Origin of the sequence: Gaetbulibacter aquiaggeris (assembly GCF_044003965.1) — a bacterium.
Classification (GTDB): domain Bacteria; phylum Bacteroidota; class Bacteroidia; order Flavobacteriales; family Flavobacteriaceae; genus Yeosuana; species Yeosuana aquiaggeris.
Genome location: NZ_JBAWKC010000001.1, coordinates 403,700 through 634,385, shown reverse-complemented (window position 1 = coordinate 634,385; position 230,686 = coordinate 403,700). Strand labels below are relative to the sequence as shown.

Here is a 230,686-nt window from a genome sequence, read left to right as displayed (position 1 = left end):
TTTGCCCTCAGGTGCCACTAACTTTATAAATGATGCTACCAACACAGACATTAGCTTTACACTAGCAGGAATTGTGAGACATAACGACAACACCTCTTCATGGGGAACGAATGATTCTGTGAAAAGATCGTACCCTCCAGTTTCTCCTTCAACACAACTAAATATTTGGGTTTGTAATTTAGGTAGCGGCCTTTTAGGCTATGCACAGTTTCCGGGTGGAAGTCCAGATACTGATGGTATTGTCATACTGCATGAAAGTTTACCTGGTGGCTCTGCATCAAACTATAACTTAGGAAGAACAGCCAGTCATGAGGTAGGACATTATTTAAATTTAAGACACATCTGGGGAGATGGTAGATGCCGCCAAGATGATTTTGTTGAAGATACTCCTACATCTGATGGTCCAAATTATGGATGCCCTGCCTATCCGACTGTGAACTGTAGTTCTACAGATATGACTATGAATTATATGGATTATACCTATGATTCATGTATGTATATGTTTACTGACGGGCAACGCAATAGAATGAGAGCTATATTTGCCTCTGGAGGTCCACGAGAAATTATGATACAATAATAAACATATTTATTTTTTATTTAAAAGACGCCAACTTTGGCGTCTTTTTTGTATTTTATAATTAAAAATATAAGCCATGAAATTAATTATCTTCTTGTGCAGTCTTATCTCGTTAAATACCTGCAATAATTCTAAGAAAACCTTGAATTTTTCTCAAAACGAAATCGAAACGAAACTTGAATTAAATGGTACTTATGTTATTAAATCATTACAAAATGAAGATGTTTCAGCTTATGGCTTAGAAGTTAATTTTAATGCTGAAAAACAAAAAATAACGGGCTTTTCAGGATGTAATCGTTTTTTTGGAAACTATACATTGAGTGAAAAAAGCATTACTTTTGGAGCGCTGGGCTCTACAAAAATGTTTTGCGAAAAGGAAGCGAATACTGTTGAAACTAACTTATTTGAGGCCTTATCAAAAATTGATCATTTAAATTCTAATAATGCAACTTTAGAATTCATTAGTAATAAAGGCATTGTTTTAACCATGATTAAAAATCCACAAGTAATGCCAGTCATGTTTGAATATTCCACCACTTCAAGAGGTGTCTATAAATCCATATCAATTAATAAAAAACAGGTTTCAGTAGTTAACAAGCGTGATGATGATCCAGTTATTAAAGTTTGTAGCGCACCAGAATGGGAACAACTTATAAACGCCATAAAAACAGTTGATGTTAAAAATATCTCTAATTTAAAGGCGCCTTCAGACAGACGTTTTTTTGATGGAGCTCTTATTGCTAAATTAATTATCTATTCTGATGATAAGAAATATGAATCAGCAAGTTTTGATCACGGGAATCCCCCAAAAGAGATTGAAACCATTGTTAAAGAAATCTTATCTATTTCAGAAAATATTGAATAGGACCATTTCTTATTGTATTTTTGCATAAAATAAAAACTGTGAGTATTAAGGACATACAAAACGAAATTATTGATGAATTCTCAATGTTTGAAGATTGGGAAGAACGTTATCAATATATGATTGATCTTGGAAAGGACTTACCTTTAATTGAAGCACAATATAAAACCGATAGTAATATCATTAAAGGCTGTCAAAGTAAAGTATGGGTTCATGCTGAATTAAAGGATGATAAAATATTTTTTACGGCTGATAGTGATGCTATTATTACAAAAGGTATTATAGCCATTTTAATTAGAGTTTTTTCAAACCAAAGACCTAAAGACATTATTGAAGCCGACACAGATTTTATCGAAAAAATTGGTTTAAAGGAACATTTATCTCCCACAAGAGCTAATGGCTTGGTAAGTATGATTAAACAATTAAAAATGTATGCCATAGCATACCAAACACAATTAAATTAACATGAGCGATATAAAAATAGATACTTCAAAATTAGGTGAAAAAATTGTAGGGGTTCTGAAAACCATTTATGACCCAGAAATTCCTGTTGACATTTATGAATTAGGATTGATTTACGACGTATTTGTTAATGAGGATTATGACGTTAAAATCTTGATGACTTTAACAACGCCCAACTGCCCAGTAGCGGAAACTTTACCACTAGAGGTTGAAGAAAAAGTCAAATCTCTTAATGAGGTGAAAAGTGCTGAAGTTGAAATCACTTTTGATCCACCTTGGACCCATGAATTAATGAGTGAAGAAGCGAAGTTAGAACTTGGAATGCTTTAATAATTTACTTTCATTATTTACATGCAAGACGAAATTATCAATCGCGTAGCGAATAGTAAATTAGTAACCATTAACCTGGAAGATTATTATCCTCCAGGCAAGCGTATTTTGTTTGATATTAAAGATTGGCTTTTTGAAGGTTTTGTGTTACGTGAAAAAGATTTTAGGGATAAAGCAAATCAATTTGACTGGTCTCAGTTTAAAGATAATTATGTTGCTTTAACGTGCAGTAGTGATGCCATTATACCCGCCTGGGCCTTTATTTTATTGAGCATCCATTTAGAGCCATTTGCAAAAAAAACGGTGATTGGAAACCTGCAAGTACTTGAAACTTCCATTTATCAAGAGGTATTAAACACTTTAGATATTTCAGAATTTACTAATAAACCTATTATCATAAAAGGTTGTTCTAAAAAGCCAGTACCTCAAAATGCCTACATCATGCTGGCCAGTAAACTGAAGCCAATTGCACACTCTATTATGTACGGAGAAGCCTGTTCTTCAGTGCCTTTATACAAGAAAAAATAGAATTACACATTGTTATTTAATATATTTAACCCTTAAAAATTTCAATAATGAATAGAATATTACTTTTTTTAGCGGTTTTACTTTGTAGCATGGTGACTGTCAATGCACAAACAAAAGAAGAGCTGGAAACTCAAAAAGCTGAAAAGCAAGCCGAGGCAGATAAATATAAAAAGGAAGCTGATGCACTTCAAAAGCAAATTGATGCACTTCCTGGTTGGAGAATTGGAGCTTTTGGTACTATTGGCGGAAGTTTATCAAACTTTACCAACTGGTACTCTCAAGGCAAACCAAATAATACTTCAGGGAATATTGGTTTTACTATTAATGGCCATGCCAATTTAATTCAGGAAAAATTCTTTTGGAGAAACTCATTGACCACCAACTTAAATTGGGTGAAATTAGACGATAGAGATGATCCAACTGATGACAGCAGTTTTAGTCCAACAACAGATGTTTTTTCTGTTTCCTCTTTGTATGGAAGAAACATTACAAAATCCTTAGCCGCATCAGGATTAATGGAATACAGGACGACGCTTCTTGATAACTTCAATGATCCGGGTTATTTAGATTTAGGTATAGGTGCCACCTGGACCCCAATTGAAAACCTTATTGTTGTGATTCATCCCTTAAACTACAACTTTGTATTTAGTTCTGGAGAAACCGTTTTTGAATCGTCTTTAGGTGCTAAAATTGTTGCAGATTATACCAGACAAATAGGTGCTATTAATTTTAAATCTAACTTGTCTATGTTTCAAAGTTATAAAAGCTCGAACTATTCCAACTGGACATGGACTAACTCATTTGGTTATACCCTATGGAAAATGATTGGTGTTGGCTTTGACTTTGGCTTAAGAAGTAATAAGCAAGAAGCACTAGATTATGCCCTGAACACCATTGGTGATACGAATGCTACTTTTGATAATGTAAACAACGATTTACAAACCTATTATACTGTTGGTTTGAGCTATAAATTTTAAATAAAACTCAAATAATAAGAAAAAAGAGCTTCATTGAATGAAGCTCTTTTTTTATGCTTGATTTACATCATAATCTGGATATAGAAAATGATTATAAGGAAAACGTGTAATATGAATTTGCCTTACTTCTTCATAAACGCGCTTTTTAAAATCCTCTAAATTTTCTTTATTTAATGCCGAAATAAAGAGGGCATTATTGCCTACTTTACTCATCCAGGTCTTTTTCCATTCTTCCAATGAATAATGCATTTTAGAACGCTCAGTTTCTAAATCATCATCACTTAATGGCTCTGGTTTATAAGCATCTATTTTATTAAAAACCATAATAGTTGGCTTGTCAGCACTTTTAATTTCTCCCAGAATTTTATGAACAGAATCAATATGTTCCTCAAAATTTGGATGTGAAATATCTACCACGTGCAATAGTAAATCAGCTTCTCTAACTTCATCTAGAGTACTTTTAAAACTTTCAACTAATTGGGTTGGCAGTTTTCTTATAAACCCCACCGTATCTGAAAGTAAAAATGGTAGGTTTTGAATTACTACTTTTCTCACCGTCGTATCCAATGTTGCAAACAATTTGTTTTCAGCAAAAACATCACTTTTACTAATCACATTCATTAGAGTTGATTTACCCACGTTAGTATATCCAACCAGAGCAACCCGTACCATAGCACCGCGATTTCCTCTTTGAACAGACATTTGTTTGTCAATGGTCTTAATCTTTTCTTTAAGTAAAGTGATTTTTTCTCTAACTATACGCCTATCTGTTTCAATTTCAGTTTCACCCGGTCCTCTCATACCAATTCCTCCCTTTTGACGCTCAAGGTGTGTCCACATACCGCGTAAGCGTGGTAATAAATACTCACATTGTGCCAATTCAACTTGAGTGCGGGCATAACTGGTTTGTGCCCGTTGTGCGAAAATATCAAGAATTAAGTTCGTCCTGTCAAGTACTTTGCAGTTGAGAATTTTACTGATATTTCGTTCCTGAGCCGATGACAGTTCATCATCAAAAATGGCAGTTCCGATATTATTTTCTTTAATAAAACGCTCTACTTCTTCAATTTTACCTGTACCTAAAAAGGTCTTAGGATTGGGCATTTCCATTTTTTGAGTAAAACGCTTCACAACCTCTCCGCCTGCAGTAAAAGTTAAAAACTCAAGTTCATCCAAATATTCTTTAGATTTTACTTCATCTTGGTCTTTTGTAACAATTCCTACCAGTACAGCCCTTTCTAAGCTTATATTTTTTGATTCTATCATAAATTAAAATATTGTACAAAGTTACATAATTCGAAGTATTTTAATTTTTATATTTTTAGGGTTCTAATTTGAGTTTATGAGCAATTTTATAGAAGAAAACGAATCCAAACAGCTTAAACATACCATTGCTTTTTATAATCTTGAAAATCTTTTTGATATCACTGATGATCCAAAAACTAATGATAATGATTTTTTACCAACAAATACAAAAAAATGGACCACTAAACGATACAAGGATAAACTTAGAAAATTAGGATTTGCCATTTCAAATATTGGACTTAAAGAAACTGATAAACATCCTGCTATCATTGGTCTAGCTGAGATTGAAAATGACACCGTTTTAAAAGACCTCATTGCGTCAAAACATTTGGATGACTGCAATTACCACTTTGTTCATTACGACTCCTTAGATGAGCGGGGAATTGATGTTGCCTTATTATATGATTCCACTTGCTTTAAAGTTACCAATAGTGAAACGTTTTCCATTCATTTAACTAATGAAGAAGGGCTCCCCGATTATACCAGAGACATCCTTTTAGTAAGCGGCTTCTTAGAAGATGAAGAAATTCAGGTCATTGTAAATCACTGGTCTTCAAGACGTGAAGGCGAAAATGAAACCGAGTTTAAACGCATAGCCGCTTCAAATAAAGTAACTGAGATTATTGATAATTTAAAAGCAAAAAATAAAAATGTAAAAATTATGGTTATTGGAGATTTTAATGATGATCCAACTAATAACAGTATTATGCAATTAGTAGAAAGTCAAGATTTATTTAACCCCATGCAATCTCTACTTTCATACTCAAGAGGATCTACTTCTCACAATTTTAGATGGAATTTATTTGATCAAATCATGTTTACCAAAAATTTCTTTGAAACAGTTCCAAATACCTTTAGTTTCTCAAATGCTAATATTTTTGACGATGACTTTTTAAAGCTTTTTAATGGCAAGTATAAAGGCAAACCCTTTAGAACCTACATAGGTAAAAAATATCAAGGAGGCTATAGCGACCACTTTCCTGTTTATGCCATCGTTGAAAAGAATTCTTAAATAAAAAAGGCCTCTTTTCCGAGGCCTTTTTTATTTAACTATAATTTATACTCTAATTAATTACCTGTAACTTTTACATCATCTACTTGGAATGTGGTAGTGATACCTGTACTTGAACCAAGATATTTAAAGGCAACATACATGTTCCCTTCTAAACAAGAAACATTTATTGGCCCGGAATTAGTAAACGTAGTTCCATATCCAGAAGTTGGTCCTTGTGGTAAAATAGCATCAACAGCTAACCAAGTTGCATCAGAAATATCTGCTGAATTTCCAGTAAAATCTGTCGAAACATAAACGCTTAAAGCATCTCCATTATAATAACCAACATTTGTTTTAAAAGTTAATTGCTCAGAGGTTGAAGCGTCTAAATTAATGGCAGGAGTGATTAACCAAGCTTCATAAGGATTTTCATTTGAATTATAGGCTGTAGTTTGCATATAACTATTTCCACTGAAGGATCTTAATGAATATTTGTAGGTTCCTGCATTTGCATTAATATTTATCCAACCTTCACTAGTCAAAGTTGCTTCTGTAGTTCCTTCAAAATTTTCATCAAAAATTACTTGAGTTCCGCCAGAGGTACCAGTACATTCTAATAATGGCGGATCACAGCGCTCACCATTAAAATTGATGTCATCTGTATCTCTAATAAATATCTGGTAATCTGAATTATATTTACTAAAAACAGCCACGATGCTTCCACTTCCTGTTGGAAATAACTCGTTTTTAAAAGCTGCAAAACCACTGTTTCTTAAAATTGTACTGGACTCATCGTCACAGTTCTTTAAGTTTCTGTTTACCGTAAAAGTGTCTGATGCATTCGCATATGGCAATCCAACTTCAGGTAAACTTAATTGCATATTATCAATTTGAACCAACATATTGATATAATTGTCACTATAATCAGCAGGGGTAATTACTTTAGGAACCATGGTTGCGATTTCACCTGATCGAATAATAAAATCTGTATAATTAGTAGCAGAAATTCTTCCTACAGAGGTTCCTTGAATCGCACCAATATGGAGGACCCCATTTAAATTATCCATACCAAGGCCATTCAGTTTAACATAAACTTTTCTTCCTGGTTTGTATAATGCATACATTGACGTAACATCCACATCTAACTGAATAGCGGCCGTTGGATTTTCAGGTGTATCTTGCAATATTAACACTTTATAGAAATTACCAGCTTCATCATTTGAAACGACATATCCTTCCATTATTAATTCTCCTCCATTACTGGCTGCAGTAAAATCAACCAAGCTACCAGCATACATTGATTTTATAATGCTTATAGTGGTATTAGCTTCTATGTTTGGTTCTGTAAATTCAACACTTGGAATATCATAGTCGTCATCTTCAACACATGATATTACAGCAAAGACAGCTATAAACAACAGTGTTAATGGTAAAATTTTTATTGTTTTCATAAGTTGTGATATTATATTTTTCATTTTTTTAAAATCTAAAGTAAATATTCATAAAATAGGTAGCTCCTCTGCCATACCAATATCTTGAACCAAATACAGGTGTGTCATTACTTACATCATCTCTTAATTGTCTGTAATTAGCATTCCTACCTTGCTCAAAACCACCCGTTTTATATTCGGTATCCAACAAGTTATTAATACTAGCAAAAAATCCTATATAGTAATCGTCTATTTTCCATGATTTCCCTCCAATAAGGTTTACACTCATATAACTATCAAATTTTTCCTGTTTTAATAATTCTCTCGCTAAATCTTCATCATAATCATTAAACGGTAAGCCGTCAGAATCCAGATAAAAATTCTTTGTTCTTGTTAATGGACTGATATCAATATAAGTATCATCAAAAAAGTTGGCTGTTGCTCCAATCCACCAATAATCTGGATCGCGATATTCAAAACCAATAGAATAGGCCTGTTGTGGTCCGCCCGCAACTCTGTAATCTTTTAAAGTGGAAACCCCAAAATCAACGCGTCCATTTTCAAAATCAGATGATGTTAAATACAGATTAGGGTTATTATCGTAAGTAAATTGACCTAATGACGCAACCCCTTTTAATAAAATAGTTGGAGTTACTTGTGCTTCAATACCTATCTCTGCGCCAATTTGTCTTTTATCAATTCCTTGTAAAATTTCTTGAACAAAAGCAGTATTATCTCCTCCAACACCATCGGCGTAATAGAAAGAAATCTCATTAGCATCTTCTATTTTAGAATAGTAACCAGTAAATCTGGCTTTTACAATGGGTGAACGAAAAATGTAACTAGCATCCACGGTACTCATTTTTTCCTCTGTGATATCGCTTACTATATTATGATTTTCTCTTGAATTAGAAAACGTATTTCTTAAGGAAGGAGCCTTAGTTAAATAACCCGCATTTACGTTAAATAAATGTTTTCCAGACAATTTATAAGTGACTCCTGCTTTTGCTCCTATCCCTGTAAATGATAATTTTTCTCCTTTGCCAAATGAATTATCTGAGTAAGCACCATTTTGATATAATCCTTCTCTTTGGTATTGTGTATTTGTTGCAGTAGCTGAAACATAAAAATCAAACTTATTGTATTTAAACTGACCTTGTAAAAACCCTGAAACGATGTCTGAATATAAGTTGAAATTATATCTAAACTTTTCTCCCTCCCTGGCAATTCTGTTAGGATTGAGCTCATCAAACTGAAAACCATCAAATGAATCGACATTTAAATACCCATTGCCACCTAATAAATCGATAATTTCTGCAAAGTTTTCAGATTTTAATTTACTGTAATTAATAGATCCATTAATTGTAATGTTATCATTTATATATGATGATAAAATAGTATTAGCAGTAAATTGCTTGTCATCATTTCTATCTTCAAATAAAATATAGGTCGAGTAATTATCAGTATTGGTTAAGTTTGTTAGATACATACTATTCCAATCTATCTGCCCATCATTTACAAATTGTTGCTCATTTAAATAGGCTTGTTCATAATTTGGACCTGCTGCTGGTGTTAGCCAATAGCTCGGTAATTTCTGATAATAGGCTGGACTGGGATTTGATCCACCTCCAACCGGAATACCATCATCATTTAAACGCTGACCATTGTTATCTAATCGACTATTTCCAATTTTTCCAAATTGATAGGCAACATTGGTGTTTAAACTTGTTTTATCAGATAGATCCCAAAAATGATTCAACATTAAAACTGGCTCATTTACTTCCTTAATTCTAGAATTACGCTTTTTCCCATCCTGATAACCCCAATATTCATTATATTTTATATCTTTTAAATCATAGACTTCCTGTGTATTTGGAGATGATTTACCTCTTCTATTAGGTGTGTAAATTGAGGTAAAGTTTAAACTATGTTTTTCTCCAAATTTCTTTTCAATAGAGGCAAAAAACGAATTGGAATCATATAATGTGGCATCCTGAAACCCTTCATTACCCCAACGTCTTCCAAACATAAAAGCCATAGACCAACCATCTTTCATTAAACCCGTTGCATAACTAGCCATGAAACGGTTCGTATAACTTCTATTTGAAGATGAATAGGTAACGCGCCCTCCACTCTGAAACTGAGAGGCTCTTACATTAATATTTGTAGTACCTAAAAAACCTCCAAAATTATAACTAGACGCTTGAAGTCCTACAGATAATTCTTGATTTCGAAGCACATCATTCAATCCGCCCCAATTGCTCCATTGCGGTCTTCCATTAAAAAGTTTGTTCATTTCAACGCCGTTAATTAAAACGGATCCGTTTTGAGAATCCAATCCTCTTAAATTAAAAAAAGAAGAACTAAATTCAAAAGCGGCTGTTCGCTGAAACACATCTAAAGAAGATGATAATAATCCAGAAATATTATCTGAACCACTGGTGTCATCATTCAATTCATCATCAGACAAGGTAATTGTAAATAACTCTTCAGCACTTGTCATGTCAAGTTCTAATGTCATATCTGTTATATTAACAGTTTGACCTTCATTAACCACTATAGGATATCTCTTTACGGCGTATCCCTCTTTAAATATTTTTAATACCTGCTCTCCTAAGGGAACATTATTAGAAAATTTAAATTCCCCTAAATCATTAGTTTTAGTGGTTTGTTTTGTTTCTTCAATAGTCACTGTGACCTCCGCGATTGGCTCAAAAGTAACAGCATCCTTAACGCTCCCTTTAATGGTGGTTTGTTGCGCATAGGTTGTAAAAATTGAAAAAATTCCGAATAAAAAAATAAGTAACTTTTTTTTCATACTTGAATTTATATTTTAAGGAAGGATATGAGTTAAATAAATACTATTTAAGCTATACAAATTTACATTATTTATAATAAATATCTACTTTTGGAATACGTTTTGTAATGAAAATAATGTTAACCTAACATATCTCTAATGAGAATTTTAAAACACCTTTATGTTGTCCTCATATTATGTGCAATCATACAAGTAAACGCACAAGAAAAAAAGACCTATAAAATACATACGGTAGCTTTTTATAATTTGGAGAATTTATTTGATACCATAAATGATCCCATCAAATTTGATGAAGCCAGCCCTATGATGGAATTAAAAACCAATCGTTCTGCAGTTTACAAAAAGAAGGTTCATAATATGGCAAGTGTGATCGCTCAAATAGGTCTTGACGGTGCTCATAATTCTCCTGCCGTAATTGGTGTTTCAGAAATTGAAAACAGAGAGGTCCTTGAAGATCTGGTTAATGATTCTTCACTCATTTCTAAGGATTATGGTATTATTCATTACCACTCCCCAGATGCCAGAGGTATTGATGTGGCATTACTTTATCAAAAACAATTATTTACTCCCGTTTCAACCAGTAGTCATGAACTTAAAATATTTGATGACCTTTCCAACAAACGTGTTTATACCAGAGATCAGCTTTTAGTGAGTGGTAACTTAGATGGGGAACTTATTCACCTTATTGTCAATCACTGGCCTTCAAGAAGTGGTGGTGAAGCCAGAAGCAGACCAAAAAGAGTGGCTGCTGCCAAATTAACTAAACATTTAGTTGACTCGCTCCAAATAATTGATCCTTATGCCAAAGTTTTTATTTTGGGAGATTTAAATGACGACCCTACTAATGCAAGCATTAAAGACGTTTTAAAAACTCAAAAAGACAAAGAAAAAGTAGCATTTAAAGGTATTTATAACCCTTATGAAGCTATGTTTAAAAATGGCATTGGTACTACAGCATACCGTGATGCCTGGAGTTTATTTGACCAGATTCTGATGACAGAACCTTTACTTGATAAGGATTTTTCAACCTATAGATTTTATAAAGCAGGTATTTTTAATGACAATTTTTTAACCCAAAAAAGTGGCCGTTTTAAAGGATATCCGTTTAGAAGTTTTGGATATAGTGGGTTTACTGATGGCTACAGTGATCACTTCCCGGTATATGTTTATTTAATAAAAGAAGTTGAAAATTAGATCAGTCTAATTAAATAAAAAAAGGCGACACTTGAGTGTCGCCTTTTTTTATTTAATTAGGCCAAACAGCCCATGGGATTCTTGACAAGAATAAAACCAAAGCAATGGTATAAAAAACAGCTATAGTTTTTAACTTATATTTGGACGTTAATTTCTTTTTATGTTTAGAATACCCAATAGTTATTAAAGCCACTGCAATAATATTTATTAAAGGATGTTCAACCAAATACAATCTGTGAACGGCATCCTTCATAACCCCTCCCATACCAAGTTCAGCAAATAATTCTAATCTTGGAGACACAAAATAAAGTAACAAGCCTATAAGCAATTGAATATGCGATATTATTAAGGTAAATAAGGATATTCTAAAATCTTTTGCTTCATATTCCTTTCCTCTTAAAGATTTCATAATAGCATTTATACTTGCAATTATTAATACCAAAAGAACTAAGTAAGCCCAGTAAGAGTGTATTATTTTGACTGTGTTATACATGTAGTGATTATTTTAGTTTTATATATGTTACAAATGTAGTAATTAAATAAATATGGCGTTATTTAAATTGAAATCTAATGTTTAGGCATAAAAAAAACCGCTTCATTCGAAGCGGTTTTTTTATGCTATCCAGAAAATTTAAAATTCCATTTTTAATGAGAAATTCCAAGTAGTTCCAAATCCAAACCAAACAGAGTTGCGCACATCAATACCGTTATAAGTAGGGTTTGATCCGTCTGCATGAATATTCGTGTTTGATTCTGCTATATACTCTTCATTAAATAAGTTATTGATATTTAATCTAGCAGAAGTGTTATTACCGAATAAGTTAAAACGGTAAGTAGCTCCTAAATCGATTAAATTATAAGCTGGAAGCTTCAAAGCACCTTGATTATCAGGATTCACGAAATCAGAATCTACAATACTGTAATCCGCATATAGATTATTAACATTTCTCCAACCTAAATCAAAGAATAAGTGATCACCAACACCATAGTCAGCTTGTATAAAAGAAACAAACTGAGCAGCATCACCTATTTTAGCATCTTTAGTATAAAGTGTTCCTGTACCAATTTGTGTGTTGGTATCATCAAATAATGTTGATGTAAAATCCTTAGTATATTTCCAGTCTCCTATAGATAACATCCCTGATAATTTGAAGTTAGATGCCACTGTATATTTAGCTTCAAGTTCAAAACCGTTGTGTAATTCTTCAATATTTTTAAACTGAGCTGTACCTGTGGTACCTCCAGTATTTGTAAAACTTCTAGACACAAAACGGTTACCCCACTTGGTTGAATATAAGTTTACATTCATAGTGAATGATGGTAAGCGTAAGCCGTAACCTACTTCAAAAGAAGTGATCTTTTCATTTTGAAGATCTGGGTTAATGGCGTTTGCAAAATTAGGGAATACTGCATCAAAGTTTGGTTGACGACTAATATATCCGGCATTAACAAACACGTTATTCGCATCATTTATGTTGTAGTTAGCACCACCTTTTATGTAACCACCACCTACATTTTTCTTCTTACTTAGAGGACTAGTAGGCTGATCAAATAAATCTTCTCTTTGGAATGACTGATTAGATAATCCAGCTTGTAAAACAGCCGTAAATGAATCTTCGTTAGAATATTCTGCCAAACCGTTAACACCTTGCCATCCAACATAACCAATGTTATAATAATCAATCATAGGCCCTTTTAAACCTGTATTCTTAAAAGGCGACGCCTTAATGGTCGTTTCAATAATTTCACCTGCACTATTTTTATTACCCGTAGAATAATAACCGTCTAAGCCCATTAGGTTTTCTAAAGCACGGTAGTGGTAACCGGTATAGTCACGTAAATCAACACCAATACTATATCTCATTTTTCCTGCGTTGAAATCTAAATTAGAAATCATTCCAATCCAGTCATGAGAATTCATTGAAGCTCTCCTAACAAGTACGGATCTGTTAACGCCATCATCTCTAAACCCATTAGATCCAATTAATAATCCATCATATGCACCAATTCCTCCTGTGTAAGGGGTTGTAGTAGTGCGGTTTACATTAACTACATTATCAAAATTGATTGATCCGTCTGGATTTCTTGAAGCAGCTCCTCTACCTCTATTATTCAGGTGCTCAGTCAAATCTATATTGAAAGGATATAAGTCAATATCTGCATTACGGAAGTTATTTCCTCTTGGACCCGTACCACCACCACGACCAGCAGAACCGTAGAATGATGTCGATAATTTAACATTGTCTGAAATTTCATAATCCCAGTTAAGGGTTGCTAATGGTTTGTTGTAGAAGTTTCTTCTCATGTTAAACTCCTCGCCATTTAAATAGCCACCGTTAGTGTTCCATCTTCTGTCTACACCGTTGTCTCCAAAATTTTGGTAATCGCGAATCGATACCCAAACATCACGTTGGTGATGCCATTGACCAGCTCCTAAGAATGAAAAATTGAATTCATGTTTAGAGCCTTCTGGAGCATATCCAACGGCTGCAAAATAAGTCCATCCTGAACCTTTTGTGAAGTTTACATAACCATCACCAGACCATTTAGATAATAAGAAACTACTAGACCAACCTTTTTCATTTTGACCTGTGCTATATGATGCTGTTGTTTTTGTGTAAGCATCATTACCAATAACTTGTGACACAGAACCGCCTTGCTTACGCTCTGCAGCTTTAGTAAAAATAGATACTGTACCACCAACTGAAGGTACTGCTAATCTTGACGCTCCAATACCTCTTTGTATTTGAATTCCAGAAGCAACATCGGTTAAACCTTGCCAGTTAGACCAATAAACCCATCCGTTTTCCATATCGTTTACAGGTTGACCGTTAATAAGAAAAGACGTATTACTTTGGTCAAATCCACGTAAACTAATTCTTGAATCTCCATAACCACCACCTTGCTTAGTAGCATAAACTCCTGGTGTGGTATTCATGATTTCTGGAAACTCCATGTTTCCAACTTTTAAAGCAATTTCTGATGCTTTTATTGAAGAAACAGCAACAGGTGTTTTTCTGTCTACTGCCACATCTGCAATTCCTACAATGACTATCTCACCCAAAGAATTATCAGCAGATAAGGTTATTTCTCCTAAATCTTTACTTCCGTCAAACGTTAAAGTTATAGAACCGTAACCAACATAAGACACGACTATTTTTCCAGAAGTAGCTTGTGTTGTTAAAGTAAACTTACCATCAAAGTCTGAAGAGACCCCATTAGTAGTTCCTTTTTCAATAATGTTTGCACCTGGTAAAGGCGCATTCAAATCAGCATCCATTACCGTACCCGTAATAGTGCTTTGTGACATTGCAACTGTAGAGAATATAAGGGCTACAGTTAATAATAAAAATTGAGTAGTTTTTTTCATAATTTTAAGAAAGATTAAATTACTTGAATTAGTGCTGCAAAAATAAGTATAATAATGGATAATTAATTAACTTATTATTAACAAATTTTTATTAATTGTGAATTAATTCTAATCTATCTTAAAGCAACCTTTTTAGGAAAAAAGATTAATTATAAATATTGAATAAAGTTTATGTTAATTTTTTGTAGTATTCTAAAAGATTAGACGTAGACGAGTCATGATTGTCAATTCCGGCAGTGTAAACCTCTTTTAAAATTTTGCTTGCTAATTGTTTCCCTAATTCAACACCAAACTGATCATAACTGAAAATATTCCAGATAACCCCTTGAACAAATATCTTATGTTCATACATTGCAATTAGCTTCCCTAAACTTTCAGGAGTTAGTTTGTTAATAAAAATAGTATTGGTTGGCTTATTTCCTGCGAAAACTTTAAAAGGAACCAGTTTTTCCGTAGCACCTTCAGCAACAACTTCTTCTTTTGTTTTACCATTTAAAAGAGCCTCTGTTTGCGCTAAGAAATTAGAGATTAACTTGTCCTGATGGTCTTGATTTCCATGTAAAGATTTAACAAAACCAATGAAATCTGCTGGTATTAATTTAGTTCCTTGATGAATCAATTGAAAAAAGGCATGTTGTGAATTGGTTCCTGGTTCTCCCCAAATTAAAGTACCTGTTTGATAATCAACAGGGTTTCCATTTCTATCGACACTTTTCCCATTGCTTTCCATGATTCCTTGTTGCAAATACGTTGCAAACTGGTTTAGGTATTGAGAATAGGGAATAACCGCTTCACTTTCCGCATTAAAAAAGTTATTATACCATACACTTATAAGGGCCAGAATTACAGGAATATTGTTTTTGAAATCTTCATTTTTAAAATGAGTATCCATTTTATGGGCTCCTTGTAGTAAACTATCAAAGTTATTATACCCAACAGCTAAGCTAATTGATAAACCAACGGCGCTCCAAAGAGAAAAACGGCCTCCAACCCAATCCCACATGGGAAAGATATTGTTTTCATCAATGCCAAAAGATTTTACACTATCAATATTGGTTGAAACAGCCACAAAATGTTTTGCAATGGCGTCTTCATTTCCCGATTTTAAAAACCATTCTTTAATGGTATTGGCATTTGACAAGGTTTCCTGTGTAGTAAAGGTTTTTGAAACGATTACAAAAAGGGTGGTTTCTGGATTTAATTTTTTAATGACCTCATTTACATGGTCACCATCTACGTTACTAACAAAATGAGTGGTTAAATGATTCTTATAAAATTGTAAGGCTTCCACTACCATGGCAGGTCCTAAATCTGATCCACCAATTCCTATATTAACAATATCTGTAAACCCTTTTCCTGTAAAACCTTTTAACTCCCCATTTACTACTTTATTTGTAAAGGCGTGAATTTTACTTTTAACAGCGTAAACTTCAGGCATCACATTAACACCGTCAACCATGCATTTTGCAGATTCAGGGGCTCTTAAAGCAGTATGTAATACAGCTCTTCCCTCAGTCTGATTAATAATATCACCTGAAAATTGGCATTCAATAGCTTCTTTTAACTTTACTTCTTCAGCTAATTGAAGTAAATAATTTAATGTTTCTTCAGTAATCCTATTTTTCGAAAAATCAACATAAAAGTCCTCCCATTTAATGGTGAATTTATCTGCTCTGTTTTTATCTTGAGCAAATAAATCTTTCATTTTTATATTATGAACTGATTTATAATGCTGTGCAAGGTGTTCCCACGATTTTGTTGTTGTTGGATTTATGCTTGGAAATGTCATTCTTTTACTTGTGAAATTAAATTATCTTCAATTAGATTTTCTTGTTTTTCATTATGAAAAGGTATACTATCTAATTGTGCTTTTATTGGTTGAATAAAACTAAAATATTTGGTTTTTAATGCCTCTGAAATGGGTTCTGCCTCAGGTAGTTTTTCTCTAAAGGGATCTACCTGTTTTCCGTTTTTCCAAAAGCGATAGCACACATGTGGGCCACCAGTATTCCCGGTCATGCCAACCCAACCTATAACACTTCCTTGTTTAACAAACTGCCCCACTCTTACATTGCGCCTTTGCATATGCAGATACTGGGTTTCATAAGTAGCATTGTGCCTTATTTTAACATAATTTCCATTTCCACCAGTATAGCCTGAATTGGTTACCGTTCCATTAGCAGTGGCCATAATAGGCGTTCCAACTGGTGCCGCAAAATCTGTCCCCTTATGAGGTTTAATTTTATTCCCATAATAGGCTATGCGTCTTTTTAAATTATATCTTGAAGATATTCTACTAAACTGTACCGGCATTTTTAAAAATGCCCGACGTAAATTTTTTGCGTCCTCACTAAAATAATCAGTCAGTTTTTTAACGGAATCCGTTTCAAATTTAAAGGCATAAAACGGTTCTTTATTAAATTCCATATAGGCTGCCTTCACATTTTGAACGCCAGCATAAATGGTGTCATCTATAAACTTATCTGTATAAATAACTTTAAATCTATCTCCTTTTTGAAGACGTCTGAAATCTATAGTCCAGGCAAAAATTTCATCAGCCATCTTATAAGCCAATCTAAGGCTTAAGCCTTCTTCTTCCATGGCTTCTGAAATATTCGTCTTTATGACCCCTGAGACTGTTTTTTCAACATATTTAATTGGTTTCCTACTGGTATAGGCATGTATGGAATCCTGAAAGCTCACCACAACATATTCTTCAACATTAGGCTGATAAATAAAACATTTTGGCATTTCTAAGGAATCCTTAGAACACAACAACGTATATGGTTTGCCAACCTGAAGTTTTCTAATATCAAAAGTGTCTTTTGCTTTTTCTGCTATATGAAAAATTCTAGGGTAGCCAATTTTATTTCGTTCTAAAATGGTCCCAAAACTATCACCGCGTCTTATGGTATCTCTCTTAACAACGTAATCATTCAAATTAAATCCAAACTCATAAATATCGGGCTCTACCACTACAGCTTCTTCATATGCCTGGACTTCCAGATTGTTATCAACCTTTTCTTTACAAGCAAATAACCCAATTGCTATTATTAAAAATATTAAACTTCTGTACCCCAATTTTGTAATTCTTGTTTGGTCCATAAATCTGGAAAAAATATTCTTCTTTGATATTTTGGATGCATATATTTTACCCATTCACTTCCTCCTGTTGCTTCAGTGGTTTTACCACCTATGTTTAAATAATGATTTGCGGTCTTGTAATGAGCCATAACCCATTTTATGTTTACTGTATAATCATAATGGCGCATGGCTTTAATTAATGCTTTATTCTCTTTTTCAGCTTGTGGTAACGCTTTAAATTTTGTCCACAAATTGTGTGTGTTATAAAATTGCGTAAATCTAATAAATTCCTCTTTGTATTTTTCTTCAAAAACTGTTAATGTGTAATTTTTTTTTCCAGTTTTATAATCCTTACCAGCTGCTTGCCAATATAAATGTTCAAACGCATTCTCGTAAGAGGAGTTTCTATCTATAGTATCTCTAAATCTTTTGTCGATTAAATTAATAAGCTCAGTTGAAGAAAATTCAATTTTTCTGTATTGTGCGCTTTGAAATCCGCTGGCAGGGGTTAAAGCTGTTCTGAATTTATTGTATTGATCTACATCCATACCATCTTTCATGATACTAAACGAGGATGTTAACATATCAAAATAACGACTTATCCGCATTAATTTTGAGGAAAAAAAGGAAGCCTCAACATTTTCCGTTTTTGCCACTTGTTCAATCTCCCCAAGAATCATTTTAAATAATAATTCATTGATTTGATGATACATTATAAAAACCATCTCATCAGGAAATGAGGTGCGTGGTAATTGAAGGTTTAATAAGGTATCTGTATGAATATAGTCCCAATAATTTATAGGTTTACTGTATAATAAACCCTCTAAATGAACCTCTAGATCCTGTCCTATTTTTTGGAATTTTTCTTCAAGTTCTTTGGTTGTTTCTTTTTTCAATTTTTTTTATTTTCAACAACAATTCTAAACGGATGCTTTAAACCTTTAAAAGCCTCAAGATCAGCTCTTAATGAGCCAACCGCTAAATCTGCTTTAATGCGTAAAGGTAATTTATTTTTATCTTTTGAAACCCAAAGGGTTAAACTTTCTTCTTCTTTAAAAACACGTCCAGCCATAACATAAGGCCTGAATACTAAAGCTTCAATATTTCCAAATTCGGTGTTTATAATTTCTTCACCAAGATATTTTAATTTAAAACCATAAGTTTCTTCATCAAAAAACATGTCCACTTTTACCTCATCACCTATTTTCAGGCCGTCTATTTTTAAAGTATTGCGCAAATAATAATAGGTTGAAACCATGTCCTGGATATTTTGAGACGTATCAAAGACCTTTTTTTCATTATGCTTTTTATCATTAACATAAACCTTATTATTAGTTTGATCAAAATCAATTTCTAAATCTTTTGTATGACCGCCTTCATCAATTTTTCTGATGAATTTATAAGGAACCAGCGTATTTGTATCAAAATAGCTTTCATACCTGTCCTGTACTTTAAAAAACCATTTTATCATACCTGAAGTCCATCCTTTACCAACTACATGGTACACCTCTTTTTTATCTAGCTTAGTTTCTTTTACGGTAAGGGTTGCATTTCCGGCCTTTAAGAATCCACTATAGCTCATTTTGAATTTAAACCATTCACCATCCCCAAAAGCTGAATCGGATTGGCCAACAGAAAACTGCATGGCTAATATTGCAATAAAAACAAGTAGTTTCTTTATCATGTTTTTTGGGTAATTATAAACTAACTCAAAGGTATTTGTTTTATTGTTAATATCTTAGAATTTGCAATTACTGTTCCAAAAGTATTAAAACAAAAAAACTCCATCAAAATATAATGATGAAGTTTTTAACTATTACTATTAAATCATGGTTAAAGTGTTCCTCTGTTAGCTTGTTCTCTTTCTATTGATTCAAAAAGGGCCTTAAAGTTACCGGCTCCAAATCCTCTGGCTCCCATGCGTTGAATAATTTCAAAAAACAAAGTGGGTCTATCTTCAACCGGTTTGGTAAAGATTTGTAACAAATACCCTTCTTCGTCAGCATCTACCATAATTGATAGTTTTTGAAGCTCTTTCATATCTTCCTTCATCATACTTTTATGTTCTCCAAGCCTTCTGGGAATATCGTCATAATAAGCTTGTGGTGGTGGTGGTAAAAATTCCACCCCTCTAGCCTTTAATTGAGATACTGTAGAAATAATATCGTCTGTAGCCACGGCAATATGTTGCACTCCTGAACCTTCGTAAAAATCTAAATATTCTTCAATTTGTGAACGCTTTTTTCCTTTTGCAGGCTCATTAATTGGGAACTTAATACGTCCGTTACCATTACTCATCACTTTACTCATTAATGCAGAGTATTCCGTATGAATTTGTTTATCATCAAAAGACAAGAAATTCTCAAATCCCATCACATCTTCATACCATTTTACCCAGGTATTCATTTGACCCCATCCTACATTACCAACCATATGGTCAATATATTTCAAACCTACTGGTGTTGGATTATAATCTGACTCCCACTTTCTAAAGCCTGGTAAAAACGCTCCTTTATAATTTTTACGCTCAACAAATATGTGAACTGTTTCTCCATAAGTATAAATACCGGCTCTTACCACTTCGCCATCTTCATCCTTCTCAACCACAGGTTCCATATATGATTTTGCGCCACGCTTAGTGGTTTCTTCGTAAGCTTTTCTGGCATCTTCTACCCAAAGAGCAATTACTTTTACGCCATCACCATGCTTTACAATATGTTCATTAATGGGTGATTTACTATTTAATGGCGTGGTTAATACCAGCCGGATTTTATCTTGTTTTAAAACATAACTCACGGCATCTTTAGAGCCCGTTTCTAAACCTTTGTAGGCATATGATTGAAAACCAAATGCTGTTTTGTAATAGTGGGCTGATTGTTTTGCGTTTCCAACATAAAACTCCACATAATCTGTTCCTAAAAGCGGCAGAAAATCCTGAGCCCCTTCAAATATTTTTTCTAAACCGTAATTTACTGATTTTACTTGCTTACTCATTTGTTTAATTTTGATTGATCTTTTAATAAGTGAATGTTACTCCAACCAAGATTTATGGTATTTTTCATCGGCTATTTTCATTGCTTCTTCAGTTACCTGTAAAGGTTTAAAGGTGTCAACCATGACAGCTAGTTCTTCCGTTTTGGTTTGTCCGATACTTCTTTCTGTAGCCCCTGGATGCGGTCCGTGAGGTATTCCTGCCGGGTGCAACGAAATATGACCCGCTGCTATATCATTTCTACTCATAAAATCCCCATCAACATAATACAACACCTCATCACTATCTATATTACTATGATTATATGGTGCCGGTATGGCTTGAGGATGATAATCATACAACCTAGGCACAAAGCTACATACCACAAATGCATCTGTCTCAAAAGTTTGATGCACCGGTGGTGGTTGATGAATACGTCCTGTAATAGGTTCAAAATCATGAATAGAAAAGGCATACGGATAATTAAACCCATCATACCCCACCACATCAAATGGATGCGAGGCATAAACCATATCAAAAATATCGTTTTGCTTTTTTACTTTGATCAAGAAGTCTCCGCTTTCATTATAGGTTTCCAATTCATAAGGCTGACGTATATCACGCTCACAAAAAGGAGCATGTTCTAAAAGCTGTCCAAACCAGTTTCTGTATCGTTTAGGCGTATAAATGGGCCTTCTGGATTCCACAATAAACAATCGGTTATCTTCAGTATCAAAATCTATTTTATAAATAATACCTCTTGGAATTAACAGGTAATCACCATATTTAAAATCAAGATTTCCCAACATAGTACGGAGCTTACCCGTTCCTTTATGAATAAAAATCAATTCATCAGCATCTGTATTTTTATAAAAATAATCTCTTGTAGAGTGTTTTGGTGCTGCCAAAATAATAGCGCAATCACTATTGACTAAAACGGCCTTCCTACTCTCTAAATAATCATTTTCTGGTTTAACCTGAAACCCAACAAATCTATACGATTGTATGTGATTTGATTTCGCTATTTTAGGAGCTACGCTGTATTGCCGTTTAATTTCTTTTACCTGAGTTGGGCGTTGTTCATGATAGCTATTTGTAGACATCCCATCAAAACCAATGGTTCCAAATAGTTGTTCATAATACAAACTGCCATCTGGTTTTCTGAATTGTGTGTGCCTCTTGGGCGGAATGTTTCCTAATTTATGATAAAATGGCATTCTTTTAAATTTTAAGATTAATAATTAAAGCTCAAAAAAATTCTCAAACTTTAAAAAGATAAATAAATTTAAAGCCTTCTCATTCAGGATTTCTCTTGATAAGAAATTGTAGAAATTGTAATAAATTTTGCCAAAAAAGTTTCATACACTTACAAATATCGTAAAATTTTGCTAACCAAGAATGTTATGAATGCCTTTTAACCAATCCTTAAGATTTGATTCATTAGTGTTATATGCTAAGCTCTTATTTCCGTATGGTCCATACTTCTCAAGATTGGTTATTTTGAAAAACCCGACCACTGGAATTTGAGCAGCGCTCGCCAAATGCATCACTCCATTATCTGCAGTAATAAAAACAGCCGTATTTGCTAATAAAGCACACATTTCTCGCACATCTTTGCTGTATAAATTTGGGGCCACAAAATTAATCCTTGATATATTTTCAATAGGCAATAATTCTATAACATTATATTCCGGGAACTCCTCTAGCAAACGTTTGTATAGTTGGGTCCACCATAACTCATCATAGCATTTATCACCCGTAGCATTGGTATAAATACAAATAGTTGGTTTTTCATTATGAACTAATTCCTTTAAAACTGTTTTTCCTTGAGCAAGCTCCTGTTCACTTAATTTAATATTTAAAGTTGGTACCGGTTTGTTGTTTTTTGGAAATCCGATTAAAGATAAATATTCCCTTAAATTATAAATAGGGTATTTTGATATGTGTTCATAATCATCATACTCATTTTGAATGGCCTCATTTATATCTCCAAACAATTTGAATTTTCCCTTTGCCAGTTGCGTAGCCAGTTTTCCAGATGAAGAATCCTTATCTCCATTAATCACCAAATCATAACTTCTTTTTTTCAATGCAAACCATTTAAATATATATTTTATTAAATGGCTAAATGGTTTCTTGGGAAGCTGAATAACCCTATCAATATTCTCATAATTCTCAAAAACGGCATTTGCAACGCCTCCTTTAACGAATAAATCTATTTTGCAATTTGGAAATGTATCAATGATTTCCTGAACAAGCGGCGTTGTAAGCAATTGATTGCCTAGTCTATGGTTTGGTCTTGAAATTAAAATTCTGTTTATTTCTGGAATGACTCCCGAATTTAAGTGTGCTGCCGGATAAGAATTCCCTATGTTTTTAGTTAAAGAATTCATTACCTGCCTTCTAAAACTATTTATTTTTTTTGATACTTTCATTAATAGAATTATAATTTTTTAAAATGACAAAAGTAAAATATTATGGGTTTTCAGCCTAATTCTACTGATATTGATTAATTTCAAAAACCTCTAAAACCAAAAACCAACGTTAACAAACCAAACACCATCGCTTTGTTCTGGTGAATAACTATATTTCGCCTGAATGGGTCCTAAAAAAGTTTCAATGGCATACCCTAAAGCATAGCCCCTATAGTCTGGAAGGGTAAACCATTCTCCGGTTCTAAAAATATCATTCTCAATGTTTGCCCAATTTCCTTCCAAGGTAATGTGTTGATGTTTGAAAATTTCAAAATCTGCACTCGCATAAGCCTTGACATAACTATTTCCGATAAGAGAGATAAAGTCATATCCTAAAAAAGGAATGAAATTATTAATTAGATTATTCCCGTATCCACCTAAAGCAAAGTCCAAAGTATTCGTGGAATTATCTCCTAATTTAAACCCACCACTAGTTTGTAAGTTCAATGACAATTTATCTGAAACACTAAAGGCATAACCAATATCTGCCTTTGCTATAGAAAAATTTTCAAAATCGTTATTAAACTGTGACGCATAAAAGTAATTATGAATATACCCATTAAAATACACCCCTCTTTTTGGAAAATATTTATTGTCATAGGTGTCAAGTTTTATATTTCCAAAAACGCTCAAATAGTCTGTTTGTTCAAAAACAAAAGGCTCGTTTGAAGGGTTTAAGCTGAAGGTTTCTGAAGTTATTCTTAATCGTTTATGTTCTAAACCAATACTTGAGGCAAAGTCCCTCCTAAATAGCGTTTGTAAATAAAATTGATTGGTTTGATCCTGTAATTCTACATCCGCCTTATTTATTCCGGTGACTGTAAGTTCTTGGTCACTTAATAATAATTGTGCATTGACACTCTTATTAAATTCATTGTATCTTGATTTTACTCCAATACTCCAATAAAATCCCTTATCAATAAAATAATCAAAATTATACCTCACATTATCTCCAAAAATTAAATCCAGAGAAACGACATCATTTTTAAAGAGAAACTTTTTTTTGGTAAGATTTATGAGGGCTGCACTTTTGTATAATTTGTCATAATGCACCCCTAATTTCAAATAAGTATTGATTTTAGTTTCAGTTAATTCCGTAACTAGATCATAGCCCTCTTTACCCAATGTTTTTTTAAATTCATACTGAAAATAATCAAAATTGTTTGTCGCAATAAGGTTATTGACACCTTTATTAAAATTTTTGTAACTGACTATTTCATTTCCTTTAAGTCTTAATTTCCCCAAGACATATGCTCTTGAATATCTTTCATTACCTTTTGTTATAATGGTGTTTAATCTAATAGTATCTTGAATTGTTTTCTTAATTTCCAATTTTGGTTTTTGCTTTTGCTGTCTAACCACCTTTTTTATGGCCTCACTCTGAGAGATTGCTGCATCAACGCCATTTTTTATTATAGTGCTTCCATCATCAAAAGAAATCACACTAAAGTCTTTTATATCTGGTTTGATATAAATATCGGTTTTTTCAACCTTAGCAGTCATATCATGAACGGTTCTGAAATTATTGATTTGAACTAAAATATCAGGCGCAGAAGTTAACTCTTCTCTAGTTGCTAAACTACCTTGAACATCAACCCCTATGATAACATCAACCCCTTTTTTCTTGAGCTCATCAATTGGATAATTGTTAACAACGCCACCATCTATTAGCATCTGATCATTGATCATAACCGGTTGAAACAAAGAGGGCAATGCGCCACTGGCCATAACTGCTTGGGCTAATATGCCTTTATCAAGAATCACTTCTCTGCCAGTTTCAGCATCAGTAGCTATACAAAAGAACGGGATAGGTAACTTGCTGAAATCTTCAGCCTCATTAACGTGTATTGTTAATTTTGAAATTAACCCATAAACATTTTGGCCCCTTGACAAAGCAGATGGTAGTTTAATTTTAAAATGATCAAATGGCAGCGTCACCGCGTATCGTTCTGAATTGTTTCGTTCATAAAACGCTTTAGAAGCTCTAGGCAATTCATCATTTATTAAAATACTAAAATCTAAAACTCTAAAAATGGAATCAAGTTCTTTACCGGAGTATCCTGCGGCATATAAGGACCCAATAATGGCACCCATACTTGTTCCAGCAACATAATCTACCCGAATACCTAAACTATCAATGACCTTTAGAACACCAATATGAGCTAATCCTTTAGCACCACCACCACTTAACACCAATCCGACTTTAAGGTCATCCTGTTCAGCGTTTTGTGATATGCCATGAACACTTATAAATAGCAATATAATTATTAAATAATATTTCATTGTTTATGGTAATAGCTATATATTTTTTCTGCTCTTGAAACACCAACAACAGATTCTAATTCATCTAACTTAGCTTTTGCAACACGGCTTGCTGATTTAAATTGTTTTAACAGCTCAATCACTGTTTTTTCACCTATTCCTGGTATGGTTTCTAATTCTGTATTTAAAGCATTTTTACTGCGTCTGTTCCGGTGATGTTCTATACCAAAACGATGTGCTTCATTTCTTAACTGTTGTATAATTTTTAATGTTTCGCTTTTCTTATCTAAATATAAGGGAATTGGATCATTTGGATAGAATAATTCTTCTAAACGTTTAGCAATTCCAATAATAGCTATTTTTCCTCTTAACTGTAAGGAATCCAAAATTTTTAAGGCAGAAGACAATTGCCCTTTTCCCCCATCTATAATAATTAATTGTGGCAAAGGTTGATCTTCTTCAAGCAACCGTTTATAACGTCTGTAAACTACTTCTTCCATGGAGGCAAAATCATTAGGCCCTTCTACCGTTTTTATATTGAAATGCCTATAATCCTTTTTACTTGGTTTTCCATTTTTAAAAACGACACAAGCCGCTACAGGATTCGTCCCCTGAATATTTGAATTATCAAAACACTCAATATGTCTGGGCTCCACTGAAAGCCGTAAGTCCGTTTTCATTTGTGCCATAATTCTATTCACATGTCTATCGGGATCTGTGATTTTAATTTGTTTAAAACGCTCCATTCTGTAATATTTAGCATTTCGAAGCGATAATTCTAAAATATGCTTTTTGTCTCCCAATTTAGGAATGGTCACCTTCAATTCATCTCCTAAGTCAACTTCAAATGGTACATAAATTTCTTTTGAATTGGAATTGAATCGTTGCCTAATCTCTGTGATGGCCAGTTCCAGTAATTCTTGGTCGGTTTCATCCAGTTTCTTTTTTATTTCAAGCGTATGAGAACGAATAATTGAGCCGTAAGATAATTGTAAAAAATTAACATACCCAAAACTCTCATCACTCATAATTGTAAACACATCCACATTACTAATCTTTGGATTTACTATGGTTGATTTTGACTGGTAGTTTTCTAGAACCTCAATTTTTTCCTTAATTTTTTGTGCGTCCTCGAAGTGCATATTTTGAGCACATTGTTTCATTTGAATTTTAAATTGGGATAAAGAATCTTTAAAATTTCCTTTTAAAATTTCTTTGATGGCTTTAATATTTTCATTGTACGCGGCCTCTGTTTCGTACCCTTCACATGCACCTTTGCAATTGCCCAAATGATACTCTAAGCATACCGCGTATTTCCCGTTTTCAATCTTTTCCTTTGATAAATCATAATTACAATTTCGCAAATGATAAAGCCCTTTAATTAAGTCTAGCAAGGTTGATACTGTTTTCATACTGGTATACGGTCCAAAATACTCACTACCATCTTTAATGACGCGCCTTGTTGAAAACACCCTAGGAAAACGCTCGTTTTTAATACAAATCCAAGGATAGGATTTATCATCTTTTAACAACACATTATAACGCGGCTGATATTTTTTTATAAGATTATTTTCTAAAAGCAGGGCATCGGTCTCTGTATCAACGACAATATGTTTTATATTAACAATTTTTTTTACTAAAACTCTTGTTTTTCCATTGTCATGTGTTTTTGTAAAATAGGAGCTCACCCTTTTTTTTAAATCCTTTGCTTTTCCAACATAAATAATAATGCCGTCAGCATCAAAATATTGATAAACTCCAGGCTTGTGAGGTAAAGTTTGTAGTTGAATTTCTAAAGCAGGTTTACTCATATAACCAAAGATAGCATATATCCAAAAACATTTCAAGGTTAACAATCATTTGAGTATTATTTAACATTGTTTTTTTTTACCTTGCAAGACTATTTTAAACTAAACAATGCCAAAAAAATTAATAGGAAGAATAGACAAAGCAGATTTTCCCTTGCTTGGTTTATTTGATATTGATATAAAAATTGATACAGGTGCCTATACCTCTTCTATTCATTGCCATAAAGTGATTATTGAAGATGATGTGCTAAAGTGTAATTTTTATGACAAAGACCACCCTCATTATAACGGCAAAGAAATTATTTTTAAAACTTATGATATTGCTAAGGTGAAAAGCAGCAATGGCATAGTACAACAACGTTATAAGGTTAAAACTACTATTGTATTATTTAACAAAAGGTATAGTATTAATTTGACTTTAAGTACCAGGGATGATATGAAATATCCTATCCTAATAGGAAGACGCTTTTTAAATAAAAAGTTTATTGTAGATGTTAATTTAAAAAACTTATCTTTTGAAAATAAAGAACTGAAAATCAGCCAATGAATATTGTAATTTTATCTAGAAACCCTAAATTATATTCCACTAAAAGACTTGTTGAAGCCGCTACAAAACGCAAACATAGTGTACAGATTATTGATCCTTTAATGTGTGAGATTATTATTGAAAAGAAAAATCCCGCCGTTATTTACAAAGGTAAATATTTAGAAAATATTGATGCCATTATTCCAAGAATTGGTGCCTCAGTAACTTTTTACGGAACCGCCGTAGTAAGGCAATTTGAAATGATGAAAGTCTTTTCAACGGTTGAATCTCAAGCGTTAGTAAGATCAAGAGATAAATTAAGAAGTTTACAGGTCTTGTCTCGTGCTGGTTTAGGCATGCCAAAAACCGTGTTTTCAAATTACACTAAAGATGTGGCTGAAGTGATAAACTATGTTGGTGGCGCACCCTTAGTGATAAAACTATTGGAAGGCACTCAAGGATTAGGCGTTGTATTAGCAGAAACAAATAATGCAGCAGAATCTGTATTAGAAGCTTTTAATGGGTTACAAGCAAGAGTTATAGTGCAAGAGTTTATTAAAGAATCTAAAGGTGCCGATATTAGAGCTTTTGTCGTTGATGGCAATGTAGTAGGAGCCATGAAAAGACAAGGGAAAGAAGGTGAGTTTAGATCTAATCTTCATAGAGGTGGGAGTGCGACTATTATTCAATTAACGGATGAGGAAGAAAATGCGGCTTTAAAATCTGCTAAAGCACTGGGATTAGGTATTTGTGGGGTAGACATGCTGCAATCTGCCCGCGGTCCTTTAATTTTAGAGGTCAATTCTTCTCCTGGTCTTGAAGGCATTGAATTTGCGACCAAAAAAGATATTGCCAATATTATTATTCGTTATATTGAACGTAACGTTTAAATTATTTTATGGCTAGCAATTACAAACGTATTATTTCAATTTTAGGTCATGATATTCCATTAGGAACATCAAAAGAAATCAACTTTAATATTGCAAAACTGCATACCGCGACCATTATTGAGGTTCCAGTAATTATAGAGCGTGCAAAAAAACCGGGACCTACTGTTTTGTTTACCGCCGGAATTCATGGTGATGAAATTAATGGAGTAGATATTGTACGCCAGCTCATTTCAAAAAAAATAAATATTCCAAAACGTGGTACTATTATTTGTATGCCCATATTAAACGTGTTTGGTTTTTTAAATAGCTCCAGAAGTTTCCCAGATGGACGCGACCTTAACAGGGTTTTTCCAGGTTCTGCAAATGGTTCATTAGCCAGTAGGGTAGCTAATAGATTAATGACTGAAATTATCCCAGATGTTGATTTGATTATTGATTTTCATACGGGAGGTGCCAGTAGATTTAATGCAGCACAATTGAGGATTGTTAAAAATGACTCCGAACTGGAAACCTTAGCCTCTGTTTTTGGAGCGCCTTTTGCACTGTATTCAAACAATATAGGTAAATCATTTAGAAACGCCTGTTATCAATTAGGTAAACCTATTTTATTATACGAAGGTGGAAAGTCTTTTTTTGTAGACGACACTATTTCAAAAATTGGCATTGAAGGGGTTAAGCGCATTCTAAATCATTTTGACATGCTGAATCCTAAGAAAAAAATAAGCCCTCCTAAAGAACCAACGGTATTTGTTGAAGAAAGTAAATGGATTAGAGCCAAGCGTTCAGGCATGTTCAAGGCAAAAATGGCTATTAACTCAAAGGTTTATATTGATGATATTCTAGGGCAAATTACTGATCCCTACGGAAAAGTACACCATACCGTTAAATCTACTATTGAAGGCTATATTATAAACCTTAATGAAGCCTCTTTAGTCTATCAAGGAGACGCTTTATTTCATATTACTTCCAAACTTAAAAGCTAAAAACTGCAATGATGACCAAGTCAGAACTACGAAAAAAATATAAAATACTTCGTGATGACCTGTCCACACATCAAGTTGATGATTTAAGCCTTTCCATAGCCAATCAATTATTAAAACTTGACATTTGGCACTTTACTTTTTTTCATATTTTTTTGAGCATTGAAGAAAAAAAGGAAATAAATACAGATTATATTTTAAATATTTTGTCAGGAAAAGACAAAAACATTATCATTTCTAAAAGTAGTTTTTCTACTGGGTTGATGACTCATTTTTTATTGACTGATAATACCATTATTAAAAAAAACAGTTATAATATTCCTGAACCAATAGACGGTATTGAAATTGCTCCTAAAAAACTGGAGGTTGTTTTTGTCCCGCTTTTAGCCTTTGACAAACAAGGAAATCGGGTAGGATATGGCAAAGGATTTTACGACCGTTTTTTGTCAGAATGCAAACAAAAAACCATCAAAATAGGCTTGAGTTTTTTTGAAGCCGAAACGGAACTTATAAATCATTCTGAAAATGATGTAAGGTTAGATTATTGTATCACTCCTAAAATGGTTTATTCCTTTTAGTTATTACAACTCTCACAATAGGTTTTTCTTAAATAATCATCTTCTAATAACTGAAATGTGATCCCTCCGTTTTCTACGGAATTAAACAATTTGCAAAACCGTTCTTTATTCATATTAGAAGCATTTAGCATTACTATTCTATAATTAAAATCCTGTGTAAGCTGCTTATCTATTAAGGTTAAGTTTAAATAATAAAACAGTAAATCCTCATCAATATCTAAAGTTCTCACCTTGTTTTCTAACAAATTAACAGCCAATTTATTATTAGAGTAAAAGCTAAAAAACTGTGCCAAACTCAAATAATCATAATTTGATAAAGTGAAATTTTTATAGTTATTATTTACGTATTCAACCGCTATATCTTTGTTGGTATAATCTCTTTTTTGCATTAACTTTTCAGCTTTTATAATATGTAAATTAGTCAGCATTCTTGAGATGAGATCGCTTTCAATACCATAATTTTTTAAAGCATTTATTTGCTTATTTAAGGAAGTTTCATCAACATTTATAGCATTATAACGCCATAATTTTAGTTTAATAGCCATTAAATTATATTTAATCCCCTCATCGTTGGGAATCATTTTTTCCAGCTCTAGTAATTCATCATAAACAATTAATCCTTGTCTAAAATCCAACATATATTTATAAGCAGAATTCTTACTAAGTAAATTGGCAAACTTTACCTTTTTTGGAATGGACATTTGTTGCAAAACGTCTGGCGAAGCCTCTTTCATTCTGATTCTTTCAAAAATGGAGTTTTGAAGTTCATTAGCTTCTTTTACGGATTCTGTATTTATCGCATCGCTAAATTTATTTAATAACCCAATAACAGATTCAACTTTATATTTATCTTTCTTTTCTAATTCTAATTCAACAATGGCTTTTCTGTGGTTCTTAAAAATGGGCTCCATCTCTCTTGAAAGCTCTCCAGCAATTCTTTCTTTAATTTGCTTTTTATTTAATATTAAAAGCGTTCTGTATTTAGTAGACTTGATATCATTAAGAAAATCAACCCAGTTTTCTGATGATGACACCACCGTTTTAATGGTTGGTTTTTGAAAAGATTGCAAAGCCGCTACAATACTTTTAGCGCGAAGTTCTTGCAATTCTACATTTCGGCTCGCTACCCCTTCAATTGATGAATAAACTTTAATGTTTATACCCTTTATATTATAATCTGTTAATCTTAAAGAATCATAAATAGGCTTGATGTCTGCCTGTGAATAATTAGATTTATTCCTTTCAAAAGGAATTTTAAACTTTAAAGTTTTATTTCTTATAATATAATTTTCATCGGCTGATGATTTAATTTGTTTGTCATCATAGGTCAAATTATCTAAATACATCCCCATATCAAGCAAATCCCAAGAGTAGGACTCCAGATCATAAATAACATAATAACGGCATAAGTTTTTATTGCCTAAAAACATGATGTTGTATTCTAATTCATCATTAAGAAATCCTTTTGGAACTTTACCAACATAAGAGCGATATCTGTTTTCTGCATTAGAACTTAAACCCTGTTTTAATTCTTTAGAATAGACGGGTTTCAATAAAAAGCCTCTTAATTGCGTTTTTGCAACAGATTCTAATTCACAGGCATATCTGCTTTTTAAAACGATCTCTATAGCAAGTCCATCACCGGCATTATTAAATAGCAAATTGAACCAGTTTTTATCATTTACCTCAAAATAAAGGTTCTCGTTTTCTCTTATAATTGAAAACTTAACTTCTTTAGGTTTTTGACTAAATGCTTTTAAACACTCTTGGCACTTTTGATCAGTCTCTTTTCCAGGAAAAATAATATCATAGGTGTTTTGAGAAATGATAAAATTGATATTGAATAATAAAAATGAGGTTAAGAAGAAGGTTTTAACATTCATTAATTGAGAGATAAGGTTTCTTGTTTTATCAAAAAGTTAAAGTTAATGAATCCTGTTGAGTTATAAAATACTTTCCTGTATATATTCTAAATTTATGATTCATTTTTAGGAAAAGCCTTTTTATTGAATACCAAAAGCATGATAAAGCCTGTGCTTATAGCCATATCTGCGATATTAAATACAGGTTCAAAAAACGTGAAATATTTGCCTCCAAATAAAGGTAACCATTCTGGTAAATAGCCTTTCCATATAGGAAAGTAAAGCATATCAACTACGCGTCCATGCAGCAATCCATCATAGCCTCCTTCAATAGGCAAAAAAGAAGCAATTTGCCCATGGCTGTCATTAAATAATACCCCATAAAACACAGAATCTATAATATTGCCAAGTGCTCCGGCAAAAATAAATGCAATAGCCAGCAATAACACTTTAGGACTTTTCTTTCTGGTGGCATCCAAAAGCCAAAAGCCTATGCCTATTATTGCAACAATTCTAAAAATAGTTAAACTTATTTTTGCAGTTCTATCTGAAATAAACGACCCAAAATCACTCAGTTTTGTACCCCATGCCATACCATCATTTTCCACAAAATAAATCCTAAACCAGTCATACACCCGGTATTCATCGCCTAAGGCAAAATGGGTTTTTATATAAATTTTACTGATTTGATCAATAAGTAAAATTAAGATGATTATGATAATTGACCTCTTTAAAGACATAGTGTAGGATAATATAAAAATAAAAACGCCTCAAAATTTGAGACGTTTCAAAAATATCATATAAATAATTATTGCTGCATGTTTTTTGCTTCAATACTTAAAGTAGCATGTGGCACTAATTTTAATCGCTCTTTATTGATAAGTTTGCCTGTAACTCTGCAAATACCGTAAGTTTTATTTTCAATCCGAATTAAGGCATTTTTCAAATCACGAATAAATTTTTCCTGTCTAATGGCTAATTGCGAATTAGACTCCTTGCTCATTACTTCACTCCCTTCATCAAAAGCTTTAAATGTTGGTGACGTATCTTCCGTTCCATTATTATGGTCATTCATATACGCACTTCTTATAAGCTCTAAATCATTTTGGGCTTTTTGTATTTTTTCCTTGATTAACTCCTTAAACTCTGCTAAATCTTTATCCGAGTATCTAACGTTTGTATCCTCATTCATAATTTTAATGTTTTTTAATAAACAGTTTGGTATTTACATCATCAAAGGCAATTTCTATACCATTGTCTATTCGTTCAATAATTTCTAATTCTTCTGTTAAGGTTTCTGCCTTAATATACGATAAATTTGTATTTACTGCAGTAACTATATGATCATCTTTTTGAAGTAGTACATCAATTCTGTCGGTCACTTCAAATCCAGAGTCTTTACGTAAATTTTGTATTCTGTTTACCAACTCTCTGGCAATACCTTCTTTTCGTAATTCTTCAGTAATTGTTACATCTAAAGCCACTGTTAAAGATCCTTCATTCGCAACCAACCACCCTTCAATATCTTGCGATGTAATTTCAACATCTGAGCGTTCTAAAGTAATATTTTTTCCATTAATGGCAACTTCTAAATTACCTATTTGCTCCATTTTGTTAATATCTTCTGAAGTAAAGTTAATTACTGCATTGGCAATGGCTTTCATGTCTTTTCCAAAACGTGGTCCTAATGTTTTAAAATTAGGTTTTATTTGTTTTACAAGGATATCTGAGGCATCCTCCAACAATTCAATTTCTTTAATATTTACTTCGTGTTTTATTAAATCTGAAACCGCCAAAATCTCTTCCTTATGCAAAGCATTATTAACAGGGATCATGATTTTCTGAAGTGGTTGACGCACTTTTATCTTCTCCTTGGCTCTTAACGACAAAACTAAGGATGAAATTGTTTGTGCGCTTTCCATTTTACGCTCTAAAGATTTATCTACAAACGCTTCATCAAATTGTGGAAAATCTGCTAAATGGACACTTTCATAAGCCTCTTTATGAGTCACTGAATTTAAATCCATGTACAATTTATCCATAAAGAAAGGTGCAATTGGTGCGCCCAGTTTTGCAATGGTCAACATGCAAGTATAAAGTGTTTGATACGCTGAAATTTTATCTGTTTGATAATCTCCTTTCCAGAAACGTCTTCTACTTAAACGCACGTACCAATTACTTAAGTGGTCCTGTGTAAAGTCTGAGATCGCTCTTGCAGCCTTTGTTGGTTCATAATCTGCGTAAAACTCATCCACTTTTTGAATTAAAGTATGTAATTCAGATAAAATCCACCGGTCAATTTCCGGTCTTTCAGCTAATGGCATTTCTTGTTCAGAATATTTAAACTTATCAAGATTAGTATACAAAGCAAAAAAGGAATATGTATTGTACAGTGTTCCAAAAAACTTGCGCTTCACCTCTTCAATACCTTCTAAATCGAACTTTAAATTATCCCATGGATTGGCATTACTAATCATATACCAACGTGTGGCATCGGCGCCATAGGTTGAAAGTGTTTCAAACGGATCAACGGCATTACCTAAGCGTTTAGACATTTTTTGGCCGTTCTTGTCTAACACCAAACCATTTGAAACTACATTTTTATAAGCAACAGAATCAAAAACCATAGTGGCTATAGCATGCAGGGTATAAAACCAACCGCGCGTTTGGTCAACTCCTTCAGCGATAAAATCTGCAGGGAATGATTTATGATCATCAATTTTTTCTTTATTTTCAAATGGATAATGCCATTGCGCATATGGCATAGACCCTGAATCAAACCAAACGTCAATCAAATCAGTTTCCCGTTTCATGGGTTTGCCCGAAGGCGATACCAATACAATAGCATCTACTATATTTTTATGCAAATCTATTTTTGCATAGTTATCTTCAGAATTGTTACCAATTTCAAAATCCTCAAAAATATCTTTTGCTAAAAAGCCTGCCTCAACGGCGCGTTGCATTTCAGACTTCAGTTCTTCAACTGAACCAATACAGATTTCCTCTTTGCCGTCTTCGGTTCTCCAAATTGGCAACGGAATACCCCAATAACGCGAACGGGATAAATTCCAATCATTAGCATTGGCCAACCAATTTCCAAAACGACCAGTTCCTGTCGCTTTTGGTTTCCAGTTAATAGTTTCATTAAGTTCAAACATCCTGTCCTTAACATCAGTCACTTTAATGAACCAGGAGTCTAATGGATAATATAGAATTGGTTTATCTGTTCTCCAGCAGTTTGGATAGCTGTGTTTATATTTTTCAACCTTAAAGGCTTTATTTTCTTCTTTTAATTTGATAGCAATTTCAACATCAACTGATCGCTCTGGTACTTCATCATCATTGTAATATTCATTCTTTACATATTTACCAGCATATTCACCCATTTCTGGTCTGAACTTCCCTTGTAAATCTACTAAAGGCACCAAATTCCCGTTTTCATCTTTCACCAACATAGGTGGCACTTCTGGCACTGCCTGTTTAGCTACCATGGCATCATCCGCTCCAAAAGTAGGGGCCGTATGGACAATTCCAGTTCCTTCTTCAGTTGTAACAAAATCGCCGGAAATGATTCTGAAGGCATTTTCAGGATGGTCGTTTGGTAATGTATACGGTAACAATTGTTGATAGGTGATACCCACTAAATCTTTACCAATAAATTCTTTTATAATGCAAAATGGAATCTTTTTATCTTCAGGTTTGTAGGATGATAATTCGGACTGGTTTTCTACTTGATCAAATTTCCCAGAAAACTGATAACTCACTAATTTTTTAGCCAGTACCACTTTAATAGGTTCAAAGGTGTATTGGTTAAAGGTTTCAACCAACACATACTCAATCTTTGGCCCAACTGTTAAGGCCGTATTACTTGGCAATGTCCAAGGTGTCGTTGTCCATGCTAAAAAGTGAATAGGTCCTTCATTTTGTAAAAAGTCAGGCAATGATTCTGTGTTAGCTTTAAACTGAGCGACTACCGTGGTGTCTGTTACATCCTGATAAGTACCTGGCTGATTAAGTTCATGAGAACTTAATCCTGTTCCCGCTTTAGGCGAATAGGGTTGAATGGTATAGCCTTTATATAATAATTGCTTGTCATAAATTTGCTTTAATAACCACCAAACACTTTCCATGTACTTGGGTTCATACGTAATATAGGGATCATTCATATCTACCCAATAACCCATTTTTTGTGTCAGGTCATTCCACACATCCGTATAACGCATAACGGCTTTTCTACAGGCGGCATTATAATCTTCAACCGAAATAGTTTTTCCTATATCTTCTTTGGTAATACCTAATTCCTTTTCTACACCAAGTTCTATTGGTAATCCATGTGTGTCCCAGCCCGCCTTACGCTTTACTTGAAACCCTTTCATGGTTTTATATCGAGGAAAAATATCTTTTATAGCACGTGCTAAAACGTGGTGCACCCCAGGAAGCCCGTTTGCTGAAGGTGGTCCTTCAAAAAACACATAGGGTTCATGGCCTTCCCGTGTAGTAACGCTTTTTTCAAATACATTATGTACTTGCCAATAGCTTAGAATTTCTTCTGCAACTTTTGGTAAGTCAAGTCCTTTATATTCAGGAAATTTAGCACTCATTATATCAAAATTCTAATCGAGGTGCGAAATTAAGGAATTTTGATAAAATACAAGGTCTGAGATGAAACAAATTAACTTTAAATTTATTCTCTATTAACTGAATTAATAATCTTAATCTTTTGAATATCAAAAAATAAGATTTATTATCATAGAGATTCAAATAAAATAGCGCTCTTACAGTTTAGAAAAAGACATTGGTTTTAAAAATATACGATAAATATTTGAAACCGTATTTTCATATTCTGGCAACCCGAAAATTCTTTGCCATTCTGGATGCGGTCCAAATTTTTCCCAATTGGCATTGCGTTCTTCCATGTCTTTAAAAGCCAACATATAAGTCAAACAGGGCATTTGTGGTCCCGCTATTTTTTCTCCAAAAAAAACAGAATGCAATCCTACATCCTCAAAGATTTTGAATTCACTTTCGTTAAACATCCTTATTTTTCTATTCAGAGCATCTTCGTTATAGCCTTCATAGGTTCTTAACTCAAAAACGGAGGTTCCTTCGTCAGGTTTGATCATTTTTGGAAGCCCCTCAAAAGCAATAAATAATGAGGTTTCATATCTTAAATAAGGAAAATCATTTGGTGAAGTTTTCATGTAACTATTTGAAACCTTTTTATAATCTTGATCTTCTTTTAAACCTTCAAAGGCTTCGTAATAATCATTAATGCTCTTGTAGGGAATAAATAAATACAGTTTTTTTGGCATGGCATCACCAATTTCCTCAAAAACTCCGATGTTATAAATCTCATTTTTGTTTAAAGCGGGTATCAGTGCTTTTTCAATATAATCATATAATAGGTTAGCTGATTTACCAAAATTTAATTCATAGGTTCTTAACTCATAAAACTCCTTTTGGCTATAACTAAACGTGAAAAACAGAAGAGCGATTCCAATAAATATTTTTTTTGCCATTTTAAAAAGTTAATTGAAATTTAATTAAATAAGTTGATTTACCAAATCCTCAATTTTAGAAATGAGATGAATTTTAATCCCACTATTTTTTAAAGAAATTTTATTGTATTTAGAAATATAAATTGAAGCAAAACCAAGTTTTTCTGCTTCTAAAATACGTTGCTCAACACGTTGTACGGGTCTTATTTCACCAGAAAGCCCAACCTCAGCAGCAAAACAAATATCCTTTTGTAATGCCATATCCTCATTTGAGGATAAAATAGCAGCAACGACAGCCAAATCAATGGCGGGATCATCCACATTAATGCCTCCTGTAATATTTAAAAAAACGTCTTTTGCTCCTAAACGAAAGCCTGCGCGCTTTTCTAAAACGGCCAACAACATATTAAGTCGCTTGGCATTAAATCCTGTGGCACTTCTTTGAGGCGTGCCATAAACAGCCGTACTAACCAGAGCCTGCACTTCAATCATTAAAGGACGCATGCCTTCTAAAGTAGCCGCAACGGCATTACCTGATAGGTCTTCATCTTTTTTTGAAATTAAAATTTCTGACGGATTGGATACTTCACGCAAGCCAGATCCCTGCATTTCATAAATACCTAGTTCATTGGTTGAACCGAATCTGTTTTTATTGGCCCTTAAAATTCTAAAAACATGATTTCTATCGCCTTCAAATTGTAAAACCGTATCAACCATATGCTCCAGAATTTTTGGTCCTGCTATATTCCCGTCCTTAGTTATATGACCAATTAAAATAACTGGTGTAGCCGTTTCCTTTGCAAACTGAATAAGCTCTGTTGTACATTCCTTAATTTGTGAAATACTTCCTGAAGAAGATTCAATATGATCACTATGTAAGGTTTGAATAGAATCTATAACCACAATATCTGGTTTTAACGACTCAATTTGCTTAAAGATATTTTGCGTTTTGGTTTCAGTTAAAATATAACAGTTTGTATTGCCCGGATAAATGCGTTCTGCACGCATTTTAATCTGTTTTTGGCTTTCTTCACCAGAAACGTATAAGGTTTTATAAGGTAATTTTAAAGAAATCTGAAGAAGCAGGGTGCTTTTCCCAATGCCGGGTTCACCGCCAAGCAGAATTAATGACCCAGGGACTATGCCTCCACCTAAAACTCGATTGAACTCCCCATCAAAGGTATCTAACCTAGATTCCTGTGAGGTATCAATATCTTGAATTAATAAGGGTTTAGAAACACGTTTTACTGATGAATTCGGCATTTTCCAGCCACTTTTTTCTTCCTTCTGTAAAACTTCTTCTACAATAGTATTCCACTCTTTACATGCGGTACATTGCCCTTGCCATTTAGCATATTGAGTTCCGCAATTCTGACAAAAAAAAGTTGTTTTTATTTTAGCCATTTAGTATCCAAAATCTGCCTTAATGGCATCCGCTTTTTCTAACATTAAATCTTTTGTGATACCTCCAATTTCTTCAAATGAATATCCGGACTGATAAGTTCTCATGGCCTTTTTTAACTCACCGGTTTCTTCATAAAAACGGGCTAAATAGTAGTTTCCTAATAGTGTTTCCGGGTATTCATCGCGGGCCAATTTACCCAATTCTTCAAAATACTGAAATTCCTTCTTCTTCTCAATAGCCGCTTCAATCGCTTTAAAATCATTTATCAGAATTTGTTTTTCAATACCAAACAAATCTTTAATAGTATTATATTTCTCCTGAAGATAAATAACAGATGAGGACTCTAATTTTAAGATTTTTTCTTTGTATTCGTCTTTACTGATGGGCTGAAACACAGAAAAAACAGCTTCTAAAGCCTTTGGCAAAGCATGTGTAGGTACTGCATAATGGGATGATCCTTCAAACTTATCAAAATAGAAGTAAAGGTTTTTATTCTCAAGACTTGATAGACTCTGATTTAATTCTTCTGTTCCTTTTAATATAGAGGGCACATCATTAGTGGAAGTTGCTAAGTAATAAAAGATTTTACTGTCGAACTTAAGAAGTCTATCTGACACAAACGCATTTATTTTAGGGGCAAGCTCCGGGCTTATAACAAAATATGCCTGAAATAACGGCTGTTGTTTGAGCATATAATAGTTTATAAAATTAGCGGTTTCCCCATGCCCTACCGCTACTTTAAAATTTCCAATTTTATAGTTGCTTTGAATATGAGGTATCAATTCTGCTCCAATAAATTCAAAAAAATTAGCCCCTGAATCTATCGGAAGCGAATTTTGCTCAGAATACAAACAGTCATCATATCTTTTATCTATCTGGTTAATTCCAACTACAATAGATTCAGGCATATCCTCCCAATAAGAGAAATAATCCACATTACCTGCAACCGCTTCAAACATATAATCTCCGTCTAGAACAATAAATAACGGGTAGGTTTTTTTATCATCCTTATCATATCCTCTGGGAAGTTGTATTTTAAGTTCTCTTGATTCCCCTAATTTATTTGACTCAAAAACTTCATAAATTACTTGGGCACTTAAAATGTGGTGTGAAAATACCAGTAATAAAAAGCAAAAAACTGATTTCATATTTTTGATTTAAGCGTTAATCTATGGCAAGGTAACAAATAAAGCGAAAGTTTAAAAACAAACTATTCTAATCCTTATGACTCTTTAAAATTGCTTTTTTCTGTGCTTTTCTATTGTAAATAGGCAAGTAAATTAATGAGATCCCACCTAAAAGAATAATCATAAGTGTTTGTGAGGACCAAATAATCCAGCCAAAGGCTAAACTAGGTTCTTGAGCTATTCCAAAAATTGAAAATGCGGCATAAATGGCAAGCGGATAAGACCCAATGCCTCCATTGGTTGCTGCAATACTAAAACTTGCAGATATGAACCCAATCAAAATAGCACCTAACGAAATATCATGCAATTCTTCAACCGCCAAAGAAGTAGCGTAAAACATAAGTACATACATAGCCCAGATAAAAAAGGAATGAAAAATAAATGGCCATTTCTTATCCATTTTGAAAATGCTAAAAACACCTTCTACTAGTCCTTTTATAAAAGACTTGATTTTTGTAGAAATCGGCAAATTACTGTGTTTAATAATTTTTAAAAACCCAAATATCAATAACACAAAAACAACGAGCCCTATTAAAATTTTAGTGAGATTAAATTTGGCTATCAAAAAGCTGTAAATGAAATCAAACTGCAGAAACAAGGTTATAAAAATAATACCCGCCATCAGAATTAAATCAGCGATTCGTTCAGAAACAATAGTGCCAAATCCTTTTTCAAAAGGTACTTTTTCATAATTTGATAGAATAGATGCTCTAGCAACTTCTCCTGCTCTTGGAATAGTAAAATTTATTAAATAGCCCGCGAATACTGCCATAACACTATTTCCAAATTTAATTTTATAGCCCAATGGCTCCAGCATAAATAACCAGCGATAAGCCCTTGAAAGATGACTCAATAATCCAAATAATAATCCTATGACTATCCATTTATAATCAGCTTTTTTTAAATAAATATATAACTCATCTAAAGAGACTTTTGATAGTGAGTACCAAACCAAAAAAACTCCCAATAATAATGGGAGTATAATCTTTAGAAATATTTTTAAATTTTTAGACAAAAGTTTATTTTAATAGGTTGGTAGCTTCATCTGGGAAAACTAAAGAAGGCTTGAATGTCTTTGCTTCTTCAATATCCATAAAAGCATAAGTTATCAATATTAAAGTGTCTCCAACGGCCACTTTTCTGGCCGCGGCACCGTTTAGAGTAATTTCTCCACTATTTCGCGGGCCAGGAATGACATATGTGTCTAGGCGTTCACCATTGTCATTGTTAACAATCTGAACTTTTTCTCCCTGAATAATATTGGCAGCCTCCATTAAATCTTCGTCAATAGTTATACTTCCTATATAATTAAGGTCTGCTCCTGTGCATTTTACCCTGTGAATCTTCGATTTTACTACTTGAATTTGCATGTGGCAAAGATAATTAATTTAATGCGATATTATCTATTAGTCTAATTTCACCAGCATATACCGCTATAAATGCTCTGTATTTTTTATTTTTTGACTTTCTTTTAATCTCTTTTAAAGAGTCAACTTCAGAAATATTGAAATATTCCAATTTTAAAACGTGGTTATTTTCAAATTGTTTTACTACCCATTTAGATACTTTATCAGCACTTTTTGTGCCAAAAAGAATTTTGGCAGTCTTTAAAGTTTTATAAATAAATGGCGCTTCCTTTTTTTGAAGATCTGTCAAACGGGTGTTGCGCGAACTCATTGCCAGGCCATTGCTTTCTCTATGTATTTTACAACCCACAACATTAACAGGAAGATTGTATTTACTTACAAGCCTTTTGATTATTTGCAATTGCTGAAAATCCTTTTCGCCAAAATAGGCATTATCGGGTTTTACAATTTCAAACAATCGTTTTACAACCGTTCCTACACCATTAAAATGGCCTTGCCTAAATTTACCTTCCATTTCATATTCAAGCCCATCAAAATCAAAATGCTGGGAAGTTGTATCACCTTCATACATCACCTCAACAGAAGGAACAAAAACCAAAACATCATTGGAAATTGATTCTAAAAGAGCAATATCCTGCTCTATGGTTCTTGGGTATTTTTCAAGATCCTCAATATTATTAAACTGTGTAGGATTGACAAAGACACTTACAATGACTCTATTATTATTAGCCAATGCCTTTTCAACTAAAGCCAAATGCCCTTTATGCAATGCACCCATTGTAGGCACAAAACCAATAGTCAATTGCTGCGCTTTAAATGCATCAACAACCTCTGAAATTTGTTCTTTATTTGAAAAAATCTTCACTTTTTAATAAAAAATTAACGGGTGCAAACTTAAGATTTTACAATCAATCTGCATAAATTTTTGTACTTTTGCGTGTTTTTTATTCTGAATTTTCAAAAAGAACCTAATTTATGATACGCCGTGACTTCAATTTTTTCATTGTAAATAATAGAATTTCCAGTAACATAAACCATTAAAAAACACCAAAAACGAATATATGAAAGATAAGAGGATATTGTATGTATCATCTGAAGTAGTGCCTTATTTGCCTGAAACTGAAATTTCTTCAATGTCATTTGAAGCCCCTAGATTGGTAAATCAACAAGGTGGACAAATAAGAATATTCATGCCCAGATATGGAAATATTAATGAGAGAAGACATCAATTACATGAAGTTATCAGACTATCTGGAATAAACTTGGTGATCAATGATTTGGATATGCCACTTATTATTAAAGTAGCGTCTATCCCAAAAGAACGTATTCAGGTTTATTTTATTGATAATGATGAATATTTCAAGAGAAAAGCAACATTAACGGATGAAAACGGAAATTTATTTCCGGATAACGATGAACGTGCTATATTTTTTGCAAAAGGCGTTATAGAAACTGTTAAGAAATTAAATTGGTCTCCAGACGTTATTCATGTTCACGGTTGGTTGGCATCATTATTGCCGCTATACCTAAAAGAATATTATAAAGACGAGCCATTATTTAGTGACAGCAAAATAGTGACCTCCATTTATAATCAAAGTTTTGATGAAACTTTAAATATGGATATGTTGAACAAAATTAAATTTGATAATATTGACGAAGACCAAATTAAAGTTTTGGAAGCCCCTTCATATATAAACTTAATGAAAATTGCCATTAACCATTCAGATGCTCTGATTGTTGGCTCTGAAAGTATTCCAACAGATTTAGAAACGTATTTAAAAGATTCTAACAAACCGGTTTTAGAGTATAAGTATAAAGACGAATTTGGTGAAGCATACACAGAATTTTTAAATTCTAAAGTATTAAGTTAACCTTTTTCCCTTCCAAATAAGCTATGAAAAAAACATTTAAAGCCCTTAAATTTACTAGTTTTTTACTATTCACCATATTGGCCATTGTTGCATGTGACCAAGATTTCACCTCTATAGAAAGTGATGTTATAGGACTTAAAAATTTTAATACTGGTAGTTATCCAATACCTATTACCTCCTACAATAAAAAACTTGATTCCCTCAAAATAAATAATTTAAATGCCAGTTTATTAGGTGTTTTTAATGATCCTATTTATGGTCAAACGACTGCAAGTATCATTACTCAAGTGACTCCTTCTATATTTAACCCAAATTTTGGTACTAACCCAATTATTGATTCGGTAGTTTTAACAATTCCTTATTTTAACAAAATAATATCTACAGATGCTGACGGAAACAGTGTTTATTCAATTAGTGATTCTCTTTTTGGTGATTCTCCAATTAAACTATCCATTTATCAAAACAATTATTTCTTAAGGGATTTTGACCCTAATGAAGATTTAAATGTTATTCAGAATTATTATTCCAACGCAAGCGGTACCATTAACACTACTGATAATTTTGCCGTTACAGCAAATGGTGTTATCAATTTTGATTCTCAAAAAGGAGCTCTTATCTATGAAAACGACAGTCTTGTTCCAAGTAGTAATGCCATTGTTTTAAAAACAATAGCCGCTGATGGCACAGAAACAACTGAAAGAAAAGTTCCAGCATTAAGAGATACTCTAAATTCTGCCTTTTGGAAATCATTAATCATTGACAAAACAAATGATCCTGTATTGAGTAATTCAAATAATTTTTACAATTATTTCAGAGGTTTATATTTTAAAGCCGAAGCAGTGAATAACGATGGTAACATGATTCTATTAGATATTGCAGGTTCTGGTTCAAACATAACTATTTATTATTCTTCTGACTCATCCGTTGAAGGTACCGATAAATTGAATGGCAGTTATGTACTTAATTTCTCAGGAAATAAATTAAATACATTTATAAACAACTACAATTTAGTGTCTTTAGAAAATGGTGATAAAACTAACGGAGACGAAAAACTTTATCTTAAAGGGTCTGAAGGGTCAATGGCTGTTGTTGATATTTTTAGTGGAAATGTAGATTGTGATGGTGTTGAAGAAACTGCCATTGAATGTTTTAAAAAAGAGTATAGGGCCGTTGATGAAAATGGAAACTATATTTTAAAAAATGGCAGCTTTGTTCTGAAAAAATTAATTAATGAAGCACAATTAATTGTTTATGAAGACGAAACAATGACTGTGCCTTCTGATGATTATCATAAATATGATAGAATATATGCTTATGATGTAAAAAACAACATTCCTTTGATAGATTACAGTTATGATCCTTCTTCAAGTTCATCAAACGCATTTAATTCTAAGCTAATACATTTGGGACAGCGTATTACTGATGAAAATGGCATTTCAAGGTATAAAATTCGTATTACAGAACACCTTAATAATATTTTACTTAAAGATTCAACAAATACTAAACTTGGTTTAGTATTATCAACCAACGTCAATTATGTTTCATCTTCCAGCATTTTAAATAGTAAAGATCTTGTTACAGGAGTGCCGTCTGCTTCAATTATTACACCAAGAGGAACCATCCTATATGGTAGTAATGTTAATGTTCCTAATGACAAAAGAATGTCTTTAGAAATTTATTTTACAGAAAGCACTCAAAATTAAATAGGTATTGTCTGTAAGACTTTTATTATGATAAAGATGGGTTCTTTTCGTTATGAGAAGTGATTTCATCGTATAAAATATTGACTTTATATAATAAATGTCAGTATTTGACATTTATTTTTCATATTTGCCTCGAATTTTAATAATAACCCAAATCAAATTAATTTGTTATGTGTGGAATCGTTGGATATATAGGACCAAGAGAAGCTTACCCAATCATTATTGAAGGATTAAAAAGACTAGAATATCGTGGCTATGACAGTGCGGGTATTGCATTATTTGATGGTACTGACTTAAAAGTCTGCAAAACTAAAGGTAAGGTTGTAGATTTAGAAAATAAATTACCGACAGATATTACCAATACCGGACATATTGGAATAGGTCACACTCGATGGGCAACACATGGTGTACCAAACGATGTTAATTCACATCCACATTATTCTAATTCTGGAAATTTAGTCATCATTCATAATGGCATTATTGAAAATTATGAATCTCTAAAAAAAGAATTGATAAACCGTGGATTTACTTTTAAATCAGATACGGACACCGAAGTTCTGGTCAACCTGATAGAAGATGTTAAGAATAAAGAAAATGTTAAACTAGGAAAGGCCGTTCAAATAGCTTTAAACCAAGTTGTTGGAGCTTATGCTATTGCCGTTTTTGACAAAACCCAGCCAAAAGAAATTGTTATTGCTAGATTAGGTAGCCCTTTAGCTGTTGGTGTTGGTAAAGATGAGTTTTTCATTGCAAGTGATGCCTCTCCTTTTTTAGAATATACTAAAAACGCCATTTATTTGGAGGATGAGGAAATGGCCATCATCCGTTTAAATAGAGACATCAAGATAAGAAAGATAAAGGATGATTCTTTAGTGGATCCATATGTTCAAACCCTAAAATTAAATTTAGAGCAAATCGAAAAAGGTGGTTTTGATCATTTCATGTTAAAAGAAATATATGAACAACCCAAAGCCATAACCGATACCTATCGTGGAAGACTAAATAGACAAGAGGCTATTATTAAAATGTCTGGTGTTGAAGATAACATGAAAAGATTCTTGAATGCTGACAGAATTATTATTGTTGCCTGTGGCACCTCATGGCATGCTGGATTAGTAGCTGAATATATATTTGAAGATTTAGCAAGAATCCCTGTTGAAGTAGAATATGCCTCTGAGTTTAGATACAGAAATCCGATTATTACAGAAAAAGATGTTATCATAGCCATTTCACAATCAGGAGAAACGGCTGACACTTTAGCTGCCATTAAATTAGCAAAATCTAAAGGCGCCTTTGTTTTTGGAGTCTGTAATGTGGTAGGTTCATCTATTGCCAGAGAAACTGATGCCGGAGCCTATACCCATGCCGGACCAGAAATAGGTGTGGCTTCAACAAAAGCTTTTACTACTCAAATTACCGTTTTAACTCTAATGGCATTGCGTTTAGCACGGGCTAAAGGGACTATATCGAGTTCTGACTTCCGTCACCATTTGCTTGAACTGGAAATGATTCCAAAGAAAGTAGAAAAAGTTTTAGAATCTAACGATCATATAAAATATATCGCTGATATCTATAAAGATGTTCATAATTTCTTGTATTTAGGTAGAGGCTATAATTTCCCGGTAGCTCTGGAAGGCGCTTTAAAATTAAAAGAGATTTCATACATTCATGCAGAAGGATACCCCGCTGCAGAAATGAAACATGGCCCCATTGCTTTGATTGATGAAAATATGCCTATCGTTGTTATTGCAACAAAAAAAGGTCATTACGAAAAAGTGGTGAGCAATATCCAAGAAATAAAATCCAGAAAAGGTAAAATTATTGGTATTGTTACTGAGGGTGATGTTGATGTTAGGAAACTAGCTGACCACGTTATTGAAGTGCCTGAAACACTTGAGTCTTTATCTCCATTATTAACAACCATTCCTTTACAGCTATTATCTTACCATATTGCTGTATTACTGGGTAAAAATGTTGATCAGCCAAGAAATTTAGCGAAATCTGTTACCGTAGAATAAATACAGTAACAAATTTTTTGACATAATTAAATCTCATCCTAATAGCTCTTATTATTTTTTTAATAATGAGAGCTATTTTTATTGTTAATAATATAAAGAAACTACTTGTTTTTTAAGGATTTATATTATGCTCGCGTAATTTTTTTTATATTTATGTAATAATAAGGATTATTCTTGTTAATATTATACCAATTAAACTAATCTAATTTTAATAAATGAAAACAATTCTCCCATTTTTGTTGTTGTTTTTAGGTAGTATTTCATACTCACAAACAACTATTTCTGGAACCGTTGTAGACGATAGTGGTCAACCTATACCAGGAGCCAACATTTTAGTTGTTGGAACTACTACAGGAACTGTAACGGATTTTGACGGTGCCTTCACTCTCAAAGCAAATTTAAATCCTCCATTTACTTTACAAGCAAGTAGTGTTGGTTTTGAATCAGTTTCTGAACAAATTACAACAAACAATCAAACTGTTAATTTTATTCTTAAAGAAGGCACTTCTTTAGATGAAGTAGTAATTTCTGCTTCAAGAACACCTGAACGTATTTTTGAATCACCTGTTACGGTTGAAAGAATAGGTGTTAATGAAATAAAAAATACAGCTTCTGTTGACTTTTATGATAGTTTAGAAAACCTAAAAGGAGTAGATGTCAATACCAACAGTTTAACTTTTAAATCAGTTAACACCAGGGGTTTTGCCACATTTGCCAACAACAGGTTTATGCAACTGGTTGACGGTATGGATAACTCGACACCCGCTCTTAACTTTCCTATTGGAAACTTAGTGGGTATGATTGAAACGGATGTGCAAAGTGTAGAATTGTTACCTGGAGCATCTTCCGCATTATATGGCGCAAATGCCTTTAACGGTATTCTCTTTATGCGTAGTAAAAACCCTTTTGACCATGCTGGTATCAGTGCTTATTATAAGCAAGGAATAACATCACAAAAAGCAGCTGGAGATAATCCATATACTGATTTTGGAATACGTATGGCTTATAAATTCAGTAAGAAATTCGCAGCCAAAATTAATTTTGGCTATTTAAAAGGTACGGATTGGGCAGCTAATAATGAAACTGACAGAAATTCAAATGGCGGAACTCGTGAAACCAATTTAAATTATAACGGCGTTAATGTTTATGGTGATGTGGTTTCCACGAATATTAAAGGTGTAGCAGTAGCTCTTGAAGGTTTGGGGATTTTGCCAGCGGGAGCCAATGCATTAGTGCCATCTGTAGCTGTGAGTAGGACAGGTTATGCTGAATCAGATTTAACGAATTATAATGCTGAAAGTGTCAAAGCAGACTGGGGTTTATACTACAGACCTTTCGAAGATGACTTTGAAATATCATATGTTGGAAAAGTGGGTACTGGATCAACTATTTATCAAGGAAGTAACAGATATAATATTAATGGCTTTTTTCAGGAACAACACAAGCTTGAAATCAAAAATAAAAATTTCTTTTTAAGAGGGTATATGGTCGGTGATAAAGCCGGAGACTCTTATGACATGGTTTTTACGGGTATTAATATTAACCGAGCCTGGAAAGATGACAACACCTGGTTTGGTGAATATACAGGAACTTATGTTCTGGCCACTTTAGGTGGTGCCACAGATGCGCAAGCCCATGCGGCGGCTAGAGCACAGGCAGAATCCGGTAGGTTTTTACCAGGCTCAGACGGATTTAATGAGGCCTTTAATAAGAGTATTAATGACCCTGATTTATTAACAGGTTCTAAATTCCAGGATGCCTCAAAATATTATCATGCAGACGGAAACTATAATTTCAGCCATTTAATCGACTTTGCAGAAATTCAGGTTGGTGGATCTTATAGAAAATATAGTCTAAATTCATTTGGAACTATTTATACTGATAAAGATGGAACAATTGATTACTCTGAGTATGGTGTATATACACAAATTCAGAAAAATTTAGAACTAAATGAATCTTTAGAGCTTAAACTTACTGGTTCGGTTCGTTATGATAAATCTCAGTTTTTTGATGGCTTTTTGTCACCAAGAATTTCAGCTGGTTTAACGGTTAATAATAATCATAATATTAGAGCATCAGTTCAAACTGGGTTTAGAAACCCTACTACTCAAGATTTATTTATAGGTTTAGATGCTGGCCCTTATGTGCTAATAGGTGCTGCTCCTGATAATTTAGACAGATATTCTAGGTCTTATCCTGTTAGTGGTCCTGGCCAAGTAATTGGACAACCTTCTAGTATTATTCAATCAGGTCGCTCTGGTTATGAAAATTCTTACACATTAAGTTCAGCTCGAGCCCTTGGTGCTACTGGTAATCCTGCAGTTTTGGAAATTGCAAATCCAGATTTGGTAAAACCTGAGCAAGTAACTTCTGGAGAGATTGGTTATCGCGGGAAATTTAAAAACCTTACCGTTGATTTTAGCGCTTATTATAATAGCTATAAAGATTTTATTTCACAAGCAACAGTTGTTTCTCCATTATATGGAACCGTCGGTGATAATTCGCTTTCAGTAGCAGCATTGGCAAATGGAGACACCCAAGCCTATAACATATATACAAATTCATTAGCAGAAGTAAATTCTTATGGTGCCTCTATTGGTTTATCAACTAAAGTGCTTAGAGATTTTGATTTAAGCGGAAGTTATACCTACGCTAAATTAGACTTCGATAGAGTTAAATACCCTGATTTTGTAACCAATTTCAATACGCCTGAACATAAGTTTAAAGCCTCTTTTGGCAATGATAATTTGTTTGACAATTTTGGATTTAATGTGTCTTATAGATTTAGTGATGATTATTACTGGGAAGCTACTTTTGGAAATGGCGTAGTTCCTGAATTTCATACAGTAGATGCGCAAATCAACTTAAGAGTACCTAGTTTAAAATCAACCTTTAAAGTTGGTGGAACAAACCTGACTGGCAAAGAATACTTTACTGCTTTTGGTACCGGATTTATTGGATCGATGTATTATGTTTCTTGGACTATTAACAACTTATAAAAAAATTAATATGAATACAAAATATATATTGCTGTTAATAATCCTTTTAGGATTCACAGCATGTAATGACATTGAAGATGTTTTAATTGATAATAATGTTGACACTTCTACTGAAGTTTTACCAGAACTAACTGCCGGTAGTGCCGATTTTTCTAAATATGTTGCAGTTGGAGCTTCTTTCACAGCCGGGTATACCGACGGTGCCGTTTTTATTGCTAGTCAACAAAATTCCTTTCCTAATATGATGGCTAAAGAATTTGCAAAAGCGGGCGGAGGCACCTTTACACAACCTTTAATGAGTGATAATTATGGTGGATTAGCTGTTGGTGGTACACGAATTGCAAATCCCCGATTAGTTTTTGGAGGAGCAGGTCCAGTATCTTTAGAATCTTTAATTGGCCCTGTAACCGTTGGTACTGACATTGCGCTTAATAATCCTACTGGTCCTTTTAATAATTTAGGGGTTCCTGGCGCCAAAAGTTTTCATCTATTAGGTAATGGTTATGGAAATATTCAAAATTTTCCAGCAGCAGCAAACCCTTACGCCGTTCGATTAACAGGAAATACTCCTGATGCTTCTATATTAGAATTAGCCATGGCACAAAGCCCTACCTTTTTTAGCTTATCAGAAATAGGAGGTAATGACGTTTTAGGCTATGCAACAACTGGCGGTGATGGGACTAATCCAATCACAGATACAGCCACTTTTGATTTTGCTTTCGGTACCTTAGTGACCACTTTAACATCTGGGGGTGCTAAAGGTGTTGTAACCAACGTGCCTTACATTACAGATTTACCACATTTTACAACGGTTCCTTATGCCCCTTTAAGCCCGGCAAATCCAAGTTTTGGACCCTTAATCCCAACACTTAATGGTGTTTTTGGTCAGTTAAATCAAGTGTATGCGTATTTACAATCAGTAGGCGCTATTACCAATGCAGCAGAACGATCCATTGTGTTTTCAACGACTGCAGCAAGTGCCGTAGTCATAAAAGATGAAACCTTAACTAACATTTCTGCGCAAATAGCAGGTGTTCTAAATGCGAGTCCTACGTTTCCCGCTTTTGTACAAAGTTTTGGGTTACCCGCAGAAGCGGCTCCTTTAGTAGCCAATTTATTAGGAACTATTTATGGCCAAACAAGACAAGCAACAGCCGCAGATTTATTGGTATTACCCAGCTCTTCAATTATTGGTACCGTCAACACAACTACCTATGCGTATTTAGTAAGTATAGGACTTCCTGCTAATTTAGCAGGACAGTTTTCTGTAGAAGGTGTCACCAATCCTTTAGCCGATAAATGGGTATTACTCCCAAGTGAACAAGCAGAGATTAAAGCGGCCACGGATTCTTATAACGCCACTATTTCTTCAGTTGCTGCATCTAAAGGTTTAGCTTTAGTTGATTTAAATACTATATTAACGGAAGCAACAACCACAGGGTATAAAACTGGAGATTATACTTTAACAACTAACTTAGTGATGGGTGGTTTAGTGAGCTTAGATGGCATTCACCTTACGGCCAGAGGCTATGCTTTAATGGCCAACGAATTTTTAAGAGCTATTGATGCCACGTATGGTTCCAATTTTGAAGCCTCTGGAAATTTTGCTAATGCTGGTGATTATCCAACTAACTATTCGCCTTTATTACCTTAATTTATATTTAAAACAATATTATAAAACGCCTTCAACCTGAGGGCGTTTTTTTATGCCTAAAAAACATAAAAAACAACTTTTATTTTAAATTAAAACATCTATCTTTGCACGCGAAAACATAACACGTTTTTTTACAATTAAATCGCATAATATTAAACATATAAGCAATGGCTAAAGTTACAGGTAAGGTTGCACAGATCGTAGGTCCGGTTATCGATGTTGAATTCGGAGCTGGTTCAGAACTTCCAAAAATTTATGATTCATTAGAAATTAAAAGACCTGATGGCTCTTTATTAATATTAGAGGTACAATCTCATATTGGTGAAGATACGGTTCGTACTATCGCAATGGATTCATCAGATGGTTTAAGCAGAGGTACAGAGGTCACTGCAACTGGAGCTCCTATTCAAATGCCAATTGGCGAAGATGTTTACGGACGCTTATTTAATGTGATTGGAGATGCTATTGATGGCCTAGGGAATTTACCTAAAGCTGGAAAAGCTGGGTTACCTATTCACCGTCAAGCCCCTAAATTTGAAGATTTATCAACCTCAACTGAAGTTTTATTTACTGGTATTAAAGTAATAGACCTTATTGAGCCTTATGCAAAAGGTGGTAAAATTGGTTTATTTGGTGGTGCTGGTGTTGGTAAAACCGTATTGATTCAGGAGTTGATTAACAATATCGCAAAAGGTCACGGTGGTCTTTCAGTATTTGCCGGAGTTGGAGAAAGAACTCGTGAAGGAAATGACCTTTTAAGAGAGATGCTTGAATCTGGTATTATAAAATACGGTAAAGACTTTATGCATTCTATGGAAGAAGGCGGATGGGATTTATCTAAAGTTGATAAAGCCGGAATGAAAGAATCTAAAGCAACGTTTGTTTTCGGACAAATGAACGAACCTCCTGGAGCCCGTGCGCGTGTGGCCTTATCAGGTTTAACTATTGCTGAATATTTTCGTGATGGTGCTGGAGAAGGACAAGGAAAAGATGTCCTTTTCTTCGTTGATAATATCTTCCGTTTTACACAAGCCGGTTCTGAGGTATCTGCATTATTAGGCCGTATGCCTTCTGCCGTAGGTTACCAACCAACATTAGCCACAGAGATGGGTGCTATGCAAGAGCGTATTACTTCAACAAAAAGAGGTTCTATTACTTCGGTTCAAGCGGTTTACGTACCTGCGGATGACTTAACAGATCCTGCACCCGCAACAACCTTTGCCCACTTAGATGCTACAACCGTATTATCTAGAAAAATTGCCGAGTTAGGTATTTATCCTGCGGTAGATCCATTAGATTCTACCTCTCGTATTTTAACTGCTGATATTTTAGGAAATGAGCATTATGCTTGTGCTCAAAGAGTAAAAGAATTATTACAACGTTACAAAGAACTGCAAGATATTATTGCTATTCTTGGTATGGAAGAATTATCAGAAGAAGACAAATTGGCTGTAGGTAGAGCAAGACGTGTACAACGTTTCTTATCTCAACCATTCCATGTTGCTGAACAATTTACAGGTATCCCTGGCGTATTAGTTGATATTAAAGAAACTATTAAAGGGTTTAATATGATCATGGATGGTACTTTAGATCATTTACCAGAAGCAGCATTTAACCTTAAAGGAACTATTGAAGAAGCTATTGAAGCTGGAGAAAAAATGTTAGCTGAAGCTTAATTCAATTAATAATAAAAAATATGTATTTAGAAATTGTATCACCAGAGGCAACCTTATTCAGCGGAGAAGTAGATTCTGTGACTGTTCCCGGTGTTAATGGAGGCTTTGAAATGCTTAAAGACCATGCGCCTATTGTGTCTTTATTAAAAGAAGGTTTTGTTAAAATTTCAGGAAATATATCATTAAAGGAAGAAGTTCAAAATAAATTTATTAAAGGCGAAAAAAACACGACTTTATTAAAAATTTCTTCCGGAACTATTGAAATGAAAGATAATAAAGTTATTGTATTAGCAGACTAAACTTTAGCTCTAAATAAAAAAAACGCGAAGCACATGCTTCGCGTTTTTTTATGTTATAGTTTTATGAAAATCCTATTTTTATTTAGAATATGACTTAACTATAAATAAAAAGCAACGGCTACAATAGCATAGAGTAGTGATGCCATTTTTTTACTTATAAAACGATGCTCAACTATAAAACATTAGCCCTTATTTTTTTCCATAGCTTTATTAAAATAAATCCAGAAACAAGTACTACTCCCAATAAAATAAACGCCCTAGAATATTCACCATAAAGAAGGCTACCTGTTGCAAACATGATACTGTAGATAAATATACAGCCAATCATCATAGCAACAATTCCAGATGGAACACTCCAGCCTTCATTAGAATCTACAATTTTAATGTTATTTTTTTCGGCTTCATTAACAACTTTACTCCATCCTGGTCCACCTGGCTGAATTTTCTTATAAAAATTTTGTAGTACCATATTGGTTTCAGGTTTTGTTAAATAAGTAACCATAATCCAAACAATTGTGGTTAACAAAACAATCATAGGAAATTTTGCGTAGGAAGGCATTAAACCACTATCACTAAACAAATAATCACCTAAACGTGTAAACGCTAAAACCATTGAAACAATTCCTGAAACAAACATTGCCGAAATTTCACTCCATGCATTAATACGCCACCAAAACCATCTTAAAATAAAAATGAGCCCAGTACCAGCACCAAACATTAATATAATATCAAAAAGTTGCAATGCATTTGTAAGTACTATAGCAAATAAGGCGCTACAAATCATTAAGATAACTGTAGACAACCTTCCAACTCTTACTAATTGTTTATCTGTTGCATTTTTATTAATCTGTTGTTTATAAAAATCATTTACTATATAAGATGCTCCCCAATTTAAATGAGTTGAAATTGTACTCATATAAGCCGCAACCAAGGACGCTAATACTAGGCCAAGTAATCCACTTGGAAGCTTAGTAAGCATTGCAGAATAGGCTAAATCATGTCCTAATTTATCTTGTGTTACATTTGGGAATGCTTCCTGTATACTTGCCAAATCTGGAAATATTACTAAAGATGCTAATGCAACAATAATCCAGGGCCAAGGACGTAAAGCATAGTGCATAATATTAAAAAAGAAAGTTGCTCCAATAGCATGATTTTCGTTTTTTGCAGCAAGCATACGTTGTGCAATATAACCTCCTCCTCCTGGCTCTGCTCCAGGATACCACGAACTCCACCATTGTACAGCCAATGGAATTATTAATAAAGTTATTAAAGCTTCTTTATCAGTGAAGTCAGGTAAAATATCTAATTTATCTACTACATTTTCATGTTGAAGAAGCGCTTCTAAACTCCCTATTTCAGGTAAGCCAACCAAATAATATGCAGCTCCTAAGGCTCCTGCCATTGCAGTAAAAAAAAGGATGAAATCTGTATAAACCACTCCTTTAAATCCTCCTAAAGCACTAAATGTAACTGTGATGACTCCTGCATAAACAACGGTTTCCCATGGCTGTAATCCTAACATAACACTTCCTATCTTAATGGCTGCCAGTGTTACTCCTGCCATTGCTAAAATATTAAAAATAATCCCCAAATAAATTGATCTAAAACTTCTTAAAAAACGAGCTGGAGCACCTCCATATCGTAATTCGTAAAACTCAATATCTGTATTTACATTAGATTTTCGCCAAAGTTTTGCATACACAAAAACCGTTAATAATCCAGTAATTAAAAATGCCCACCAAACCCAATTTCCTGAAACACCATTAGTTCTTACTATATCTGTCACTAAGTTAGGCGTATCAGTTGAAAACGTTGTTGCAACCATTGATACACCTAATAACCACCAAGGCATACTTCTTCCTGACAAAAAATACTCAACAGAACTTTTTCCTGATTGTTTTGAAACGTAAATTCCTATAAAAAGGGTGATTGCAAAAAAGACGATAATTAATGCAATATCAAATGTGGATAAGTTAACCATGTATAAAAATTAGTTAGTTATTTTTATATTCCAACTTAAAATTTCCCAATCTTTATTGTTAGAACGATATGAATATAATACTTTATATTTAATTGTTTAATTTGTATTTCATGTCCTTTTCACTTTTATATTGCTCAGTCATAATTTTAATCATTGCTATATATAGTTCTCAAGTTCTTTAATAGACTTTAGCTCAACTTTAAGTTCTTGAAACATATTCATAATACTGCTGAGTTTTAATTCCTCCTCGTTATATTCCTGAGTATTAATGCAACAGGTAAATTCCCATAATTCTAATACCTTTTCTATAGCTACTTCATATGGATTGTAGAATTTATTATCACTGCTTAACAATAAGGTATTATGTTCCTTAATTTTATTATATACCCGCTTGTAAACCAAGCCATCATCTTTGGTGAGCACAATATAGGTTCTGCCGTCTTTTACATCATTAAGATCTTCAACAAATTTAGCCACTATAAATGACCCATCCTTTACAGGCAACATAGAGTCTCCTTTTATAGGAAAAGCACGATGTGTTCCGGTAGGCAAAAAAGGAAGTTTTATCTTTTGTAATTGTTCTATATATTCAGGATCTGCATATCCTTCTAAATACCCTGCTGAAGCTTTTGCCGGGACAATCTCTATAAGATCTTCATTGCTTTCATTAACTGTAATGGGAAACAGCACGCGCTTGTTTCCAATATCAATAAACGAGGTGCTCTTTGCCAGTCTTAAATCATTCTTCACCAGAATATCTATAGGGATATTAAAATAATTTGACAGGTCAATGAGTCTGTCTATTGGAGGCTCCGAGCGTCCTTCTTCATAAGATCCTACTATAGAACGCGTCCATTGTAGCTCCTCTGCAAAACGCTCTTGAGAGAACTTTTTAAGCATTCGCAGGTGTTTTATATTAATTTGAATAGGCTTCATAACACTTCTTTTTTTTTTAACATTAATTACTACAAATATAAGCAACAATAACTACATATTGTAGCTTATTTTTACCATATAGAATTATGTATCTCAATTGTCACTCATATTACAGCTTACGCTATGGCACTATAAAGCCAGAGCGATTGCTTGCCATTGCTTCAGAAAATGGCATCCAGACACTGGCATTGACCGATATTAATAACACCTCGGCATGTTTAGATTTTGTCCGCCTTTCAAACAACTATAAAATTAAACCAGTACTTGGTATAGACTTTAGAAACCGTGCCAAACAGCAGTTTATTCTGATAGCAAAAAACAACAATGGCTTTTATAATATTAACCAGTATCTGTCTGCGTTTTTACATAATCCAGACTTAGAAATTCCGGAGCAAGCACCACAACTTGAAGATACGTTTGTGGTATATCCTTATATACATAACAAAACCTATACCTTAAAAACCAATGAGTTTTTAGGTATTAAACCCCAAGATCTTAACCATCTTAAATTTTCAAAATGGAATGCTTTTAGAAGCAAACTTGTGGTATTACAAACTGTTTCCTTTGAAAACAAAAAAGGTTTTAATACGCATCGATTACTACGTGCTATTGACAACAACACCTTATTGAGCAAACTACCCAAAACAGAGCAAGGTGACCCAACGGACAGATTATTACCTTATAATGAGTTGTGCAATAGCTATCAAGAATTTCCAGAGCTTTTAGAAAACACCTCGTCACTTTTAGAAGATTGTACGATTAATTTCGACTTTTCTCAAGAAGTGCCAAACAACCAGCGGTCATACACCAACAACGAGCTATTAGATTTTAAATTATTAAAAAGACTGACTTATCAAGGATTACATTATCGCTATAAAAAACCTGGAGAACGTATTTTTAAACGTATTGAAAAAGAACTGGAAATCATTAAAGAAAAAGGCTTTGTATCCTACTTTCTAATCAATTGGAAAATCTTAAAATACGCCCGCAGTAAAGGTTATTTTTATGTGGGTCGTGGTAGCGGCGCCAATAGTATCATTGCTTATTTATTGCGCATCACTGATGTTGACCCTGTAGAACTCGATTTATATTTTGAACGCTTTATCAATCTATACCGAAAAAATCCACCCGATTTTGATCTTGATTTTTCCTGGAGAGACCGTGACGACATTACGCAATTCATCTTTAGTCGTTTTAAAAATACAGCGCTTATTGCGGTTTACAATACCTTTAAATTTAGAGCTTCCGTAAGGGAATTAGGGAAGGTTTTTGGCTTACCAAAAGCTGAAATGGATGTACTTACCAGAGGAAAATATAACATAAACCAACTGGATGCCTTATCACAACTGGTTATTAAATACAGTACCTACATTCAGGGATTTCCTAACTATTTAGGGATTCATGCTGGTGGTATTATTATTTCAGAAAAACCCATTCACTATTACACGGCTACCTTTATGCCACCAAAAGGATTTGCTACCACACAATTTGACATGGTGGTTGCAGAAGATATTGGCCTTTACAAATTTGATATTTTAAGTCAGCGTGGGTTAGGAAAAATTAAAGAGGCCGTAAATATTATAAGATACAATCATCCTGAAAAAGCCCCCATAGACATTCATGATATTAAGCGTTTTAAACAAGATGAAAATATTAAAAACCTGTTACGCCACGCCAAAGCTATTGGCTGTTTTTATGTAGAATCTCCCGCTATGCGTATGCTCCTGAAAAAACTGCAGGTAGACACCTATTTAGGCTTGGTTGCTGCCAGTTCTGTCATTCGACCCGGTGTTTCAAAAAGCGGTATGATGCGCGAGTATATTTTGCGGTATCGTTATCCCGAAAGGCGCAAAGAGGCACATCCTGTTTTGCTTAAAATCATGCCCGAAACCTATGGCGTTATGGTATATCAGGAAGACGTGATTAAAGTCGCCCATTATTTTGGTGGCTTAACTTTAGGGGAAGCTGATATGTTGCGACGCGGTATGTCTGGAAAATTCAGGTCTCGTGAAGAGTTTTTAAAAGTAAAACAGCAATTCTTTGATAATTGTAAAAAAGAAGGTAAACCTTATGAACTCACCGAGGATATCTGGCGACAAATAGAAAGTTTTGCCGGGTATGCCTTTGCCAAAGGGCATTCGGCATCCTACGCGGTAGAAAGTTATCAAAGTCTGTTTTTAAAAGCCTATTATCCTTTGGAATATATGGTAGCAACTATCAATAATTTTGGTGGGTTTTACAGAACCGAACTCTATGTGCATGAAGCCCGAATGCATGGTGGTGTTATTGAAGCACCTTGTGTTAATGAGAGTTTTAATGAAACTATTATTAAAGGAAAAACTATTTATTTAGGCTTTATGTTTCTACATGCCTTTGAATCAAAAACCGTAAAGCGCTTACTTCAGGAACGCAAAAAAAATGGCCCTTTTAAAAGTCTTGACGATTTTATAGACCGGGTCCCCATTTCAATAGAACAAATAAGTATTCTGATAAAAATAAATGCATTCCGTTTTACAGAAGTTAATAAACGGGAATTACTCTGGGAGGCCTATTTAAAAATCAGCAAGACCGTTATTCAAGAACACGTCACTGATTTGTTTAAAACGGAACGCGTCAATTATAAAACGCCTGAATTACCCAGTACCACTTTAGAGCATGCCTTTGATGAGATAGAACTTTTAGGGTTCTCACTCTGCAGCCCCTTTCATTTAATAGAAAATCATGTCAGAAATCCGTTAAGAGCAGCACAATTCGCGAAATTTAAAGATAAGATAATCACTATTGAAGGCTATTTAGTCACTACAAAAACTACGGTTACCTCAAACGGAAAATACATGTATTTTGGAACTTTTTTAGACCGTGATGGTGATTTTATAGATACCGTTCATTTTCCACCAATAGCTACTAAATTCCCTTTTAGAGGGCACGGCATTTATAGTATTACTGGTAAAGTTTTAGAAGAGTTTGACTGCATTACTATTGAAGTTATTACCATGTATAAATTAGCTGTTGTTGAAGACCCACGATATAGTGATACCATAAAACACCTTACGGCATGACCTCTGGAGAACGTTCTATAGTACATATGGATTTAGATGCTTTTTTTGTGTCTTGTGAACGCTTGCTAGATAGCAGACTTATAGGAAAACCAGTACTTATTGGTGGCACTAGCGACCGTGGCGTGGTGGCTTCTTGCAGCTATGAAGCCCGTAAGTTTGGTGTGCATTCTGCGATGCCTATGCGTATGGCAAAAATGCTTTGTCCAGAAGCTATTGTGCTTCGAGGGAATTCCGGAATTTATTCAAATTTTTCAAGAGACGTTACCGATGTTATTAAAGAGCATGTGCCGCTTTATGAAAAAACTTCTATTGATGAGTTTTATATTGACCTAACGGGAACCGATAAATTTTTTGGGTGTCATAAACTGGCTTCAGAATTGCGACAACGTATTATGAAGGAAACGGGGCTCCCCATTTCATTTGGAATGTCTGTTAATAAAACCGTTTCAAAAATAGCCACTGGTGAAGCCAAACCAAATAACGAAATCCGTATTTTAAAAGGTACTGAAAAACCATTTCTCGCTCCTTTATCTGTTCGGAAAATACCTATGGTTGGAGAGGTCACTTATAAATCGCTTTGCGATTTAGGGGTAAAACGCATTCAAACCGTACAGGAAATGCCTATGGAACTTATGCACAAAGTACTTGGCAAAAATGGCTTAGTTATCTGGAAAAAAGCAAATGGTATTGATGATAGTCCTGTGGTACAATACCATGAACGTAAATCAATCTCTACAGAGCGCACTTTTGACAAGGATACCACAGATATGGTTAAGTTAAAAAGCATCATTATTGCCATGGCAGAAAATTTAGCCTATCAACTACGCCGGGGTAATAAATTAACTGCTTGTGTGACCTTTAAAATCAGATATTCAGATTTTCAAACCTATACACAACAGCAGCATATTCCTTATAGTGCCATGGATCACACCATCATTCCGGTAGTGCTAGATTTGTTTCACAAACTTTATAATCGCAGACTTTTAGTCCGGTTAATTGGTGTTAGGTTTAGTCATTTAGTTGAAGGTGGTTATCAAATTAATTTGTTTGAGGACAATGAAAAACATATTCACTTAAGCCAGGCTATTGACAAAATGCGTGAGCGTTATGGTGATAGGGCTATTGTTATCGCCGCCGGCATGGAGGCCAAAAGCATCAGCAGATGGAACCCTTTTAACGGAGAGCCACCACCGCTTCTGGCCAATAGACGACAGTAATTAATCTTCTACAAATTCCAAAATATCTGCAGGTTGGCAGTCTAACGCTTTAAAGTAAAATGAGATCTAAAGACTCGTGGTGACCCATCTTCACTAAAATAGTCTACTTCAAACCAATAGTCATTTGTTGGCATCGGTGCACCATTATAAATACCATTCCATCCAAAACCACTAGGATATATAACAGCTATCATCTTACCGTATCGATCATAAATACTTATCCTTGCACTTGTCTGATCTCTTAAGCAATCTATATTCCAGCTATCCTTATAACTATCCCCGTTTGGTGTAAAAACCTTAGGATATTCCAAAATCCTAAATGCACCAACAGCAATATTACTGCAGCCCGATATTTCACGAGCTCTTAACATATGTTCATCACAACCAGTAATGCCACTAAAAGAATTCTCTCTTAACCAAGGACCATTATCTAACTGAAACTCATAAGTTCCAGTACCCCCTGCTACATTAGCTACCACCGTTTGATTATCACTAAACGGTTCTGAAATAATTTCAACTTCTATAACAAGCTCACTAATTGGAATGACTTGTATTTCTAAAGCAGTTTCTATAGAACATTGGCCTCCATCAGGTGTAAAAGTATACCTAGTCGTTACTAAATTATTAAAAGCCGGAGACCATGTTCCAGTAATTCCTTCAGCTGAAGTAGTAGGGAAATCATCTACAACATCTCCTTCACAAACTGAGTTAAAGAAGTTAAAAGTTGGTACAATAGGATCTGTTACAATAATTTCCAAAGTTGCAGGTCCTGCACAACCTTGACCAGAATCTGGTGTAAATGTATAAACCGTAGTTTGCATATTATTTAAGGCAGGAGACCAGGACCCAGTAAAACCATTGGATGACGTTACTGGCAATTCTTCTAAAAATTCACCAGGACAAATCTGATTAACCGCATCAAAAATGGGCATCAATGTAGGATTGACTATTATTTCCAGAGTTGCCTCAAACGCACATTCGCCATTTGAAGGCGTAAAGGTATAGGTTGTGGTTTTTGAATTATCCAATTCTGGAGCCCAGGTACCACTGATACCATTATTTGAAATAGAGGGCAATTCATTTAGTGCATCTCCCTCGCATATTGCAGGTACCGGATCAAAAACTGGATCTATAAATGGAAGGACTGTTATAGTTATATCTTCAGATGTAGTTTCACCGCATACATCACTAATTGTAACAGTATAAGTAGTTGTTAATGCTGGTGATAAGTCTGGATTCGCAATATTTGGATTGCTAACTCCAGTGGTTGGTGTCCAGCTATACGTATTTCCACTTGGAATAGTAGCATCTACATTAGTAGAATTTCCCAAACAAATTGTTTCATCTTGTAGCTGAAGATTATCTACAAATGAAAGACTATTAAAACAGACCCGTTGTACATTTGATAAACCTCCTGTAGACCCGACGAAACCGAAATACACGGTATCATCTCCTGAAAATATGGTTAATTTAACATCTTGATTTAAGGTTAATCTCAATACACAATCAAAAAAAACACTTAAAACTTTGGTTGTTGCGTTCCAAACGATCTTTACTTCATGGCTGTTTCCGTCTTCAATATTTGGGCTTGATATACTTGCTTGAATAGGTCCAGCCAAATTATTGAAAGTGTTATTATGATCAGGGCTTCCATTTTGCATAATAGCAATATGATCATAAGCTGGGTCACCATAAAGCTCAACACCATTACCGTTATTCTGATAAGTATCAAACTCAATAACCAAAGATGAAGATACCCCATTATATCCTAATCCTCCTCCAATACCACCAATTACAGGCGTAGGGTTTCCTTTGAATACTAATGCCATTCCATCAGCACCATTGGCATCCTTGTTACCAAAAACATTTTGATAATAAATAGTAAAATTGGAATCAAAATCTATAGGGTTATCATACCAGACACCTCCGGCTTGATCTAATTGATCTGGCGTAATAACATAACAATTATTTCCCTGATTGATAGCATCACCAATTACTGTCGCATTCAACTGTGCATATACTTGAGTAAGACTACCCAATACAATAAATAAGAAAAAGTAAGATTTTAAATTCAAGATTTTATCATACTATAATTGCTAAGATATAAAACTAGCCTGACTTAAACATCCATACGGCTAACCTTCTACATATTCCAAAATATCAGCAGGTTGACAGTCTAAGGCTTTACAAATAGCTTCCAGCGTAGAAAACCGAATGGCCTTTGCCTTGCCGGTTTTAAGAATAGACAGGTTTGCGGTGGTAATGCCCACAATATCTGCCAATTCATTGCTCTTCATATTTCTTTTTTCAAGCATTACATCCAGATTTACAATTATTGACATAGCTATATGGTTAAATCGTTTTCCCTTCTTAACTCTCCGGCTTTCGAAAAAACTTCACTTAAAAATAAAAAGAAAAGGCCCATTATAATAAAAATAACCCAAGACGTGTCTACACCAACTTTAAGAATATTTGCTAATAAAAATCCTAACACCAACTTCACAATAGCAGAACCAAAACCACAAATTAAAAAGAGTGTCCCAATTTTTTTAAAACTTAAAATAACCAATATTGAGAAATAATTGCCTTCAGACAAATCTTTAAGACTTAATTTAATCAGTCTAACGGCTCTAAAAAACAAATAATAAAGCGTTCCAACTAAGATCAAGGTTATTAAACTTTTATGTAATGGTAAGACTCCCAAATCCACTTTACTTCCTAAAAATGTAATCTCATAACTTTGATTTGTAAATAGTAGTAGCGGTAAAGAAATAATGGCACCAACAAACCCTATAATCATTAGATAATAATAAATAGTTATCAGTTTTTTTAAAATATTTATAGTTTTCATTATGATAAAATTATCGTTTTACGATAACAAATATATAAATTTTATTGATAAACAATAATTATTTTAACAAAAAAAAGAAAACAAAAGAATTAATCAGCTTGTAGCCAAGCCTTTCTATTTGCCATTTTATCTGCTGTTAGCTCTACATTATTAGTTTTCAACAGACCCAAATGATACGCATGACTTGCTTGAAATGTTACCAAGGTTTCTTTAGTAACTCCTAGTCGTTCAAAAATAATAGATACTTTGTCATTTGGTTTATAGTTATTTAATAAGGTATCTAAATCTGCCGAATCATCAATGAGTACCTCTCCCACTTGAATGATTTTATCACCATTTTCCAAACCCGCCAGATAAGCCGAAGAGCCCATAATAGTGTTTTCAACAATCAATCCATTTTGTACATATGCTCCAAAAGAAACTTTGCTCTTGTCTTGAGTTAAAGACACACCTACATTATTTAGTAATCGTTTCATATCTGGCATGTCACTTTTATAGATGTAATGACCAAAAAAATAATCACCAAAATCATTCCCTGCATATTGATTCAAAGTATGATGCAAGTCTTCAACGGCATACGGTTTTTCCAGTTTACCAAAATTTGTCCACATCAATTTCATGTAATCATCAAGGTTCAATCCCTTTTCTCTTAACGACAAATCTAAAGCCAGCCCAAGCATACTGCCATAAGAATAATAGGATATGAAGGTATTGACTCTATTCACAGGATCAACTGAGGTTGCGGCATCTACAAAAGGCGCCTGAGTACTCATTTCAATAGGATTAAAAAACTGCCTTCCGGGAGAATTCCATACATAGTTAAAGTTTCCTATTAGGCTGTTAATATAGTCTTCAGGGCTCATTAAACCTGCTCTGCATAAAGATAAATCATCAAAATAACTGGTAAACCCTTCCGCAAACCACAATGCACCACTCATATTAGCTTCTTCAAAATTAAAAGGCTCCAACCCTTTAGGGCGAATACGTTCTACATTCCAGGAATGAAAAAACTCATGTGCCACCGTGCCAATATTCCCATCCATTCCGCCCTCGGCTAAACTCCTGGTCGAAGTCAAAATAGTTGAGTTTCTATGCTCCATACCATCTCCGGATGCATTAGGAATATAGCATGCTAAAAAGGTATAAACACCATAGTCAAAGGTTGGAAGTTCCCCAAAAATTGTTTCTTCCTGTAATACCACTTTCTTTACCTTTTCAAAATAAGTATCTAATTCAACTTCTGTCCCATTATGGTGTAACACAAAATGAATGGTTTGCCCTTTTACGTCAAAAGAACGTGTGCTGTAATTACTAATTTCAGTAGGGCTGTCCATAAAATATTGAAGATCTCTGGCATAATAGGTATTGCCACTCATGGGTTTTAATTGTGTTGCCACTTTCCAGTTTAAGTCTTTACGTGTTTTAAAAGTAACTTCAATCCCTTTATTTTCTAAACTTTTTGCATATATGAAGGTTGCCGGCATATTCAAATGCGCATGGGTTTCATCAATTTGCGAATAAGTACCGTCTCCTCGGTTAGCGAATAATGTGTAGCTTATATAGATGGTGCCATCATGTCCCTTAACTTTCCATGAATACGGATCTGTTCTGCTTACCTCTATAATTTTTCCTTTTCCGTCTGTAACCTTTAGCCCATACACATTTTTTATAAACTCATGTAAAGCATAACGCCCGGGTGATGTTCTGCTCATTCTTAACTCAACCTTATCACTTTTTAAATCTGTAAAGGTCGCTTCAATAAAAGCTTCATGATGCGCGGCATTTTCAAATGAAATGGCATAAGTAGTTGCCACTTGTGCATTTAAACTATACAACACCCCGATCAAAAACAGATAAGAAGGAAATCTCTTCATAACATAAAATTTAGCGCCTAAGATACTATTTAAAAATATTCAATACATTTTTTTATAACCCATTGTCTTCAAACTCTTTCTATTCTTGTTTTTCGTGTGCTTTGTATTAATCCATTATTATCATTTGGGTTTGGTTAATTTTATTAATTTTGCCCAAAATCCAACCAGATGCGCTTTAAAAACTCATTGATTTTAGTGTTGCTATTATGCAGCAAAAACATCCTTTCTCAACAAGACACTTTAAGAGAGCAATTACAGGAAGTGGTTATCAAATCCAGCAGAATTGACTTGCCTTTTTCTGAAAATTCAAGAACCATCACCATCATTACTTCTGAAGATATTAAACAAAGTGCCGCTACCAATGTGGCAGATTTATTGCAACAATTTGCCGGAGTGGACATCAGACGCCGCGGAACCGCAGGTATGCAAGCCGATCTATACATTCGTGGCGGTAGTTTTGATCAGACGCTATTACTAATTGATGGTATTAAAGTTGAAGACGCACAAACCGGACACCATACTATGAATATGGCGTTACCAATAGAAGTTATTGAACGTATTGAAATTATTAAAGGTCCTGCCGCAAGAGTTTTTGGGCAAAATGCCTTTACAGGCGCCATTAATATTGTCACCAAAAAAAATCAGGACAACTTGGTTTCTTTAGGTGTGCAAGCAGGCTCTTTTGGTCAAAAAAGTGGGATAGTGACGGTGGCCAGTAATTTAGAAAACTCCGCTCATTTAGTTCATGTTTCAAGAAACATTTCAGATGGGTATCGTTATAACACGGACTATGACAACCAGAACTATTTTATTAAAAGTACTTTTAATAAAAATGCGCTTCCTATTGATATGATAACCTCATTTTCTGAACGAAAATTTGGCGCCAATGGCTTTTATGCTAGCCCGGCGGCTATCAACCAATATGAGGAAACACAAACCAGTTTGGTTGGTGTCACCACAGAAATTAATAATGATAAGCTTACGTTAAAACCACGTTTGTACTGGAGACGTAATCAAGACGAGTATATTTATGTGCGTCAGGACCCCTCTATTTACCGAAATTTACACCAGACCAATAAAGTTGGAGCAGAAATTAATGCGCAATATAGTTCAGATCTAGGGGTGACAGGTTTTGGAATTGATATGGCAAAAGTGTATTTGTCAAGTAATAACTTAGGCCAACGCCAGCGTTTTATGACCACGATTTTTTTAGAGCATTTATTTAAACTGGCTGATGGCAAATTAGATGTCACTCCTGGTGTAGCGATAAATTATTTTTCTGATTTTAAGTTTCATGCATTTCCTGGAATTGATCTAGGTTATAAAATCAGCCATACCCTAAAAGCTTATGGAAACATTGGTTATACCTACAGAATACCGACCTATACCGATTTATATTACAGCGACCCTAATACATTAGGTGACGAAAATTTAAATCCAGAAGAAGCCATTGCTCAAGAATTAGGTTTGAAATACAACACGAATCATTTTAGTGCTTCTTTTGCCCTTTTTAACAGAGACGCCAAAAAACTTATTGATTATGTTAAAGACAATGTGGACGATAAATGGCAAGCGACTAACATTGCAGAATTAAACACTAAAGGTTTTGAAATAAACACCAGTTATAATTTCAAATTAGGATCCTTTAATCAACTATTAAATCTTGCTTACACCTTTTTAGAGGATGAACTAAAAAACATCAATGTTAATTACTCCAGGTACTCCATCAATTCATTAAAACATCATGTAACTTCCAGATTAAGCACCAGTTTTATAAAAAATGTGTCTCAAAGCATTGTTTACAAATATGCCGAAAGAACTTCAGGAGATAGTTATTCAGTTGTTGATGCCAGCGTTAATATAAATCTTAAGGCTTTTGAAATTTCAATAGTTGCTAACAATATTTTTAACACAGAATATACTGAAACAAACTTAGTACCCATGCCAAAAGGGAATGTGTTATTTGGAGTAACTTATAATTTTAAATAATATAGATAAAGAACCTTTGTTTTCTCTTTATAAAATTTAAGTATGTTTGTATCAAATCCTAATTAAATATGAAACAGCATACAGCTATTCTAAACCTCATCTTCCTTCTTATCACTCTAAGTTCCTTTTCACAAAAAGACCCGGACATCTTCAGTAAATTTGAGTCTAAATTCTACGAAATAGATGGCTATAAAATCAATGTAGAAGTTAAAGGTAGCGGTGACCCTATTTTCTTTTTGCCTGGCGGGCCAGGTAATTCTCATGATTACATGCAAGCTAATTTTGGACAGTATTACAAAACCAATACCGTGGTATTTTTTGATTTTTTAGGAAGAGGAAAAAGTGACGATGCCAAAGACAACTCTGAATATTCTGTTGAAAATGATGTGGCTCTTATTGAAAACTTACGGCAACTTTTAAACTTTGATAAAATTTCTATTGTTGGGCATTCTTATGGCACGGTTCCCGCACAAGCCTATGCCATAAAATACCCGAGTCTGGTTGATAAATTAATGCTGATAAATGGTTTTCATAGCGGTGCCATGTGGCAGGCCAATTGTGATAGTTATAACCATTATGCTAAAACACATTTTCCTGAAAAATGGAAACAGGTTGATTCTTTAAGAACTTTAGGATATGTGTCCAGCCAGGAACCTTTAAAAACTTTATACGCCAGTATTCCTACCAAATATGTATATTATCACAATACTGCAATAAAAGGAAATGCCCCTAAAGAACCTTACAGAGCCATGGCAATTGATGTTTATGAGTCTATTATTGGCGAAGATGGTGATTTTGATGTCAGTGGCAGTATGATCCATCAGGATTACAGACAACAGCTAAAAAAGGTGCCTGCTAAAACCTTGATTGTTGCCGGCAGATATGATGGTGTTTCTACTCCAGAGTATAATATACAGTATAAAACCTTTATGCCACAAGCGCAATTTGTGATGTTTGAAGAAAGTGGACACAACCCCTATTTAGAAGAACCTGAAACTTTTTATGCCCTGTTTGAGACCTTTTTTGGCATTAAATAACTATTTTTTTGAGTTCGATTTGCGTTAGCGATTGCAGCAAACTACCATGTAGTGCGGAAAGCGCGGCCCGAAAGGAAACGCACAAAATACTATTTCAAATTTCAGAAGCTTTTCTTAACTTTGAACTAGTAATACAGCGTCCATGACATTGAACCTACAAGACATTCCTCGTGTTAAGACCATTAGTAAAGACGACTTTATAACCCATTATTTTAAGCCACAAAAGCCTGTGGTGATTGAGCGTTATATTGACGACTGGCCTGCCTACAAAAAATGGAATTTAGACTACATGAAAACCGTTGCCGGCCATATAACTATTCCTTTATATGATGACCGCCCTGTAGATTACAAAGACGGGTTTAATGAAGCGCATGCTACAATGAAAATGAGCGATTATATTGATTTGTTGAAGCGTGAGCCTACCAGATACCGTATTTTTTTATGGAACGCCCTCAAGGAAATCCCTGAGCTTCAAAAAGATATTAGCTTTCCAGATCTTGGTTTACGTCTTATGAAAGATATTCCTATGTTATTTTTTGGCGGACGTGATTCTTACACCTTTATGCATTATGATATTGATCTCGCTAATATTTTTCATTTCCATTTTGAAGGCAGCAAACAAATTATCCTGTTTGACCAGAACCAGAATGATTATTTGTATAAAGTACCACACTCTTTAATTACCAGAGAAGATATTGATTTTGCCAAGCCTGATCTTGAAAAATGGCCTTTACTGGCAAAAGCAAAAGGCTTTAAAACAGAACTCAATCATGGTGAAGTGTTATATATGCCCGAAGGTTACTGGCATTATATGCGCTATATCACACCCGGATTTTCTTTAAGCTTACGCGGCATTCCAAGAAACCCTAAAAACTTATCCAAAGCCATTTACAACCTGTTTATTATGCGCCATTTTGATAACGCCATGAGACGCCTAAAAGGGCAAGAATGGATTGACTGGAAAAACCAACAGGCCATTATTAGAACCCATAAAAAAAATGGGATTGCTGTATAAGCAACTCTTATTTAATCGGTTGATTTGCCTGTTTTAGGTATTTTAAGAAATCTCCTGGTTTTTAAACTCATATTATATCAAAACTTGTAATATATTTGCCAACTAATTTTAAACTCAAATCGTGCTATGGGCAGAGCTAACAATGTTGTTAAACCCAACCCGCTTACTTTGCAAATGGCATTTTATCATTAAAAAACAAAAAGATGAAAAAATTAATTTTATTAGTCGCTATTCTTAGTGTCTCTCTTAGTCATGCACAAGCGTTTAAAGGCAACACAGATAATAAATTTCAGGTGGGTACCAGTTTACAAAACAATGCCACCGGAATCAACGTGAGCTTTGACTATGGTTTAGGTGAAAACATCTCTATAGGCGTATCAGGTTCCTATGCTTTAGGCATAAAAAATGATAATGCCATTGACGCTACTTTTGGTGACCGTTTTGATGCCAAGGTCCGTTTTAATGCCCATTTAGGCAATGTGGTTAATATTGATGAAAATTTTGATATTTACCCTGGTTTAGACCTGAGCCTTAAAAACTTTGGCGGTCATTTAGGTCTGCGTTATTTCTTTACAGAGGGCTTCGGTGTGTACACTGAATTTAATGTCCCTCTTGCAAAATATGACACGGGTGTTTTAACTCCGGGCCAAGAATTATTCAATCAGTTTACTGTAAATATTGGGGCTTCTTTTAGTTTGTAAAAGCAGGCTTTATAATATTAAAAGCGGAAATGGTATAGATGCTGTTTCCGCTTTTTTACAGGCTTATTTTATCAATTCATTAGCTTTTTCATACACCAAATGGCTTTCCCAGCCACGGTATAAAAAGTAGTCGATAAACTTCTTTTTTTTCTTTAACTTATTGGTTTCCTTGATACTAGAGACTCTTTTCTCTGCTAAATCATTAAAAACCCTGATATAATCTTCGTCAGTAATTTCTTCAAGTGCCATTTTTATATTAACTTTACCCACACCTTTTTGCTTTAATTGAAAAGCTAAACGGTTACGGCCCCAAGCCTTAATTTTGAACTTGCCACTTACATATGTTTTGGCAAAACGTTCTTCATTAAGAAAATTATGATTTAAAAGGTGCACTATTATGGTGTCAATAGCCTCAGGAATCATAAACATATTGGTTAGTTTTTGCCTAACCTCTTGATGGCTACGTTCTTGATACGCGCAATAAGACTCCAGTTTGCTGGTGGCTTCTTGTACGGTATATGTTTTTTTGGGTTGCATACTCCAAAAATAACAATTGAATTATTAACTTTACATAGTTAAAACCCCAAATTTTAAATTTAACAATGATGCATGCAAAATCTACTTTTATAAAATCCCTTTCGTTTTTAATAGTCTTTTTTGGCACTATACACTTTGGGTTTGGGCAAAGCATATTTACAAACCCCATTACGGGAACAGCCATTTTGCCCATTCTTGGTACTCCTTATACAACAGGACAAACAATAGACCCAAATATTACAGTATCCGGTATTGGAATAGGACCTGGAGTAACTGGTGTCTCTACTAATAACGCATATAATGCAAGTAGTTGGGGTCTTTTAACTTCAGTTACTCTTGATAAGTATTTTGAATTTACAATTACACCAAATGCTGGTTATGAAATAGATTTTGTAAATTTTGTTTATACCGGAATTGCTTCTAATGGTAACGGTCCTGCATCGTTTCAGTTTCGAAGTAGTGTAGATGGGTTTGTTGCACCTATAGGTACTCCAACTGCTACTGGGGCCACTATTAATTTATCTGGCCTTCCCTACCAAAATATTACTACTCCAATAACTTTTAGATTTTATGGATATAATGCAAGATCAAACCCAGGGGACTATAGTATAAATAATTTTACTTTTAATGGTTCTGTTTCTGAAATACCTTGTTATTTTACCACTACTTGGATTGCTGGAGATTGGGATCGTCCTGGCGGACCAAATAACAGAGAGGCTATTATTGCTGAAGATTATGACACATCGGTAAACGGAAACATTTCAACATGTAGTTTAACTATTAATGCAGGCGTTAGCTTAACTGTTGGTAACGGATCTTTTGTTAAAGTTGAAAATGATGTCATTGTTGATGGCGAATTAATTGTTGAAACTCAGGGTAATTTTGTACAGTATGGCAATATTTTTACAGGAACGGGTACTGTAAATAAAACAACCCGTGAGTACAATGATGCTGAACTGCATTATGTGTATTGGAGTTCTCCGGTAGCAAGCGCAGAGATTGCAACGGTTTTTCCAAACTCTTACGGTAACAGACGTTTTGAATATGTTGCAGAGAATTATGTAGATAAATACAAAAAGGGGACTTTAATTGAAGAACCTGATGGTTTAGATGACGACATTAATGATTGGCAGATTATTTACAGCGGTCCAATGGATGTTGGGCGTGGTTATGTGATAGCTGCGGCTCCACCAGAAGAGCCATATACTCCTGGAAGCGCCTATACAGATACCGCTGTGTTTTCAGGCACATTCAATACCGGAGACATTACTGTAGATATTTTTAGAAATGACGAATTCGATGGTGATGCTAATTGGAATTTAATAGGAAACCCCTATCCTTCTGCCATTAATGCCGAAGCCTTTTTATTAGAAAATTTTTATGATGTTGCCTTAAACGATACAGGCACTATAGATGGTGTTATTTACCTGTGGACACATAATACGGCAGCTAATCCTTTAAATAATGGAAATTATGGTTCTAGTTATAGCAGAGATGATTATGCAAGTATAAATTTAGTTGGTTCTGTTATAGTAGTTGAACCCACGGTGTCAGAACCTAATCAAGAGCCAGAAGCATACATTCCTTCCGGACAGGGCTTTTTTGTTTCATATGCTGAAGGTATTGATGTTCCAGGGACAGATATTGGAAACAATATAACTCAAGGCGAAGTTCGCTTTACTAATACAATGAAAATGGCTGATGAAACCAGTAACAGTCAGTTTTTTAAGAATTCAAATATCAAGGGTAAAACGGCTGCGTCCTCCAATAAACTATGGGTTAATTTAACCTCTGATAATGGCGTATTTAACCAGATTTTAGTTGGCTATTTAAATATAGCTACTAATAATTATGATGGTGTCGCCTTTGATGCCCCTAAATATCTGTCTTCAGATGCTCCGGCTATTTTATATACAAACATCCCTGATTCTGACACCAAGTTTGTTATTCAAGGAAAAGCGGAAAGCAGTCTTAATGAAAACGAAGTCATTCCTCTTGGCTTTGATACCAAAATAGACGTTGCTACTTTATACAAACTCTCTGTTCCGTATGTACAAGGTGATTTTCTAAAAAATAATAAGGTGTATTTAAAAGATAATTTATTAAATACAATACACGATTTATCAGAGTCTGATTATACCTTTATTTCAGAAGTCGGGGAGTTTACAAACCGTTTTGAAATTGTGTTTAATGCACAGGCCTTATCTGCAGATACTTTTGATTTAGACGCTAATACCGTTCAAATTATACAGCTAGATGATACGCGTGTCACCTTTAAAGCATCCGGTAACCTCAACATTAAAACCGTTACCATTTATGATCTATTGGGCAGACAACTCTATCAGCTGGAAGGCAGTCATAATAAGGAAACCTATAACCTGTCTAACTTAAAGCATTCGGTGTTTATTGCTAAAGTGGCCTTATCTAACGGGGCATTAGTTACTAAAAAGGCTATTAAGAAATAATAGGTCATTGCGAGTATTACCGAGAAACAAAATATATTTTGTTTAGAAGGTAGCAGCGAAGCTGTGAAGCAATCTGCCCATCGCTTACCTGAAAACATTTTGAGTTCCTATTAGTAAGATTACTTCAGTGCTTTTACACCGCGCCGTCTGGCCCATTCACTAAAAATGTATGCCATACATTTTCTTTACGCTCTGTCCCGTAATGACGAATAAAACGTCATTGCGAGCGAAGCGAAGCAATCTTATGACACGAACTCCTAGCAAAAAGATTACTTCTTTGTTTTTACACCGCGCCAGCTGGCCCATTCACTAAAAATGTATGCTATACATTTTCTTTACGCTCTGTCCCGTAATGAAGGTTATTTTAAGATTGATGCTCTTTTACCAAACTATCCCTACCTCAAATTCAAAATCAAAAGTCAAGACATCCATACACCCGATTTTTTGGCATTTTTAGGCCATTCAACAAAAATATAGACCATTAAACAAATTTTTTATAAGGAAATAAGATATCAACGTATATTTGTTAAGTAGTTGATTGCCAGTATGTTGAAATGTAAAAAACTTCGATAAACTGTAACACACTGCAAAAAACATGGATAAGTGGACAAACCATGTAAAAAAAGCCGATAAAATTTTACTAATTTAAATTATAACCCCATGCAAGAATTCAAAACAAAGTTCAAATTATTTATGAAAGAGTTAAAAGAGCACGCTGTTGCAGCATCTTATGCGATTCATAGATAAAAAAATTAAAGCGATTTAATTTAAAAGAAAAACTCCCCTCAGTTTTAAAGTCTACTAACCAAAATAATAATACCATGAAAAAAATTACACTATTGAAAAAAATTATACTAAAAATCAAATTTTTTATCAGAGATATAAAAGAGCACGCTATTGCTGCGTCTTATGCGATTCATAGATAAAAAAATCCTTTAATAATTTTACAAGCCGAAGTCTAATTTTAGAGTTCGGCTTTTTTTATACCTATAAACTATACTTTAAAGCCAGAATAAAATTTCTTCAGGTCGCAGCACACCCGATTTTTTGGCATTTCTATACCATTCAACAAAAATATAAACCCTTAAACAAATATTTTATAAGGAAATCAGACATCAACGTATATTTGTTAAGTAGTTGATTGACAGTATGTTGAAATGTATAAAACATCGATAAACTGTCAAGCACTGCAAAAAACATAGATAAACAGATAAACTAAATAAAATTATCGATAAAACTTTACTAATTTAAATTAAAACCCCATGAAAGAATTCAAAACAAAGTTCAGAATATTTATGAAAGAGTTAAAAGATCATGCTATTGCTGCGTCTTATGCGATTCATAGATAAAAAAATACACTAGTAGATTTATAGGCCGAATTCAAATTCTAGAGTTCGGCTTTTTTTATGCTTATAAACTATATTTTAAAGCCAGAATAAAATTTCTTCCGGCCGCAGCAATACCAGATGAATAGGTTTTATAACGTTGGTCTGTTATATTCTCTAAACTTGCGGTGATGGTGGTACTATCATTTAAGTGGTACTGCGTTCTCATATTTAACGTAACCCATGATGGTGCATACGGATTTCCATTCACATCAGTAGCGTAGAGATAATCCTTTTCAACTTCAGAAGGCGCTAATTGATTATAAGAGAGTTCATTATTATAATTAGCGAACAGGTCAATTTTAAAAGCCTTGGCATTCCAAACCACATGCGTATTTCCAAAATTTGGAGCAGCATGTCGTAAGGGGGTTTCAGCACCACTATCATCTTCTTCAGTACCACCAATAATACTATATTGTGAGGTCAATTTTACTTGTTTGCTAAAGTTGAGTTCCATACCGGCTTCAAAGCCATAAACCCAGGCTTTAGCTGCATTTTGTATCGCCTGAACATTACTGAGTTCACCATCATAAACAATGTCAGTAGCCCCATTTAAACTATAATCTCTTCGCACCAAAGCATTGTCTAAATAGGTATAATATGTACTAAAATCAAAAACTAATAGGTTGCTAAAATTAAGCCTTAAGCCTAAATCACCACCATAGGCATATTCTGGTTTTAAGAACTCATTAGGAACCACTACAGAACCTGGTTCTGAATCAAACACTTTTCCAACATCATCAATATTGGGGGCTCTAAAAGCCGATGCGGCATTAAGCTTCCATTGCAAAATGGCATTTGGGGACCAGCTGATTCCGGCGGTTCCCGTAAATGCCCCCGCTCTATTCTTTGAAGATTCAAAAGGCAGGTTCAAAAACACATTGTTCTCTTTGTAATTGGCCTTTGAAACAATATGATTGAAACGTAAGCCTGATTGAAAAACAAATTTGGCACTGGGTTTATATTTTATACTGGAATATATGGCAGCCGATTGCCAATCAGAACCATTAGGATATCTTGATACGGTTGGCATTAAAGTATTAGTACTAATATTTTCAAACTCTCCTTGAGACATTACCTTATTATATACATATTCCAAACCATAGAAAAATTGGGTTTTAGGACTCCATTTTTTTTCTAAGTCTAAATTAAATGAATAGGCATCAACCGCATCTTCCCTGATATTTCTAATATCTGATTGAAAATCTCTATCTACCCGGCTTTCCTGAAAGTTTTGATACGCCATAGTGACTTTGGCCTTATCATATAAATTAGAGAGACTGCTGTATTTAGTAATCTGTGCGTTGGCCATAAACCATTGTTGCGGTCCGTAATACCATTCTGCCGAGCGTAAATTTGCGCCTTCATATCGAATTAAACGGTCATAACGCGGCACATCAGAGGTAGTGGTATAATAGAGCCCCAGATCAATACTCAAGCTGTTGTAAGGCTCAAACCGTACCTTTTGCATGAGGTTATATTGATTGTATCCTGATGGTCGCTGAATCAATGGATTGTTGTTTGGAATTATGAGATCTTCTTTGTTAATTCTTGTAACAAATTCATTTCTTACATAATCTTCTGGACCATTTTTACCCATTCTTAAATCGTCAAAACTGGTAAAACTGGCATTGGTTAAAAAAGCCCACTTTTTAAATCCCAAATTAAAATCAATATGCCCCATCTTTTCATTACTGGCTGTGGCGTATCTGAGCATGCTATTAGCACTAACCTCAAGTGAATCCGTATATGATAATTTTGGTTTTTGAGTATAAAAACTCATAACCCCTCCTATAGCATCACTTCCATATATAACAGAGCCAGATCCTAAAGTAACCTCTACATTTTTTATGCTTAAAGGGTCAATGGAGATAACATTTTGTATATTTCCGCCTCTAAAAATAGCGTTATTCATTCTTACGCCATCAACCGTAATGAGTAATCTATTAGTGGAAAACCCTCTAATCATGGGGCTTCCTCCTCCAAATTGGCTTTTCTGAATATATACTTGCCCTGTAGATTCCAGCAAATCGGCACTTGTTTGCGGGTTTACAAACTGAATGCTTTTTTCATTTACATTAATTATTTTTTGAGGAATGTCTCTTTCTTGTTGTTCAAAATTTGAAGCCGAAATAACTATTTCATTTAAAGCCTGAGTAATGACCTCCAAATAAACCACATTTGCCTTTTCAATTTGAGCCTTTTCAAGCTTTTTAAGCAGATGTGTTAAATGCTGAAAATATAAAATTTCATCGGAAGAAAATATGGTTAAAGAGGCTTCGCCATTTAAATCAGAAATAACACTTTTAGATTTATCAACGTTATAAATAATAACCCCGGAAATGGGTTCTTCAGTAATGTTACTCAGCACTTTTATTTGCTGCGCTCTAATATATGAAGTGAGTAAAAAGAATAGAAAAACGCTGTAATTTAACTTCATGTTTAATTAAATACCTGATTTAGTATTTGTAACGATTTAGGTTTTTTAAAACCTCCCAAATGTAACTCATAATAAAGCAATATTAAATTTAAAAAAGACTGCCTTTGTTTTGCACTCAATTTTATGTTAGATAATGCATCAAATTTTGTGCCTAATAGCTGTTTTAGGAGGATTAAATTTTCTCCAGAAACCGCATAATCACCTACTTGTTTTGTTTCAAATTTTCCGTCCTGCAAATTAAAATAGTCATGCTCTAAATGAATTTTTTCAGGATAAAACCCAAGGTATTTAGTAAGGTTGAGTAAGAACAGTAAATGAAAATTTGAACAGTCTGAATGATTATCTAACCAAAGGAGCGTGGTTTCTAAATAGCTGAAAAGGGTGTCGTTTTGTTCTTCTTCCTTTAACGTGTGGGTGAGGACTTCTGATAAAAACATCACAATAGCACTTTTCATCATATTGGTATGTAAACTGCTATACAGATGATTTATTTTAGCTTCCTTTATAGTGTGCAACGATCTGTTTGGGTTATGCACTATCACTAACTGAAGTTGTGAAAGCAACTGAAAATAGGCTGTTTTTGTTAATCCTTTTTTGCTTTTTAAAACCCCTCTTAACAAAAAACTTAAAACACCATAATGTTGGGTATAACATTTTACAATTAAATCGTTATCACGATATCTTAATTTAGAAAGTACTAGCGCTTTGGTTGTAATAATCATTATCGCACCACCATTAGCTTAAGAACCCTTGTTTCAAAAGTGTCCAGATCTGAAAGCATTATCAGATAAACACCAGAGGCCACTATATTATTCGCAAGATTTTTTCCATTCCAATAGGCCGTGCCGCCATCTATTTCAAGATTATATCCACGATATCTTAAGTTGGTTTTTGATTGTGCTTCAGCCACCAGATTGCCTTCTATATCTGTAATCTTAATATTAACATTTTCTGAAATATCTTTGATCTTTACTTTTTCGTCTACAATATTAAAATTGGGGCGCACGGGATTTGGATAAGCAAAAGCCTTTGTTAGGTCGCCCTGAGGACTGGAAGCACCTGAAAGGAAAGATACCAATCCATTATCAGTAGCTATATAAACAACCCCTGAGTTTTCGTCAATTGAAACATCAACGACATTATCTGACGGTAAAGGTGAATTCTGCTTAGTAAAGTGGTAAATGGTTTTTTGACCATCAGAAGACAAATAAAAGAGTCCGGAGCCAATGGTTCCAATCCATTTGTTATTGGAGCCGTCAACCTCAATACTTGATATAAATTGTTGGAAAAGTAGCTCTTTAGCAATCCCATCTTCAAGAATAATTATTTCCTCTGCCCTTATATTATTATCTGTAAAAAAGCCTGAAGTATTATATAAAATCCTTAAACCCCTATAGGTGCCAATCCAAAGTTGATTTCTTTTATCAATAGCCAAAGCGGTCGCATAATCTGTAGGCATGTTTTCGGCTTCATCTTTTAAGCTTTTTATTTTTACAGCACTATTGTTTTCATTATAACCAATAAGCCCATATTTATAACTAGAGACCCATTTAGTATTATCACTACCTATAACAAGATCTCCAAAACCTAAATTAATATTATTAATTACAGAAGTGAAACTATAAGACTGCCACTGATTATTAGCAGGGTTAAATGATTTTAAGGGTTTATCAATTGCACTAGTTATAGTCCATAGCAAACCATTATTATCAAATTCTGAAGCACCAACTCGTATATCAACATAATTAGGGTCATTAGGCACAATCAAAGATTCTAAACCGCTATTTGTTTCGTTATATAATTTAGTAGGTATTTCATCATTCACCTCAAGCAATCCACTAAAAAAAGAACTAATAAACACTTGATTAGAATTCTCTGGATTAATAGAAATGGCATTTAAACTCTTTGCATCAAAAAGCTCCGCATAAGGGGTATTAATCCATTTTTCATTTTTTAAATGACTCATGCCGTAACTGTCTAATGGATAAGGATTAAAAAACAAATCATAGTCTCCAAAGGTCACCCATAAATTATTTGGGCTTGCTTGAATTGAAAAAGGTTTGTTTAATATTGGCCCGTCTGGATGAATTTCCTCAAAGCTAAGTGGCGATGTCAAAAGCGTTTTTAAAATGCCAAAATCTTTTGTGCCAATATATATATAATCAGAATTAACACTTGCTGCCGTAAAAGTTGTGATATAATCAACGCTTAATGCAACCTGAGTGGTTAAATTAAAACTTGAATCATAAACATACACATTGCTTTTGGTAGTAACAATCAGATTATCATCTACAGATTTCAAATCTAATGGAGGGTCAGGATATATAAATAATTCCGTTAAAATATCATTAGTAACTTGATAAATTCTATTATCCGTTCTTATTACATAAAGATTATCACTAACTGTTTCTACTGCTAAAAAATCACCTCCTGTTACTGCTTGCCAATTTTGAAAATCAATGAGATTTGGACTTGAAAGAAGCGCCTTTTTTAATCCGTTCCCATTTTGACAGGCAGCATAAATATAATCACCAAAAACGGCCGTTTGATTTACAATTGTTTGATCTCCTGAATTTCCAATAAAATAAGTGTCTCCAAACTCAAGTCGTTCAAGATTAAAAACTGAAATGCCATAATTTGTAGCTATATACACCAGATTCCCATAAGCATTAAAATGATTAATTCTTTTGCTGTTGGGAGGTATTGTGGTTTTGTCAATTATATCAACAATTGTGAGGACACTATCCTCATTATCAAAAGCGATTTCAATTAATCCGTTTTCATATCCAATTATTAATAACTGATATATTTCACTATAATAAATGGTTGATATTTGTTCTCCTGAAAGCCCATTTATAGTGGTAATCTCCTTTATTTCTTGCGACTGAATATCATAACTAAAAACCGCATTTTCAGAGGCCGCATAAATCTTATTATTACCCTTTACAACATCTTTAATATTGTAAAATGAAAAATAGCCTTTCCATAATGCTGAATAATCTTGTGCAAATTGAAAAAAAGGCGAAAGAAAAATGATTAATACAATTATTCTCTTAAACATAGTCTGTATTATAACTTTCAAATATATTTATATCTAACGAGTTTTACTCCAAAATGATATAAATAAAACAAAAAAGCTTCCTTAAAATAAGGAAGCTTTTTTTATTATAAAAGAATGCGTTATACGATTCCTTGGTCTAACATCGTGTCTGCTACTTTAATAAAACCTGCAACATTAGCCCCTTTTACATAGTTTATATATCCGTCATCTTGGAGACCATATTTAATACAGGCAGAGTGTATTGATGACATCATTTGATGCAGTTTAGCATCAACTTCTTCAGCAGTCCAATTTAATTTCATTGCATTTTGTGACATCTCCAATCCAGAAACACCTACACCACCGGCATTAACTGCTTTTCCTGGCCCAAAAGGAATTTTTGCTTTATGCAAGGCTTCAACAGCTTCCGGAGTACAGCCCATATTAGAAACTTCTGCTACATATTGAACACCATTAGCTATTAATTTCACAGCATCTTCTCCATTTAATTCATTTTGAGTAGCACTTGGCATGGCAATATCGCATTTTACTTCCCAAGGTTTTTTACCTGCAATAAACTGAGCTTCAGGAAACTCGTCGGCATAAGGGGAAACAATATCATTATTAGAAGCTCTGAGGGCTAACATATATTCAATTTTATCGGCATCCAATCCTCTTTCATCATAAATATAACCATCAGGACCAGAAATGGTAACTACTTTACCCCCCAGTTCAGTTACTTTCAGAGCAACACCCCAAGCAACGTTTCCAAAGCCTGAAACACACACTATTTTATCTTTAAAAGAATCATTATTGGTGGCTAACATTTCATTTGTAAAATAGGTAGCCCCAAAACCAGTAGCTTCTGGTCTTACTAAACTACCTCCCCAATTAAGCCCTTTACCGGTTAAAACTCCAGTATTTTCAAATTGAAGTTTTTTATACATCCCATACAAATACCCTATTTCTCTACCACCAGTACCTATATCTCCAGCGGGCACGTCGGTATTTGGTCCGATCATACGCCATAATTCTAACATAAAAGCCTGGCAGAAACGCATAATTTCAGCATCTGATTTCCCTTTAGGATTAAAATCCGAACCTCCTTTGGCTCCTCCTAAAGGCAAGGTTGTTAAGGCATTTTTAAAAGTTTGCTCAAAACCTAAAAATTTAAGAATACTTAAATTTACACTAGGATGTAATCGAATCCCTCCTTTGTAAGGCCCAATGGCGTTGTTAAACTGTATTCTGTAACCTAGGTTTACATGAACTTGACCTTCGTCATCTAACCAAGTAACCCTAAAAGTTAAAACACGATCTGGTTCAACCAAGCGTTCAATGATCTTAGCGGCTTCATATTGCGGGTTTTCATTATAAATACTTTCAATAGATTCCAATACTTCATGAACCGCTTGCAGGTATTCCTTTTCACCCGGGTGTTTAGTTTCAAGGTTTGTTAAAATGTTTTTTACATTCATAATATTTAAATATAAAAGTGTTTAAAAATATTCTGCAAAAATACTGCTATTTAATTCAATATTTTTTGATTTTACAGGCATTTTTTTGTCAATTTAACAACATAAAAATTATTTTAAAATAACGTCTGGTATAATTAAAAAAAGGCCTCACCACATTTGCCATATAATTTTTGAAATTACATAAACCCTTCGGGAGGCAAATCATTCATTGAATTCTCTAATGATTCTAGATTGTTGTTAATTTTAAATCCTGCTTTATAGATGGCCGCCCTATTGCTTTTCCCTTCAATGATAATGGTTAATGGTTCTTTAAAACAAATTTGTCTTAGATACTCATCTTCATAACAAGCCTCCTGTTTGTTTAAATAATCCAAATCAAAAAAACCGTCATCCATAAATGGATTAATAGTGAAATAGCCTACTTTAAAAGAGGTTAGATTTTGGAAGAAATGAGTGCCCTGACTAGGATCTATTCTAAAATCATTAAGGCCTGCTTCTACAATTATTTTCGCAGAAGATATTTGAGGCCAAATAACGGGTATACCTAACCAAGGATCACTTGAACCCCATCGCCCTGGACCAACTAAAATGTATTGCTCATCTTGCTCTGAAAACTTCTTATTTATTTTCTCCACAGCGGTGGCAATTTTTCTGGTGTTAGCCGGATTGAATGTTTCTGGTTTTACATAAACAAAATTCCTGATATGATCGTAAGTACCATTTCCTAAAGCCGATTTTGAGTAAATAATGGTATCTGCCATATTGAAATTTTCTGGTAATTCATTTTTTGAATCAATCCCTTCAACAATAGGTCTGATTTGCAAAAAACTAAATATTCTAGGTTGCCCTTTGGGGACATCTAAGTTTATGGCAAATTCTATTTCAATAGGATTTCGCATTTCGCGTTGTCCGATGCGCAGTAAATCCTGTAAAATTTCGGGCAGTGGAAATGTGTTATATTTTAATACATTATCAAAAGTCACTACCCGTATGCCATCATGTAAAACACCAGGCCTGATAATATTATTTTGTAAATCGTAGGTAGAAGCTACAAATTTTAAAGATGGATGGTTTTTTGCAGCTCTCAAGGTAATCTTCTTTTTATTGATTGCCTCACTGGTTGAAACTTTATAGCTTTTAGGATCCAGATCTAAACCATAAAAATACTGTTGTGTATCGCGTTGAGTTGAGTCTGGTGATGATAATTGCAAGACTTTTTTTGGATGATATGGAGAAAACCGTAAACTACGCCCACCGCCAACTATAATTTCTCCTAAACCTAAAGCAATATTAGCTATCCCCTCATGTGGTTTTTCATTTCCAATAGGATAAAAATTAATAGAACGCGCAACACCCGATATATTTGGATAATAGACATCATCATATTGTTTCCCTGTTAGTTCTTGAAGAATAACCGCCATTTTATCTTCTTCAATTGTATGTGCTGTTGCCTTTAAATAAACTTTACTACCTTGAAAAAAAGCAGATGCCATCACCGATTTTATGGCATTAGACACCATTTCTAACATATCCTCATTGTTAGTATTTGGAATCATATAGGTTGCAAACACCCCTGCAAAAGGCTGAAAATGTGAATCTTCCAAAACGCTTGAGGAACGCACGGCAATAGGTCTTTTCACAACATTTAAAAATGCCTGAACATCATCTAACGCCCATTGAGGTAAAGGTTTTGAAATAAATTTATTTAAAATTTCATCATCATCATCTGATTTGGCCACAAACCTGATTAAATCATGTTGCTCCATAAATTCATCAAAAACCTCGGTACTAATAACAACCGTTCGAGGTATAGAAATATTAACATTGTCATATTTTCTAAAAAGTTTATGACGTTTTAAAAATGAATCTATAAATGCCAGTCCGCGTCCTTTTCCACCAAGTGAGCCTTCACCTATTCTTGCAAACCCTAAATATTCATCATACCTTTCTTTATCGAATTTTACAATAACCCCTCGCGAACGGTAAATTCTGTATACGCTTATAGCATCTATCAAGAATCGCCTAATTTGCTCAACATCTTCAAAGTCTTCATACTCAACGTTACTAAATAGGTTGGCTAATGGAAATAAGGCCCTGGATTTTAACCACTTAGAATATTCGCTTCGTTTAGAGTGGTAGGCAATAGATTCTCTAGACACCGTTTTTAATGCTTTCTGGAATTCACTCAAATTTTTAACAACCGCCAAAACTTTCATTTGTTCAGGATCCCAGAATTCAAAATCGCCAAAAGAAAAATATTTGTTAATATAATTTTTTAAATCTGTGGTTAATGTTTCGGAGTGCTTATATAAAAATTTTCCTTTTAATTTTATAGCTATTTTCTCGTTATTGATGTCAGAAGATTGAATTAAAAAAGGGAAATAGCGTTGTGAGCTTCTTACATATTTTAATAATTCAAAACCAGCATTCGGGTCTCGTTTGCCATCTTTGAAGTAATTAACATCTGAAATGACACCTAAGAGATTGCTTTTGTATTTTTCAAAAAGAGACAATCCTTCTTCGTAAGTGGTTGCCAATAAAATTTTTGGACGCCCTCTCATTACCATCATACTTCTATGTTCATTTAGGCCTTCAGACATAAAAGCATGTGTTTGTTTTAAAAGAATTTTATAGATAATGGGTAAATACCTTGAGTAGAATTTTAAAGAATCTTCCACCATCAAAATGGCCTTTACACCTATTTGATTGATGTCTCTGTTGGCATTCATTCGGTCTTCAGTCAATTTAATAATTGCCAAGAAAATGTCGACATTCCCATTCCAATGAAAAACAAAATCGATAATCCCTTTATTCCCTTTTTGTAGTTTACTCCTCAATTCTGAAGAATAAAAACTCAATGCTGCTATTGGAACATCTGGATAAGCCTCCTTGATCTCTTTGGAAGTTTCAAAAGCATTAAAATTTCCAACATCTAACCACGTTATGACCAAATCAACTTTGACTTCAGACATTAATTTTATTGCTCTTTTTGCAGAGTTGGCATGTACAAAATTAGGTGGATACCTTAAATTTAAATCTGTGTATTCATTAAAAATGCGCTCATCTATTCTACCGTCTTCTTCTAACATATAATAATCATAGTTAGAACAAACTATAAGAATTTTATTGATTCTGTTTTGCATTAATTCATTAAATGCAACTTCTTCAAATTCGTAGTTTCTTAAATCTGGTAAGGGATTTCTAATCATTTCTTTATAACCAATATTTCTATTGCAAGATATAAATTTTACCGCTTTATAATACAAAAACACCTAAAGCAAAAAGGGTTGCTATGAAGCAACCCTTTTAATTATATTAAGATTCTTAATGCTTAAACAACTCCTTGTGCCAGCATCGCATCTGCAACCTTAACAAATCCTGCTATATTAGCGCCTTTAACATAGTTGATATAGCCATCTTTTTCTTTTCCGTATTCAATACAAGAATTGTGAATATTAGCCATTATTTCTTTTAACTTTTTATCAACTTCTTCTCTTGTCCAATTAAACCTTAAAGAGTTTTGAGTCATTTCTAAACCAGAAGTAGCAACACCGCCAGCATTCGACGCTTTTCCAGGCGCATATAAAATTTTAGCTTTTTGGAATGTATGTACAGCCTGAATTGTTGAAGGCATATTTGCTCCTTCACTAACACAGATACAGCCATTAGCTAAAAGCATTTTAGCATCTGATTCATGAAGTTCATTTTGCGTGGCACATGGCAATGCAATATCACATTTTACTTCCCAAGGCGTTTTACCAGCAACAAATTTTGCCTTAGGATATTTTTTAACATATTCACTTATTCTTCCTCTCTTCACATTTTTCAGTTCCATAACATAGGCTAATTTCTTAGCATCTATTCCTTCAGAATCATGAATATATCCTGATGAATCTGAAAGCGTTAGAACCTTAGCTCCTAACTGTATACATTTTTCAGCAGCATATTGAGCTACGTTTCCAGATCCAGAGACCACCACGTTCTTGCCTTTTATCCCTAAACCTTTTGTTTTTAACATGCTTTCTGCAAAATATACAGTGCCGTAACCAGTGGCTTCTGGTCTTATTAATGATCCGCCCCAAGACAATCCTTTTCCAGTTAAAACGCCCGTAAACTCGTTTCTTAGTTTTTTATACATCCCGAAAAGGAATCCAATTTCTCTTCCACCTACGCCAATATCACCAGCAGGCACGTCTGTATTTGACCCAATATGCCTAAATAGTTCACTCATAAATGAGTGACAAAAACGCATGATTTCATCATCCGATTTCCCTTTTGGATCAAAATCACTTCCTCCTTTACCTCCGCCCATTGGAAGTGTTGTTAAACTGTTTTTAAACACTTGTTCAAATGCTAAAAACTTTAAAATACTCATATTCACTGTTGGGTGAAAACGTAGACCTCCTTTATACGGTCCAATAGCGGAATTCATTTGGATTCTATATCCTCTGTTTACTTGAATTTCTCCTGAATCGTCTATCCAACAAACTCTAAATTGAAGAACACGTTCAGGCTCTACCATTCTTAACAAAATGTTTTTACCATAATAAATATCGTGTTCAACGATGTAAGGAATTACAGTTTCTGCAACTTCCTCAACAGCTTGTAAAAACTCTGGTTCGTGACCATTTCTCTCTTTTACAAGATCTAAAAATGCTTTAATATTACTTTTCATTGATTCAAATTTGTATTACTAATTATAAACTATACAGTTTTTCTAATCAAAGATACGATATCTTTAAAAAAAACGCTATTTTTTTTAGAATTTCGCAATGAATAATTATTTAAAAAATTATGCGTTTCTATAAAGATTTGATTGTTAATTCTGTTTTTATATATTTGTTGAGTTAATGCCTCAAAAAACAAACCTAATAATGCCTAACTTGAAACATTTAGCATTTGCTTTTTTCTTGTTTGTAATATCACAATCTGCGCATTCTCAGTTTGGCCTCTCTAATGAAATAGGTATTATCACCGGCCCGGTACAATTTCGATCAGACTATGGAAGTCGAGATGACTCTCAAACCAATGTAGGAAATATGGGCATTGGAATTGGATTCATTCAATATATCAATTTTTCATACCGGAAAAATTATTCTTATAAGTTTAAAGAAACTTATTTTATTGAGCATTTTAAGGTCCGTAATGAAATATCTTGGAATAGAACTGAATTAGAACATTTTGGAAAATGGGTGGACCCTGCCAAAACCTCCGAAGAGGCTAAAAGATTAAGAGGGCATAAAGGTGTGGCTAAAACTCTTGATATAGGAACACAATTAGAGTTTTTCCCATATGATATCAGGGGATTTGAATCCTTTACTCCTAGAATATCTCCATTTGCTAGTTTAGGGGTACACTATACTTTTTTCAGTCCTGAAGTAAGCACAACTTATGATAATCCAGACCCCAATGCCTTTGGCAATGTACTAAATCCATCAAATTTTTATTCTGATTGGGAGCCGGGCTCAGTTGACGCATCATCAGGAGGTACATTTTCAGTGGTTTCCAGTGTAGGGATTCGCTATAAACTCGGCAAATTATCAGATTTAATGCTCGATTTAAGATGGCAATATTATTTTAGTGACTGGGTTGACGGACTTAACCATCAATTAGAATATAACAAAAACAACGATTGGCTTCTTTGGCTTAATGTTGGTTATATTTTCTATTTAGATTAAATTTTTTAAAAACTATCCCAAAGCTTGTTTCAAATCAAATATCAAGTCTTCAATATCTTCAATTCCAACACTCAATCTTATCAAAGAATCTATAACACCTGTTTTTTCTCTTTCTTCTTTAGGAATACTGGCATGCGTCATACTTGCAGGATGACCACTAAGCGATTCAACGCCTCCTAATGATTCTGCTAAGGTGAATATTTTTAATTTTTCTACAATTTTTATAGCCTCATTGTAGTTATTGCCTTTAGTAGTAAATGAGATCATGCCTCCAAAATCTTTCATTTGTGATTTTGCAATAAGATGATTGGGATGGTCTTCAAAACCCGGCCAATAAACCTTTTCAATTTTTGGGTGTTTTTTTAAATATAGAGCGACTTCTCTTCCGTTTTCACAATGGCGTTGCATTCTAACATGAAGTGTTTTGATGCCTCTTAATACCAAAAAACTGTCTTGCGGACCACAAATGGCGCCACTCGCATTTTGAATAAAGTATAATTTATCGGCTAATTCTTTGTCTTTTACAACAAGTGCTCCCATCACCACATCACTATGCCCTCCAAGGTATTTAGTGGCAGAATGCATAACAATATCTGCTCCCAAATCAAGTGGCTGTTGTAGATAAGGTGTGGCAAACGTATTGTCTACTGCTAAAAGAATACCGTGCTTTTTTGATATTTTTGAAATGGTTTTAATATCAATAATATTCATCATTGGGTTGGTTGGTGTTTCAACCCAGATTAATTTTGTGTTTTTACTGATATGACTTTCAACATTAGACGCATCATGCATACTAATGAAATGAAATTTTATGCCAAAGTCTTGAAATATTTTTGTGAATAATCTGTACGAGCCTCCATATAGATCATTGGTTGAAATCACCTCATCACCAGGTTTTAATAACTTCATAACGGCATCAATAGAGGCTAGTCCAGAACCAAAAGCCAATCCGAAATCACCATTTTCAATACTTGCAAAGGCGTTTTCTAAGGCATGACGTGTTGGATTATGAGTCCGTGAATATTCATATCCTTTATGTCCACCCGGCGTAGTTTGAGCATAGGTACTGGTTTGATAAATAGGTGGCATCACAGCTCCATAAGCTTTTTCATGCTCTTGACCCCCATGAATGGTTTTTGTGTTGAATTTCATTCTAACAAGATTTTTACAAATGTAGTTTTTAATTCGGTGTATTCAAATGCAATAATTATCTTTATATAGGTTTAAATATCACCCATGTTAAAAAATAAATTCATATCCATAATTTTCTGTTTTATTCTGTTCAATTCATGCGAAGAAGAATCAAAAATCTCGTTTGTTGAAGTCAAGATAACCACTGAAAACAATGACTCTGTTGAGATAAATATTCCAGAAGCCATTGGAGACATGACCATTGCAGAGGTTATAAATTCTGAAATAAATCATACTGTAATGAGTGCGTTACATATTGGTGATTCAGAAAATATTACTTCAAAATCTGTTGAAGAAAGTATTGACACTTTTAATAAAGAATATAAAAATTTCATGAATGAATTCCCTGATAGCGCACAGGTTTGGAATGCAGAAATTGATGGAGAAGTTATCTATCAATCCGATGAAATTATTAGTGTTTCCATCTCATCATATGTCAATACAGGAGGTGCACATGGCATTTTTCATATTTCTTTTCTGAATTTTAGTGCTGAAACAGGAAAACGTATTCCTAACGGGAATTTATTTAATGACATTACTGCCTTTAAAAATATGGCGAAAACCTATTTTGACACCTCAATAAAAGATAAATCTACTCTTTTTGAAAAAGATAATTTCACTCTTCCAGTAAACATTGGCTATACTGAAGATGGTCTTATTTTAGCTTATAATGTTTATGAAATTGCGCCTTATTCCACTGGCCTCATAGATTTTACGATTCCTTATGAAGAGGCCGATGATTATTTAGTTTTTAAGGGCTCTAGATAAAGCCATGACATATCCTAAATGCATGCCTTCATGAAATAAAATAAACTGAAAGGAGTCCTCAATATTAGACAGAACATTCCCTGTTGTTGAAACTGTATATTCCTGAAAGTTTTTAAAAACACTATGGTTAAAATCCTCTTTGGTTCTTTCAATGGTAGAAAACAATAATTGTTTTATTTCGTCAACTTCATGTTGATCAACAAAACCCTCAGGCTTGGTATCTTTCATATATTTAGCTATCATAGAATCACTTACCATCATAGGCAATCCAGATAATTTATAAGCCAGTAATTGCTGGGTAACCACAATATGCCCAATATTCCAGATAATATTATTATTAAACCCTTGAGGTATTTTATTTAAATCATCAAGAGAGGTCTTTTCTAAAAATTTATTGTAAAATTTTCTGGTATTTGATAGTACTTCCAATGTAAAATGCATGCGTCTTATTTTTTGCTAAATATACTTTTAAATACAATAATTGCTTTATTTTGCTATATATTTTATTAATCCAATTACATGAAAAAGGTCTATTACTTAAAAACTTGCAGCACTTGCATTAGAATTTTAAAAGAATTGAATCTCACTTCAGACTTTACTTTACAGGACATTAAAACAGAAGAAATAACAGTTAAACAACTTGAACACATGAAAAGTCTGGCGGGGAGTTTTGAGGCTCTTTTTAGCAAAAAGGCGAAACTTTACAAGGAGATGGATTTAAAAAATCAAACTTTAGAAGAGCGAGATTTTAAACATTATATACTAGAGCATTATACATTTTTAAGCAGACCTGTTATTATTTTTAATGATGAAATATTTATTGGTAATTCCAAAAAAATTGTTGAAAAGGCTAAAAAGGCTATTCATAATAATGGCTTAATGTGATTCTTAAATTATTTAAATCGCTTATTTTTACATTAAATTATCAACCACCAATTATCACTTAAAAATTTAAACAAAACAATCCAAATAATGAAAAATTGGTTCTTCTCTAGTCTTTTTGCTTTATTCTTTTTAGCCCTTGGCTTTTCACAACAATTAAAATCTCCCAACGAAAATTTAATAATGTCCTTTACACTATTAAATGATGGTACCCCTTCGTACAGTTTAACCTATAAGGGTAAAGAAGTTATTAAACCTAGTAAGCTTGGATTAGAATTAAAAAACGACAAGATTTCATTGTTAAATGGATTTGCAATGACTGATTCAAAAACAAGCACCTTTGATGAAACCTGGACTCCGGTTTGGGGTGAAGTGGCAAAAATCAGAAATAATTACAATGAATTAGCTGTCACTTTGAAACAAAATGAAACCAACAGACAATTGGTTATTCGTTTTCGTTTATTCAATGATGGTCTTGGTTTTAGATATGAATTCCCTGCACAGAATAATCTGGTTTACTTTATTATAAAAGAAGAACACACACAGTTTGCAATGACGGGTGATCATACTGCGTTTTGGATAGCAGGAGATTATGACACACAAGAATATGATTATACTACTTCAAAATTATCTGAAATAAGAGGCTTAAGTAAGGGCGCAATATCTTCAAATGCTTCACAAACACCCTTTTCTCCAACAGGCGTTCAAACGGCTCTCATGATGAAAACCGATGATGGAATTTATATCAATTTACATGAAGCGGCTTTAATTAATTATGCCTGTATGCATTTAAATTTAGATGATAAAAATATGGTTTTTGAATCTTGGCTCACACCCAATTCAAATGGAGATAAAGGCCAAATGCAAGCGCCTTGTAACACACCTTGGAGAACCATTATGGTTAGTGATGACGCCAGAGATATTTTAGCTTCAAAAATTACTTTAAATTTAAATGACCCTTGTAAAATTGAGGATACTTCTTGGATAAAACCTGTTAAATATGTAGGTGTTTGGTGGGAAATGATTACGGGCAAAAGCTCATGGTCTTACACCAATGATTTTCCTGCTATACAATTAGGCGTCACAGATTATTCAAAAGCACAACCCAATGGCACGCATGCTGCTAACACAGAACATGTAAAACAATACATTGATTTTGCTGCCGATAATGGTTTTGACGCGGTTTTAGTAGAAGGCTGGAATGAAGGTTGGGAAGATTGGTTTGGCCATGCCAAAGATTATGTTTTTGATTTTGTAACACCCTATCCGGATTTTGATGTTATTGGCGTTCATGAGTATGCAAAATCTAAAGGAGTAAAAATGATTATGCACCATGAAACCTCTGCAGCTATTCGAAATTATGAGCGTCATTTAGATAAAGCCTTTCAATTTATGAAAGACCATGGTTATGATGCGGTAAAAACAGGCTATGTTGGCAATATAGTACCTGTTGGCGAACATCATTATAGCCAATGGACTAATAATCATTACCAATATGTGCTGGAAAAAGCCGTTGATTATCAAATCATGATTAACGGACATGAAGCCGTGCGTCCAACAGGCATCTGCAGAACGTATCCTAATTTAATTGGTAACGAATCCGCAAGAGGAACTGAATTTCAGGCTTTTGGTGGCTCAAAACCAAACCATGTAACCATTCTTCCATTTACTCGATTAATAGGTGGCCCAATGGATTATACCCCGGGTATTTTTGAAATGGATATAAGCAAACTGAATCCTAATAACCATTCACATGTTAACAGTACACTTGCTAACCAATTGGCTTTATATGTTACCATGTATAGTCCGTTGCAAATGGCGGCAGATTTACCTGAAAATTATAATCGTTTCACGGATGCCTTTCAATTTATTAAAGACGTGGCTATAGATTGGGATGAAAGTTACTATTTGGAAGCAGAACCAGGAGAATATATTACCGTCGCAAGAAAAGCAAAGGGTTCAAATAATTGGTTTATAGGGAATGTTAATGGTTTAACATCAAGAGCATCATCCATTAAATTAGACTTCTTAGAAAAAGGTAAAAAATATGAAGCCACTATTTATGCTGATGCAAAAGAGGCTCATTATAAAACAAACCCACAAGCATATACAATTCAAAAAATAAAAGTTACTAATAAATCAAAAATAAATCAGGTATCAGTGCCTGGTGGTGGATATGCCATCAGTATCATTGAAAAAAATAAGTAATTCTAATATCAACATCTTATTACAAAAGTATTATAGACTTTTAATTTTGGCTCCATAGTTCAAGGGATAGAACAAAAGTTTCCTAAACTTTAGATCCAGGTTCGAATCCTGGTGGAGTCACTAACATAAAATGTAATAAATTGATATAAAGTTTTTTACATTTTTTTATTTTATAAATGTGTCGCTTTATGTGTCACTTTTTATAAGTCAAGACCAAAAAATATTTAAAATAGCAGATTCTTATTCAATTAGAAGAAGAACTAAATTAAACTTCTTAAAAATCGTCTGCTTTTTAAGAAAATCTCTGTTTCAAAAACTTCATTCTTTTGACCTGGGGACGGTTCGAAAATTGTTAACTAGGGGGGTGCCTTTTCATTAGGTTACCTTGTCAATCGTTTAAACAAGCTTCAAAAAAAATATATTATAATTTTTTTCAGATAACTAGCTTAAGAATTTTAAATTAGACCTTTTAAGTTAATTCATTTAACTGCCAAGCAGGATATTCAAGCTTAATTATTTATGCCAGAAAGTAAAAATACAACAGTAACTTATTGAGATTGCAGTATGATTTATATGGGTAATTATTAAATTATTTTCCAAATATATTAAAACTATCTACATCTATTAAAACTATCTACATCTACGGAGGATTTAGTTAAATAGACAGGTTCATCCAAAAGGTAATCACCGTCCATTTCCATCTTTAGAGAATTTCCAGAAACGGTAAATGTTAACTTATCATCGTCTATTGTGCATTCAAATGTGTCATTAGAATTTATAGTTATCGTAATACTTGAGCCTAAATCGCTATTATAAATATAACATCCTTCATTAGATTCGTAAATGCTTTCTATGGGATTGTTTAAGTTATTAACAAATCTAAGGTATAGGTATCCATCAAATGAAGACCATACAGTGCCATCATACTTCTCTAAAAAAGTAACATCATCATCACTTTTACTACAATTGAAGATAAAAAGAGATAGTACTAAAATGTAGATTAATTTCTTCATGATAATAAGATTAGTTATGGTGTTGAAGATAATTAACTAATTCAAATTAAAATATGACAATTGTTTGTTATATGAATCGCATTGTTTTTAAGATAAATGTAACTACAGTTTTGAAGTGTGCTTTGCGGTTTTACATAACATTCTCCATTAGATTATTTATCGTATTGTGAGATAGGTGGTTATAATTGTACATGCATGACTTTTATCATTAAATTTCTACCTTTTTTTTCCAACCTTTACTTAACTAATCATTATTATAATGAAAAACATTTTAATCTTAGTTATAGCATCATTATTGGTGCTAAATTGTTCTACAAATGATAGGGATTCAAGCTCTAGTATTCAAATAAATCCTCCTGCCTGGATTCAAGGAACATGGATGGATGAAAGCCAAGTTACTGGTTTTAAATTTACAAGTAATGATATAGTTACAATTAATTTTAATGCTCAACAGAGCCAAAGAGAGCTATTAGAACTTGGTGCTGATGTGGGAGAAGAAGTTTCAGCCAATGATGAATCAACAAGTGATTACTATTCAGTGGAATTAAATTTTCCAGCTGGTCAAACCGTTATCTATTCATTTAACAGATTGTCTGATAATCAAATTAATTGGGCAACTGTTTCTGGTTCAGTTTACACTAAACAATAGGAAACAAAAAGCTTAGGTTATTAAATACTATAGCAGATGTAATTTAAGCAGTGGGAATTCAAGAAATGCTCGTAAAAATAGAAATCCTGATGTCACATATCTGTTTTAAGCAATACATAAACTAATATACAATACGTTAACTATTATTTAATATATCATTTACTTAAAAAGAATCCTATTTGAAAAAAAGAATTTGGATATACCCAATCATGATTCTTGTTCTTGTTGGAGCTACAAGCTTAATTGTATTAGATAAAAACAATGTCTTTTACAAAGTAGGAGATACAGTTGATAGCTTCAATGATGTTAATGTATATTACAATGGTAGTGTTGTTCATGTCTTGGGCAGAAATCTATCAAAAGATAATTATAATATAGGATTAAAGTATCAGTGTGTTGAGTTCGTAAAACGTTATTATTATGAGTATTTAAATCATAAAATGCCTAATAGCTATGGACATGCTAAAGATTTCTATGATTCAAAGCTTATAGATGGGGAATATAACAAAGACCGAAATTTGATTCAGTATTCAAATCCTAGTATAAGCAAACCAAAAGTTAATGATTTAATCATTTTTGGTGGAACTAAATATAATAGCTATGGACATGTGGCTATAGTTTCTAAGGTTATGGATAATGAAATCGAAATCATCCAGCAGAACCCTGGTAAGTATGGTAAATCTAGAGCAACTTTTGAACTGGTAAAAACCAACAGTAAATGGAGAATTATTAGTAGCTCAGTCTTAGGAAGATTAAGAAAACAATAAGAGGCAAGAAGAAGAAATTTATACTCTGAAGTTGTAAACTTTAAAATGAGTAGAATGCACTTTATGTAATACACAAGAACAAAAGAGGTAAATCAAATTCAAAAAGGGGCTAAAAAGGTTGGTTTGGGGGTAGGCAGTTATTTGGATAGATAAATATTATCAGTAAGGCATACCGTAAAATTCTAATTGGATAATTTATATTATTTAATTTAAGAGCACCAGGAACACAAATAGAGGAAGAGTCATTTTTTTGACGAAGTCCGCATTCTAAACCACCGTGGTTAGACTTTAACTCGGTTGGTACGCTAAGAGCGTTCCTGATGCAATAAGATTTTTTAAATTGTAGTATGTCTTATTATTGACATTTTAACATAATTAAGCACATTGTGATGATTTTAAATCCATAAGAAGGTAATATTTCTTAATGATATCATCTCTTAAAGAAGCATGAACTTTATTCTGGTTATACTTCCTGATTAGTTTAATAAACTCTTTTCGGGTTTCTTTTTTCTCTATAGTCTCAATACTGTTCCAATGATTGGGATTGATGCAATTTTTGAACAAAATCATTTGGTCATCTCTAACTCCATCTGGGGCTTTAAGCGAATCAACTATCATTATTTTATTGAAGTGATTTAAAAACGCCCCAAATAAACTCTTGAATGCATAATACCCTAGTTGATTGAGGTTAATTATCCCCATACTTTTTAAGTACCTGGAACTAATAATTTTTAACTCCATTCTCAATATGTTCTTATCTATAAGTAAGTATTGTTTGGACTTGTCATAGACTTTAAAGCTGTAATCTGATTTTTCAAATTCCTTGTAGCTTCCCTTACCTCTATAGTTATGTTTGCTATTATGGTCTTTGAGGTCATACATGAGTATGTGTTTATCAATTAATAGCTTAGGGCTTTTGTTAACTGTAATATTAAAGCCGAATTCCAAATTGGTGATTTTAGTCTCTTCTTTGTTGATTTGTAACTTCTCACATAGATGATTAATCGCAAATTCGCATTGGGTAAAGCTAAAATCGTTATGATTTTGATTTCCTGCTCCTGTTATTAAATTATAGTATTTATGAATACTTCCCTTAATAGAGGCTGTTGTTGGGGTAATCCTGATTTCCAGATTATGGTATTTACCAATCTTTGGGTAATCATTAGCTTCTCCCGTAATTCTATCGAATGATGATTTGAAGCTTATAAGGTCATTATTTTCAATATCGGTCTCAAATCTTTCTCTGTCAGTTAAACTGAATTTTATATTATCTATCATGCCTTCTATCTGTTTAATGAGTTTATAATTTCAGATTTCTTGTAATAAACTCGTCTACCTAGATATCGAGGTGTTAATATTCCTGCCTTCGTCCAATTATTAAGAGTGGGCAAGCTTATTTGAAGCATATCTGCCGCTGCTTGTCTGGTTAACAGTGCTTCTGGTTCTTGTTGGTTTGTTTGCTTATGGCTCTCTATTATTTCACTAATTTTTGAGCAAAGTCGTCTCATGAACTCATCTGAAGATGAGCCTTCAAAAAATATTCTATCCATTTTATTCTTGTTAAATTTTTATAATATGTCCAGGATTTTTTATACCTGAATCATTTAAAGAATAAGTTGAATGCGCACTCAAAACTTATATTCAAATATAGGACAATAAAACACTCGAAAAACATGTGTTAAAGCACTGATTTTAAATCAGTTAATCTAAGTTTAGATTAGCTAAGCTAAAGCGTATGTGCTTGAAAATCAAACATATAAAAAATTGAGTTTTTTATCTTAGTTAATATGAAATTTTTTTAACATTTATTTCATAAAACTTTAACATTTAAACGCTAAAAAACATCCTTTTTTTGATGGTTTTTGAGGTGAAAAATTGACTGATTTTAACCGAATTATTCTAGTTTTCCAATCTGGTCAAAAAAAGTTGCAAAAAACTCACTAAAATATTCGATTCATTTTACGCTTTTCCATGTTTAATTTCTGACGTGTTTTCGTATCTTGGCTTTACATTAAACCATTCCAAAAAAACAGACCCAAACTCAAATGACAGGAGAACAACTCAAAGCTTTAGAAGGCAGATTATGGAAAGCAGCAGATGACCTTAGAGCTAATAGTAAACTTACCGCAACAGAATATAGTTTCCCCGTACTGGGAATCATCTTTTTAAGACACGCACACAATAGGTTTGTAATAGCTAAAAAGGAAATAGAAAAAACTTTACCAGTGCATCCTACACGTGGAGTAAGACCTATGGCTAAGAATGATTTCTTAGATGCCAAAGCTATTTTCTTACCTGAAGACTCTAGGTGGGATACCATTGTAGGCTTACCAGATAGTAGCGATTTAGGAGAATACTTAAACGAAGCCATGCGTAATATTGAGGCTGAATATGAAGATTTGCTTGGGGTATTGCCAAAGAGCTATAACCTATTTGAAAAAGACCTTCTGCAACGACTGATACGCATTTTTAATGATGAAGCTTTAGACCATTTGCCTGGTGATGCCTTTGGGCAGATATACGAGTATTTCTTAAACAAGTTCGCCATGAGTGGTGCCCAGGAAGGTGGGGAATTTTTCACGCCTCCGTCTCTGGTAAAAACCATTGTTAATATTATTGAACCAGACCACGGTATTGTATTTGACCCTGCGGTAGGTAGTGCAGGTATGTTTGTGCAAACCGCTCATTTTGTAGAGGAAGAAGGTTTTAGTGCTTCCGATAAAGTCACATTTTACGGACAGGAAAAAACCGATACCAACACCAAACTAGCCAAAATGAATATGGCAGTACATGGTTTAGATGGAAAAATACTTCAAGGAAATACCTTTTATGACGACCACCATAATTTAGTTGGGCAATGCGATTTTGTAATGGCAAATCCACCCTTTAATGTAGATGGTGTAGATAAAAACAAAGACAGCGTTAAAAATGATGCCCGATTACCGTTTGGACTCCCAAATAACGATAACGCCAATTACCTCTGGATACAATATTTCTATAGTTATTTAAATGAAACAGGACGAGCAGGTTTTGTGATGGCATCCTCTGCATCAGATGCAGGACATAGCGAAAAATTAATACGTAAAGAAATTATAGACACAGGAGCTGTTGATGTCATGGTTTCAATAGGTAATAAGTTTTTCTATAGTGTAACCCTGCCTTGTGCTTTATGGTTTTTTGATAGAGCCAAAGAGAAAGATGCTGTTAGGGCAGACCAAACCTTAATGCTTGATTTACGACATGTGTTTCGAAAAGTGAGTACTAAACTACACGATTTTACAGAAGAACAATTTCAAAACATACACGCCATTGTAGACTTATATAGAGGTGATAATTCGCTTTATAATAAATTAGTTGAGGACTATAAAGCTTCTAAAAATACCACAGAATTAGAATGGTTGACAAGTCGTTTCCCTGATGGTGATTATGCGGATGTATTAGGACTTTGTAAAGTGGTAAACCGAGCTGAAATTGAAGCCAATGACTATAGCCTAACACCTGGGCGTTATGTTGGTATTGTAGACCAGATAGACCATGATTTTGATTATGAAATTGAAATGGGAATCATCAAGGATGAACTTAAAATCCTAAATGAAGAAGCAAATATGTTGGCTGCACAAATACAAACCAATTTAGAAGGAATAGGCTTATGAGTTGGAAAGAGGTATACTTAAAGGATGTAGTTGGTTTCAAATATGGTAAGATGCCAAATAAGGATGATATTGTTGAAGATGGTTTTCCAATTTTTAGTGGTTATAGAATAGTTGGGTATCATAAAGAGTTTTTATTTGAAGAGCCTATGGTAATTATTGTTGCAAGAGGTGTAGGAGGAACTGGTGACGTAAAAATGTCTCCTCCATTCTGTTATTTAACAAATCTATCTATAGCTTTAATAACTGATGACAACACTATATCTAAAAAGTTTCTAAAATATAGACTCAGTATTGCGAATTTGAGGTCATTAGATTCTGGTGCTGCTCAATCTCAAATAACAATTGGAAGTTTAGAAAAATTTAAAACTACTATTCCTATACTCCCAACCCAAAAACGTATAGCCGATATTTTAAGTGCCTATGATGATTTAATAGATAACAACCTAAGACGTATAAAACTATTAGAACAAGCTGCACAAAATATCTATAAGGAGTGGTTTGTTAACTTGCGTTTCCCTGGTTATGAAAACACGCATTTAAATGAAGAAACGGGGCTTCCTGTAGGATGGATGGAAAAAACTTTAGGAGATTTTACTGAAATTAAGAAAGGAAAAAATATTACTAAAAACACAATTAAGGAAGGTAAAGTTCCTGTGGTTGCAGGTGGTTTATCACCTGCTTATTACCATGATACCTCAAATACAAAAAACCCTGTAATTACCGTTAGTGCATCTGGAGCAAATGCTGGTTTTACGAACATTTATTTGGAAGATATTTGGGCTTCAGACTGTTCATTTATTGATAAAAATATTTCGAAATTTGTATATTTTATCTATGCTACAATGCTTAATAGGCAAGAGGAGATATCTGGGCTTCAAAGAGGAGCTGCGCAACCTCATGTTTATCCGAAAGATTTAAAGCGCATTGAAGTTTTAATTCCAGAAAATAATCTTATTTCAAAATATGAGAAATTAGTTTCTCCTATGTTTAATATGAAAAGAATTTTATTAGAACAAAACCAAAAGCTAAAAGTAGCAAGAGATATATTATTACCCCGTTTAATGAATAGAACGATAGAGGTATGATAAAAGAACTCAAATATAATGATGAAATTATACTTCAAGTAAAAGTCGAATTAACTAAAGATATTATGTCTTTTGATGGGATTGAACCAGGGAAATGTACCAACAATGCCAAATTAATAGTTGAAAATAATCCAGAGCTTGACATTATTTATGTTGAAGGAGTTGTAATTTATTATTATGATGATAATGATTTTTATGCAGATATTCATGCTTGGAATAAATTCAACGATTATTATTTTGACTCCACATTAGAAACTTTAGATGTGTATTTAAGAGAACATGAAAGAGAAGATTTAATTTTAAGAAGAGAATATTTTCCTTATCGTGAGTTAGATGTGTCTGATTTGGAATATAATAATGATAAATCAATAGTCAAATTCTCAAATGAATCATCGGGATTTATGAATGCGATGTTGAAAAAATATCCCAACTCTAAAGCAAAAGATTAATGAGCAAAATCTATTCAGAAGACCAGTTAATAGAGCAACCTTGTATGGATATTTTCCAGGAATTAATCTGGGAAGTGGCTAATGTGTATGAAGGCGAAACTTTTGGGGAACTGGGTACATTAGGTCGTGATAGTGAAGCTGATGTTATTTTAAGAACTAGGTTCTATCAAGCCATTAAAACTCTGAATCCAAACTTACCACAGCAAGCTTATGATTTCGCCTATGATGTTATAAATAGTGATGAGGCTACCAAAGGATTAGTAGACATTAACTTGGATAAATACAACTTCTTGAAAGATGGGATTCCAGTTAATTATAAAGACAAAAAAGGAGAGATAGTCCGTAATAAAAAAATCAAGGTCTTTGATTTTGAAACACCAGAGAATAACAACTTTATAGCGGTTCAGCAGCTATGGATGGAGGGCAAATCCAAACGCAAGAAACGTCCAGATGTGGTAGGTTTTGTAAATGGGATTCCGTTAGTATTTATTGAACTTAAAGGCATCAATGTTAAGTTAAGAGCAGCTTATGAAAAGAACTTTAGGGATTATAAGAACACCATTCCTAAAATATTTCATTGCAACGCCTTCGTCATTATAAGCAATGGTGCTGAAAGCAAGATGGGCTCCATAACTTCTAAGTATGAGCATTTCAATGATTGGAAGCGTATTTCTGAAGAAGATGAGGGCATTGTGAGTTTAGATACAATCATTAAAGGAACCTGTGAAAAAAGCAGACTGCTAGACCTTTTTGAGAACTTTATATTATATGATACCTCCATTGGTTCTGTATCAAAATTAGTAGCTAGAAACCACCAGTTTATAGGTGTTAATAAAGCTATTAAACATTTCCAGGAGACCAGACAAAATGCTAAAGATGGTAAAATCAGTATTGAGGATGCACAAAAGTTGGGGGTTTTTTGGCATACACAAGGCAGCGGCAAATCATATTCTATGGTGTTTTTGTGTCAAAAGATATTAAGAGTACTGGGTGGCGGTTACACTTTCTTATTAGTAACCGATAGAAATGAGCTTGATAAACAAATTTATGGCACCTTTGCAGGCGTTGGAGCCGTGAAAGATAAAACAGCCAGGGCAACAAGTGGTGAGAATCTAAAGGAGTTATTAAAGACCGATAAACGCTTTCTGTTTTCCATAATACACAAGTTTAACTTTGATGAACAGATAACCGATAGGGATAATATTATTGTGATATCGGATGAGGCACATAGGACTCAGGGAGGTTCACTAGCACTAAATTTAAGAAAGGCATTACCCAATGCATCCTTCATAGGGTTTACAGGAACTCCCCTCTTTAAAGATGATGAGTTGACCCGAAGAATATTTGGGGATTATGTTTCTAAATATGATTTCAAAAGGTCTATTGAAGATGGGGCAACCGTTCCGTTGTACTATGAGAACCGAGGTGAAAAGCTAAAGCTTGATAATCCACGAATTAACCAGGAGATACGAGAAGCCATCGAAGCACAAGACCTAGATAGCAACCAGGAAGATAAGCTTAAGAAATTGTTCGCTAGAGAATACCCTATTCTAACCTCAGAAAAGAGATTAAGGGCTATTGCCAAAGATGTGGTGCAGCATTTTAATACCAGAGGTTATAAAGGCAAAGCTATGTTTGTGGCTTTAGATAAAGTGACAGCTGTAAAAATGTATGATTACATTACCGAAGCTTGGGAAGAATATTTAGAAGAGCAGCAAAAGGAGATACAAAACATACAGGACGAACAGGAACAGCTATCTAGACAGCAGCAATGGAACTGGTCTAAAGAAACTGAGATTGCCGTAGTGGTAAGTCACGAGCAAAACGAAATAGAGAAGTTTGAAGCTTGGGGATTGGATATAGAACCGCACAGACTTAAAATGAATACCTCTGACCTGGAAAAGGAGTTTAAAGATGAAGACCATCCGTTTAGATTTGCCATCGTTTGTGCTATGTGGATAACAGGATTTGATGTAAAAAGTCTCTCCACTATGTATATTGATAAGCCATTAAAATCACATACGTTGATGCAGACTATAGCAAGAGCAAACCGAGTGCATAAGGATAAAAACAATGGGCTTATTGTAGACTATATAGAGACCTATAAGGCTCTTTTAGAAGCTTTGGCAATATATGGTAGTAGTGAAGGAAAAGGAGGCTCTGAAGGCGGTATTGATGCTCCAGTAAAACCTCTGGAGGAATTAGTCTCAGAACTTGCTGAAGCTTCAAAAACTACTGAATTATTCTTAAAGGATGAATGCAAGTTTAGCCTATCTAAAATAGTAGATACGCAAGATAATCTCCACCGTATTAAACACATGCAAGAAGGATATAATGCTATTTGTGTGACCGATGAAACCAAGGCTAAGTTTGGAGTGCTTGCCAGAGAGTTATTTAAGAAATATAAAGCCTTAATGCCTGAAAAATCTATATATGAGTTCCAGGAGAAACGGGATGCCATCAATGCTTTATATACGATGATAAATGCCAAAATAGAAGAAGCAGATGTAACTCATATTGTAAAGCAGGTTCAGGACGTGGTTAACAAATCCATTGAAAGCTTGATTTTGGAGTTGGAGAAGGTTGAAGGCTATGGGCAGAAAATAGATATCAGCAGCCTTGATTTTAAGAAGATAGAAGAAGAGTTCTTAAAGGTCAAGGAGAATCAGAATGTAGCGGTGCAATCTTTAAAAGATAAAGTAAGCAAAAAGCTCAATAGGTTACTAGACCAAAACCCCCTACGGATTGATTTTTATGAACGGTACCAGGAAATTATAGATGATTATAATCGGGGTAAAGAATACAGGTCAATAAAAGAGATATTTGATGAGCTAATAGTGCTTTTAGGAGACTTGTCTGAAGAAGGGAAAAGAGCAGAACGTGAAAACTTAGCAGAAGATGAACTTACTGTTTTTGACATGCTGACTAAAGACAAGAAGATTTCAGATAAAGAAAAGGCAGAAGTAAAAAATGCTGCAAGAGAACTTCTGGAGCGATTAAAGAAAAAGGAATTCAAGGTCCAGCATTGGGCAGAGAAAATACAAACAGCATCCGCAGTAAGAAAAGTAATTGAGGATTATTTGTTTGAGAAATTACCATCGCCATCCTATGACCATGATATTTCTGTTAAGGCAGAGATTCTATATAATGATTTTAAAGAGCGATATGCTTATTACGAAATGGATGCAGCATAAAACAGATATACATTAACAAAAAGAAAGTAAATATGAAATTTTTCATTAGGAATAATAACGTAAATGCTATTATGAAAAGAGACGGAAAACTCAATATTATTCTAAAGGGTTCTACTGCTATGAAAGAATTAAAAAGTTCGTTCCCAAAGTCCTTTTTGAGAATAAGGAATGAAATGATTGAAAGTGGAATTTTAAAATCTCAAGGTGAAAACTTTGTGTTCACCCAAGATTATGAATGTAGTTCTCCATCTAAAGCTGGGTCATTGGTCGTTGGTACAAGTTCAAATGGTTTGACTATGTGGAAGAACAAAGATGGTAAAACTCTTAAATGGATTTTGAGTAGGCTTGAAGGATAACATATCAATTCTAGATATGTTTTTCTTTATATTCAAATGAATATATTAATATTAATGCAAAAAGTTAAACAGCAGAGGATTATTAATTAAAGAATTTATGTTCACCAATTTTTATCGCTTTTTGCAAATCATTGACTTTAATGTAATTGTAGAAGACCTTTTCATTAGAATGTCCACTAATTGCCATTATATCTATTGTAGGCATTTTAGAGTAGTAAGCGTTGGTACAGAATGACCTTCTGCCTGTATGGTTTGTAATAAGTTCGTATTTAAATTTGGTTTCACTTTTCTTTTCCCCTCCCATTGTACGTGTAATAGTTTCTTTTGAGTTAATTTTAGCCAAGCGACCAATTTCCTTTAAAGCGTAATTAATATGCTGTTCGGGCATACGCTCTGGAGGATTGCCATCTCTTTTATCCAGGATACTTTTTACCATCGAATTAATAGGAATGGTTACAGGCTTTTGCATCTTCTCTGTTATTATTTTGATGTATTGTTTGTCATCTATTTCAATGATGTTACTCGGCTTGAGTCTATTGAAATCGCTTACTCTAAGCGAAGTATTTGCTGAGATTAAGAATAAGTCCCTGGCTAAATCTAATTTTTTAGCGGTCAGAATGAGAGAATTAGTGGGTACTTTTATAGGAGCAACATTGGTTAAATCTAAATTGAAAATTTTATTAAGTTCTTCCTGGTTTAGAAATATATTGTTAACCTCCTCGCTTGGCTTTTTAAAGTATTTTCTTTTATGTTCCTGGCTAGTGTGTTGTCCTAGTTCCAATCCTGCATTTAGGATGGTTTTAAGAATCTTTATTTGGGTCCCAATATAGTTGGTGGAGTAGTTGTTTTTATAAAACCAATTTAAAAACTGTTGATAGAAATTATTATTGATAGTATCATAATTTACCCTGTAAACTTCATCATTAAAAAGTTTCAGAAGATTATATGCGTTATTATATGTTTTTGCTGTTCCTGCTTTTAAGGGCTTACCCGTAGTCATAAGCGGATTTGCTTTGTAGTTTTCAATAAACCATTTAAAGAAAGGAAGTAAATCCAATTTTTGCTGCTCTTCATTTGCTTTTTTCTTTTCAAAGAAGATATCGCATAATTCAGTTAGAATATCGTTATTGACTTTTTCTCGCTCATCCAAAAGCAATCCGAAATAAAAATCTTCTATATGGTCTTCTAGCTTATCGAGGTCTTTGTTAATATGATTCCAGTCTAATTCTTCAACCACATGCTTTATCCGCATTTTACCTGTATCCCAATTCTTGATGTTTTGAATTCTATGTCCAGTTGAGTATCTGAAGCGCTTTTTAGTTCCATAACTAAAATGCAATTGAATGGTTGCACTTTTATCGTTTGCTTTCCTTAACTTAAATTTTGCTTCTGGCATAATAAAAATATTATGCCGCAAAGATAGTGAATAAAGTGACACGTTTGATGATATTGTGTCGCAAAGTGTGTCACTTTTTTTTTGCGAACTTCTGTTTTACGAAAGAATAAAACTTGTTGAAATTTACCATATATGAGCTTTATGAGAACATCTCTAATAAAGTGAAGTAAAATAAGGGTGTGTTTAAATAATGTATTTGTGACCCTGGTGGAGTCACATTTAATGGCTCAATTAAATCATCATTACTTTCTAATTCAATAAGTTTTTGCCAATTTTTTGAGAGCTATTATTTGGCATTTTATGACTGTTTGATTAAAAACAAGTCATTTTGGCCTTATCAATTCACAATAACTACTTCTAATGGATTATTTAACCTTTCGGTGAAATCATTTAAATAATGCTCCCATTCCTCTTTGTTACTAAACTGATCGCTTTTTTTCCATCCGAAGCCTGCATAATACATTGTCTTACCATTGATGATCTTGAGATGAAGATATGCATTACTCAAATCTTCCGCGGCAACGTTATACTCTTCATATCCATTAAAAAACTCTTTCTTTGTTAGAAGTGCCATACCAAGTTCTGAATCAAAATGAGGCTGCCAGTAACTCACCCAATTGGTTTCATCTGAACTAACAATACCATCTTTTTCATGCATTGTTAAACCTGGTGATATATTATCAGCGCCCTCAATGGTCACTTCAAATTTTGAAAAGTTATTTCCTAAATCCAAGCTAATTACTTTGGATTCAATAATTTGTTTTCCACCAGCATCCCAATTTTTATATTCAACATAAAAACTTGTTCTTAATGGTCCTGTCGTAATTGTTCTCCATTTTGTAAAGTTTTTGGAAACATAATAAATGCTATCTTTTTTGTAAGCAACACCACCAACACCTCTACTTTTTCCAACATGAAAGTTGTCTAGGCCCTCTCCTGTATCAACATGATAAGAACCTGTTTTTTCAGTATACTTTTTATACCAATTGTTGATAATGGGATACTTAACCTTCTTTAACCATGCATCAACCCCACTTGACAATGTTCCCTCTTCTAGATTATTTTCAAATCTTCTTTGTGCATCAGGTCCAAAAATTCTGAATGCCACTTTATCATTTTCCCAAGCATAGTCATCAGTACGTTCAGGAACAAACCGAGAATAACAAAGGTTTTGTGCTTTTGGTTTTTCTCCTTCAGAAATGTAAATTATTTGATAGGTGTTTTCAGAGAGCGGTTTCATTTGTGGTTGAAACAATAACACATCCTCAACACCATCTGCATCATTATCTACAGCTTGAGTAACCTGTAATAGGCCTGATTCTACATCTTTAATGCCAATATTTGACAGGTCTTCTACTTTCAAAAAGCCCTTTGATAATTCAACGGTTTCAAAGGTCCGTTCGATATCTAAAGTATTTTTTATTGTTATTGTTTTGAGATTGTCTTTTTGAGAACAATTGAATACCAATATTGCCAATGCAGCTAACTGAAAAATTTTCTTAGAGAGCATAATAAGTTTTTAAAAATTTAATCTTCATTTGATGGTTTCCCTATGGTGGCAAGGATGCCCCCATCCACATAAACAATATGCCCGTTTACAAAATCACTGGCTTTTGAACTTAAAAATATGGCAGCTCCTTGTAAATCTTCAGGGTCTCCCCAACGTCCTGCAGGTGTTCTGCTGATAATAAACTCATTAAACGGATGCCCATCTACTCTTATTGGTGCAGTTTGACTGGTTGCAAAATACCCCGGTCCGATACCATTTGTTTGAATGTTAAACTTAGCCCATTCTGTGGCCATATTTTTAGTGAGCATCTTTAACCCTCCTTTTGCGGCGGCATAGGCACTAACAGAGTCTCTTCCCAATTCGCTCATCATAGAACAAATATTGATGATCTTTCCGCCACCCCTTTTTATCATGCCCTTCGCAACATTTTTTGAAACTATAAAAGGACTAATTAAATCAACTTGAATTACCGCATTAAAATCGGCAACTTCCATTTCAATTATTGGTGTTCTTTTGATTATTCCTGCGTTGTTTACCAAAATATCAATTGGTCCAACTTCTTTCTCTATTTGCTCAATAGCCCTAATCACCGCTTTTTCATCAGTGACATCAAACACATATCCATAAGCTTTAAGTCCTGATGCTTTATATTCTGCAACGGCTTCATCTAATTTATCTGTTGAATTATTGTTAACAACAATGGTTGCTCCCGCATTACCCAATCCTTTGGCCATGGCCATTCCCAAGCCATGAACGGCTCCCGTTATTAATGCTACTTTTCCGGTTAAATCAAATAGGTTTATTGACATGCTTATTATTTTATATTTATTAGTTACTATTTATCTTAATTCGTTTATTTTACAGACATCCATATCGCCATAGTCAAGATTTTCTCCCGCCATTCCCCATATAAAGGAGTAATTACTTGTTCCTGAACCACAGTGAATAGACCATGGTGGGGATATGACCGCTTGATTGTTTTGCATCCATATATGTCTGGTCTCTTGCGGTTGCCCCATAAAATGAGATACGGATTGCCCTTCCGGAATCTCAAAATAAAAATACACTTCCATTCTTCTGTCATGCACATGGGCGGGCATGGTGTTCCAACTGCTTCCAGATTTCAAGGTGGTCATGCCCATTTGTAATTGACAAACATCTACCACACTATTCACAATATATTTTCTAAGTGTTCTTGCATTAGCTGTTTCTGCTGCTCCTAATTCTATAACTTCAACATCATTAATTCCAATCTTTTTTATGGGATATGCCTTGTGTGCAGGGGTAGAGTTCAAGTAAAATTTAGCCGGTGTTTTTGAAGATTTGCTCGAAAACAAAACATTTTTATTGCCTTTACCTATGTACAATGCTTCTCTATGGTTTAAAATATACTCCGTCCCATCTACTGTTATAATTCCCGTATCTCCAATATTGATAATTCCAAGTTCTCTTCGTTCTAAAAAGTATGCCGCTTTTAAAGGGTCTATGGTTTCTAATTCTATAGCCTTAGAGGTTGGTATGACTCCGCCTGTTATAAACCGATCATAATGTGAGTACACTAAATTTAATGTATCCGATTCAAAAAGGTTTTCAATTAAAAACTCCTTTCGTAATTGTGTTGTATCATATTGTTTAACCGCATCTGGACTCGATGCATATCGAGATTCATAATTAACTTGTTTCATTTTATCTTTTTTTAACATTAACTTCTTTAAGTTAATGAATATGTTTTAGCTATTCAACCTTTATTTTTAATCTTGATTTTACTTTCTCACTGATTTGATAATAGCAAGTGCATGTTTTACATCCTGCTCAAGTTTTGAGTAGTCTTTATTTTTAATAATATCATTTGATATTAATTGGGAACCCATACCCACACAAGTTACCCCTGCATCAAACCATGCTTTTAGGTTTTCTTCTGTTGGTGATACGCCTCCGGTTGGCATCACACTGGTCCATGGTTGTGGCCCTTTAATCCCTTTTACAAATTGCGGCCCATAGATATCTCCTGGAAACAACTTCACTATCTCACAACCCAGTTCTTCTGCTTTGGCTATTTCTGTCAAGGTACCGCAACCTGGTGACCATAGTACTTTTCTCCTATTACATACAATAGCAATGTCTTCTCTTAATACCGGTGTTACAATAAAATTGGCCCCTAGTGCCATATACAGAGAGGCTGCCGCAGCATCTGTTACTGAGCCTACTCCCATGATCATTCCCGGCAATTCATTTACCGCATATTTTGTTAATTCACCAAACACTTCATGTGCAAAATCTCCTCTGGCTGTAAACTCCATGAGTCTGGCGCCGCCATCATAACAGGCTTTTAATATATGTTTGCCTAACTCTAAATCCTGACTGAAAAACAAAGGAATCATGCCTGTGTCCTTCATGGTCTGGGCCACTTCTATTCTTGTAAATTGTGCCATTTTTTAATCTAATTAAATTAAGAAAATCAAGGGCTAGAACTCAAATACTAGCCCTTAATGTTTCAATCAACTGAACTCTCGCTATTAATCAAATTTTATCTCGCTACTCTTCCAGAAGCGTCACCGCCCATGAGCTTAGTCACCTCGTCTACTGTTACTAAGTTAGCGTCTCCTTTTATTGTGTGTTTTAAACAGGATGCTGCGACTGCAAAGTCTAAGGCATTTTGGTCATTATCCGGATAGGTTAACAACCCATAAATTAATCCGCCCATGAAACTATCGCCTCCACCTACTCTATCTACGATGTCTGTGATTTGATACTGACGCGTTTCCAACATTTTATTTCCATCATATAAAACGCCTGCCCAAGTGTTGTGGGATGCTGATATTGAGCCTCTTAATGTTGTAATAACCTTTTTTGCTCTTGGAAATTTTGCCATCATTTGTTGGCATACCGATAAGAAAGCTTCCGCTTTTACATCGTGTCCGTGTGTTTGAACCGCTGCGCCTTCTGGCTTGATGCCAAAGTGCATCTCCGCATCTTCTTCATTACCTAAAATCACATCACAGTATGAGGTTAGCTCTGTCATTATAGCTTCTCTATCGCCTCCGTATTTCCAAAGCTTTGCTCGGTAATTCAAGTCTGTTGATATAGTAACTCCCATTTTACTGGCTGCTTTTACTGCTTCTAAACAGACATCTGCTGAACTTTGTGAAATTGCCGGGGTGATACCTGTCCAATGAAACCATTCTACGCCTTTGAATACCTCTTCCCAGTTAATCATTCCAGATTGTATGGTTGACATGGAAGAATAGGCTCTGTCATAAACTACTTTACTGCCTCTACTTACTGCTCCTGTTTCTAAAAAATAAATTCCTAAACGCTCGCCACCCCATAGTATTTTATCTACACCAACGCCTCGTTTACGCATCTCCATCATAGCGCACTCTCCTATATCATTCTTTGGTAAGCGGGTTACAAAATCTACCGATATACCATAATTGGCTAAAGACACGGCTACATTGGATTCTCCGCCTCCATAAACTACATCAAAATTATCTGCCTGTGAAAATCTTAAAAAACCTTGTGGTGCTAACCGCAACATAATCTCACCAAATGTCACTACTCTACTCATTAGTTATTATTGTTTATTGTTTAGTTTTAAATTAAATATTTTGAATTGGTTTTAAATTTTCATCTAAAGGGGTCATCTTAGGCATTAATAAATGTACCAGACCAAGAATGATCAAATAACACGAACCTGCAATAAGAAATGCCCAAAAATAACCTGTGTTGCCTGCTGTATCTAAAACAGACCCTAAGGCTTTATCGGCCAGAATACCAGCTACTGCACCTACCATACCACCAATACCTACAACGGATGCTGTTGCTTTCTTCGGGAATACATCGGATACCAAAGTAAAAATATTAGCAGACCAAGCTTGATGTCCGCCTGCTGCAAGACCGATAAGTATGATAGCCAACCATTTATTGTCTGTAATGGCGACAAAGGTTACCGGTAATATAATAATAGCACATATTAGCAAAGTCATTTTTCTTGCTTTATTAATGGTCCATCCTTTTCTTATAAAAGCCCCTGAAAGATACCCTCCAAAAATACTTCCGCCATCTGCCATAATATAAATCACAAAGAATGGCAGTGCGATATTATGAATATTAACGCCAAAGGTTTCTGATAAAAATTTAGCTCCCCAGAACAAATAAAACCACCAAACAGCATCGGTTACTTTAGCCAAAGCAAAGGCCCAGGTTTGACGTTTATCCAAAACGCTTTTCCATGGTAATTTCTCTTCATTCTCTAATGCTCCTGAATCACTATGGATATAAGCTAACTCTTCTTTGGAAACTTTAGGATGTACTTCTGGCTTTTTATACATTCTAAACCATAAAAACACCCATATAGCACTTAGTACGCCTGTAAGTAAAAAAGGAATTTGCCAGTTTTTACCATCTTCATGGACGATCCATCCCACCACAAATGGTGCGGCTATAGCCCCTATACTTGTTGCTGCATTAAAAAGTCCTGTTGCAAAAGCACGGTCTTTTTTTGGAAACCACTCTGCCGTAGTTTTGATGGCTGCCGGGAAATTTCCTGATTCTCCAAATCCCAGTCCAAAACGCGCTGCTACAAACCCGATAACACTAAACCCAGGCCGAACCAAAGCATGCAACATGCCAAAGACACTCCAGATAGCAATGGATAGTGTATAACCTTTTTTAGTCCCTAACCGATCTATTAAACCACCCATATATAGAAGTCCTAATGCATAGGCAACTTTAAATGAAATCATGATATTTGCATAATCACTGTTAGTCCATCCAAATAATTTTTCTAAAGTTGGTGCCATCACGCCAATAATACTTCTGTCAAAGTAATTGATGGTAGTCGCAAACATTAAAAGCCCTAAAATTCGGTATCTGTAATTGCCAATCTTTTTCGGTTCATTCATAATTTCTTCAATTATATATTATAAGGCATTTTAAATTTAATAAAAACCAAGTATATCACATACTTTAATTCTTATTACCGTAAGAATTATAAGATTTCTATTTCCACCCTAAACTCAAAATTTATCAAGAATCATACAGCATTTTTATTTACCCTGTCTTTTTCAAAATTAATTCAAGAATATATTTGTAATGGGGGTATAATCATCTTAAAACAGGGGGTATTTGTAATTACGTTATAAAATTGTAATAAATCATTATTTGATTATGTTAACCTTTATTTCCCCATTTGACTTTTCGATTAATACAACTTCTCCATGAACTAAAGTACCGTCTACTGCGAAAAAATGATTTGCAATTGAAGGAGAATTGTAAGCGACCAGAGCTATATATTCTTTATTATCCAATAAAATATGGACAGCCTCTACATCTTTATCTTCAAGGAGTTCTCCCTCTCTGTTGTAAACCGGTATTTTTGTATATGTCAATCCACCTTTTTCAGGAAAATACAGCAGTGTAATCATGGACGTAAACCCTTTAGATGTTTTAATAAATTCCACTTGCTTACTTGGTAATTTAAGATTGTATTCCGGAGAATACCAAACATCATTTAATTTATATTCGACTTCCTTTATGGGCTGAATTTTTAAGTTTTTAGAGTCATAGGTTGTTACAATAGTCTGTCCAATAATTTGAACTTTATCATTAGGAAAATTAAAATATTGTGAATATTCATGAGTTTCCTTTGCAGAAAAGCTATCAAATAGCAACCAAACATTTGGTTTTAGGAACAACATTCTTCTTTTTATAATCACGGGATCCTCTAATCTATTATACCCATTATTTTCCGCTTCTCCGTAATCAAATAGGTTGTGGGATTTTGTGTAGATACCTTCAGACCAAGCTTCATATTCACTTCGCCAGGCATCTTTTAAAATACTGTTGGGCAAATTGTCTACACCCAGTGTATTGTGTGATTGACTACTTTTAAAAAGCTTTCTCCATTGGTTATCCACATAAGAATAGCGGCCATTATCTACCAAATAATCCCGGTTATTGGCAAATATGGTAAAACTTAAAAGGTCATCATGTGCATGACCTGCAGAAAGCTTCCTTAAATGTAAAGAGGCATGGCTTGCATCTTCTTCCCACGATGTACGCATGTAAAAATCTCCTGAATTTTCTTGATAATATGATAAGAATGAAGGGCTTTCCGAATTCTTGTTTCTGTAAATTTCTGCAAGGTTTTTTCCTAATATCAAATAATTTTCAAAATCCAATTCTTGATGAGCTCTGGATTTCATAACGGAATCTTCAAATATAAAGGATGCAAAAGACAGCAATCCCCTTGTATCAGTGTCATCACTATCACCCAACAAAGGCTGGTGATAATTTGGCTTTTGCCATTCTATATTCGCATAAACCATATCTTTAGTTTTTTGTACTATAGGTTTTGTAAGGTGAATATTCTTGCGTTGCGCCAAAAGATTTACATTCAAAAGGCAATGCATTACTTCGTTATGGTACATGGGTGAATGCTCCCAATGTGTGCCATCTTCCAAAACTTGAAGTTCCACGCATCTTGTCAATCTATCCACGGCATTTCTTTGCCAAGTAGAAGCTATTTTGAAATCTTCTAAAAAGACCGACAAATTGAATAATCCGTGGTATTCCAAAACACCCCAATTGCTCGTTAGGGAAAAATTACTGAAAGTGTTGTTAATGTACTCACCATGTAAAAAGAGGGCGTTCAAAAATTTTTCAAGAAAATCCGGGGTAACATATTTAGAATGTTTGATGAATTCATAGGATTTGATCCAGTTTTCGCAACGTATTCCAGCTTCAATTCTACGCCAGGCTGCAGATTCCTTGTAGTTGTCTTCCAATGAAGGGAGGGAATTATTATCAATCCAATGTGTGAGTTGTTGTACAAAAGTCTTAGCATAGATCTCGTTGCCCGTAAAAAAATATGCTTTTCCTAAATGTATCCAATATTTATGACGGTTAAGCATATAGGTCCATTCTGGATCTCCAAAAGGATTTAGTCCCCAATCTATGTCGTTTTTAAATTGATAGGGAATATTTGTACGCTCCATATCCCATTCTTCCCTAAATAAAAAGTATTTATTTCTGACTTCATCGGCAATTTGAATTGACCTCTTAATGTCATCAGAATATTTATTTTGAAGAAATTGAATATCTTCTTGTGAAACTTGCTTGTAAACATCTCCCTTCTGCCTATAAAATTTTAGAAGTTGAATTAGTGCCTTTTTCCTGTTTTCTTTATTAGAGTCATTGACCTCTCTTAAATCGGGGCTTTCTAAATTTAATTTATCAAAAATATTTTCTACAGACAATTTATTTTCTTGTGAAAATACGTGTCCGATAACCAACAACACGATTAGAAAGACCGTTGTTTTTTTGTTATAAATATTAAATTTAGAATAACTCATGATTTTACCATTAATTTGTGATTCAATTAAAAATAGCAACTGGACAAAGATTAAAGTTTAAATAGTTCAATAAAGATCGTTCTTCTTTTTCTTGAGTAAATCACTCAATTCATTTACAACCGATTGATACTCATCCAAATCGGCAATATTATTATTTTCATCAGGATCAGAATAATGATCATAGAGCATACGACCCATTATATTACCCGTTTTGTTGGTCCATTCTGAATATAAATATTGCTTTGTTTTTACTGCTTCCTCACCTTTCCACTTAATAAAAACAGCATTGGCTAATTCATCTTCTTTTGAAGCGACTGAAAATAGATTCTTTCCCTGTACATGGGTAGGCACTTTTAATCCTATAAGGCTACATATTGTTGGGTATAAATCCACCAAACTTACTTCATTATTTACTTTGGAAGCTTTTTTATTTGGCACTTTAATTATTAAAGGCGTTTGTAGTGCATTTTTTAATGTATTGTGTTTACCCCACATATTATGCTCTCCTAAATGAAATCCATGGTCTCCCCATAAAACAATTATTGTTTCCTTCTCCAGATTTAATTCTTTTAATTTTGTTAATAAATTCCCTACTAAATGATCTATGTAACTGATACAAGCATAATAACCATGAATAGCTGTTCTATGAAACTCTTCACTATTGTATGGTATGCTTTTAAGATGGTATAGATTTTGAAGCTCACCGGAAGGTTCAAGTAATTGAGGTGCATTTTTTGGAAAGTACCTATTGTCTGCAATTTCTATCTTATTCTCATTATATAGATCCCAATATTTTTTTGGAGCATAAAATGGAAGATGTGGTTTATTAAATCCTACTGCTAAGAAAAATGGCTTGTCTTTCTTACTCAATTTCTCCAAATCCTTTATTGATTTTTCTAAGATCTTTCCATCCACATAAACATCATCAGTCACATTCGGATATTCTACAAAGGGCCCTCTATACCCTTCTACTTTTTTATAACTTTGTGTGGCTTTGTCGAAATACTCATAACTACTATATTTTTGAAATTTCTTTGAGTCTTCATCTATAAATTCTAAGGGTGTGGCTTTTGGCCTCCAAGAAGGTTCACTCCAACTTTTAGTGTCTGAATCTTCTTTTTCATGAAATATTTTTCCATTGGAAATCGTATAATACCCATTATTCTTCAAGTATTCAGGAAGTGTCTCCAGATTTGGAAAGGAAATATCTGCTCTCCTTACGTCATCGTCAAATGTTTTGGACAAAGGATGTATACCAGTCAAAACACTAACTCTTGAAGGCATGCAAATTGGAATATTAGCATATGCTCTTTCAAAAAGCACCCCTTCATTTGCCAACTTATCTATGTTTGGTGAAAAAATCTGAGTAGCTCCATAGCACCCCAATTCGGGCCTTAAATCATCAATAGCAATAAATAAAATATTTGGTTTTTCTCCTTTATTTTTAGTAGAACAGCCAGTAGTTATTAATATTCCAAATAACAAACAAAGTACATGATAGCTTTCAATTCTCATTTTCATTTTAGAAAAATTTAATTTTAATTAAGCCGTCTAAGGCATTATTTTTAACTTTTAATTGAAACCTGTATAGCTTTTCCCTTTTCCATTCCGTTCTCAACTTTTCATCTGTAAGTTTAATTTCTTCTGTAGATAATATAAGCTGTTCCGGATTATATGATAAATTTAAAACGTTTTGTCCATCATCATTGATTAAAACAATATTTCCTTTTTTATTTTCTTTAATTTTTAATGAGGTCATTTGATTTAATACAATACCTTTTGAATTCTCCTTTAAACGGTAATCATCAAGAATCAAAATTCCACTTCTGCCATATTTAAAAGTCCTAATCCACGAGTCAATTTTTGCTTCTTCGGGGTATGCAGAGGCAATATTTATACGCAACTCGTTTTTTGACTTAACAACATCCGTAGTTTTGAATTCTGCTCCATAGGCTTGCATGATTCCATTTATTGTTGGTAAGTTATGGTAAGCGCTTTGCATGGTCCAAATGTCATATCTCTGAGGACTAAACGTTTTTTTGGTATATGTTTCTACCCCTAAATCAATAATTACAGGTTCACCATCAACAAAAATGGTATAATTACCCACATCATTGTGATTATGGCTTTGACCATTATGGGCTCCCAATACTGATAAAAAAAGTTCCTTGCTTTTAGTCGAGATTGTGGTACACAACAATTCTAAATTAGGCAACCATACCGATTCTTTTTTTGTAGTGGCAGGGATTTGGTAGGTTTTAAAAAAAATATAATTAAAAATTCCAACCAAATTACCGTACATGTCCCCAAATTTATTAGTTGCTATTTCGTCTAAGGGGTTATAATAATGAGTTACGGATTTGGCAACATTCATCAATTGGGCATTGTTCTGAATCTTTCCTGCGTTAAATACTTTTACCGCACGATCATTCATTACATAGGGACCGTCACCAATATTTACAAAATAGTTTTTAGCAATATGAGATTTGTAAAAGAAACTTGTGGTGTTTTGGATAAATACATTATCATAAACATTAAACCCGCCTTGAGTTGCATGCTGCAGCAAATCAAGACATTGTAACACTCTACCACCAGCTACCGTCCAATATACCGGCCCTTCTTCACAACCACCATCTTCGGGCTGTAAATTGATATAATTGTCAATGATTTCTATAATCTTTTTTACAGCCTTATCTCTTAAATTAGGGTCTTCTTCCAAAATTAAAACGGTACTTAAATAATTAGACGCGATCCATGGATTCCAATTATTAACTACATGGTCTTCATAATATTTAAAACCCATCCACCAAAAATCGTTATTTAAAAGAACAGGCTTAATAATTCTTTTTTTACATTCAACTTTAATGCGCTGCGTGATAACAGGGGTGATTTTATCAAGTTGGTCGCCTATTAAATAGTAGGTCCATGCTAATAAAGAAGATGTCTCGGCAGCAAATAGATCAACATAAGGATCTTCCAAACCGTTCATTAATTCATGGTTTCCATGGGCAGGAATAACCCAGTTACTTTCTTCGCAAATAAGATAGATGCCATCCACTATTTTATTCAAAAATCGACCTTTACGCTCAATCATTTCTGCAAGAACCAAATCGCTCAACCTTCCTCTCCTACTAAAATATTTATTCTCAAATACTTTTCTATCTCCATTTACTATAAATGACCTGTAATCCGTAGCAGTCAAGACATCCCAATTCTCTAGCAGTGCTTGTTCTCCTTTATCTAAAAGAACCTCTTTTAATGCCCTATCTAGACTTTGCCATTGCAAACTGTCTTTATATTTAGGAAATGGGTTAAAATCTTTTGCTGATACCAATTGATTTACTAAATCTATATAAGAGGCTTCTTTTTGAAGCAAATTTCTATGCTCCTGTGCTTGCACAATAGATGGAACTGTTGAAATAAAAGCCGCTAATAATATTATAAAACTATTTCTATTCATTTTTTATAAACAAAGTAAATATGCCCCAATACTCCATTTTCATGTTTCAATAATACAGTATCAAGAACCAAATTAAAGAATTACACAGTTTGTTTCAGTCAATGTTGGACAACCTCCTAAATAGAAAAATCTAATGGTGTTGGCTCGTTTTGGTCAAATGCTGCTATACTACAATACATCACATTGTAGATTATAACTATAGTTTATAAATTAAAGTTCTTGTTTTAATTTTTTTATCTATTTGGCTGATTCTCCTCCTTTCATTTAACCAAATCGGGCAATGCCATTGACTTTATATTTTTAAAAATATTTTCAAGGCAAACTAATGTTTAATAAATTTTAATAAAGTTGAAGCCTTATCTAAATATTTAATCTCAATAAGATAAAAACCTGATTTTAAATCGCTAACATCTAAATTTATAAAATCATTTTCTATATATGATGTTTTAATACCCATAATTTGCTTTCCTGTCAAATCATAAATAGCCATTGAACTACTATTCCTTAAATTACCCGACAAGGTTAAACTTTGCTTAACTGGGTTTGGATATAATTTTACTTTTGCCTTAGCGGTTGAAATTTCATCAACGGATAAGGTGCCATCATAAGTAGTCCATGCTATATTATCAATGGCCAAGGTGTTGTCAGCAGTTGTACTTGAGGCATTTCTAATGGCTATGGTGATATTACCTTCAATATTAATATTTTCTACCGTATAAGTATAAACCTCTGTCCCATTGTGGGTAAAAGTACCTACAACATTACCATTAATTAATAGCTGTATAATCCGATCATTTCCTGCAGAGAATAGATCTTTACATTGTACCGAAAAATTGCCTATCCCTCCTGATATCGTACCAGATTGTACCCCAGTTACACCGCTATGAAAGTAAACACCTTTGCTGGCATCAATGTAGCCGGAAACGCCCTTGGCATTCACTGTCCACAAATATCCACTATTGCCCGTATAAGTTTGAGTACCCCAATTAATTAGGGTCATGTTCTCAAAGGTTTCGGTATAACCTCCATTGGTTGGGGGAGTATAATACCAATCTATGTTTAACGTATTCCACTCATTGATAGCATCAGCTATCCAACTTGGAGTGGCTCCTATACGGTGTCCTAATTGAGCTTCATAAAGAGATTCTGGGAACACCTTCGCACCATTACTTTCTTCATATTTAACATTACTAAACGTTGTACTTGCTGTGCCATGGTATCCTACAATTATGGGGTTTACAACCGTTAAGCCGCAATAGTTACTTCCACAAAGATTCCAAAAATTGTGACTCTTGTTGGTAGTTCCTACCCGCTCAACATTCCACATGGTAAGGCCTTTTAAATGGTTTGGAAGATCTGTAAAATTACCTCCAGCATTATCGAGATCCATTTGAGTATATAAATCAATCAAATTAGTTCTGGGCATACTGGCATGCAGATCAAGACCATATCCTTTTCTGGCATCAACACGCCATACTACTGAACCGGCAACGCCGCCACTCATATCAGCTCCATGAAATTGACCGGCACTGGTATTATCCCAAATTAAGCCCTGCAATATTCTAGAGGACTTAAAGCCTACACTTGAAAGGGCATGACCCGTATTTCCATCAACTAGAATATTAAGAATACTTGAGGCATAAGATCTGCCTGTAATGGTTGTGGCTTTACTCACATTGGAAAATTTACAACGTCTTACCCAGGAATGTGCCACATTTTTCAAGTCCACTCCTTTCCAACCATAATTGTGTATATAATCTTTGTGATGTACAAATGCATCATAAAAATTTGCTTTTAGATGAATGTCTTCAAACCCACAATTTTCAATCAGATTATTGGTACTTACTCTCCAACTGTACGATGATTTAAAAGTATCTATTACAGGATCTTTCAAATAAATTCGATTATTCGCTGCATCGATATAGTCAATTTCATGGGTTTCATCCAAAATTACGCCCGCATTAATATCGGTCCAAGTATCTTTGGTTGTTCTACCCTCCAAGAAATCGGTAGTAGCAACAGTACTAGCAAGGGTATTAATCCGGCAATATTTTGCTGTCAAAAACGGTGTCGTACCACCTGCTGTAACGGTTACATACATATCGCCAGCGTTGGCATCACCAACACCTGTTCTAGTCGCAGAAGAAGTGTTGGTTTGCGAAAAAGTAAACATCGCAGGATTATTGGCATCACTTACGCCAGAAGGAAGTCGCATATAGTTTACCATATTAATCATGGTTCCACCTGGAACTGACCCACTACCCTTGAGAACAATATTGGAACTATTAATTGTTATTGTATTGGTAGCATTAGGATCTGTATTTACCAAATATTCACCAGGTGGAAAAAAAACGACTCCTCCTCCATTGGCTTCGGCTGCATCTATGGCCGCTTGAATGGCCGATTGATCTGAAAGCTCGTCATTTGGGACTGCTCCGTAGGCAGCATCGGTAACATCAAACGTGGGGTAAGCAAACGTGTTGGGAATGCCAACTTCTCCCCTCATATAACCGGCATACGAATAATTAGGAAGCAAAGGAATATTAGGATCGGATATTTGACCCGTGTATTTTTGCCATATCAAAGCATCCTGCGACATCATCAATACCGGAAATAAAAAAAGAAAAATTAAAAAATTTAACTTGACAAGCTTAAGTTTAAGCCCCTTCAAAAAAAATGACAAGAATGCTTTCATTTTATCAACGTTTGTTTAAGTTTTTTATATGCATTGGTCATTTGAAAGTGGTTTTAAATGACCAATGCATTTTTTAACATTAAGGAAACTACCGATTCCCTAAAGCGTATTACTATTTATTCAATCACCACTTTTTTGCTTAAAACACCATATTCTTTAGAATCAATTTTTAAAAAATAAAGTCCTTTAGCAAATGTGCTTACATCAATGTCATGTATGGTTTTAGCAGTATAAACTGTTTTTCCCAAAACATTAACAAGACTTAAATTTGAAATATCTAAGTTGCTTTTTGATTTAATGTTTAAAACATTCTTTACCGGGTTAGGGTATATTTTTAGGTCGTTGTTAAGTTCGAAAGATTCATTGGAAAGTGTTGAAGTAGCAGATACTTTAACATTATCAAGGCCAAAAATTAAATATCCACCTGTACCAGTTAAAAACCCTCCTGTATCTGTTTGAATTTGGAATAGCGCAAAAGTACCTAATGTTTTACCTGATAAATCTATGCTTCCAGAAATTTTAATCCATTGTCCAGTAATTATATCAAAACTAGTTTGATTGGTTAGATTTGTAGTACCGTTGGTAATATCAAACGGAATATTTGTAGCCACATTGGGTCCCGCTGCAAAATATGAATCTGATATAGCGAATGAGGTATCGCTATTACCGTGATTTAAATTTATATTCCATGATTGTAATGTTGGTGTTATATTAGCATTATCTGCAGGATTACCACCATAAACCTCAAATTCAAAATACAACATGCTTTTCCCTGTAAGATCCAATCCCGTAAAAAATATACCCGTGTCTACATTTGCATAATTTGCACTACCACGCATTGCAATACACTGTTGGTCCCCAAAAGAATCGGCAAAAAATTGAGAACTTGCAGAACCGCCAGCAACGGAAACCGAATTGGTTTTGTCTGCAACTGTAGGTCCAGCATTCCAATTTTCTTGACCTCCAGCCATATCGGCTGTATAGTTGTATTTAGAAAAGTTAGTGGTATTAAGTTTTACTGCCCCCCCCGATATATCAGTATCCTGAAAGTCTTCGTTAATATAAACTAATTGTCCCCAAGAAGATATCGCAAATAAAAGGGCAACAATTTGTAATGTAATTTTTTTCATGTTTTTAAAGTTTTAGATGTTAGTTTTTAATTATTGTTTGTTCAAATTTGAAAAAACTACCACTAAAACGAGGGGAGTAATGTATTTAATGTAGGGGATAAATTCACACTAATTAGGACTTATCTATTATTTTATGATGAGTCCTATTTTGCATGTTGAATGAAATACAATTTTTTAAAACCAGAATAAAATGCAAGCACTCCTCATGGTGTTTGAAGATTATTTATTACTATTTTTTATTATTAATCCATATAACTTTTCCGCAAAACTTGAACCCAAATCTATAAACCCCTGGCTATCATAATGCCACCTATCGGAAAATTTGTAATATCTTGAATTACGGACGATGTCAGAATTTTTGTCCATTTTAACAAATTCTTCCTGTGCATACTGCACCAATTCCTCATAGGGGTAAACTTTATCTCCATTGTCCCATGAATCGGATATTTTCCCTATAACTATTGGTAAATCATCGGTCAATAAGCTGGCTCTAATTAAGTCCATGAGTCGTTTTAAGTTAAATAAATACCGCTCTGCAATTTCTTTGGTATCCGTATCCGCTTCACCCTGCATCCATACAATTCCTTCAGGAACCAAAACATCTTCCATGCCATCGTTATCTATGTCATGGTCTTTAAAGGCATTTCTCAAAGTTGCAAGAAAATGATCATACTGGTTAATTCCTTGGTCTGCGTTAAAATCAGGTTCCCAACAGCCTGGTTTTCTATATGCCATACTATCTATGGAAGTTCCACCCCTAGAATATTTGATAATAGCTATTTTATCATTTGGAAAAAGGGCTTTCATTTTTTTTGCAAATGACAATTCTAAACCAAACCTTTCAGATAAATTGTTTTTTTCATTATCCGATGAAAAACCCTCGCCATGTCCTGGTTTTAGCTGTTCCCAAATACCCAAACCTCCATCCAATTCACCTCCTATTGCCGGATTGCCATGGAAAATGTAAACATCATCAAAGTTTGTGTTTAATGAATCTGGCAGGTCTTTGTTGTAACCAAAACCATCCATATTTGACTGACCACCCAAATAGAAAAGTTTAAAAGTATTTGACTTGTTTTGACTAAATGCTATACAACAAATTAGCAGATTGCATATTACAACTAGTGTTCTCATATTAAATATCTTGTTATAATTTCTTTATAGTTTTTTAATCTCATTAATCCATTCCGGCAATTTCCCAAGTCTGAGTTCAAGTTGCGACTCAAATAAAGATTCTGGCTGAACTGGTTTCCCCAAACTTTCTAGAAATTGAACTTCATCTGCTTTAAAGGTAGTACCTGCGCCATGAAAACCAACAATAATAGGTGGTACAATTCTCCAATACCAGGTATCGGTTGCAATAAATCTAAAATCATTTTCAGGTTCATCAATTTCTTTAAAATTCCATAGCACCAAATTACGCCCATGATTTGGCAAATTGAACCTAGCTCCACCGGCACGACCCTGAAAGAAGCCTCCTTCAACATTATCAAAAAGGGTGGCTCTTGGTTGGGAAGCATGTGCCTCAAAAGAAGTATGCGCAGGATATTTTGAACGCCAAACAACAGTATTTGTAGTGCTTCCACCAGAAACTCCAAAAGAGTGATGCATTCCTGCCAAATCTACAGAATTGGCAATTAAAATACCCGTAGAACCAGCAACATCAACTGCTGTATGTCCTATTTTCCCTTCAACAGATACATTTAATGCTGTGCATGCAGCAGTAACCGAAAACTCTAAGGCTCGATTTACATTTTTAAAAGTAACATCTTTAACCCAAGAGTTAATAGCTCTTGACAATTGTATAATACTCCAACCACCATCATCTTGCGCAGATCTGTGATGAATAAAATCTTTGGTCCAGTTTCCTTCAAAAGTTAAGTTTTCAAAGCCAACATGGTCAACATATTCAAAAGCATCTATTTTCCAGTTGTGCTTTGCTTCTATATTGTAATGAATAGGTTCTACTAAATGAATTGTATTTCCTTCAACTTTTGCAACCTTATGATGCTCGTTTACTTGAACACCTTTATTGATTATTGATTCCCAGCTTGGATCTGCTTTTAATGGAAATAGGTCCTTTTCAACTAAGTCTGTTGCATTATTTAAAACTTTAATTGTAACCCAGTCGCCTTTTTTTATTTTAGATGCATCTTCTACATGTATTATAAACGATTCTCTTCTGGCATCTTTTGTAATATTTGTTAAAAATTTACCTCTTTTTTTGGTTGCTACTTTTATTGAAAAAGGAACTGTCCATAATTTATCAGGATCCGCAGGCGGTAAATCATTTTGAAAAAAGAGAATAGATTGATTTCGGTCTTCACCTCTGAAAACAATTTTTGAGGATTGAATTAAAATGATGCTTTGATCGTCACTAGAAGTATTTACAAAATAGGTTCCTTTTGGGAAATAAATGATACCTTCTCCATGCGCAGAAGCCTCTTGTATTGCTTTTTGAATGGCTCTTTTGTCTGATAGCGTATCATTAGAAATAGCGCCATATTTGGTAACATCAAAGATCTTATAACTTACAAAAGGAATAGGTTCTTCACTATATTTATACCCAGAATAAGAAAAATCGGGTAAAATAGGTTCTGTATTACTTTCTGATGCTACTTTAAATTGTTCCCAAATTTTACTAGTTTCTTGGGCTTTACAACTTAAACTTAGGGTTATTAGAAGTATTAAATAACATAAGTTTTTATATGATTTCATGTTTTGCAAATTTTAAGTTATGAAGGATAAATGATAATATCTTTATGTTTAGCTTTATTATACCAAGGATCGTTGGTTCTTTTTAGTTCTTTCCCTAAAATTCTCAATAACTTATTTGCTACCTCGGGAATATCTTCAATCGGTATTTTTTTAAGCTGGTAAGGATCCTTTATATTATCGTACAAATAAACATCTAGTAACTCAACATTTTTTTTGTCTCGAGACGACTTCTTCTCGCTAAGGCACAAAGTATAGTTTTTACTGTGTATTCCCCTTGAATTGTTTAACATAATTAACACACCTTCTGGTTCTTTAAATAAATCGTTTTCAATACCAAACAGTTTTTTAGAAAAATCAATACCTTGTACCGTACCTGGAATGTGTTGCCTTAACCCGGCTAATGCCATGGTTGTGGGTAAAACATCGGGGACGCTAAACAATACATCTGTTGCTTTTCCTCCCTCCAATCCTTTGGGCCAATGTATTATAAAAGGGACAGCTAAAGCTTCTGTTTCCAAAGTGTTCTTGCCTTCTTTTCCATGACTAGCCAACATTTCACCATGATCTGAACTCAAAATTACAATGGTATTATCCAATACACCCATTTTTTCCAGCTCATCCAAAACCATTCCAATGTATCTATCTATACTGGTAACGTTTGCATAATAATAACGGGCATAATTTGCCATTTCTAAATTCACATTTTCCCTTATAACCAAGGAATTAATGTTAGACACCTTTGTTTCATCATAATACTTGTGAAACATTTCCATGTCGGTATTTTTTTCATCCCAAGGATTATGAGGTGGGTTTATAGACCACATAATAAAAAATGGTTTATTACTATCCCTTTGGGCTTTATCGTTTTTAAGGTATTGTATTATTTTTTCCGATTCAATTTTAGGGGTGAATGCTTTTGGAAGGTGCAGTTCACCATCATTTTTACCATTAATTGTATTTGGATCGCTTGAAAATACCATGGGGCTAAAATGATCGTCCTTTACCGACTGATAAAAATATTCAATATGGTGTCTCGATTTGCCAGGTGGCACATAGGTATCGTATGTGTTTAGAAACTGGCCTCCAGGTGAATTAATAGTCCCTACATAATTTCCATTAGCATCAAATAAGGGGTCGTTTTTTAACCAGTGGCATTTTCCAAAATAAGCCGTATTGTAACCTGCTTGAAAAAACAAGTCGGTAATGGTCGGGATATCATCTTTTAGGCTTTCAGTTCTTCCTGTTCTGCAATTGTTCCAAATACCATTTTGTTCAGGATACATTCCCGATAACAGCATACCTCTCGCTGGACTACACAAGGGGAAGTTACTTATGGCGTTTGTAAATACCACTCCTTTTTTGGCTATCTTATCTATGTTAGGAGTTAACACGGGGTCTGGTTTACCAACAACATCGTTTATATATTGACTTTCAGACCAAAAACCGGCACTATACCGCCTTAATTGGTCTGGGTATATAATTAAAACATTTGGTTTTACTTCTAAAGATTCAATCTTCTGAAATGAATAGCAATTAAAAAACTGTAATACTATTATTAATATTAAACCTAGCCTATGTTTCAACATTATATTTGTATTAAAATTTTAAACTAGTAATTCGTAACAGAATATTGCTACGAATTACAATCTAATTAAACTAAAAAAACTATTTTAAAAGCTACTCTACTACCCTTGTTTTAATAAACAAATTCATGTAACATCTTTGGAATATTTATTTTTTAAGAAAATTACCTCCATTCTGGTTTCTGGTCCAATTGCTGATTTATAGAGACCTCAATAAGTGGATATGCTAAAGACAAATGCTTACTAATATCAAAATTAAATGGTCCTCTTAGAATCGCTTGATGATCAGCATTTGCTGCAGAAAAATTAGGATGTCCTTGAACAATGTTTTTTACTTCAATTAATTTATCATCAAGTAATTCCCATCTTATTAAATCATGTCTGCGAACACCTTCAAAACATAGCTCCCTTGATCTTTCATCTACAAGTTCATCAAAAAACAATTGTTTGTTGGTAACTACCGTTGGTTTTTCTACGGCAATATCTTCTAAACCGGCTCTTGAACGTACTTCGTTAAGATATTGAATAGCTAATGCTGTTGGACTGCCATTTACCTCATTAGTAGCTTCAGCATACATAAGCAAAATATCCGAGTACCTGAGTACTGGAAAATTCACACTCGTAAAGTTTCGATTTAATTCACTGGCACTATTCTCAAGCACCACATATGGCTCTTCGGTACCAGGAATATCTATATCGGCATAATTAACCGGTTCCCATCTTCTATACTTCGCTGGACAAAAAAATAATACTTGCAACTCATTGCCTATATCCGTAATATCGCCAGTACCAGTACGTCTGTATGAAGGAATATTCCATTGGTATCTTGCATCACTTACTTGATCATACAAGCCTGATAAGTTTGGATATACCCCTGCCTGTGCAAAACCATTAGGGTCACCAAAAGTGTTGGCTGATCCAAAATTTATTCCGTTTAATGCACCATATCGACCATCAACACCAATTAATCCCTGATCTCTTAAATTTTGAAATGAGATTTCGAAAAGAACCTCACTGGTGTTATATACACCTCCAATCAGATTAAGAAAAGTATTTCTATAGCCATTGGTACCATCTCCAAGTGTTAGTGTATGATATCCGTCATTAATGACAGCGTCACAATGGGCTAATGCATCGGCATAATGATTTTCCTTTAGTGGATATCCCGACATCTTCAAATAAACTCGGGCAAGTAGGCCATGTGCCGCAAGTTTTTGAGCCCTGCCAGGAACATAACTGGCAGATCCAGGATGTGGCAAATGCTCTGAAGCAAACGTAAAGTCGTCTGTGATTGCTTTATAAACATCGGCTAAACTAGCAGCAGGCTTGTTATTGTCATTTTGATCTTTTGACGAACTCAACCTTAAAGGAATTTCATTCCAAAAGTTTGTTAAGTTGAAATAACAAAGTCCTCTTAAAAACTTAGCTTCAGCTATCAAGGCATTATAATCTTCAACATTTGAATAACTCGCAGGGTTTATACTCTCAATAAACAAATTTGCAAGGTTAATTGCCTGATATTGATTGGTCCAAAAATTAAATGATTGTGCATCCGACGGTGTATTCCTAAAAAGTGACACTCCCCAGTCTTCATTGAATCTTCGATTGTAATAATATTCATCTGTTCCTGCTTCCAGTATCATCAAATCTCTACCATAACCTTCATCACTGGCAATCACGCCATAAATTCCGGCCAATGCAATTTCAGCTTCTTGAGGTGTTGAATAGAAGTTATTAGATTCCCAAACAGACTCAGGAGATACATCCAAATAATCACTGCATCCTGCCAATAAAGTGGCTATCAGAACTATTAATGTTTTTTGTATTAAAATATTCTTTGTCTTCATTTTCTTCGAAAATTAATCAATGTTTATTAAAAAGTTAAATTGAGACCGCTAGTAATGGTAATACTTTGTGGGTAAGCAGACCAATCCAGATTAGGGGCCAATGCACTAGAAATACCGCCCCTAGGTGCCACTGAAACTTCTGGATCATATCCTGAATAGTTGCTCCAAGTATAAATGTTTTGTGCAGATACAGAAAACCGTACAGACTTAAAAAATCCATTCTTAAGGTAATCTTTAGGTAATTGATACCCAAGTGATATGGTTTTTAATCTTAAAAAAGAGCCATCCTCAACATAAAGATCACTAACTCGAGTACCAGTAATTGGTCGTCCAAAATTTCTATTATAGACATAAGCATGAATATTAGTGTCTGTATTACTTGGCGTCCATTGGTCTAAAAGTGCTACTAAACCGTTTTGTTTGGAACCTGAAGGAGATTCTAGTTCAACCCGATTTAAATTGAGTACATCAGCTCCATATGACCATTGTAAAAACACTTGAAGATCAAAGCCTTTCCATTCAAAGGTATTGGTTAAACCACCTATAAACTTAGGTGCTGTATTTCCAATAACCTGTCTATCATCTTGTGTTACTGTACCGTCTCCGTTTAGGTCAATATATTTAACACTTCCTGGTGCAGGTTGCCCTCCATTATCCGGTATGCCGTCTTTAAGTTCATAAACTCCTAGACTATTGTTCCAGTTAAAATCATCGAGCTGATACAATCCATCAAATTTTAAACCATAAATTTGACCTACAGGTTGCCCAACTTGAGTTATATATTGAAATTCATTCAGGCCATTTACTCTTTCTGGATTAACAAGAATGGCATCTTGTCCTTGGTTGAGTTTTAACACCTTATTTCTGTTAAACGCTATATTGAAATTGGTATTCCATTTAAAATCCTTTTTGGACATATTGAAAGATGTTAGCGTAATTTCAACTCCGCTATTTTCAACTTCACCAACATTTTGTTGAACCCTTTCAAATCCGGTACTAGATGCCATTTCTGCATTCAACAACAAATCATCGGTACGCTTTAGGTAATACTCCGTTTCCATTTGAATCCTGTTATTAAAAAGACTAAATTCTAAACCCGCATTTAACTGATTGGTTGTTTCCCATCTTAGATCAGGAACACCTAAGTTATTTATAATTGCTCCAATAGCATAATTCTCTCCATTACCCCATACATACCCTGAAGTGTTACTGGAGGCAAGTGTTGTAAAGGCATCAAAATCTCCTATTCGGTTATTACCGGTTTTACCCCAGCCACCTCTTAGTTTCACATTAGAGATAAAATCTATTTCATCAAAGAAAGGCTCATCTGAAACAATCCATCCTAATGAGAACGATGGAAAATATCCCCAACGGTTTTCCTTCCTAAATTTAGAAGACCCATCTGCTCTAAAATTAACTGTTAATAAATAACGGTCTTTTAAAGCGTAGTTTAGCCTTCCAAAATATGATAGCAAGGTATTTTTACTTAGCAAACTAGTAGGTATTTGTGAAACCAGACCAATACCTAAATTATCAATACCAAAAATATCAGTTGGAAGTTGACTGGCAAACAGTCCAGACTGTTCTAGATTTCGCGTTTGTGCTTCAATTCCTCCTAATAATTTTAATTTTTGTTTTTTTCCAATCTTTGGTGCATAATTCAAAACTCCAGAACCTGTTGAAACAGTTACCCTTGAATTATCTATTCTACCACTTATACCATCATTCCCTCTTGATCCTTGGTAAGTATTCTGTCCATAGAATAAGGTATTTCTTCTATTTTCTGACTGAAAACTACCTACTAAGTTAAATGACAATTGTTTATTTATTTTAAATCGACCTGTTAATGTACCTCTAAATAATTCTCGCCTATCTGTTCTATCTGTATTGTTAAGATTGTCTACAGGATTAAAAAGAAATCTTCCACTCTCTTCATCAGGATCGAAGCCATCAAGACCATCGTTGTTTATTGGCTCTACAGGTCTAAATACTAAAGCATCTCGTATGATGTTACCGCTAAAGCCATTACCATCTACTGTAGACCCAGTACGGTTGGTCAAACTATAAACCAAATTTGCATCTAATTTCATCCAATCATTTACTTCATGATTAATTCTAAAATTATTCACAGACTTAGTAAATCCTGTATTGATTACAATACCTTCTTGGTCTAAATACTGTCCACTATAATAAAATTGAGTCGTATCACCGCCCCCACTTACTGAAAGGTTATAATCTTGAAAAGTTGCAACTTGTAATATTTCATCTTGCCAACTAGTCCCTTCATTGTTTCTATATAATTCAGGATCTTCCCAAGTCTGAAGAAAAAATTGTGTTTCCCTTCCTGGAGCATAGCCATCGGAAATTAAAGCCTGTTGCTTTAGATAAGATACATACTGATATGGATTCATTACCTCTAATCGTCCAGGGGCATATTGTATTCCGCTATTAATATTAAAATTGATATCAGTTTTTCCATCCTTTCTACCACCTTTGGTTGTAATAAGAATAACTCCATTAGCTCCCCTTGATCCATATATGGCTGTTGATGAGGCGTCCTTCAACACATCCAAAGATTCAATGTCATTGGTGTTCAAGGAAGCGGGATCGAAATCAGTCAACGGAACACCATCAATTACATATAAAGGGCTATTATCCCCTGTGATGGAATTCCCTCCTCTTATGACTATATTCGCACTACTACCCGGTGTACCATCTGCTGAGGTTACTTGTACTCCAGCTATTCTGCCTGAAAGGGCCTGATCAAAATTTGGTGTTGGAGCTCTAACCAAATCGTCTGGTTTAACTGTACCAACCGAACCTGTAAGATCTCGTTTTCTTTGTGTTCCATATCCTACAACCACCACTTCATCTAAACTCTGAAGATCTTCTTGTAACTTTATTACAAAGGTTGATTGATTGTTGACAGCCACTTCTTTTTCAATGTAACCGATATATCTAATAGAAAGCACTCCATTATTTGGGACTCGTTCTAGGACAAATTTGCCGTCAAAATCTGTTATTGCCCCATTGTTTGTCCCTTTAACACTAATTGTAGCACCAGGCAAAGGTTCACCACTCTCACCATTTACGACAGACCCTGAGATTGAAGTTTGGGCCAGTGTCTGTAAAATAAAACAATGCGTAAGAAATATGTATAAAATTATTTTTTTCATGATTATAGTCTATTGTTCGTAAGCAGTTATATTAAAATCGGATATAAGGTATCTTCCGGATCTGTCAAAAGGAAAAACGTAGGAAATACTTCCTTCAAATGTTGTGTGAACACGAAACGCAACTGTAACATTACTCATACCAACATAATCTGCCATATTAAATGTGCTTCTAATCCATTTGTTATCGGCATTCTTAGCAGGGTCTTTAAGGCCATCTGGGTTGGGAAAATCTCGCAAATTTTGATCTCCCGGATAAGGATAACCCATGAACTCATTACCTTCAATAAAGACGCCGCCAGATTCAATATTAGACTCCAACTGATCGGTGATCTCTGTCCATGTAGCACTATTGAAATCTCCTAAGTAATCTGTAGAGATGTATGCTTTCATAAATGAAGGTGAAGAACCGTCTGTACTTAAATACTCAACAAATTGATTATTAGAGAAAAATTCGGTCTCAACATCAAATCCAAATTGATAAGCAGTTAAATCGACTGAATTCATTATAGCCCATGACTCATGTGGAACTTGATTGCCTCCACTTGGTCTAACTATATTAACTTCAAGCCTTTTTTGATTCACATTTTCTGCTGGTCGGTCATCACCAACTAGAGCCCCAGGCGCTGGTGCTAATCTTTGCCAAAATAATCCAGTGGTATTTACAACATCATGAATTCTAAATCCATAGGTGGTGTTCTCAAACTCAAAAGTAGGATAAAACAACTGGATTGTTTGTTTAGGAATAACCACTGGATTATTTGAGATGTAAATACTCACAACATTACTGAAGGATACTACTTCTTCGCTAATATTACTAATGATATTGATGGTTGGAGAAACAATCTCTGGTTCTGTTAAGGGAGAATAACCACTATTTAAGGTTATAACACCCGTTGAAGAATCAATACTAAATTTATCTTGGTTATCAGCTAGTACAAATCTATAGTCTGGATTTGCTCCAAACACAATTGGTTCTGTTGTTTTATTATTTCCACTTGTAAGTAGATTTTGTCCACCAGGAATGTATAACAAACCTGATGCTAGCGCAGGCCCCAAATAAAGCTCAAAAACGTTTGCAAATGTTGATTCTAGGAATTGATTATCAAAGTTACTAATCATTTTGATGTCGAAATAGTACTTGCCTTCAGCTAAAGGGTTATTATTATCAATTCGAATTCGCCCAATGTCGTCAGTATTTAAAACTTTATATTGAATTATGGTACCGTCTTCTTCTTCAATATTAACGGTCTCCTCTGTAGCATTCAAAATACTAAAATAAGCATCAACATCACTTTGGTTCAAAACAGTTCCATTTGAATCTCTAACCGCAACTATTTCGAAAACCGGTATTGCTCCATAGGAATTATAGGTAGGGGGAGCCGTAATTACTACTCCAAACTCTCGAGCACTAACAACAGAAGCATATTTTAATCCAGTAGGCGCTTGAGGAACGACTATATTCGTTTCAACAAAGGAATCCTCCTGACAACCTATTAAGGTGATTGCTAGTACAAATGTAAAAAATCGCAATTGTTTAATCATAATTAAATTATTTTAAGTAAATCATTTTAATACCAATTAGTCTCTACAAAATTCTAAAGAGTATTTTTTGCAAATTTTTGTGCAAAAAGGATATTCTCTCACTTCCAAAAAGCCTTCATTTAATAAATTTGATGTTTGAAGGACCTGATGTCTTTTAATAAAATCAATTGTGGTGTAAACTTATCCTATTCACTTTCTAAAAAAGGGGATAAATGTTTTTTTTAAAGGGGGAAAAAATGCTTATTCCTTAAAATATGTAGTGTTCTATAGTTTGTATTTAAAAAAAATCAATGTTCATAAAATTATTATTTGGCTTCTTTTAAAATTACCTATTCTACATTATAATTCAGTGACTGATGTTAATATGTACACACATCGATCCTTTCTCCCAAAATATTCTAAAATGTCTTTAACCTTTGTAAAAGGGTTGACACAAACAAAATTCTGTACATTTAATCAGTCAATAACCTATATAGCTGGTGAGTTTCATCATTATTGACAATCAAAATATGTTTCCCAATTAAATCTTTAAGAAATATCAGGCCTCTGACATCTTTATCTGCTATAAGACCAGTTTTGTGATTCGGCACGTATAAGAATGAACTATTTTCCTGTCCTAAGAGCAATGAACCAATACCGGCATCCAAACGAGTTGTTTCCACTTCTGTTTGATAATTATTTCCTGCAAGAAATAAATCATTTACTCCGTCACCATCAAAATCTTCATAAAGAATGTCGTTCACAGGAGAAATCTGAACTTCATTAGGAAATGGCCAAAAACTAAACTTGCCTTTGCCATTATTAATGAAAATGCCAGATTTAAGTTCAGTGGCTTTTAATTGATATGCATGTTTTAAGTCCTTACCAACAATACCATTTATGTCTTTACTAGAAAATTCCTTGTATGTAAAGAATTTCTTTTGAAGAGAAGGTATTTGTTGCACAATGCTAGCTTTACCCCTAATTGGAACTTCTCTCCCTTTGTCATATTTTGTAAGGAAGATATCCACAGAACTGTTTTTATCAAAATCCTGGGCATAGACTCGCAAAGGGTCTTTGTTAGTTGCATGATACTTTGAGTTAAGACCAAGATTACCAGCAATAATATCCAAATCGCCATCGTCATCTACATCTTCAACCAAAAGTTTATTCCACAAACCTTTCACTTCAGATAAATAATCATATCTCCAATTTTGTTCCAATTTTCCATTGGTGTTTACAAAAATTTCAATCCCCATCCATTCACCTGTAAGAATTAAATCAAGATCACCGTCAGAGTCAATATCCTTCCATACAGCATCGGTTACCATGCCAATAGTCTTAAGGTCGGGAGCTAGAGCCTGTGTGACAATTTGAAATTTTCCACCAACGTTTTCCAATAAATAACTTGTTGGTGGATACGGATATGCACCGGGAATCAACCTGCCTCCAACGAAAAGATCTTCATCACCGTCTCCATCAAAATCACCATTGGCAACAGTTTGCCCTGACTCAAAAAACAATGGAAGACAGCTAGTACACCTTGACAGGTTACCAGCTCCGTCATTAATATATAATCTATCTTCTAAGTATGGTGACATCTCCTGATACTCACAACTTCCACTCACAACATAGAGATCCAAATCGTCATCATTATCAGCATCAAACCAAATTGCTCCGACGTCTTCATATAATTTGTCCTTTTCAAAATCAGGAATTCTCATATCTCTAAAACCATCCTTTCCAGAAAGCAACAACTTGCCTTCTTGAAGATAGCCTCCTCCAAGGTAAATATCCTGATATCCGTCATTGTTAATGTCTGCACTGGCTATGGCAGGACCTAATTGAGATAGTTTATATGGCAGCAAGTATTGTATTCCAAAATCGTTAAATAAGGAATCCTTATGCTTGAATGGAAACTCAACCTCTTCGACTATCTTAGTTTTGGGATAAACTCCTTTTTCTGAAGAATCACTCGCATCCAAATAGCAAATAGACAAGGTCTGATTCAACTCGAATCCTTCAACCTTCTGCTCCTTACCGTCGGGCCATTCGACAATTATTTTGCTGATTGACGCATCTTTACCGATTCCAATATGCAATATCTTGGACATAGCAGATAAATACCCTCTTGATCGTATCAATTGGCGTTCGATAATACTGCCGTCGTCAATGAAAAGTGAAACTTTTACGCCAATACCTTCTTTGTTATGTTCTGGACCTTCAAACTCAAATTTAATAAAATTACCATATCCAAGTTCAATAGCATTATTTTTTAAAATGCTTGCCTTATCATTAATGTTATTAACTATTAAATCTAGGTCCCCATCGTTATCTAAGTCTGCATATGCAGCGCCATTGGAAAACGTGGGATTCATATCAATCCATTTTTCAGAATTGTTCGAGAAGGTAAGATCACCATTGTTTTTAAAGAAATAATTCAGTAATTTATGCTGCGGAAGCATTTGAGTATATCTGAAAAACTCCTGTTCTGTTGGCTTCAAACCCTTATTTCTGATTATCCGAACAATTTCGTCGTTGGCATCTTGATCAATTAGATCTCTGTAGATTCCATTAGTTATATAAATATCACTGAGTCCATCCAAATCAAAATCAGCAATCAATGATGACCAACTCCAATCTGTTGCAGCAATTCCTGATAAGTTACCTAACTCCGAAAAAGTCCCATTTTGATTATTGATTTGCAAGACATTTTGCATATACTGGTATTGATAGCCTGACTTAACCATTGCATCAAATTTGCTAATGGTGGTCATGGGCATGGACATTTTTGAACGCACATAATCCTCTGGATTCATGTCAAGTACAACCAAGTCGGGACTTCCATCATTGTTCAAATCGGCAATATCACTTCCCATACTATAAAATGAAGTATGTTTGAACATTTCTGGACCCATATCGGTAAAACTACCATCTCCGTTATTGATAAAAGCGAAATCTGGCATTAGGAAATCGTTGCTCACATACACATCAAGCCATCCATCATCATTAAGATCACCAACCTGAGCATTAAGACCAAAGGCTCTCTCTACAGGCAACCCCGCCTCCGTCGAAATATCCTTAAATTTCCCATTACCTTCATTACGGTAAAATTTGTCGCTACCACCCAATTCGGGCGTTTCCGGATTGTTTGAAATGACATCAAAAGCTATAATATTTTGATCATTTTTTGTCATTACTGGGGCATTTGCTAGATAAAGGTCTAAATCGCCGTCCTTATCATAATCAAAAAAACTAGCTGATATGGTCCTATTGGAATCATCAAGTCCATATTCTTTAGCAGACTCAGTAAATGTTAAATCGCCATTATTGATGTAAAGTAGATTTTTTCTGATGTCTAGGTCATTATACCAGCCAGCTCTGCACACATACAAATCGTCGAAGCCATCTTCGTTTATATCTACAACCGTGACGCCTGTTTTAAATCCTTCTTTACCCAATATTCCAGATGAACTGGAAATATCATTAAATTTAAAATTTCCCTGATTTAGGTATAACCTGTTTTCAGAAATATTGGAGGTAAAGAAAATATCCTGTAAACCATCGTTGTTCATGTCAAGAACAGCTACACCTCCTCCATTATAAGAATAGATATATTGATAATAATGAAAGGTTTCACTTTCCGAAATTTCATTAATAAAATGAACCCCAGAAATTTTAGGATCTATTTGTTCAAATAACTTTACAACCACTTCTTCATCATGGTTTGATTTTTGGCAGCACCAAAAACTTATAATTAAAATCATAAAGCATATGAAAAACGTAAATTGTCTATTAAAACCTTTCAAATTACAAGCAGTTAACATTTTAATTATCTTTTTTATTTTGTTTTATCCATTCCGTTAATTTTGCCAGCCTTAATTCCAATAGTGCTTCAAAAAGTGATTTCGAATTTACCGGCTTACACAAACTTTCCAAAGCCAACTTTCTTCTTGTGTTTTAAAGTTTATGGTCTAATGGTCTAAAATAATTAATCTAATCATTTTTATAGTGTTTCATGATTTTAGAATTTTTAATCAAAAGCTTATTGTGTCGGATAAATAATTAAGATGTTTGGTTTATCTGGCAGTAACGTTTCGCTTTTTTGCTGAGCATTACAATTACTACAAAAAAGTAAAACCAATAGCAATAAAACATTTATTTTCTTTATGATTAACGATTTCCCCAAATTATTAAAAACCAATTATATAGAAAAAAGTAATTCGTAACACCAAATGTTACGAATCACTTCAACTAATTCAAAATAATACAGAAAAACATTTTTTAATTACCTAATTGCGGAGCCAAATCTATTTCGACTTGTGGTATTGGTGAGAAATACAAATAAGGTCCAGAAGTTGCAGGCAATATATTGTTTACAACATCTACGCGCTCATCTGGAGATCTTTTTTGTAGAAATTCAACAACTCGCTCTGTTCTCACTAAATCATGCCATCTCTCATACTCACCTGCCAATTCCCATCCACGTTCTTGAAAGGCCAATTCAACAAGGTCACCAGATGTAATATCTACGGTAGCTCCTGCTCTTCTTCTTACTCTATTTAAAGCTTCCCAAGCATCAGCAGTTGAGCTTCCGGCTCTAGCACTCGCCTCAGCATAAGTTAACAAAACTTCAGCATATCTCATAAAATAGCGGTTCAAATCATTAGCTGTAGTATTAATCGTCTCAGCGTAATTTCCACCTACAATTTTTCGAAAAATTGGATGCGGTTCATCTGAAAAGTTTTCCCAATCAGAGGCATCTGGTCGACTTCCTCTCGGTAGAACATCATCAGAATACGTGTCATGAAAACGTTGTTCTGTACCGTTAGCAATAGCATTGGCCTCCATATCATTATAAAATGTTATCTCTCCAAAGGTTTCGCCCCATCCACCAGCAACAGCTGGCGTACCTAAACGTCCGGTAGTCCTATTGGCGTAGCCAACTCCACATGTATTACAAAATATCATAGCAAATACGCTCTCATTTTGTTTAAAACGATTAGCCGCTGTCCATAAACCTCTATAGTTGGTTGTTAAACCAAAACCATAGGCCCCTTCATTATCAATTACTTCTTTAGCTTTAGCTGCAGCCTCAGCATATTTACCATTATCTTTGATAGGGAAGCCTGCCCAATGTAAATAGAGTTTCGCTAAATACGCTTTAGCCGTTCCTTTATTAGGTCGAGCTCCAACTACTGGAATACCTGGATATACATTTGGCAAGAGTGTTTCTGCCATTTGTAGGTCTGATTCCATCAATTCATAAATTTCTAGAAAACTTGCTTTTTGCAATTCACTAATTGATGTATTTAAATCAACTATTGGTACTTGACCAAATGTACGAGTTAAATGCAGGTAACTAAAGGCTCTCAAAAAATAGGCTTCACCGACTAATCGATTGATGCCTTCCTGTGTGCCGTTAACAATATTATCTTTATTTTCAATAATGGAGTTTGCGACTCTAATGACGTCATATGATGCTCCATAAGAACCACCACCGTTATCTATAAGCCGCTCTGAGGTTGGTGTTTGTCTTCTCCAATCCGATTCTCTAAATCCAATTTTGTTGGTGGCGCTGTGTGTTGTAATATCATCTCCTCCATAACCAGCTATAAAATACGCAGACCACATAACTCCATTTTGCATTGTTTTGTACATACCTGAAACAGCAGCTTTAAGCGTTTCTTCAGAATTTAACACATCCGGTGACAAAATTGATTCTGCAGGATTTTCTTCTAAATCGGCACAGCCAAATATTGTGGTAATCACTAACAAAAGCACTATACATAGTGGTCTTGTCCATTTTTCGTTTTTAATATTATATTTTTTCATATACTTTTATAGTTAAATTTTATATTATTAATCTAAAATACCAAGTTAAGACCAAATGTAAATGTTCTTGGGTTAGGATACCCACCTTGATCTACTGATGGTCTAGTGTCCGAATTACCACTACCACTAGTTGGTCCTACGGTAGAAGATACTTCCGGGTCATAGCCTGAATAATCTGTAATAGTGAAAAGATTTTGAGCGCTTAAGTATAACCGTACAGAATCGAATACATTAGCAACGCCTTCCAAATTATACCCTAAAGTTATATTACTAAGTCTAATAAAACTACCGTCTTCTACATATCTAGTTGAATTAAAGATATTAGTTCCTGAAGCCGGAATATTGGTTTGGTTTTGAGGAGTCCACCTATTTAAAAATTCTACAGATGTAGGTACATTTGTACTTGAACCCTCTAATGAAATAGCGGCTCTGGTAACATTAAGCACATCAAAATCATGAACACCACGTAATAAAACGTTTAAATCAAAATTCTTGTAGGCAAAGGTTTGGTTTAACCCCCATGTCGTAGTTGGAATTCCATTACCTATAACACCCTGTGTAACATTTCCGTCGCTATCTAGTGCATATTTGGCACTACCGGCTACCTGGTTTGGATCCTCGCCTGTTTGCCATGCTCCTAAAAATGTAGCTCCATAAAAATTACCTACTGGTTGACCTTCTTCAATAATAAATGCGTTAGTGGCGTTTCCGAATGGAGCGGTTGTTTGAAAAACATTCTCTAATCCGCCAAGATTTACAACTTCATTTTTTACATAAGAGAAATTGAAGTTAGCATTCCATTTAAAATCACCCTTATCTAGAATTGCTGAACTAATGCTGACATCAATCCCTGAATTTTTTATTTCTCCTGAATTGGTAAGTAAAGTACCTCCTCCTAAAGCAAGTGGCTGAGGAAGCAATACCAATAAATCAGTTGTGTTCTTTTGATACCAATCAAGACTCACATTAATTTTATCATTAAGTAAACCAAAATCTACACCCACATTTATTTGTTTGGTGGTTTCCCAAGTAAGATTTTCATCAACTGGTCCACTCAGTGCAATCCCAGTTGCAAGAGAGGTACCACTTAAAGGTGCATTGAAACCTGTTAAAAATCTTTGATATGTAGAAAACGGCGCTATATCTTGATTCCCTGTTTCACCGTAGCCTAACCTGATTTTTGTATTACTATTTGGTTTTAATTTATAAGCTACGGATCCTGATGGAAATACCCCTGTTCTATTCCCACTTCGAAATCTGGAGGTTTCATCGATACGAACGGCTCCTGTTACATAAAAACGTTTATCGAAATCATACTGAACCCTTCCCAAATAAGACTGTAAAGTAGAAGGCGTATAATTAGCATTTACTGATAGTGCATTAGCCAGCTCTAAAAAATTAAATCCGTCCTGTATACCTGCAATTGAATATTGAGCAGCACCAAACCCTCTAGCGCGATTTTCTTGTCCTTGAATTTCATATACCCCTGTGAGCTTGAATGTGTTTTTATCAAATTCTTTAGACCATGATAAAATATTACTTAACTGATATGAGCCAAAATTATTTGAGCTAAAAAATGCTGAAGGCGGTTCCTGATCATTTGTTCCTGCTGGAATACCTTGATATACTTCATTTGCTCTATTTGATACAGCTGCTCCTGCCAAAATTGTAAAATTCAATTTATCATTGATATCATATGATAAATTAAGATTAGCATTGAAGCGGTTATCTATAAGGTCACCATATCTTTCAAACTGTACTGCATATGGATTTACCAATCCACTTCCATAAATAGAGGATTTCGTAAAATTGCCGTCTACATCCCTTAATGGTAACGTAGGGTCAAAGTTTAAAATTCCTGTAACACCTCCTCTTTGATCTGTAGATGTTCCTCCGCTCATTAAGTTAAAAGCCTTTTCTCTTGATGCAAAAAGATTTAATCCAACGGTAAATTTATCAGTCAAATTTGCCTTCAAATTGGATCTTAGTGATAACCGATTATAATCTGTATTGAATACAATACCTTCTTGGTCTACGTAATTACCTGAAATAAAATAAGAAATGTCTCCTTTTTTTCCGCTAGCAGACACCTGTAAGTTATTTAACATAGCCGTTTGAAAAAAGATGTCTTGATAATCTACCCCATTTCCTGTAACACTAATAAAATCCGCTGGATCAGAAATACCTTCATTTACATAGTCCGCAAACTGTTGCGGTGTAATTAAATTTATCTTATTAGGTACTGTTGAGAAAGACGTAAAATAATTAATATTTATTTTTGCTGGCCCTTCTTGACCTTGCTTAGTGGTTATCAAGATAACACCATTTGCCGCTCTAGATCCATATATTGCTGTTGCAGAAGCGTCTTTTAAAATATCAAAGGTTTTAATGTCATCTGTATTTATGCTAGCAAGGTTTCCACCTATAATACCATCTACTACTAAGAGAGGATCGTTATTACCATTGATAGAAGTTAATCCACGCACACGCACCTTAATATCTGCACCGGGCGCTCCCGAGTTTTTTAATACTTGTACACCGGCTGCTCTTCCCTGTAAGGCATCCTCTGCTCGAATTAACGGTTGCTTTTCAAAATCTTTAGCAGAAACAGATGTAACCGCCGAGGTTAAATCTTGCTTAGAGGAAGAACCATAACCAATAACAACAACGTCATCCAACTGTTCAGAATCAACATTTAATGTTAAATTTATATTTGTTTGATTGCCTACTGTTACTTCTGCTGTTTTATATCCAAGATAACTAAATACCAAAACATCGGTTGAAGCTACATTGCTAATCGAATATTCACCATCAAAATTTGTTGAAACTCCATTAGAAGTTCCTTTAACAATTATGTTAACTCCAGGTAAAGGTTGTGAATCTTCATCAGATACAACACCTGTAATAGTACCTTGAGCCAGTGCGCCAAAGGCTGTTAGAATGAAAAAACAAATAAAGCTTATTTGTTTAATAAAGAGTTTTTTTAGTTTCATATTTATTCGGTTTTATAGTTTGTAATATTATTTGGTTTTGTTTAAATATTAGGGGAGAAATAATCATTTTAGAGGGGGATAAACTAATTTTTTGTCCAATTATTAATTATGATCTCCATCCTTAAAAATTTTTAATTTCCTTAATAATGCTTCTAGGTAATAATAATCTGCATAAATCAGTGGAACATCAATTTCGGCATTATGGGGTATGCTACCAACACTATGTTTCAATATAAAATTATTGTTATCGCCAATTGTTGCGGTATAATCATCACTAGCTAATGCTGTCAATATTATATCAATGAATTGAGAATAACTGTTTTTGGAATAATTATCCAGTTCAATCAATGCAGAGGCTGTTATTGCAGCTGCTGAAACATCCCTTGGCTCATTAGGAATATTTTCTGCATTATAATCCCAATAGGGAATACCATCTTTTGGTATGCTAGGGTTTTCAATAATATATTTTGCTATATTTTCAGCCTGTTGCAAATAACTTTGATCTTTAGTGTAGCGATAACAAACTGTATAACCATACAGACCCCAAGCTTGCCCTCTTGCCCATGAACTTTCATCTGAATATCCTTGTGCAGTTTGTTTACTTCTAACCTTTCCGGTTTCAGGGTCATAATCAACTAGGTGATATGAACTATAGTCTTGCCTAAAATGATTCTTCATGGTTGCATTGGCATGAGCAATAGCGACATTTTTATATTTATTGTCCCCTGTTATTTTGCTTAGTTCAAAAAGCAGTTCCAGATTCATCATATTGTCTATAATAACTGGGAATTTCCATCCTCTCTCAGCTTGCCACCCAGTATCAGTTTCCCAGCTCTGGATACACCCAACATTGCGATTGAATCGTGTTATCAATGAATCTCCGGCGGTAATCATAACTTGTTTAAAACTCTCATTACCTGTTAGCCTATATCCATTACCGTAAGATGAATTAAAAACAAAACCTAAATCATGGTTGTTAGTATAGTTCTTGTGGGATTCAAATTGTGATTGAAATCTCTCAGCAGCTTCTTTCCATGCTTCATCTTTAGAAAAATCATACAAGTACCAACAAGCTCCTGGAAAAAAGCCTTCAGTCCAATCAAAATTCTGATCCGTCCAATGCATTTTCCCTTCAGTTGTTATTGTTCTTGGAATTCTTTTGACTTTTTCTGATTCTGTTAATAATAAGGTTAATTGCTTTTCTGCTAATTTTAATTGCCTTTGAACAAATTCTGTATCCACTTTGCTGTTAAATGAATAGCATGTTAAAAGAAAAACAGAAAACAACACTAAAAAATTTACTTTGCTCATATAGTGATTTATTATTATTAAAGTTTATTTAATATCGAATGAATCAAAGCTATATAAGATTTGGTGTTAATTTGGGGTGAAATGTTTCTGTTTTGGGGTGTAAAAAAGCGGATTTATTAAAGTAATCTTTATGAAGTAGATCAATGCAAAAGTAAAATGTAATATCAGTTAGAATTAAACTTTAGAACCCGTCAATCATAATATCAACAAATTATATACTCCGATCATTAGTCCTTAAAATATTTTCAGAATCAACCCTTGAGAATTCAATTCTCTATAATTCCGCTTTTGTTTTGTGACTCAATAAATTCACTTGGGGACATTTTAAACTGCTCTCTAAAACAGGTACGGAAATATTTTAAGTCGTTAAAACCAACACTATAAATCACTTCAGATATGTTAAATTTATTTTGTAAAAATAGTTGCGCCGCTCTTTTAACTCGTATCATTCTAACAAATTCTGTAGGTGATTGACCTGTTAATCCTTTTAATTTTTTATACAATGCCGAACGACTCATACCCATAATTTCTCCAAATTGACTTGAGTTAAACTCAGAATTGTCCATATTGCTCTGAACAACTTCTATAGCGGTTCTTAAAAATTCATCATCTCTTGATGTAAGACTAATTGCTTCAGGAACTACTTTATAATTCCTAATAAAATATTCTTGCTGCATTTTACGGGATGACAGCAAATTTTTAACTCTTAGCTTTAAATGGCTTACTTTAAACGGTTTGGTGATGTAAGCATCTGCTCCTGTTTCAAAACCACTATCCTTAAAAATTACAGATGTTCGAGCTGTTAATAAAATAATTGGAATGTGGCTTGTTCTCAAATCTGTTTTTAATTTACCACATAATGTAATCCCATCTATTTCTGGCATCATGATGTCACTTATTATTAAATCTGGAACTTGGTGAATTGCAATATCATAACCTTCGGCACCATCAGATGCCTCAAAAAGGTTATAATCATTTGCAAAAATTTTGAGAATAAAGTTCCGTATTTCTAAATTGTCTTCAACGATTAATATAGTCTCATCTTTTTCAGAATGTTTTATGTCGCTTTTGGATTCTTCCTTTAACTCCTCTTGTTTTAAATAAGAATTGATATCATCGCCCTTTTTTAAATTTTTTAGGATTTCATCTTCTTTAAGATGATCTTTCCCCATAGGAATTGAAATAATAAATTCTGCTCCTTTTTTGTTGTCTAAATTTAAACTGATACTTCCGTGATGCAGGTCAACTAAATCTTTTACCAATGCCAAGCCAATGCCGCTTCCATGAATTTCATTTTGCTTTATATCAGGCTCTACTTGATAAAACTTATTGAAAATTAAAGGCGCTTTCTCTTTTGGAATTCCAATGCCATTATCTTTTACTGCAAATTCAAAAAAGACTGGGTTTCCATATTCATCTTCCACCAAACGGGTTTTAATTGTTATTTTTCCACCATCAGGTGTAAATTTAAAAGCGTTGGAAAGTAAGTTGAAAATAATAATTTCCATTTTATCCCGGTCATAATAAAGTTCTATAGATTCTCTATCATTTTTAAATTGATACTCAATTTTTCTATGGGTAGCCAGTTCTTGAAATGACAAACTGCTTTCCTTTAGAAAGTGGATAATGTTTCCTTTTCCAGCATTCAATTTCAGTTTTTCAACTTCATTTTTTCTAAAATCTAAAAGGCTATTTACATGGCGTAATAAGTTTTTTGAATTTCTGTTTAATACCTCTAAGTGGTTTTTTAGATTTTCAGGAATTTTAGATACATCTTTAGACATTTCTTCTACTGACCCTAATATTAATGTTAAAGGTGTTCTTAGTTCGTGAGATACATTTGTAAAAAATTGGAGTTTAAGTTGACTGATTTCCTGGATTTTCTCCTTTTCTATTTTTTCAGTTTTCAATAGTTCCTTTTCATCTCTTCGAAATTTTAAAAACATATAAATGAGCCATACTGTTATACAAATCAATAAAAAGTATATAGCATAAGCTATATTCGTTTTCCACCAAGGAGGCAAAATGCTTATTATAATTGAGGCTTCATTCTCATTCCATACACCGCTATTATTTGCTGCCTTAAGTTTGAATATGTAATTGCCAGGATTTGCGTCAGCAAATGTTAAACTCCTTTCATTACCTAAAAGATGCCATTGATCATCTTTTCCTTCTAATTTGTATTTAAAAATATTTTTTCTGGGCTGTGTATAATTTAAAGCAGCAAAATCCAAACTAAAGGGAATATCATTATGGTTTATTACGACTTCTGAAATGTTGCTTTTATTATCTTTTGAGATATCTATAGAATGTCCTTTGATCTTAAAATCTGTTATAACTACTGGTGGTACATAAGGATTTTTCTTAATCTTTTTTGGATTGAAAATATTGAATCCGTTCATCCCTCCAAATAAGAGTTCGCCATTTTGGGCTGCATAATATGCATCATAATTAAATTCGTTGCTTTGAAGGCCGTCCAAAGCGTCATAATTTGTAAATTCATTTAAATTGAAATCAAATCTTGAAAGACCTTTAAACGTACTAAGCCATAAATTATCTTCTTTATCTGGAAGAATACCTAGGATTGAATTACTTGACAGCCCATCTAATACCGTAAATTGTTTAGTTAAGGAAAAATCATTTTTTAGAAAAAATAATCCTTGGCCTTCAGTAGCCACCCAAAAGTTGTTTTCATCATCTTGATAGATACAAGTTACAAGCGAACTTATCCTATTATTTAAAATTGATATGGATTCACTATTAATTGTTTTTGTTTTTAAGTCAACCAATCCCATACCATTGGCTGTACCCGCCCAAACACGTTGTTGTTTATCTTCAAAAATTTCATAAATTGTTTGAGAGAATATATCGGTATTAAAACGCGTGAACTTTTTAGTTTTTGGATCAAATAAATTTAAACCTTTTTTTATGGTCCCAACCCATAGTCTATTTTGAGTATCGATCATTAAACAGGTTACCCAATCAGAACTAATGCTCTCGTCATCTTGAATATCACTTTTAAAGTGATGAAATTTATTAGTGTTGGCTTTTGTGTCATAAACATCCAATCCACTACCATGTGTCGCTATAAACAATATACCTTGTTTGTCTAATACAATATCCTGAATATTATCATTCCCTAAACCGTTGGGATTATCAGGGTTGTTTTTATATATTTTGAAGGTTTTTGAGTTGGTATCAAAATAATTAAGCCCCCCACGTTCAGTTCCAATCCAAAAATTATGCTTCTCATCCTCAGCGAATGAACTAACAACATGATAACTTAAACCAGAGAAAATTCCATAATGTTGAAAAGAATCAAAATTTTTATCTAGGTAATTGACTGCCCCTTGCCAAGTACCAATCCAAATGCCATTGGAATCATCTTTGAAAATTTTATAAACTGAATTTTGACTTAGACTATAAGGGTTTTTGTCATTATGTGTATAATTTGAAAATGATTTGTCTTTTGTGTTTATTTTATAGACTCCACTATAGGTGCCTATCCAAATAGTGTTTGATTCATCAGTTAATATTGTCCTTACTTCTTTAAAGGACGTATAAGAATTATTATTGTTCTTTAATTTAAATTGCTCAATTCCCTTTGTTACCTCATTAAATTTCCATAAACCAGTAAAAGATCCAATCCAAATATTTCCATTAGCGTCCTCTTTAATATCCCCTTTTCCTGAATTTTTAGGGTCATCAATGACATCACTATCAAAAGGATATTGTTTAAATTGATTACTTCCAACCGGCAAGCAGACAAGACCTTTAAGGGTCAATATCCATAAATTCTCTTTTGAATCAATGAAAACTTTGTCTATTCTTTTAGTTGAAAGACCATCAATTTTATTATAGTTTAAATCAATTGATTTATTTGTGCCAGTAGAAGTGTCGAAATAAATTAAGCCGTTGTCTGTTCCGATCCATAAATTTTTATTACTATCCTCACATATACTATTTATTGAGCTTGAATGATTGAAATATATATTTTTGAATCTATCGTTTTCCTTATATAAACTAAGCCCCTTTGAGGTTCCTATCCATAAATTATTATTACTGTCAACAAATAAAATATTAATATTATCACTTGAAATGCTGTTGGAGTTTTTTTCATCAGAAAAATAGCTTTTAAACTCAATCCCATCAAACCTATTCAGACCATATTTAGTAGCTATCCAAATAAATCCATTATGGTCTTGATTGATATCTGTAATAGATGTGTGTGAAAGTCCATCATTAATAGTATAATGCCTAAACTTTAAATCATAATATATGCTGTCGTTTTCTTGAGCTGATAAAAACCCATTAAAAGTTACAAGCAGTAAAACAAAAAATATATATTTATACGATAATGACATAATTAAATTAAATAATAATTCGAATTTATATAAAAGTTAGTATAACTGCTCATATAAATTATTTTTGATTTAAGACAACTTCAATTTCTAATATTAAGAAATTAGATTGTAAATCTACAAAACATATTAAGCAATTTTATAACGCAAACTTTATAAAAGCCCAAAAGTAAATGGAGGTGAAATGGTTTTATTTTAGGGGTGCGTAAAATTATTATCATATGCTGAACCAATAACTGTTTTTAACTTCATTATAATCGTATTGTATGAAGTCATGATAAAAAGATTTATCAATATCTTCAAAACGGAAATTTTTGTGCTTTTTTCATTTTGAAAACCAAATTTATTTACAGAGGTTAAACGTATAAGTAGTCTTTTACGATAAATATCTCCTTCAAAAGATAGCTTGTGTTTAATTAATACCCTTTTGTTTTAATTTTTAAATAAATAATTATATCTTCATAAAAATTACAAAACCAACCATTGAGAATAAGATTTTTTAATGAGATATCCTCCCGCCGAGGATTTCTTAATAATATTGGCCTAGCAGGACTCCTAACTTTTACTTTTGGCTGCTCAGGTCCTCTACCCGAAGAGGTAGCAAAAGCCTATGAGTCGCTACCTGAATATGTTGACTATAATTTTCATATTAAGCCCATTCTTTCTGACCGTTGCTATACCTGTCATGGTCCTGATCCTCAAACAAGGAAGGCTGGTCTAAGACTCGATATTGAAGCTGAAGCATTTAAAAAGTTAGAATCGGGTAAATTTGCTTTGGTAAAAGGAAGTATTTCCAAAAGCGAAGTTATTCATCGTTTAGTTAGTGATGATCCCGATAAAGTTATGCCTCCTCGTGAGTCAGAACTTACACTTTCCGACCGTGAAATTGCCTTAATAGCAAAATGGATTGATCAGGGATCACAATGGAAAGAACATTGGTCATTCCTAGCTTTAGAAAAGCCTCAGGTACCGGATATTAATAATGACTGGATACGTAATAATGAAATAGACCACTACATACAAAATAATTTATTAGAACTTGGGTTGGAGCCTTCTCCTGAAACGGATAAGGAACACCTTATCAGGAGAGTTACCATGGATCTCACTGGCTTGCCACCAACGGTGGAAGAGATTGATGCGTTTTTAAATGATACTTCGGAAGATGCTTACGAAAAAGTAGTAGATCACTTGTTGTTAAGTGACGCCTATGCCGAACGAATGACGCAAGAATGGATGGATGTATCTCGATACTCAGACTCACATGGTATTTCGTTTGATGGTTACCGCACTTCTTGGCCTTTTCGAGACTGGGTAATTAAGGCCTTCAAAAACAACATGCCCTACAATATGTTTATTACTCATCAGTTGGCGGGTGACCTGATACCCGACGCCAATGAAGAATCAAAAATAGCGACGGCTTTTGTTAGAATGAATCCTTTGGAAGGTTCTGCAGGCTCTATACCAGAAGAGTTTCGGATTGAATATGTCAATGAAAGGGCGGGGGTTACAGGCACTGCACTTCTTGGGCTTACGCTGGAATGTGCCAAATGTCATGATCACAAATTTGATCCCATAACACAAAAGGAGTTTTATCAGATGTCCGCTTTTTTTAATAACACGATGGAGTATGGTCTGGCACCAACAGATTCTGACCGGGCACCCACTCTTATCCTTTTGGATGAAGATGAGAAATCTCAGATTAACACCTATCTGGAAACCCTACATGCTGATGAAAAAGCCATTGAAAACATAAAAAAAGAAACCTATAAAAACTATAAAAAAACCCTTCCAAAAGCCACGGTTGCTGACCCTGTAGGATACTTTGCATTCAATGCTATAAAGCCTTATAAAAAAGAGATCAAGAAAAAGAAAAAGAAAGAAGAAAAGGACAAGAAAGATAAAAAGAAGGAAGAGGTTAAAAAGAAAGAGTTTAAGGAATTGCAGATGCTTGACAATAATAAGGAAGCTGAGGCTAATTTAAAAATTACTTTGGTAGATGGAAAATATGGAAAAGCAGCCTATTTTAACGAAGAATATGATATTATCACACTGCGCAACATAGGTGGTTTTGAACATTTTGACCCGTTTAGTGTCAGCACCTGGGTCACAACAGAAAAGGATTCCTTAGGATCATCACAAACCATTATAGGTAATTCAGGTAATGTATTACAATATCATCGTGGTTGGGAAATGGCTTTAGATTCAAGCAACCATGTTAGGGTTCGTCTGATCCACCGCTTACCAGATGAGGTTATATCTGTCAGCTCTATAGATCCTGTTTCTGCCAATCAATGGCAACACATAGGCTTCACTTATAACGGCAGCAAATCCGCAAAAGGTATCTCTATTTTTGTGAATGGTAAAAAAGTAAAACTAAGAACTGATTTTGATCAATTAAAGCGATCGATTATTCCGGTCAATCAGCAGATGAAACGTGATTCCATTCCTTTAATTATTGGAAGAAGCAATAGGTTATGGACTGAAGATCTTGGAATGTTCAGCGGTGCCATTGATGAGGTTAAAATCTATGACCGCCAGCTCTCTCAATGGGAAATGGCTGCTCTGGGAGAGGCTGAAATAGATATGAATACTCCTGATATTCAACAGGAATATTGGTTCTTAAAAGATCAAAATCTGGCTTTAAATAGAAATAAAATCCAAGAAACAAGAAAAGAGATCAGTAAGGTTCTCGACAGTGCAAATGAATTGATGGTGATGGAAGATATGAAGATACCACGAAAGACGTATATCTTAGAAAAAGGACTTTATAATCAGCATGGAGAAGCTGTAAGTCCGGGGGGAATCAATAAGGTCCTTCCGTATAGCAATGACCTCCCTAAAAATAGGTTGGGGCTTGCCAAATGGCTTTTTGACCCGAAAAATCCGATTGTTTCAAGAGTAGCAATAAATAGGTATTGGCAGATGATCTTTGGTCGGGGATTAGTAAAGACGGCAGAAAATTTCGGAAGTCAGGGTGAACGACCCAGTCATCCGGAATTGTTAGATTGGTTAGCAATTGATTTTATGGAACATGGCTGGGATGTAAAGCATACGATAAAACAAATGGTCATGTCACATACCTACAGGCAAACATCGCTCTATCCGGAATACCTTCGTGAAGTTGATCCCGAAAATAAATATTTAGCCAGAAGCCCGTCGTATCGCTGGCCTGCAGAAATGATACGTGATAATGCACTGAAAGCAAGTGGCCTGCTGGTTGAAGAAATAGGCGGACCTAGCGTTAAGCCCTATCAGCCTGATGGACTTTGGGCTGAAGTAGGCACGGCTTCCAAAAAACTATCTAAATATGTACCCGACAAAGGAAAGAATTTATACCGACGTAGTCTCTATACCTTTTCAAGACGGTTTGCACCCAACCCATCAATGATAAATTTTGATGCTACCTCAAGAGAGATCTGTACTATACGACGCAGTGTAACAAGTACGCCTTTACAGGCACTTACGCTTTTGAATGATCCTCAGTTTGTAGAAGCATCAAGGGTACTATCAGAAAAAGTTCAAAAGGAATTTCCAGATAATGTGAACCAACAAATTGAACTGGCATTCAGACGGTCAACGGGTTTAAAACCAAATAATAAACAAATAGACATCTTAAATAAGCATTATCTAAAGTCACTTCAACAGTTTAAGGAAGCTCCAACGAAGATTGATTCTATTTTATCAGTCGGTAAGCAACCTTTTGATCAGCAACTTTCTAAAGAAAAGACGGCTGCAATGACCTTGGTAGTTAGTACAATTTTCAATTTTGACGAATCTTATATGAAAAGATAATATGGACAATCATCATCATAAAAATCATCATAAGCCAATAAGTCGTAAAGATTTTCTCAGCAAAGCAACTCTTGGACTTGGAGCTATCTCTTTGTCGTCACTTATTAATCCTTTAAGTGCATTCGGCGCTACCTTTGGTTCTGCAACAGGACCTCATTTTGCACCAAAAGCAAAAAGGGTCATTTTTCTTAATATGATTGGGGCACCTTCTCAACTGGATTTGTTTGATTACAAACCAATACTAACCAAAATGCATGGTATTGAGTTGCCTGATAGCGTTATGGGTGGAAGGGTAACTGCTACAGCAGCTGCACAAGCTAGCAAGCCCATTGTAAGGCCTCTATACAATTTTAGTCAACGAGGTGAAAGTGGGATGTGGATGAGTGATCTGATGCCGCATATGGGACAGATAGCAGACGAATTGTGCATGATTAACTCAATGTACACTGAATCTGTACAACATGAACCTGCTCAAATGTTTACACATACGGGTTCTGAGATTCCTGGTAGGCCTACTATGGGTTCCTGGATTAGTTATGGATTGGGATCTGAGAATGACAACCTACCCAGCTATATAGCCTTAATGACAAAAGGTAATGAAGGAGGCTCTTCAAGACTACTTTCAAGTGGCTTTCTGCCTGCAGAATATCAAGGGGTTCAATTTAGAAGTGGTAAAAGCCCCGTGTTGTTTTTAAATAATCCTCCTGGTGTAACAGGGGAAATAAGAAGGGAACAATTAGATCATCTTCAAAAATTGCAAGATCAAAATTTCAATACTTGGGGAGATCCAAGCATCAAAGCTAAAATGTCTCAATATGAAATGGCCTTTCGCATGCAAACTTCTGTGCCAGAGGTGATGAATACAGAAGGTGAACCAGAACATATTTATGAATTATATGGCGAAGACAGCAAGAAACCAGGCACGTTTGCCAGTAACTGCTTATTGGCAAGAAGATTAGCAGATCGCGGAGTGCGATTTATTCAGTTGTATCACGGAGGTTGGGATCATCACAGCAATTTACCCAAACAAATTCCAAAAAAATGCAAAGAAGTAGATCAGGCTTCAGCTGCTTTAATCATGGACCTTAAACAACGTGGCATGCTTGAAGACACTTTGGTTATTTGGGGTGGTGAGTTTGGTAGAACCAGCTTTTCACAAGGTCAGCTTACTAAGGATAGTTTTGGTAGAGATCATCATCCAGATGCCTACACCATGTTGATGGCTGGCGCAGGTGTAAAGAAAGGGCTGACCTATGGAGCGACTGATGACTTTGGATATCATATCACTGAAAACAAAGTGCATGTTCACGACCTCAATGCTACTATTTTGCACCTGCTGGGATTGAATCATGAAAAATTGACCTACAAATATCAGGGGCGCAGATTCCGCTTAACGGATGTTCATGGAAATGTAGTTAAAGATATTTTGAGCTAATGGATTGGGAACTTTTTATTGGTCGTTTTCATCCTTTGATGGTTCATTTGCCCATAGGCATATTTATTCTAGGTTATTTTTTCGAAGTATTATTGCAATTAGGTTATCGATACCTTATTCCTTCCCGGAAAATTATTATAGTAACTTATAGTGTTGGCTTATTAGCAGGTCTAGTTGCAGCATTGACCGGGTGGTTGTTATCCTTCAGTGATGATTATGGTATTGAACCACTAAATGACCATAAGCAATTAGGTATCGCTACATTGGTGGTCATGCTTCTTGTAATCATTTATCAAATCAAAGCACCAGCAGACAAAAACAAGTTTAAACTGGTCATATCCACTATTGCTATAATATTGACCGCCTTAACCGGTCATTTTGGGGGTAACCTAACTCATGGTCCTAATTATTTGGTTGAATATGGTCCTGAACTATTAAAAAGTAATGAAAATACACGGCTCAATAGCATAAATGGTATAAATCCTGACTCACTTCAGATTTATGCGGATATTATTCAACCACTTCTTAATGATAAATGTGTTGCCTGTCATAGTACAAATAATAGTAAAGGTGGGTTAGCCCTTGAAAATTATAGTAGCCTATTTACAGATGCAGATCATAACAAACCGATTTTGGCTGGAAACCCTAATGATAGTGAATTATTCAAAAGAGTTAGTTTACCCACGAATCACGAAAAAATGATGCCTCCAAGAGGACCAGGGTTTGGCTATACAGATATACAGATTCTCAGATATTGGATAGAAAATGGAGCCGATAGCTTAACTACATTTAGCTCTGAAAAAATGAGTAAGGAACTGATTGCTCTTATCAATAGAGATTATAACATGGATTTTAGCCCTAAACCTTTTTATGAGAAAGTGAAAGTTGACAGTCTTGATGCAGGGTTAATCGCTCAATTGCGCAGTTCTGAATTTAGAGTTAATTATTTAGGGGAAAGGAACTTTTTACTGGATTTGGCGTTTAAAGGGGATTCAATTAGTAAAGAACAAATTGAGTTGCTAAATAAGGTATCCAACCAGATCACATTTCTTAAATTATCCAACTGTAATTTATCAGATAATTTAATTGAGGATATAAATGAAATGAAATATCTGACCCGTATAGACATTAGCAAAAATAAACTTTCCAGTAGTATGGTTCCTTTACTTATTAAGTCTGAATATCTAGAGTCTGCTAATTTGAATGAAACCAAGATCGATAATGAATCCCTGAGAAACCTTCTAGCAAAGTTCAATAAATTAAGGGTATATGTCTTGAACACTAAAGTTACGTCTGAAGAAATATCAAACTTATCTCAAAACTATCCAGATGCAGGATTAATATCAGCATTTAAGTTTAAAGAAGTAGTTGAAGCTAAATCGGTTTTCGCGCAAGAAGAAAATAAATAGTATTTGCAATAATTATTTTATTGGTAAGCATTTTTTATTTCCAGCAAAGTCTGTGGCACAAATATTAATATGCCCATTTAGGGTATTAGAGAAGCTTGCTACCCACAAGTTTTCTCCATACCAAGTCATTGCAATGGGACTTGAATTTCCATCAATCTCTACATTTACCGAACTCCAATCTTGAGGCATATTGGGGCTTTTGTTATCATGAATTCTTGCCTTCACTATGTTGATTCCATTTACCTTGTTTTCAGTAATTTGAAACTGTGAAATAATAGGTAGTGCCGAATCCTGTTTTAAATTATTAGCTATAAAAATTCGTTCTTCGATACCTTCAGTTCCTTCTCCTTGTGCCATTATGATATCCAGTTTCTTGTCGTTATTTATATCTCCTAATACAATTGAAAGTGTAAGAGGCGTTGGATTTCCATTGAGTACTGGCTGAAGGAGTTTAAATTTACCGTTTCCATCATTCTCTAATAACCTATCTTCTCCAGTTAAAGAACTAAGTATAAAATCAGGGTCTCCGTCTGAATCGTAGTCCAGAAACACAACATTATTATCATCCATTCCTATATTATTTTCATCAGTCCAAAGTTGGTCTGTTGCATCAATAAATTTCTTTCCTTCTTTATTTATGAAAATGTGCTCTCTTCTCGAAGAACTTTCTCCACGAACTATTTCGCCGTCATTTGTCGTTACCAAATCTAAATAACCATCACCATTCACATCCATGGGTTCAAGTTCATAGTTATTTGTATAGGCTGGCAAAAGTCTTTTATCAACAAAGTATCCTTTCCCATCATTCTCAAAAATTCTGCTAGTAGGACATCTTTTGCATGATATGGCAATATCTAGGTCAAAATCGTTATCATAATCTATAAATTCCAAATCCCATGAAAATTGGATCAATAGCTCTGGCATTTGAGTATTTGTTACATCAATAAATTTTCCTTTCCCATCATTTAACCAAAGCATCGTTCTACCTCCTGAATTATTCATATTAGACCCTTCACCCCAATCAGATAGAACCATATCCAGATCACCATCGTTATCCACATCTCCTAACTCTAAATCACCAACACTGGCCATTATCTGTGGCAATTGTGTTGAAGTCACATTTTTAAATTTTCCATTTCCAAGTCCGATATAAAGTTGACTTTGTGTTTGGTAGGTTGTTCCAACAATAATATCGGGAATGGAATCCTTATTAATATCACGAACTTTAATAACCCTTGATAGAAATTTTCTGTCTTCAAAAACTTGAGTAGTAATTTCTTCAAATTTCATATTAGCCCCTTTGTTAATAAAAATTCTACTTGATTCTAAAAGACCTGGTTTGGAATAATTTCCTCCATTTGCAAAAAGTAAGTCTATCATGTTATCACCATTGAGGTCAGCAACTTCAACCCGGTTTGTCCATTCCTTTGTAATCGGAAGATAGGTTGAGGTTTCATCAACCCAAAGCGCAAAGACTTCACTTGCTTTAGGATCTATAATTTGTGACTCTTTTTTATTACAATTAAAAAGAGCTAGCAAAATCCAAAAAAGAAATATTGTTTTAATTCTTGTCATAACCTGATTATCTGCCTATTTTTATATTCAAATTTTATCTTGATTCGTAACATGTTTTTATAACAGACGTGAGACGAAAATATAATTTTTTTATAACAAAAAAGCTAATGTTTAATATCATTTTGCTGAATCCTGACAAATCTAAATGATAATTTTAATTCATTTATATGTGACAGAATCAAATAGGGTTGTAACGCATAAAGTTTCAAACTCTTTTAAGTTCACTAATTGGAGGTTTTTAATTATTATAACTTTATAATAATTAAAACTAAGTATATTAGATTTGTGAGCTAATAATAGGTTTTATTAATTATGGAAAAAAACGCTTTATTTTCAATAATTCATGCGCTTTGCGAAAAAAACAGCATTAAAGGGATAAAACATCAGGCCTTTATTGACAGATTCATTGGTAATGCACAACTGCTTCACTACCTATTCTCTCAACTTTATTCAAAGAGAGAAGATTTTGATCCCGTTTTTTATCAAATGCTTGAGGTGATTGTTAAAGCCTATACGGAACGAGATTCGCAATTTTTAAAACGCGATGAGCAAAAACAAAAAGAAGGGACCTGGTTTTTAAACAGAGACCTTGTAGGAATGAGCCTTTACGTTGATCGATTTGCAGGAAGCCTAAGCACTATGCCCGAAAAACTTGAGTATTTAAAAGAACTTGGGATTAGTTTGGTACACTTAATGCCTCTTTTTGAAAGTCCTAAAGGTGCAAGTGATGGTGGCTATGCCGTTTCAAACTATCGGGTTATTAATAAACGCTTTGGAACTTTAGACGATTTAAAAACCCTTCAACAATCTCTGCAAGCAAAAGAAATGTATATGATGATTGATATTGTGCTCAATCATACCTCAAACCAACATGAATGGGCTAATAAAGCACGTCAGGGTGATGCCTATTATCAAGATTTTTATTATACCTATGATGACCGGAGTATACCAGATCAAATGGAAATAACCATGCCTGATGTTTTCCCTGAAAGTTCTCCGGGTAGTTTTTCATATGATGAAAAGATGAATAAATGGGTCATGTCTGTTTTCCATAATTATCAGTGGGATTTAAATTTTAAAAACCCACAAGTATTAAAAATCATGCTGGATACTATTTTCTTTTATGCCAATTTAGGAGTTGATATTTTAAGAATTGATGCGCCTGCTTTTATTTGGAAACAAATGGGAACTACATGCCAAAACCTGCCGGAAGCTCACACCATTCTGCAGTTTATAAAAGTGGCTGTTGAAGTTGCCACTCCAGGAATGGCTATATTGGGTGAAGCTATCGTGGCCCCAAAACAAATTTTAGAGTATTTTGGAAAAGGCTTCTTTACCAATCACGAATGTGACTTAGCCTATAACGCTACACAAATGGCTCTTCAATGGGATGCCTTAGCGACTACTGACACGAGAAATATGCTGGCCAATCAACATACCATTCTTCAAAAACCAAATGGCACGACCTGGATTAATTATACGCGATGTCATGACGATATTGGTTTAGGTTTTGAAGATTATTACATTGAACAAATTGGATACAATCCATATCTCCATAGAGAATATCTTAAAAATTATTTAGGTGGGCGTTTAGTTTCAAGTCCTTCTTCTGGTGATTTATTTGGGGTGAATCCAAAAACTAATGATGCGAGAATTTCAGGTACATTGGCTTCCTTATGCGGACTGGAAAAAGCCATAAATAAAAACGATACAGAGGCTATTCAAACCTCAATAGATAAGATATTACTCATGCAGGCCAATAGTGTTTTGCTTGGTGGTATTCCAATGATTTTCTATGGTGATGAGTTTGGTTATACCAACGACTATTCTTATCTAGAAGACCCTGGAAAAAGTTATGATAATCGCTGGATGCACCGTCCAAAGATTGATTGGAAAAAAAATGCCAAGGTAAAGGTCAATGGAACTGTAGAAAACCGCATTTTTAAAGGATTACAGGCTTTATTAAAAATAAGAAAAAAACATACTGTCTTTAATGATAGTAACAATGTGCAATGGCTTGAATCTCAAAACAGATCAGTTGTAGGTTTTAAAAGAACTTTAAAAGAAAAACAGGTCTTTTGCTTATTCAATTATAGTCCTGAACCTCAAAACTTAACATTTTACGCATTTCATTCTATAAAAAATGAAGTGAAAAAACTTTATAACTTATATGATGACTCTTATACCGCAATAGGCAAAGACCATGAATTTCTTTCATTTAAACCCTATCAGTTTTATGTCTTTTTAGCAGAAAAAAAATAGCTGTTAAGTTAATCGTCTTTTAAGTATATAAAACTGAATTTCTTTTCTTATTTGAAAACCTAATCGCTCATACAATGTAATCGCTTTAACATTGTCTGTTCGTGCATGTAGAAAGGGTATTAAACCATTATTTAGTACCGATTTGGCTAAATGATGCGTAATTTTTGCCGCATATCCCAGTCCCTGATAATCCGGATTTGTACATATTGCACTAATTTCTGTGTAGCCTTCAACATGTAAGCGTTCTCCACCCATGGCAACTAATTTGCCATCTTCAATCATCCCATAATAACCTCCAAACTCAATAGTGCGTTTAGCAAATGGGCCAGGCTTAGTGAGTTTAGTAAGCATAATCATTTCTTCAACATGCCTTTCATCTAACTTTACAATTTCTAATGGCTTTTTGGTTTGTGGCGCCTCCTTAAGGCTTTTACATGTGAATTGATAGAGCGGTAATGTTAAAACCATTTCCAATTCTTCAATAAATTGAACTTCCTCTCCAATTAATAAAAACCAATTCCGTCTCGCATCTACGTTATGAATTAATTCCCTTTGACTGTTTTGATCCCAAAATGGCATCCCGATAAATGGCGCGACATCAGCATCAAAAAAGGCACAGTTATCAGAACCAATATTATTGTGAGCATCTCGTGTAACAAGGGCGTTCCAAATAGGATTATCTAAAATAGATTTCATTAGTATAATATCCTTTTTGCTAAGGGTAAATTCATTCGCCTTTTTCGCTTTATTACAGACACTAATTAGAACTAAACTTTAAATACAAAAGAAATAATATCAAATAGATTGCTAAATAAAAAAGATAGAAGTTTCTGAATTTTTTATAGTTCAAATCATTTGGATACATATTGCTAAATAAGGCCTTAATTTCTTTAATAAATAGAGGCTTTATATTAATGGTCCAGCTATCTGTTTGATACACAATTTTTCTGAATTTACTTCTGTAATGTGTCAATGGTAATCCCCATAAAATAAAAAGTATGAGCCAGATATTACTTTTAAGGTAGCTTAACATTATTTACTTTTTTGGAAACCAAGGGAAAAATGCATTTGTCTTTCTAACATATTCTTGATAATCGGGTTTTTTGTTTTTTAAGGAGATTTCTAAAAGAGCGACCCCTGAAACTTTAATAATTAAAAAAGTCATTATTACCGAACCTAAAATAGGCCAATAACTCCCAGAGGCAATGCAAAACAAGGCATATGACCACCACACTAAAGTATCGCCAAAGTAATTTGGATGTCTGGTATATTTCCAAAGCCCTGTGTCTAAAACCTTTCCTTTATTATTTGGGTTGTTTTTAAATTTAGTTAACTGAAAATCACCAAATGATTCAAATATAAAACCTGTTATCCAAATAATAATAGCTACATAATCCAGCCACATTAACTCATTATTTTCAGTGTAAAAATTAGATCCTAATAACGGTAAAGAAACCAGTAGAATTAAAGCCCCTTGTAACAAAAAGACCTGAAAAAAACTAACCCACCAATACCTATTTACACCATAATGCCTTCTAAACTCTTGATACCTAAAATCTTCTCCTTTTCCTATATTCCGATAGGCCAGATATATGGATAGTCTAAGTCCCCATATACTTACTAAAAAAAGTAATATTAAACTTCTAACATAATGCCCTTCTGACAGAAAAAAATACACCCCATTCACAATAACAAATCCCAGGCCCCAGAATATATCAACAATACTTACATTTTTAATAAAAACACTAAAAACCCATAACAGACTCATCAATAGGAGGATGATTACGGCACCGTTCAAAAACAATAATGACATTTATATAAATTGAAAAATTCATAAGTAAGATAGCAATTATATCCCAAATTTGTCAATGAAAAACCCTATATTATATCATATTTTACAAACCTTAAGAAAATCATTTATTTAGATATGAAAGTTGATTTAAAATTTGTACGCGCGCAATTTCCAGCATTTTCAGAACCTTCTTTAAATGGCTGGGCCTTTTTTGAAAATGCCGGTGGATCTTATCCTTGTATTCAATTTATTAATAGATTGACCAGCTTTTACATGAAAAACAAAGTGCAAGTAAACTATCCTTATCCAGCCTCAATGTTAGCAGGAGAACTAATGGAGGCTTCTTATAAACGATTTGCAGATTATCTAAATGTTGAAGATTCAGAAATTCATTTTGGGCCATCAACAACCCAAAATATTTATGTCTTAGCAAATGCCATGCGCCCCATGTGGAAAGACGGCGATGAAATTATTGTTTCCTGCCAAGACCATGAAGCTAATGCGGGTGCTTGGAGAAAGTTAGCCTATCAAGGCATTAAAATTTTAGAATGGCATGTAAATTCTGAAACAGGATTGTTGGATTTAGGTGAATTAGACGGTTTATTCTCAGAACGGACCAAGATGGTGGCTTTTCCCCACTGTTCCAATATTATAGGTCATGTAAATCCGGTTAAAGAAATCAGCCAAAAGGCTCATAAGCATGGAGCGCTATCTGTGGTAGATGGCGTGGGTTATGCTCCACATGGTTTTCCAGATATAAAAGACTTGGAATCAGACATATATCTTTTTTCCTTGTATAAAACCTTTGGCCCTCACTTGGGGTTAATGTATGTGAAGAATAGTTTGATAGTAAAAATGGAAAATCAATCTCATTTTTTTAAGGAAGGTATGACAAGAAGCATGTTAACACCAGCGGGTCCGGATCATGCACAAATTGCAGCTGCCAGTGGAATCATTGATTATTTTGATGCGGTATATGAACATCATTTTGATAAGAATGAAATACCTGCTGAAAAAAACAGAGCCCTCAATAGATTATTTCATGAACATGAACAAGAATTGCTAGCGATCCTGCTTGACTTTTTAAGATCTCGCAATGACCTTCAAATTATTGGCCCAAACACTATTGAAGCAAGGGCCCCAATCGTTTCTATTATTCCTAAAAACAGAGATTTAAAAAAGGTTTTTGCTACTCTGACCGAGCACAAATTGATGTTGGGTATGGGTCATTTTTATGCCGTTCGCCCGCTTATGGATATGGATATCCCTAGACAACCTGGGGTATTGAGAATTTCATTTTTACACTACACAAGTAAGGAAGATATTGATCAATTAATAACAGGGCTAAAAGCGGCATTAGACCACTAGTCTGTCATTTATTTTAAATCTTGTTAAAGCAAAAAAAAAAGCTATTTAAAGAATTAAATAGCTTTTTTTGTAAAGATTTAGATCTTTTTTTTTTCTGTATTGACTTAGGCTTTTCCAAGAATTCTAAACATTCCTGTTCCACAAGTTGGGCATTTCCCCTTCATTGCTTTTCTGCCATTTTTCATAGTTACTTCTTCAGCACCTTTGATTTCTTTTTTGTCTTTACATTTTACACAATATCCTTCCATTTTTTATAAGTTTTTGGTTTAGTTAAACTTTATCTTTTTTTAAAGATATAATATATTTTAAGAGATGCCAACTAAATCTGATATTTCCTTTGAATGGTCTTAATTATTAAATTCAAAATTAAATGCCAAAACCAGTTTATAGACCTTGTAAACGCAATAACAGCAGGGTTTTCTTCTTAAATATCTTGTCTTTGTTGTAACTTGTTAGCATTAAATTAAAAAACACGAAAAATGAGAAAAAAACAAAATTATTTAACCATTATAGCTCTTTTTCTTTGTTTTATTAATGCTCACATTAATGCTCAAACAACCTTAATTAAAAATAATAATTCTTGGGATTTATTAGTTGACGGTAAACCATATGAAATTAAAGGGGTGACTTTTGGTTATGACAAAGAGGTGGAAAATTATCAAAGTTATTTTAAAGACTTAAAGTTTTTAGGCGTTAATAGCATTCGCCTTTGGGCAACTAATGATAATACCCAAGAACTTTTGGATGTTGCTCATTCATTTGATATTAAGGTAATGGTTGGCATTTGGATGCGTCATGGTCGTCCTGGCATGGAAGATGACGATAGCTTTAATTATCTGGAAGACCAAAAAGGTATGGAGGACATGTATTATAATGCCATTAAAATTGTTGAAAAATACAAAAACCATCCAGCGGTACTTACTTGGGGCATTGGAAATGAAGTCTATTTAAACATTGCAACAGATGCTGAAAAAGAAGCCTATTCAAAACTATTAGAAAAAATTTGCAGGGTCATCAAAAAAACAGATTCAAATCATCCTATAACATCTGTAGATGCCTGGACTTTCGGACTTGATTGGTGGCAAAAATTTGTTCCTTCTATTGATATCTATGGCTTAAATAGTTATGGCGCAAGCGCCAATTTTTTGTCTGAAGAATTAAAAGAGAGAGGCATTGACAAACCTTATATTGTTACAGAATTTGGGGTCACTGGTGAATGGGATATACAAGCAGAAAAAAATGGAATAAAAATAGAGCCAACCGATAAAGAAAAATATGATGCCATAGTGATTGGTTATCATGATTGGATTAAAAACAAACCCAATTCTTTAGGTGTCTATATTTTTCATTATGCTAGCGCCCACAATTTTGGTTCCCCTTGGTTTTTGACACATCATAAAGGTATGCTCCGCCCGCAATACTGGGCCATAAGAGAAGCTTATACCGGACAAAAACCTATTAACCATATTCCTGAAATAAAAAAAATTCAATTACCAGATACTGAAGTAAAAAGTGAAACATGGGTTCCCGTAACTTTAGAAGTATTTGATGTTGAGAATGAAAACTTGGATGTCAGTTTTTATTATAATCAAAGAACAGGAAGCCGTAAAAGAAGAGACCAGATTAACAAACTTAATTTTAGAGGTAATTTAATGAGTGGTTTTGAGATACAGATGCCAATAGAGAGTGGTGCTATAAAAATATATGTCAATGCTAAAGATACTTTTAACAACATTGGTATTGCATCTACTTCAATTATGGTTTCAGATGAAAATGCTAAAAATAAAAAGTATTTAGTAGCAAAAACCGAATTGCCATTTTATGTTTATAAAGATAGTAACGATTTACCGTATAACCCTACCGGATACATGGGAAATTACAAATCTATCACAGTAGATCTCAATAACCAAGAGGACGTGCATTCAGGAAAGTCATCAATCAAAATTAGTTATGATGCAGACCATAATTGGTATGGTGTTGCCTTTGTTGACCCGCCAAATGACTGGGGTGAAAATTTAGGAGGTTATGAAATAGCTGGAGCAAAAGAATTTAGTTTCTGGGCAAAAGCAAACAAAAAAAATGTGGTGGCCACCATAGGTTTTGGATTAATAGAAAAAGACAAACCATTTCCTGACTCATCCAAAAAATCTATTGAGGTTAAATTAAGTACCAAGTGGAAAAAATACAGAATTAATGTTCAAAAACTTGACCTGAGCTGTATTCGTTCTGGTTTAGTATTGTTTTCCAGTGCTTATGGCTCACCCCAAGACATTTATTTGGATACTGTTGTTTTTGAGTAATTTAAAAATACAGAATTAGAAAACACCTGACTTTATTTAGAAACCAAACAATAATATGTAGTATTAAGTTGATAAATTTGTTTTTGATGATGACACTTTACAAAAAGAAGAAAAGAAAATATTTTATCATTCTAATTCTCTTGACGCATTTTTGAATACTTGTTTGAAGCGGTATTGGGTGGTAAAATATGCTTATTTTCAGAGCTTTCAGAGTCATTGTTTGTTTCTTTTAATGTGCCGCATGATGAAAACAAAATCACACTTGCAATAATCCATAGTCTGTACATAGTTAAAAATATTTGTTTTTATAAAAATATAAAAAATCTACGATTTATAAAAACAAATAAACCCCCTAATGTCTTAAGTAATTTTCTTTAGTTAAGCTTTTCTTCTTGGGGTCTGTTGTTTTAAAAATTCTTTTTGAATGGGTTACGATAACTAATCATATTTTTATACCTTAGTTAATTAAGTTAGCTTTAAATATGATTACGGCAATTATCATTGATGACGAACAAAAGGCAAGAGATTTTCTTCAAAAATTAATACTTCGTTATTTTGAAAAAAGAATTGTTGTATTAGAAAAATGTGATTCAATAAAGGAGGGTATTATTGCTATAAGACGTTATAACCCAGACATTATTTTTTTAGACATCCAAATGCCGACAGAAAATGGTTTTGAATTGTTCAAAAAATTTGAAACCATAAATTTTGAAGTTGTATTTACAACCGCCCATAAAAATTATGCTATAGACGCTATTAGGCACTCGGCCTTTGATTACTTACTAAAACCTATTAATCATATTGACTTGCTTTCAACAATTAAACGCTTTGAAAGCAAAAATGAAAATCTAAAACGTCAAGAACGCATCTCAATGTTGCTTGAGAATTTAAGCTCTCAGGATAATAATTTTAATAAAATTGCTTTGCCAACACAAAATGGTTATGAACTGCAAAAAATGAGTAACATCATTTATTGTCAATCAGATAGTAATTATTGCAAAATTAAGTGCCTTGACGGCAAAGAGTTTTTGTTGTCGAAGACATTAAAGTATATTGAAGAGCTTATAAATAACCCATTGTTTTTTAGGGTTCATAAATCCTATTTAGTTAATTTGAATTACGTGACTAAGTTTGATAAAGCTAGAGAATTTCATGTGACCCTCGTTAATGGAGAAAAGATTCCTGTTTCAGTTAGAAAAAAAGAAGATTTCTTAAATGCTATCATACATAAAAAATAAACTGAAACTTTTCATAATACTATTTTTTGTTCAGTTTTTAAGCGGGCAAAATTATCCATCAACTAATATTTCAATGGCAGATGGTTTACCTAATAATCAAATTGAATGTATTTACAAAGATTCCAGAGGAATCTTATGGGTAGGGACACATAATGGATTAGCTAAAATTGAAGGTGGAACTATAACTAATTATAGTACAGATAATGGACTTTCAAACAATTCCGTTTGGGATATTGTTGAAGACGCTGAAGGTAATTTGTGGTTTGCAACTTTTGGTGGTGGTATTTCAAAATTTGATGGTAAAGAATTTACAGCCCAAAACCACCATGAACTATTAAAAAACAGCTTTGTTAGAAAACTTTTTATACACAACAACTATCTGCTTATTGGCACAGAAAAAGGACTGTTTATTTTAAATCTAAAAGATTATTCTGTTGTTGGATTAGAAACAGAACAGGAACGATTTCAGATAATGGATTATTTTACCTATAAAGGTGAAATTTATATTGGGGTTTACACACATGGCATTTATAATCTAAATACTGAAGCTTTAACACTTACTAAAATAAGAAACACTTTTAAATCTGATTCTTCTTTCGGAACTTCATCAATCTTTTCCTTATATATAAATAATGGGGACTTATATTATGGAAGTGCCGGGCTAAAAATTGGTGACAACAGGAATTCAATCATTAAATTCAAGACATCAAATTTTATAGAATCTAAAGATGAAGATATTTCTTTTGGTAATTCCATAATTTGGGATTTCACAAAGGATTCTAATGATACCATTTATTGTGCAGCTTGGGGAGTGCATAAAAATGATGGTGGCTTATTTAAAATTGCAGATAGTTCATTAGTAAATGTTACAAAATCCTTCGGCATAAAAAGTGATAAAGTTAGAACTCTTTTTTATGATATGGATTTCGATTTTTTGTATGTTGGGACACAAGATAAAGGTCTATATCAATTAAGTTTATCCAAAACCATCTCTTTTTTTAATGATGTTTCTGGAATTATTGAATTTAAAGAAAAAAACTCTGACCTCTACATTCTTCATGAAAAAGGACTCAGTATAAAGCCTGATAACAAATTAATAAAGAATCAAAATACAGAAATCTTTTTTAATTTTTTTACTCAGGAAGCTAAAAAAGAACTCCCATATCTACCTATAAATGGAAATTATAATTCTTTCTATAATTCTATTAAAAACCTTGAGTTTTATGACCTTGATATTTATGAAAATGCACTTTGGGTTAGCAGCAGCTTTGGATTATTTAAACTTAATCTCCAAGGTGATATCGTGCAATTTTTATATTATTCAAGTTATAAATTTTTGTTTTTAGGTTCTGACATGTTAACTGCGCATAAGTTTGAAGCTACCAACCTTCACCTTGATGTATTAAATAAACCTAAATCGAATGATATAGACAGTATTGCCAAGATTATCCCTTTTTCACCAAAAGATAAAAACAATCCCGTTTACATTACAAAAATGCTTAAATATAAAGACCTAGTTATTGTTTCTTCGTCTAAAAGTGGTTTGCATATCTTTAAAGATAAGGTTTATGAATCGTTGGCTTTAAAGAACATATTTAGCGCTAGGGATATTAATAATATTTCCTTAGATAATTATTCAAAAACATTATTAGTTTCCACAAATACCGGTGATGTTTTTTTATTAGATATGGCAACGAATTATAAAGTTTTAACCCATATAAAAAGAGATGAGATTGTTGGAAATTCAATCACACTTTTGGAGAACCATAAAGAGGCACTTTTTATTGGTACTGAAAAAGGTCTAAACATATATCAAAACGGCAGTATCCGTTTAATTGATGTGGCACAAGGTCTGAAAATAAATGATTTTACTACCAGCAAAATCATTAAAGACACTATATATGTTGGAACGCAATCAGGCTATTATAAAATTGATTTAGAAAAAATATTAAACCCTAAAAAAATCCATCCATCCATTACGTTAACCAATATCAAAGTAAATTACCAAAAGGACACGACTAAAACATATACTTGGTTTAATAGCGATAAAAAGAAATTAACTTATAAATATTGGCAAAACATCCTGGATTTGTCTTTTAAGACCTCCAATTATCCATATCCAAACAAATTGAGATACAGTTATCAAATAGAAGGCTTAGACCCTGTATGGAGCATCTACAGCACTAAACAAAACATATTTATACCTTATTTACCTATAGGTACGTATAACGTGAATATTAAGATAAAAGACTTGAATACTGGTTCAATATCGCTTTCTAAATTAGCCGCTATTACAATTGTACCTCCTTTTTGGAAAACATGGTGGTTTATTTCTCTATTACTATTAGTTTTATTGATTTCAGGTTTTATTGCTTTCAAAAACCGCATCAAATACATTAAAAAAAGAGAACAACAAAAAGCCAAGATTCAACAGCGTTTAGTGGAAACCAAACTGGAGGCTTTGCAATCTCAAATGAATCCTCATTTTACTTTCAATGCCATGAATAGTATTCAAAACTATATCATTGATAATGACATTGACAATGCACTTATGTACTTAAGTGAGTTCGCAAAACTTATAAGAACGACCTTAGAGAATTCTTCCAAACACTTGATTCTCTTAGCTGAAGAGATTAGTTATTTAAAATCATACATCGTCCTGGAAAATATGCGTTTTAATAATAAGGTGAACGTAACAATTGATTATGACGGATTGGAAGCAAATAGCATAGAAATCCCACCAATGATCATTCAACCTTTTGTTGAAAATGCATTTGTGCATGCCTTTAATAAAAATTATACAAATCCAAAACTTTCAATTAAATTCTATATTGAAAATCAATTGCTTATCTGTATTATAGAAGATAATGGAAAAGGAATGAATCACACAAATTCAGGTCAATTACATGAATCAAAAGGGTTAAAACTTGTTATGGAGCGTTTGAATCTCTTAAATAATTTTAACAACAATTCTTTCAAAATCACCTCAGAAGAAGGAAAAGGAACAAAAGTGATATTACAATTTGAACTTATAGGTTTAGACGATTAAGTTAGAATCATCTACGAGAATATCCTTTATTATAACTAATACTAATTCATTCATTTTTTTTAAAAAAGCTAGTCTATTTTTATAGTGCTATTAATTAATTCTTAGGGAAGAATGAAAGGAGGCTGTCAAAAAAAGGCAGTCTCTTTTTTTATAAGAATTTCAACTCTTATTCCGTAATCAAGTACTGTGACAAAACTCAAAACAAAGTAATTGATTAAAATACCTGCCACTAATTTCATCCCTTTTAAATTTTTATAAAAAAAGGCGAGCATTTTACTCGCCTTTTTTTTGTTGCTCAGCACTATCCTTGAAACGATACATTCCAATTCTCATTTCTTCTTTACAACTTCAAAGAAACTTTTTTGAATTATTTTAATACTTAGGCGCATACAGTAAAACTGTTATGAAGAGTTATTGCATAAAAAAAGTTCAACATTCCTGTTGAACTTTTTTGCTATTTCAATACTATAGACTACTAATTTTAACTTTTTGTAGACATTTCTGGCACAAATTGCATTGTTTCAACTTGCTCACCCCAATACTCTAAGGAAGCATCAAAATTTTTACTGTCTTCTTCGATAGACCCCCATCCAAACATTTTATTGTAATCTTCTCTAAAAGTATTCTCTTGTTCTGGCCAAGCCTCACTCTTAAAAGTATCAAACGTTGACGCCAAAACAAACTGATTTCTGTTTCCACCACTTACCACTCTAAACAAAATTCTAGTGCCGGTTCCTTCTCGTTTTTCTATCACCTTTGCCAATCTAGACATAAACCTGCGAAAATGCATGACTCCGTCAGCCTTTACATTATAAGTTGTTCTCTCAACGTATTTGGCAGGGGTCTTGTTTTCCGGATTATAATTAAGAGTCCCATCGTTTAATCTCTGCCATCTAACCTGACCACTTGTATTAGCAACTAAGTTAGACACATTTTGATTCCAATATTTACCTTCAGCAGTTCGGTCCAAATCATAATCAGATGGCGATTTATTTGACTCTACACGCACATAGGTACCCGAATTAGGTCCAGTTATAATCCTGTAAGTTAAAATAGCTGTTTCAGAGGTTTTGTTAAACATAGCTGTTTTTTTTGCTACAGCCTTTTCAAAATCTTCATGCATCCCTTCTTTAGGAGTGTATTCCCAAGTATTCCAATAATCGCTGTTGTCATTTCTTTGAGAATAAATTGAGGCGCTCATAAGAATCGCCAGTGTAAATAATACTAGTTTTTTCATTTTGGTTGGTTTTAATTAATAAATATATTGGCACTATACCGAGCCTAAAAAATAAGTATTTAATCACTCTAATACTTATTTTGAGGACTTTTAAAAAAATGAATTGGGACTTGTAATGCTAGCCTTAGGTGACAAAATAAAAGAGTAGCATTTTTTAAAGATATTAAAAAAAAACAAAAGTACAAATATCTTAAAATTATGAAGTTGAAATGTCCCCAAAAAAAGTCCAACATTTCTGTTGAACTTTTCTCTGTTTTGCTCCCCCTAATATTGTTTTGTCGAACCAATTTAATGAAGAATTAATGAGGTTTGCTTCATTCTATGACATTAATGCTAAATGTTTTAGTCTTGTTCCCTAGCGGAAAACATCGAATTATCGAACCTAAATGAGTTTGTGAATGATTTTTTAAAAGTTATTGAATTTAATCAAAATGAGTGAATTATAAAATCATTTGTAAACTGTACTTAATATATGTTTAATTACATTTTTTAACAGCTTCAATAGTTGCCGAAACAACATAATTTTCGACTTCTTTACCAGGGGCCCAATCTTTTATAAATTCTCTGCTTTTATATTTAGGCTCAATTTTTATTTTATTAAATCCTGAATTGTTAAGAATATTTTTTAATTCTTCAATTGACGAAGCTCCCGATACACATCCAGAAAAAAGTGATGGGTCGTATATTAAATCATCAGTCAAAGGTTTAAATAAGACAATATCAGATATTGCTAATTTCCCACAAGGTTTTAAAACTCTAAAAGCTTCAGCAAAAACCTTTTCTTTTTCAGGAGACAAATTTATCACACAATTAGAAATAATTACATCAATAATTGAATCTGCTATTGGTAGGTGCTCAATTTCTCCCAAACGAAATTCTGTGTTAATATAATTGCCCTTTTTAGCATTATTCCTTGCAAGTGAAATCATTTCAGGGGTCATATCTACCCCAATAACTTTACCTGTGTCACCAACGCTTTTTGATGCTAAAAAACAATCAAATCCGCCACCGCTACCGAGGTCCAAAACAGTCTCTCCTTGTTTGAGTGCAGCTATTGCTTGTGGATTTCCACACCCAAGGCCCAAATTTGAGCCCTCTGGTACAATTTCACATTCTTCAGACGAATAACCCAAATTACCTGAAATGTTATTATAATTATTTGATTTAGAAGTGCAACAATATTCTGGTTCGTTATTTTCTAACGCTCCATTCGATAAGGCCACATTTCTATAATTTTCCATTACTGATTCTCTTATTTTGTTTATTGAAAGTTTTTCCATTGTAAATTATTTTAAAATATTAATTGTAAATAGTGAAGATTAAAATAAATTAAGAGCCTTCAAATTTAAAGGCTCTTAATTCCTACGTTATCAATTAACAGAATCTACGACTTGAATCAAATCTGCTTCTAGTACCACTACATCTTGTTCTAGTTGAGAAGCCTCTTATACTTCTTTGAGTAGTTGCTAACGTGCTTGTGTTTTTTGAGTGTTTTGTGTTTTTCATGGTGTATGTTTTAAATGAATAAATTAAAAATCATTACCAAGACTGTTTTAACTCAAAAAAGATGCAACATTTATTGATTTTTTTTTCTTAAAGACTTTTGGATTGGTTTACAATCACTTCTTATTTCTAAAGAAATTAGATTTCCTTTTTCATCTTTTTCTAGATTACCACATTCAATAATTTTTTCTTTTAAAAGGTTTCTGGCTCTCTGTATTCTACTTTTTGTAGCTGTTAAACTTAAATTTAACTTTTGAGCAACTTCTTTTTGTTTTAACTCTTCAATCTCCGACAGTTGCAGTGGGATTGCATACTTTTCAGGTAATAATTGCATTAGTGGTTTTACAATTTCATTTGCCTCTTGATAAACATCATATTCATCATTATCATAATCTTCAGGAACATTGTCAGTGAACTTATTTTGCTTTTTTAAATAATCAATTGTTGTATTATGAGCAATCTGAAACATCCATGACCTTACATTCTTAATATTAACAGAGGAGCAACAAGAATTGTAAACCTTCATTAATACCTCGTGAGATAAATCGTTTGCTATCTCTTCATTTTTAACTTTTTTAAAGATATAATACTTTAACCCATTTTTATAGTCGAGCCAGAGCGAAGAAATGTCGGAGTATTTTTTTAATTCAGTCATATCCTTAATATGTATTGATTATTTATTACAAGGGCATACAAATTTAAATATTTATAGTTAATAGTTTTTGGCTTTGAAATGTTATGACCAAAGCGAATAGTGTATTTTCTTTAATCTCATGTATATTACTACTGGCTAAAGAGCCTAAAAGAAAAAACGCATCACCTAATTTAGATGATGCGTCTTGCTCAGTAGCAGAATGTTTCGATTTAGCGAACCTTAATGAGTGTTGAAGTGGTTTTATTCCTTTGAAAATGTTTGTTATAAATATACTTTAAGTGTTGATTTGTTAAATTTTTATGTATTTCATCGATTATATATGTATTTTATCTATATTTACACAAAATATTCACATATTTGTCTAATCAAATTATAAGACCCAAATCTACCATAATTTAAACGAATTTGTAATTTTCCCTAAATCTACCAAAACTTAATCGAATTATGTTTTGGTTTTTTTATACAATCATTCTTGATTAAAGTCAACAATACCCTTTTAACCAATACATCTCAAACCTTTTTCTATATAAGTATTTCCTAAAAATCAATTAAACACACTCTTTTATGAATAATATGAATGTTCTTTAAATAAAAAAATCTCTGTTAATTAGACGTTTAATGTCCTTTTAAATTCAAACTTTAAAGACTAAGTTCATAATAAATTAAAATAAATCTCGTTTTCGGGGTAGGATATTTTAATCCTTAACTGTTATATAAATATAATATTAAACCCTAATCAATTATGAAAAACAAAATGAATGTAAAAAGAAGTATCTTATTGATGTTGACTCTAGCCTTAATATGCTACAGTTGTTCCAATGATGAGGATTCTAGCGTTGGAAAACTTAACATTAGCGCAAAAAGCTCTTTTACCAATTTGACAGGTAAAAATTCAAGTGCTAAAGGAATGATTGGAAATATAGTGATTGAAGATTTCCGAATGAACTTAAGTGAATTTGAGCTAGAAATAGACCTTGAAGACGATAACTATGAAGAAGACCAAAATGAGTTATGGGATGATGATGGGTTCTATGACTATGAAGATGAAATAGAACTAATGGGGCCATTTGAACTAGACTTAATGTCTGGTCAAATTAGTTTCTTAAATGTTACTGTTCCTGTTGGAAATTATGATGAACTGGAATTTAAATTTGATGTGAGTACCGACTCTTCAAGTGATTTGTTTAATAAATCTATCCTTATTCAAGGAACCATAGACAGCACTCCATTTATTTTCTGGCACAATTTTAATGATGAAGTGGAAGTCGATTTTGAGGATGCACAATTTGATATTGCTGTTACCCAAAATTCTCAAGGTATTGTTATAGATTTTGATTTAGGTCAAATTTTAAACAGTGTTAATGGTGTAGACTTGACCTTAGCTACTGATGGAAATCAAGATGGAACAATTGAGATTAGTCCAGAAGACACTGATGGAAATAATGCATTAGCAGAAGCCATTAGAAATAAAATAAAAGAATATGTTAACCTGCTAGATGATTAAGTAGGGTATATTTACATTTAGTTGAAAATAAGGTGAGCATACTACTCACCTTATTTTTTTGGCTAATCATTCATACTAATTTTTTTCAATACACCTTAACATTAACTATCCTGAGCAATTTTTATCCTCACAAGCTTTTAATTAAAAGTTATGCCCCAAAAAAACCTAATATTTTTGTCGAATTTTCTGCTTTTAATAATCCAAATATTGTTCTATCAAACCAATTTCACGAAGAATTGTTTACATTTAAAGTATAAATATTTATTATGCATAACATAAAGAATATAAATAAAAATTAATGCTTAAAATTTCTAACCTTGCATTAAAATAAAATATATCCATTATGAAAACTTTAAAACCTACAATTTTTATTTTATCAATTATCATCGCCTTTCTACCATTTACAAGTTGTAGTAATGACGACAATTTATACGCAAATGTGACTTTAACTGAAGGTATCGATGGTGATATTGGAGGGGATTTTACAGGTAACGGAGGCACAGCGTCCAAAACGTTTAATTGGCAAAATGACTTATCAACTGCTGACTACAATGCTGACATTACAGCTTCAACTACTGGACTCTTCCAAATGATGGTTAAAGATTCAGAAGGAACTACTGTTTTAGATAGGACAATAAATGGTAGTGTTGAACCAGACACTTTTTCTGGAGTAACTTCATCTGGAGTATCAGGAATGTGGACCGTAACTATTAACGTATCGAATTTTAACGGAGACGGAAGCTTTACTTTAAGTGAAGGAAATTAGATAAACCATTATTAAAAAATTATTATGAAAAAATTTAATTTATTGCATTATGTTCAACTTATTGATTTGTTTTTTAATCACATCTTGCAGTTCTGATGACAACAATGATAATCCGAATAATACACTACAAGAAACTATTGAAAATGATACTCAATCTGGAACTTGGCGTATAACAAAATTCATAGATTCTGGTATAAACGAGACAAGTGATTTTTCTGGTTATAATTTCACCTTCAATAGTACAGGTGCACTAAATTCTAGTAATGGAACAAATAGTTTTGATGGTACTTGGAATATTTCATCGGATGGTGCAGACCTTGACGATTTAGAATTAAATATTCTCTTTAACCTAATGAATGACCTTGATGACTTAACCAATGATTGGGATTTTATTTCACAAACTTCAACTAAAATTGAATTAATTGATATAATTGGAGGTGTTGAACCAGACGATTTATTAACCTATGAAAGGAAATAAAATAGTCCCTCCAAAAAAACTAAGTTAAAAACTAGTAGTTATAATGTAATTTATAAAAAAAGGAAATAAATAGCTTCCTGTTAACCTTTCTAAAGTTGACAATTTGTAATATAGTTTTCAATTACTAGAATTAGCAAGGCTTCACAAAAATTAGACAAAAAAGCCATCATTTCTGATGGCTTGTCTAATATGGCTCCCCCTAATATTGTTTTGTCGAACCATTTTAATGAAGAATTGGTGAGGTTTGCTTCATTTTATGATATAAACAGTAAATAATTCTAATAATACTCTTTGGTTCTGGTAAGTAAATATTTTTTACCACCAATATTTTCGATATTAAACCTTTCCTTAGTTCTCTTTAAATATGGAGAGCCTTTCTCGTCTATTTCAAATTTTTTACTTGATAAAAATAACTTATCACTTAAATTTTGCTCTATAAAAGCTAAAATTTTTATGTGGTTGTCTGAATCGATAGGTTCTACGGTAAAACCAATTTTTAACGTCCTATCAATTTTAAACTCTTGTCCAGTGAAAAAGTTGTGACCTAGTGTAATTTCATCCACAATATTTTTATCATAAAAAATTTGTCTTTTGGTTACATCAACACCAATATCTGCTCTAGGGTCCAAGCCAGCCTTACTAAATGGAACCCCCATCAATTCCTTACTAATAATAAATCGCCATTCATCCTCGTACTGCCAAGAGTTTGATTTTACGTTAGTCATATATAAGAATGGAACATGTAGCGTTTGAAAGTCACTTATATCTATGGGATTTAAATCCTTGCTATAGTTTATTGGGTAAACACCATAACATTCCCCCATTTTCATATTATTCCTTATACTCGATTCTAAAGAATTTGTGTTAAATTTGATTTGAATACCTTTCTCTTGAGTGTAATGAGGCCACATTAAATTATTTTTATCTTCGGCTGTCATAGATATTACCCCAAACTTATCGGTAAGAATTGGCCACATATAAGATAGGTACCCTAATCCAAAAGGACCACCTTCTTTGTTATCGTTTTTATAATATTCGATTAATTCTTCTTTAGAATTAAAAATTTCTCCTAAAAATTTTTCATATAACTTAAAGCCCAAAGGCTTTGAAGAACCTAAAAGAAAAATACTTGAATCCAGACAATCATTTAACTCAAATGGATGAGAAGTGTAAATATATCCATTAATTAAAGCATCAACTGAATGTTTACTCATTGCATAATATTTATAAACAGACTCAGGTTTATCTTTATTATGAACTATATCAAGTTTATCATCTTCATTTTTAATTGACTCTCTTTTGTATTGGTATCCGTTATATTCATATTGTTCAATCATAACTATTCAGTAATTTTTTAATGATTTTACTTTTGAGTACTCACCTAGTGTAAAAAATGATTTAAACTTATTTTCAAGCTTTATATAAGGCTTTTTTCACCTTCATAACTGTAGTGGTCGATTTACCAACAATCTCAGCCACTTCACGCACCGTTAAACCTTTTTCTAGTTTTTTTACGATAATTGGATGGCGTTCTAGCAATCTAGAAGTTGATTGAGTAGAACCGATTTTACGGCCCCGAAATTTTCCATTTGCACGGGCAATTTTTATACCCTCGGCAGTTCTTTCTTTTATCCTGTTACGTTCCATTTCTGCTATGGAAGCCATAACTGAAATAACTATTTTGGCCATTGGGTTCTCTTCACCATTAACCAAAGTCTCAAATCCTTCTTTAAGTGATTTAAGGTTTATACCGTTAGCTGTAAATTTTTCTATTGTACTTAGTATATCAATTAAATTACGCCCTAATCTATCAATGCTATCCACTACAATTGTAACATTGTTATGAGAATGCTCTGTTACTATATCATATAATTTAGAAGCTTCGGTGCGTTCTAAAAATGGCGTATTACCCTGAACTTTATCTATAAATAAATTCTCAGGCTTAAATTCAGGAAATAATTTAAAATTAGCTACTTGACGATTTGTGTTCTGACTAACTGTTGAAACTCTTGAATAGAAGTAATACATAATAATTGCTTTATAAGGCTAATATACGTATTATTTTTAGACTCACAATTATTTTGATACAAAAACCTGGTTTTTACGCACTTACACCCAATTAATGTTGGATTAGTTTATCACTATAGGCTAAAACTAATACAAGAATGTTCATTTATCATAAAAGTGACCATTATTTGTGTTTAAGAGATTTTACCACTCGTTTCTTTTGCAAAGTAGACTCTTGCTTTTGGAAATAATTTACTAAGAGCTAATCGTGCTGTACTGGAGCTGTCCGAAAAAACAAGTATTTTTAATGGATAAGCTCCAACCCATATATCTACTTTATACAATTTTTGTTCATTTATTGGAATATCTCCTGACATAAATTTCTTAAAAGTTTTACCACTCATATTTAAACTTAAACCTCTATCTTCAAGTAAATCCAAATTGTCCAAAAGCATTATTAATTGACGTTTATTTATTTTTACTTTCATAATCAATACCTTCTTGTTTTAAATTATTCCCTAATAAATCCCATTCCGTGTCATTTAATCCTTCTTTAGATATATAAAAAATAGCCCCCAATCGATGGTCATAATTTGAAAGGTCTATTTTATCTCTTTTAGCTAACTCTTCTTCTATAGCTTTTTTAATTTTCCATTTTAAAGATTTATTTTCTATATAAATTATAACATGGTTGTGAAACCCTTTACGGTTGGTAAAGGGTTCCGAGGTAAAAAACATTCTTAGTCCTGTATCACCGCCATATATAGTTTCCAATCTATCGTATAACTGACGCATTCTGTTTGCACAAGCTTCCTTGGTTCTATCTAGTTTATAACTTATGGTGATAAAAAATGTCCATTCAGAATACCATAGTCGATATGGCAGCGATTTTGGGTCTTGTAGACAATCTAATAGGTTTCTCATGGATTTATTATCTCTATATAGCAACTCCCTGTCGAAATATTTATAATGTTTTTCAGGTATTACTCTTTTACCATTCTTAATAGTTGTTTCATCCCATAATTCAGGGCTTTCTTGGTATGTTCTATAGAGCTTACTTCTACTAATACCAGCTCTTTTAATAAACTCTTGATTTTTAACATAATTTTCCATTTTAATTTCTTTTTAAATTGTCACTAATTATTAAGCACTATTTCCCTATATGGATTAATTTATTAAGTACTTATATAATTAAATATCAAGAAATTTGTGAATGTGCGTCATAATGCGACATTTAGATGATATTTTTTTAATCACCTAAAAATATTACTGTTTCAAAGTGAGACAGTTTTATTTAACCAATTAAAAAGTTTAGAAAATTCGTTTACAGGTCCGACCTATAAGATGAGTTTAGAATCGAATGCTAGTAAGGGTCGATACCGCAAAACCCGTTTTTTAATACAAATAACATATGTAAATAAAAATGCCCCGGATCCTCCGGGGCATTTTTATAAGCTTTAAACCTATTCAGCAAACACGTGTCGTAATTTTTTCTAACTAGCCTCAACACCATACAAATACCCTTGGAAACCAATAAAGGTGTTCCTGATGGATTTTATATCACCCAACTCTCGTTTGGCATCCGCTATAGCTTTATATTTTAATTCTAGAAGGTCTGGTAATTTCGCATCATCCAGTTCATCAACACCTTCTTTAACGTATTGCTCTAATACAAAATTTAAGAAGTCTTGTTGTTTAGGGTTGTAATCTTTTAATTGAATTTTAGCCCTATCAGCTCTGTCTAAACGTGGCACCAAATTTTTATGATAAGCCACATAATTCAGTACATCATATAGGTCGCTATCTTCTCCATGGACTATATTTCGTAAGTCTTCTAATTGTGCGTTAGTGTACCCTTTTTCACTTAATTCTTCCAATAGTTTTTTTCTGGTACTTGGTACGCTCCACAACCTTCGCAATTCGTCTTCACTTTTAAAAAATAACGGTAAGTCTCCAAATAATTGTTCTATAAATTCTCTGGCTGAAATAGGTGTTCCTGTCGGACTCCAAAAAGAGGTTCTAACCATACTGTCAAATTCACGCACTTTGTTATCTGACAATTTAACCCTTATCATATTTCTAGGTGGCGTATCACAAACACATGGGATGTTACCGCACTCAGGACATTGCTCTGGCTCTGGTGCTTCACAAGAGCAAGGACTTTCTCCACAAATATTACAAGGTCTTGGTGTTCTAACACCACCTGTTGGTGGTTCTGGTTCCAGTGGTTCTCCATCCCATTCAGGGTCTTGGAAATGCTCATGTGCGTTTACAAAATCAAAAACAGTAAAATAGTCTTTACCATCAAATAAGCGTGTGCCTCTGCCAACAATCTGCTTAAACTCAACCATCGATTTTACAGTTCTTAACAATACAATGTTCCTAACTTCTGGGGCATCCACACCCGTACTTAATTTTCGGGATGTGGTTAATACAGTTGGTATACTTTTCTCGTTATCCTGAAAATCCCGTAAATGCTGTTCTCCAATTTTACCATCATCGGCAGTTACTCTATGGCAATAATTAGGATTCCTACTGGTTGCATATTGGTTGATAAGGTCTCTTACCGCTGCCGCATGCACCTGTGTAGAACAAAACACTAAAGTTTTTTGATTCTGGTTAATCAAGTCCATAAAAAGTTTAACCCGATACCTTTCAACATCCATGAGTTCGATAATTCTATTCTGTTCTTCTTGGGTGTAAATTCTACCTTCTTCTATCTCCCCATCCAAAACCTCGTCATCTGAATCATAAATATAGGTATCTCCAGTGGTCGAAATTTCTTTTACTTTGAATGGTGTTAAGAACCCATCATTAATACCTTCTTTAAGCGAATAGATATATACAGGGTCTCCAAAATATTTATAGGTATCAATATTTGCATCTCGCTTTGGTGTTGCGGTCAATCCTAACTGGACTGCTGGACTAAAATACTTCATAATCTCACGCCAAGAGCTTTCATCGTTAGCACCACCACGATGGCACTCATCAATAATAATAAAGTCGAAAAAGTCTGGTGGATATTCCCCAAAATAGGGAGTTTCATTAGGCCCAGACATAAAGGTTTGAAATATAGTAAAAAAGACATTGCCATTCTTTGGCACTTTACCCCGCTTTCTTATTTCATCTGGAGCTATACGTACCAGAGCATCCTCATCAAACGCATTAAACGAATTAAATGCTTGGTCTGCTAATATATTTCTATCTGCTAAAAACAGGATTCTAGGACTGCGCTGTCCATCTCGTTTTAAGTTCCATTTGGCATGAAACAACTTCCAAGCTATCTGGAATGAAATAGCGGTTTTTCCCGTGCCCGTAGCTAGAGTTAATAGTATTCGGTCTTTTTTATTAGCAATGGCTTCCAGCACTCTGGTAATAGCATTATCTTGATAGTATCTGGGTTGCCAAGTTCCACTTCTGTCTTCAAATGGCACCGCAAATAAACGTTCTTTCCAGTCGGCAATTTCTACTTTGTAATCTTCTTTAGGTTTTGGGAATGTCATCTCCCATAATTCGTCTGGTGTTGGGTATTTTGATACATCGCCTTCAGCACCTTCATCCATATCAACCCCATAAATTTGCAGACCATTAGTGGCGTATGTATAACGGATGTTTAAACGTTCTGCATAATCTTTGGCCTGACCTACACCATCGGTATAATATAAGTCCCTTTTTTTAGCTTCTACAATACCTATTCTACGGTTTTTATATTCCAACACATAATCTGCAAACAATGGCGTAGCACGTCTGCCTTGGCCAATAAGTCTTCCATTGGTAATAGGGAACTCCAAACGCAAACGACTACCTTCAACAATACCCCAACCCGCTTTTTGTAAGGCTGGTGTTATTAAATCGTGTTTGGTTTGGGCTTCGTTCATAGTAAACTAATAAGTTCTACTGTCCCAGCCTCTAGCTGGTTTTGCTGTAATATTATTAATAAAAGTATTGAAACCCCCTGAATACCTTCCTTCTTCTGGTACTGGAGTTTTTTTAATTAATCTTTCATCAATAATTCTATATAAATCTCTATAAAAATCTTTAGCGGCACTTGGGTATCCATCCCGATATCCATTTTCAATTTCCAGATACTTTTTAGCTGAAAAACATACCAAGTCTGAAATCTGCACCATGGGGTTTTTTCTAGAATCAATTGGATAACTAAACTCAGAAATCCATTTTATTCTTTTCGATTTGGTTGGATGAAAACGTCTATGTTTCGTCAACCCTTCGATTTCAGTTTTTATTGAATCTTTTTCATCAATAATCACCATACCTCTTGCAGTTGAACCAAGCCTAACTTTTACATACCATTCAATCATTGAAATACTATTTTCATAAGCCAAAAGATAAGGTGTTTTTAATTCTACATGGTCTTTATCTCTTATTGAAGATGTATTATATAAATTCAGCCTTTCTTTATGTACTGCATGCAAAAATGTTTGATGCCCTCTATCTACTAATAGGTTTAGTATATCGATAGCAAACTTATTTCTTCGTGCTCTATCATGATTTTCAAAAAATCCATCTCCATTCGGTGATAACAGTTCGTGTGAGTGCAACTCAAAATTTTCTGGAATAGAATTATCAAAATACGCATTTACGATTTTCTCATACTCTGTATGGGTTTTGTTCCACCCCTTATCTTTAACAATAATACCTCCCAAAGTAAAAATTGGTGATTCAGTATTAGTTAAATCTCTTAAGTTACAGCCAGCCTCATCAATATAAAAAAAGTGCATATTAAATCGTTATTAGTTGTTTATTAGTTAACTCACCAACAAAGGCTTTTTGAAGTATAGATTTTTTGAGTTCTTCTAGTGAATTTAATTTTTCCTGATATTGAATAACGAGTTCATTCGTGTTTTCTCGTAATTGACCCATTAGACTAACATATTTACTCTCAATTATCTTTGATGTTGGAACCGATAATAATGAGTCCTTTACATCACTATCGGTAACGGCTGGATAACTTGCTCCACGTTGTAAGGATTCCATTCTATCCATGAAAGTAGACGTTAGAAGATAGAAAAATATCCAATCTGCACTAATCTTTTCATTTGGTCTTAAAACCACAAAACCAGTACTACAAATTTGACCATCTAGTTCTTTATCAATAATAGTTGCTCTTTTTAGTGTTGGTCTGGTAGTAGCAAATATTACATCTCCCTTTTCAATAATTTTTTTTGCTCGGCTTGGTGCGTTCTTATCATTAATAATTACTGTTTCTGTTACTTCTAGTGTTTCTCTAGAAACAGAACTTAAATCAACATACTGATATTCCTTATTTTTATGGTCTTTCCACCTAATATTTTTTGTTTTCATACAAACCTCACCCAAAGTCTTCTCCACCCAACCCTCACCTTTTTGGCAAAAGATATCATTGAGTTTAGATTGAAACAACTCTTTAGCATTTTCTATATTTTTCTCAATATTGGCTTTGGCCTGGTCTATGGCTTCAAAGGCTTCATCTAAAATGGCTACGATTTGTTGTTGTTCGTTAACTCCAACTAGTGGAAATCTAGCATTTTTATAATCTTTATAATAGATGTGAGGTATTGTACTACCTGTTCTATAATCCTCAAAATCTAATCCTTCTAAAAAATATCTTATAAAATCAATATCATATCCTTCTTTTGGTATAATATATTGCATTGTAGCCAAAACAGATGACTTAGCTGGGTGTTTCGATACTCTCCCTATTCCAGCACCATCTTTTATCAACGCCAAATAATCTCTTTCCTGATGATAAAAAGAAACATTTTTCATAAAACCTTTGGCTCCAAAAACTGGATAAGGCCCTTCATCTTTCTGAATCTTATTTAACGAAATATTTGAAGACCCTTTTTTGACGGCATTATCTAATATTCCATACTTCCAATCTTTATTCATATTAACTCTTTAATCGATTGAAGAATGGTATTAGTTTCATCATCTAACAATTCCATTTCAGCTAAAATATCTTCTGGACTGCGCAATGGAGCTTCTTCTGGTGTGTTTGGGTTCTTAACGCTAAGGTCGAAAGTTTCCCCATTTATATCAGCCACTTTAATATTCCATGACTGCTCGGTTTCAGGCTTAGTTGTTTGTAATTCTACAAATTCTTTAAGGTCATTATCATTTAAAGCGTTTGTTTTACCCATATTACGCCCAGCATTCAGTTGGTAAAACCAAATATTTTTAGTGGGTTCTCCTTTTTGAAAGAACAACACCACCGTTTTTACTCCAGCACCCAAAAAGGTTCCACCCGGCATATCTAATACTGTGTGGAGGTTACAACCATCCAAAAGTAATTTACGCAAAGCCACGGCTGCATTATCCGTATTGCTTAAAAATGTATTTTTTATAACAATAGCAGCTCGACCACCTGTTTTTAAACTTTTTATAAAATGCTGTAAAAATAAAAAGGCGGTTTCTCCTGTTTTAATATCAAAGTTTTGCTGTACTTCTGGGCGTTCTTTTCCTCCAAATGGTGGGTTGGCCAGAATAACATGGTAACGGTTTTTCTCTTGAATGTCCCGTATGTTTTCTCCCAGTGTATTGGTGTGTATAATGTTTGGAGCTTCTATGCCATGCAGAATCATGTTCATAATACCAATTACATATGCCAAGTTCTTTTTCTCTTTACCGTAAAAGGTTTTTTCCTGTAAGGTTTGAAGATTGTCTGTGGTTTTATCCATGCGATTATACATGTACTCATACGCCTCACACAGGAAGCCACAGGAACCCGCTGCACCATCATAAACCGTTTCGCTTATCTTTGGGTCCGTCACACTAATCATGGCTCTAATAAGCGGTCTTGGCGTGTAATATTGCCCACCGTTACGCCCAGCATTACCCATGTTTTTTATCTTTTCTTCATACAAGGCACTCAACTCATGCTTATCGGTTGAAGAGCGGAATGGGAGCCCATCGGCATAATCTAAAATATCCCGTAAAATATAGCCACTTTGTATTTTGTTTTTCAGCTCGGAGAAGATTTCACCAATTTTATATTCTATGGTTTGGGCGTGGTCTGCGGTTTGTTTAAAGCCTGATAAATATGGGAACAGTTTACCGTCAACAAACGTAATAAGGTCTGGACCAGTCTTGGCTTTATGATGGTCTAATTTTTCGTCTGGACCCTTTGGCATCGCCCAAGCTGGCCAGCGGTATTCTGGGTCTAATATATATTGATAGTCTTCACCTCTTAGTTCGGCTTCATCTGCTTTATCTTGCTCCAGTTCGTCCAGATACCGTAAGAACATAACCCATGAGGTTTGTCCTATATAATCTAACTCACTATCGGCTCCAGAATCTTTGTAAAGTAGGTCGTCTATATTTTTAAAGGTGTTTTCGAACATGTATTATATGGTGTTTTAAGGCTGTTTTGTAAGTTAATTACCAAATTTATGAAAATAACCTGGTAAAAAACTTGTATTTTTTTTGTTTGTGTAGTATAATTGCTTCACAAGACTTTTATAGTGCTATTTTATAGCGACTTGTACAATAACTTTCTTCTGCCCAACAAATAAAATGAAGATTACGGGCATTTACACTATGACTTAAAAGCAATCTGCTAAAAGTCACTTCTTATTTAAACATAGTTTAAATTTTTCGACCTGGAAAGTCATTAGATTTTCCAAAAGCATCGGCTTTTAGCTTGAGGTTCGTTTCCGTCCTATGCCAAAACGGAAAAAATACTATAGAGATTATAGTTACAGTCGATAGACTATAAAAAATAATGTACCTCGCCACTCCTAGTAAAAAAAAGAGGAAAAGAGTGGTTAGTAATCATGTTAAGTTTAACAAAATGTAAAAACATTTTAAATAGAAATGGAATAGAATATACAAATGAAGAGATTGAAATAATTCGTCTCTTTCTTTATAACATCGCTGAAATTCAGCAAGAAACAAATTAAATTATGAAAACAATATTATACACAAGAGTAAGTACCGATGAACAAGCAACTAAGGGTCATGGTAGAGACTTACAAAGCGAAGTATTAAATAAATATTGCGAAATAAAAAACATTGAAATTGCTAAAGAATTTACTGAAGATTATTCAGCAAAAAACTTTAATCGTCCTGAGTGGAAAAAGCTAGAAATTTACGTAAAAGCAAACCGCAAAGACATAAAGCAAGTGCTATTTACAAAATGGGATAGATTTTCGAGAAACCTCGAAGAATCAATGAGAGTAATAAGAAAATTTAGAAACTGGGGTGTTGAACTAAATGCAGTAGAACAGCCATTAGACATGTCCATTCCCACTAATAAGGTCATGCTATCACTTTTCCTAATAATGCCAGAAGTTGAAAATGATGAAATTTCTAGACGCACTAAAGACGGCTTATATAAAGCCACGAAAGATGGTGCTTGGGTAGGTCGTGTTCCCTTTGGTTATAAGAGGCATAAATTTGGCAAATACGCATCCATAGAACCTAATAAATATCATAAACTAGTCTATGATATTTTTTTAGAAGTATCATTAGGGTTGCGACCAAGTGAAGTAATAAGAAGAGACTTCAAGAAAAGAGGGTATAAAGGCTGTAAGCAATCATTCTACAATCTACTGAAGAATAAAGTTTATTTAGGCATGACTAAAGTACCCGAATATAAGAAAGATGACACATATTGGATTGATGGATTACATGATGCCATAATTGATACAGTGACGTTCAATAAAGTACAAGACGTATTAGAGGGAAGAAACAGAAATGCAAAACCACCTTCTAAAAAAAACGAAGTATTACCTCTAAGAGGATTTCTTGAATGTGAGTGTTGTGGCAGTAGTTTAACTGGAAGTATTTCCAAAGGTAATGGTGGCGATTACGCATATTATCATTGCAGAAAGACATGTAAAAATCGTATATCAGCGGTTTCAGCAGAACTGATGTTTAAAAACGAGGTTTTAGATAGTATTAATGTAAATGACAATATATTAGAATTATACAAAGAAATTATAATTGATATGCAGAAAAATAAGCTCGGTAATAAAATTAAAACTATGAATCAAATAAAAATTAAAATAGATGAAACTTCAGCAAAAATCGAAAACACAGAAGACAAACTAGCAAAAGATGAAATTTCATCTGAAGTATTCAATCGCATAACTAAAAGATATGAAGAAGATTTGATGTCTTTAAAGGCCGAATATGAATGGCTTAAAGGTGCTACAGGTATTTCAAAAAATATAATTGAACAGGCCCTTAAGGCACTCAAAAATATACCTCAATTTTATCACAATGGAAACTTTGAGACAAAAACTAGCTTACTTGGTTTATTAATTCCTAAAAAATTGATTATTTCAAAAAGCAAGTGTCGAACCAAAGAACAGAATATTGTGATAGAGCTTCTTGGTAGAGTTAGTAAGGCATGCGGTAAATTAGACAATAAAAAAGCCATCATTTCTGATGGCTTGTCTAATATGGCTCCCCCTCTTGGGCTCGAACCAAGGACCCTTTGATTAACAGTCAAATGCTCTAACCAACTGAGCTAAGGAGGAGTGTTATCTTTTCGCTTTTGCGAGCGCAAATATATATATATTTTTATTTACTGCAAATATAATATTTAAAAAAGTTTTAATTAAAAATAGCTTTAAAAATATCATTACCATTTGCAAACAAAACTAAGGCAATTAATATGAAAAAACCTACCATTTGAGCATACTCCATAAATTTGTCTCCTGGTTTTCTGCCTGAGATCATTTCATATAATAAAAACATCACATGACCTCCATCAAGTGCCGGTATAGGTAATAAATTTAAAACCCCCAGCATAATGGATAAAAATGCTGTAATACTCCAAAACACCTGCCAATTCCAGAAATTAGGGAATATATCATAAATGGCTTTAAACCCTCCTACGCCTTTGTAAGCACCTGTGCTTGGGGTAAAAATAGCTTTAAACTGAGTAATATAAGAATCTACCTTTTCATAGGCTTTGTTTAACCCAACCGGGAATGATTCAAAAAAACCATAACTCTTTGTATTAAATTGATAATAACCCAGGGCTTCTAAAGTCTCTGGAGTAGATCCAGCAGCATAAACCAACCCCAATTTACCATCTTTACTAATATTTAGAGGAAACGAAATTTGATTGCCATCTCTTAATACCGTTGCTGATACTTCTTGTCCTTTCAATTGTTCTAAGGCCAGTTTAACCTCATCAGCGTATTTAGTTTTATAATCATTTAAACCAATTATAATATCTCCTTTTCTAATTCCACTCCCTTTATTTTGAGAGGAATCCGGAACTTCAACAATGGCAAATGGAGTTCTCAAATCAATGAGTCCCTTTTGTTTGGAATCAATTAATTGAGATAAAAAGTCTTCAGGTAAGGTAACAACAGACTGTTCTCCATTTCTTTCAATAGTAATTTCTTTACCAAATAATACCTTTTCTGAAATTTCTGAAAAGGTTTCTATTTTACTTCCATCAACAGCAATAATTCTATCTCCTGTTAATAACCCGGCTTTATTAGCAACGGTGTTTTCAATTAAAAGACCGTCTTTAATATTATCATTAGGCAGAAATTTATCGCCATAATAATAACTCATACCAATATATATAAGTATGGCAAGCACAAAATTAACAGTAACACCACCTAACATAATGATTAATCTTTGCCAAGCCGGTTTTGAACGAAATTCCCAAGGTTGTGGTTCTTGAGCCATTTGTTCAGTGTCCATACTTTCATCAATCATCCCGGAAATTTTCACATAACCTCCCAGGGGCAACCAACCAATTCCATAAACCGTATCTCCTATTTTCTTTTTAAACAAAGAAAACTTTACATCAAAAAATAAATAAAACTTTTCAACTCTTGTTTTAAATGCCTTTGCAGGAATAAAATGTCCAAATTCATGTAAAACAATAAGTAGAGAAAGGCTTAATAAAAATTGAGATATTTTAATTACAAACTCCATAGTTCTTCTTTCAAATTTTTATAATCGCACAAAAGTAAGCTTTTAAACCAACTTTAAAAAGACAAATATTTTATGCTAATGCATTTAACATTAATTTAAGTATCGATATAATTTAGGGTGTTTGAAATTCATTGTATTTTTGTATTCGTATAAATTTTACTTACTTATAAATGTTATTGTTTTTTAAGGACTATAAAAAGTTCGCCATTGTTTTTTTGATTATTTCAATTGTAATATTGTCAATCATTTACAATAAATTAAATGTCTATCAACCTTTACCTGTTTACCAACCTGCCATGGTAAGTACTGAATTAGTTGATAGTACCATTCAGTATCAAAAAAAATATCATAAAATAGCTGATTTTAGTCTTATCAACCAAAATGGCAAAATTATTACCCAAGCCGATTATAAAGATAAAATTTATGTGGCTGATTTCTTTTTTACAACTTGTCAAACTATTTGCCCTATAATGACCACAAATATGGCAGAAATTCAAAAAGAAATTATTGATGATAATGACGTCATGCTATTATCACATTCAGTAACTCCTCAGATTGATGACGTAGCACAACTTAAAAAATACGCTCTAGAAAAGGGAGTTGATGATAAAAAATGGAACTTAGTCACCGGAGATAAAAAGCAAATATATGAATTGGCTAGAAAAAGTTATCTTGCTGTAAAAACATTTGGGAATGGCGATGAATATGATATGATTCACACAGAAAATTTTATGCTAATTGATAAGAAAAGACAAATTAGAGGGTTTTATGATGGCACCAGCAAGGAAGATATAGAACGCTTACTTGACGACATCAAAATTTTGAAAAATGAACCCGTCAAATAGTTTTTTATTAACTATTTTTTTACCCTAAAATTTTACACTACTTTTACTTCTTTAAAATCAATCTAAATAAGCGTGGAGGATACTTTAGCAAACATAAAACGTGGCGAACGCTGTATAATTACTGATGTTTCATCAATTCATATCCCTTTAAAACTTCTAGAAATGGGGTGTTTACCAGGTAATTTTGTGGAGTTAGTTCAGGTGGCTCCTTTTCATGATCCCATGTACTTAAATATAAACGGCACCCACTTAGCTATTAGGAAAGAGACTGCCATGCATATTTTAATTAAAAAATAGCACATGAGTAAACAAATCAATGTTGCTTTAATTGGAAATCCAAACACAGGGAAAACTTCAGTTTTTAACGCATTAACAGGATTAAACCAAAAAGTTGGTAACTACCCTGGCATTACGGTTGAAAAAAAAGAAGGTGTTTGCAAATTGCCAAGAGGCGTAAAAGCGCATATCATTGATTTACCCGGCACCTATAGTTTAAACGCTTCATCACTGGATGAAAATGTTGTTATAGAACTGCTTTTAAATAAAAACGACAAAGACTTTCCTGATTTGGCTGTCGTCGTTAGTGATGTTGAAAATTTAAAGCGCAATCTTTTACTTTTTACTCAAATTAAAGACTTAGAGATCCCCACTATTTTGGTTATTAATATGGCGGACAGAATGACTTATAAAGGCATTTCTCTTGATTTGGAATATTTAGAAGAACATCTTAAAACGAAAATAGCCTTAGTAAGTACCAGAAAAAATCAAGGTATTGAGAGATTAAAAACTTTGATTTCTAATTATAAAGACCTTTCAATTAGCCACAATATAGATATTACTGAAATTGATAAAGATTATTTTGAAAATTTACAAAATGCCTTTCCAAATCAACTTATTTATAAACTTTGGTTGGTTATTACTCAAGATGTTAATTTTGGTAAAACAGACAGAAATGAAATTGACGCGGTTGCCAATTTTAAAACCAAATCAAAAGGTGATTTAAAACGGTTACAGCAAAAAGAAACCATTAAACGCTATCAGTTTATAAATGAGGTTTTAAAAAAGGGACAAACAATTGACGTTACGCAGGCCAAAGATTTAAGAATGAAAATTGATAGAATTATAACGCATCAGGTTTGGGGTTATCTTATCTTTTTTATCATTCTACTTACTATTTTTCAAGCCATTTATGATTGGTCAAGTATCCCAATGGATTTTATTGACACTACATTTGCCTCATTAAGTGAATGGACAAAAAACCAATTACCTCAAGGCATATTTACGAGTTTATTAGCCGAAGGCATTATTCCTGGGCTAGGAGGGATTGTGATATTTATTCCTCAAATAGCCTTCTTATTTTTATTTATATCTGTACTTGAAGAAAGTGGTTATATGAGTCGCGTAGTTTTTTTAATGGACAGAATCATGAGGCGATTTGGACTTAGTGGAAAGAGTATTGTTCCTCTTATTTCTGGAACCGCCTGTGCCATTCCGGCTATTATGGCCACCAGAAATATTGAAAACTGGAAAGAACGATTAATTACCATTTTAGTCACCCCCTTTATCACATGTTCTGCCAGACTTCCAGTATATTTAATTATTATTTCTTTGGTTATTCCTGAAGGCCGTTTTATTGGTTTGGGCTATCAAGCTTTAACACTCATGTTATTGTATCTTATAGGTTTTATAGCAGCCGTTTCGTCTGCATATATATTAAACAGGGTTTTAAAAATTAAAAGCAAAGCTTTTTTTGTGGTAGAGATGCCAAATTACAAATTGCCTTTATTAAAAAATGTGGCTATTACTGTATTAGAAAAAACAAAATCATTTGTGTTTGGTGCAGGAAAAATAATATTAGCTATTTCAATTGTACTCTGGTTTTTAGCTTCCTTTGGTCCTGGAGATGATTTTAAAAATGCTGAAGAAATAACCACTAAAGAATACGCCAACCAAAATTTATCTCAAGAGGAATTTCAACAAAAGGTAGCCACTCACAAATTAGAACACTCTTTTATTGGCATAACCGGGCGTGCTATTGAACCAGCCATCAGACCCTTGGGTTATGATTGGAAAATTGGTATTGCAATAGTAAGCTCTTTTGCGGCACGTGAAGTATTTGTTGGAACTTTAGCTACCATTTACAGCGTTGGTAGCGACGAAGAAGAAACGATTAAAAACAGAATGGCAGGAGAAGTGAATCCCATTCTTGGAGGCCCATTATTTAATTTTGCATCAGGTATTTCTTTATTGTTGTTTTATGCATTTGCCATGCAATGTATGAGTACACTAGCCATCGTAAAAAGAGAAACAAATAGCTGGAAATGGCCCATTTTACAACTAACTATAATGACCTTATTTGCATATATTGTAGCTCTAATTGCTTTTCAGTTATTGAAATAAATAAATACTGATTAAAACAACTGGGCTTATTATGACACAATAATTATGAATCCATTTATTCAAAACATATTAGCAATTGCTGCATTAATTTTAGCCTTAGGGTTTTTAATCACCAAATTCTTTTTGAAAAAAAAACAATCTAAAAAATCATGTGGCGAAGAAGGTGATTGTGGTTGTCATTAATCCATATTTACTTTTGCTATATTTATACTAAATCCCAAAGACAAATAATTCATTGTGTGATTGATTCCTGTCCCAAAAGAAAAGTCTAACTGAACATTATCCTTTAGTAAATATGTAATCCCTGCGTCAAAACTGGCCTCGAGCACATCAAATTCAATTAAATTCCCATAAGGTTCCATATACAGTCCGAAAGTATCGGTAATAGATATTCCTAAAGCCACCGAATAGGTTAAATTGCCTTTGCCTTCGCCAAAATAATCATACCCACCATTGTACCCAATATTCATTGTATCATTTAATTCATGAGAAATAGAAAGTTTATTTATTGTCCCAAATTTATCATTTGTTAAATATTTTGAACCTGTTGGAAGGATAATATGTGAAAGAAAAGCAATCTCAGTATTTATGTTTTCTCTTCGATATAACTGAATTTTAGTTCCTATTTCTAAATCGCTAATTCCACTTATTTTTTGGGACGTGTTTTGGTCTTTTAAACTTTCAAACTGACTCAATACCCTTAGCTCCATGCCCTTTGTGATACCATATCTAAATAAAGTTGTTGGCGCTAGAACTTGTCTATCCGAAATAAAATCATCTTCGGTGAAACCCAATAAAATACCAGTTTCTATTTGTAAACTTCCCTTTTCAATAGTTGTAGAACTTTCTGTTTGGTCTGGTCTATCAGTTATAATGGTTTGTGAAAATACTGATAAGCCTATTAAGCACAAAACCAAAGTTAAATAATTCAATTTTCTTTATTGTTATTAAAAAATTATGCGCCAAAGTTGAGCGACCAAAAAAGTTACCACAAACCCTAAAATAACGGGCATAATAGAAGCAAAAACGGTCCATTTTACACTTTTTGTTTCCTTATAAATGGTATAAATAGTTGTACTGCAGGGATTATGTAATAAACTAAATAACATTAAGTTAATGGCTGTTAATAGTGTCCAGCCTCCTGCTTTTAAAATCTCGGCAGTAGCATTTACTGAATCCAATTCAAACATGACACCTGCTCCTGCGCCCCCTGAAATTCCCGTAACTAAAACCGTTAGCATCAAAATTGTAGGAATAACTATTTCATTGGCCGGAATTGCCACTATATAAGCGAGTAAAATAACGCCATTTAAACCTAAGAGAAATCCAAAACCATCAAATGAATCAATAGCCCAAGCGGCGATACTTTCATTCCCAATATACAAATTGGAAATCAACCAAATAACCGCTCCTGCAGGTGCGGCAAATACTACGGCACGCCACAACACAATTAAGGTTCTATCAATGAGTGAGGTATAAATAGTTTTCCAAAAACGTGGTGGTCTATATGGAGGCAATTCTAGGTTAAATGTTGAGACTTCTCCCTTTAAAACGGTTTTTGATAACGCCCAAGATACTGCAAACATAAATGTCATCCCTAATACAGCAATCCCTATAACCGCCATTAAAGCAGCTAAACTTGACACAGCAGCTGGGACAACTGCACCAATAAAAATAGTGGCTATTAAAATTTGTGTAGGCCATCTGCCATTACACAATGAAAAATTATTGGTAATAATGGCAATTAAGCGTTCTCTGGGGCTATCAATAATTCTTGTAGCCACTACACCAGCCGCATTACAACCAAAACCCATACTCATGGTTAAAGCTTGCTTACCATGGGCTCCAGACTTTTTGAATAAATTATCTAAATTAAAGGCAACTCTTGGTAAATAGCCAAAATCTTCAAGTAAGGTAAACATAGGGAAAAATATAGCCATTGGTGGCAACATAACGGCTATAACCCAAGCTACTGCCAAATAAACGCCATCTATTAAAAACCCTCCAAGCCACCAAGGCATATTGATGCTGGCCGCTCCGTTTTTTAAAACAGGGTGAATAATGTCTAACAATAAATCAGCTAATAGGGCCGATGGGTAATTTGCACCAATGATAGTTAACCATAATACGGTTCCGAGAATTAAGAACATTATAGGAAAACCAAAGGTTTTACTGGTCACTATTTTATCAATTTTGGCATCTAACCTAAATCGTTTTTCTGTATTATCAATTTGAACAGTGTCCTTAACAATATCAGCGGCATCAGCATAAATGCTTTCGGTTAAATTATCATGAAAATCATCGCCTATTTGCCAGCGTAATTCGTTTGATAATTCAATAATATTGTCAATATTTTTATTATTCATTTTCTAGTATTTATACCAATTCACCTTGTTTTAAGGCCTTAATTATTTGGGCATCACCTTCCAGTAACCTGAAGGCTATCCATCTGCTGTTTGGAATATTAGGAAACTCCTTTTCAATTTCAGTGGTCAATTTTTTTACGGCCTTTTCAATATTTTCAGGAACATTTTTGATGCGATATGGTTTACAAATAATGGTTCCGTTAGCGACTTCGCTAATGGTTTGAATTAAATTTGGGATTCCTTCATTAAATCTGGCACTTGTCGCCACTACCGGAATTCCTAGATCACGAGATAAAGTACGTTCATCAATAGATATTTTGTTACGTTTAGCTTCATCCATTAAATTTAAACACAAAACAGCCTTATCAGTAATTTCTAAGATTTGCAACACCAAATTCAAATTACGTTCTAATCTGTTGGCATCAACCACAATAACTGTCACATTTGGTTTTCCAAAGAGAATAAAATCTCTGGCAGCCTCTTCATCTTCAGAAGTTGAAAGCAATGAATAAGTGCCGGGTAAATCAACTAATTTATATTTTTGGTCATTATATTGAAAGGCTCCTTCAGCCCGTGTTACCGTTTTTCCTGGCCAGTTTCCTGTATGCTGGCGCAACCCTGTTAAAGCATTAAAAACCGTGCTTTTCCCTGTATTTGGATTGCCTGCTAAGGCCACCACAAAATCAAAATTATCTGTGCTAATACCTAATTTTTTTAAACCATCTGCATTAAAATGTGCACAGGTTTCACAGGCACTTTTTATTTTAGTTTCCATTGTTTACACTTTTTTAATAAGAATTTTTGAGGCTTGATTTTTACGCAAAGCAATAGAGGTTCCCTTAATCAAATACGCATGAGGCTCCCCTAAAGGGTTTAAGAGGTCTATTTTAATATCTGCTCCTTTTACAAATCCAAGATCTAATAAACGCCGTCTACTTTCTCCTCTGCTTTCCTTAGAAATTCCAATGATTTTAGCTGATTCATCTTCCTTTAAACTTGACAATCTGGCAATATTGTCTTCCAAAACAACTTCTTTTTCAATGGGAGCCACCGTTAAATTAGCCGCTACTATAGGTGCCAACTTAAATTCTTCTCCTTCAGATTCAAAAACGATTCTTGTAGCATTATTCTCCGTAACTCTAATAAAGGAGCCTATGTGAATGTTTTCAGCTAAAATCTGTTTATAAATAACCTCGGGTTCATCTTCAATATGGGTAATTCTGCCAATGGTATTCACGGCTAATAAAGGTAATTCCACACCTTTAACTTGAGCCATTTTTCCAGTTCTGGTTGGAATAGGATCTCCATGCGGATCATATTTCGGATTCCCTAAATGCGCCGCTAATTTTTCAGTCTCATCATGGCTTAGCTGATGCTCCATCAATTCTGCTCTATCATGCCATTCTGTTTTACTAAATCCGGTCCTATCTGCTAAATAACGTTCCCAAAGTCTATGCACCCTTACAATACGCAAGGCATATTCTCTTCCGGTCTCTGTAAGTTTTAAAACATCTGATTCAAAATAGATCAAATCATTGATGGTCATTTTTTTTATAGCCTCAACAATTCTATTATTATTAAAGTCTAATACCTGAACCAAAGTTTTCATATCTACTTTGTTTCCTGAATTTTCAAAATGATACAACTGTTTTAATATGTCTTCAATAATAATCTTTTCATTACTGTTGAAGTTCTTTTTCACAATCCAAAACCAACCCTTTACTGGCCTAAATATTAGAAACAATAACGCCGAAAAGGCGAAAAATAAAACAAGTGCTGTTATTGGATTGTATGCCATCATTCTTAAAGACTTAGATATAAATTTTGAGCTACTTCCTTTGAAATAATCAGTTTTCGGCTTTTAGTTTCTATAGATAAAGACTTATCAAAAGGTTCAAAATCTAATACTTTTATAGAATCTCCTAGAGCCAAGTCATTTTTGTTTAAGTATTTTAAAAAAACATCCGAAGAATCTTTAACAAAAGACAAAACCCCTTCCTTACCTTCTTCAATTTCAAGAATATTAATACTTTTTATAGGTGAATAATTACCGTCCTTATCTGGAATTGGATCACCGTGTGGATCATGTGTTGGATACTCTAAAAAGGCATCCAGTTCATTCACTAATTTTAATGATTTTATATGTTCTAATTGTTCCGCAACTTCATGTACTTCATCCCAGGTGAAGTTTAAGTTGTTTACCAAAAACACTTCCCAGAGCCTATGTTTCCTTATGACAGAAGCTGCCGCTAATCGTCCTTCATTGGTTAAACTGACTCCTTGATACTTCACGTAATTAGCTAAGTTTTTATCAGCTAATTTTTTTATCATGTCAGTAACGGAAGAGGCCTTAGTTTCAATTTTCTCGGCAATAGCGTTCGTACTTACTGCAACTTTTCCCTGCTTTCCCAGATGATAAATTGCCTTTAAATAATTTTCTTCAGATAATGTTACCATAGCAACTATTTATAATACAAAGATAATAAATTTTACTTAAGAGTAAATATTTTTTTAGCCTTGTCTAAAAATCTTTATAATAAACTTTTTTATGTATTTTTAAAACCATAATAATTTAATTTCACAATCCTCTTCGTTTAACTATGGCACAACACAACGAGCTTGGTAAAAAGGGCGAACAACTAGCAATTGATTATCTATTGAAAAAGGACTACTACATTATAGAGCGAAATTTTAGATTTGATAAAGCTGAAGTTGATATTATAGCGAGAAAAGGAGACGCCCTTGCTATTATAGAAGTAAAAACCAGATCTACTACAGATTTTGGCAATCCTCAAGATTTTGTAAAACCAGGTCAAATTAAAAGATTAGTAAAAGCTGTTGATGAATATATCACCCTAAATAATTTGGATGTTGAAGTAAGGTTTGATATTATTGCTATAGTTAAAGAAGGTAAAAACTATAACATAACGCATTTAGAAAATGCCTTTTATCATTTCTAATTTTAAGCCATTAATAATCAAAATATTATTTATGGAAAAAGCTTTTTAAGGCCTCAACATCATTAGGTTTGGCAACAATTCTCTTATTTTTATCTAAAATGAAATAAGTGGGTGTCGCCTTTATATCATATTTGTTTCCTGTTTCGTTATCCCATTTACCCAATCCTAAAACATGAATAAAATCTGGAAAATCCTTAATTTTTTTAGACCAGTTTATATCATCATCTTCAAGACCTATGGCAATCACTTGAAGCTCTCCTTCCTTTAAAGTTTTAATATAGGCTTCTAATTGAGGGATCTCATTAAGGCAGTGAGAACAAGTACTACTCCAAAAAACAAGTGCATAATACTCTGGACCCGTTAAATCACTTAGTTTTTTTGTTTCATCCAAATAAAAATCTGGCGCTTTACTTTCTTTTGAAGTGTTTTTAAACTGAACTAACTCATCTATAAGAACCTGATCATTTAATGATTTAGCAATACTTATTAAATAGGTGTCTGAAATATAATTCGCCACATTTTCAAAATCAGAATCAGCCATACTTCGCCATAATTGAAGCAATAAACTGCTTTTAATTGCTATGGGTGCATCATCCATAGCTTTATAAAAAACATCGATATTCTTTTTGTAAGCAGCCGAAATATCATGATTATCTTTACCCATACCAAGAATATAATTATACATTCTGTCTAGTAAAAAATCAGAGCTTTGTAAAGTCACATTTTTAAAATCTACATGGTCAAAAAAATGATTTTCCAGATTTTTTATATACTCCTGAATTGTTTCAAAATGATCTGGAATAAAGGGTCTGTTAGCTCTAATAAATTCTAAAGCAATAGTACCTGTGGCCGCTTCCTCAAAACTGGTTTGGGTTTCCCGTTGAGTTTTAAAAATATCCATTAAGGGAGCGGTATCCTTACTTTGCTGTCTGAAAAAATTTGAAATACTTTGGCTTATTATTGACATGCTACTGGTATAACCCGTTACCAATTTGTTTTCAATAGATTCTTGGTAAGTGATGCCTGTTTCAGTATCAAAAGTGAATTCAATATCTTCTTTGGAATTGTAAATGAGGTCAAAATTATATTCTTCCTTCGGCATGGCATATACAATCTTATACATGCCAGCTGTGGCAGACGCATCTACAGGTAATATAAAACTTCCGTCTTCTTTAATTTCTGCGTTTCCAATATAAGAGGTTGATAAAGGCAATATTTTATACAACAAAGCATATTTATAATCCTTTGAGTTTGTAAATGTTCCTTTAATGGTGTGTTGTGAAAAAAGGAGGCCTGGCAAAATGGTTATTAAAAAAATAAGTCGTTTTAGCATGATAAAAATTTATTAATTCTTGACAAAAATTAAGCCACAATAGGTTCTAACTTAGATAAAGCTTGTTTAACCGATTTAATAGATTCAAAAGTAAGTAATAAACGTAAACCATTACGCGTTTGTGTTTCTTTCATTTTACAAATATTCGGATTTGCCTGAACAAATTGCAGCACTTTGGTGAACCATTTACTTTGGTAAAAATTACTTTGCTGGTCACTAATAAAATACCCCACTAATTTACCGTGTTTCATCACTATTTTTTCAAACCCGATCTTACTGGCTATCCACTTTATTCTTACACTATTTAATAAATCCACAACTGATGTAGGAAGTTCTCCAAAACGGTCTATGAGTTGCGACTCAAAAGTTTTCAATTCTTCGTCTGTTTTAATATTATTGAGCTGCGTATATAGGTTTAAACGTTCAGTAATATTGTTGACATAATCATCTGGAAATAATAATTCAAAATCAGAATCAATGGTAACATCTTTTACATATTCTTTGTCATGTGAATCCTCCTGATATAAATCTTTAAATTCAGTTTCTTTTAACTCTTCAATGGCTTCATTTAATATTTTCTGGTAGGTTTCAAAACCAATTTCATTAATGAATCCACTTTGTTCCCCACCTAATAAATCACCGGCGCCCCGAATTTCAAGATCTTTCATGGCAATATTAAACCCGCTACCCAATTCAGTGAATTGTTCTAACGCAGTTATACGTTTTCTGGCATCATCAGTCATTGCAGAATATTCGGGTGTAATAAAATAACAGAAGGCTTTTTTGTTACTACGACCTACTCTTCCTCGCATTTGGTGTAAATCACTCAAACCAAAATTATTCGCATTATTTATAAAAATAGTATTGGCATTAGGCACATCCAGCCCGCTTTCAACTATAGTTGTACTTACCAAGACATCAAAAGCACCATTCATAAATTGAAGCATTAGGTTTTCTAATTTTTTCCCATCTAGTTGTCCGTGTCCAATACCAATTTTAGCATCCGGTACCAAACGTTGAATCAAGCCTGCTACTTCTTTAATGTTTTCAATACGATTGTGAATAAAAAATATTTGTCCGCCACGTTCTATCTCATAACTCACAGCATCACGAATCACCTCTTCATTAAAACGAATCACGTGACTCTCAATAGGATAACGGTTTGGTGGCGGCGTGGTGATCACAGATAGATCTCTAGCTGCCATTAAACTAAACTGCAGTGTTCTTGGAATAGGTGTAGCTGTCAGAGTCAGTACATCGACATTTTCTTTTAAGGTTTTTAGTTTTTCTTTAACGGCAACTCCAAATTTTTGCTCTTCATCAACAATAAGCAATCCTAAATCTTTAAATTTTACGTTTTGATTGACTAATTGATGAGTTCCAATAATGATATCTACTTTACCCTTTTCCAGGTTTTCAAGCGTTTCTCTTTTTTCCTTTGTCGTTCTAAATCTATTTAAATAATCTACTGTTACAGGAAAATCTTTTAAGCGCTCAGTAAAGGTTCTGGAGTGCTGATAGGCCAAAATGGTGGTTGGTACCAAAACTGCCACCTGTTTGCCATTATCAACTGCTTTAAAAGCCGCACGAATAGCCACTTCTGTTTTACCAAACCCAACATCACCGCACACCAATCTGTCCATTGGTCTTTCGCTTTCCATATCGGCTTTAATATCTGCCGTTGCCGTTATTTGATCTGGCGTATCTTCATACAAAAACGATGATTCTAATTCTAATTGTATATAGCTGTCTGGGTTATACTGATAGCCTTTTTCAGTTTTTCTCTTGGCATAGAGTTGTATTAAATTAAAGGCAATTTCCTTAACCCTGGATTTTGTTTTTTGCTTAAGAACTTTCCAGGCATTACTACCCAGTTTATATATTTTAGGCGGTTTGCCATCTTTACCATTAAACTTGGTGATTTTATGTAATGAGTGAATACTTAAATACAAGATGTCGCGCTCACCGTAAACTAATTTTATTGCTTCCTGTTTCTTCCCTTCTACATCAATTTTTTGTAACCCGCCAAAACGTCCAATCCCATGATCTATATGTGTCACATAATCACCTATTTCAAGATTTGTGAGTTCTTTTAAGGTAATAGCATGCTTTTTAGCATAGCCATTTTTAATCTGAAATTTATGATAGCGTTCAAAAATCTGATGATCTGTATAACAAAGTATTTTATTTTCATGATCAATAAAGCCCTGATGTAAAGAAAGGACAATAGTTTTATAGGGTTTTACTTCTAAATGGGAATCATCAAAAATGTCATGAAACCGTTTTGCCTGCTGCTCACTAACACAAACAATATAATTAGTAAAACCTTTATCATAGTTGGCATTCAAATCTTCAATTAACAGGTCGAACTGCTTGTTAAATGATGGTTGTGGTGTGGTATTAAAGACCACATTGTTTTCTGCTGATTTGGCAAATATTGTGGTGGTCCCGAATTCAACAATTGAAAAATCTAAAAGCTGTCTTTTTAGCAAAGTTGAATTACAGAATAATTCATTTGGCTGGGCGTGTTTTAAAGTGGTGGAAAGGGTTTTAAAAGCATCTTCTGCTTTTAAGAAAAAATCATCAATTCTTGAGAAAAATAAATCGGCATTCTTAAAAAAGACAGTGGTTTTCTGCGCCATGTATTTTAAAAAACTTTCGCGCTGCTCATCTAAAAACTTATTTTCAACATTGGGAATGATGTTTATTTTTTTTATTTGCTCGATAGATAACTGGGTTTCTACATCAAACGTTCTGAGACTGTCCACCTCATCACCAAAAAATTCCATTCTATACGGCACGTCATGTGAGAATGAAAACACATCTACAATCCCACCGCGAACTGAAAATTCTCCTGGTTCAGTCACAAAATCAACCCGTTTAAACTGGTATTCAAAAAGGGCTTCGTTTATAAAATCAATAGAAAGCTTATCGCCCACATTAATCTTTAAGGTGTTGCGGTCTAACTCCTTTCTGGTTACTACTTTCTCAAAAAGTGCATCTGGATAAGTGACTATTATTGCTGGTTTTTTTCTAGAATTTATACGATTTAAAACCTCAGCACGTAATAACACATTAGCGTTATCTGTTTCTTCAATTTGATAAGGTCTGCGGTAACTTCCCGGGTAAAAAAAGACATCCTTTTCCCCACATAACTGCTCTAGGTCATTTAAATAAAATGCCGCTTCTTCCTTATCATTAAAAACAATTAAAAATGGCTTTTCTGACTGCTTAAAGGCATTGGAAATTACGAAAGACAAAGAAGAACCTACTAAGCCTTTTAAATGTGTTTTACTTTGGCTTTGGGCAATAGCAGTTTGAAGAATTTGCGTCTGCAAAACCCGTTCATAAGTTTGTAACAAAACTGTTTTACTCAAGTATACTGATTTTTACACCTTCTTAAAATAAATTTGGTGCAATAAAGGTGCAAATATAGTTTAAGAATTACGAATATTGAATCAAGATGCATTATTTTTATAAGTAGTTTATCTTTGTGATTAACCCATTTTTTCAGCTCTTTTTATTTTTTTATAATATAAACTAAAGTTGAGAAAACAGGGTGTTTGATTGCAAAATGAATTGCCAAAAAAGAAAGAATTTAATTTTTAATAGGCTTATAGTTTATATATATTTGTAGTAAATAAATATTAAAATATGTCAATTTCAGATTTATTTGATAGTGGTTTTAAAAAACGTAATGAAGATCATTTTGCTGCTATTGTAAGAGTAGCCATGGATGACGGTATTATTACGGCTGAAGAAAAAGAATTTTTGGATAGGTTAGCACACAATTTAGATATTAATGAATCTGATTATAAACTGATTTTAAAAGATTATCAATCTCATCCTATTAATCCACCGCTGTCTTATGATGTTCGTTTAGAGCGTTTATATGATTTGGCGCGTATGGTATATGTAGACCATATTAAAGGTGATCATGAAGAAATATTACTTAGAAAAATTGGTGTGGGATTAGGGTTTCATCCTGAAAACGTCAAGTACATTGTTGATAAGGCTTTAACCTTAGTGGCTAACGGTGTAGATTTAGAAACTTTTATCTATGAAATTAGACACATGAATGAATAGATTCATACCATTATTTATAAAAAAAGCGTGCTAAATAGCACGCTTTTTTTATGATAGTATATTTTATTATATTAAATAAGGGTTTTCAACTTTAATAAACCCATATTTTCAAAGATAGTAAAGTAATTTCTGAGCTACTACCTTATGACAGAAACCAAATTTTTCATACAGGATTTCTACATATATTCAATTAACCATATTTCATGCGTAAATATTTTCAGCCATCTCGCTGATATAACTTTAATACATTTTCTTTTGAAACATTTTTTTTGATTATTCCTATTAAGCAGACTCAACATTACCTTTCAATCTGTCTAATAATCTTTAATTATTCCGTAAATTTAACTTATGGATCCTAAAAAAATCTTTTCTGAATTAAAGAGACGAAAAGTCTATGGCGTTGCAATCTCTTATGGGATTACCGCATGGTTGCTGGCTCAAATTGCTGGTTTGGTTACCAGTAGTTTTCAAGCTTCTCCTTGGGTAATGAAACTGATTATTATTACACTCATAATTGGTTTCCCAATAGCCATAATTCTTGGGTGGGTTTATGATATGACCCCGGAAGGGATTATAAAAACAAAACCAGAAGAGATTGAAAATAATCAGGCTCAAAAAAGCAAGAAATCAATTATCTGGAATCTATTTTTAAGTGTAATTATCATTATAAGTTTTGTGACTATTGGCACTTGGTGGGCGCTAAATGAATATAAATCGGCAGATACAAGAGCTATGAAATCTCTGGCTATACTTCCTTTAAGAAATTTTACTGAAAATGATAATCGAATGTATTTAGCAGCCGGCCTTCATTCTAATTTGATAACAAATGTATCTAAAATAAGTTCTCTACGAACCACTCCTCCCAGATCAACTTTAAAATATGAAAATTCAGAGAAATCAATTTCAGAAATAGCAAAGGAGTTGGGGGTTGATGCCATTCTTGAAGCAGATATTATGAAATTTGAAGACACGGTTCAGTTAAATTTTAGATTGATAAAGGCATTTCCCAAAGAACGGACTATATGGGCACAAATTTTTGAAAAACCTATGAGTGAAATTTATTCCTTATTTGATGAAGTTTCGCAACAAATTGCAAATGAAATGGATCTGACTTTAACGGAACAAGAGAAATTATTATTATCAAGTGCTAAGAAAGTTGACCCAGAGGCATATCAGGCCTATCTTAAAGGCATATTTTATTGGATGAAGCTTACTGAAAATGATTTAGAACAATCTCTTAAATATTTTCTACTCGCGCTAAAGATAGATCCAAATTATGCAGCAGCCTACGCTGGAATTGCTTCAGTTGGAGCTGCAAAAATGCAAAATGGAATTGTTCGGGGCATTGAAGTGATTCCGAAATTAGATTCTTTGATGACAAAAGCACTTGAACTAGATAATTCTTTACCTGAAGTTCACTATAGTATTGCTTTATGGAACACCTGGGGTAAATGGGATTGGAAAAAAGCAGGCATCGCTTACAAGAAAGCTTTAGCACTTAACCCAAATCAAGCCTTTACGCGTGCTTATTATTCTCATTATTTATACATTATTGGAGAGCCCAAGATGGCTTTACAACAAATTGAAAAGGCACTGGAACTTGATCCTGTAACACCACTCTTTCAAGCCGTATATGCTATGGATTTAAATTATAGCAGAAAATTTCCAGAAGCCATTGCTGTTTTAAATAAGATTTTACAATTTAATCCAAAAGATCCTTTAGCCCTTTCAACATTGCGCTCGGCCTATCACAATAACAAAGAATATGATAAGGCTTATGAAATTTTTGTCAGATCTTATGAGGCCGAAAATGATAAAGAGGCCGTTTTAGCACTTAAAAACGGGTACGCTAGCGGGGGTTATCCAAGCGCCTTAAATAGTTTGGCCGAGTTTCTCATTAATCGTTCTTCAGACATATATGTGACACCTTGGCGAATAGGTACGCTCTATACCAGGTCAGGGAACAACGATTTGGCCATTAATTATCTTTACGAGGCTTACAATGATCATGATTCAAACATGCCTTATATCAATATTGATCCAATATTTGACAATTTAAAAAATTATCCGGAGTTCAGAAATTTGATTGCAAAGATGAATTTTCCAAAATCTCATTAAATTATTGGACATCAATAATTATTAAATATTTATCATTTTATTAACATTCTTTATTTATACATTTACATCATCAATTTCAAGCTAAATGTCAAAGTTTAACTGTTTATTTTTAACGCTTGCATTAAGTTTCTTCTCGTTAATTCTGTTTCATTCAGAAGGCAGCATTTCTTTTAATAAAAACACCCCAATACATCATCTTAAAATTGATCAATCTATCAATGCTTATGCCATCTCAATTAATAATTCATACGAAGTATTAATAAATTTTGACAAACAAAAAAGACTCACAAACGTCAATTTATTTTGTTCTGTTAAACCTTTAAGAGAGGCTTTCCTTGATGATCATTCAAACTATCTAAAGGCTAGTAATCTCTTAGATTTAAATTTAACACCTACTACTATTATTTTTCCTTTTCATTCTTTCTTGTAAAGTTTCATTCTTTTATCTCGATTAAATAAAATCCAATGTTAAAAAGGTTTAACAAGGGATGTAATATGCAGTAAAATCAATTTAAAACTATAAACAATGAAAGTTTCTCTAATATTTATTTCCGTACTATTAATATTAAGCGTGTTTTTTCCTTTATTTTTATTTATTTATAATGGCCTTAAAAACACCTCAAACATAAAAAAAAGAATGAATTCCCTAATAAAGAATAACGGCATCAGCTATGCTGAAAAAGAAATATGGCATAATAATTTTATTGGTATTAGTAATGACAAGACAAAAATTACTTATGTTCATTTTAATGCCGATCAACCAAAAATAAGCACCATTGATTTAACAGAAATCAAAGAATGCCATATTTTAAAAAGCCAATTTAAAGAAAGAGACAAAATAATAAGGCTTCAAAACTTAGATTTAGAGTTTATTTACAAAACTTCAAATAAACCTCAAGAAATTATTAACTTTTTTAACTTAGATGAAGACTTAAGTGAAGACTATGAATTGCAAAGAATTGAAAAATGGCATAAATTAATTTTTAATGCCATCCCAAAGCAAAGACTTATCAAAGAAGCTTCTTGAAGGTGTTTTTTAGTAAAAAATGAAGAACACAAATAACTTATCTATTGCATGTTTGCTAGATGTTTTTAAGTGTGATTTTTAGCTATATTAAAAAATAAAAGGAGAAACTTATTGGCTTATTATGTGATTATGTTTTTTATAATAGAGTATATTTTTTGGTTTATAATTTTAATAATTACAAAATACCCTTATCTAATAAATTATGAAATCGATATTATTATCTGAAAAAGCTCTTTTAAAAAATATTTCATATTTGGGACTGAAGCTACTAATATTATTGAAGAAAAATACAAATAAGTGTTTCAAAAATTGAACTAAAACGAGATTATCCTTTAAAAACAAAAAACACCATGATAGTATCAATAATTCTTATTCTTATAGGGTTCTGGTTTTTAATTAAAGGGGCTGATTGGTTAGTAAGCGGAGCCTCTTCACTTGCAAAAAAAAACAATATTCCAGACCTGGCAATAGGGCTAACTGTAGTCGCTTTTGGCACATCGGCTCCAGAATTTGTCGTTAATACAGTAGCCTCTTTTGAAGACCATTCAGACATTGTTTTAGGCAATATTATAGGAAGCAATAATTTTAATCTTTTTATGATTTTAGGCATTGTAGGTTTAATATTTCCTATTGCGGTACAATCATCAACCGTTTGGAAAGAAATTCCTATTTCACTCTTTGCCGCATTACTTCTGCTCGTTTTAGGTAATGATTTTTATTTTCAAGAAAATAATATGATATCTAGAATTGACGGTCTGATTTTGATGATTTTGTTTGGTCTTTTCCTGTTTTACATTTACAAGCAAATGGCAAAAGAAGTGGCTGTAAAATCTGAAATAGTGAAAGGAGAATCCTCTAACTATAAAATTTGGGGTTTTATATTAATAGGTTTAACAGGTTTAATATTAGGCGGCAAATTAGTTGTTGATAATGCCATCGAAATTGCCACAAATATAGGTGTTAGCGAAAAAATTATTGGTTTGACTATAATTGCTGCAGGAACCTCATTGCCAGAACTAATGACATCGGTTGTTGCAGCATTTAAAAAGAACAGCGATATAGCTATTGGAAACATTATTGGCTCCAACATTTTCAACATTTTTTTAATTCTCTCAATAAGTGCTTTTGTAAGACCAATTAAATATTCTACCGTATTTAATCCAGATGTTTATGTTTTGATTAGTGGCACGGCCTTTTTATTTATTGCCATGTTTATTGGCTCAAAGAAACAATTGGATAGATGGCAATCTGGTCTTTTACTAGCAACTTTTATAAGTTATACAGCGTATCTTATCAGTAAAGAAATTTAAAAAAATATTTATTGATTATTTATGCAGTTTTAATTGAATGCGTTTTCTTGGAATATCTACTTCCAGCACTTTTACAATAATTTGTTGATGCAGATTTACATGCTCATTGACATCACTCACAAAGGCATCTGCTAAATTAGACACATGAATAAGACCACTTTCTTTAATTCCAATATCTACAAAACAGCCAAAATTGGTAATATTATTGACTATACCCGGAAGTAATTGTCCTTCTCGCAAATCGTTAATGCTTTTTATATTTTGATTAAACGTGAACACTTTAGCTTGCTCACGAATGTCCAATCCTGGTTTTTCAAGTTCTTTTACAATATCTTGAAGGGTAGGTAAACCAATAGAATCATTACAGTATTTCTTTAAATCTATCTTCTGAAGTGTTGCTAAATTTCCTATTAATTCTTGAACTGTTTTCCCCAGATCTTTAGCCATCTTTTCAACAATCGTATAACTTTCCGGGTGAACAGCCGAATCATCCAGTGGGTTTTTTGCTTCTTTAATTCTTAAAAAGGCAGCCCCTTGCTCAAAAGCCTTATTTCCTAATCTAGGCACCTTTTTAATGTCTTCTCTAGATAAAAAAACACCATGTTCATTTCTATAATCAAAAATATTCTCAGCAAGTTTTGGTCCAATTCCAGACACATAACTTAGTAATGATTTACTGGCCGTATTAATATTAACTCCAACAGCATTGACACAATTTTCAACAACCATATCTAATGATTTTTGAAGTTTTGTTTGATCAACATCGTGTTGATACTGTCCTACTCCTATTGATTTTGCATCAATCTTTACCAATTCTGCCAATGGGTCCTGAAGTCTTCTTCCAATAGAAACTGAGCCTCTTACGGTAGCATCATAGTTTGGAAATTCTTCACGAGCTATTTTTGAGGCAGAATAAATGCTCGCACCAGCTTCACTAACTACAAAAACCTGCATATCATTTTTAAAATGAACTTTGCGGATTAGTGCCTCTGTTTCTCTTGAAGCGGTTCCATTACCTATAGCAATCGCCTCAATTTTATACGCATCCGCCAAAGAACTAATTTTTTTCATGGCACCTACAGCATCACTTTTGGGGGGATGTGGATAGATGGTCTCATTATATTTTAATTGGCCTTGTGCATCCAGACAAACTATTTTGCAACCTGTTCTAAAACCTGGATCAATAGCCAGAACACGCTTTTCACCAATTGGCGATCCTAACAATAGTTGTTTTAAGTTTTTAGCAAAGACGTCAATAGCGGAGGCATCTGCTTTTTCTTTTGCGTTTTGGAGCGCTTCATTTGATAAAGATGGCAGTAATAATCGCTTATAGGCATCTTGAATGGCTAATTTAATTTGTTCACTACAATCGTTATTAGAACGTTCGATTCTTTCTTCAATTTTTGCTAAGGCTTTGTCATCGTCAATTTCAACTTTTGATTTGATATAGCCTTCCTTTTCTGCTCTTAAAATGGCAAGCAATCTATGAGATGGGATTCTGCTTAATGATTCTGACCAATCAAAATAATCTCTGAACTTTTGAGCATTTTCATCATCAATCTTAGCTTTTACAGCTTTTGTGGAGATGATTGCAAAACGGTCTAACTGATGGCGAATATTATTTCTTATATCTGTCCGTTCATTAATCCATTCCGCAATAATATGTCTTGCTCCGTCTAAAGAATCCTCAACAGTACTCACTTCGCCTTTTATGTATTTTAACGCAATAGATTCTATATCATTGGCATTTTGGCTCATGATTATTTTTGCCAACGGTTCTAAACCATTCTTTCTGGCGGTTTCCGCTTTGGTTTTTCTACTCTTTTTAAATGGTAAATATAAATCCTCAAGGGTCGTTAGATCTTGAGTAGACAGTATTTTATCCTTTAATTCTAGGGTTAATACCTCTTGCTCTGTCAGCGCTTTTAAAATGGTGGCTTTCCGCTTTTCTAAAGCTTCAAATTGCTCTTTATATTTAACAATGTCTCCTATTTGAACTTCATCTAAATTACCTGTGCGTTCTTTTCTGTAGCGGGATATGAATGGAATGGTACAATCTTCATGAAGTAACTGTACAGTATTTTTAACTGAAAATTCAGGGAGTTGAGTTTGAGAAATTATATAATTTAATAATGGATCCATTTAATCAGGTTAAGGCGAAAAAAAATCTCGTTTTCAAAGTAACATTGAAAACGAGATTTATACAAGTATTATCTTATTTATTAATTTCCGGCTTGCGTTTTAGCATCCTGAATCATTTTCTCATTTGGCAATATAGCAATATTAACACGTCTGTTTTTGGCGCGTCCTTCTGCTGTATTGTTATCATGAAGCGGTTGTGATTCACCAAACCAATTGGTTGTTAAACGTGATTGACTTATCCCTTTTTGTATTAAGTAATTAGTAACCGCATAAGCTCTGTTTTTAGAGAGTGTCATGTTATATTCTTCTGAACCTTGGCTATCTGTATGCCCAACAACCAATAAATTAGTGTCTGGATATTCTTTAAAAACACCAATTAATTTATTTAATGTTGCCTGTGACGCACTGTTAATGTTATATTTTTCGGTATCAAAATACACACCACTGCCTTCATCAAAAGTAACCACGATACCATCATCAACACGTTCTACCTGTGCACCCGGTATTTCTTCTTCAATTTTTTGAGCCTGCTTGTCCATTTTGTTCCCAATAAGAACACCTGCAGTGCCGCCTACTACTCCGCCTATAACGGCTCCTAATTCACCATTGCCACCTTTACCAACATTGTTTCCAATAATAGCACCTAAAATAGCACCCCCTGCAGCACCAATAACGGCTCCTTTTTGTTTGTTATTCGCGTTTTGTACTGATTTACAATTTGTTAAACTGATACTTAATACCAATGTAAAAAGTAATATTCCTGCTTTATTTATAATTGTTTTCATTTGTTTATTTCTTATTAAAATTCATAGTTATCGCAAAAGGCTTTCCATCAACAGAAACCGTTTGTTGCCATTGCATTGCCGTATCAGTTAGCGATGTTAATCTCAATCTGAATCCTTGATTAGTTTCTGATTTTTGTTTTTCATTAGTTGGCTTTAATAGAAAATCATAAAGTCCAGTTTCTTTGTTTACTTCCTGAATAGTAAATACAAAATTGCGCGTTCCAGTAGAACAACTCGTTTCATTAATGGTATAAGTTCCTGTATTGTTATTAGGTATAAATTGCCAAGTACTGCCTTCAAAACAATCTTTAGAAGTATCATTCAATAAGGTTACATTATATTTACCTGCTTGACTATATGTAATAGAACTTAAAGTCCATTCTCCTTTCATGATTTTCTTAGAATCTCTAACAGTTTTAGAAGTTCCGCACGATAATATCATTAAAACAATGCCGAGGCTTAATGCTAGTTTTTTCATAATTTGATTAGTTTAATATTTTAATACAAAATTAAGCAGAAGTACATTTGATTACTTACAACATTAACTTTTTATATTATATAATTTATATACGAAGTTTAGTGCTTCTTAGGATTTTTCAGATCAATTAAATTTTTATTGATGTGTTTGAAAAATGATTGCAAAATGAGGTTATTTATACTTGTCTTTGAAACAAGGTATAAATATAAGGGCGTTCTCCTCCAAAAGGATTTATAAACGTATAATTAAACGTATTAATTAATTTAAAATGAGAGCCTAAGTTTTTTTGCAACATTTCTAAATTGTAACGCTTTATATCAAGACCACAGCATTTCTGTGCGCCTTCTAAAGAAAAGACCGCTATGATAACATAACCATTATTACTGACTATTTTTTGAATTAAGTTGAAATAAGCCCTTTGTTCTGCTTCTGTTAAAAAGAAATGCAACACGGCCCTATCTATCCACAAATCAATACTTTGTAATTTATTTAATTGCTGTGGATTCGTTAAATCATCCTTAATACAACTTAAATTATAATTATGTGATTTTTTAACACGCTGTTTTAGTTTATCTAAAGCCAAATCACTAAGATCATTGGCAATAAGATTGGTGTAGCCTTCTTCTAAAAGACTATCTATTAAGCTGGTAGTTCCAGCTCCTACATTTAATATGGTGGCATCCTTTTGTAAATTACATGCATTGACTAATTCCATAGTTTGCATAGGATTTGCTTCAAACCACCCTAATTGCTCCTCTTCTTTATTATAAGCAGCATTCCAATGTTCATTTAAGTTTGTGATCATGCCTGTTTAGGTAATAAGATAACTGTTTTTAAAGTCAGAATCACTGTGCCTGTTAAACTCAAATTAACTTCTTGAATTTTTAATCATTTCTGTAATGTAAACTTTAAACTCTTTTATCGAGTAAAAAAATTTAAACCGCAAGATTTATTTTAGCAGAAACCAGTGCATCCAAAGCTTGGTTTTTTTTATCCAAGTCATAACAAGGACATTTTGCACAACGTTTGTTTTTGCCCTTTTTATAGTTCTTACAGCAACTACTGTTTACGCTATCAGAAGGGATTACCCCCAACTTAATAAGTTTCTTAATTGCCTTTTTTTGTTTCTTTTTGCCCAAGAGGTCGCCTTATTTGAAAGATGATTCAAAAATAATTATTATATTTTATTGGGCTGTTGGATCAGCTACTGTAGTCACATTGAGTTTCTCAATATCTCTGTCAAATAAATACAAGCCTCCTTTATCATCTCCAATAAGATTGATCTTATCTAAAATATTTCGAGCCACAGCTTCTTCTTCAATTTGTTCTGCAACATACCATTGTAAAAAGTTGTGGGTGGCATAATCTCTTTCTTGTAAAGTGACATGTACCAATTCATTGATGCTGTTTGAAACAAAAATCTCATGAGAAAGAAGTTCTTCAAACATTTCTTTAAAAGACCCAAAAGTAACATGTGGAGAAGCCAATTCTGATATTTGTGCATGACCACCACGTTCGTTTACAAACTTTATCAACTTAAGCATGTGGTCTCTTTCTTCTTGAGATTGCTTATACATAAAACCAGCAATACCTTCCAGACCTTTAACTTCGGCCCAACAAGCCATTGCTAGATAAATTTGAGATGATTCTGCCTCTATTTTAATTTGACTATTGAGGGCTTTTTCTATAGATTTTGATAACATAATTTTTGTTTTTTGTAAAGTTAATAAATTATCAACTAATTTGTAACCCATTAGAGATATTAGAATCATCCGGATTTACAAATACTAGTTTTCCTTCAGTATTTTCAGTCATTAAAATCATACCTTGACTTTCCACACCCCGTAAATCTCGAGGAGCTAAATTGACTAAAACGGTTACTTTCTTTCCAACAACTTCTTCTGCAGTAAAACTTTCTGCTATTCCTGAAACTATAGTACGCACGTCAATGCCAGTATCTACCTTCAATACTAATAACTTTTTGGCTTTAGGCATTTTTTCTGCTTCTAGAATTGTACCTACTCGAATATCGAGTTTAGTAAAATCCTCAAAAGTAATCGTGTCCTTTTGTGGTTCAACAGTTTTACCAGCAGCTTCATTGGCTTTTTTACTGGCAATTAGTTTGTCTAATTGCTTTTGAACGGCCTCATCTTCAATTTTAGAAAACAACAACTCTGCTTCCCCTATTTGATGTCCTGACGGAATTAAAACCTCTTTTGAAGCGATATCACTCCATGACATTTCAAGGGTTCCAGAAGAAATATTTAGCATCTTTCTAAGCCTGGCAGATGTAAAAGGTAAAAAGGGCTCACACAAGGTTGCTAATGCACTTGAAATTTGCAAGGCCACATACATAATGGTCTGAACACGTCCTTCATCTACTTTTATAACTTTCCAAGGCTCTTCATCAGCTAAATATTTATTACCAAGTCTGGCCAGATTCATCAATTCTTGTTGAGCTTCTCTAAAACGATAACGCTCAATAGAGCTTGAAATAATATTTGGAAACCCCTTTACTTCTGCTAAAGTCTCTAAATCAACTTTAGAAAAATCCTTTGGGTTTGGAACTATCCCATTGTAATATTTGTTGGTTAAAACAACTACTCTATTTATGAAGTTTCCAAAAATAGCCACTAATTCATTGTTGTTTCTTGCTTGAAAATCTTTCCAAGTAAAATCATTATCCTTGGCTTCTGGAGCACTGGCTGTTAAAGTATAACGCAACACATCCTGTTGATTTGGAAACTCAATTAAATAGTCCGGTAACCAAACTGCCCAGTTTTTTGAAGTAGAAAGTTTGTTTCCTTCTAAATTTAGAAACTCATTGGCTGGGACATTCTCTGGCAAAATATAACTGCCCTCTGCCTTTAACATGGCTGGAAAAATAATACAATGAAACACAATATTATCTTTCCCAATAAAATGTATCAACTTAGTGTCTTTGTCTTTCCAATAGAGTTCCCAATCTTTTCCAACTCGTTTTGCCCATTCTTTAGTAGATGAGATATACCCTATAGGTGCATCAAACCACACATAGAGCACTTTCCCTTCAGCACCTACAACAGGCACAGGAATTCCCCAATCCAAATCACGTGTTACCGCTCTTGGGCGCAAACCATCATCAATCCATGATTTTACTTGTCCGTAAACATTAGGTTTCCAGTCATTTTTATGCCCTTCCAAAATCCATTCTCTTAAAAATGCTTCGTGCTTATCCAAAGGTAAAAACCAGTGTTTGGTTTGTTTTAAAGTTGGAACATTTCCTGTTAATGCTGACTTTGGATTTATTAAATCGGTTGCATTTAAACTTGTTCCGCATTTTTCACATTGATCGCCATAAGCTTCTTCATTTCCGCATTTTGGACAGGTTCCGGTCACAAATCGATCTGCTAAAAACTGATTGGCCTTTTCATCATATAACTGTTCTGTAATTTCCTCAATAAACTCGCCTTTATCATATAAGGTTTTAAAAAATTCAGAAGCGGTTTCATGATGTATTTTAGCCGAGGTACGAGAATAATTATCAAAAGAAATACCGAATTCTATAAAAGATTCTTTAATTATAGCATGGTATTTATCTACAATATCCTGAGGTGAAACACCTTCGTTTTTTGCTTTGATCGTAATAGGAACACCATGTTCATCACTTCCGCAAATAAAAGCCACGTCATTTCCTGTTAACCTCAAATATCTGCTATAAATATCCGCAGGCACATAAACCCCCGCTAAATGACCAATATGAATTGGCCCGTTAGTATAAGGCAATGCGGCGGTAATGGTATATCTTTTTGACATTATTGTTTGTTTTGAAGGCACAAAAGTACGCATTTTGAGAGGGATTTAGAAAAAAAATGTACATTTACAACATGTCAAATCGCCCAATAATTTTAAGCTTACTTTGTGTGGTACTTTTCTTTTCAGGAAAAAGAATTTATGCACAAAATACAGCTACACCAAAATATAAAAATACTTTGATACAGCCGCCATATTTAAAAACAGGAGATACCGTTGCTATTGTTGCACCGTCTGGAATTTTAAAAAATAAAACTGAAGAAATTCAAAAAGCAAAAGACCTGCTTAAAAGTTGGGGATTAGAGGTTGTTATTGGAAAAAATGTATTTAATCAAAATAATCACTTTGCCGGAACTGATGATGAGCGATGTGAAGATGTTCAAAAAGCCATGGATAACAAATCTATTAAAGCCATCTGGTGCGCTCGTGGAGGTTATGGAACTGTTAGAATTTTAGATAAATTAGATTATACTCAATTTAAAAAACAACCAAAATGGATTATTGGTTATAGTGATATTACGGCATTACACAGTCAAATTCATAATGATGGTGTTGAGAGCCTTCATGCCATGATGTGTGCCAGTTTACAAGATGATACTAAAGAAATAGAAGAAACAATTGAAACATTTAAAGCCGCTTTATTTGGCAACCCTTTAAAATATGTTATAAAAGGTTCTGAATATAATAAAACGGGCTCTGTAACTGCTCCCATTGTTGGTGGTAATTTAACAGTACTTCATACTTTGTTAGGTTCTAAAACAAGTATGGACACCAGTGGTAAAATATTATTTATAGAAGATATTGGTGAATATAAATACCATATAGACCGCATGCTACAAAGTTTTAAACGGGCTGGTTATTTTGATAATTGTAAAGGCCTAATTGTTGGTGATATGACAAAACTAAGAAAAAATACCACCCATTGGGGAAGCTCTGTTGAGCAATTAATTCTAGACGCATTAAGTGACTATCATTTCCCCGTTGCATTTAATATGCCTGCAGGTCATGAAAAAGATAATAGAGCCATGATTTTAGGGCGAACTATCCATTTAAACGTTTCTAAAGAACAATCCATTATAGTTTTTGAAAATTAGAATCCTCTTTCTTTCTGCAACTGTTCATAGGCTTCTTGAACGCGTCTAAACTTTTCTTCAGCACCCGTTTGATGTTCTTTACCTAAGTGAATTACTTTATCTGGGTGATATTTTTTAGCCATGGTTCTATACGCTTTTTTAATCTCGTCATTACTAGCTGTTTTGTCTATCTCAAGAATTTTATAGGCATTGTCTGAACTATCATAAAACATGGCCTTAATACTCTCATAGTCTTTAGAGTTTATCCCTAAATACCCAGCGATAGTATGAATTTGATCTACTTCATCAGGCGTTACAAAACCATCAGCCTTTGCTATCCCAAATAAAAAATGAATTAATTGCAAACGCGAAGGGTGTTGCATCATCTGTCTGATTTGCAAACACACTTGTCTGGTAGAAATATTCTGTTGTTTATTAATCTCTTTAAACAACTTAAAGGCATTATTGGCACGCTCCTTTCCATACATGCCAACAAATTGCTGACGCACAAAATCCAATTCACTTTGATCTTGTTTGCCATCAGCTTTTATGACAATGCTAGATAAAATCAAAAGACTCACCTCAAAATCACCTGGTTGTGTTTTTACTTGTTCTATCTGTTGTGAATAGTTTGTACCATTTCCTAGGGCATCAACCAAGCTACCCAAGGCTAAACCAATTATCGCACCAATGGGACCTCCAAACGACCAACCTAAAGCACCACCAATCCATTTTGAAAAACTCATGTAAGAATAAATTTTGTTTATCGTCAAACCTACATATAAATAAATTCTTGTAAAAGAAGAAATGATCTTATGTAGGTTCACTCTGACCAATTTATAATAAAAACAGAGAATCAGAGTAAATTAATATTTGTTAGTAGATTGCTAAGCTATTTTGTTACACAATTGGTATCTTTGCACACACATTAAGTTAATTTTTAAAATTTAAAAAATATGTATCCAGCAGAATTAGTAAAACCAATGCGTGAAGATTTAACCAAAGTTGGTTTTGAAGAATTACATACCGCCGAAGCTGTTGATGCAGCTTTAGCTAAAGAAGGGACTACTTTAATAGTTGTTAATTCCGTTTGTGGTTGTGCCGCAGCTAATGCACGTCCAGGAGCGCGAATGAGTTTGCAAAACGCAAAAAAACCAGACCATATTGTAACCGTTTTTGCCGGTGTTGACACAGATGCTGTTGATAGGGCCAGACAACACATGGTGCCTTTCCCACCAAGTTCACCAAGTATGGCATTATTTAAAGATGGTGAATTGGTTCATATGCTAGAGCGTCATCACATTGAAGGCCGACCAGCAGAAATAATTTCAGAAAACCTTAAGGACGCCTACGACGAGTTTTGTAAATAGAAATTGAGTATTGAATTTTATAGGATGAAATTAAAAATCCACGATTAAGTCGTGGATTTTTTTATTTAAAAAAGCAACCATTGAAGCTTTAAAACATCTAAATAACAAATATTTAAATATGAAAAAGCCCTACTTGCTTCCATTTGTAAGCTGTTTAATATTTATGGTCTTTCAATGTGAAGAGGATTCTATTCCAACCATGGAATATGAACAAAACACCTTAATTGCCAGTAAAAAGATTATTGAAGATTTAGCAGCCTCTTCTTTTTGTAATGAAAGCACCGAATGTAAATTCATTGCTTTTGGCAGCAAACCATGCGGAGAACCTTGGAGTTATTTAATATATTCTACGTCAATCGATACCACTGAATTGGAAGGTTTGGTTGAAGTATTTAATCAAAACGAAGATGCTTTTAATAAAAAGTGGGATGTAGTTTCTGATTGCTCAGCAGCTTTACCGCCTACAAGTGTAAATTGTGAAAATAACACCTGCATACCTGTTTATCAAAACTAAGTTTTTCCTTATTTTTGGGGCATGCGAAAACTATTGGCTTACCCTTTAACTATAATTCATCTCCTTTGCTTTTTTATAGCATTAGTAATTTTTCATCCTATTCAGTGGATTTGTTTTAATATTTTTGGTTATCAGGCCCATAAAAAAAGTGTTGATGTTTTGCAATGGTGCTTAATGCGCTGTGCGAATATATTGGGGACTCGGTTTACATTTACTAATCCTCATAAAATAGATACGACGCAACCTCTGATCATTGTTGCTAATCATCAAAGTTTACACGACATCTATCCTATCACATGGTATATGCGAAAACATCATCCAAAATTTATTAGCAAAATTGAGTTAGCTAAAGGGATTCCTAGTGTGTCATATAATTTACGTCATGGTGGTGCAGCATTAATTGATAGAAAAAATCCAAGGCAATCATTGCCTGCTCTCATGAAGTTTGGTGAATACATTGAAGAAACTAAACGTTCCGCTGTTATTTTTCCTGAAGGGACCAGAAGTAAAAATGGTGAACCAAAGCCATTTCAAACGAAAGGGTTGGAAATATTATTCAAAAAAATACCTTCTGCTTTAATTGTTCCAATCTCTATAAATAACTCTTGGAAAATGTATCAATATGGTAAATTTCCTATGGGAATAGGTTCGCATATTACATTTACTGTACACGAGCCCATAAATTTAGCTACCTTTACAAACAAAGAAGATCTTATTAGCACTATTGAAACAACCATAAAAAATAATATCCATCCCTAAAATTAATATATGTCATTAAAAAATGTCCGATTTGAAGTCATGAAGTTTTTGGAAAAAGACGTTGATACCTTAATCGAAAAATACCTCATTCCAATTGAAAAAATTTGGCAACCAACAGATTTTTTACCAAACTCTGAAGGTCCTGCTTTTTTTGATGAGGTTAAAGAAATTAGAGAATTATCTAAGGAATTACCTTATGACTTTTGGGTGGTTTTAGTGGGAGACATGATTACCGAGGAAGCATTGCCTACTTATGAATCATGGCTCATGGATGTAGAAGGTGTAGATCAAGTAAATGGTGACAATGGCTGGTCAAAATGGGTGCGCCATTGGACTGCTGAAGAAAACAGACACGGAGATGTACTTAATAAATATTTATACTTATCGGGTAGAGTCAATATGAAAGAAATTGAAAAAACCACACAGTATCTCATAGCTGATGGTTTTGATATTGGAACCGATAGAGATCCTTATAAAAACTTTGTATATACTAGCTTTCAAGAATTAGCTACTTATATTTCTCATAATAGGGTTGCTAAAATAGCTACTAGTACCGGAAACAAGCAGTTAGGGAAAATGTGTAAAATCATTTCGGGTGATGAAATGAGACATCATCATGCCTATTCAGAATTTGTGGAGCGCATTTTTAAAGTAGATCCTAGTCAAATGATGATGGCCTTTCATTATATGATGAAACAAAAAATCACTATGCCGGCTCATTTTTTAAGAGAATCTGGGAATAAAATAAGTACGGCTTTTGAAGAATTTTCTAATACTGCACAGCGTATTGGGGTCTATACTTCCAGAGATTATATTGACATTCTTGAAAAACTCATTGTCCGCTGGGAAATTGACAAGATTACCAATCTTTCTGATGAAGCTGAAAAAGCAAGAGATTACTTGATGAAGCTGCCAGAAAGGATGTTAAGGATAGCAGATAGAATGACTATACCAGAAAACTCATTTCAATTTAAATGGGTAGAACCAGCCAAATTAAAATTATAAATTCTGAATAAATATTAAATTAATTCCTTTTGCTTCAAGAGGAATTTTTATTTTAGACTATATGTCAAATATTGAAGATCAAATAACCAAGACCATTGCTTTTGTGAAAGAACAATTAGCAAATGCTGAAGGTGGGCATGATTGGTTTCATATTGAACGTGTCTTTAACAATGCGTTACTTATTTCAAAAACAGAACGGGTTGATAAATTAGTGGTATCACTTGCGGCTTTGCTTCATGACATTGCAGATAGCAAATTTCATAATGGCGATGAAACCATTGGGCCAAACAAAGCTCGTACCTTTCTATTTAATCTTAATGTAGATTCAGTGGTTATTGAACATGTTATTAATATTATTGAAAACGTCTCGTTTAAAGGTGGGAATGTTTCTCAAAAATTTCATTCAAAAGAATTGGAGGTTGTTCAAGATGCCGACAGACTGGACGCTATTGGCGCTATTGGCATTGCGCGTTGCTTTAATTACGGAGGATTTAAAAACCGACAACTTTATAATCCGGATATAAAGCCCAATCTTAAAATGACTAAAGATGAATATAAAAATTCAAACGCCCCTACTATCAATCATTTTTATGAAAAATTGTTATTGTTAAAGGACAGAATGAATACCAATACTGGTAAGCGAATTGCTTCAGACCGACATGCCTTTATGGAATTATTTTTAAAACAATTTTATAATGAATGGGAAGGCAAACAATAACTAGCACTGATTTATTACTTATTCATTAAGGTCTATTTCTATTCTGTTTTATATAAAACCACAAACCTATATTATTTTAACTTCATCTTAACTTAATCTCGATATATTGGATAATATAGCATATATATGAGTCAAAATAGATGTGTTTTTCATTATGATATCAGCCTACTTTTGCCCCGTTGAACGTTTAATAATTTAAACATGAAAAAGACAATTAAAAAACAGTACAAAACAAATACATTAAATTTATTTCAATTTCTATTGATCTTATTAATCACATTGCCTCTTATAACAGGAGCCTTGTTACTTTGTTTTAGAATTAAATAAAATAAAACTATTTGATAAAATAATTTAAACCTTAAAAACACTTATTAAATCCTTTACTGATTAGTAAAGGATTTTTTATTTTAAATATGGAATACGCTTTAGTTTTCCCGAGCCACCTCCAATGCAGTTAACTTATACTCCAGTATCTGTAGTTGTTCCCCACTATGTATTATTTGTTCAACAGATAAGTTATTGCTTGAATTAATAAAATTTACTATCCCATTCATTTTTGTGTTATAGTATTCTATGGTTTTTTCAATTTTATCTTTATCCATAACTGATTATTAAATTGACTACTGTATAATAAGTTTAATCTCCTTTCTATAATTCGAAGCGCTTTGACCCGTAATCTCATTAAACTGCTTGTTAAAATGAGAAAAGTTATTAAACCCACACTCAAAACAAATATCTGCAATACTTAACTGGCTTTCGTTGAGCAATTTGGTGGCGTGTACCACACGGTATTCATTAACCAGTTCTGTGAATGTTTTTCCCGTGGTCTTTTTAAAAAACCTGCAAAATGCCGGCACGGTCATACTTACTTTATCGGCTATTTCTTCTAAACTTATATGGCGCTGAAAATTGCTGTTTACAAATTTAAATATGATATCAATTTTAGAGCTGTCCTGTGGTTTTGTTTCAAACGCAAATCCATCCGCATTGAGCAAAGAATAATCTTTAGATTCAGCTAAGTCATTTAAGACTTCAAGAAGTTTTAAAATTCTCTCAAAACCTTCAAGCTCTGGTAATTCTTCAATTTTTGGCCCAACAACTTTTTTTGCTTCAGGTTTAAAAAGAATTCCTTTTTTTGCTCTTTCAAATAAAGAAACAATACCGTTCATTTCGGGTATATTAAAGAATCCTTCTCCCAAAAAATCAGATTTAAATTGAACGACCGTTTCTGTACCGTTAGTAGTTAATCTATCCGTAAAACCATTATGTGGCAGATTTGACCCTAATAATATGAGCTGGCTATTATTAAAATAAGATAAGTGATTGCCAATGTGTCTTTTTCCTTTCCCTTTGTTGACATATACCAATTCAAGCTCCGGATGGAAATGCCAAAAGGCAAATTTATTTTCCCTTTTTTCAGTATGCTGCTTGACTACCAAAGAACTACCAAAAGCAGGGCTAACTTTTTCAAATGTTGGTTTCTTATTCAGCATAAGTAATTTTTAAACAAATTTACAATTTAAACTCCTGAAAAAATGTAGTCTATTAACACAAATGTATGCTAAATTAACTTAACATTAATTTAACACTGTATTTATTGATAAAATAGCACATATATTAGCCAAAATGGTTGTTTTTTCAGCTCGCTTTCTGACATAGATTTGCATTGTAAAACGTTACAAAGAACCAAATCATGAAAAATAGAAAAACAACACTTAGAAAAATAATATTAACAGGAGCAATGTTTATTGCCTTGATTAGTAATGCAACCAATGGATTAAATATTGATCCAAAGAACGATTCAAAAAAAACAACTTTTACTTTAAACAATGTTAAACAAGGAAACCAACTAATAATAAAAGATTTAAATGGTATTATTCTTTATAAAGAACAAATTAAAAATTCAGGAAACTATTCAAAAGGTTTTGATTTAACTTCATTACCTGATGGTTCTTATGTTTTTGAACTTGAAAAAGATTTTGAAATTAAGTCATTCCCTTTTACGGTAAGCTCCAATACAGTAGAATTCAGCGAAAATGAAACCACTATTCATAAACCCTTTGTTACTTTCAAAAACAACTACATATATGTGTCTAAACTAGCGCTAAACAATGAGCCATTAGATGTCAAAATATATTATCAAGATGGGGAAGGATTGATTTATTCTGAAAACATTAAGGACACCAAAGTGATAGAAAAAGTTTATAAGCTAGCTTTAAAAGCAACAGGCGACTATAAAATAGTTTTGAGCTCCAACGGCAGAGAATATTATGAATACATCACCTTCTAAAAGGTTTTACAATATTAGTTAGTTTAGTTTGTTAAAAGGTGGGTGTTACTTTTTTAGCCTCACCTTTTATCTTTTAATAAAATAATTATCCCAATAAAAAATCTTTATGGAAATATTAATTAACTTCTTTGATGAAACTTTAATTAAAAAAAACAGTTTCATCTTAAATCTTAAAAGCTTTTACGATAACTGGAAAATTAAAAGAACCCTGCTAAACATTATTTGGGGTCTTATAAATATTTCTGCTTTAATAATAGGAACCAATATCATGATAGCAATTCACTTAGAATTATTATGGCTTGCTTTTGTAATAATATATGCCTCTGTTTATTGGATAGTTTCATCCTTATTAATAGATTATCTGATTGGAGATGAAATTGACAACGGAATGTATCAACTCATTAAATAGTTCTATAATCATATGTTATTTTAAACTTAATCTATGCGTATGAATTTAAACAAAGTTAAAATAACATATAAATACATCAATATTGATGTTTTAAAAGAAATACAACATAAGTATTTTTACGGAGCATTTTATAGTTGATATAAAAATACATCAGATACAAATGATGTTTTAATTAGTTTAGTTTGTTAGTAAAAGTGAGTAGCGATACTCACTTTTACTTTTTATAAGGTTTTATAATGAACATTCCCTGAAACAAATTAACTTCCGGGAAATTCCGCTTTGCGTTTTTGCAAAAAAGCGGTTGTGCCTTCAACAAAATCATCAGTACCAAAACAGTTGCCAAATTCGTTTATTTCAACCTCAAAACCATCAATACCATCCTCATAATTGGCATTGATTGCCTTAATTGCAGCACCAATAGCCACGGATGAATTTCGTGAAATTTTACCTGCTATCTTTTCACAAAGTGGCAATAATTCTTCTTGGCTTGTTACATGATTTACCAATCCATATGATAATGCCTGGTTAGCATCAATCATTCCTGCGGTCATAATCATTTCCATTGCTCTGCCTTTTCCAACCAAATTTGGTAAACGCTGTGTACCACCATACCCAGGAATCACACCCAGAGACACTTCTGGTAAGCCCATTTTTGCATTATCACTGGCGACTCTAAAATGACAGGCCATGGCTAGTTCTAAACCGCCACCAAGTGCAAATCCATTCACCGCTGCAATAACAGGCTTTGATAAATTCTCAACAAAATCGAACAATATTTCTTGACCTTTTGCAGCTAAGCTTTTTCCTTCATTAACATCAAATTCGGCAAATTCACTGATATCAGCGCCAGCAACGAAAGCCTTTTCGCCACTTCCTGTTAAAATTATAACTTTTATGTCTGTATCTTCTTCCGCTTCTTTAAAAGCCTCATGCAATTCCTCAATGGTTTCTTTATTAAGGGCATTTAATTTATTGGGGCGATTAATAGTAATAAAGCAAATGCTATTACTGGTTTCTGATAAAATGTTGTTGTATGTCATAATATTATATTCTTTAAATAATGCTAATACTTTGATGTGTTAGGTTTCTTTAGGAATGGTTACTTTAAATGTGGTTCCTTTATTGGGTTCTGACTCAAAAGATATGGTCCCTTTATGCATTTCAACAATGTTTTTAACCATGGCAAGGCCTAATCCCATACCGCTGGTTTTTGTGGTAAATTTAGGTTCAAAAACCTTCATTTTATTTTCTTCTAAAACACCTGCGCCATTATCAGAAACGGTAATAATCACTTGTTCATTTTCGGTTTTTACATTTACTTTTATTTTAGGCTCTCTGTTATTTGGAATTGCCTGAATCCCATTTTTCACCAAATTAGTAACCACTCTAATCAATTGCGTTCTGTCAAATTTTGCTATTATCTCTTCAGAATCAGATGAAAACTCAATATATTCTTCATTAAAAATATCTAAGGCCAGTTTTACAATTTTAACCACATTTAAAGTTTCATTTTGCTGCGCTGGCATTTTTGCAAAGTTTGAAAATGCCGAGGCTATTGAACTCATGGTGTCAATTTGTTGAATGAGTGTTTTGCTGTATTCATCCACTTTTTTGTGAATGTTTTCATCAGTAGGATCAAATTTACGCTGAAAATTCTGAACCGTTAAACGCATAGGCGTTAATGGGTTTTTAATTTCATGCGCAACCTGTTTTGCCATTTCTCTCCATGCTTGTTCCCTTTCAGAAGTTGCTAGTTTTACCGCGCTTTCTTCAAGTTCATCAATCATACTGTTATACGAATTAACCAACACATTAATTTCCTCACTGGTGTCTCCTATTTCAATTCTTTCATTGCTTTTTTCTAAACGGGTCGTATTGATTTTATCACTAATTGTTTTTAATGATTTTGTGATGTATTTTGATAAAAGGAACGCAATAACCACTGCCATAAGCAATACAAAAGAGTAAGCATATAACAGCCTTAATAAAAACTCATTTAACTCTTTAGAAAGGAATTCATCATTCTCTAAATAAGGTAAATTTAATATGGCTAAAGGTTTGGATTTTTGATCTGTAATATAAGAATATGACGATTGAAAGATTTCCCCATTTTCTTCGCTTTTTTCAATATAATGATGTTGTGCAGTATTAGACAATTCATTTAATATTTCGGTTCTAATACAAACCTGCAAAGTATCTAATGTAAAGGTGGCTCTTGATGTTTTTAACAAGGTCCCGTCAAGATCATATAAATTTAATTGAAGTGAATGAACATCAGCTATTTTATAAATTTCATCTTTAAAAATTAAAGGAATTTCTTTAGTCGTTACCGGATAAGACGTTTCCTTTAAAACAAAATTAATGTGACTTTGAATTGCTTTTTCCTTTCTTTCAAGCCTTTGTTGATGGTAATCCTTTGTCTCTTCTTTGTACTGATAAATAGCCACAGAAGCAATTAAAACGGATGCCATTAGTACCAAAAGTATCATCCCAATAAAAATACGGGTACGTAAAGACAATCTTTTTAAATTCATGCAGATAAATTATGATTAATAAAGATAGCAATAATTGAACCAATCCTTTTTTAAGCTTCGGGATTTTTTGCTCTAATATTCTTATAAACTTTGAATCCTAACATAATAAGTACGCCTAACACTATCAGACCTATTATTCCATAAACCCAATTAATAGCATTTTTTAAAATCACTAAAAAAACTACAGCAAACAAAATGAAGGTGGCTCCTTCATTCCAAATGCGCATAAAACTGGATGTTTTCTTTACCTTATCATTTTGCAACTGTTTATAGTATTGATGCGTTTTTAAATGATAAACAATTAAAAGAATTACAAATAATAACTTAACATGCATCCATGGTTGTTCTAACCAATAAGGTTGTAAAATGAGTAACCAAATGGCAAAAACAGTAGCTAATATTGCTGACGGCCACGTTATAATATACCATAAACGCTTGCTCATTAATTTAAGCTGTTTGCCTAGAATTTCCTTTTCTGGAGAAGGTTTATAAAAAGACTCTATTTGATACACAAATAAACGCGGAATATAAAACAACCCAGCAAACCATGTAATTACAAATATGAGATGAAACGATTTTATATAATTGTAAAACTCCATTAATTTTCTACGAATAAATAGTTTAAATTTTTGTTGTTAAAAGCAGCGTTAAAAGCACTAATCTCATCACTTAGCAACTTATTAAAAGCATCTAATTGTACATTAATTTGAATCGTCAATTCGTTTTTAACAGCAATATCCTGATCGGTTGGCGCAAAATCACCCATACTTATTAACGCATTTAAATGTCCCAGTTTATTAGTTAATCTAATCGGAAAATTTAAGGGGTCTTGATTACTTTTGTTTTGCGTTTGGTATAATGCTTCTTCTATTTTTGTAAAGTCTTCTTTTAATTTTTTAGATTTTTCTAAAAGATCTTTTACCGTTTCACTGTCTTTATATTGGGATTCAAAAGCTGATAATTGCTCTTTTATTTTTCTGATTTTTTTGATAGATTGATGCGCATTATCCATTGTGCTATTGATATCTTTAACAAAATCAAACTGCTTTCGCATATCTTCCAAAGTGCTTTCTGCTCTAGGATCAGCAATAATATTGAATGTTTGAGAATAGTTTTTGTCATTAACTTTTAAACTTACTTTGTAAGTTCCTGGCAAAGCTTGTGGCCCATCCAAACTAGCCCACCATAAAATCATGCCATCAAGAAGTTCTGCTCCTTTATAAGACATATCCCAAACAAACTGGTTCATCCCTTTCTTAACTTCCAGTTTATCATCCTTTTTATTTTTTGTGCTAAAATATGTTATGGTATCGCCCTTTATATCAAAATAAGTCAAGGAAACGGCATCTTCTTTATTAAAGTCTTTCAAATTAAAATAGGTTATGACACCATTTGGATGATTCGTTCCAGAAGTTTTACTCTTATCCCTACTTCTCCCGTCCATTCTATAGGAGTCCTTCGGCGTAAAAAGTCTGTTTTCAGAAGTGTTGCCAGTATACAGTTGATGTAATACTGTTAAATCATCCATAATCCATAAACTTCTTCCTTGTGTAGCCACAATTAAATTATTGTCTTTAATGGCCAAGTCAGTGATTGGAACAATTGGCAGATTCAACTGAAAAGCCTGCCACTTTTTCCCATCATCAAAGGATATATACATCCCGGTTTCAGTTCCAGCATATAATAACCCTTTTTGCTTTGGATCTTCACGCAGTACTCTGGTAAAATGTTCCGGATTGATGCCATTTGTGATTTTAGTCCATGTTTTACCATAATCTGAGGTTTTATACAAATATGGAGCGAAATCTCCAGTTTTATATTTGGTTCCTGCTACATAACAAGTACCGTCATCAAAAGCACTGGGTTCAATACTATTTATCATCATCCACTCCGGCATTTCCTTGGGCGTCACATTCTCCCAATTTTTACCCCCATCTCTGGTTACATGAATTAAACCATCGTCACTTCCTACCCAAAGTAACCCTTCAACTAAAGGGGATTCATTAGCGGCAAAAATGGTGCAATAATATTCTACAGAAGTATTATCCTGAGTAATGGGGCCTCCTGAGGATTTTAATTTTTCAGGATCATTACGGGTTAAATCAGGGCTTATAATTTTCCACGATTGTCCTTCATTTTCTGTGATATGAACATGTTGTGAAAAAGTATATAAACGCTTTGGGTTATGTTTTGAAAACATAATAGGGAAATTCCACTGAAATCGGTATTTCATGCCTTCAGCACCATGACCCATCGGGTTGTCTGGCCATACATTAATGGCTCTAACCGTTCCTGTTTTATGATTTACTCGCGTTAAAAATCCACCATAACTTCCGCCATATACAATATCATCATTTTCCGGATCGACTACAATATGTGCTGACTCTCCTCCTGCTGTATCTTCCCAATCATCTTCTGAAATTGAACTTCCTTCAGAACGATGTGAAATTCTTATCGTGGAATTATCTTGTTGTGCTGCATAAATTCTATATGGAAAATGATTGTCGGTAGTCACTCTATAAAACTGTGCCGTTGGCTGATTATGATAAGAACTCCAGGTTTCTCCACCATCATAAGTCACCTGTGCACCACCATCATCTCCAATAATCATGCGGTTTGAATTTTCCGGAGCAATCCACAAATCATGATGATCGCCATGTGGTGCATTAAATGCATTAAATGTTTTGCCTCCGTCTGTACTTTTATGATACCTAACGTTCATGACATAAACAATGTCGGCGTCCTTAGTGTCCGCATACACTCTTGTATAATACCAAGCCCGTTGACGCAAACTTCTATCACTATTAACCAAATTCCATGTATCACCTCCATCGTCACTTCTGTATAAACCTCCCTTATCCTTGTTTTCAACCATTGCCCAAACTCGCTGGTTGTTTAAAGGTGATACCGTCACACCTATTATTCCTAAGGTATCTTCAGGGAATCCTTTGTTTTTTGAGATTTCCTTCCATGTTTCTCCACTATCAGTGCTTTTCCAAAGCGCTGAGCCTTCGCCACCAGAGCTTAAACTGTAAGGAGTTCTTTGAACCCTCCATGTAGAGGCATACACAATTCTTTTATTGGTTGGGTCAATGATTAAATCAACGACACCAGCATTTTCGTTAGCAAAAAGCGTTTTTTTCCAGGTAATCCCACCATCTATACTTTTATAAACACCTCTATCTTGAGATGATTTATAAATATTCCCTAAAACAGCAGCATATACAATATTATGGTCTGTTGGATCAATAGCAATTCTTGGAACATGTCTTGAGTTTTTTAATCCCAATTCCGTCCAGGTTTTTCCCGCATCAACACTTTTCCAAATGCCATATCCTGAAGAGACATTCCCTCTTACCGTTTGTTCTCCACCGCCAACATAGATTACATTAGGATCACTCTTGGATATTGAAATAGCTCCAATACTGCCACCAAAAAAGCCGTCCGAAATGTTTTCCCATTCTCTTCCTCCATTTATAGTTTTCCAAACACCTCCGCCAGTTGCACCAAAATAAAACAAGTTAGGTTGGTTAGGAACTCCAGTTACTGCAGCACTTCTCCCGCCTCTAAAAGGTCCTAAAAGCCTATATTCTAAAGCATTATACTGGGCTTCATCAAAATTTTGAGCAATTGATTCAGTATTAATTCCTGTAAGTAGGAATAACACCATTAAGGAAACGAATAGTCGCATATTAAATGATGGTTAAATTATGAATTACGAAAATAAGAATAATAATTTAGGCGCCGTCTTTCGCTATTAAATTTAACTTAACTTCTCTATTCAAAAAGTAAGCAGTCACTATGGTTGAAAGCACATCAGAGATTGGAAAAGACACCCAAACTCCTAATTCCCCATAGAACTTTGGCAGAATTAATATTAACGGAATAAAAAAGAGGCCTTGTCGCAATAGCGTTAGAATCAACGCAGGTGTTGCTTTACCAATCGCTTGAAAATAGGCCGCACCAATAAGCTGAATGGCAATAATAGGTGTGGCAGCAAAAACCCAACGCATATCACTTGGTGTTTTACTAATAATTTCCATGTCAGAGGTAAACATTCTTGTAATCTCTTCTGGAAACAACATTAACAAAATAAACACAAAAGTGGCCATTATCATGGCGTATTTTATTGCGATATTAATTGTTTCCCTAACACGCGTATAGTTTTGAGCACCATAATTAAATCCGGCAATCGGTAAAAACCCTTGTGTTAAACCTAACACAGGAAACATAGCAAACATAAGCATCCTTCCAACTATGGCGTATGATGTTACTGAAACTTCTCCTCCTAAATCAAACAAGATATTATTCATAAATAAGTAAGTAATACTAACAACCGCTTGTCTCGCTAAAGTGACAAATCCAAGAGAGCTAATTTCAGAAACCAAAGAAGGGCTCAAACCAAAATGTGAAAAGTTTATTTTTAACTCAGAGTTTTTGGATAAGAAAAACCAAAGTATAAATGCAAAACATATGATATAAGAAATTGAAGTCGCCCAAGCAGCACCTTCCATTCCATAATCCAAAACATTAATAAAGATATAATCTAATAGCAAATTAGTCACAGAAGGAATCATCATGGCGTACATGGCAAATTTTGGCTTACCTTCAGCTCTAATAACGGTATTTCCCATCATACAAAGCGCCAAAAAAGGCACCCCATAAAGTACAATAGTATAATAAATTCTGGCGGGTTCAAAAATGTTCCCTTTACCTCCAAAAGACAATATAATACTATCTTTAAAACATAGACCCAAAACCACTAAAGTGATTGTAAGCAATATGGTTAAGGTTATTTGATTGCCAAAAGTTTTTAATGCCTTTTCCCTGTTTTTACTACCAAGTGCCCTTGAAATTATTGAAGAACCACCAATTCCAATGGACATCCCCAAAGCTGCTATAAAAAAGGAGACCGGCAGGACCACATTAATAGCTGCAATTGCAATTGAACCAATCCAATTTCCAACAAAAATGGTATCTACTAAGATATTAAGTGACATCACCAAAATTCCAATAGATGCAGGAACGGCTTGTTTGATTAATAATTTAGTAATTGGTTGAGTTCCTAAATCTTGGGAAGATATTTTAGCCATTTATTTTGAGGCTTATGCCCAATTTTTAATCCATTTTGCCAAAAGTGCAACCCAAGAATCATCATCATTTAAACATGGAATGGTTGTAAATTCCTTGCCTCCCATTTCATGGAAAATTTCCTGTCCTTCCATGGCGATTTCTTCTAAAGTTTCTAAACAGTCACTTACAAAAGCTGGGGTTACAATAGCCATGTTTTTAATGCCTTGTTTCCCCAATCGTTCAATTGTTCTGTCTGTATAAGGTTGTAACCATGGATCAAATCCTAATCTTGATTGAAACGAAGTTGAAAATGTTCCCTCTCTTAGTTTTAGATTTTCTCCTACTAATCGAGTGACTTCAAAACATTGGTGTCTGTAGCAAAATTGATGGGCTTTTGAGGCTGTAATACAACAACTGCCGTCAATTTTACAATGCGATTTTGTTATATCACTTTTTCTAATATGTCTTTCTGGAACCCCATGATATGAAAATAATAAATGGTCATAAGACTTACCATTTAAATGTTTTTTAATTGATTGTGACAGCACTTCTATATATTCAGGGTCATTATAAAATGCAGGTAGCGATTCTATTTTTAGATTTGGAAAATGTTCCTTTTGAATTTCATCCGCCAGAACCACAATAGTTTCTGTTGTTGCCATAGCAAATTGTGGGTATAATGGAATTAAAAGCACTTCTCCAACCCCTTTATTGACTAATTCCTGTAAGCCTTTATGTATAGACATACTGCCATATCGCATGGCTAATCCCACTGGAATTTCAGTTTGTCGTTGCACTTTATCTTGTAATCTTTCTGATAACACAATCAAAGGAGAACCTTCTTCCCACCATATTTTTTTATAGGCTGCCGCAGAAGCTTTAGGACGTGTATTTAATATAATGCCCTTAACGAGCAGCGTTCTGGCCCAAAGAGGTACATCAATAACCCGACCATCCATTAAAAATTCACCTAAATATTTCTTGACATCTTTTGGTTCCGGACTGTCAGGAGAACCAAGATTTACTAAAAGAATTCCTTTTTTCATTTTAATTTTTTTCAAAGATAAGCAGTATTTTAATTTAAAGACATTAAATATTTTTTTGGAGTCGTGCCATATTTCTTTTTAAAGGCCGCAATAAAATGGCTTGAAGTACTATAGCCCACTTTTAAACCCACTTCATTAACATTACAATCGCCTGCTTCCAGCATTTTACGTGCAAACTCCATTTTATGTTCTACCAGAAACCCGAAAACAGTATCGCCATAAATCTGTTTAAATCCTTCTTTTAGTTTTTTTAAACTTAATCCAACTTCATCTGCTAATTCTTGTAAACTAGGGGGTTCAGCCATTTTAGAAATAATAATGTCCTTGGCCCTTCTTAATTTTGTAACATTAGTTTCATCCACTAAGAAGGGGCATTGTTCAATATTGGTGTCTTCATTTCTATTAAAATATAAACTCAAAATTTCATACGCCTTTCCCTTAAAATATAAATGTTTTATCGACTGATTAAGGTTGTAATTAATTAATTGGTTTAAAACAATGGACATTGAAGCTGAAATTTCTCCATCCTTATAATATTTCTTTTCCTTATTATCATCATTCAAAAAAGAGATATAATCAGCTTCTTGCGAGAATAAAGAATGAAATTTTTTGATAGAAATTAATACCGTGACAACCCAAGAATTTGGGTTTATTTCTAAATTAATCGGTAAATCTTTTTGCGGATTGTACAACAATAAAGAGTTTTCTTCAAGAATATCCAAAGTATAAGTACCCTCATTAAATAGAAATTTACTTAAGCCTTTTATACAAAAATGGAATTGTATATAATCGTTTCGAACATCCTTACGCAAAATTAGGATGCTATTCTCCTCATTTTTATATGTTAAAACAAAAAATCCATCATCCACAAAAGTTTCTGCAAAATACCTTTCATCGACATTTTTTTTATAAATCGATTGTTTGTTATAATTGTTATTTTTTTTGTCCATTTCGTGTTAGTGTTTCAAAAGCCGCTAATACAACCATAAAAATATGACAAATATCATAAAATATTAAAAAAATACTTTAAAAACCCAAAAACGACACTAAAAGTTCTTTTAGCGTTGTTTTTTTAATTTTTTGATACATACATTTGTTCTTCAAAATTTTGAGATCTACCGATGCAACAATATAATATTTCTAAAAGTAGTTCTTTCTATGCCTTAGGATTAAGCTACAAAAAAGCTGATGCTGATATTAGAGGACGGTTTAGTTTAGACGAAAGCTCTAAAATCAACTTACTTAATCAAGCCAAAGAAAACGGCATTGAGAGTTTGGTGATTACCTCAACCTGTAATAGAACAGAAATTTACGGTTTTGCTCAACATCCATTTCAACTTATTCAGCTCCTTTGTGAAAATACTAAAGGAACCGTTGAAGAGTTTCAAAAAGTAGCTTATATCTACAAAAACAAAGATGCTATTTCTCACATGTTTCGTGTAGGTTCGGGCCTGGATAGTCAAATACTAGGTGATTTTGAAATTATTAGCCAAATTAAAAAGAGTGCTGTTGCTTCTAAAAAAGCCAACTTATTAAATCCTTTTTTAGAGCGCTTAGTGAATGCTGTTATTCAGGCAAGTAAACGCATTAAAACAGAAACAGAGATTTCTTCTGGAGCTACGTCAGTCTCATTTGCCTCAGTTCAATATATTTTTAATTCAGTCGAGAATGTTTCAAATAAAAACATTTTATTGTTTGGAACCGGAAAAATAGGCAGAAATACTTGTGAAAACTTAGTGAAACATACTAAAAATGAGCGTATTACTCTTATTAATAGAACTAAAAATACAGCTGAAAATATTGCCGGAAAATTTAATTTAGTGGTAAAGGATTACGCTAATTTACAAGAAGAAATCAATCAATCAGATATCTTAATTGTAGCCACTGGCGCCCAGAGACCAACTATTGATAAGCATCTCATTCAAACGGACAAACCTCTTTTTATTTTAGATTTATCAATACCCAAAAACGTTCATGACAACGTTAAAGAGTTGCCTGGAGTCATGCTGGTGCATTTAGATGATTTATCAAAAATCACAGATGAAACCCATGAAAAACGCAAAGAACATATTCCTTTTGCTGAAAGTATTATTGAAGAAGTAAAAAAAGAATTTAATGACTGGCTGGAAACTAGAAAATTTGCTCCAACAATTAAAGCCTTAAAACATAAACTTTTAGATTTTAAAATTGCTGAATTAGATACTCAAAGAAAAAAAATCGATAATTT

General features: G+C 33.6%; 172 protein-coding genes, 2 tRNA genes and 1 riboswitch (2 of these 175 cut by a window edge). Of the genes, 69 read left to right on the top strand and 105 right to left on the bottom strand.

Going from position 1 to position 230,686, the window contains the following annotated elements; genetic code table 11:
- The 6 genes from V8G56_RS02545 to V8G56_RS02520 all read left to right on the top strand — a co-directional run.
- Positions 1-577 carry the 3' portion of a zinc metalloprotease gene (locus tag V8G56_RS02545; RefSeq protein ID WP_395436893.1) on the top strand. The gene continues 488 nt to the left of window position 1, outside the view, so only the last 577 of its 1,065 coding nucleotides appear in the window; its start codon lies off the left edge, out of view; it ends in the stop codon at positions 575-577.
- Between the two features lie 76 nt (positions 578-653).
- Complete coding sequence (locus V8G56_RS02540) at positions 654-1,442, top strand: META domain-containing protein (protein ID WP_395436892.1); 789 nt, start codon at positions 654-656, stop codon at positions 1,440-1,442.
- A gap of 38 nt (positions 1,443-1,480) precedes the next feature.
- Positions 1,481-1,903, top strand: a complete 423-nt coding sequence (locus tag V8G56_RS02535) for a SufE family protein (RefSeq protein ID WP_395436891.1) — start codon at positions 1,481-1,483, stop codon at positions 1,901-1,903.
- Between the two features lies 1 nt (position 1,904).
- Positions 1,905-2,231 carry a DUF59 domain-containing protein gene (locus tag V8G56_RS02530; RefSeq protein ID WP_395436890.1) on the top strand — a complete coding sequence of 109 codons (327 nt, stop codon included), beginning with the start codon at positions 1,905-1,907 and terminating at the stop codon, positions 2,229-2,231.
- A gap of 21 nt (positions 2,232-2,252) precedes the next feature.
- Positions 2,253-2,759, top strand: a complete 507-nt coding sequence (locus V8G56_RS02525) for a DUF2480 family protein (RefSeq protein WP_395436889.1) — start codon at positions 2,253-2,255, stop codon at positions 2,757-2,759.
- Positions 2,760-2,806: 47 nt separating this feature from the next.
- Entirely contained in the window at positions 2,807-3,736 is a 930-nt protein-coding gene (locus tag V8G56_RS02520) for a DUF3078 domain-containing protein (RefSeq protein ID WP_395436888.1), read from the top strand.
- 51 nt (positions 3,737-3,787) lie between these two features.
- Here V8G56_RS02520 and hflX read toward each other — a convergent pair whose 3' ends face one another.
- A complete protein-coding gene (hflX, locus tag V8G56_RS02515) occupies positions 3,788-5,002 on the bottom strand; it encodes a GTPase HflX (RefSeq protein ID WP_395436887.1) in 1,215 nt (404 codons plus the stop codon).
- A gap of 76 nt (positions 5,003-5,078) precedes the next feature.
- On the opposite strand from hflX, the gene V8G56_RS02510 reads away from it, so the two are divergent.
- Positions 5,079-6,053, top strand: coding sequence for an endonuclease/exonuclease/phosphatase family protein (locus V8G56_RS02510; RefSeq protein WP_395436886.1), 975 nt, complete (start codon positions 5,079-5,081; stop codon positions 6,051-6,053).
- Between the two features lie 56 nt (positions 6,054-6,109).
- On the opposite strand, the gene V8G56_RS02505 is transcribed toward V8G56_RS02510, so the two are convergent.
- On the bottom strand, positions 6,110-7,486 hold the full coding sequence (locus V8G56_RS02505) for a DUF5689 domain-containing protein (protein ID WP_395436885.1): 1,377 nt from the start codon (positions 7,484-7,486) through the stop codon (positions 6,110-6,112).
- A 28-nt stretch (positions 7,487-7,514) separates the two neighbouring features.
- Entirely contained in the window at positions 7,515-10,283 is a 2,769-nt protein-coding gene (locus tag V8G56_RS02500) for a carboxypeptidase regulatory-like domain-containing protein (protein WP_395436884.1), read from the bottom strand.
- Between the two features lie 138 nt (positions 10,284-10,421).
- Here V8G56_RS02500 and V8G56_RS02495 point away from each other — a divergent pair, with 138 nt between their 5' ends.
- Positions 10,422-11,477, top strand: coding sequence for an endonuclease/exonuclease/phosphatase family protein (locus tag V8G56_RS02495; RefSeq protein ID WP_395436883.1), 1,056 nt, complete (start codon positions 10,422-10,424; stop codon positions 11,475-11,477).
- Positions 11,478-11,529: 52 nt separating this feature from the next.
- On the opposite strand, the gene V8G56_RS02490 is transcribed toward V8G56_RS02495, so the two are convergent.
- The 11 genes from V8G56_RS02490 to uvrC all read right to left on the bottom strand — a co-directional run bounded on the left by V8G56_RS02490 (position 11,530) and on the right by uvrC (position 27,449).
- Positions 11,530-11,970: a hypothetical protein gene (locus V8G56_RS02490; protein WP_331629136.1), complete on the bottom strand. Its 441-nt coding sequence runs from the start codon at positions 11,968-11,970 to the stop codon at positions 11,530-11,532.
- Between the two features lie 138 nt (positions 11,971-12,108).
- Complete coding sequence (locus V8G56_RS02485) at positions 12,109-14,847, bottom strand: TonB-dependent receptor (protein ID WP_395436882.1); 2,739 nt, start codon at positions 14,845-14,847, stop codon at positions 12,109-12,111.
- 169 nt (positions 14,848-15,016) lie between these two features.
- Positions 15,017-16,636 carry a glucose-6-phosphate isomerase gene (gene pgi / locus V8G56_RS02480; protein ID WP_395436881.1) on the bottom strand — a complete coding sequence of 540 codons (1,620 nt, stop codon included), beginning with the start codon at positions 16,634-16,636 and terminating at the stop codon, positions 15,017-15,019.
- Positions 16,633-17,952, bottom strand: a complete 1,320-nt coding sequence (locus V8G56_RS02475) for a peptidoglycan DD-metalloendopeptidase family protein (protein WP_395436880.1) — start codon at positions 17,950-17,952, stop codon at positions 16,633-16,635. The genes pgi and V8G56_RS02475 overlap by 4 nt, the downstream gene beginning before the upstream one ends.
- A complete protein-coding gene (locus tag V8G56_RS02470; protein ID WP_395436879.1) occupies positions 17,910-18,827 on the bottom strand; it encodes a tryptophan 2,3-dioxygenase family protein in 918 nt (305 codons plus the stop codon). The genes V8G56_RS02475 and V8G56_RS02470 overlap by 43 nt, the downstream gene beginning before the upstream one ends.
- Positions 18,824-19,615, bottom strand: coding sequence for a DUF3108 domain-containing protein (locus tag V8G56_RS02465; RefSeq protein ID WP_395436878.1), 792 nt, complete (start codon positions 19,613-19,615; stop codon positions 18,824-18,826). The genes V8G56_RS02470 and V8G56_RS02465 overlap by 4 nt, the downstream gene beginning before the upstream one ends.
- Positions 19,616-19,764: 149 nt before the next feature.
- Positions 19,765-20,925: a 4-hydroxyphenylpyruvate dioxygenase gene (gene hppD / locus V8G56_RS02460; RefSeq protein ID WP_395436877.1), complete on the bottom strand. Its 1,161-nt coding sequence runs from the start codon at positions 20,923-20,925 to the stop codon at positions 19,765-19,767.
- 36 nt (positions 20,926-20,961) lie between these two features.
- Positions 20,962-22,119, bottom strand: a complete 1,158-nt coding sequence (locus V8G56_RS02455; protein ID WP_395436876.1) for a homogentisate 1,2-dioxygenase — start codon at positions 22,117-22,119, stop codon at positions 20,962-20,964.
- A gap of 171 nt (positions 22,120-22,290) precedes the next feature.
- The gene (locus V8G56_RS02450) at positions 22,291-23,337 is read right to left on the bottom strand and encodes a glycosyltransferase family 9 protein (RefSeq protein ID WP_395436875.1); all 1,047 of its coding nucleotides are present in this window, start codon (positions 23,335-23,337) and stop codon (positions 22,291-22,293) included.
- Positions 23,338-23,427: 90 nt separating this feature from the next.
- The gene (locus V8G56_RS02445; protein WP_395436874.1) at positions 23,428-25,659 is read right to left on the bottom strand and encodes a patatin-like phospholipase family protein; all 2,232 of its coding nucleotides are present in this window, start codon (positions 25,657-25,659) and stop codon (positions 23,428-23,430) included.
- Complete coding sequence (uvrC, locus tag V8G56_RS02440; protein WP_395436873.1) at positions 25,656-27,449, bottom strand: excinuclease ABC subunit UvrC; 1,794 nt, start codon at positions 27,447-27,449, stop codon at positions 25,656-25,658. The genes V8G56_RS02445 and uvrC overlap by 4 nt, the downstream gene beginning before the upstream one ends.
- Positions 27,450-27,555: 106 nt before the next feature.
- Between uvrC and V8G56_RS02435 the strand changes: the two genes are divergently transcribed.
- From V8G56_RS02435 to V8G56_RS02420, 4 genes are read left to right on the top strand one after another with little or no spacing between them, the layout of a single operon-like run.
- Entirely contained in the window at positions 27,556-27,993 is a 438-nt protein-coding gene (locus V8G56_RS02435) for an ATP-dependent zinc protease family protein (protein ID WP_395436872.1), read from the top strand.
- Entirely contained in the window at positions 27,990-28,862 is an 873-nt protein-coding gene (gene rimK, locus V8G56_RS02430; RefSeq protein ID WP_395436871.1) for a 30S ribosomal protein S6--L-glutamate ligase, read from the top strand. Before V8G56_RS02435 ends, rimK begins: the two co-directional genes overlap by 4 nt.
- An 8-nt stretch (positions 28,863-28,870) precedes the next feature.
- Positions 28,871-29,845 carry a succinylglutamate desuccinylase/aspartoacylase family protein gene (locus V8G56_RS02425; RefSeq protein ID WP_395436870.1) on the top strand — a complete coding sequence of 325 codons (975 nt, stop codon included), beginning with the start codon at positions 28,871-28,873 and terminating at the stop codon, positions 29,843-29,845.
- 11 nt (positions 29,846-29,856) lie between these two features.
- Positions 29,857-30,420, top strand: a complete 564-nt coding sequence (locus V8G56_RS02420; RefSeq protein ID WP_395437597.1) for a 5-formyltetrahydrofolate cyclo-ligase — start codon at positions 29,857-29,859, stop codon at positions 30,418-30,420.
- On the opposite strand, the gene V8G56_RS02415 is transcribed toward V8G56_RS02420, so the two are convergent.
- The 10 genes from V8G56_RS02415 to panC form a co-directional block, all read right to left on the bottom strand.
- Entirely contained in the window at positions 30,417-32,303 is a 1,887-nt protein-coding gene (locus tag V8G56_RS02415; protein WP_395436869.1) for a hypothetical protein, read from the bottom strand. The two genes, V8G56_RS02420 and V8G56_RS02415, sit on opposite strands and share 4 nt — an antisense overlap.
- 92 nt (positions 32,304-32,395) lie before the next feature.
- Positions 32,396-33,022, bottom strand: a complete 627-nt coding sequence (locus tag V8G56_RS02410; protein WP_395436868.1) for a lipoprotein signal peptidase — start codon at positions 33,020-33,022, stop codon at positions 32,396-32,398.
- Between the two features lie 68 nt (positions 33,023-33,090).
- On the bottom strand, positions 33,091-33,474 hold the full coding sequence (locus tag V8G56_RS02405) for a TraR/DksA family transcriptional regulator (protein ID WP_395436867.1): 384 nt from the start codon (positions 33,472-33,474) through the stop codon (positions 33,091-33,093).
- A 4-nt stretch (positions 33,475-33,478) separates the two neighbouring features.
- The gene (ileS, locus tag V8G56_RS02400) at positions 33,479-36,883 is read right to left on the bottom strand and encodes an isoleucine--tRNA ligase (protein ID WP_395436866.1); all 3,405 of its coding nucleotides are present in this window, start codon (positions 36,881-36,883) and stop codon (positions 33,479-33,481) included.
- 174 nt (positions 36,884-37,057) lie between these two features.
- On the bottom strand, positions 37,058-37,801 hold the full coding sequence (locus tag V8G56_RS02395) for an NIPSNAP family protein (RefSeq protein ID WP_395436865.1): 744 nt from the start codon (positions 37,799-37,801) through the stop codon (positions 37,058-37,060).
- Positions 37,802-37,825: 24 nt separating this feature from the next.
- Entirely contained in the window at positions 37,826-39,184 is a 1,359-nt protein-coding gene (radA, locus tag V8G56_RS02390) for a DNA repair protein RadA (protein WP_395436864.1), read from the bottom strand.
- Entirely contained in the window at positions 39,185-40,333 is a 1,149-nt protein-coding gene (locus V8G56_RS02385; RefSeq protein ID WP_395436863.1) for an alpha/beta hydrolase, read from the bottom strand.
- A 67-nt stretch (positions 40,334-40,400) separates the two neighbouring features.
- Positions 40,401-41,387, bottom strand: coding sequence for a lysylphosphatidylglycerol synthase transmembrane domain-containing protein (locus V8G56_RS02380; RefSeq protein ID WP_395436862.1), 987 nt, complete (start codon positions 41,385-41,387; stop codon positions 40,401-40,403).
- 4 nt (positions 41,388-41,391) lie between these two features.
- Positions 41,392-41,742 carry an aspartate 1-decarboxylase gene (panD, locus tag V8G56_RS02375; RefSeq protein ID WP_331632200.1) on the bottom strand — a complete coding sequence of 117 codons (351 nt, stop codon included), beginning with the start codon at positions 41,740-41,742 and terminating at the stop codon, positions 41,392-41,394.
- A gap of 13 nt (positions 41,743-41,755) precedes the next feature.
- Positions 41,756-42,604, bottom strand: a complete 849-nt coding sequence (panC, locus tag V8G56_RS02370) for a pantoate--beta-alanine ligase (protein ID WP_395436861.1) — start codon at positions 42,602-42,604, stop codon at positions 41,756-41,758.
- Between the two features lie 196 nt (positions 42,605-42,800).
- Between panC and V8G56_RS02365 the strand changes: the two genes are divergently transcribed.
- The 7 genes from V8G56_RS02365 (at position 42,801) to V8G56_RS02335 (ending at position 53,959) form a co-directional block, all read left to right on the top strand.
- Positions 42,801-43,610 (top strand): glycogen/starch synthase, encoded by an 810-nt coding sequence (locus tag V8G56_RS02365; RefSeq protein WP_395436860.1) that lies wholly within the window; start codon positions 42,801-42,803, stop codon positions 43,608-43,610.
- A 23-nt stretch (positions 43,611-43,633) separates the two neighbouring features.
- The gene (locus V8G56_RS02360; protein ID WP_395436859.1) at positions 43,634-45,313 is read left to right on the top strand and encodes a DUF4270 domain-containing protein; all 1,680 of its coding nucleotides are present in this window, start codon (positions 43,634-43,636) and stop codon (positions 45,311-45,313) included.
- A gap of 170 nt (positions 45,314-45,483) precedes the next feature.
- The gene (gene glmS, locus V8G56_RS02355) at positions 45,484-47,331 is read left to right on the top strand and encodes a glutamine--fructose-6-phosphate transaminase (isomerizing) (protein ID WP_395436858.1); all 1,848 of its coding nucleotides are present in this window, start codon (positions 45,484-45,486) and stop codon (positions 47,329-47,331) included.
- 215 nt (positions 47,332-47,546) lie between these two features.
- A complete protein-coding gene (locus V8G56_RS02350) occupies positions 47,547-50,330 on the top strand; it encodes a TonB-dependent receptor (protein WP_395436857.1) in 2,784 nt (927 codons plus the stop codon).
- A 10-nt stretch (positions 50,331-50,340) separates the two neighbouring features.
- Positions 50,341-51,984 carry an SGNH/GDSL hydrolase family protein gene (locus V8G56_RS02345; protein ID WP_395436856.1) on the top strand — a complete coding sequence of 548 codons (1,644 nt, stop codon included), beginning with the start codon at positions 50,341-50,343 and terminating at the stop codon, positions 51,982-51,984.
- 167 nt (positions 51,985-52,151) lie between these two features.
- On the top strand, positions 52,152-53,660 hold the full coding sequence (gene atpD / locus V8G56_RS02340; protein WP_395436855.1) for a F0F1 ATP synthase subunit beta: 1,509 nt from the start codon (positions 52,152-52,154) through the stop codon (positions 53,658-53,660).
- A 20-nt stretch (positions 53,661-53,680) separates the two neighbouring features.
- Complete coding sequence (locus V8G56_RS02335; RefSeq protein ID WP_395436854.1) at positions 53,681-53,959, top strand: F0F1 ATP synthase subunit epsilon; 279 nt, start codon at positions 53,681-53,683, stop codon at positions 53,957-53,959.
- Between the two features lie 172 nt (positions 53,960-54,131).
- Here the strand turns inward: V8G56_RS02335 and V8G56_RS02330 are convergent, their stop codons facing one another.
- Together V8G56_RS02330 and V8G56_RS02325 are read right to left on the bottom strand one after the other, a co-directional pair.
- A complete protein-coding gene (locus V8G56_RS02330; RefSeq protein ID WP_395436853.1) occupies positions 54,132-55,943 on the bottom strand; it encodes a sodium:solute symporter family protein in 1,812 nt (603 codons plus the stop codon).
- A 156-nt stretch (positions 55,944-56,099) separates the two neighbouring features.
- The gene (locus V8G56_RS02325; RefSeq protein ID WP_395436852.1) at positions 56,100-56,879 is read right to left on the bottom strand and encodes an XRE family transcriptional regulator; all 780 of its coding nucleotides are present in this window, start codon (positions 56,877-56,879) and stop codon (positions 56,100-56,102) included.
- Positions 56,880-56,965: 86 nt separating this feature from the next.
- On the opposite strand from V8G56_RS02325, the gene V8G56_RS02320 reads away from it, so the two are divergent.
- Positions 56,966-59,938: a DNA polymerase III subunit alpha gene (locus V8G56_RS02320; protein ID WP_395436851.1), complete on the top strand. Its 2,973-nt coding sequence runs from the start codon at positions 56,966-56,968 to the stop codon at positions 59,936-59,938.
- A complete protein-coding gene (gene dinB, locus V8G56_RS02315; protein WP_395436850.1) occupies positions 59,935-61,155 on the top strand; it encodes a DNA polymerase IV in 1,221 nt (406 codons plus the stop codon). The genes V8G56_RS02320 and dinB overlap by 4 nt, the downstream gene beginning before the upstream one ends.
- Positions 61,156-61,196: 41 nt before the next feature.
- Here the strand turns inward: dinB and V8G56_RS02310 are convergent, their stop codons facing one another.
- The 4 genes from V8G56_RS02310 to V8G56_RS02295 form a co-directional block, all read right to left on the bottom strand.
- Complete coding sequence (locus tag V8G56_RS02310; RefSeq protein WP_395436849.1) at positions 61,197-63,230, bottom strand: lectin-like domain-containing protein; 2,034 nt, start codon at positions 63,228-63,230, stop codon at positions 61,197-61,199.
- Positions 63,231-63,290: 60 nt separating this feature from the next.
- On the bottom strand, positions 63,291-63,497 hold the full coding sequence (locus V8G56_RS02305; RefSeq protein ID WP_395436848.1) for a helix-turn-helix domain-containing protein: 207 nt from the start codon (positions 63,495-63,497) through the stop codon (positions 63,291-63,293).
- 2 nt (positions 63,498-63,499) lie between these two features.
- Entirely contained in the window at positions 63,500-64,006 is a 507-nt protein-coding gene (locus V8G56_RS02300) for a DUF2975 domain-containing protein (protein ID WP_395436847.1), read from the bottom strand.
- An 89-nt stretch (positions 64,007-64,095) separates the two neighbouring features.
- On the bottom strand, positions 64,096-65,880 hold the full coding sequence (locus V8G56_RS02295) for a M61 family metallopeptidase (protein ID WP_395436846.1): 1,785 nt from the start codon (positions 65,878-65,880) through the stop codon (positions 64,096-64,098).
- Positions 65,881-66,048: 168 nt separating this feature from the next.
- Here V8G56_RS02295 and V8G56_RS02290 point away from each other — a divergent pair, with 168 nt between their 5' ends.
- The 4 genes from V8G56_RS02290 to V8G56_RS02275 all read left to right on the top strand — a co-directional run bounded on the left by V8G56_RS02290 (position 66,049) and on the right by V8G56_RS02275 (position 70,622).
- Entirely contained in the window at positions 66,049-67,869 is a 1,821-nt protein-coding gene (locus V8G56_RS02290; protein ID WP_395436845.1) for a TonB-dependent receptor, read from the top strand.
- 68 nt (positions 67,870-67,937) lie between these two features.
- A complete protein-coding gene (locus V8G56_RS02285; RefSeq protein WP_395436844.1) occupies positions 67,938-68,906 on the top strand; it encodes an alpha/beta fold hydrolase in 969 nt (322 codons plus the stop codon).
- A gap of 142 nt (positions 68,907-69,048) precedes the next feature.
- Complete coding sequence (locus V8G56_RS02280) at positions 69,049-69,921, top strand: cupin-like domain-containing protein (protein WP_395436843.1); 873 nt, start codon at positions 69,049-69,051, stop codon at positions 69,919-69,921.
- A gap of 203 nt (positions 69,922-70,124) precedes the next feature.
- The gene (locus V8G56_RS02275) at positions 70,125-70,622 is read left to right on the top strand and encodes a DUF6646 family protein (RefSeq protein ID WP_395436842.1); all 498 of its coding nucleotides are present in this window, start codon (positions 70,125-70,127) and stop codon (positions 70,620-70,622) included.
- Between the two features lie 63 nt (positions 70,623-70,685).
- On the opposite strand, the gene V8G56_RS02270 is transcribed toward V8G56_RS02275, so the two are convergent.
- On the bottom strand, positions 70,686-71,159 hold the full coding sequence (locus V8G56_RS02270; protein ID WP_395436841.1) for a regulatory protein RecX: 474 nt from the start codon (positions 71,157-71,159) through the stop codon (positions 70,686-70,688).
- A 65-nt stretch (positions 71,160-71,224) separates the two neighbouring features.
- Here V8G56_RS02270 and V8G56_RS02265 point away from each other — a divergent pair, with 65 nt between their 5' ends.
- On the top strand, positions 71,225-73,624 hold the full coding sequence (locus tag V8G56_RS02265) for a hypothetical protein (protein ID WP_395436840.1): 2,400 nt from the start codon (positions 71,225-71,227) through the stop codon (positions 73,622-73,624).
- A 1,410-nt stretch (positions 73,625-75,034) separates the two neighbouring features.
- On the opposite strand, the gene V8G56_RS02260 is transcribed toward V8G56_RS02265, so the two are convergent.
- The 6 genes from V8G56_RS02260 to gdhA (V8G56_RS02235) all read right to left on the bottom strand — a co-directional run bounded on the left by V8G56_RS02260 (position 75,035) and on the right by gdhA (V8G56_RS02235) (position 86,642).
- Positions 75,035-77,449 carry a TonB-dependent receptor plug domain-containing protein gene (locus V8G56_RS02260; RefSeq protein ID WP_395436839.1) on the bottom strand — a complete coding sequence of 805 codons (2,415 nt, stop codon included), beginning with the start codon at positions 77,447-77,449 and terminating at the stop codon, positions 75,035-75,037.
- Positions 77,450-77,451: 2 nt separating this feature from the next.
- Entirely contained in the window at positions 77,452-78,171 is a 720-nt protein-coding gene (gene recO, locus V8G56_RS02255; protein ID WP_395436838.1) for a DNA repair protein RecO, read from the bottom strand.
- Positions 78,171-80,510 carry a type IX secretion system anionic LPS delivery protein PorZ gene (porZ, locus tag V8G56_RS02250; protein WP_395436837.1) on the bottom strand — a complete coding sequence of 780 codons (2,340 nt, stop codon included), beginning with the start codon at positions 80,508-80,510 and terminating at the stop codon, positions 78,171-78,173. The genes recO and porZ overlap by 1 nt, the downstream gene beginning before the upstream one ends.
- A 119-nt stretch (positions 80,511-80,629) precedes the next feature.
- Positions 80,630-81,967: an NADP-specific glutamate dehydrogenase gene (gdhA, locus tag V8G56_RS02245; protein WP_395436836.1), complete on the bottom strand. Its 1,338-nt coding sequence runs from the start codon at positions 81,965-81,967 to the stop codon at positions 80,630-80,632.
- A 176-nt stretch (positions 81,968-82,143) separates the two neighbouring features.
- Complete coding sequence (locus tag V8G56_RS02240) at positions 82,144-85,176, bottom strand: PEP/pyruvate-binding domain-containing protein (protein WP_395436835.1); 3,033 nt, start codon at positions 85,174-85,176, stop codon at positions 82,144-82,146.
- 122 nt (positions 85,177-85,298) lie between these two features.
- Positions 85,299-86,642, bottom strand: coding sequence for an NADP-specific glutamate dehydrogenase (gene gdhA, locus V8G56_RS02235; RefSeq protein ID WP_395436834.1), 1,344 nt, complete (start codon positions 86,640-86,642; stop codon positions 85,299-85,301).
- Between the two features lie 199 nt (positions 86,643-86,841).
- Between gdhA (V8G56_RS02235) and V8G56_RS02230 the strand changes: the two genes are divergently transcribed.
- A complete protein-coding gene (locus V8G56_RS02230; RefSeq protein ID WP_395436833.1) occupies positions 86,842-87,645 on the top strand; it encodes a THC0290_0291 family protein in 804 nt (267 codons plus the stop codon).
- A gap of 12 nt (positions 87,646-87,657) precedes the next feature.
- On the opposite strand, the gene V8G56_RS02225 is transcribed toward V8G56_RS02230, so the two are convergent.
- Positions 87,658-88,797, bottom strand: a complete 1,140-nt coding sequence (locus V8G56_RS02225; protein WP_395436832.1) for a cystathionine gamma-synthase — start codon at positions 88,795-88,797, stop codon at positions 87,658-87,660.
- A gap of 84 nt (positions 88,798-88,881) precedes the next feature.
- Between V8G56_RS02225 and V8G56_RS02220 the strand changes: the two genes are divergently transcribed.
- Positions 88,882-89,604 carry a DUF3298 and DUF4163 domain-containing protein gene (locus V8G56_RS02220; protein ID WP_395436831.1) on the top strand — a complete coding sequence of 241 codons (723 nt, stop codon included), beginning with the start codon at positions 88,882-88,884 and terminating at the stop codon, positions 89,602-89,604.
- Here V8G56_RS02220 and V8G56_RS02215 read toward each other — a convergent pair.
- Entirely contained in the window at positions 89,581-90,045 is a 465-nt protein-coding gene (locus tag V8G56_RS02215) for a DinB family protein (RefSeq protein WP_395436830.1), read from the bottom strand. The two genes, V8G56_RS02220 and V8G56_RS02215, sit on opposite strands and share 24 nt — an antisense overlap.
- Before the next feature lie 78 nt (positions 90,046-90,123).
- On the opposite strand from V8G56_RS02215, the gene V8G56_RS02210 reads away from it, so the two are divergent.
- From V8G56_RS02210 to V8G56_RS02200, 3 genes are all read left to right on the top strand, one after another.
- Positions 90,124-90,489 (top strand): arsenate reductase family protein, encoded by a 366-nt coding sequence (locus tag V8G56_RS02210; protein ID WP_395436829.1) that lies wholly within the window; start codon positions 90,124-90,126, stop codon positions 90,487-90,489.
- Between the two features lie 87 nt (positions 90,490-90,576).
- Positions 90,577-92,694, top strand: coding sequence for a glycoside hydrolase family 97 protein (locus tag V8G56_RS02205; protein WP_395436828.1), 2,118 nt, complete (start codon positions 90,577-90,579; stop codon positions 92,692-92,694).
- 48 nt (positions 92,695-92,742) lie between these two features.
- Positions 92,743-92,814 (top strand) — tRNA-Arg (locus V8G56_RS02200).
- Positions 92,815-93,305: 491 nt separating this feature from the next.
- Here V8G56_RS02200 and V8G56_RS02195 read toward each other — a convergent pair.
- A complete protein-coding gene (locus tag V8G56_RS02195) occupies positions 93,306-93,707 on the bottom strand; it encodes a hypothetical protein (RefSeq protein ID WP_395436827.1) in 402 nt (133 codons plus the stop codon).
- Positions 93,708-93,966: 259 nt separating this feature from the next.
- Between V8G56_RS02195 and V8G56_RS02190 the strand changes: the two genes are divergently transcribed.
- Positions 93,967-94,356, top strand: coding sequence for a hypothetical protein (locus tag V8G56_RS02190; protein ID WP_395436826.1), 390 nt, complete (start codon positions 93,967-93,969; stop codon positions 94,354-94,356).
- Between the two features lie 179 nt (positions 94,357-94,535).
- On the top strand, positions 94,536-95,123 hold the full coding sequence (locus tag V8G56_RS02185; RefSeq protein ID WP_395436825.1) for a CHAP domain-containing protein: 588 nt from the start codon (positions 94,536-94,538) through the stop codon (positions 95,121-95,123).
- Between the two features lie 236 nt (positions 95,124-95,359).
- Positions 95,360-95,452: riboswitch (SAM-I-IV-variant riboswitch) on the bottom strand.
- 46 nt (positions 95,453-95,498) lie between these two features.
- Here the strand turns inward: V8G56_RS02185 and V8G56_RS02180 are convergent.
- Positions 95,499-96,401, bottom strand: coding sequence for a hypothetical protein (locus V8G56_RS02180; protein WP_395436824.1), 903 nt, complete (start codon positions 96,399-96,401; stop codon positions 95,499-95,501).
- A gap of 5 nt (positions 96,402-96,406) precedes the next feature.
- Entirely contained in the window at positions 96,407-96,673 is a 267-nt protein-coding gene (locus V8G56_RS02175) for a helix-turn-helix domain-containing protein (protein ID WP_395436823.1), read from the bottom strand.
- Positions 96,674-97,168: 495 nt separating this feature from the next.
- Between V8G56_RS02175 and V8G56_RS02170 the strand changes: the two genes are divergently transcribed.
- The 5 genes from V8G56_RS02170 to V8G56_RS02150 are packed head-to-tail and all read left to right on the top strand — an operon-like array spanning position 97,169 to position 103,860.
- Positions 97,169-98,776 (top strand): type I restriction-modification system subunit M, encoded by a 1,608-nt coding sequence (locus tag V8G56_RS02170; RefSeq protein ID WP_395436822.1) that lies wholly within the window; start codon positions 97,169-97,171, stop codon positions 98,774-98,776.
- Positions 98,773-99,861, top strand: coding sequence for a restriction endonuclease subunit S (locus V8G56_RS02165; RefSeq protein WP_395436821.1), 1,089 nt, complete (start codon positions 98,773-98,775; stop codon positions 99,859-99,861). The genes V8G56_RS02170 and V8G56_RS02165 overlap by 4 nt, the downstream gene beginning before the upstream one ends.
- Positions 99,858-100,310 (top strand): hypothetical protein, encoded by a 453-nt coding sequence (locus V8G56_RS02160; RefSeq protein ID WP_395436820.1) that lies wholly within the window; start codon positions 99,858-99,860, stop codon positions 100,308-100,310. Before V8G56_RS02165 ends, V8G56_RS02160 begins: the two co-directional genes overlap by 4 nt.
- Positions 100,310-103,504, top strand: a complete 3,195-nt coding sequence (locus tag V8G56_RS02155; protein WP_395436819.1) for a type I restriction endonuclease subunit R — start codon at positions 100,310-100,312, stop codon at positions 103,502-103,504. Before V8G56_RS02160 ends, V8G56_RS02155 begins: the two co-directional genes overlap by 1 nt.
- Positions 103,505-103,536: 32 nt before the next feature.
- Complete coding sequence (locus V8G56_RS02150; protein ID WP_395436818.1) at positions 103,537-103,860, top strand: DUF4357 domain-containing protein; 324 nt, start codon at positions 103,537-103,539, stop codon at positions 103,858-103,860.
- 82 nt (positions 103,861-103,942) lie between these two features.
- Here V8G56_RS02150 and V8G56_RS02145 read toward each other — a convergent pair whose 3' ends face one another.
- From V8G56_RS02145 to V8G56_RS02035, 23 genes are all read right to left on the bottom strand, one after another.
- On the bottom strand, positions 103,943-105,256 hold the full coding sequence (locus V8G56_RS02145) for a site-specific integrase (protein ID WP_395436817.1): 1,314 nt from the start codon (positions 105,254-105,256) through the stop codon (positions 103,943-103,945).
- A gap of 337 nt (positions 105,257-105,593) precedes the next feature.
- Positions 105,594-106,766, bottom strand: a complete 1,173-nt coding sequence (locus V8G56_RS02140) for a DUF4861 family protein (protein ID WP_395436816.1) — start codon at positions 106,764-106,766, stop codon at positions 105,594-105,596.
- A gap of 17 nt (positions 106,767-106,783) precedes the next feature.
- Complete coding sequence (locus V8G56_RS02135; protein ID WP_395436815.1) at positions 106,784-107,575, bottom strand: gluconate 5-dehydrogenase; 792 nt, start codon at positions 107,573-107,575, stop codon at positions 106,784-106,786.
- Between the two features lie 30 nt (positions 107,576-107,605).
- The gene (gene kduI / locus V8G56_RS02130; protein WP_395436814.1) at positions 107,606-108,451 is read right to left on the bottom strand and encodes a 5-dehydro-4-deoxy-D-glucuronate isomerase; all 846 of its coding nucleotides are present in this window, start codon (positions 108,449-108,451) and stop codon (positions 107,606-107,608) included.
- A gap of 78 nt (positions 108,452-108,529) precedes the next feature.
- Positions 108,530-109,198 carry a bifunctional 4-hydroxy-2-oxoglutarate aldolase/2-dehydro-3-deoxy-phosphogluconate aldolase gene (locus V8G56_RS02125; protein ID WP_395436813.1) on the bottom strand — a complete coding sequence of 223 codons (669 nt, stop codon included), beginning with the start codon at positions 109,196-109,198 and terminating at the stop codon, positions 108,530-108,532.
- A gap of 95 nt (positions 109,199-109,293) precedes the next feature.
- Positions 109,294-110,334, bottom strand: coding sequence for a PfkB family carbohydrate kinase (locus V8G56_RS02120; RefSeq protein ID WP_395436812.1), 1,041 nt, complete (start codon positions 110,332-110,334; stop codon positions 109,294-109,296).
- 31 nt (positions 110,335-110,365) lie between these two features.
- Complete coding sequence (locus V8G56_RS02115) at positions 110,366-111,670, bottom strand: MFS transporter (RefSeq protein ID WP_395436811.1); 1,305 nt, start codon at positions 111,668-111,670, stop codon at positions 110,366-110,368.
- A gap of 255 nt (positions 111,671-111,925) precedes the next feature.
- The gene (locus V8G56_RS02110; RefSeq protein WP_395436810.1) at positions 111,926-114,121 is read right to left on the bottom strand and encodes an alginate lyase family protein; all 2,196 of its coding nucleotides are present in this window, start codon (positions 114,119-114,121) and stop codon (positions 111,926-111,928) included.
- A gap of 66 nt (positions 114,122-114,187) precedes the next feature.
- On the bottom strand, positions 114,188-115,642 hold the full coding sequence (locus V8G56_RS02105) for a sulfatase (RefSeq protein WP_395436809.1): 1,455 nt from the start codon (positions 115,640-115,642) through the stop codon (positions 114,188-114,190).
- A gap of 1 nt (position 115,643) precedes the next feature.
- Entirely contained in the window at positions 115,644-117,581 is a 1,938-nt protein-coding gene (locus V8G56_RS02100) for a heparinase II/III domain-containing protein (RefSeq protein ID WP_395436808.1), read from the bottom strand.
- A gap of 322 nt (positions 117,582-117,903) precedes the next feature.
- Positions 117,904-120,276: a DUF4955 domain-containing protein gene (locus V8G56_RS02095; protein WP_395436807.1), complete on the bottom strand. Its 2,373-nt coding sequence runs from the start codon at positions 120,274-120,276 to the stop codon at positions 117,904-117,906.
- Positions 120,277-120,392: 116 nt separating this feature from the next.
- Entirely contained in the window at positions 120,393-121,406 is a 1,014-nt protein-coding gene (locus V8G56_RS02090) for a T9SS type A sorting domain-containing protein (protein WP_395436806.1), read from the bottom strand.
- 219 nt (positions 121,407-121,625) lie between these two features.
- Positions 121,626-122,540 carry a sialate O-acetylesterase gene (locus V8G56_RS02085; RefSeq protein WP_395436805.1) on the bottom strand — a complete coding sequence of 305 codons (915 nt, stop codon included), beginning with the start codon at positions 122,538-122,540 and terminating at the stop codon, positions 121,626-121,628.
- A gap of 24 nt (positions 122,541-122,564) precedes the next feature.
- Complete coding sequence (locus tag V8G56_RS02080) at positions 122,565-124,124, bottom strand: DUF4955 domain-containing protein (protein WP_395436804.1); 1,560 nt, start codon at positions 124,122-124,124, stop codon at positions 122,565-122,567.
- Between the two features lie 17 nt (positions 124,125-124,141).
- Positions 124,142-125,710: a sulfatase family protein gene (locus tag V8G56_RS02075; RefSeq protein ID WP_395436803.1), complete on the bottom strand. Its 1,569-nt coding sequence runs from the start codon at positions 125,708-125,710 to the stop codon at positions 124,142-124,144.
- Positions 125,711-125,871: 161 nt separating this feature from the next.
- Positions 125,872-127,554 carry a RagB/SusD family nutrient uptake outer membrane protein gene (locus V8G56_RS02070; RefSeq protein WP_395436802.1) on the bottom strand — a complete coding sequence of 561 codons (1,683 nt, stop codon included), beginning with the start codon at positions 127,552-127,554 and terminating at the stop codon, positions 125,872-125,874.
- Between the two features lie 26 nt (positions 127,555-127,580).
- A complete protein-coding gene (locus V8G56_RS02065; RefSeq protein ID WP_395436801.1) occupies positions 127,581-130,730 on the bottom strand; it encodes a SusC/RagA family TonB-linked outer membrane protein in 3,150 nt (1,049 codons plus the stop codon).
- Between the two features lie 9 nt (positions 130,731-130,739).
- Positions 130,740-132,272, bottom strand: coding sequence for a hypothetical protein (locus V8G56_RS02060; RefSeq protein WP_395436800.1), 1,533 nt, complete (start codon positions 132,270-132,272; stop codon positions 130,740-130,742).
- Positions 132,273-132,724: 452 nt separating this feature from the next.
- Positions 132,725-136,018 (bottom strand): CRTAC1 family protein, encoded by a 3,294-nt coding sequence (locus V8G56_RS02055; RefSeq protein ID WP_395436799.1) that lies wholly within the window; start codon positions 136,016-136,018, stop codon positions 132,725-132,727.
- Positions 136,019-136,535: 517 nt separating this feature from the next.
- Positions 136,536-138,086, bottom strand: a complete 1,551-nt coding sequence (locus tag V8G56_RS02050) for a RagB/SusD family nutrient uptake outer membrane protein (RefSeq protein ID WP_395436798.1) — start codon at positions 138,084-138,086, stop codon at positions 136,536-136,538.
- Between the two features lie 32 nt (positions 138,087-138,118).
- A complete protein-coding gene (locus tag V8G56_RS02045) occupies positions 138,119-141,079 on the bottom strand; it encodes a SusC/RagA family TonB-linked outer membrane protein (RefSeq protein ID WP_395436797.1) in 2,961 nt (986 codons plus the stop codon).
- Between the two features lie 102 nt (positions 141,080-141,181).
- The gene (locus tag V8G56_RS02040; protein ID WP_395436796.1) at positions 141,182-142,390 is read right to left on the bottom strand and encodes a glycoside hydrolase family 88 protein; all 1,209 of its coding nucleotides are present in this window, start codon (positions 142,388-142,390) and stop codon (positions 141,182-141,184) included.
- Positions 142,391-142,656: 266 nt separating this feature from the next.
- Entirely contained in the window at positions 142,657-146,754 is a 4,098-nt protein-coding gene (locus V8G56_RS02035; RefSeq protein WP_395436795.1) for a hybrid sensor histidine kinase/response regulator transcription factor, read from the bottom strand.
- 726 nt (positions 146,755-147,480) lie between these two features.
- Here V8G56_RS02035 and V8G56_RS02030 point away from each other — a divergent pair.
- From V8G56_RS02030 to V8G56_RS02020, 3 genes are read left to right on the top strand one after another with little or no spacing between them, the layout of a single operon-like run.
- A complete protein-coding gene (locus V8G56_RS02030) occupies positions 147,481-150,543 on the top strand; it encodes a DUF1553 domain-containing protein (RefSeq protein ID WP_395437595.1) in 3,063 nt (1,020 codons plus the stop codon).
- A gap of 1 nt (position 150,544) precedes the next feature.
- A complete protein-coding gene (locus V8G56_RS02025; RefSeq protein ID WP_395436794.1) occupies positions 150,545-151,978 on the top strand; it encodes a DUF1501 domain-containing protein in 1,434 nt (477 codons plus the stop codon).
- Complete coding sequence (locus V8G56_RS02020; protein ID WP_395436793.1) at positions 151,978-153,387, top strand: c-type cytochrome domain-containing protein; 1,410 nt, start codon at positions 151,978-151,980, stop codon at positions 153,385-153,387. Before V8G56_RS02025 ends, V8G56_RS02020 begins: the two co-directional genes overlap by 1 nt.
- A gap of 12 nt (positions 153,388-153,399) precedes the next feature.
- Here V8G56_RS02020 and V8G56_RS02015 read toward each other — a convergent pair whose 3' ends face one another.
- Entirely contained in the window at positions 153,400-154,962 is a 1,563-nt protein-coding gene (locus V8G56_RS02015) for an FG-GAP repeat domain-containing protein (RefSeq protein ID WP_395436792.1), read from the bottom strand.
- A 312-nt stretch (positions 154,963-155,274) separates the two neighbouring features.
- On the opposite strand from V8G56_RS02015, the gene V8G56_RS02010 reads away from it, so the two are divergent.
- Positions 155,275-157,224: an alpha-amylase family glycosyl hydrolase gene (locus tag V8G56_RS02010; RefSeq protein ID WP_395436791.1), complete on the top strand. Its 1,950-nt coding sequence runs from the start codon at positions 155,275-155,277 to the stop codon at positions 157,222-157,224.
- 3 nt (positions 157,225-157,227) lie between these two features.
- Here the strand turns inward: V8G56_RS02010 and V8G56_RS02005 are convergent, their stop codons facing one another.
- On the bottom strand, positions 157,228-157,920 hold the full coding sequence (locus tag V8G56_RS02005; protein WP_395436790.1) for a GNAT family N-acetyltransferase: 693 nt from the start codon (positions 157,918-157,920) through the stop codon (positions 157,228-157,230).
- Between the two features lie 340 nt (positions 157,921-158,260).
- The gene (locus V8G56_RS02000; RefSeq protein WP_395436789.1) at positions 158,261-159,037 is read right to left on the bottom strand and encodes a DUF1295 domain-containing protein; all 777 of its coding nucleotides are present in this window, start codon (positions 159,035-159,037) and stop codon (positions 158,261-158,263) included.
- Positions 159,038-159,151: 114 nt separating this feature from the next.
- Here V8G56_RS02000 and V8G56_RS01995 point away from each other — a divergent pair, with 114 nt between their 5' ends.
- A complete protein-coding gene (locus tag V8G56_RS01995) occupies positions 159,152-160,384 on the top strand; it encodes an aminotransferase class V-fold PLP-dependent enzyme (protein ID WP_395436788.1) in 1,233 nt (410 codons plus the stop codon).
- Between the two features lie 104 nt (positions 160,385-160,488).
- Here the strand turns inward: V8G56_RS01995 and V8G56_RS01990 are convergent, their stop codons facing one another.
- Complete coding sequence (locus V8G56_RS01990; protein ID WP_395436787.1) at positions 160,489-160,632, bottom strand: DUF5679 domain-containing protein; 144 nt, start codon at positions 160,630-160,632, stop codon at positions 160,489-160,491.
- A 231-nt stretch (positions 160,633-160,863) separates the two neighbouring features.
- On the opposite strand from V8G56_RS01990, the gene V8G56_RS01985 reads away from it, so the two are divergent.
- Positions 160,864-162,684, top strand: coding sequence for a glycoside hydrolase family 2 TIM barrel-domain containing protein (locus V8G56_RS01985; protein ID WP_395436786.1), 1,821 nt, complete (start codon positions 160,864-160,866; stop codon positions 162,682-162,684).
- A gap of 131 nt (positions 162,685-162,815) precedes the next feature.
- Here V8G56_RS01985 and V8G56_RS01980 read toward each other — a convergent pair whose 3' ends face one another.
- The gene (locus tag V8G56_RS01980; protein ID WP_395436785.1) at positions 162,816-162,971 is read right to left on the bottom strand and encodes a hypothetical protein; all 156 of its coding nucleotides are present in this window, start codon (positions 162,969-162,971) and stop codon (positions 162,816-162,818) included.
- 195 nt (positions 162,972-163,166) lie between these two features.
- On the opposite strand from V8G56_RS01980, the gene V8G56_RS01975 reads away from it, so the two are divergent.
- Positions 163,167-163,922 (top strand): LytR/AlgR family response regulator transcription factor, encoded by a 756-nt coding sequence (locus V8G56_RS01975; RefSeq protein WP_395436784.1) that lies wholly within the window; start codon positions 163,167-163,169, stop codon positions 163,920-163,922.
- 73 nt (positions 163,923-163,995) lie between these two features.
- Positions 163,996-166,971 carry a sensor histidine kinase gene (locus V8G56_RS01970; protein ID WP_395436783.1) on the top strand — a complete coding sequence of 992 codons (2,976 nt, stop codon included), beginning with the start codon at positions 163,996-163,998 and terminating at the stop codon, positions 166,969-166,971.
- Between the two features lie 481 nt (positions 166,972-167,452).
- Here the strand turns inward: V8G56_RS01970 and V8G56_RS01965 are convergent, their stop codons facing one another.
- From V8G56_RS01965 to V8G56_RS01955, 3 genes are all read right to left on the bottom strand, one after another.
- A complete protein-coding gene (locus V8G56_RS01965) occupies positions 167,453-168,208 on the bottom strand; it encodes a hypothetical protein (protein ID WP_395436782.1) in 756 nt (251 codons plus the stop codon).
- A gap of 476 nt (positions 168,209-168,684) precedes the next feature.
- The gene (locus V8G56_RS01960) at positions 168,685-169,488 is read right to left on the bottom strand and encodes an arsenite methyltransferase (protein ID WP_395436781.1); all 804 of its coding nucleotides are present in this window, start codon (positions 169,486-169,488) and stop codon (positions 168,685-168,687) included.
- A gap of 296 nt (positions 169,489-169,784) precedes the next feature.
- Positions 169,785-170,366, bottom strand: a complete 582-nt coding sequence (locus tag V8G56_RS01955; protein WP_395436780.1) for a sigma-70 family RNA polymerase sigma factor — start codon at positions 170,364-170,366, stop codon at positions 169,785-169,787.
- 742 nt (positions 170,367-171,108) lie between these two features.
- Between V8G56_RS01955 and V8G56_RS01950 the strand changes: the two genes are divergently transcribed.
- From V8G56_RS01950 to V8G56_RS01940, 3 genes are all read left to right on the top strand, one after another.
- Complete coding sequence (locus V8G56_RS01950) at positions 171,109-171,870, top strand: hypothetical protein (protein ID WP_395436779.1); 762 nt, start codon at positions 171,109-171,111, stop codon at positions 171,868-171,870.
- Between the two features lie 343 nt (positions 171,871-172,213).
- Positions 172,214-172,636, top strand: coding sequence for a hypothetical protein (locus tag V8G56_RS01945; RefSeq protein WP_395436778.1), 423 nt, complete (start codon positions 172,214-172,216; stop codon positions 172,634-172,636).
- Between the two features lie 49 nt (positions 172,637-172,685).
- Positions 172,686-173,114, top strand: coding sequence for a hypothetical protein (locus V8G56_RS01940; RefSeq protein ID WP_395436777.1), 429 nt, complete (start codon positions 172,686-172,688; stop codon positions 173,112-173,114).
- A 278-nt stretch (positions 173,115-173,392) separates the two neighbouring features.
- Here the strand turns inward: V8G56_RS01940 and V8G56_RS01935 are convergent, their stop codons facing one another.
- The 8 genes from V8G56_RS01935 to V8G56_RS01900 all read right to left on the bottom strand — a co-directional run bounded on the left by V8G56_RS01935 (position 173,393) and on the right by V8G56_RS01900 (position 182,461).
- Positions 173,393-174,451, bottom strand: a complete 1,059-nt coding sequence (locus tag V8G56_RS01935; RefSeq protein WP_395436776.1) for a DUF2971 domain-containing protein — start codon at positions 174,449-174,451, stop codon at positions 173,393-173,395.
- Between the two features lie 73 nt (positions 174,452-174,524).
- On the bottom strand, positions 174,525-175,142 hold the full coding sequence (locus tag V8G56_RS01930; protein WP_395436775.1) for a recombinase family protein: 618 nt from the start codon (positions 175,140-175,142) through the stop codon (positions 174,525-174,527).
- Positions 175,143-175,315: 173 nt separating this feature from the next.
- Positions 175,316-175,576 (bottom strand): hypothetical protein, encoded by a 261-nt coding sequence (locus V8G56_RS01925; protein WP_395436774.1) that lies wholly within the window; start codon positions 175,574-175,576, stop codon positions 175,316-175,318.
- 13 nt (positions 175,577-175,589) lie between these two features.
- On the bottom strand, positions 175,590-176,234 hold the full coding sequence (locus V8G56_RS01920; protein WP_395436773.1) for a hypothetical protein: 645 nt from the start codon (positions 176,232-176,234) through the stop codon (positions 175,590-175,592).
- 380 nt (positions 176,235-176,614) lie between these two features.
- Complete coding sequence (gene hsdR, locus V8G56_RS01915) at positions 176,615-178,999, bottom strand: EcoAI/FtnUII family type I restriction enzme subunit R (RefSeq protein ID WP_395436772.1); 2,385 nt, start codon at positions 178,997-178,999, stop codon at positions 176,615-176,617.
- Between the two features lie 6 nt (positions 179,000-179,005).
- Positions 179,006-179,860, bottom strand: a complete 855-nt coding sequence (locus tag V8G56_RS01910; protein ID WP_395436771.1) for a DUF3800 domain-containing protein — start codon at positions 179,858-179,860, stop codon at positions 179,006-179,008.
- A 1-nt stretch (position 179,861) separates the two neighbouring features.
- Positions 179,862-181,010 (bottom strand): restriction endonuclease subunit S, encoded by a 1,149-nt coding sequence (locus tag V8G56_RS01905; RefSeq protein ID WP_395436770.1) that lies wholly within the window; start codon positions 181,008-181,010, stop codon positions 179,862-179,864.
- The gene (locus V8G56_RS01900) at positions 181,007-182,461 is read right to left on the bottom strand and encodes a class I SAM-dependent DNA methyltransferase (protein WP_395436769.1); all 1,455 of its coding nucleotides are present in this window, start codon (positions 182,459-182,461) and stop codon (positions 181,007-181,009) included. The genes V8G56_RS01905 and V8G56_RS01900 overlap by 4 nt, the downstream gene beginning before the upstream one ends.
- Positions 182,462-183,022: 561 nt before the next feature.
- Here V8G56_RS01900 and V8G56_RS01895 point away from each other — a divergent pair.
- Positions 183,023-184,564 (top strand): recombinase family protein, encoded by a 1,542-nt coding sequence (locus V8G56_RS01895; protein ID WP_395436768.1) that lies wholly within the window; start codon positions 183,023-183,025, stop codon positions 184,562-184,564.
- Here the strand turns inward: V8G56_RS01895 and V8G56_RS01890 are convergent.
- Together V8G56_RS01890 and rseP are read right to left on the bottom strand one after the other, a co-directional pair.
- Positions 184,527-184,603: transfer RNA gene (locus V8G56_RS01890), tRNA-Asn, on the bottom strand. The genes V8G56_RS01895 and V8G56_RS01890 overlap by 38 nt on opposite strands.
- Before the next feature lie 76 nt (positions 184,604-184,679).
- On the bottom strand, positions 184,680-186,026 hold the full coding sequence (gene rseP / locus V8G56_RS01885) for an RIP metalloprotease RseP (RefSeq protein WP_395436767.1): 1,347 nt from the start codon (positions 186,024-186,026) through the stop codon (positions 184,680-184,682).
- A gap of 170 nt (positions 186,027-186,196) precedes the next feature.
- Here rseP and V8G56_RS01880 point away from each other — a divergent pair, with 170 nt between their 5' ends.
- From V8G56_RS01880 to V8G56_RS01865, 4 genes are all read left to right on the top strand, one after another.
- Positions 186,197-186,871 (top strand): SCO family protein, encoded by a 675-nt coding sequence (locus V8G56_RS01880; RefSeq protein WP_395436766.1) that lies wholly within the window; start codon positions 186,197-186,199, stop codon positions 186,869-186,871.
- Positions 186,872-186,943: 72 nt separating this feature from the next.
- Positions 186,944-187,168: a FeoA family protein gene (locus V8G56_RS01875; RefSeq protein WP_395436765.1), complete on the top strand. Its 225-nt coding sequence runs from the start codon at positions 186,944-186,946 to the stop codon at positions 187,166-187,168.
- A 3-nt stretch (positions 187,169-187,171) separates the two neighbouring features.
- A complete protein-coding gene (gene feoB, locus V8G56_RS01870) occupies positions 187,172-189,271 on the top strand; it encodes a ferrous iron transport protein B (RefSeq protein WP_395436764.1) in 2,100 nt (699 codons plus the stop codon).
- A 45-nt stretch (positions 189,272-189,316) separates the two neighbouring features.
- On the top strand, positions 189,317-189,454 hold the full coding sequence (locus V8G56_RS01865) for a FeoB-associated Cys-rich membrane protein (RefSeq protein WP_395436763.1): 138 nt from the start codon (positions 189,317-189,319) through the stop codon (positions 189,452-189,454).
- On the opposite strand, the gene V8G56_RS01860 is transcribed toward V8G56_RS01865, so the two are convergent.
- From V8G56_RS01860 to V8G56_RS01840, 5 genes are read right to left on the bottom strand one after another with little or no spacing between them, the layout of a single operon-like run.
- The gene (locus V8G56_RS01860; protein WP_395436762.1) at positions 189,451-190,203 is read right to left on the bottom strand and encodes a transporter; all 753 of its coding nucleotides are present in this window, start codon (positions 190,201-190,203) and stop codon (positions 189,451-189,453) included. The two genes, V8G56_RS01865 and V8G56_RS01860, sit on opposite strands and share 4 nt — an antisense overlap.
- 15 nt (positions 190,204-190,218) lie before the next feature.
- On the bottom strand, positions 190,219-191,637 hold the full coding sequence (locus V8G56_RS01855) for a nucleoside recognition domain-containing protein (protein ID WP_395436761.1): 1,419 nt from the start codon (positions 191,635-191,637) through the stop codon (positions 190,219-190,221).
- A gap of 10 nt (positions 191,638-191,647) precedes the next feature.
- Positions 191,648-192,412: a FeoB small GTPase domain-containing protein gene (locus V8G56_RS01850; RefSeq protein ID WP_395436760.1), complete on the bottom strand. Its 765-nt coding sequence runs from the start codon at positions 192,410-192,412 to the stop codon at positions 191,648-191,650.
- Between the two features lie 3 nt (positions 192,413-192,415).
- Positions 192,416-193,438 (bottom strand): metal-dependent transcriptional regulator, encoded by a 1,023-nt coding sequence (locus V8G56_RS01845; protein WP_395436759.1) that lies wholly within the window; start codon positions 193,436-193,438, stop codon positions 192,416-192,418.
- A 2-nt stretch (positions 193,439-193,440) separates the two neighbouring features.
- Entirely contained in the window at positions 193,441-194,094 is a 654-nt protein-coding gene (locus V8G56_RS01840; RefSeq protein ID WP_331628266.1) for a metal-dependent transcriptional regulator, read from the bottom strand.
- Positions 194,095-194,237: 143 nt separating this feature from the next.
- On the opposite strand from V8G56_RS01840, the gene V8G56_RS01835 reads away from it, so the two are divergent.
- Positions 194,238-194,597, top strand: a complete 360-nt coding sequence (locus V8G56_RS01835) for a YraN family protein (protein WP_395436758.1) — start codon at positions 194,238-194,240, stop codon at positions 194,595-194,597.
- Positions 194,598-194,622: 25 nt separating this feature from the next.
- Here V8G56_RS01835 and V8G56_RS01830 read toward each other — a convergent pair whose 3' ends face one another.
- Both V8G56_RS01830 and mfd read right to left on the bottom strand, forming a co-directional pair.
- Positions 194,623-195,930 (bottom strand): TlpA family protein disulfide reductase, encoded by a 1,308-nt coding sequence (locus tag V8G56_RS01830; RefSeq protein ID WP_395436757.1) that lies wholly within the window; start codon positions 195,928-195,930, stop codon positions 194,623-194,625.
- Between the two features lie 29 nt (positions 195,931-195,959).
- Positions 195,960-199,307 (bottom strand): transcription-repair coupling factor, encoded by a 3,348-nt coding sequence (gene mfd / locus V8G56_RS01825; RefSeq protein WP_395436756.1) that lies wholly within the window; start codon positions 199,305-199,307, stop codon positions 195,960-195,962.
- Positions 199,308-199,584: 277 nt separating this feature from the next.
- Here mfd and V8G56_RS01820 point away from each other — a divergent pair, with 277 nt between their 5' ends.
- The 5 genes from V8G56_RS01820 to V8G56_RS01800 all read left to right on the top strand — a co-directional run bounded on the left by V8G56_RS01820 (position 199,585) and on the right by V8G56_RS01800 (position 204,471).
- Positions 199,585-200,016, top strand: a complete 432-nt coding sequence (locus V8G56_RS01820) for a TerB family tellurite resistance protein (protein WP_331628274.1) — start codon at positions 199,585-199,587, stop codon at positions 200,014-200,016.
- A 348-nt stretch (positions 200,017-200,364) separates the two neighbouring features.
- Positions 200,365-202,134 carry a TPR end-of-group domain-containing protein gene (locus V8G56_RS01815; protein WP_395436755.1) on the top strand — a complete coding sequence of 590 codons (1,770 nt, stop codon included), beginning with the start codon at positions 200,365-200,367 and terminating at the stop codon, positions 202,132-202,134.
- A gap of 85 nt (positions 202,135-202,219) precedes the next feature.
- Positions 202,220-202,564: a hypothetical protein gene (locus tag V8G56_RS01810; RefSeq protein WP_395436754.1), complete on the top strand. Its 345-nt coding sequence runs from the start codon at positions 202,220-202,222 to the stop codon at positions 202,562-202,564.
- 207 nt (positions 202,565-202,771) lie between these two features.
- Positions 202,772-203,161 (top strand): hypothetical protein, encoded by a 390-nt coding sequence (locus V8G56_RS01805; RefSeq protein ID WP_395436753.1) that lies wholly within the window; start codon positions 202,772-202,774, stop codon positions 203,159-203,161.
- Between the two features lie 350 nt (positions 203,162-203,511).
- A complete protein-coding gene (locus V8G56_RS01800) occupies positions 203,512-204,471 on the top strand; it encodes a calcium/sodium antiporter (protein ID WP_395436752.1) in 960 nt (319 codons plus the stop codon).
- A gap of 15 nt (positions 204,472-204,486) precedes the next feature.
- On the opposite strand, the gene V8G56_RS01795 is transcribed toward V8G56_RS01800, so the two are convergent.
- From V8G56_RS01795 to metG, 6 genes are all read right to left on the bottom strand, one after another.
- On the bottom strand, positions 204,487-206,613 hold the full coding sequence (locus V8G56_RS01795) for a Tex family protein (protein ID WP_395436751.1): 2,127 nt from the start codon (positions 206,611-206,613) through the stop codon (positions 204,487-204,489).
- 80 nt (positions 206,614-206,693) lie between these two features.
- Positions 206,694-207,398, bottom strand: a complete 705-nt coding sequence (locus tag V8G56_RS01790; RefSeq protein WP_395436750.1) for an OmpA family protein — start codon at positions 207,396-207,398, stop codon at positions 206,694-206,696.
- Positions 207,399-207,402: 4 nt separating this feature from the next.
- Complete coding sequence (locus tag V8G56_RS01785) at positions 207,403-207,876, bottom strand: lipocalin family protein (RefSeq protein WP_395436749.1); 474 nt, start codon at positions 207,874-207,876, stop codon at positions 207,403-207,405.
- 175 nt (positions 207,877-208,051) lie between these two features.
- On the bottom strand, positions 208,052-208,681 hold the full coding sequence (locus V8G56_RS01780; protein ID WP_395436748.1) for a class I SAM-dependent methyltransferase: 630 nt from the start codon (positions 208,679-208,681) through the stop codon (positions 208,052-208,054).
- Between the two features lie 379 nt (positions 208,682-209,060).
- Positions 209,061-209,579 (bottom strand): ferritin, encoded by a 519-nt coding sequence (locus V8G56_RS01775; RefSeq protein ID WP_331628290.1) that lies wholly within the window; start codon positions 209,577-209,579, stop codon positions 209,061-209,063.
- A gap of 31 nt (positions 209,580-209,610) precedes the next feature.
- Positions 209,611-211,671: a methionine--tRNA ligase gene (gene metG, locus V8G56_RS01770; RefSeq protein WP_395436747.1), complete on the bottom strand. Its 2,061-nt coding sequence runs from the start codon at positions 211,669-211,671 to the stop codon at positions 209,611-209,613.
- A gap of 71 nt (positions 211,672-211,742) precedes the next feature.
- Between metG and V8G56_RS01765 the strand changes: the two genes are divergently transcribed.
- Positions 211,743-212,762 (top strand): S66 peptidase family protein, encoded by a 1,020-nt coding sequence (locus V8G56_RS01765; RefSeq protein ID WP_395436746.1) that lies wholly within the window; start codon positions 211,743-211,745, stop codon positions 212,760-212,762.
- Here the strand turns inward: V8G56_RS01765 and V8G56_RS01760 are convergent.
- Positions 212,759-213,487, bottom strand: coding sequence for a TerB family tellurite resistance protein (locus tag V8G56_RS01760; protein WP_395436745.1), 729 nt, complete (start codon positions 213,485-213,487; stop codon positions 212,759-212,761). The two genes, V8G56_RS01765 and V8G56_RS01760, sit on opposite strands and share 4 nt — an antisense overlap.
- A 210-nt stretch (positions 213,488-213,697) precedes the next feature.
- On the opposite strand from V8G56_RS01760, the gene V8G56_RS01755 reads away from it, so the two are divergent.
- The 5 genes from V8G56_RS01755 to V8G56_RS01735 all read left to right on the top strand — a co-directional run bounded on the left by V8G56_RS01755 (position 213,698) and on the right by V8G56_RS01735 (position 217,107).
- On the top strand, positions 213,698-214,111 hold the full coding sequence (locus V8G56_RS01755; protein WP_395436744.1) for a BrxA/BrxB family bacilliredoxin: 414 nt from the start codon (positions 213,698-213,700) through the stop codon (positions 214,109-214,111).
- A gap of 118 nt (positions 214,112-214,229) precedes the next feature.
- A complete protein-coding gene (locus tag V8G56_RS01750) occupies positions 214,230-214,625 on the top strand; it encodes a hypothetical protein (RefSeq protein ID WP_395436743.1) in 396 nt (131 codons plus the stop codon).
- Between the two features lie 21 nt (positions 214,626-214,646).
- A complete protein-coding gene (locus tag V8G56_RS01745) occupies positions 214,647-215,384 on the top strand; it encodes a lysophospholipid acyltransferase family protein (protein ID WP_395436742.1) in 738 nt (245 codons plus the stop codon).
- Positions 215,385-215,393: 9 nt separating this feature from the next.
- Positions 215,394-216,389, top strand: coding sequence for an acyl-ACP desaturase (locus V8G56_RS01740; protein WP_395436741.1), 996 nt, complete (start codon positions 215,394-215,396; stop codon positions 216,387-216,389).
- A 61-nt stretch (positions 216,390-216,450) separates the two neighbouring features.
- Positions 216,451-217,107, top strand: coding sequence for an HD domain-containing protein (locus V8G56_RS01735; RefSeq protein ID WP_395436740.1), 657 nt, complete (start codon positions 216,451-216,453; stop codon positions 217,105-217,107).
- A 620-nt stretch (positions 217,108-217,727) separates the two neighbouring features.
- Here V8G56_RS01735 and V8G56_RS01730 read toward each other — a convergent pair.
- Positions 217,728-218,600 (bottom strand): AraC family transcriptional regulator, encoded by an 873-nt coding sequence (locus V8G56_RS01730; protein ID WP_395436739.1) that lies wholly within the window; start codon positions 218,598-218,600, stop codon positions 217,728-217,730.
- A 200-nt stretch (positions 218,601-218,800) separates the two neighbouring features.
- On the opposite strand from V8G56_RS01730, the gene V8G56_RS01725 reads away from it, so the two are divergent.
- A complete protein-coding gene (locus V8G56_RS01725) occupies positions 218,801-219,397 on the top strand; it encodes a hypothetical protein (RefSeq protein ID WP_395436738.1) in 597 nt (198 codons plus the stop codon).
- Positions 219,398-219,503: 106 nt separating this feature from the next.
- Positions 219,504-219,806, top strand: coding sequence for a hypothetical protein (locus V8G56_RS01720; protein WP_395436737.1), 303 nt, complete (start codon positions 219,504-219,506; stop codon positions 219,804-219,806).
- A 257-nt stretch (positions 219,807-220,063) separates the two neighbouring features.
- Here V8G56_RS01720 and V8G56_RS01715 read toward each other — a convergent pair whose 3' ends face one another.
- The 7 genes from V8G56_RS01715 to V8G56_RS01685 all read right to left on the bottom strand — a co-directional run bounded on the left by V8G56_RS01715 (position 220,064) and on the right by V8G56_RS01685 (position 229,409).
- The gene (locus V8G56_RS01715) at positions 220,064-220,846 is read right to left on the bottom strand and encodes an enoyl-CoA hydratase/isomerase family protein (RefSeq protein ID WP_395436736.1); all 783 of its coding nucleotides are present in this window, start codon (positions 220,844-220,846) and stop codon (positions 220,064-220,066) included.
- Positions 220,847-220,885: 39 nt separating this feature from the next.
- Complete coding sequence (locus V8G56_RS01710) at positions 220,886-222,340, bottom strand: sensor histidine kinase (RefSeq protein ID WP_395436735.1); 1,455 nt, start codon at positions 222,338-222,340, stop codon at positions 220,886-220,888.
- Between the two features lie 50 nt (positions 222,341-222,390).
- Positions 222,391-222,939: a CopD family protein gene (locus tag V8G56_RS01705; RefSeq protein WP_395436734.1), complete on the bottom strand. Its 549-nt coding sequence runs from the start codon at positions 222,937-222,939 to the stop codon at positions 222,391-222,393.
- On the bottom strand, positions 222,939-226,010 hold the full coding sequence (locus tag V8G56_RS01700) for a WD40/YVTN/BNR-like repeat-containing protein (protein ID WP_395437594.1): 3,072 nt from the start codon (positions 226,008-226,010) through the stop codon (positions 222,939-222,941). The genes V8G56_RS01705 and V8G56_RS01700 overlap by 1 nt, the downstream gene beginning before the upstream one ends.
- A 67-nt stretch (positions 226,011-226,077) precedes the next feature.
- The gene (locus V8G56_RS01695; protein WP_395436733.1) at positions 226,078-227,433 is read right to left on the bottom strand and encodes an MATE family efflux transporter; all 1,356 of its coding nucleotides are present in this window, start codon (positions 227,431-227,433) and stop codon (positions 226,078-226,080) included.
- Between the two features lie 12 nt (positions 227,434-227,445).
- On the bottom strand, positions 227,446-228,459 hold the full coding sequence (hemH, locus tag V8G56_RS01690) for a ferrochelatase (protein WP_395436732.1): 1,014 nt from the start codon (positions 228,457-228,459) through the stop codon (positions 227,446-227,448).
- A gap of 29 nt (positions 228,460-228,488) precedes the next feature.
- Complete coding sequence (locus V8G56_RS01685) at positions 228,489-229,409, bottom strand: helix-turn-helix domain-containing protein (protein WP_395436731.1); 921 nt, start codon at positions 229,407-229,409, stop codon at positions 228,489-228,491.
- Between the two features lie 171 nt (positions 229,410-229,580).
- Between V8G56_RS01685 and hemA the strand changes: the two genes are divergently transcribed.
- Positions 229,581-230,686 carry the 5' portion of a glutamyl-tRNA reductase gene (gene hemA / locus V8G56_RS01680; RefSeq protein ID WP_395436729.1) on the top strand. The gene runs 154 nt beyond the window's last position, so only the first 1,106 of its 1,260 coding nucleotides appear in the window; its start codon is at positions 229,581-229,583; its stop codon lies beyond the right edge, outside the window.

What these genes read in the sequence shown, in the direction of transcription:
- V8G56_RS02115 (WP_395436811.1), bottom strand. Translation starts at nt 111,670, where the DNA reads ATGAATGAACCGAAAAAGATTGGCAATTACAGATACCGAATTTTAGGG.
- V8G56_RS01920 (WP_395436773.1), bottom strand. Translation starts at nt 176,234, where the DNA reads ATGGAAAATTATGTTAAAAATCAAGAGTTTATTAAAAGAGCTGGTATT.
- V8G56_RS01775 (WP_331628290.1), bottom strand. Translation starts at nt 209,579, where the DNA reads ATGTTATCAAAATCTATAGAAAAAGCCCTCAATAGTCAAATTAAAATA.
- V8G56_RS02020 (WP_395436793.1), top strand. Translation starts at nt 151,978, where the DNA reads ATGGATTGGGAACTTTTTATTGGTCGTTTTCATCCTTTGATGGTTCAT.
- V8G56_RS02530 (WP_395436890.1), top strand. Translation starts at nt 1,905, where the DNA reads ATGAGCGATATAAAAATAGATACTTCAAAATTAGGTGAAAAAATTGTA.
- V8G56_RS01785 (WP_395436749.1), bottom strand. Translation starts at nt 207,876, where the DNA reads ATGAAAAAACTAGCATTAAGCCTCGGCATTGTTTTAATGATATTATCG.
- V8G56_RS02140 (WP_395436816.1), bottom strand. Translation starts at nt 106,766, where the DNA reads ATGCTCTCTAAGAAAATTTTTCAGTTAGCTGCATTGGCAATATTGGTA.
- V8G56_RS01880 (WP_395436766.1), top strand. Translation starts at nt 186,197, where the DNA reads ATGTTATTGTTTTTTAAGGACTATAAAAAGTTCGCCATTGTTTTTTTG.
- V8G56_RS02105 (WP_395436809.1), bottom strand. Translation starts at nt 115,642, where the DNA reads ATGAAAATGAGAATTGAAAGCTATCATGTACTTTGTTTGTTATTTGGA.
- V8G56_RS02365 (WP_395436860.1), top strand. Translation starts at nt 42,801, where the DNA reads ATGAAAGATAAGAGGATATTGTATGTATCATCTGAAGTAGTGCCTTAT.
- V8G56_RS01710 (WP_395436735.1), bottom strand. Translation starts at nt 222,340, where the DNA reads ATGAATTTAAAAAGATTGTCTTTACGTACCCGTATTTTTATTGGGATG.
- V8G56_RS02175 (WP_395436823.1), bottom strand. Translation starts at nt 96,673, where the DNA reads ATGGATAGAATATTTTTTGAAGGCTCATCTTCAGATGAGTTCATGAGA.
- V8G56_RS02305 (WP_395436848.1), bottom strand. Translation starts at nt 63,497, where the DNA reads ATGTCAATAATTGTAAATCTGGATGTAATGCTTGAAAAAAGAAATATG.
- hemH (WP_395436732.1), bottom strand. Translation starts at nt 228,459, where the DNA reads ATGAAAAAAGGAATTCTTTTAGTAAATCTTGGTTCTCCTGACAGTCCG.
- V8G56_RS02100 (WP_395436808.1), bottom strand. Translation starts at nt 117,581, where the DNA reads ATGAATAGAAATAGTTTTATAATATTATTAGCGGCTTTTATTTCAACA.
- V8G56_RS01715 (WP_395436736.1), bottom strand. Translation starts at nt 220,846, where the DNA reads ATGACATACAACAACATTTTATCAGAAACCAGTAATAGCATTTGCTTT.
- V8G56_RS02325 (WP_395436852.1), bottom strand. Translation starts at nt 56,879, where the DNA reads ATGAAGCCTATTCAAATTAATATAAAACACCTGCGAATGCTTAAAAAG.
- V8G56_RS01725 (WP_395436738.1), top strand. Translation starts at nt 218,801, where the DNA reads ATGAAAAATAGAAAAACAACACTTAGAAAAATAATATTAACAGGAGCA.
- V8G56_RS02145 (WP_395436817.1), bottom strand. Translation starts at nt 105,256, where the DNA reads ATGCCAGAAGCAAAATTTAAGTTAAGGAAAGCAAACGATAAAAGTGCA.
- V8G56_RS02060 (WP_395436800.1), bottom strand. Translation starts at nt 132,272, where the DNA reads ATGATTAAACAATTGCGATTTTTTACATTTGTACTAGCAATCACCTTA.
- V8G56_RS01830 (WP_395436757.1), bottom strand. Translation starts at nt 195,930, where the DNA reads ATGCTAAAACGACTTATTTTTTTAATAACCATTTTGCCAGGCCTCCTT.
- V8G56_RS02085 (WP_395436805.1), bottom strand. Translation starts at nt 122,540, where the DNA reads ATGAGAACACTAGTTGTAATATGCAATCTGCTAATTTGTTGTATAGCA.
- V8G56_RS02350 (WP_395436857.1), top strand. Translation starts at nt 47,547, where the DNA reads ATGAAAACAATTCTCCCATTTTTGTTGTTGTTTTTAGGTAGTATTTCA.
- V8G56_RS02465 (WP_395436878.1), bottom strand. Translation starts at nt 19,615, where the DNA reads ATGATAAAGAAACTACTTGTTTTTATTGCAATATTAGCCATGCAGTTT.
- recO (WP_395436838.1), bottom strand. Translation starts at nt 78,171, where the DNA reads ATGATTATTACAACCAAAGCGCTAGTACTTTCTAAATTAAGATATCGT.
- V8G56_RS02345 (WP_395436856.1), top strand. Translation starts at nt 50,341, where the DNA reads ATGAATACAAAATATATATTGCTGTTAATAATCCTTTTAGGATTCACA.
- pgi (WP_395436881.1), bottom strand. Translation starts at nt 16,636, where the DNA reads ATGACATTTCCAAGCATAAATCCAACAACAACAAAATCGTGGGAACAC.
- feoB (WP_395436764.1), top strand. Translation starts at nt 187,172, where the DNA reads ATGAGTAAACAAATCAATGTTGCTTTAATTGGAAATCCAAACACAGGG.
- V8G56_RS01910 (WP_395436771.1), bottom strand. Translation starts at nt 179,860, where the DNA reads ATGCACTTTTTTTATATTGATGAGGCTGGCTGTAACTTAAGAGATTTA.
- V8G56_RS01795 (WP_395436751.1), bottom strand. Translation starts at nt 206,613, where the DNA reads ATGGATCCATTATTAAATTATATAATTTCTCAAACTCAACTCCCTGAA.
- V8G56_RS01815 (WP_395436755.1), top strand. Translation starts at nt 200,365, where the DNA reads ATGGATCCTAAAAAAATCTTTTCTGAATTAAAGAGACGAAAAGTCTAT.
- V8G56_RS02330 (WP_395436853.1), bottom strand. Translation starts at nt 55,943, where the DNA reads ATGGTTAACTTATCCACATTTGATATTGCATTAATTATCGTCTTTTTT.
- V8G56_RS02455 (WP_395436876.1), bottom strand. Translation starts at nt 22,119, where the DNA reads ATGCCATTTTATCATAAATTAGGAAACATTCCGCCCAAGAGGCACACA.
- V8G56_RS01765 (WP_395436746.1), top strand. Translation starts at nt 211,743, where the DNA reads ATGTCAAATCGCCCAATAATTTTAAGCTTACTTTGTGTGGTACTTTTC.
- V8G56_RS02265 (WP_395436840.1), top strand. Translation starts at nt 71,225, where the DNA reads ATGATGCATGCAAAATCTACTTTTATAAAATCCCTTTCGTTTTTAATA.
- V8G56_RS02520 (WP_395436888.1), top strand. Translation starts at nt 2,807, where the DNA reads ATGAATAGAATATTACTTTTTTTAGCGGTTTTACTTTGTAGCATGGTG.
- V8G56_RS01780 (WP_395436748.1), bottom strand. Translation starts at nt 208,681, where the DNA reads ATGATCACAAACTTAAATGAACATTGGAATGCTGCTTATAATAAAGAA.
- V8G56_RS02190 (WP_395436826.1), top strand. Translation starts at nt 93,967, where the DNA reads ATGAAAAACATTTTAATCTTAGTTATAGCATCATTATTGGTGCTAAAT.
- V8G56_RS01965 (WP_395436782.1), bottom strand. Translation starts at nt 168,208, where the DNA reads ATGAAAAAACTAGTATTATTTACACTGGCGATTCTTATGAGCGCCTCA.
- V8G56_RS02415 (WP_395436869.1), bottom strand. Translation starts at nt 32,303, where the DNA reads ATGAATGTTAAAACCTTCTTCTTAACCTCATTTTTATTATTCAATATC.
- V8G56_RS01760 (WP_395436745.1), bottom strand. Translation starts at nt 213,487, where the DNA reads ATGAGTTTTTCAAAATGGATTGGTGGTGCTTTAGGTTGGTCGTTTGGA.
- V8G56_RS02445 (WP_395436874.1), bottom strand. Translation starts at nt 25,659, where the DNA reads ATGAAATATTATTTAATAATTATATTGCTATTTATAAGTGTTCATGGC.
- V8G56_RS01945 (WP_395436778.1), top strand. Translation starts at nt 172,214, where the DNA reads ATGAAAACTTTAAAACCTACAATTTTTATTTTATCAATTATCATCGCC.
- V8G56_RS01970 (WP_395436783.1), top strand. Translation starts at nt 163,996, where the DNA reads ATGGCAGATGGTTTACCTAATAATCAAATTGAATGTATTTACAAAGAT.
- V8G56_RS02285 (WP_395436844.1), top strand. Translation starts at nt 67,938, where the DNA reads ATGAAACAGCATACAGCTATTCTAAACCTCATCTTCCTTCTTATCACT.
- uvrC (WP_395436873.1), bottom strand. Translation starts at nt 27,449, where the DNA reads ATGAGTAAACCTGCTTTAGAAATTCAACTACAAACTTTACCTCACAAG.
- V8G56_RS01960 (WP_395436781.1), bottom strand. Translation starts at nt 169,488, where the DNA reads ATGGAAAAACTTTCAATAAACAAAATAAGAGAATCAGTAATGGAAAAT.
- gdhA (WP_395436834.1), bottom strand. Translation starts at nt 86,642, where the DNA reads ATGAAAAGTAATATTAAAGCATTTTTAGATCTTGTAAAAGAGAGAAAT.
- V8G56_RS02300 (WP_395436847.1), bottom strand. Translation starts at nt 64,006, where the DNA reads ATGAAAACTATAAATATTTTAAAAAAACTGATAACTATTTATTATTAT.
- V8G56_RS02485 (WP_395436882.1), bottom strand. Translation starts at nt 14,847, where the DNA reads ATGAAAAAAACTACTCAATTTTTATTATTAACTGTAGCCCTTATATTC.
- hflX (WP_395436887.1), bottom strand. Translation starts at nt 5,002, where the DNA reads ATGATAGAATCAAAAAATATAAGCTTAGAAAGGGCTGTACTGGTAGGA.
- V8G56_RS01995 (WP_395436788.1), top strand. Translation starts at nt 159,152, where the DNA reads ATGAAAGTTGATTTAAAATTTGTACGCGCGCAATTTCCAGCATTTTCA.
- V8G56_RS02045 (WP_395436797.1), bottom strand. Translation starts at nt 141,079, where the DNA reads ATGAAACTAAAAAAACTCTTTATTAAACAAATAAGCTTTATTTGTTTT.
- V8G56_RS02205 (WP_395436828.1), top strand. Translation starts at nt 90,577, where the DNA reads ATGAAAAATTGGTTCTTCTCTAGTCTTTTTGCTTTATTCTTTTTAGCC.
- V8G56_RS02195 (WP_395436827.1), bottom strand. Translation starts at nt 93,707, where the DNA reads ATGAAGAAATTAATCTACATTTTAGTACTATCTCTTTTTATCTTCAAT.
- V8G56_RS02495 (WP_395436883.1), top strand. Translation starts at nt 10,422, where the DNA reads ATGAGAATTTTAAAACACCTTTATGTTGTCCTCATATTATGTGCAATC.
- V8G56_RS02490 (WP_331629136.1), bottom strand. Translation starts at nt 11,970, where the DNA reads ATGTATAACACAGTCAAAATAATACACTCTTACTGGGCTTACTTAGTT.
- V8G56_RS02090 (WP_395436806.1), bottom strand. Translation starts at nt 121,406, where the DNA reads ATGAAAAAAATTACATTACAAATTGTTGCCCTTTTATTTGCGATATCT.
- V8G56_RS02155 (WP_395436819.1), top strand. Translation starts at nt 100,310, where the DNA reads ATGAGCAAAATCTATTCAGAAGACCAGTTAATAGAGCAACCTTGTATG.
- V8G56_RS02210 (WP_395436829.1), top strand. Translation starts at nt 90,124, where the DNA reads ATGAAAAAGGTCTATTACTTAAAAACTTGCAGCACTTGCATTAGAATT.
- V8G56_RS01900 (WP_395436769.1), bottom strand. Translation starts at nt 182,461, where the DNA reads ATGTTCGAAAACACCTTTAAAAATATAGACGACCTACTTTACAAAGAT.
- kduI (WP_395436814.1), bottom strand. Translation starts at nt 108,451, where the DNA reads ATGAAACAAGTTAATTATGAATCTCGATATGCATCGAGTCCAGATGCG.
- V8G56_RS02110 (WP_395436810.1), bottom strand. Translation starts at nt 114,121, where the DNA reads ATGAGTTATTCTAAATTTAATATTTATAACAAAAAAACAACGGTCTTT.
- gdhA (WP_395436836.1), bottom strand. Translation starts at nt 81,967, where the DNA reads ATGAATGTAAAAAACATTTTAACAAACCTTGAAACTAAACACCCGGGT.
- V8G56_RS01835 (WP_395436758.1), top strand. Translation starts at nt 194,238, where the DNA reads ATGGCACAACACAACGAGCTTGGTAAAAAGGGCGAACAACTAGCAATT.
- V8G56_RS02055 (WP_395436799.1), bottom strand. Translation starts at nt 136,018, where the DNA reads ATGATTTTAATTATAAGTTTTTGGTGCTGCCAAAAATCAAACCATGAT.
- V8G56_RS01800 (WP_395436752.1), top strand. Translation starts at nt 203,512, where the DNA reads ATGATAGTATCAATAATTCTTATTCTTATAGGGTTCTGGTTTTTAATT.
- glmS (WP_395436858.1), top strand. Translation starts at nt 45,484, where the DNA reads ATGTGTGGAATCGTTGGATATATAGGACCAAGAGAAGCTTACCCAATC.
- V8G56_RS02150 (WP_395436818.1), top strand. Translation starts at nt 103,537, where the DNA reads ATGAAATTTTTCATTAGGAATAATAACGTAAATGCTATTATGAAAAGA.
- V8G56_RS01840 (WP_331628266.1), bottom strand. Translation starts at nt 194,094, where the DNA reads ATGGTAACATTATCTGAAGAAAATTATTTAAAGGCAATTTATCATCTG.
- V8G56_RS01685 (WP_395436731.1), bottom strand. Translation starts at nt 229,409, where the DNA reads ATGGACAAAAAAAATAACAATTATAACAAACAATCGATTTATAAAAAA.
- V8G56_RS02395 (WP_395436865.1), bottom strand. Translation starts at nt 37,801, where the DNA reads ATGGCAAAAAAAATATTTATTGGAATCGCTCTTCTGTTTTTCACGTTT.
- V8G56_RS01895 (WP_395436768.1), top strand. Translation starts at nt 183,023, where the DNA reads ATGAAAACAATATTATACACAAGAGTAAGTACCGATGAACAAGCAACT.
- V8G56_RS01790 (WP_395436750.1), bottom strand. Translation starts at nt 207,398, where the DNA reads ATGAAAACAATTATAAATAAAGCAGGAATATTACTTTTTACATTGGTA.
- V8G56_RS02385 (WP_395436863.1), bottom strand. Translation starts at nt 40,333, where the DNA reads ATGAAATCAGTTTTTTGCTTTTTATTACTGGTATTTTCACACCACATT.
- V8G56_RS02525 (WP_395436889.1), top strand. Translation starts at nt 2,253, where the DNA reads ATGCAAGACGAAATTATCAATCGCGTAGCGAATAGTAAATTAGTAACC.
- V8G56_RS02170 (WP_395436822.1), top strand. Translation starts at nt 97,169, where the DNA reads ATGACAGGAGAACAACTCAAAGCTTTAGAAGGCAGATTATGGAAAGCA.
- V8G56_RS02295 (WP_395436846.1), bottom strand. Translation starts at nt 65,880, where the DNA reads ATGAAGAGATTTCCTTCTTATCTGTTTTTGATCGGGGTGTTGTATAGT.
- V8G56_RS02095 (WP_395436807.1), bottom strand. Translation starts at nt 120,276, where the DNA reads ATGAAAGCATTCTTGTCATTTTTTTTGAAGGGGCTTAAACTTAAGCTT.
- V8G56_RS02335 (WP_395436854.1), top strand. Translation starts at nt 53,681, where the DNA reads ATGTATTTAGAAATTGTATCACCAGAGGCAACCTTATTCAGCGGAGAA.
- hppD (WP_395436877.1), bottom strand. Translation starts at nt 20,925, where the DNA reads ATGAGTAAGCAAGTAAAATCAGTAAATTACGGTTTAGAAAAAATATTT.
- V8G56_RS01975 (WP_395436784.1), top strand. Translation starts at nt 163,167, where the DNA reads ATGATTACGGCAATTATCATTGATGACGAACAAAAGGCAAGAGATTTT.
- V8G56_RS02225 (WP_395436832.1), bottom strand. Translation starts at nt 88,797, where the DNA reads ATGAAATTCAACACAAAAACCATTCATGGGGGTCAAGAGCATGAAAAA.
- V8G56_RS02080 (WP_395436804.1), bottom strand. Translation starts at nt 124,124, where the DNA reads ATGAAATCATATAAAAACTTATGTTATTTAATACTTCTAATAACCCTA.
- V8G56_RS02065 (WP_395436801.1), bottom strand. Translation starts at nt 130,730, where the DNA reads ATGAAAAAAATAATTTTATACATATTTCTTACGCATTGTTTTATTTTA.
- V8G56_RS02270 (WP_395436841.1), bottom strand. Translation starts at nt 71,159, where the DNA reads ATGCAACCCAAAAAAACATATACCGTACAAGAAGCCACCAGCAAACTG.
- V8G56_RS01850 (WP_395436760.1), bottom strand. Translation starts at nt 192,412, where the DNA reads ATGGAAACTAAAATAAAAAGTGCCTGTGAAACCTGTGCACATTTTAAT.
- V8G56_RS02510 (WP_395436886.1), top strand. Translation starts at nt 5,079, where the DNA reads ATGAGCAATTTTATAGAAGAAAACGAATCCAAACAGCTTAAACATACC.
- V8G56_RS02405 (WP_395436867.1), bottom strand. Translation starts at nt 33,474, where the DNA reads ATGAATGAGGATACAAACGTTAGATACTCGGATAAAGATTTAGCAGAG.
- V8G56_RS01735 (WP_395436740.1), top strand. Translation starts at nt 216,451, where the DNA reads ATGTCAAATATTGAAGATCAAATAACCAAGACCATTGCTTTTGTGAAA.
- V8G56_RS02450 (WP_395436875.1), bottom strand. Translation starts at nt 23,337, where the DNA reads ATGAAAGTATCAAAAAAAATAAATAGTTTTAGAAGGCAGGTAATGAAT.
- V8G56_RS01925 (WP_395436774.1), bottom strand. Translation starts at nt 175,576, where the DNA reads ATGCTTTTGGACAATTTGGATTTACTTGAAGATAGAGGTTTAAGTTTA.
- V8G56_RS02320 (WP_395436851.1), top strand. Translation starts at nt 56,966, where the DNA reads ATGTATCTCAATTGTCACTCATATTACAGCTTACGCTATGGCACTATA.
- V8G56_RS02500 (WP_395436884.1), bottom strand. Translation starts at nt 10,283, where the DNA reads ATGAAAAAAAAGTTACTTATTTTTTTATTCGGAATTTTTTCAATTTTT.
- V8G56_RS01705 (WP_395436734.1), bottom strand. Translation starts at nt 222,939, where the DNA reads ATGGAGTTTTACAATTATATAAAATCGTTTCATCTCATATTTGTAATT.
- V8G56_RS01950 (WP_395436779.1), top strand. Translation starts at nt 171,109, where the DNA reads ATGAAAAACAAAATGAATGTAAAAAGAAGTATCTTATTGATGTTGACT.
- V8G56_RS01695 (WP_395436733.1), bottom strand. Translation starts at nt 227,433, where the DNA reads ATGGCTAAAATATCTTCCCAAGATTTAGGAACTCAACCAATTACTAAA.
- V8G56_RS02290 (WP_395436845.1), top strand. Translation starts at nt 66,049, where the DNA reads ATGCGCTTTAAAAACTCATTGATTTTAGTGTTGCTATTATGCAGCAAA.
- V8G56_RS02035 (WP_395436795.1), bottom strand. Translation starts at nt 146,754, where the DNA reads ATGTCATTATCGTATAAATATATATTTTTTGTTTTACTGCTTGTAACT.
- V8G56_RS02050 (WP_395436798.1), bottom strand. Translation starts at nt 138,086, where the DNA reads ATGAAAAAATATAATATTAAAAACGAAAAATGGACAAGACCACTATGT.
- V8G56_RS02165 (WP_395436821.1), top strand. Translation starts at nt 98,773, where the DNA reads ATGAGTTGGAAAGAGGTATACTTAAAGGATGTAGTTGGTTTCAAATAT.
- V8G56_RS01905 (WP_395436770.1), bottom strand. Translation starts at nt 181,010, where the DNA reads ATGAATAAAGATTGGAAGTATGGAATATTAGATAATGCCGTCAAAAAA.
- V8G56_RS01940 (WP_395436777.1), top strand. Translation starts at nt 172,686, where the DNA reads ATGTTCAACTTATTGATTTGTTTTTTAATCACATCTTGCAGTTCTGAT.
- atpD (WP_395436855.1), top strand. Translation starts at nt 52,152, where the DNA reads ATGGCTAAAGTTACAGGTAAGGTTGCACAGATCGTAGGTCCGGTTATC.
- V8G56_RS02275 (WP_395436842.1), top strand. Translation starts at nt 70,125, where the DNA reads ATGAAAAAATTAATTTTATTAGTCGCTATTCTTAGTGTCTCTCTTAGT.
- porZ (WP_395436837.1), bottom strand. Translation starts at nt 80,510, where the DNA reads ATGTTTAAGAGAATAATTGTATTAATCATTTTTCTTTCGCCTTTTTTT.
- V8G56_RS02015 (WP_395436792.1), bottom strand. Translation starts at nt 154,962, where the DNA reads ATGACAAGAATTAAAACAATATTTCTTTTTTGGATTTTGCTAGCTCTT.
- V8G56_RS02280 (WP_395436843.1), top strand. Translation starts at nt 69,049, where the DNA reads ATGACATTGAACCTACAAGACATTCCTCGTGTTAAGACCATTAGTAAA.
- V8G56_RS01810 (WP_395436754.1), top strand. Translation starts at nt 202,220, where the DNA reads ATGTCAAAGTTTAACTGTTTATTTTTAACGCTTGCATTAAGTTTCTTC.
- hsdR (WP_395436772.1), bottom strand. Translation starts at nt 178,999, where the DNA reads ATGAACGAAGCCCAAACCAAACACGATTTAATAACACCAGCCTTACAA.
- V8G56_RS01990 (WP_395436787.1), bottom strand. Translation starts at nt 160,632, where the DNA reads ATGGAAGGATATTGTGTAAAATGTAAAGACAAAAAAGAAATCAAAGGT.
- V8G56_RS02475 (WP_395436880.1), bottom strand. Translation starts at nt 17,952, where the DNA reads ATGGACCAAACAAGAATTACAAAATTGGGGTACAGAAGTTTAATATTT.
- V8G56_RS02010 (WP_395436791.1), top strand. Translation starts at nt 155,275, where the DNA reads ATGGAAAAAAACGCTTTATTTTCAATAATTCATGCGCTTTGCGAAAAA.
- rseP (WP_395436767.1), bottom strand. Translation starts at nt 186,026, where the DNA reads ATGGAGTTTGTAATTAAAATATCTCAATTTTTATTAAGCCTTTCTCTA.
- V8G56_RS01930 (WP_395436775.1), bottom strand. Translation starts at nt 175,142, where the DNA reads ATGTATTACTTCTATTCAAGAGTTTCAACAGTTAGTCAGAACACAAAT.
- radA (WP_395436864.1), bottom strand. Translation starts at nt 39,184, where the DNA reads ATGGCTAAAATAAAAACAACTTTTTTTTGTCAGAATTGCGGAACTCAA.
- V8G56_RS02120 (WP_395436812.1), bottom strand. Translation starts at nt 110,334, where the DNA reads ATGAGTAGAGTAGTGACATTTGGTGAGATTATGTTGCGGTTAGCACCA.
- V8G56_RS01700 (WP_395437594.1), bottom strand. Translation starts at nt 226,010, where the DNA reads ATGGTGTTATTCCTACTTACAGGAATTAATACTGAATCAATTGCTCAA.
- V8G56_RS02125 (WP_395436813.1), bottom strand. Translation starts at nt 109,198, where the DNA reads ATGGCACAATTTACAAGAATAGAAGTGGCCCAGACCATGAAGGACACA.
- V8G56_RS01985 (WP_395436786.1), top strand. Translation starts at nt 160,864, where the DNA reads ATGAGAAAAAAACAAAATTATTTAACCATTATAGCTCTTTTTCTTTGT.
- V8G56_RS02070 (WP_395436802.1), bottom strand. Translation starts at nt 127,554, where the DNA reads ATGAAGACAAAGAATATTTTAATACAAAAAACATTAATAGTTCTGATA.
- panD (WP_331632200.1), bottom strand. Translation starts at nt 41,742, where the DNA reads ATGCAAATTCAAGTAGTAAAATCGAAGATTCACAGGGTAAAATGCACA.
- V8G56_RS01750 (WP_395436743.1), top strand. Translation starts at nt 214,230, where the DNA reads ATGAAAAAGCCCTACTTGCTTCCATTTGTAAGCTGTTTAATATTTATG.
- V8G56_RS02000 (WP_395436789.1), bottom strand. Translation starts at nt 159,037, where the DNA reads ATGTCATTATTGTTTTTGAACGGTGCCGTAATCATCCTCCTATTGATG.
- V8G56_RS02230 (WP_395436833.1), top strand. Translation starts at nt 86,842, where the DNA reads ATGCCTAACTTGAAACATTTAGCATTTGCTTTTTTCTTGTTTGTAATA.
- V8G56_RS01855 (WP_395436761.1), bottom strand. Translation starts at nt 191,637, where the DNA reads ATGAATAATAAAAATATTGACAATATTATTGAATTATCAAACGAATTA.
- V8G56_RS01955 (WP_395436780.1), bottom strand. Translation starts at nt 170,366, where the DNA reads ATGACTGAATTAAAAAAATACTCCGACATTTCTTCGCTCTGGCTCGAC.
- V8G56_RS02420 (WP_395437597.1), top strand. Translation starts at nt 29,857, where the DNA reads ATGACCAAGTCAGAACTACGAAAAAAATATAAAATACTTCGTGATGAC.
- V8G56_RS02160 (WP_395436820.1), top strand. Translation starts at nt 99,858, where the DNA reads ATGATAAAAGAACTCAAATATAATGATGAAATTATACTTCAAGTAAAA.
- V8G56_RS02025 (WP_395436794.1), top strand. Translation starts at nt 150,545, where the DNA reads ATGGACAATCATCATCATAAAAATCATCATAAGCCAATAAGTCGTAAA.
- V8G56_RS02180 (WP_395436824.1), bottom strand. Translation starts at nt 96,401, where the DNA reads ATGATAGATAATATAAAATTCAGTTTAACTGACAGAGAAAGATTTGAG.
- V8G56_RS02410 (WP_395436868.1), bottom strand. Translation starts at nt 33,022, where the DNA reads ATGTCTTTAAAGAGGTCAATTATCATAATCATCTTAATTTTACTTATT.
- V8G56_RS02135 (WP_395436815.1), bottom strand. Translation starts at nt 107,575, where the DNA reads ATGTCAATAAACCTATTTGATTTAACCGGAAAAGTAGCATTAATAACG.
- V8G56_RS02220 (WP_395436831.1), top strand. Translation starts at nt 88,882, where the DNA reads ATGTTAAAAAATAAATTCATATCCATAATTTTCTGTTTTATTCTGTTC.
- V8G56_RS01805 (WP_395436753.1), top strand. Translation starts at nt 202,772, where the DNA reads ATGAATTCCCTAATAAAGAATAACGGCATCAGCTATGCTGAAAAAGAA.
- V8G56_RS02425 (WP_395436870.1), top strand. Translation starts at nt 28,871, where the DNA reads ATGGCTAGCAATTACAAACGTATTATTTCAATTTTAGGTCATGATATT.
- V8G56_RS01980 (WP_395436785.1), bottom strand. Translation starts at nt 162,971, where the DNA reads ATGTACAGACTATGGATTATTGCAAGTGTGATTTTGTTTTCATCATGC.
- V8G56_RS02505 (WP_395436885.1), bottom strand. Translation starts at nt 7,486, where the DNA reads ATGAAAACAATAAAAATTTTACCATTAACACTGTTGTTTATAGCTGTC.
- V8G56_RS02040 (WP_395436796.1), bottom strand. Translation starts at nt 142,390, where the DNA reads ATGAGCAAAGTAAATTTTTTAGTGTTGTTTTCTGTTTTTCTTTTAACA.
- V8G56_RS01740 (WP_395436741.1), top strand. Translation starts at nt 215,394, where the DNA reads ATGTCATTAAAAAATGTCCGATTTGAAGTCATGAAGTTTTTGGAAAAA.
- rimK (WP_395436871.1), top strand. Translation starts at nt 27,990, where the DNA reads ATGAATATTGTAATTTTATCTAGAAACCCTAAATTATATTCCACTAAA.
- V8G56_RS02005 (WP_395436790.1), bottom strand. Translation starts at nt 157,920, where the DNA reads ATGAAATCTATTTTAGATAATCCTATTTGGAACGCCCTTGTTACACGA.
- V8G56_RS01865 (WP_395436763.1), top strand. Translation starts at nt 189,317, where the DNA reads ATGAATCCATTTATTCAAAACATATTAGCAATTGCTGCATTAATTTTA.
- V8G56_RS02435 (WP_395436872.1), top strand. Translation starts at nt 27,556, where the DNA reads ATGCCAAAAAAATTAATAGGAAGAATAGACAAAGCAGATTTTCCCTTG.
- V8G56_RS01820 (WP_331628274.1), top strand. Translation starts at nt 199,585, where the DNA reads ATGTCAATTTCAGATTTATTTGATAGTGGTTTTAAAAAACGTAATGAA.
- V8G56_RS01745 (WP_395436742.1), top strand. Translation starts at nt 214,647, where the DNA reads ATGCGAAAACTATTGGCTTACCCTTTAACTATAATTCATCTCCTTTGC.
- V8G56_RS02540 (WP_395436892.1), top strand. Translation starts at nt 654, where the DNA reads ATGAAATTAATTATCTTCTTGTGCAGTCTTATCTCGTTAAATACCTGC.
- dinB (WP_395436850.1), top strand. Translation starts at nt 59,935, where the DNA reads ATGACCTCTGGAGAACGTTCTATAGTACATATGGATTTAGATGCTTTT.
- V8G56_RS02240 (WP_395436835.1), bottom strand. Translation starts at nt 85,176, where the DNA reads ATGATTAGAAATCCCTTACCAGATTTAAGAAACTACGAATTTGAAGAA.
- V8G56_RS02215 (WP_395436830.1), bottom strand. Translation starts at nt 90,045, where the DNA reads ATGCATTTTACATTGGAAGTACTATCAAATACCAGAAAATTTTACAAT.
- V8G56_RS01720 (WP_395436737.1), top strand. Translation starts at nt 219,504, where the DNA reads ATGGAAATATTAATTAACTTCTTTGATGAAACTTTAATTAAAAAAAAC.
- V8G56_RS02360 (WP_395436859.1), top strand. Translation starts at nt 43,634, where the DNA reads ATGAAAAAAACATTTAAAGCCCTTAAATTTACTAGTTTTTTACTATTC.
- ileS (WP_395436866.1), bottom strand. Translation starts at nt 36,883, where the DNA reads ATGAGTGCTAAATTTCCTGAATATAAAGGACTTGACTTACCAAAAGTT.
- V8G56_RS01935 (WP_395436776.1), bottom strand. Translation starts at nt 174,451, where the DNA reads ATGATTGAACAATATGAATATAACGGATACCAATACAAAAGAGAGTCA.
- V8G56_RS02260 (WP_395436839.1), bottom strand. Translation starts at nt 77,449, where the DNA reads ATGAAGTTAAATTACAGCGTTTTTCTATTCTTTTTACTCACTTCATAT.
- V8G56_RS01845 (WP_395436759.1), bottom strand. Translation starts at nt 193,438, where the DNA reads ATGATGGCATACAATCCAATAACAGCACTTGTTTTATTTTTCGCCTTT.
- metG (WP_395436747.1), bottom strand. Translation starts at nt 211,671, where the DNA reads ATGTCAAAAAGATATACCATTACCGCCGCATTGCCTTATACTAACGGG.
- V8G56_RS02075 (WP_395436803.1), bottom strand. Translation starts at nt 125,710, where the DNA reads ATGTTGAAACATAGGCTAGGTTTAATATTAATAATAGTATTACAGTTT.
- V8G56_RS01755 (WP_395436744.1), top strand. Translation starts at nt 213,698, where the DNA reads ATGTATCCAGCAGAATTAGTAAAACCAATGCGTGAAGATTTAACCAAA.
- V8G56_RS01730 (WP_395436739.1), bottom strand. Translation starts at nt 218,600, where the DNA reads ATGCTGAATAAGAAACCAACATTTGAAAAAGTTAGCCCTGCTTTTGGT.